This window comes from Streptomyces sp. LE64, assembly GCF_052606915.1.
The window spans coordinates 2,480,001-2,710,686 of sequence record NZ_CP199708.1; the positions used below are offsets into that span (position 1 = coordinate 2,480,001).

Consider the following 230,686-nt stretch of genomic DNA (forward strand, 5'->3'; position numbering starts at 1 on the left):
ACGTGGAACTCACGCGGGCCCTCGCGACGCGGTTCAACCAGCGGTACGGGCACGTGTTCACGGTGCCGGTGGCCACCCGGCCCGGGGTGGCGGCGCGGGTGATGGACCTCCAGGACCCGCGGTCGAAGATGGGGAAGTCCGGCGGGGCCGGGGCGGGCGTCGTGCACCTGCTGGACGAGCCGGAGGTGGTGCGGCGGAAGGTGATGCGGGCGGTCACCGACAGCGGCACGGAGGTCGTCCACGACCCGGAGGGGCGGCCCGGGGTGTCGAACCTGTTGGAGATCCTGGCGGCGTGCGGGACGGCGGAGCCGGCCGATCCGGTGGCGCTGGCCGGGGCGTACGGGTCGTACGGGGCGCTGAAGCGGGACACCGCGGACGCCGTGGTGGAGGCGTTGCGGCCGGTGCGGGAGCGGCACCGGGAGTGGGCGGCCGACCCGGGTGGGGTGGACGAGGTGCTGCGGCGGGGTGCGGAGCGGGCCCGGGCGGTGGCGCGGCCTACGGTCGATGCCGCGTACCGGGCCGTGGGTCTGCTGCCGGCGGTCTGAAGGAGGCCCGGTAGGCGCGGGGGCTGGTGGCGAGGCGGGTGTGGAAGTGCTGGCGCATGGTGACCTCGCTGCCGAACCCCGCGCGCCGGGCGACCTCCGGCATCGGCAGGTCGGTGCGTTCGAGGAGCTTCTGGGCCGCGGCGATGCGTTGGGCGAGGAGCCAGCGCAGCGGGGTGGTGCCGGTGGCGGCGGTGAAGTGGCGGGCGAAGCTGCGGGGGGACATGCCGGCGCGGTGGGCGAGGTCGTGGACGGTGAGGGGCTGGTGCAGGTGGCGCAGGGCGTGTTCGCGGACCTCGGCGAGGGCGTCGGCGTCGCGGTCGGCGGAGGGCGTGGGGTGTGCGATGAACTGGGCCTGGGTGCCGGTGCGGAAGGGCGCGGTGACCATGGAGCGGGCGATGGTGGCGGCGGTTTCGGCGCCGTGCCGCAGCCGGACCAGGTGGAGGCAGAGGTCGATGCCGGCGGCGGTGCCGGCGGAGGTCCAGATGCCGTCGTCCTCGGTGAAGAGGGCGTCCGGGGTGAGGGTGACGGCGGGGTGCCGGGTGCGGAAGCGGTCGGCGAGGCGCCAGTGGGTGACCGCACGGCGGCCGTCGAGGAGCCCGGCCTGGGCGAGGGTGAAGGCGCCGCCGCAGAGGGCGGCGAGGGTGGTGCCGCGGGCGTGCGCCTCGCGCAGTGCGGTGCGGACCGGGGCGGGTGCGGGGGCGAGGTCGTCCAGGCCGGGGACGACCACCAGGTCGGCGGTGGCGAGCCAGTCGAGGGTGCGGTCCGGGGTGAGGACGAGGCCGCCGCGGAGGGGGACGGGGGTGGGGTCGGGCGCGACGCGGCGCAGTTCGAAGGCGGGGACGCCGAGATCGGTGCGGTCGGTGCCCCAGACCTCGGTGGCGACGCTGACGTCGAAGGCCCGGATGCCGGGGAAGGCGAGGAGGGCGATGCGGTGGGGCGGCGGGGCCTCGTCCATCCTGGCAGTAAACCATCGATCGGTGTCTTCCTGCCTGCTGGGACGCGGAGGCCGGGCGGGCGAGCATCGGGCCATGGAGATCACGGGAAATGCGGCGTTGTTGGTGGTGGACGTGCAGAAGGGGTTCCTGGAGACGGAACGTTGGGGTGCGCGGAACGAGCCGGACGCGGATGCGCGGATCGCGGCGTTGATCGACGGGTGGCGGGCGAGCGGGCGGCCGGTGGTGTTCGTGCGGCACGACTCCGCGGAGCCCGGTTCGCCGCTGCGGCCGGGGTGCCCGGGCAACGACTTCCAGGACTACGTCGAGGAGCGGCGGGGGCAGGGGGGTGGCGGGTTGCTGGTGACGAAGACGGTGAACTCGGCGTTCTACGGGACGCCCGACCTGGACGGGTGGCTGCGGGCGGCCGGGATCGGGCAGCTGGCGGTGGTCGGGGTGCAGACGAACATGTGCGTGGAGACGACGGCCCGGATGGGCGGGAACCTGGGGTACGACGTGCTGTTCGTGCTGGACGCCACGTACACCTTCGACCTGGTGGGGCCGTTCGGGTGGCGGCTGGGAGCGGACGCCTTGGCGCGGGCGACGGCGGTGTCCCTGCACGGCGGCGGGTTCGCCCGGGTGGTGCGCACGGAGGAGGTGCTCGGGGCGCTGGGCGTCGGAGGTGGGGGCTGACGGTCGCGTGCCGGCCACGGCATCGGGCGATGCCGTGGCCGGTGCTCGCTGTCAGTGGGTGCCGGAGGCGAGTTCGCGGCTGCGGTCGCGGGCGGCCTCCAGGGCGGCGATCAGGGCGGCGCGCACCCCGTGGTTCTCCAGTTCGCGGATGGCGCTGATGGTGGTGCCGGCGGGCGAGGTGACGTTCTCGCGGAGTTTGACGGGGTGTTCGCCGCTGTCGCGGAGCATCACGGCGGCGCCGATGGCGGCCTGGACGATCAGGTCGTGCGCCTTGTCGCGGGGCAGCCCGAGGAGGATGCCGGCGTCGGTCATGGCCTCGACCAGGTAGTAGAAGTAGGCCGGGCCGGAGCCGGAGAGGGCGGTGGCCGCGTCCTGCTGGGTCTCCGGGACCCGGAGGGTCTTGCCGACCGCGCCGAAGATCTCCTCGGCGTGCCGCAGGTGGGTGGCGGTGGCGTGGGTGCCGGCGGAGATGACCGACATGGCCTCGTCGACCAGGGCGGGGGTGTTGGTCATGACCCGCACCACGGGGGTGCCCTCGGGGAGCCGTTCCTCGAAGTAGGTGGTGGGCACGCCGGCGGCGCCGCTGATGACCAGGCGGCCGGCGGGGAGGTGGGGGGCGAGTTCGTCGAGGAGGGCGCCCATGTCCTGGGGCTTGACCGCGAGGATCAGGGTGTCGGCGTGCTTGGCCGCCTCCTGGTTGCTGACCGCGGTGACGCCGTAGCGGGTGCGGAGTTCCTCGGCGCGCTCCGGGCGGCGGGCGGTGACCAGCAGGTCGGCCGGGGGCCAGCCGGACCGGATGACGCCGCTCAGCAGGGCCTCGCCGATCTTTCCGGTGCCGAGGACTGCGACTTTCTGGGGCATGACGGGGCCTTCCGACAGGTCGTTCGTTGCCGGTCATCCTCGCAGAGGGCCGGGGAGCGGGAGGCGGGCGTCCACGGGGCGTGCGCCGGGGGTGTTCAGGGGGTGCGGCCGCGGGGGACGGTGAAGGCGAGGTCGTGCAGGACGGTGCGGGAGCCCCGGACGACCCGGAGGTCGTGCGCCCTGATGGCGTCGGCGGGTGCCTCGCGACTCTTGTTCACCGTGCGACGAACAATGCTCCTGGTGCCGTCGGCGGTCAGGGTGCGCACGGGTATGTCGGCGGGCCCGGTCAACCCCGGCGTCGGGCCGGATCGCCGGTCCGGCGCGCGGTGCGGCGCGCGTGCTGTTCGCACGCCCGCTCGTGCTCCGCGCGCAGTCGGCCCTCACCGGGTGCCTCGACGAGGGAGCGCAGGAAGTAGGCGCCCAGGGCGCCGAGGAAGCCGATCGCCAGCGTGCCGGGCGCCGGCTTCCGCCCCGGCTCGCGCACCGGTCCGCCGCAGGGTTCGGGGCGGCGGGCGAAGCCCTGCCAGACGTGCCGGAACGCGAGCGCCGTGCAGAGCGCGAGCGCCGCTCCCACCAGGAGGTTCACCGGGGCGCCCACCCGGGCCGCGGCCAGCCCCTGGTAGCCGAGGCGCAGCAGCAGGCAACCGGTGGTCAGCGCGGCGAGCGAACCGACCGCCACCCCGATCCGACGGGCGGCGTAGCGCCGGTCGTGCCGTACCCAGCGGGTGCCGAAGAAACGGAGGGGGGCGGGGCGGGGGCCCGGGGGCCCCGGGGTCCTTGCGGGGCGCTCGCTCACCGGCCGATTATCGCTCCGCGATCCACGGGCGCCGGGTGCGCGCCGTGGGGCGGGGACGCGTGTCGCGCGCTGGAGTGACGCACCCCACCGCCCCTACTGGCCGGTACCCCGCGGGTCGGCCCGTTCCGGCCACCCGCGACCGCCCGTCACCACCCGGTGACCCGCTAGTTTGTTCACCGGTGGTGGGATCTCTCGGCATGGACGGATGAGGTGGACGCTCGTGCAACTCCGGGGCGGGGACCCTGAGCAGATCGGCGGCTACCCGGTGGAGGCCCGTCTCGGCTCCGGGGGCATGGGCACCGTGTTCCTGGCCCGCACCGGGTCGGGACGGCCCGTCGCGATCAAGCTGATCCACCAGCACTTCGCGGGCGACGAGGAGTTCCGCATCCGGTTCCGTCAGGAGGTGTCCGCGGCCCGGCGGGTGAGCGGCGTGTTCACGGCCGCCGTGGTGGACGCCGACCCGGAGGCGTCCCGGCCGTGGATGGCCACCGCCTACATCGCGGGTCCGACCCTCGCCCAGCGGGTCACCGACGGCGGGGCCGTGCACGGTGCCGAACTGCGCACCCTCGCCATCGGGTTGGCGGAGGCGCTGCGCGAGATCCACCGGGCGGGCGTCGTCCACCGGGACCTCAAGCCGTCGAACGTGGTGCTCTCCCCGGACGGGCCCCGGGTCATCGACTTCGGCATCTCCCGGGCCGCCGACAACCAGACCCTCACCATGACCGGCCGGGTCATCGGGACCCCTCCGTTCATGTCCCCGGAGCAGTTGCAGACCCCGCGCGCGGTCGGCCCGGGCTCCGACGTGTTCTCGCTGGCCACCCTGTTGGTGTACGCGGCGACCGGGCAGGGTCCCTTCGACGCTGACAGCCCCTACATGACCGCCTACCAGGTGGTGCACGAGGAACCCCGGTTGGTTGCGGTGCCCGCGTTGCTGCGCGAGGTGGTGGAGCCCTGCCTGGACAAGGAGCCGCGGGGCCGGCCGTCCGCCCACGACCTGCTGGTCGCCCTGCGCGGGCTGCCGGAGGACCTGGCCTCGGCCTCGCCGCCGACCGCCGAGCAGAAGACCCTCCCGGGGACCCGGCGTTCGGACCCCGCGGGGTCCGGTTCCGCGGACCCGGACCCCGCGGACACCGGCACCACGGGTGCGGACCCCACCGGCGCGGACCGCGCGCCGGGGGACACCCGCTCCCGTTCCGGCCGGCGGGTGCGCCGTGCGCGCCGGCGCCGGACCCTGCTGGTGGCCGCCGTCACCGGGGTGGCCGCCGCGCTGGTCGCCGTCGGCACGGCCCTGTTCGGGCCGGACGGGGAGGACCCCGCGCCGGGCGCCCGGGGGACACCGGCCCCGGCGGGCGCCGGAAAGGCACGGCTGCCGGCCGGGTTCGCGCCCTGGCACACCTCGGTGCGCGGCGGGCAGCAACTCGACGACGAACTGCGCTGCGTTGCCCTGGGCGAGGACCTGTTCTGCGGGGGCGGCGGGGTGGCGGCGGCCCGGCTGCGGGGCTCCGACGGCAAGGTGTTGTGGCGCCGCACCTACCCCGGAGTACCGATGCAGGGGCTGCACCTGGTCGGGGTGACCGGCGGGGCGGGGAAGGGGCTCGCGGGCCGCACCGTCCTCGGCTACCACCTGCCCGAGACCGGCCCGGACCGCACCGAGGTGGTGGCGTTCGACGCGGGGAGCGGCCGGGAGCTGTGGCGGGCCAGGATCGGCACCAAGGCGACGTACCTGTTGCGGGAGCCGCAGCAGGCGGTGCTGGTGGGGTCCACGGTGCTGACCGTGGACCCCGGCTCCACCCGGTTCCAGGCACGCTCGGCGCGGGACGGTCGCCCCCTGTGGTCCACCCCGCTGCCCACCGGCGCGTGGTGCGCGCCGTTCCCCGCCGCGGGGCGCCCGTACGCGATGTGCGCCCCCTCGACGCAGTTGGTCGCGGGGCGCTCCGACGACCTGACGTTCCACACCCTCGACCCGCGCGGCGGTGCCCTCGGGCGGGCGGTCCCGGCGGACGGCCGGCTGTGGCCGGTGGGCGCGCTGGACGGCTCGCTGTTGCTGGTCCACGAGTCGGCCGGGGCGTCGGGCACCGGGTTCTCGCAGGTGGTCCGGTTGGACATGGCCACCGGGCGCCGTGAGGTCGACCGGCTCGACGGCTACGAGGGGACGCTGCCCGGCTACCTCCGGGGCACCCTCTACTTCACCTCCTCCACCGGGGAGGTGAGTGCGGTGGACCCGCGCACGGGCCGGCGGAAGTGGCGGGTGCAGACCACGGCGGAGTGGGCGTCGACGCCGCTCGCGGTGAACGGGACGCTGTACGTCGGTTCGGCGACCGGGCGGGTGATCGCGCTCGATCCCGCAACCGGGGCCGAGAAGTGGGCGACGGCCCCGTACACCGGGAACCCCGGCGGGTTCACCGGGGCCGGGCCGCGGCTGACCGCGGTGGGCCGGGCCCTGGTGGTGGCGGCCGGCGACAACACGCTGTCGGCCTTCGACCTGGCCGCGCCGCCGCGCACCGGCTGACCCGGCGGTCCGGGCCCTCCCCGCCCGGCCGCACTCGGCGGCGGGGCGGGGAGGGCCCGGGTCAGGCGGTCGGGATCAGGCGCACTGGGGGCTCACGAAGCCGTCGCTGCCCGTCTGCACGTAGGCGTCGGAGACGTAGCGTCCGCTGCCGATCTTGTCCCAGATGTTGGTGGTGCCCAGCGGCCCGGTGATCGTGGTGCCCCGCTTCTGGCAGACGATCGAGACCCGGCTGCCGCCGGAGATCTGGAGCACCACCGGATAGGACAGTCCGGGGCCGCTGCGCACGTTCACCGTGGCCACGACCGGGTAGGTGGTGGCGCTCGCGGCCAGGGTGACGGTGTCGACCGACGGTGCGTCGGCGTCGTCGACGGCTGTCGTGATCTTTTCGCTCATGTGTTCCTCCCCCGAGGAGCGTACGAGTGGTTTCCGGCCATGGACAGGGTGCTGCCACGGATACCGGAAGACCTCCCCCTGATAGGTGTCCAGCGGTGCCGGACACCACGGAAGACGCCCCCCACGGGCAGGAAGTTGCACCGTGAGGGGCGTATCTCGGGCCTGATTTTCGGGGGACCGCCCACCGTTCGGCGCGCGCAGCGGGCGCACGCCGGACGGCGGGGGCGTCAAGCGGGCCGCTAGCCCAGCTTGTTCACGTCACGCACGGCGCCCTTGTCGGCGCTGGTGGCCATCGCGGCGTAGGCACGCAGCGCGGCCGAGACCTTTCGCTCGCGCTCCCGCGGCTGGTACACGCCGCCGAGTGCTTCGCGCCGTGCGGCGAGGGTCTCCTCGTCCACCAGCAGTTCGATGGAGCGGTTCGGGATGTCGATGCGGATGCGGTCGCCGTCCTCGACCAGGGCGATGGTGCCGCCGGAGGCCGCCTCGGGCGAGGCGTGGCCGATGGAGAGCCCCGAGGTGCCGCCGGAGAAGCGGCCGTCGGTGACCAGCGCGCAGGACTTGCCGAGGCCGCGGCCCTTGAGGAAGGAGGTCGGGTACAGCATCTCCTGCATGCCGGGGCCGCCCTTGGGGCCCTCGTAGCGGATGACGACGACGTCGCCGGGCTCGATCTGCTTGCGCAGGATCTTGTCGACCGCCTCGTCCTGCGACTCGCAGACCACGGCCGGGCCCTCGAAGGTCCAGATCGACTCGTCCACGCCGGCGGTCTTCACCACGCAGCCGTCGACGGCGAGGTTGCCCTTCAGCACGGCGAGGCCGCCGTCCCGGGAGTAGGCGTGCTCCACGTCGCGGATGCAGCCGCGGGCGGCGTCGACGTCCAGCGTCTCCCACCGCTCGGACTGCGAGAACGCCTCGGCCGAACGCACGCAGCCGGGGGCCGCGTGCCACAGCTCCAGCGCCTCCTCGGTGGCGCTGCCGCCGCGGATGTCCCAGGTGTCGAGCCACTGCTTGATCGACGGGGAGTGCACGCTGTGCACGTCCTCGTTGAGCAGCCCGCCCCGGTACAGCTCGCCGAGGATCGCCGGGATGCCGCCGGCGCGGTGCACGTCCTCCATGTAGTACGTGGTGGTGGGCGCGACGTTGGGGGCGACCTTGGCCAGGCAGGGCACCCGGCGGGAGACCGCGTCCATGTCGTCGAGGCCGTAGTCCAGCTCGGCCTCCTGGGCGGCGGCCAGCAGGTGCAGGATGGTGTTGGTGGAGCCGCCCATGGCGATGTCCAGCGCCATCGCGTTCTCGAAGGCGGCGCGGGTGGCGATGTTGCGGGGCAGGACGGAGGCGTCGTCCTGCTCGTAGTAGCGACGGGTCAGCTCGACCACGGTGGCGCCGGCCCGCTCGTAGAGGGCGCGCCGGGCGGTGTGGGTGGCGAGGACGGAGCCGTTGCCGGGCAGCGAGAGCCCGATGGCCTCGGTGAGGCAGTTCATCGAGTTGGCGGTGAACATGCCGGAACAGGAGCCGCAGGTGGGGCAGGCGTTCTCCTCGATGCGCAGGATGTCCTCGTCGGAGATGCTCTCGTCGACGGCGTCGGCGATGGCGTTCACCAGGTCCAGCTTACGGACCGTGCCGTCGACCAGGGTCGCCTGGCCGGCCTCCATCGGGCCGCCGGAGACGAAGATCGTCGGGATGTTGAGGCGCAGCGCGGCCATCAGCATGCCGGGGGTGATCTTGTCGCAGTTGGAGATGCAGATCAGGGCGTCGGCGCAGTGCGCCTCCACCATGTACTCGACGCTGTCGGCGATCAGGTCGCGGGAGGGCAGCGAGTAGAGCATGCCGCCGTGGCCCATGGCGATGCCGTCGTCCACGGCGATGGTGTTGAACTCGCGCGGCACGGCCCCGGCGGCCTTGATCGCCTCGCTGACGATCCGGCCCACCGGCTGGAGGTGGGTGTGGCCGGGGACGAACTCGGTGAAGGAGTTGGCGACCGCGATGATCGGCTTGCCGATGTCCTCGCCGGCTACCCCGGAGGCCCGCATCAGGGCGCGGGCGCCCGCCATGTTGCGGCCGTGGGTGACAGTGCGGGACCTCAGCTCGGGCATCGTCGCTCGCTCCTTCGGGATGGTCCCGCACGCGGCTGCGCGGGACCGGTTCAAGGCAGGTGTGGCGGTGCCGAGCCTACGCCCCGCCTCCAAGATCCGGACAGGTCGTTCCGGAATGTGGGACGGGCGTCTCGGCTCACGGGCGGCTTCGGGAGGTGCGCCGGGCAGCGCGCGCCGTGGTGTGCGCGCCGGGCGGCACGCGGCCGGACGTGGGTGGTCCGTACCGGAAGTGTGGCACGGTGCGGACGGATGCCGTCGTCCGTGCCACGGGTGGGGTGCCGGCCCTACGGGACGGGGTCGGGCGGCGGGCCGGGCTCGGCCAGGTGGCGCTGGAGGGGGCGACCACGGCCACGGCCTCCTCTCCTAGCCGCGCTCGGCGAACTCGACGCGCGCGGCGTGCAGGATGCGCGCGCGGGTGTCCGGGCCGCCCTCCGCGCCGCCGCGGGCGGGACGGCCCCGGCGCCGGGGGGTGGCGGAGGTCACGGGCGGAACGCCTCCCGGGCGCCGGACGGGCTCGGGGCGAGGTGGCGGCGGGTGAAGGCGAGTGCTTCGGCGAGGTCGGCCTCGCGTTCGGCGCCGGACATCGCCCGCCGGGTGTTGACCTCGATGACCACGTGGCCGTCGAAGCCGCCGGGCACCAGGCGCTCCAGGAAGGCGGCGCACGGCTGGTCGCCCCGGCCGGGCACCAGGTGCTCGTCCTTGGCGGAGCCCAGGCTGTCGGCGAAGTGCACGTGCCCGAGGCGGTCGCCCATCCGCCCGGCCATGGCCAGCGGGTCGGAGCGGGAGGTCGCGGCGTGGCTCAGGTCCAGCGTGAAGTGCGGGTAGTCCTCCTCGGTGACGTCCCAGCCCGGGGCGTAGGCGAGGGCCTCGCGGTCGCGGTAGCGCCAGGGGTACATGTTCTCCACGGCGAACCGGACCTCCGTCTCCTCGCTCATCCGCCCGATGCCGCGGACGAACTCGCGGGCGTACTGGCGCTGCCAGCGGAAGGGCGGGTGCACCACGACCGTGGTGGCGCCGAGCCGTTCGGCGGCCGAGCGGGCCCGCTGGAGCTTGGTCCACGGGTCGCTGGACCACACCCGCTGGGTGATCAGCAGGCACGGTGCGTGGACCGCGAGGACGGGCACCCGGTAGTGGTCGGAGAGCCGGCGCAGGGCTTCGACGTCCTGGCTGACCGGGTCGTTCCAGACCATCACCTCGACCCCGTCGTACCCCAGGCGCGCGGCGATCCGGAAGGCCGTCGCCGTCGACTCCGGGTAGACCGAGGCCGTCGACAGGGCGACCTTCGGTTCCGGGGCGCGCGCCTTCTGTTCTGCCACGAGCACAGCGTACGGGGTCGGGCCCACGGCGTCGGGGCTCCCGACGTCGCCTACGCCGGCGTGCGCGCCGGCGTAGATCGTGGCGGTTGCGGGGCCGTACGCGGGGCGCGCGGGGCCCGTGAACGCGGTGTGCGCGCCGGCGGCCGGGGCCCGGCGTGCACACCGGGCACGGACAGCGCGCATGCGGCGTTGCTCGGGCGCCCGCGCGGTCGGGCGGGGGCGAGGGCCTCAGGGCAGCTCGGCGGTGGGGTGGCTCGGCGGCTGGGAGCTGGGCAGGTGGTCGAGGTGGCGCAGGATGACCCCCTCGCGCAACGCCCAGGGGCAGATCTCGACCGTCTCCAGCCCGAACAGGTCGAGCGCGGCCTCGGCGACCAAGGCCCCGGCGAGCAGTTGGCCGGCCCGGTTCTCGGAGACCCCGGGCAGGGAGGCCCGCTCCCCGGCGGTCATCGCGGCCAGCTTCGGCACCCACGCCTCCAGCGCGCTCCGCCGCAGCTCCCGCTGCACGTACTCGCCGTCCGCCCCGCGCGCGGCGCCGGCGATGCGGGCGAGCTGCTTGAAGGTCTTCGAGGTGGCGACCGCGTGGTCGGCGCCCCCGAAGCGGGTGAACTCGCCGACCGTCCGCGCGATCTGTGCCCGCACGTGCCGGCGCAGCGTCCGCACGTCCGCCGGGTCCACGGGGTCGCCCGGCAGCCACCCGGCGGTGAGCCGGCCGGCGCCCAGCGGCAGGGAGGTCGCGGCGTCGGGCTCCTCGTCCAGGCCGAACGCGACTTCGAGGGAGCCGCCTCCGATGTCGATGACCAGCAGTTTCCCCGCCGACCAGCCGAACCAGCGGCGGGCGGCGAGGAAGGTCAGCCGGGCCTCCTCGTCGCCGGTGAGGACCTGGAGCTCCACCCCGGTCTCGTCCCGCACCCGGCGGATCACCTCGTCGGCGTTGCTCGCCTCCCGCACCGCCGAGGTGGCGAACGGCAGCAGTTCCTCGACGCCCTTGTCCTCGGCCGCCTGGAGGGCGTCGTGCACCGTGGAGACCAGTCGTCCGACCCCGTCCGCGTCGATCGCGCCGCGGGCGTCCAGGAGCTGGGCGAGTCGCAGCTCCGCCTTGTGGGAGTGCGCGGGCCGCGGGCGCGCACCGGGGTGCGCGTCCATCACCAGCAGATGAACCGTGTTCGAGCCCACATCCAGGACACCAAGTCTCATGAACGCCAACGCTACTGCGCCCCGGGCCCCGGGCCGGCCACCTGGGGCGGGACCGCCCGCATACCCTGGTGACGTGCCAAAGACGAAAAAGGCGAAGCGCGCGGAACCGGCCGGTCCGCCCGCCCCGGACCGCGCGGGCGCCGCCAAGGGCAAGAAGGCCGGGCGGGGCGCGGCTCCGGCTGCGTCGAACACGACGGCCGAGCCGGACGAGAAGGGCCTGGACTTCGCCCGGGCCTGGGTCGAGTTCCCCGACCCGGCCGACGAGGAACAGGTCTTCCGCTGTGACCTGACCTGGCTCACCTCCCGCTGGAGCTGCATCTTCGGCAGCGGCTGCCAGGGCATCGAGGCGGGCCGCGCGGCCGACGGCTGCTGCACCCTGGGCGCCCACTTCTCCGACGAGGACGACGAGGCCCGGGTCGCCGGGCACGTGGCCAGGCTCACACCCGACATCTGGCAGTTCCACGACGTGGGCACCCGCCCGGTCGCCGAGGGCGGCGGTTGGGTGCAGGAGTCCGAGGACGCCGAAGACGGGGACGAGGACGGCGAGGGGCCGGCCCGGCAGACCCGGCGGTGGAAGGGCTCGTGCATCTTCCAGAACCGTCCCGGGTTCGCCGGGGGCGCGGGCTGTTCGCTGCACATCCTCGCCCTCAAGGAGGGCCGGGAGCCCCTGGAGACCAAGCCGGACGTCTGCTGGCAGCTCCCGGTGCGCCGGACGTACGAGTGGATCGACCGCCCGGACGACACCCGCGTCCTCCAGGTGTCGATCGGCGAGTACGACCGGCGGGGCTGGGGCCCGGGCGGTCACGACCTGCACTGGTGGTGCACCTCGGCGACCTCCGCGCACGGCGCCGGGGAGCCCGTGTACGTCACGTACCGGCCGGAGCTGACCGAGCTGATGGGCAAGGGCGGGTACGACCGGCTCGCCGAGCTCTGCGAGGCGCGGCTCGCCGCGCGGTTGCCCCTGGTGGCCCCGCACCCGGCCGACCCGCCGCGGGCGTAGTCCCCGGCGTACGGGGACGTCCGGGGAGCGGGTGCGCCGGCCCCCGTGCGGCGCACCCGCTCCCGTCAGCGCTCCGGCGCACCGTCCGCGGTGCTCGGCGCGCCGGAACCGGCTGCGCGCCCCGGCGCGGGCGCGCCCCCGAAGCGCTCCGGGCCGTCCTCGTGGGGGGTGCCCGGGGCGGGGACACCGTCCCTCCCGGCCGGCTCCTCGCCCGGGCCGGCGGACGGAAGGGGGCCCCGGGCTCTCGGGCCCGTGGACGGGCCGGGGTCCGTGGCGGTGGGGCCGGCGGGGGCGTCCCCGCGTCCGCCCGGTACGTCGGGCGGCGGGGCGCCGCCGGCGTGCGACGGTGCGGCCGGCGCGCCGGAGCCCTCGGGGCGCGGGCCGGGCGGGCGCTCCCGTCCCCGCACCACCACCACGGCGCTCCGGTCGACTCCGGTGGCGCCGAGGACGCCCACCGAGATCCGGGCCCGCCAGGCACCCCGGGGTGCCGCCCCCGGGTCGAAGCGGGCGCGCAGGACGAACGTGCCGGCGGGGGTGAGGGTGCCGGTGGTGGAGGAGAGGCGCAGCCAGGGGGCGTGCGAGGTGGCGGACCAGCGCACCGGGGCGCCTTCGGCGACGGTGAGGGAGACCAGGCCGTCGTCGCCGCTCGGGCGGGCGTCGACGAGGAGCCGGCCCGCCGGGTCCGCGCCGGACCGCTCGGGGGCGGCGATCACCTCGACGGACGTCCCGGTGGTCCCGCCGAGCGTCCCGGCTCCGGCTCCGCGGGAGGCCCGGGACCGCCCGCCCTCGATGAGCCCGTCCACCGGACGGGCCCGGCTGGCGCTGACCGGGGTGCCGTCCGTGCTGCCCGGGTCCTCGCCGTAGGCGGTCCACAGGGCGAGCACGGGTGCGGCGACCACCGTCACCACGACGGTGGTGGTGACGGCCCGGGCGCGCAGCCGGTGTCGGCGGGCGGTGGGGTCGGTGGGTCCGCGGGGGAAGCCGCGGCGGTCGAAGCGCGGGGTGGCGCCCCGCGCGCGGGGGGCGTGTGCCAGGGCGGCACGGGGCGCGGTCACCACGGGCAACAGCGCCGGCGCCGCGGTGGTGCCCGGCCAGTCCCCCGCGCCGGCGCACTCCGCGACGGGACGGCAGCGCGGACAGTGGTCCACGTGTCGGACCAGGTCGCCGTGGCGCACCGGGGCGGAGGGCGGTGCCTCGCCCCCGGCGATCCGGACCGCTTCGGCGCAGCCGCCCAACCGGGCGACGGCGAGGGCGGCCCGGCTGCGTTCCACCGCGCAGGCGGCGGAGACCAGCAGGTCGCGGGCGCGGTCGGGGTCAAGTCCGAGGACGGCGGCCACCTCGGGGTCGGTCAACCGGTGGCGGAGGGAGAGTTCGAGCGCTTCGCGCTGCTCGGGGACGATGCCGGCGGCTTCGGGCCAGGCGAGCAGGGCCAGCTCGCGGCCGTGGGCACGGGCCGGCGCGGGGGTGCCCCGGGCTCCCGGCGCGGGCGGGGCCCCCGCCCTGGATTGACGTTTCTGCGCCGACTCGTGGTGGAGCCGCACCGGCACGCGCTCCGTCCGCGCCCCCGCCCGGGCCGCCCGACCGGCGCGCACCCCGCGCAGGACCCGGACCGCGAGCCCCGCCCCGGCGCCCCCGTCCCGGTCGAGTTCGGCGAGGCGCCGCAAGCAGGCCCAGCGGGCCAGGGCGTACAGCCAGGCCCGGTGCTCGGCCGCGGCGACGGGCGCGCGTTCCCTGCGGCGTTCGGCCCAGTGGAGGACGTCCCCGAGGACGGCGGTCGCCGCCTCGTGGTCGCACAGGAGGGACAGGCAGTAGGTGAACAGCCCGTCGAGGTGCGGCTCGTGGCACACCGGGGGGCGGGGGGCGGGCCGCCGGTGGGCGGATCCGGGTGCCCCGGGCGTTCCGGTGGTGCGGGCGGGGTGGCCCGTCCTGCTACTCGTCACCGTGCGACCGTAGGCGGCGGTCCACACCCCGACCGCCGACTCGGGGGCATTTAACCCGTACGGGTGAACAGATCCCCCGAAGGGGGACACCCGCCGTTCCGCGCCCGGGCCCGTGCGGTCCGGGGGTGTCGGTGCGCGCCGGTACGGTTCCCTGCATGGCTGCCCGTACCAGAACCGCGAAGGACCGGCCCTCCTACCGCTGCACCGAGTGCGGCTGGCAGACGACCAAGTGGCTCGGCCGCTGCCCGGAGTGCCAGGCGTGGGGGACGGTCGAGGAGCACGGTGCGCCCGCCGTCCGCACCACGGCCCCCGGCCGCGTCACCAACGCCGCGGTGCCCATCGGCCAGGTCGACGGCCGGCAGGCGACCGCCCGCAGCACCGGCGTGCCGGAGCTGGACCGGGTGCTCGGCGGCGGTCTGGTGCCGGGCGCCGTGGTGCTGCTGGCCGGGGAACCGGGCGTCGGCAAGTCCACGCTGCTGCTGGACGTGGCGGCCAAGTCCGCGAGCGAGGCGCACCGCACCCTGTACGTCACCGGCGAGGAGTCCGCGAGCCAGGTGCGGCTGCGGGCCGACCGGATCAAGGCGATCGACGACCACCTCTACCTGGCCGCGGAGACGGACCTCTCGGCGGTCCTCGGCCATCTGGACGCGGTGAAGCCGTCGCTGCTGATCATGGACTCGGTGCAGACCGTGGCGTCCCCGGAGATCGACGGCGCCCCGGGCGGAATGGCCCAGGTCAGGGAGGTGGCGGGGGCGCTGATCCGGGCCTCCAAGGAGCGCGGCATGGCCACCCTGCTGGTGGGGCACGTCACCAAGGACGGCGCCATCGCGGGTCCGCGGCTGCTGGAGCACCTGGTGGACGTGGTGCTGCACTTCGAGGGCGACCGGCACGCCCGGCTGCGTCTGGTGCGCGGAGTGAAGAACCGGTACGGGACGACCGACGAGGTGGGTTGCTTCGAGCTGCACGACGAGGGCATCACGGGTCTCGCCGACCCCTCGGGCCTGTTCCTGACCCGGCGCGACGAGCCGGTGCCGGGCACCTGTCTGACGGTCACCCTGGAGGGGCGGCGTCCGCTGGTGGCGGAGGTGCAGGCGCTCACCGTCGACTCGCAGATCCCCTCCCCCCGGCGCACCACCTCGGGGCTGGAGACCTCGCGGGTGTCCATGATGCTGGCCGTGCTGGAGCAGCGGGGCCGGATCAGCGCGCTGGGCAAGCGGGACATCTACTCGGCGACGGTCGGCGGGGTGCGGTTGTCGGAGCCCGCGGCGGACCTGGCGGTGGCGCTGGCACTGGCCAGCGCGGCCAGTGACACCCCGCTGCCGAAGAACCTGGTGGCGATCGGCGAGGTGGGCCTCGCCGGCGAGGTCCGGCGGGTGACGGGGGTGCAGCGCCGGTTGGCGGAGGCGCACCGGCTGGGCTTCACCCAGGCCCTCGTACCAACCGATCCGGGGAAGGTCCCGGCGGGCATGAAGGTCACCGAGGTCTCGGACATAGGGGACGCCCTGCGGGTGCTGCCCCGCGGCCGTCGACGAGAGGCCCCGCAGGAGGCGGAGCACCGCCGGTAGACTTTGCCCCGGTCTCGCCCGTCCGTACGAACACCGGGCACCCCCAGAACCGCGACGGAGGAGAGCAGTGGCAGCCAACGACCGGGCAGCGGCTCCCGGAAAGTCCGGCGGGAGCTCGGGTGGCGACGGACTGATGCGCGCCGCGCTCAGTGCGGTCGCGCCGGGAACGGCCCTGCGCGACGGACTGGAGCGCATCCTCCGCGGCAACACCGGCGGACTGATCGTCCTCGGCTCGGACAAGACCGTCGAGATGATGTGCACCGGCGGCTTCGTGCTGGACGTCGAGTTCACGGCGACCCGACTGCGGGAGCTGTGCAAGCTGGACGGCGGCATCGTCATCGACAAGGACATCACCAAGATCCTGCGGGCGGGCGTCCAGCTGGTGCCGGACCCGACGATCCCGACCGAGGAGACCGGCACCCGGCACCGCACCGCGGACCGGGTGAGCAAGCAGGTCGGCTTCCCCGTGGTGTCGGTCTCGCAGTCGATGCGGTTGATCGCGCTGTACGTGGACGGTCAACGCCGCACCCTGGAGGACTCGGCCGCGATCCTGTCCCGGGCGAACCAGGCGCTGGCCACCCTGGAGCGGTACAAGCTGCGGCTGGACGAGGTCGCCGGCACCCTCTCCGCGTTGGAGATCGAGGACCTGGTGACGGTCCGGGACGTCAGTGCGGTGGCGCAGCGCCTGGAGATGGTCCGCCGGATCGCCACCGAGATCGCCGAGTACGTGGTGGAGTTGGGCACCGACGGACGCCTCCTCGCCCTGCAACTGGACGAGTTGATCGCCGGCGTGGAGCCGGAGCGGGAGCTGGTGGTGCGGGACTACGTGCCCGAGCCGACCGCGAAGCGCTCCCGCACCGTCGACGAGGCGTTGTCGGAGCTGGACGCGCTGACCCATGCGGAGTTGCTGGAACTGTCCACGGTGGCACGTGCCTTGGGGTACACCGGTTCCCCGGAGGCGTTGGATTCGGCGGTGTCGCCGCGCGGGTTCCGGCTGCTGGCGAAGGTGCCGCGGCTGCCCGGCGCGATCATCGACCGGTTGGTCGAGCACTTCGGCGGGCTCCAGAAGCTGCTGGCCGCGAGCGTGGACGACCTCCAGACCGTCGACGGGGTCGGCGAGGCCCGGGCGCGCAGCGTGCGGGAGGGCCTGTCCCGGCTCGCCGAGTCGTCGATCCTGGAGCGCTACGTCTGACCGTCCGGTGGCGGGCCCCGCGGCCCGCCCGGAGCCGGTCCCCCGCCTCCGTGGACCGGGGCGGGTCCGTTGGCGGGATGCCGCCAGGTTCCGATGCGGTTCCGCACCCGCCGTCCGGCGGGTGCGCGCGCCTAACGGGCGCCTTCGCCGGCCCGCCGGTCGACGGGCCGGGCGGTTCAGTCGCGGCGCAGGACGAACGAGGTCGGGGTGACGGTGAAGCCGGACAGCTCGGCCTCGACCAGGTAGGTGTCCGCCGCCGCCGATCCGGCGCGGGGGGTGCCGCAGTCGGCGGCGCTCCGCTTGCGGTTCCACTCCAGGGTGTGGGTGGCGGAGCCGTTCGCGGGCACCTTCAGCAGGGCGCTGCCCGAGCCCTTGGGACAGTGGTCGGAGACCCAGACGTCCTCGTCGCCCTCGGACTGGGTGATCGTCACCACCGCGGCCTTCGGACCGAGGTCGATCTTGCAGGCGACGTCGGAGGTGTTCTTCGCGGTCAGCCGCAACTCGGGGTTCTTCCCCGGGCCGTAGGTGTTCTCGGCGCTGCTCAGCGAGAGCCGCACGGTGGACGCGGTGCAGTCGGGCAGGTCGGAGCCGGCCGGGACGCGCTGCCCGGAGTCCGCGCCGCCCGAACTGCCGGCGCCGCCGGACCCGTTCGCGCCCTCGCCGTCGGCCCCGTTCGCCCCGTCGGAGCCGCCGGAGCCGTCCGAGCCGTCCCCGGAACCGCCGCCCGTGGTGGAGGCGGCGTCGGTGCTGCCGGGGCCGCCCGATCCGCCCGGGGAGGTCTCGGAGCCGGGCTCGTCCCGCCCGCCCGGCTTCTCGCTGATCGCGGGACCGGAGCCGGAGGGCCCGGGGGTGATGGCCTCGACCGGGTTCTTGTCGCTGGAGCCGTTGGCGTTGTCCCCGGTGCCCCCGCCGCCGCCACCGCTCGAACTGACCAACCAGATGATCAGGAGCACCAGGACGACGGCGGCCAGGCTCAGCAGAACGGCCCTCCGTCGCCAGTAGATGCTGGAGGGAAGCGGCCCGACCGGATTGCGCAGAGATCCCACGGCGGCAACTGTACGAGAGATCGGCGGCTTCTCCTGCCCCACCCGCCGCCCTCGGGGCAACTTTTCCAGATCATCATTCCGGCAGACGGGGCGTCAAACGTCCCGGGACCCCCGTCTTTCGTCAGGTGCCCCACCTGACGGTCGCGGGGTGTGATCGTGGACCCCGACTCCGTACGTTCCGTGACCATGACCTCCTTCGACGACGCCTGGTACCGCGACATCACCTCCTTCGCCCGTGACTCCCCCTCCTGGCTCCAACACACCGCGGAAATAGGCACGGAGGCGGGGATCGTGGTCTTCGTGGTCCTGTTCGTCGCCGCGGCGTGGCGGGTGCGCCGGGCGTCCGACCGGGTGCTGGCCGCGGCCCTGCTGGCCCCGGTGGCCACCGGGGTGGCGTACCTGCTCAGCGAGTTGTTGAAGACCGTCTTCGACCAGGACCGGCCGTGCCGGACGGTGGCGGGTGCCGCGGCGTCCCTGGTGGCCTGCCCGGAACGCGGCGACTGGTCGTTCCCGAGCAACCACGCCACCATCGCCGGCGCCTCCGCGGTGACCCTGGCCCTGGTGCGGCGGGGACTGGTGTGGGTCACGGTGCCGCTGGCGCTGCTGCTGGCGTTCTCCCGGGTCTTCGTCGGCGTGCACTACCCGCACGACGTGGCGGCGGGGCTGCTGTTGGGCGCGGTCGTCGCCCCGCTCGTGCTCCACCTGGGCACCGGGCCCGCCACGGGCGTCCTGGGGTCCCTGCGGAGCCGGGGCGGACGCCACCGTTGAGCCCGCGCTCACCCCGGGTCCGTCAGCCCCGCCTCGTGGGCCACGATCGCCGCCTGCACCCGGTTGCGCACCGACAGCCGCTCCAGCACCGAGCTGACGTACGCCTTCACGGTGCCCTCCACCAGGTGCAGGCGGGCCGCGATCTGGGCGTTGGAGAGCCCGGCGCCCACCAGGGCGAGCACCTCGCGCTCCCGGGGCGTGAGCCGTTCGGTGCGGGCCCGGGCCTCGGTGGCGCGGGCCAGCCGGCCGCCGTCGAGGCCGTCGATGACGTGCCGGGCGACCCGCGGCGACAGGAACGCCGCCCCGGCCGCCACCGCCCGCACCCCGGCCAGCAGTTCGTAGGGGTCGCCGGACTTCAGCAGGAAACCGGTGGCGCCGCCGCCGAGCGCCCGGGCGACGTAGGCGTCCTCGGAGAAGGTGGTGAGCATGGCCACGGCGGTGCCCGGCAGGGTGCGGACGATCTCCTCGGCGGCGGCCAGTCCGTCCAGCACCGGCATGCGGACGTCCAACAGCGCCACGTCGGGGCGGTGCGCCTGCGCCAGCCGCACCGCTTCCCGGCCGTCCGCCGCCTCGGCGACGACCTCGATGCCCTCGTCGGCGGCCAGGATCGCCCGGACCCCGGCCCGGACCATGGTCTCGTCGTCGGCGAGGAGGACCCTGGGACGTGTGCTCATCGACCGCTCCCTCCGGTGGTGCGTCGGGTGTCCGTGGCCGCCGTCGTGGGGGCCACCGGCACCAGGTCCTTGGCGATCAGTGTGCCGCTCGGGTCGAAGCAGAGCCTGAAGTGGGCGACCATCGTGAAGAGTTCACCGTCCGCCCGGTAGTAGTGGCACGCCCCGGCGCCGGCCGGCCGCGGCGGCGCACGGTCCACCGGGGGGTCGGCGACGGTCCGTTCCGGCAGGACCGGACGGAGTGCGTCGAGGTCGGCGCCGGGCCGCAGGGCGGCGTAGGCGGCGGGCTCCAGCACCGCGCGGGACCCGGTGTACGCGTACCAGCCGAGTGCCGCGCCCACGGACAGCGTGCCGGCGGCCACGACCGCGAGCGCCGCGGGCACCCGGACGCGCCGGCGCCGTCCGCGGACGGCGACCGGAGCGGGAGCCGGCGGGAGGTGGGCGCGGACCCGGAACCCGTCGCCGTGGCGACCTGCGGTGAGCGTGCCGCCGAGCGCGGCGACCCGGGTGCGCAGTCCCGGCAGCCCGCACCCGCCGGCGGCGGACGCCCCGCGGGCGATCCGCCGGACGGCGACCGGATGCGGGGGCGCGGGGGGCGCTTCATTGGTGACGGTGACCGTGCTCCCCCACTCTTCGTGCGCCGTGCACACCGTCACCCGAGCGCCGGGGGCGTGCTTGGCCGCATTGGTGAGTGCTTCCCGCACCACGGCCCGGGTGGCTCGTTCCACCTCCCGCGCCGGAGCGACGCGCCCGGTGCGCTCCCCGCGCACCGGCATCCCGGAGGCCGCGGCCCGGCGCACCAACTCCTCCACCGAATCCACCGAGCCCGCCGAATCCGCCGAATCCGCCGCGTCCACCGCGGGCTCCGGGGCGGCCGCCGGGGCGTCGACGGCCACCGCCCCGGTCTCGTCCAGGAGGTCGGCGAGCCGCCGCGCCGGGGTCAGCGGCGCCGGGTCCTCCCCCGGCTCCTCGGGATCGCGCAGCAGTCCGACGACGGCCCGCAGCCGATCGGTGGCCCCGGCGGCGGCGGACCTCAGCTCCGCGGCGGCCGCCCGGTGGTGCTCCGGCAGGTCGCGGGCGAGTTGCAGGGCACCCGCGCGCAGCGCGATCAGGCTCAACTCGTGCCCCAGCGAATCGTGCACCTCCCGGGCGATCCGCGCCCGTTCCCGCAGCCGCGCCCGCTCGGCGACCATCCGCTGTTCGCGCTCCAGGTGCGCGGCCCGGGCCCAACCCGCCTCGGCGAGCGCCCGGCGCTGGCGCCAGTGCCGTCCGCACAGCCAGGGGAACACCACGGCCAACAGCAGCGCGGAGACCAGCACCAGCGCTTCGCTGACCCGGTCGGCCCCGTACCCCGCGCTCCTGCCCAGCCCGGCGGCGAGCACCACGGGGAAGGCGGCCAGGGCGGGCCCGACCCGTTCCGCCCGCACCCCGGCGAGCAGGGCGAACACGGGCAGCGCGGCGCAGGTCTCGACGGCGAGCAGCGCGGGGGCGACGGCCAGGCAGCCGCCCGCCACCAGCAGGAGTGCGGTCACCGGTCGGGTCCGCCGGGCCGCGGTCGCGGCGGCCAGCACCCCGATCAGGAGGACGGTCCGCCACCAGGGGCCCGCCTCGGTCAACCCCAGCGGGGCGGCGAGTAGCACCGGCACGGCCAGCCCCGTCCAGAGCACCGCCCCGGCCAGCGGCCCGGCCCAGGGGCCCGCCGCCCCGTTCCGTTCCCCCGGACCGGTCCGCCACCGCCCCGGCGCACGCCCGTCCGCCCCGTCCACCCGCACGTTCCCGTCCACCTCCCGCTGACGCGCGCCGGGCGGTTCCGGCCCGCCCGGCCGCACCCGCGTCCGCCTCCCCGCCGCCCCGGCCGGTGCGGCGCCTCCCCTCCGAGGACGCATCCGCGGCCCGGACGCCTGAGACCCCGGTGCGGCCGAGCGGTCCGGGCGAGCGGTCCGACCCGCCCCCGCTCGGCGGCACGTCCCCCACCGGGCCCGGGTGGGCATGGCAGGATCGACGTGCCATGACTGTGCCGACGAAGTCCACGTCCCGTACCGCCCCCGACCCCCGTACCTCTCCGGAGGGCCCGCTCCGCGCGCTGCCCGCCCTCCACGAACCGGTGATCGCCTGGTTCGACGACCACGCGCGCGATCTGCCGTGGCGCCGCCCCGAGGCGGGCCCCTGGGGCGTGATGGTCAGCGAGTTCATGCTCCAGCAGACGCCGGTCAGCCGGGTGCTGCCGGTGTACGAGCAGTGGCTCGCCCGCTGGCCCCGCCCCGCCGACCTCGCGAAGGAGCCGTCCGGGGAGGCGGTCCGCGCCTGGGGGCGGCTCGGCTATCCGCGCCGTGCGCTGCGGCTGCACGGCGCGGCCGTGGCCATAGCGGAACGGCACGGCGGTGACGTGCCGACCGAGCACTCCCAGTTGTTGGCCCTGCCCGGGATCGGCGAGTACACGGCGGCCGCGGTGGCCTCCTTCGCGTACGGGCAGCGGCACGCCGTCCTGGACACCAACGTGCGCCGGGTGCTGGCCCGGGCGGTGACCGGCTCGCAGTACCCGCCGAACGCCACCACCGCCGCCGAACGGAAGCTGGCCCGGGCGCTGCTCCCCGAGGAGGAGGGCACCGCCGCCCGTTGGGCGGCGGCGTCGATGGAGCTGGGTGCGCTGGTGTGCACGGCCCGCAACGAGCGCTGCGAGCGCTGTCCGATTGCCTCGTTGTGCGCCTGGCAGCTCGCGGGCAAGCCGGAGCACGAGGGCCCGCCGCGGCGCGGCCAGACGTACGCGGGCACCGACCGGCAGGTGCGCGGCAAGCTGCTGGCCGTGTTGCGGGAGGCCACCGTGCCGGTGCCGCAGGCGGTGCTGAACCGGGTGTGGGACGAGCCCGTGCAGCGGGCCCGCGCGCTCGACGGACTGGTGGCGGACGGTCTGGTGGAGCCGCTGCCGGGCGGCCTGTACCGGCTGCCGCACGTCTGAGCCGCCCGCCCGCGAACCCCGCCCGCCGCCCCCGCCCGTGCGCCTTCGGACGGGGGCGGCGGCGTCCCCGCCGGGGCCGGGGGCCGTCGAAGCCGTCGTGGGACGTCACGGAAGACCCCGTGTCGAGTCCCGGAACCGGCCCGCGGAAGCGCTCCGAACCCTCCCGAAAGGGACGGAATCCCCGCTCGCCGGCCGCTGCCCTTACCGCTTTCCTACATCTGTTACACAACCGACGGACAGCCGTGCGTCCGCCGCGTGCTGGCCCGCACAGTGCCGTGACAACTCCTCCGTAACTTGCTTCTCGTGCCGCTACGGCACGACAGGGGAGACAGGGCGGCCCGGGGGGCCGGATCGGAGGCGACGGGGATGGCGCACGGCGAGGTGCTCGAATTCGAGGAGTACGTCCGTACCCGGCAGGACGCCCTGCTGCGCAGCGCCCGCCGACTGGTCCCCGACCCGGTGGAGGCGCAGGACCTGCTCCAGACCGCGCTGGTGCGCACCTACGGCCGCTGGGACGGGATCGCGGACAAGCGGCTGGCCGACGCCTATCTGCGTCGCGTCATGATCAACACTCGGACGGAGTGGTGGCGGGCCCGCAAGCTGGAGGAGGTGCCCACCGAGCAGCTCCCCGAGTGCAGGGTGGAGGACAACACCGAACAGCACGCGGACCGGGCCCTGTTGATGGACGTGATGAAGGTGCTGGCACCCAAGCAGCGCAGCGTCGTGGTGCTGCGACACTGGGAGCAGATGTCCACGGAGGAGACGGCCGCCGCCCTCGGCATGTCGGCCGGTACGGTCAAGAGCACGCTGCACCGGGCCCTCGCCCGGCTGCGTCAGGAGTTGGAGGCCCGGGACCTGGGTGCCCGGGCGCTCGAACGTGAGGAGCGGGAGCGTTGCGCGGCCTGAGAAGCCGGTTCGGGGCGGGGCGCGGGGACGCCCGTTCCGGGGGGTTCCCCCCGGAGGAGGCCGCACTGTGCGGCGCTCCGCCCGACGGGCCCGACGGACCGGGCGGGCCGGGGCGCGCGGACGGGCCGGCGGGGGGCCGGGCGGCGAGTCGGTTGGTGGCGGGGGGTGCGGCGGTGGCCGCACTCGCCGCCCTCGGCGTTTCCGGTCTGCTCGGCGGGTTCGTCGCTTCCTGCACGTCCCAGGGCACCGGCGTCCGCGACGAGGGGCCCGCCCGCGGGAGCGCTTCCGGCGAGGAGACCCCGTCGGCGTCCCCCTCCCCCGCCCCGCCCCGGGTCGACGCCGTCCGGCTGCTGATGGACGACCCCGACATCGACCCGGAGGTGAAGGAGACGCTGCGGCTCTGCACCTCGGACAAGGACAGCTACCCGGTGGACGCCATCTACGGCAACCTCACCGACGGCGGGCGGGACGACGTCGTCGTCAACGTCCTGACGTGCGGGGACGCCGTGAGCATCGGTACGTACGTGTACCGTCCTGAGGGCGATGACTACACGAACGCCTTCCGGTCCGACGGCTTCCCGGTGTACGCGGAGATCGACCGCAGGGAACTCGTCGTCACCCAGCAGGTGTACTCCGACGAGGATCCGGTGGCGGCCCCCTCGGGGGAGGACGTGATCACGTACCGGTGGAAGTCCGGTGACTTCGTGGAGCAGGGACGCGTCCACAACGACTACAGCAAGGCGGTGGGCACCGAGTCCGCCTCCCCGCCCCGGAACTGAAAGCGACGGATACCGACCGGATGGCAGAGCAGACCCACGTCCTCTTCGTCGAGGACGACGACGTCATCCGCGAGGCCACCCAGCTCGCACTGGAACGCAACGGCTTCGTGGTGACCGCGATGCCCGACGGGCTGTCGGGGCTGGACTCGTTCCGGGCCCGCCGCCCCGACATCGCCCTGCTCGACGTGATGGTGCCGGGGCTGGACGGGGTGAGCCTGTGCCGGCGCATCCGGGACGAGTCCACCGTCCCGGTCATCATGCTGTCGGCGCGCGCCGACTCCATCGACGTCGTCCTCGGACTGGAGGCGGGCGCCGACGACTACGTCACCAAACCCTTCGACGGGGCGGTCCTGGTGGCCCGCATCCGGGCGGTGCTGCGCCGCTTCGGGCACGCCGGCGGCGCCGGGGCGCAAGAGGGCGCACAGCAGGCCGGCGGCGGGGTGCTGACCTTCGGCGACCTGGAGGTCGACACGGTCGGGATGGACGTGTTGCGCGGGGGGCGGCCGGTGGCGCTGACCCCGACCGAGATGCGGCTGCTGCTGGAGTTCTCGGCGGCCCCGGGCACCGTGCTGTCCAGGGACAAGCTGCTCGAACGCGTCTGGGACTACGGCTGGGGCGGTGACACCCGGGTCGTCGACGTCCATGTGCAGCGGTTGCGGGCCAAGATCGGCCAGGACCGGATCGAGACCGTGCGCGGCTTCGGTTACAAGTTGCGGGCCTGAGCACCGTGCGGAGAAAGCTGCGCGGCCTGAACCTCCGCACCGGGCTGCGCTGGAAACTGAGCGCGGCGATCACCCTGGTCGGGGTCTTCGTGGCGCTCGCGTTGAGCCTGGTGGTGCACAACGCGGCCCGGGTGTCCATGTTGGACAACGCCCGCGACCTCCAGGACGAGCGGGTGCAGTTCGCGCAGCGGATCTACGAGGCCACCGAGCGGCTCCAGTTCGGGGCCGAGGTCGACGACGAGGACATCCCGGCCGAACTGCGGGCCAAGGCGCTCGAAGGGCGTCGGGCCACCCACGTCACCGAGACCGACGGCGTCCCCGACATCTGGGCGGCCGTGCCGCTGGAGGACGGTCGGGTGCTGTCCCTGCACACCCCGCTCCAGGACCGCAGCACCGCGATCATGGGCGATCTGGACCGGGCGCTGCTCATCGGTTCGCTGGCGGTGGTGTCCGGCGGGTGCGCGCTCGGCGTGCTGATCGGGGGGCGGTTCTCCCGCCGGCTGCGCAAGGCCGCGGTGGCGGCGGGCCAGGTGGCCCAGGGCAACAGCGAGGTCCGGGTGGTCGAGGCGATCGGCGGGGTGGTCCGGGACGAGACGGACGACCTGGCGTGGTCGGTCGACGCGATGGCCGACGCCCTGCGCCAGCGGCTGGAGGCCGAGCGCCGGGTGACCGCGGACATCGCGCACGAACTGCGCACCCCCGTCACCGGACTGCTCACCGCCGCCGAGCTGCTGCCGCCGGGGCGCCCCAGCGAACTGGTCCGGGACCGGGCGCAGGCGATGCGCACCCTGGTGGAGGACGTGCTGGAGGTGGCGCGCCTGGACAGTGCCGCCGAGCGCGCCGAACTGCACGACATCGTGCTGGGCGAGTTCGTGTCCCGGCGCGTCGCGGCCCGCAACAGCGAGGTCCGGGTGCACGTCGTCCACGAGGCGGCGGTGACCACCGACCCGCGGCGGCTGGAGCGCATACTCGGCAACCTCCTGGCGAACGCGGCCAAGCACGGCCGCACCCCGGTGGAGGTCACCGTGGAGGGCCGGGTGCTGCGGGTGCGCGACCACGGGCCGGGCTTCCCCGAGGAGCTGCTGGCCGAGGGGCCGAGCCGGTTCCGCACCGGCAGCAGCGATCGCGCGGGGCACGGACATGGCCTCGGGCTGACCATCGCCGCGGGGCAGGCCCGGGTGCTGGGTGCCCGGCTGACCTTCCGCAACGTCCGCCCGCCGGGATCGCCGGACGGGCCCGTGGAGGGGGCGGTGGCGGTGCTGTGGCTGCCGGAGCACGCGCCCACCAGCTCGGGGAGCTTCCCGATGCTGCTGTTGCCCGGCGAGTGAGGCCGGGCGGGCACGGCCGAGCCCCCGGTGACCGCGGGTTGCGGTGACCGGGGGCTCGGTGGCGCGGGGCGCTCGGGTCAGAAGGAGACGCCGACGCCCTTGAGGAACACGGCCGGGTTGATCGCGGAACCGTAGTTCGGGGTGGTGCGGATCTCGAAGTGCAGGTGCGGGCCGCTGGAGTTGCCGGTGTTGCCGGACAGCGCGACCACCTGGCCGGCGTTGACCTTCTGGCCGACCGACACGTTGACCTTCGACAGGTGCGCGTACTGCGAGTACTTGCCGCCCGCGTGCTTGATCACCACGGCGTTGCCGTAGGCGGGGCCGTCGCCGCCGCCGTTGGGGCCGGCCTTGACGACGGTGCCGGCGCTGACCGACTTGACCGGGGTACCGGTCGGGACGGCGAAGTCCTGGCCGGAGTGCTTGCTGGCCCACATGCCGCCGGCCTGCGCGTAGCTCGCGGAGAGCGCGTAGGAGCTGAGCGGCTTGACCCAGCCGGTGGACTTCTGCGCGGCGACCGGCTTGGCGGTGACCGCCTTGGCCTTGGCGGCGGCCTTCGCCTTGGCGGCGGCCGCGGCCTTGGCCTCGGTGGCGGCCTTGGCCTGGGCGGCCTGCGCGGCGGCCTGCACCTTCACGGACTCGGCGACGGTGCTGGGCACGGCGGTGACGGCCTGGCCGGGGGTCGCAGCCGCCGCGACCCCGGCACCCAGAGCGGCCGAGACTCCGAGACCGGCGACGACGGCGACCGTCCGGGCACGCAGCAGGGACGAACCGGACTTGAGGGACATGGCGCGCTGAGACATACGGGAAACCTCCGGGTTGGGGGGAGCCGCGTCCGAGATGCCGCGCGGGCCGCTGTGACGCGCTCGGGAGCGAGGCGTACGGACCGTGGGGTGCGTCGGCTGGACGGGCGACGACTGACCCGGAGTACATCGGCGTAGCTGCCGGGTGCTCCACATTGGTAACCCACCACCCGGTACCGGCTCAAACCCCCCTACTACTAGGCAAACTCGTACACAAACGTCACATCCGGAGGGTCTTGACGCGCCCTCCCACCCCCGCCGCCGGAGCCGCCCCGGAGAGGAAAGAGCCCGCAACGGCGGGTTTGAAGTGACCGCCCACCGGTTTTCCGCCCCGCCGCACCCCGCCCCCGGCAGCTTTGGGTCACTGCACGGGCACGGAACGCGACCACCGGGCGCCGCCCCTGCGTACGCCGGCCGCGCGGGGGGCGAGCCGGCGGGCCGGCCGCGGACGCCGTCCACTATTTCCGCTAGTACCGGACAGAACGCCTGTGCCCCATGTCACCGGGGAGCAAGATCCACCACCCCCGGAATGTGACCCGGGCTACCCTCGTCGGGGCGTTCCGGACACCTTCGGGAACGCCGATCGGGGGTCCACCAGCGGCCGTTCGGGCCTCGGAAGGTGACCCACGGCACAGCGATCCGGGGACGGCCGGCCCGGCGCGGCACAGGGGGAGTTCGGGAGTGGACCCGTCGGTACTCGGCACACGGCTCGCGTCCAGCGCGATCGCGCCGCTGCTCAAGAAGCTGTTCGCGGCCCCGCCCCCGGGCGCCGGGCTGGTCGAACGCCCGGTGCGGCTCTCCGCCTGGGTCTCCTTCCGCGGTGAACGGCGCACCCTCTCCGACGCCCAGGTGGGCAAGCTCGCCACCCACCTGGTGCGGGAGGCCGTCGACTCCCCCGGCGAACGGCCCTTCCCGGCCGACGAGGAAGCCGCCGTGGCCGACGCCCTCGCCCGCACCCTGCTCGCCCTCGGCGACCTCGACATGGACGACGTCCAGGCGGTGCGGCTCGGCCACCGCGAACTGGCCCGCGCCCTCTACACCGGGGCCACCGAGGCAGGACACGGTCTGGCCCCGGACCACCACCTGTCCGCCGACGCCGCCCTCTTCCTCGCCTCCGCCCTGGAATGGGCCTGCCTGCACGTCCTCCAGTTCTTCACCCAGCGCTCCACCTTCGTGGCCCGCACCCTGGTCGCCCAGAGCCGGGACCAGGCCGAGATCCTCGCCAAACTGGACGCACTGATCACCCGGGCTCCCCGCCCCGACGCCCGCCACGCCTCCTTCGAGCGCCGCTACCGCGACCACGTCGCCGCCAAGCACGGCAAGCTCACCATCTACGGCATCGACCTGACCTCCACCCCCGGCACCTGGCCGCTGGACGTGGCCTACCTCAGCCTCACCTCCACCGAGCAGACCGACCCGCCGCCCCGGACCGGACCGGACCCCGACCCCACCCGGCACTTCCGCGGCCCGCTCCCCGCGGACCAGGTGCTCGCCACCCGCTCCCGGGTGCTGCTGCGGGGCGTCGCCGGCTCCGGCAAGACCACGCTGGTGCAGTGGCTCGCCGTCTCCGCCACCCGGGTCGCGCCGGACGGGCCGCTCGGCCACCTCCACGACCTGGTGCCGTTCGTGCTGCCGCTGCGCACCCTCACCCGGCACGGCGAACGGCTGCCCGAACCGCGACTCTTCCTCACCGCCGCCGGCTCCCCCCTCGCCGGCGCCCAGCCCGAAGGGTGGGCCGACCACGTACTCACCGCCGGCCGCGGGCTGATCCTGGTGGACGGCATCGACGAGGTGCCCGAGGCGGAACGCGCACGCACCCGCGCCTGGCTGGGCGACCTGCTCACCGCCTACCCGGACAACCGCTGGCTGGTGACCTCCCGCCCCTCCGCCGTCCGGGAGAACTGGCTCGCCGCCGACGACTTCGCCGAACTCACCCTCTCCCCCATGAACCCCGCCGACGTCGCCGCCTTCGTCCGGCGTTGGCACGCGGCGGCCCGCCACGGCGCCGACGAGGCCGCCCGCGCCCTCCTCGACGGCTACGAACGGCAGTTGCTCACCGCCGTCGCCGGCAAGCCCGACCTCGGCCGGCTCGCCACCAACCCCCTGATGTGCGCCCTGATCTGCGCCCTGCACCGGGACCGCCGCGGCTACCTCCCGCACGGCCGCAAGGAGTTGTACGAGGCCGCCCTCGCCATGCTGCTGTCCCGCCGGGACCGGGAGCGGGACGTCCTGACCACCGCGGGCCAGGAGCTACGACAGGAGCCCCAGACCCAACTGCTCCAGCGCCTCGCCTACTGGCTCATCCGCAACGGCCGCACCGAGCTGGTGCGGGAACGGGCCGAGGCCATCGTCGGCGAGGCCCTGCCCGCGGTGCCCGAGGCCGCGGCCCTCGGTGACGCCCGCACCGTCTTCGACCACCTGCTGCTCCGCAGCGGGCTGTTGCTGGAGCCCTCCCCCGGCGCGGTGACCTTCGTGCACCGCACCTTCCAGGACTACCTGGGCGCCCGGCGGGCCGTCGAGGAGTGGGACGTCGGCCTCCTGATCGGTCACGCCGCAGACGACCAGTGGGAGGACGTGATCCGGATGGCCGTCGCCCACGCCCGCCCCCGCGAGCGCGCCGAGATCCTGGACGGACTCCTCAGCGCGGGCGACGCGGCCCCGCCCGGACGCGAGCGCGCCCGCGTCCACCTGCTGGCCGCCGCCTGCCTGGAACAGGCCACCGAACTCGACCCCGCGGTCCGGGACCGGATCGCCGAGCGGGTCAACGCCCTGATCCCGCCGCCCGACCAGGAAGCGGCCCGGAAGCTCGCCGCGGTCGGCCCGCTCGTCCTCGACCTGCTGCCTGCGCCAGGAGCGGCGGACGAGGGGGACTCGCTGATGGCGATCATCACCGCCTCCCACGTGGACTCGGAAGCCGCCATCCCCTACCTCGCCGGCCATGCCGACACCGCCTCCCTCGATCTCCGCTCCCAACTCGTCTGGTCCTGGCACCGCTTCGACACCGTCCGGTACGCCGAGGAGGTCGTCGCCCGACTCGACCCAGAGGGACTGTTCTTCACCGCGCAGAGCGAGGCGGAACTCGTCGTACTGGGGGAGCTCGGTGGACGCCCCTGGATTCAGCTGCGGACCGCGGACATCGGACCGCGCGCCGTCGCCGCGTACGTGGAACGCCACCGGCCAACGTGCATAGCCCTGGACGTCACCCAGGCTGACGGAGCCATCCCCTGGGACGTCATCGACGCGTTGAGCGGTCGGGAGGAGCTGCACCTGTCGTCCTTCGGCATCGAGGCGTCCCCGGCGGACTGGGATCGACTCGCCGCGACACCGCAGCTGACGGCCCTCCTGGTCACGCTGTTGGAATTCGGCGCCCTGCCCGAGGACTGCGTCCTCCCGGAGCTCACCGAGCTGACCCTGTACGGCCAGGCGTACGGTCCCATCGACTTGTCGGCGCTCCCGGTGCACTTCCCCCGGCTCGCCCGGCTGGAGATCGACTTCCTCAACAGGGACGAGGTGGTCCTGCACGGCCGCGACGCACTACCGGACTCGGTGGAAGTGGTGGAGTACTGACAAAGGGGTCGCCCCCGAGCCGGACGGCTCGGGGGCGACCCCTTGACGGTGTGAGCGGGGCGCGCTCACGCCTCCTTGCTGAGGTTGGGGCCCGCGCCGCCGCCGGTGGCGGGCTCGATCGGCGGGGCGTCCGGCAGTGCGGTCTTCTCCTCGCCGCGGAAGGTGAAGGTGACGTCGTCGCCCTCGCCCTCCGTGTCGACGACCACGATGTGACCGGGGCGCAGCTCGCCGAAGAGGATCTTCTCGGAGAGCGTGTCCTCGATCTCGCGCTGGATCGTGCGACGCAGCGGACGCGCGCCCAGCACCGGGTCGTAACCCTTCTTGGAGAGCAGCTCCTTGGCGGACGCGGAGAGCTCGATGCCCATGTCCCGGTCCTTGAGGCGCTCGTCCACCTTGCCGATCATCAGGTCGACGATCTGGAGGATGTCGTCCTGGCTCAGCTGCGGGAAGACCACCACGTCGTCGACGCGGTTGAGGAACTCGGGGCGGAAGTGCTGCTTGAGCTCGTCCGAGACCTTGTTCTTCATGCGCTCGTAGTTGGTCTTGGTGTCGCCCTGGGCGGCGAAGCCCAGGTTGAAGCCCTTGGAGATGTCCCGGGTGCCGAGGTTGGTGGTCATGATGATGACCGTGTTCTTGAAGTCCACGACCCGACCCTGGGAGTCGGTCAGACGACCGTCCTCCAGGATCTGGAGCAGGCTGTTGAAGATGTCCGGGTGGGCCTTCTCGACCTCGTCGAAGAGGACGACGGAGAACGGCTTGCGGCGGACCTTCTCGGTCAGCTGGCCGCCCTCCTCGTAGCCCACGTATCCGGGGGGCGAACCGAAGAGGCGCGACACCGTGTGCTTCTCGCTGAACTCCGACATGTCGAGGGAGATCAGCGCGTCCTCGTCACCGAAGAGGAACTCGGCGAGGGCCTTGGACAGCTCGGTCTTGCCGACGCCGGAGGGGCCGGCGAAGATGAACGATCCACCAGGACGCTTGGGGTCCTTCAGACCGGCGCGGGTGCGGCGGATCGCCTTCGACAGGGCCTTGACGGCGTCCTTCTGGCCGATGACGCGCTTGTGGAGCTCGTCCTCCATCCGCAGCAGACGGCTGGACTCCTCCTCGGTCAGCTTGAAGACCGGGATGCCGGTGGCGGTCGCGAGGACCTCGGCGATCAGCTCGCCGTCGACCTCGGCGACGACGTCCATGTCGCCGGCCTTCCACTCCTTCTCCCGCTTGGCCTTGGCGGCGAGGAGCTGCTTCTCCTTGTCGCGCAGGGAGGCGGCCTTCTCGAAGTCCTGCGAGTCGATCGCGGACTCCTTGTCGCGGCGGACGCCGGCGATCTTCTCGTCGAACTCGCGGAGGTCCGGCGGCGCGGTCATCCGGCGGATGCGCATCCGGGAGCCGGCCTCGTCGATCAGGTCGATCGCCTTGTCCGGGAGGAAGCGGTCCGAGATGTACCGGTCGGCCAGCGTCGCGGCCTGGACGAGGGCCTCGTCCGTGATGGAGACGCGGTGGTGCGCCTCGTAGCGGTCGCGCAGGCCCTTGAGGATCTCGATGGTGTGCGGGAGCGAGGGCTCGGCGACCTGGATGGGCTGGAAGCGGCGCTCCAGCGCGGCGTCCTTCTCCAGGTGCTTGCGGTACTCGTCCAGCGTGGTGGCGCCGATGGTCTGGAGTTCGCCGCGGGCGAGCATCGGCTTGAGGATGCTGGCCGCGTCGATGGCGCCTTCGGCGGCGCCCGCACCGACGAGGGTGTGCAGCTCGTCGATGAAGAGGATGATGTCGCCGCGGGTGCGGATCTCCTTGAGGACCTTCTTCAGGCGCTCCTCGAAGTCACCGCGGTAGCGGGAGCCGGCGACCAGCGCACCCAGGTCGAGGGTGTAGAGGTGCTTGTCCTTGAGGGTCTCGGGCACCTCGCCCTTGACGATGGCCTGGGCGAGGCCCTCGACGACGGCGGTCTTGCCGACGCCGGGCTCGCCGATGAGGACCGGGTTGTTCTTGGTGCGGCGGGACAGCACCTGCATGACCCGCTCGATCTCCTTCTCGCGCCCGATGACCGGGTCGAGCTTGGACTCGCGGGCGGCCTGCGTCAGGTTGCGGCCGAACTGGTCCAGGACCAGGGAGGTCGACGGGGTGCCCTCGGCGGGGCCGCCGGCGGTGGCCGTCTCCTTGTTCTGGTAGCCGGACAGCAGCTGGATCACCTGCTGCCGCACCCGGTTCAGGTCGGCACCCAGCTTGACCAGGACCTGGGCGGCGACGCCCTCGCCCTCACGGATCAGTCCGAGCAGGATGTGCTCGGTGCCGATGTAGTTGTGGCCCAGCTGGAGGGCCTCGCGGAGCGACAGCTCCAGGACCTTCTTGGCACGGGGAGTGAACGGGATGTGACCGGACGGGGCCTGCTGGCCCTGGCCGATGATCTCCTCCACCTGCTGGCGGACCGCCTCAAGAGAAATCCCGAGGCTCTCCAGGGCCTTAGCGGCGACACCCTCACCCTCGTGGATCAGGCCCAGGAGGATGTGCTCAGTGCCGATGTAGTTGTGGTTGAGCATCCGGGCTTCTTCCTGAGCCAGGACGACAACCCGCCGCGCGCGGTCGGTGAACCTCTCGAACATCGTTAATCGCTCCTCAGAGCGGTCAGGCAGTGAAAGGGGTCGGTCCCCTCCCTGTCCTTCCGCAGCTTAGTCCCGCAAGCGGGGACCGCTCATTCCAACTGCCGACACCCGTGCGTGGCCTCCTGACCGCGAACGCCGACATCTGCTCCAACCCGATGGTGCGAGACGATGTTCCCGCAGGCCAGGCAGTTTCCCTTGCCATCACTACGCCGATGGCGAACGTGCGCCTCCCGGGCCCTTGCGTGTCGCCCCACCCCACTAGGGATGTCTTACCCGCGCGTTGGGACGATCCATGCGGGACACCCCCCTCGCCTCCGCTACGGGCGAACAAGCGCGCGCCGCCGCGGGGGGCGTGCGTCCCCCGCCCGGGCCCTGGGGCCCTCCGGGCGGTCGGCGGCGACCGTGCGTAACCGCTCTCCGGCTCGTGGTGTTCTTTCCGTCATGACCCCCGCCGTTCCGCGCCCCCGTCGTCCCCTCGGTCCGTCCGGTCGTCCGAGCACCGGACGCGGTAGGGACGGTGGGGTGCGCCATTGGTACGAGAACGTCCTCGGCTGGCCCGCGGTTCCCGCGGGCCGTCCCGGCGCCGGCGGCACGACGGGGGTGCTTCTGGTCGCCGGGGTGCGCTTCGACGTGCTGGAGGTGCCGGCCGCCGTCGGGCGGGCGGTGCTGGCGGGGCCGGAGCGCACCGGTCCGGTGACCCGGTGCGGCGACCGGGTCCGGTTCCTGGTGGCCGCCGGCGCCGCCGAGGAGGTGCCGGGACTGCTGGCCTGGCTGGAGTGGGGCGGGCTGGCCGGGGACCTGGGGCTGGCGGTCATCGGCCCGGGCGGCGCGATCGAGGCGCCGTGGCCGCCGGTGCCGGCCCCGTCACCGGTCGGCACGGACGGGGCGGGCCCGGGAGCGGACCCGGCCGGGGCCGCGGTCTGGGTGCGGCCCCCGGAGCCGGGGCGGGGGGCGGAGACGGGACTTCCCGCACCGCGCCCCCTCGCGGCGCGGTGCGCACGAGGGAGTGCGCCCAGGGACGGTGGGGGCGCCCCCGACCTCGTGCGACTGGTGGACCGGCTGGCCACGGAGTGCCTGCGGGTCCGGTTGGGTCGGGCGCGCGATCAGCGGTGGGCGTCTTCGTACGCCTGACGGACGTCGGCCGGGACGCGGCCCCGGTCGTTGACCTTGTGGCCGTTCTCCTTCGCCCAGGCGCGGATCTGGGCCGTGTCCTGGCTGCTGCCGGCAGCGGTGGCGCGGGCCTTGCCCCGACCACCGGTGGAACGGCCGCCGGTGCGGCGCCCGCCCTTCACGTAGGGCTCCAGCAGACCGCGCAGCTTGTCGGCGTTGTCGGTCGTGAGGTCGATCTCGTAGGTCTTGCCGTCCAGCGCGAACGTCACGGTCTCGTCGGCCTCGACACCGTCGAGGTCGTCGACAAGAAGGACCTGAACCTTCTGTGCCACCGCATTTTCCTTTCATCGATAACGTACGGGTCGGCCCCACGGCACCCGCCGCCGTTTCGCCGCCCCTTGTTATATGCAGTACAGCAGTACGTTGGAAAGCAAACCGTCTTTCCCCGCAAAACACAAACCCCTGGTTGCCGTCACCCCGCCCCGGACCGCCCGGAAACATGCGCGTTTCGGACATAGGGCACCAGGACACCGGGGGAACGGAATGCGCCGTCCAAGCCGATCACAGATGCAGAAGCATCCGGCTGTTGCCCAGGGTGTTCGGTTTCACTCGTTCGAGTCCGAGGAACTCGGCGACGCCCTCGTCATAGGAACGCAGCAGCTCGCCGTACACATCGGAGTCCACGGGAGTCTCCCCGATCTCGACGAAGCCGTGCTTCGCGAAGAAGTCGACTTCGAAGGTGAGGCAGAAAACACGTCGAACGCCGAGCCAACGCGCGGTCTGGAGCAGCTTCTCCAGGAGTTGATGGCCGACGCCGGCGCCCTTGAGGGCGGGGTTCACGGCGAGCGTACGGACTTCCGCCAGGTCTTCCCACATCACGTGCAGTGCTCCGCATGCGACGACCTGTGCGTTGTCGTCGCGTTCCGCGACCCAGAACTCCTGGATGTCCTCGTAAAGCGTGACCGTGGCTTTGTCCAGCAGGATGCCCTTGTTGACGTAGACGTCGAGGAGCGCGCGGACCTGGGGAACGTCACTGGTGCGGGCCCTGCGGACGGTGACCGCTTTCCTGGTGGGGCCGGCCGGCGCGGAGGACTCGGTTTCCGGAACATTCGCCGGTGCGACCGGCTCTTCGGGTACCCGGTGGGGTTGCTCTGCTGGCATGAACGGACGCTATCGTCCGTCCTCCGCCTTGTGCTCGGGGGGCTCGTTGCGCGGACTCGCCTCCGGAACCCGCGACATCCCGGTGTTCCTCGGGGCATTCCCCGCAGGTGGACCGTTCGGGGTGGCCGCCGGGCGGCCCGGATCTTCCCCGCCCCCGATACCGTTCGCGTCATCCGACGGTCGCGCGGCGTTCGGCGGGTTCCCCGTGTCGGGCGGGGGTTCGTTTCGCGGCGGCGCGTTCTCGGGGCCCTGCACCATGCGCACGGCGTCGTTGAGCGCTTCGCGTTGTTCGGGCGACATCATGCCGAAGAAGGCGACGAGGGCGGCGGCCGGGTTGTCGCTTTGCGACCACGCGTCGTTCATCAGGGCGGCGGCGTACGCAGCGCGGGTGGAGACGGCTTCGTAGCGATAGGCGCGGCCTTCCGCTTCGCGGCGCACCCAGCCCTTCTGATGGAGATTGTCCAGAACGGTCATCACCGTCGTATAGGCGATCGAGCGTTCCTGCTGGAGGTCTTCCAGGACTTCCCGAACGGTCACCGGACGGTTCCACTGCCAGACCCGCGTCATGACCGCGTCTTCGAGTTCTCCCAAGGGGCGAGGCACAAATCTCACCATATATGGAGAAATCGCCCCAAGGGTGGCGAACCGCTCTACGGAACGACGCTTTCCCGAGGGGCGGCGCGCATCCGTTCCCCGCGGCCCGGAGGGTCACGGGGAACGGGCGGCGGCGTCAGGCGCCGGCGTCGCGCGGGGACTGGTTCTGGGCCTGACGGGCCTGCTCGGCCTGCCGGAGGGCGTAGTCGACCGCGGCGTCCTCCTTGGCCTTCTTGTCGCCCCCCTGGGTCTTCACGATCGTCACGATGAGCGCGGTGAAGAACACGGCCATCACCGTGGGGGGCAGCAGCGCGGAGACGTAGTCCATGGGGCCAGGGTATCCAGCGCTATCCGGCGGCCCGCTGCTGGGGCGGGTCCGCCGGCGGGGCGGGGGCCGGCGCGTCCGGCTGCCGGGGCTCGGCGGGCGGAGCGGGCCGCTTGCGGGGCGGGAACACCTCGGCGGGGGTCGGCACGGGACGGTGCGGGGCGGCGGGGCGCTCCCGGGGCGCGGGTTCGGGGCGCTCGGGGGCCGGCTGCTCGTCCCCCGCACGCGGGGCGACCAGCCCGCCGGGCAGCGCCGTCAGACGGAGCCGGGGGGCCGTCGCCACGGCGCGGGCGCCGGACCCGGCGGGCACCGGGACGCGCTCGGCGGGGCGGGCCCGCACCACCCGGTCGACGGGGGGCCGGCAGCGGTCCAGGAGCGCCGCGGCGGTCGGATTGCCGCGCAGGGCGCGCAGCGCGGCGAGGTCGTCGGGGCCGGGCCGGTGCCCGGCCGCCAGCGCCTCCTCCAGGAGGGCCAGGTAGCCACGGGCGGTCCCGGGCAGGGCGCTGCGGTAGCGCTCCAGGTCGGCGACGAGGAAGGCGCGCCGCCGGGCGCCCTCGTGCAGCGCCTCGTCCACCGATTCGGCGAGCCGGAGGCAGTCCCGGACGTCCGCGGCGGTGAGGGGACGGGGGTGGACGACGAGGGCGAGAGCACGGCGGAGCACACGCAGCTCCTCGGCGCCGAACGCCATGCCGCCGCAAGTTCCGTTGGGCGTGGGCATGGGGAGACGATACGCGCTAATCGGACAAAACCCACCGAATGTCGTCCCCGTGGCGTGGCCTGCGGGGCCGGGCCGTTTACGGCCCGGCGCTCACATCCGGGCGACGTTGCGCTCGTAGACCAGGCGCAACCCGATCAGGGTCAGCCAGGGCTCGTGCTCGTCGATGACGGTCGCCTCGCCCAGCACCATCGGGGCCAGTCCACCGGTCGCGATCACCGTCACCTCGTCCGGGTCGGCGGCCAGCTCCCGCGCCATCCGGGTGACCACCCCGTCGACCTGCCCGGCGAAGCCGTAGAGGATGCCCGACTGCATGGCCTCCACGGTGTTCTTGCCGATCACGCTGCGCGGCCGGGCCAACTCGATCTTGCGCAACTGCGCCCCGCGCACGCCCAGCGCCTCCACGGAGATCTCGATGCCCGGGGCGATCACCCCGCCCGTGTACTCGCCGCGCGCGGAGACCGCGTCGAAGGTCGTCGCCGTGCCGAAGTCCACCACGATCGCGGGGCCCCCGTACAGGTCGACGGCGGCCACCGCGTTGATGATGCGGTCGGCGCCGACCTCCTTGGGGTTGTCCATCAGGATCGGCACCCCGGTCTTGATACCCGGCTCCACCAGCACCGCCGGCACGTCGCCGTAGTAGCGGCGGGTGACCTCGCGCAGCTCGTGCAGCACCGAGGGCACCGTGGAGCAGATGGCGATGCCGTCGATGCCCTCGCCCAACTCCATCCCCAGCAGCGGGTGCATGCCCATCAGGCCCTGGAGCAGCACGGCGAGTTCGTCGGCGGTGCGGCGGGCGTCGGTGGAGATGCGCCAGTGCTCGACGATCTCCTCCCCGTCGAACAGCCCGAGCACGGTGTGGGTGTTGCCCACGTCGATCGTCAGCAGCATGCGTCTACTCCGTTCCGGCGGCGTCCGCGCGGGGTCAGGGGGCGGCGTCGGGGCCGGGCGCGGCGTCCCGTAGGTCCAGGCCGATGTCGAGGATCGGCGCGGAGTGGGTGAGCGCGCCCACGGCGAGGTAGTCCACGCCGGTCTCCGCGTAGGCGCGGGCGTTCGCGAGGGTGAGCCGGCCGGAGGACTCCAGCCGCGCCCGGCCCGCGACCAGGGCGACGGCCTCGGCGGTCTCCACGGGCGTGAAGTTGTCCAGCAGGATCAGGTCGGCGCCCGCCTCGACCACCTCGCGCAGCTGGTGCAGGGTGTCCACCTCGACCTCCACCGGGACGTCCGGGAACGCCTCGCGGACCCGGGCGAACGCCTCGGCGACCCCGCCCGCGGCCAGTACGTGGTTGTCCTTGACCAGCGCCGCGTCGGAGAGGGACATCCGGTGGTTGAGGCCGCCGCCGCAGCGGACCGCGAACTTCTCCAACGACCGCAGCCCGGGGGTGGTCTTGCGGGTGTCGCGGACCTTCGCCCCGGTGCCCTCCAGGGCGTCCGCCCAGGCGCGGGTGGCGGTGGCGATGCCGGAGAGCCGGCACAGCAGGTTCAGGGCGCTGCGCTCGCCGGTCAGCAGGTCCCGGGTGCGGGCGGTGACGCTGAGCAGCGGCTGGCCGGCGGCCACCCGGTCGCCGTCCTCGACGTGCCGCTCGACCTCGAACGCCTCGGTGCACACCAGGGAGAGCACCGCTTCGGCGATCCGCAGCCCGGCCACGGTGCCCGCTTCGCGGGCGGTGAAGTCGGCGGTGGCGACGGCGTCCTCGGGGATGGTGGCCACGGTGGTGACGTCCACCCCGCCGGCCAGGTCCTCCGCAAGGGCCCACTGCGCGACGTCCTCGACCTCGACGGGGTCGAGGCCGGCGGCGGCCAGCAGCTCGGCGAGCGCCGGATCGAGACCGCACTCGACCGCGTGCGGATCTCCCCCGCCGCAGCCGCAGCCCTCGCCGCACCCCGCGGCGGGGTCGTCGGCGAGCAGGGGGACGGGGGGAGGCGGCGTGTCGGTCACGGCTCAGGGCTCCAGGGGATCGGCTGTCGAGGGTGCTGCGGGGTCGGCGGCGCCGGCGCGGGGCGCCCGCGGGGAGCCGTCTGCCGGTGCGGGCGCGGCGCCAGCGTACGCGTTCGGGGCGGGGCGCACCGCCCCGGGCCCGGGGCCGGCGGCGGGTGCGGGGGGCTCGGCGACGGTGGGCGGGAAGCCGGGGCCGTCGGTGGGGGTGACGGTCAGCGAACGGTCGGGGGCGAGCCGCACCACGAGGTGCCGGCGCCCGTGCGCGTCGTCGGCCTCGGGGTGGTCCTCGCGCCAGTGACAGCCGCGGGTCTCCTCGCGGCGCAGGGCGGCGGCGACCAGGGCCCGGGCCACGCACAGCAGGTTGGTGGTCTCCCAGCTGTCCACCCCGGGTTCGGCGGTCTTGCCGTGCTCGGCCAGGGCGTCCCGGGCGGCCGTGTGCAGGTCCTGGAGCTGCCGGGCGGCTCGCTCCAGGGAGTCGGCGGAGCGGAGCACCCCGGCGCCCTCGGTCATGATCCGCTGGATGCGGAAACGGTCCTCCGGGGCCAGCAGCGGGTGGGCGGGGGCGGCGGGCCGGGCCACCGGCTGCGGCGGGCGGCGGGTCCCGCTCCCGGCGCGCACCACGGCGGCGGCGATCCGCTCCGCGTAGACGAGCCCTTCCAGCAGCGAGTTGGAGGCCAGTCGGTTGGCGCCGTGCACGCCGGTGCAGGCGACCTCCCCGCAGGCGTACAGGCCGGGCACGGTGGTGCGGCCGTCCGCGTCGGTGCGCACCCCGCCCGAGGCGTAGTGCGCGGCGGGCGACACCGGCAGCGGCTCGGTCACCGGGTCCAGGCCGTGGGCGCGGCAGGCGGCGAGGATGGTGGGGAATCGGCGTTCCCACATCTCGGCGCCGAAGTGCCGGGCGTCCACGTACATGTGCAGGGCACCCCGCTCGCGCATGCGGCGGGTGATGCCCTTGGCGACGACGTCCCGGGGCGCGAGTTCGGCGAGTTCGTGCTGGCCGACCATGAACCGCACCCCCTCGGCGTCGACCAGGTGGGCGCCCTCGCCGCGGACCGCCTCGGAGACCAGCGGCTGCTGCCCCTCGGCGTCCGGGCCGAGGAAGAGCACGGTGGGGTGGAACTGGACGAACTCCAGGTCGCTGACCTCTGCGCCGGCGCGCAGCGCCAGGGCGACCCCGTCCCCGGTGGAGACCGCCGGGTTGGTGGTGGCGGCGTACACCTGGCCCATGCCGCCGGTGGCGAGCACCACGTGCGGGGCGTGCACGGCGCCCACGCCGTCGTGCTGGCCCTCCCCCATCACGTGCAGGGTGACGCCGGCGGCGCGCCCCTCGTCGTCGGTGAGCAGGTCGAGGACGAGCGCGTTCTCGACGGTGGGTATGCCCCGGGCGCGCACCGCGTCGACCAGGGCGCGGGATATCTCGGCGCCGGTGGCGTCGCCGCCGGCGTGCGCGATCCGGCTGCGGTGGTGGCCGCCCTCGCGGGTCAGGGCCAGCCCGCCGGTGGCGGACTCGTCGAAGCGGGCGCCGCTGTCGATGAGCCGGCGGACCGCGTCCGGGCCCTCGGTGACCAGCAGCCGCACCGCGTCCTCGGCGCAGAGCCCGGCGCCGGCGACGAGGGTGTCGTCGAGGTGTTGTCCGGGGGTGTCGCCCTCGCCGAGGGCGGCGGCGATGCCGCCCTGCGCCCAGCGGGTGGAGCCGTCGTCCAGGCGCGCCTTGGTGACCACCACGGTCTCCAGGCCGGCGGCGGCGCAGCGCAGGGCGGCGGTGAGCCCGGCCACGCCGGAGCCGACGACGACCACGTCCGCGCCGAGCGCCCAGCCGGGGGCGGGCGCGTGCAGGCGGATGCCGGTGTGCGGGGAGGGTGCTGCGCGGGTCACGAGACGGCTCCCGGGTGGTGGGGGTCACCGGGGGCCGCGGGGGTCCCGAAGGTGAGGGGCAGGTTGTCGATGAGGCGGGTGGTGCCGACCCGGGCGGCCACCGCGAGGACGGCCTCGCCGGTGTGGTCGTCGGGGACCTCGGTGAAGTCGGACGGGTCCACCAGGGCGAGGTAGTCGAGGTCGAGGGGCGGGGTGAGCCGGGCGGCGGCGTCGAGCACGGCGCGGGCGGCGGCCCGGACGGCGGCCGGGCCGCCGGGCGCCGCGTGGGCGACGGCGTGCGCGTCGGCCGCGGCCCGGGACTCGCCGAGCGCGTCCAGGGCCCTGGCCCGGGTGTCGTTGCCGGGGGCGAGGGCGGCGCGGGCGTGCAGCGCCTGTTGGGCGGCGTGCCGGTCGCGGCCGGCGAACAGGGCCCGGGACAGGGCGAGCGCGGTGCGGCGTTCGACGGCGGAGAGGTAGCGGTTGCGGCTGGAGAGGGCGAGGCCGTCCGGCTCGCGGACGGTGGGCACCGCCACGATCTCCACGCCGAAGTCGAGGTCCCGCGCCATGCGCCGCACCAGGGCGAGTTGCTGGGCGTCCTTCTGTCCGAAGAACGCCAGGTCGGGGCGGGTGAGGTGGAGGAGTTTGGCGACGACGGTGAGCATCCCGTCGAAGTGGCCGGGCCGGGTGGCGCCCTCCAGACGGCCGCCCATCGGGCCGGCGGCGACGCGCACCTGGGGTCCGCCGCCCGGGTACACCTCGTCGGCGCCGGGCGCGAACACCGTGTCGGCGCCGGCCGCGGCGGCGAGTTCGACGTCGGCGTCCAGGGTGCGCGGGTAGCGGTCGAGGTCCTCGCCGGCGCCGAACTGGAGCGGGTTCACGAAGACGGTGACGACCACCTCGCCACCGGCGCCGACCCGTTCGCGGGCGGCGCGGACCAGGGTGGCGTGGCCCTCGTGCAGGGCGCCCATGGTCATCACCACGGCGCGGCGGGGCGCGTCCGGGGCGGCGGGCCGCAGGGCGTCGGCGGTGTGCAGCAGTCGTACGCCCGCGGGGTCGGTGCCGTGCTGGGTCATGGGGTGGTGCCCTCCGTGTCGCCCGCGAGGACGTCGAGCAGGTCTTCGGCGAGTTCGGGGCGGAGCAGTCCGCGGTCCAGGGCCCGGTCGGCGGTGCGGCGGGCCATCGCGAGGTAGCCGGGGACGGCGCCGGGCGCGTGGACGCGCAGTTCGGCGAGGTGGGCGGCGACGGTGCCGGCGTCCCCCCGGGCGACGGGCCCGGTGAGGGCGGCGTCCCCGGAGCGCAGGGCGTTGTCCAGGGCGGCGCCGAGCAGCGGGCCGAGCATCCGGTCGGGGGCCGCGACGCCGGCGGCGCGCAACAGGTCCATGGCCTCGGCGACCAGGGTGACCAGGTGGTTGGCGCCGAGGGCGAGGGCCGCGTGGTAGAGCGGGCGGGCCGCCTCCTCGATCCACTCGGGTTCGCCGCCCATCTCGATGACGAGGGCCTCGGCGGCCAGCCGCAGTTCCTCGGGAGCGGTGACCCCGAAGGAGCAGCCGGCCAGCCGCTGGACGTCCACCGGGGTGCCGGTGAAGGTCATCGCGGGGTGCAGGGCGAGCGGGAGTGCGCCGGCGCGCAGCGCGGGGTCGAGGACCTTCGCCCCGTGCCGTCCCGAGGTGTGCGCGATCAGTTGCCCGGGGCGCACCGCGCCGGTGTCGGCGAGCCCTTCGACGAGGCCCGGCAGGACGTCGTCGGGGACGGTGAGCAGGACGAGTTCGGCGCGGGCGAGGACCTCTTCGGGGCTCACCACGGGGACCTCGGGGAGCATCCGCTCGGCGCGTCGCCGGGAGGCGTCGGAGACGCCGGAGACGGCGACCGGGCGGTGCCCGGCGAGGTGCAGCGAGGCGGCCAGCACGGGGCCCACCCGGCCGGCTCCGACGACGCCCACGGTGAGCCGCGCGGGGCGGTCCCGGGGGTCGGGGGGATGCGGTGCGTTCACGCGACGACGGCCTTCCGTTCCAGTCCGCTCGGGGTACCGGACGATTTCTCGTCATGCTAACGCGATCGGTCCGTCCGCCCCGGCGCCGTCCACCGGCTGTGGGCAGCCGCACATCCGTGCGTGACCGCGGGGGCGGTCGCTCGCCCCGCGGCACCGGCCCCTTCCGCCGCCGGCCCGGGCGTGCGTCAGGATCGGCCCATGGACGCGCCCCAGCACCGGCCCCTCAGCCCGCACGACCCGCTCCGCCCGGACGCCCCCGACCCGGCGGGGCCCCCGGACGACGGGGAGGAGGCCGGGCGGGCCCGGCGGACGGCGGCGTTCCGCGGGGCGCGCCGGGTGCTGGCGCGACCGGCCGCGGACGCCACGCTCGCCGAGGCGCTGGCCGGGCTGGGTGCGGCGGCGGGCGGGGCGTACGACCTGACGGAGCCGGTCGACGCGTACGGCGACGGGGTGGTGGCCGCGCTGGAGCGGCGGGTGGCGGGGTTGCTGGGCACCGAGGCGGCGGCGTTCTTCCCGACCGGGACCATGGCCCAGCAGGTGGCGCTGCGCTGCTGGGCGAGCCGCACCGGCAACCCGGTGGTGGCCCTGCACCCGCTGGCCCACCCCGAGGTGCACGAGCGGGGCGCGCTGGGGACGTTGGGCGGGCTGCGGACGGTCCACCCGACCGCCGAGCGCCGTCAGCCGACCGCGGCCGAGGTGTGGAACCTGGACGAGCCCTTCGGGACGCTGGTGCTCGAACTGCCGCTCCGGGACGCGGGCTTCCTGCTGCCGTCCTGGGAGGAGCTGACCGAGCTGGTGGAGGCGGCCCGGGCCCGGGACGCGGTGGTGCATCTGGACGGGGCGCGGCTGTGGGAGTGCACGGCGCACTTCGGGCGCCCGCTGGAGGAGGTCGCCGCGCTGGCGGACAGCGTCTACGTGTCGTTCTACAAGTCGCTGGGCGGCCTGGGGGGCGCGGCGCTGGCCGGGCCGGGGCCCTTGGTGGAGGAGGCCCGGGCGTGGCGGCACCGCTACGGGGGCCAGGTGTACCAGCAGTTCCCCACGGCGCTGTCGGCGCTGGTCGGGCTGGACCGGGAGCTGCCGCGGCTGCCCGGGTACGTGGCCCACGCCCGGACGGTCGCGCAGGCGCTGCGCGAGGGCTTCGCCCGGGCGGGCGTCCCCTGGTCCCGGGTGCACCCCGAGGTGCCGCACACGCACCAGTTCCAGGTGTGGCTGACCGGCGAGGCGGACGCCCTGACCGGGGCGGCGGTGCGGCAGGCGGAGGAGACGGGGACGGCACTGTTCCGGCGGTGGCACCCGGGCGGGCCGCCCGGGGTGTCGGTGACCGAGGTGACGGTGGCCTCACCCGGGCTGGAGTGGACGGCGGCGGACGTGGTGGCCGCGGTGGGCGACTTCGTCGCCCGGTGGCGGCCCGAACGGCGCTGACCCGGGGCGCGCCCGTCCGGCGCACGCGGGCTCGGACTCCGGCGTGCGGGACGGAGGCGCGCCCCGGCGGCGCCGGCTCGGCCGGGACGTCACGGGGTGCGCGGGGGTGCGAGGAGCCGGGCCAGGGCGGCGCGCCACCGACGACGGGCCGGGCGGCCGGTGAGGGCGGCGTGGAAGCGGCCGTACTCGCGCAGTTCGGCGACGGTCCGCCAGTCGTGCCGGCCGGGCGCCGGCGGCGGGGCCTCGCCGCGCCGGCGGGCCCGGTACAGGTCCAGGGCGTACTGCTGTGTAATGCTCATGACATTCATCCGTCCTCGTCCGCCCGGACCGCCGGGGCCCGGGCCGCGGCGCGCGGAAGAAGGCTCCTCCGCAGCGCCGCGCACCGGTGCCGGCGGTGGGCCACGGCCCCTCCGGCACCTTCGAGACTGCTCCGGCCCCCGGGCCCGGTCACGCCGATTGACGCGGGCCGTCAATCGGACGGGCGGTGTCGGCGGCCGGGTGCACCATGGGCGCATGAGCGTGCACATCGACATCGCGGGGCTGCCGCCGGAGCGGATCGTCTTCGAACCGTCCCCGCTGGCCGAGCTGGGCATGGCGCTGCACGCCCTCGCCGAGCCCGGTCACCACCCGGGGCTGCACGGCTGGGCCACCGCCACCGCCGCCGCCCTCAAACCGGACCTCGCCGACCGCTTGTGCGAGGCGGACTTCCTGTGGCGGACCACCTTCTCGGACGTGTTCATGCCGTTCGCGGGGGTGCGCACCGGCCGGCTGGGCCGCCCCGCGCCGACCCTCGCCGAGGAACTCGACCAGCTCGACCGGCTGGACGACGAGCGGTTCGTGGACGCCGCGCTGGAGTTCACCTGCAACCACTCCTACGACGCCGGCCGGCCGTCCCCGCTGACCGACCCGGCCCGCGCCGCCGAGTCACTGGACCTGGCCACCACCCGGGGCCCGCGCCAGGCCGACTTCACCCGGCGGCTGCTGGCCAACCCGGCGGCCGTCCGCTCCTGGATACGCCGACTGCTGGAGGACTGCGACGAGGCGTTCTTCGCCGACACCTGGCGCCGGGTGCACGGACAGCTCGCCGCCGACGCCCGGCAGAAGACGGACCTGCTGCGCCGCCGGGGCCTCCCGGAGGCACTCACCGCGGTCTCCCCCGCGCTGTCGGTGGACGAGGACGGCCGCCGGATCACCCTCGACAAGCTCGCGCACGGCACCACCACCGCAGTGGACCCGGGCATCGGCCCGGGGCTGGTGTTCGTCCCCTCGCACTTCGGCTGGCCGCACCTGCTGGCCCTGCACGCCCCGGGCTGGCGCCCGGTGGTCCAGTACCCGGTGGCGACCGGGGCGCTCCCCGCCCCCGCCCCCGTCGAGGTGCTGGAGCGCCGCTTGGACGCACTGGCCCACCCCGTCCGGCTCCGGCTCTGCCGCAACATCGCCCGCTCCCCGTACACCACCGGCGAGCTGGCGCACGCCCTGGGCCTCAGCGCCCCCGAGGTCTCGCGCCACCTCACCGTGCTGAAGAAGGCCGGCCTGGTCCACACCCGGCGGCGCGGGCGCTACGTCCTGCACCAACTGGACGTGACGGTGGTGGCGCGGCTGGGCTCCGACTTCCTGGAGGGCATCCTGCGCTGAGCGGCGCGGCGCCGGCGGGTCAGAGCGGGCCGCCGCCGGCCCGGACCAGACCCGTCTCGTAGGCGAGGACCACGACCTGGACCCGGTCGCGCAGGGCGAGCTTGGTGAGGATGCGGCCCACGTGGGTCTTCACGGTGGCCTCGGACAGCACCAGCCGGGCCGCGATCTCGCCGTTGGACAGCCCCTGCGCGACCAGCACCATGACCTCCCGCTCCCGCTCGGTGAGCCGCTCCAGCCGCTTGTTCTGCGGCTGCGCGCCCGTCTCGGGGAGCATCGGCGCGAACCGGTCCAGCAGCCGCCGCGTGGTGGACGGCGCGACCACCGCGTCCCCGCTGTGCACGGCGCGGATCGCGGCCAGCAGCTCGCCCGGGGGCACGTCCTTGAGCATGAACCCGGAGGCCCCGGCCTTCAGCCCGGAGAAGGCGTACTCGTCGAGGTCGAAGGTGGTGAGGATGAGGACCTTCGGCGGGTTGGGGGCGGAGCAGATGCGGCTGGTGGTCTCCACGCCGTCCAGCTTCGGCATGCGCACGTCCATCAGGACGACGTCGACGGAGGTGGCGCGCAGCACCTCCAGCGCCTCCACCCCGTCGCCCGCCTCCGCCACGACCTCCATGTCCGGCTGGGCGGCGAGCACCATCCGGAAACCGGTGCGGAGCAACGCCTGATCGTCGACGAGCATGACCCTGATCGCGGACATGGGGGAACGGCCTTCCTGTTGCGGACATCCTGCGGCGGGCGGTGCACCGGGCGCGGACGGTGCCGGCCGGGTGCACCCCTTCAGTGTGCGGGCTTGAGCGGGAGCAGCACGCTGATCCGGAAGCCCCCGCCCGGGCGGGGGCCGGCGTCCAGGGTGCCGCCGACCATGCCGACCCGCTCCCGCATGCCGATCAGACCGTGCCCCTGGCCGTCCGCGCCACCGTCCTGGTACATCTCCTGGGGCGCGCCCTTGCCGTCGTCCTCCACCAGCAGGCCGAGGCCGTCGTCGAAGTAGACGAGCCGCACGCTCGCCCCCGCGTTGGGCCCGCCGTGCTTGCGGGTGTTGGTCAGGGCCTCCTGCACGATGCGGTACGCGGTCAGCTCCACCCCGCTGGGCAGCGGGCGGGGCGTGCCCTCGACCTTGAAGTCGACCGGGAGCCCCGCGGTGCGGCACTGCTCCACCAGGTCGCCGAGTTGCTCCACGTCGGGCTGGGGCACGTACTCGCCGGCCTCCTCCGGCTCCCCGGTGCGCAGCACCCCGAGCAGCCGACGCATCTCGGCGAGCGCCTGACGGCCGGTGCCGGAGATGGTCTCCAGCGCCTTGCGCGCCTGGTCGGGCGCGGCGTCCAGCACGTAGGCGGCGCCGTCGGCCTGGACGACCATGACGGAGACGTTGTGCGCCACCACGTCGTGCAGCTCGCGCGCGATGCGGGCCCGCTCGGCGGCGACCGCCACCTTGGCCTGCGCCTCCCGTTCCCGCTCCAGCCGGGCGGCGCGCTCCTCCAGCTGGGCCAGATAGGCGCGGCGGGTGCGGATGGAGTCGCCCAGCACCCAGGCCAGGGCGAAGGGCACCGTCAGGAAGAGCATGAAGAACAGGTTGCGCAGCGCGCTCTGCCCGGTGTCCGGCCAACGCAGTTGCGAGAGCGGAGCCGCGGCGAGCCCGGCCGTCAACGCCAGCCGGGAGGCCCAGCCCACGCCGTCCGCCGCCACCGTGTAGACGATCACCAGCAGGGCGAAGTTCGACAGCATCGGCGGGATGTCGAGGGCCAGCTGGGCCAGACCGATCACCACGCCGAGCACGAGCATCCGCTCCGGGGCCCGTCTGCGCAGCGCGATCACCAGTGACAGCAGCAACGACAGCACCACGGACACCGGGCTGAGGACGGCACCGACCACTTCCTCGTCCGGCGGTGGCGGCGTCTGCGCCGTGCTGATCAGTCCCGCCAGGTTGAGCCCGAGCAGGACGACGGCCCAGAAGACGTCGACCCCGGTCGGGTGGCTGCGGAGGAAATCGTAGACACGCTGCACGTAACCCAGGGTAGGTAGCCGCGCCCCCCGCCGGGGTCAACCGGAGGTCCCATCCCCGTTGCACACGCGTACTCCGCTAGGTGGACGCCCCCGCCGTTCCGGCGGCCGGCCCCCGGCCCCGCCCCTCGTCGGCGCGGAGGAGCGGGGGTCGTCCCGACGCGGGAGCCCACCGCTGCGGACGGGGTGGGCCCCCGCTGGCCCTAGCCTGTCGGCCTGAGGACGACGTGAGACGACGTGAGACGACGTGACCGACGACGGGACGGACGAGGAACCGTGAGGACGAGGTGACGGACGGGACGCAGCGGGCGCACGACGCGGGAGCCCCCAAGAGCGCGGGCGCGCCCGCGGGGGTGCGCGGCTGGCGGGCGGCGACGGAGGAGGCGCTGTACGGGCCGCGGGGCTTTTACCGGCGCCCCGAGGGGCCCGCCGGGCACTTCCGCACCTCCGTGCACGCCTCGCCGCTCTTCGCCGGGGCGGTGGCCGGGCTGCTGTGCCGGGTCGACGAGGCGCTGGGGCACCCCCCGGAGCTGGCCTTCGTGGACCTGGGGGCGGGCCGCGGGGAACTGGTGGCCGGGGTGCTCGCGGCGCTGCCCGGCGAGGTCGCCGGGCGCACCCGGGCGGTGGCCGTGGAACGCGCGGACCGACCGGACGGGCTCGACCACCGGATCGAGTGGCGCACCGAGCCGCCCCCCGCCCGGCGGGGCCTGCTGTTCGCCAACGAGTGGCTGGACAACGTCCCGCTGGACGTGGCCGCGACCGATCGGGACGGGGTGGTCCGGCAGGTGCTGGTCGCCCCGGACGGCACCGAGTCCCTCGGCCGGCCGCTGGCGGCGGCGGCACCGGCCGACGCCGCCTGGGCCCACCGCTGGTGGCCGCTGCCCACCGGCCCGGACGGCCGGCCCGCCCCCGGGCTCCGCATCGAGATCGGACGCCCCCGGGACACCGCCTGGGCCGCGGCCGCGGCCACGCTCGCCGCCGGGCTCGCGGTCGCCGTCGACTACGCCCATCCGCGGACGGCCCGGCCCCCGTACGGCACGCTCACCGGCTTCCGGGCGGGCCGCGAGGTGCCGCCCGTCCCCGACGGGAGCTGCGACGTCACCGCGCACGTGGCCCTCGACGCCTGCGCCCTGCCGGGCGGGCGGCTGCTCGCGCAGCGGGCCGCCCTGCACGCCCTCGGGGTGAGCGGACGCCGGCCGCCGATCGCCCTCGCCACCGGCGATCCCGCCGGCTACCTGCGCGCCCTGGCGCGCGCCGGCGAGGCCGCCGAACTGACCGCGCCCGGCGGGCTCGGCGACTTCACCTGGCTGCTCCAGCCGGTGGGGATCGACGACCCGCTCTCCGACTGAGGCCCTCACCGGGCGGTGCGGGCCCTACTTGTCGATGTCGCCGACCACGAAGAACAGCGACCCCAGGATGGACACCATGTCGGCGACCAACGTCCCGGGCAGCAGCTCGGTCAGGACCTGGACGTTGTTGAACGAGGCCGAGCGCAGCTTCAGCCGGTACGGGGTCTTCTCGCCCTTGGACACCAGGTAGTAGCCGTTCACCCCGAGCGGGTTCTCGGTCCAGGCGTAGGTGTGGCCCTCCGGCGCCTTCAGCACCTTCGGCAGCCGCTGGTTGACCGGGCCGGGCGGCAGCTCCGCGAGCCGGTCCAGACAGGCGACGGCCAGGTCGAGGGAGTTGTGCGTCTGCTCCAGCAGGCACTCGAAGCGGGCCAGGCAGTCGCCGTCCGCGCGGGTGACCACGCGCAGCACCTCGCCCAGTTCCCCGTACGCCAGGTACGGCTCGTCGCGCCGCAGGTCGAAGTCGACGCCGGAGGCCCGGGCGATCGGACCGCTCACCCCGTACGCGTGCACCGTCTTCGGCGCGAGGACGCCCACCCCCCGGGTGCGGCCCCGGAAGATCTCGTTGCCGAGCACCAGCCGGTCGTACACGTCCATCCGGGACCGCACCGAGGCGACCGCCTCCCGGGCCCGTCCGGTCCACCCCGCCGGCAGGTCCTCCTTCAGGCCGCCGACCCGGTTGAACATGTAGTGCATCCGACCGCCGGAGACCTCCTCCATCACCGTCTGGAGCTCCTCGCGCTCCCGGAAGGCGTGGAACACCGGGGTGATGCCGCCCAGCTCCAGCGGGTAGGAGCCGAGGAACATCAGGTGGTTCAGCACCCGGTTCAGCTCGGCCAGCAGGGTGCGCAGCCACACCGCCCGCTCGGGCACCTCCATGCCGAGCATCCGCTCCACGGCGAGCACCACGCCCAGCTCGTTGGAGAACGCGGAGAGCCAGTCGTGGCGGTTGGCGAGCATGACGATCTGCCGGTAGTCACGCGCCTCGAACAGCTTCTCCGCACCGCGGTGCATGTAGCCGATGACCGGCTCCGCCTGCCGGATGCGCTCGCCGTCCAGCACCAGCCGCAACCGCAGCACCCCGTGGGTGGAGGGGTGCTGGGGGCCGATGTTGAGCACCATGTCGGTGTTCTCCGCGGCACCGCCGATGCCGACCACGGTCTCCGTCGCCGAACCGCTCGCCACGGGCCCGGGCGTCATGGGTGTCATGCACCCAGTCTCCCTTACGTACGCTGGCCGCATGGAAACGGGGAACGCGGGGCGGGCCGCGGACGCGGGGGCCGGACGCGACGGCGGTGCCGGCGGGGACGGCGGTCCGGGCACGGCGGCCGAACCGGTGTGGACCGGGTTGCCCCGGGGGCTGCTGCGGATGCGCCGACTGCTGCTGGTGGTGTGGTTGGTGCCGCTGACGGTGGCCACCGGCCTGCTCCTCGGGCTGTTCGTCGGCCCCGGCTGGGCCGCCTTCGCGGTGCTGCCGCTGGGCCTGCTGCTGTGGGGCTGGCCGCTGCTGGCCCGCAACTGGCGCTCCTGGCGGTACACCGAGCGCGCCGACGACCTGCTGATCAGCCGGGGCGTGCTGTGGCACCAGCAGACGGCGGTCCCCTACGGGCGGATGCAGCTCGTGGAGGTCACCTCCGGGCCGGTGGAACGGCGCTTCGGGCTGGCCAGCGTGCAACTGCACACGGCCGCCGCCGCGTCCGACGGCCGCATCCCCGGGCTGCTCCCCGAGGAGGCCGAGCGGCTGCGCGACCGGCTCACCGAGCTGGGCGAGGCCCGATCGGCGGGCCTGTGACCACCCCGGACCCCACCGCACCCGAACTCGCGAGGCCGCCGGCACCGCCCGCGGCCGCGGGCGCCGCCGCCGAGCCGGTGGAACGACGGCTGCACCCGGTCACCCCGCTGCGCCGGGCCTGGGCGCCGATCGCGGCCGTCGCCGGCTGGGCGGTGCACGACCCCGACGGGGCCCGGGACCGGATGACCTCCCTCGACCTGCGGTACCTCCTCGCCGGCATCGCCGCCCTCCTGCTGACCGGCGCCCTCTACGGGGTGCTGAGCTGGTGGTACACCCGTTTCGCCGTCACCGACACCGAACTGCGCATCCGCACCGGGCTCCTCTTCAAGCGCACGGCCCACATCCGCTTGGACCGCATCCAGGCCGTCGACGTGGCCCAACCGCTCCTGGCCCGCGTGCTGGGCGTCTCCAAACTGAAGCTGGACGTCGTCGGCGCCGACAAGGAGAAGGACGAACTGGCCTTCCTGAGCGCCGAGGAGGCCCGGGCGCTCCGGGCCGAACTGCTGGCCCGCGCCGCCGGGTTCGCCCCGGAGAGCGCCCCCGCGGTCGGCGAGGCCCCGGCCCGGGAACTGGTCCGGGTGGCGCCGCGCCAGCTCGTCGTGGCGGTACTGCTGAGTGGCGGCCCCTGGATCGCGCTGGTGTGCGCGGTGGTGCTGGCGGTGTTCCTGTGGAACGTCACCCACAGCCCCTGGGCGGTGCTCGGGGCGGGGCTGCCGGTGCTGGGCATCGCGCTCAACGGTTCGGCGGGCCGGTTCCTGAAGGAGTACGACTGGACGCTGTCCGAGTCGCCGGACGGACTGCGCATCGACTACGGGCTGCTCGACCGGATGCACGAGACGGTGCCGCCGGGCCGGGTGCAGACCGTCCGGATCGAGGAGCCGCTGCTGTGGCGGCGGCGCGACTGGGTGCGCGTCGAACTGGACGTGGCCGGCTCCTCCGACTCGGTGCTGCTGCCGGTGGCCCCGCGGGCGCTCGCCGTCGAGGTGATCGCCCGGATACTGCCCGGGGTGACCGTTCCCGCCTCGCTGTCCCGGCCGCCGCAGCGAGCCCGCTGGTGCGTCCCGCTGTGGTGGCGGGGGTACGGCTTCGCCGCCACCGGCACCGTGTTCGCCACCCGGCACGGACTGCTGCGACGCAGCCTGTCGCTGGTGCCGCACGCCAAGGTGCAGAGCGTGCGGTTCACCCAGGGCCCCTGGCAGCGTCGGCTGGGACTGGCGGACGTCCACGTGGAGACCGGCGCCAACAAGAGCCTGCCCACCCGGCTGCGGGACGTCGAGGAGGCGCGGGCGCTGTGGGCCGCGCAGGTCGAACGGTCCCGCACCGGTCGACGCACCGCGACCCCGGACCGGTGGATGACCTGATCCGCGCGTCGCCGGGGACCGGAGCGGGCACCATCCCGGCGTGCCCCGACCAGAGATCGCGGCGGCCACCGTCGCCGACTTCCACGAGGTCCTCGCCGCTCACCGCCGGTACTGGGGGGAGCGCGACCTCCGCTCCCTGCACCTGCTGGCACTCGTCCAGGAGTTCGAGGGGACCTGTCTGGCGCGCCCGGGCCGCGGACGGCGTCCACGGGTACCTCTTCGGCTTCGTCACTCCCACCCGTACGGGGTACGTGCACCTCGTCGCCGTCCGGGACGACGCCCGGGAGACGGGTCTGGGGCGCCGGCTCTACACGGCGTTCGCCGGGGCCGCCGGAGAGCGGGGGGCCCGGCGGTTGAAGGCGATCACCTCACCGGCCAACAGCGGCTCGATCGCCTTCCACCGCCGCCTCGGCTTCGCGGCGACCACCGTCGAGGACCACGGGGGCCCCGGCCGTCCCATGGTGGTGTTCCGGCGCCCGCTTCCGTTCGACGTCCCGGCGCGTCCCTGAGCCGGCTCCCCCTCGCACCGACGCACCGGAGACGGGGCCGGACGTGCACCGGCCCGGTCGGGCACCCCGTGGTCCACGGGGTGCCCGACCGGGCCGGCGGGACGTCGGTCAGGCGCGCAGCGCCGAGCGGAGGCCGTGCAGGTCGATGGGCTCCGTCTCGTCGTGCGCGGTCAGGTCCACGACCTGGCCGATGCCGCGCTCGGCCTCGCTGGACGCCTTGAACTCCGCTTCCGAGGCCGCCTTGTGCAGGGCGAGCGCCTCCTCGCCGACGACGTCGGCGAGATCGGTGACGTCCTCGTTCCGCACCGCCCCGGCGGCGGGGCGCGCCGGGGGCGCGGACTTGTTGCCGAAGTAGTCGAAGCCGCCCGTGACCGGGCGCGGGCGCGGGGGCAGCGGCGGGACGACGGCCGCCGCCCGGGACGCCGGAGCGGGAACCGCGGGCGCCCGCTCGTGGTCCGCGGGGACCGCCGGGGCGGGGGTCGCCCGCGCCGGCGCGGGCACCGCGGTGGGCGCCGGCGTGGCCGCCGGAGCGGTGGGCGCGGCACCGACGGGCCGGGGCGCCGGCGCCTTCGCCACCGGAGCCTCCGCCTGCATGGCCTTCGTCGGCGTGGCCTTCGTCGGCGGGCCGGCGGGAGCCGGTGCGGAGGGCTTCGTCGGGGCCGTGCCCACCGCCTTCGCGAGGCCGGGGGGAGCCGCCTCGGTGGGGGCGGGCGCCGCCTCGGCGGAGGCGGCCGTCGCCCGGGGCGGGACGGTCGCCCGGGACGGGGTCGCCGTCGACGGGCCGGCGGCGGCCCGGGGGGACGCGGGCGGCGCCGCCTCGGGCGGGGTTCCGGCGGACGGGGCCACCGCGGGGGCCGCCTTGCGGCGGGCCAGCACGCTCAGCGCCTCGTTGGCCTGCCGGTACAGCTCGACGGTCGCCACCGGCGCCGCCTTCGGCGGCACGGCGGTCGGGGCCGCGGTGCTCTCCCGGGCGAGCTTGCGGTGGCCCTCCAGGGCGCTGGCCCGTTCCGTCTCGGCATTGGCGTACCGGCGCAGCAGTGCCGCGTGCTCGCCGCGCAGGGCGGTGAGTTCGGCGCGCTTGGCGCGCAGTCGCATTTCCAGCTTGCCGCGCGCCGCGCGGGCCGCCTCCAGCTCGCCCTCGACTTCGGCGAGGCGTTCCTCGAAGCGCCACTCGTCACGGGTGCGGGCCCGTCGGAGTTCCGCGACCCGCCGGCCGGCCGACAGGTCCCAGTTCCGCATCACGACCGAGCCGGCGACGGCCGCCGCCGCGGCACCCGCAACGAGCCCCCGCAATAGCGCGGTTTCGGAGATGAACCAGGCGCCCGAGGCGCAGAGAACGGAAGCTCCGGCGATCACCGTGGGCGGGAGCAGCCGGTGCAGGGGCGGCGAATGGCGGTGGCGTCCACGTGGCATAGCGAGAAACTTACCGCGCACGGGTCAATGTTGCCGACCCGCCCGCACAAAATCGGCTCGGGGCCCGCGCTTTACTTCTCCACGAGTCCCTTGGACTCCAGATACTCCTTCGCCACATCCGCCTCCTTGCGCCGCTCGACGTCGACCCGGCGGTTGAGTTCCACGAGATCGTCCGTGGTGAGGACGGCGGTCAACTCGCCCAGGGCGTCGGCTATGCGCGGGTCCCCGGCGTCGTCGGCGTTCACCACCGGAAGGACGTTGTCGGCGTTCTGGAGCTTCTTGTCGTCGGCCAGCAGGACGAGCCCGAAGGCGTCGAGGGTGGCGTCGGTGGTCGTCGTCAGGACCAGTTGGTCCGTACCGTCCTTGACGGCCTGCTTCGACTGGACGGTCCCCACGCCCTTGGGGTCGACCCCGGCGACGTCGATCCCGTACGTCTTCCGGAGGCCGGGCGCGCAGAAGGTCCGCACCTCGCATTCCTCGCCGGCGGCGATGGTGACCTTCTCGCCGCTCCTGCCGAGATCCGAAAGGGACCTGAGACCGTGTTTCTCCGCGAATTCGGCGCTGACGGCGAACGCGTTCTGGTCGACTGCCTTCCCCGCGGGTAGTACCTTCAGACCGCGCGGTTCGGCGAGCTTCTTCAACTCGGCCACGGTGGCGCCGACATCACTGGACGCCACGGGCTCCGCGTCGGGGCCGTTTTCGTCGCGGTTGAGGAATTCGGCGAGCGTCGCGGCGTATTCGGGGACGACGTCGACGGTGCCCTTCTCCAGGGCCGGGGCGTAGATCTCGCGGTTCTCGACGGTCTTCACCGTGGTGGCGTATCCGGCCTCGGAGAGCACCTGTTGATAGAGCCGGGCGAGGATCTTCGCCTCGGTGAATCCGGCGGAGCCCACGACGAGGGACCCCTGCTTCCCGCCGCCCGCACCGCCGCCGTCCTCGCCCTCCTCCAGGCTGCTGCCCGCGCAGCCGGCGAGCCCCGCGGTCAGGGCCGCCACGGAGAGCGCGGCGAGCACGGTCCGTGCTGCTCCGCGCGGTGTTCGACGGTGCGTCCACCGGGTGACGGGGGGTGTCGCGGCCCCCGGGGGGCCGGGCTCCGCGGGGGTGTCCGCGGCCGGGCGGCCGTCTCGGGCGTTCTGCATCGAATGTCTCCCTCTCCCTGATGCGTGCGGGACCGACTTCTTTTCCGTTCGCAACGCGCGCCCCGTGTCCGCCGGGGGCGCACCACCAGCTCAGCGGGCTGTGCGCGGCCGTCCCCGCATCGGGTCCCCCAGCCGGCCGGCGAGCACCAGCACGCCCTCCACCAGCAGGGCCAGCACCGCGACCAGGAAGGCGCCGGCGACGACCTGGGCGGTGTCCTGGAGACTGAACCCGGCGGTTATGATCCGGCCGAGGCCGCCCTCCCCGGCCATGGCGGCGAGCGTGGCCGTGGCGACCACCTGCACCGCCGCCGAGCGGACGGCGCCCGCCACCACGGGGTAGGCGAGCGGCAGTTCGACCCGGGCGAAGAGTTGCCAGCCGCTCATGCCCATGCCCCGGGCCGCCTCCACCACCGACCGGTCCACCCCGCGCACGCCGGTGTAGGTCTGGGTGAGCAGCGGGGGCACCGCGAACAGCACCAGGGCGATCAGGGTCGGCAGGTCGCCGTAGGCGCCCAGCGGGGTGAGGGTGAGCAGCACCAGGACGGCCAGGGTGGGCACCGCGCGGCCGACGTTGGCGAGGTTGACCGCGAGCGTCCCGCCCCGGCCGAGGTGGCCGAGCCAGAGGGCGAGCGGCAGCGCGATCGCACCACTGACCAACAGGCTGACCCCGCTGAGGTGGAGGTGTTCGAGGAGTCTGCGCCAGATGCCCCGTTCGCCCTGCCAGTTGGCGCCCGTGGTGAGCCAGTCGTACGCCCCCGGGATGGCGTTCACGCCGTGCGCACCGCCCTTCCGCGGCCGGTGGCGCGGGCGGTCCGCCGCCACGGGGTGAGCAGCCGGCCGAGGTACAGCAGCAGGAGGTCCGCGGCGACCGCCAGCAGGACGCACAGCAGCGAGGCGGTGAGCACCTGCGCCCTGAAGCTGGTGTCGAGGCCGTCCAGGATCAGGGTGCCGAGGCCGCCGTGGCCGACGATCGCGCCGACCGTGGCGAGCGCCACCGTGGCGACGGTGGCGATCCGGACGGCGGCGAGCAGCGCGGGCAGCGCCAGCGGGAGTTCGACCTCCCACAGCCGGCGCAGCGGCCCGTACCCCATGCCCCGGGCCGCCTCCCGGACCTCCTCGGGCACCGACTCCAGGCCCAGCAGCGCGCCGCGGACCAGGATGGTGAGCGAGTACAGCGCCAGTCCGGTGACCACGAGGGCCGCCGAGAGTCCGAACAGGGGCAGCAGCAGCGAGAACATCGCCAGCGAGGGCACCGAGTACAGCAGCGTGGTGAGCCCGAGGACCGGGCCGGCCAACGCCCGCCAACGCCGGGCCACCAGGGCCAGCGGCAGGGCGACGGCGCAGCCGATCGTCACCGACGCGGCGGTGAGCGCCAGGTGTTGCAGCGTCGCCTCCCACAACTCCGGTGCGCGGGAGCGCAGGTACTCACCGCAGATCCAGTCGTTCGTCACCAGACAGCCGCGCATGCCCACCGGATCACCTCCCCGTCCCCGCTTCTCCCCCGGCGCGCGCCGGGCACACCCGGTCCCCTTCGCACGCCCGTCTGTCAACCTGGGACTACCCGGTCGTCCGGGCGGGCACGCACCCCGCCCGGCGGCGTCCGACGGCGTTCTCCGGTCGGCCGTCCCACCCGTACCGTCCGTCCCGCACCCGTAGGGGGAGCCTTGATCCGGTTCGAGAACGTCAGCAAGCGCTACGCCGACGGCACCAGCGCCGTCGACGGACTGTCGTTCGAGGTCGCGGCGGGTGAGCTGGTCACCCTGGTCGGCCCGTCCGGCTGCGGCAAGACCACCACCATGAAGATGGTGAACCGGCTGGTCGAACCGACCTCCGGACGGGTCCTGCTGGACGGCGCGGACGTCGCCGGCGCCGACCCGGTCGCCCTGCGGCGCGGCATCGGCTACGTGATCCAGCAGGTGGGCCTCTTCCCGCACCGCACCGTCCTCGACAACACGGCGACCGTGCCGCACCTGTTGGGCGTGCGGCGCGCCGCGGCCCGGGCCCGGGCAGCCGAGTTGCTGGAGCTGGTCGGCCTCGACCCGGCCGTGCACGGCGCCCGCTACCCCGACCAGCTCTCCGGCGGGCAGCGCCAACGGGTGGGGGTGGCCCGCGCGCTGGCCGCCGATCCGCCGGTGCTGCTGATGGACGAACCGTTCGGCGCGGTCGACCCGGTGGTCCGCGAACGCCTCCAGTCGGAGTTCCTCCGGCTCCAGCGGGAGGTGCGCAAGACGGTGCTGTTCGTCACCCACGACATCGAGGAGGCCGTCCGGCTCGGCGACCGGATCGCCGTCTACGGGCAGGGCCGCATCGAGCAGTTCGACACCCCGGCGACCGTGCTGGGCGCCCCGGCCGGTGCGTACGTCGCCGACTTCGTGGGCGCCGACCGGGGGCTGAAGCGGCTGGCCGTGACCGCGGTCGAGGAGCGCGACCTGGAGCGGCCGCCGGTGGTGCGGACGGACGACGCGCTCCCCCGCGAGGTGGACGCGCCCTGGGCGGTCGTCCTGGATGCGGACGGCGCCCCGCGGGGCTGGGTGTCCGCGGCGCACGCGCGGGCGCACACCGGCACGGCCGGCGAGCACGCCCGGCCCCTGGACGCCTGGGTGCCGCTGGGGGCCTCCCTCCGGCAGGCGCTCGCCGCCATGCTCCAGCACGACACGGGCTGGGTCGCGGTCCGCGCCCCGACCGGGTCCGCGGCCGACGGGGCGGGCGGGCGCTTCCTCGGGGTGCTCACCCCGGCCGGGCTCCACACGGCGCTGCGCCGGTCCGCCGGGACGGGCCCGGAGGGCGCCCCCGGCGGACCGACCGCCCCGGACGCGGTGCCCGGTGACTGAGCGGTTCCAGCCGGTGCACACCACCCGGTCGGGGGAACGGCACCACCCGTACGGGCCTACGCTGGAGGCATGAACCACCTCCAAGGCCGTGGCCGGGTCGCCGGACTGCCCGACTGGGACCGCTGCGCGGTCATGGGCGTCGTCAACGTGACCCCGGACTCCTTCTCCGACGGAGGCCGGTGGTTCGACACCACCGCCGCCGTCAAGCACGGCCTGGACCTGGTCGCCCGGGGCGCCGACCTGATCGACGTGGGCGGCGAGTCCACCCGCCCGGGCGCCCTGCGGGTCGACGAGGACGAGGAACTGCGCCGGGTCGTCCCCGTGGTGCGCGGGCTGGTCTCCGAGGGGGTGGTGGTCTCCGTCGACACCATGCGCGCCCCGGTCGCCGAGCGGGCGCTGGCCGCCGGCGCCACCCTGGTCAACGACGTCAGCGGCGGACTCGCCGACCCGGCGATGGTGCCGGTCGTCGCCGCTGCCGGCGCGCCCTTCGTGGTGATGCACTGGCGGGGCTTCCTGACGGGACCCGCCGTCCGCGGGGTCTACTCCGACGTCGTCGCCGAGGTCGTCGACGAACTGCGGGCCCGGGTGGACGCGGTGCTGGCCGGCGGCGTGGCCCCGGACCGGATCGTGGTCGATCCCGGTCTCGGCTTCTCCAAGGACGCCGACCACGACCTGACCCTTCTCGCCCGCCTGGACCGGCTGCGCTCCCTCGGCCACCCGCTGCTGGTCGCCGCCTCCCGCAAGCGCTTCCTCGGCCGGGTCCTCGCCGGTCCCGAGGGCGCCCCGCCGCCCGCCCGCGAACGGGACGCCGCGACCGCCGCCGTCTCGGCGCTCGCCGCGCACCACGGTGCCTGGGCGGTCCGTGTCCACGAAGTGCACGCCACCGCGGACGCCGTCCGGGTGGCCCGTGCCGTCGAAGGAGCCCGTTGACTTCCTCCCACTCCGCCCCCGACGGTCCCGAGCTCCCCGGGGACCCCGGCCCGACGACACCCGAACAGGAGGCCGTGGAACGCGCCAACACCGCCTACTACGAGGCGGTCGAGCGCGGCGACTTCGACGCCCTGTCCGACCTCTGGCTCGACGACCGCGACCTCCCGGACACGCCCCCCGGCACCGGGCCCCGGGTCTCCTGCGTGCACCCGGGCTGGCACCCGCTGGGCGGACGCGGCGAAGTGCTGCGCTCCTACGCGCTGATCATGGCGAACACCGAGTACATCCAGTTCTTCCTCACCGACGTGCAGGTCACCGTCTCCGCGGGAACGGCACTGGTGACCTGCACCGAGAACATCCTCAGCGGTGGGCCCGCACCGAAGGACGGCGGCGAGCTGGGGCCGCTGGTGGGACAGCTGGTGGTGGCCACCAACGTGTTCCGGCAGACCCCGCAGGGGTGGAAGCTCTGGTCCCACCACGCGTCCCCGGTCCTCGCCGAGACCGACCCCGACGCGACCGAGGAACCCCCGGACCCGCCACCCTGACCTGCGCCGACCGCCAGGGCGGTGCGCGGCGGCCCCCGCGCCCCGTCGAGGGCGACGGGCCCGGGTAGCCTCGATCGGGGCGTGAACCGCACGCAGGACGAACGACGAAGACAGCGACGACAGCGACGAGGCAGGAGTGAAGGCGTGGATCGTGTCGCACTGCGCGGCCTGAAGGCCCGCGGCCACCACGGGGTGTTCCCCCGGGAACGCGAGGAGGGCCAGACCTTCCTGGTGGACGTGGTCCTGGGCCTCGACACCCGGCCGGCCGCGGCCGGCGACGACCTGGAGAAGACCGTCCACTACGGCATCGTCGCCGAGGAGGTCGTCGCCATCGTGGAGGGCGAGCCGGTCAACCTCGTGGAGACCCTCGCCGAACGCATCGCCCTCTCCTGCCTCGCCCACGAGGCCGTGCAGGAGGTCGAGGTGTGCGTGCACAAGCCCGACGCCCCCATCACCGTCCCGTTCGACGACGTGACGGTCACCATCACCCGGAGCCGCGCATGACCCGCCCGGACGACAGCACCGGCGACCCCACCGTCCAGCCGGTGCCCGCCGAGGTCACCGCACGGGTGGACGCCGCCGACACCACCCTCAGCAACCCCCGGCGCGCCGTGCTCTCCCTCGGCAGCAACCTGGGCAACCGCTTGGAGAACCTCCAGGGCGCCGTGGACGCGCTGGAGGACACCCCCGGGCTACGGGTGACGGCCGTCTCCCCCGTCTACGAGACCGCGCCCTGGGGCGTCGAGCCCGGCTCCCAGCCCTCCTACTTCAACGCCGTGGTGCTCGTACGGACCACCCTGCCGCCCGGTTCGCTGCTGGAGCGCGCCCAGGCCGTGGAGGAGGCGTTCGCCCGGGTCCGCACCGAGCGCTGGGGGCCGCGCACCCTGGACGTCGACGTGATCGCCCACGCCGACACGGTCTCCGAGGACCCGCAGCTCACCCTGCCGCACCCGCGCGCCCACCAGCGGGCCTTCGTCCTGGTGCCCTGGCACGACGTCGATCCCGATGCCGAGGTCCCCGGCCGCGGTCCGGTGGCCGCCCTGCTCGCCGGGGTGTCCCGCGACGGCGTCACGCCGCGCCCCGACCTGGAACTCCGGTTGCCCGAGTAGTCGTTAAGGTCAGACGGAACGGCACGACCGCGCACGGCCCGAGGACACCGGACCGCGACCGACCGACGCGAAGGGGCGACGTGAACCAGCTGCGCATCAGGACCCTGCTCGGCCTCTTCCTGGGGGCCGGCCTGGTGTCCTGGGCGGGAGCCCGTCTGTGGGACTCCCTCGGCACGCTGCCCGGGGTGCCGCTGGCCGCGCCCATCGTGCTCGCGGTCATCGCGGTGGTCCTCGGCGCCACGGCGCTGTCGCTACGGGCACGGCTGCGCGCCCAGCGCGACCGGGAGCCGGGCGCCAAGGGCGTCGACCCGCTGATGGCCGCCCGGGCCCTGGTCTTCGGCCAGGCCAGTGCCCTGGTCGCGGCGTTGATCGCCGGCGTCTACGGCGGGGTGGGGGTCTTCCTGCTCGGCTCGCTGGACGTGCCGGCCCGCCGGGACCAGGCCGTCTACGCCGGCTTCTCGGTCCTCGCCGGGATCGCCGTGATACTGGCCGCGCTCTTCCTCGAACGGGTCTGCAGGCTCCCGGAGGACGACGACACCCCCCACCCGCCCGGCACCGAGGCCCGCGGGGCCTGACCCGTCCCCCGGGCCGGCCCCGCGCGCGGGGGTCGGGGCTCAGCGCGCCAGGATCAGGCTCATCGCCTCGGCGCGGGTGGTGGCGTCCCGCAACTGCCCGCGCACCGCGGAGGTCGTCGTCTTGGCGCCCGGCTTGCGGATGCCCCGCACCGACATGCACATGTGCTCGGCCTCGACCACCACGATCGCGCCCCGGGCGTCCAGGATGCGCACCAGCGAGTCGGCGATCTGCGTGGTCAGCCGCTCCTGCACCTGGGGCCGCCGGGCGAAGACCTCGACCAGCCGGGCCAGCTTCGACAGTCCGGTGATCTTGCCGGACTCGGCGGGGATGTACCCGATGTGGGCCACCCCGTGGAACGGCAGCAGGTGGTGCTCGCACAGGGACACGATCTCGATGTCCTTCACCAGGACCATCTCGTCGTGCCCGAGGTCGAAGGTGGTGGTGAGGACGTCCTCCGGCTCCTGCCACAACCCGGCCAGGATCTCCCGGTAGGCGCGGGCGACCCGGGCGGGGGTGTCCCGCAGCCCCTCGCGGTCGGGGTCCTCCCCCACGGCGATGAGCAGTTCCCGGACGGCGGCCTCCGCCCGCTTCGCGTCGAACTCGCCTATCGTGCCCTCGCCGTCCAGTGTGACGGGGTCGGTCATGGTCTGCCTCGTTCCTTAGCCGTACAGACGTGTCAGCCGTACAGACGTGTACGTGCGGGGCACACCGAGATGCCGCGCACCCCCAGCCTAACCAGGGGAAGGCGGCACGCCCGCAACGGTCGAGGACGAGGAGAAGGCCGTGACCGGGGCCGAAGCCCGGTCACGGCCTTCTCCGTGTCGGTGCGGGTCAGCCCTGCGCGGGGCCGTCCTCCGGGGTCGTCGGCGTCTCGGCCGGGGCGACCGGGGTCGCGTCGGCCTTGGTGGTCGACAGCGTCGGGGTGCCGCCGTTGGTCAACGACAGCTCCTTCGGGGAGAGGACCGGCGGACGCGTGGAGGGGGTGCGGCGCGAGGAGCCCGTCCACGCCGGGCGGGCCGGACGCTTGACGATGGGGGCGAAGATCTCGGCGATCTCCTCCTTGCCCAGCGTCTCCCGCTCCAGCAGCTGGAGGACCAGGTTGTCGAGGACGTCCCGGTTCTCGACGAGAATCTCCCACGCCTCGTTGTGCGCGTTCTCGATGAGCTTCTTGACCTCTTCGTCGACGAGCGCGGCGACCTCTTCCGAGTAGTCGCGCTGGTGCGCCATCTCCCGGCCGAGGAACGGCTCGGTGTTGTCGCCGCCGAACTTGATCGCGCCGAGCCGCTCGGTCATGCCGTACTGCGTGACCATCGCGCGCGCGGTGGTCGTGGCCTTCTCGATGTCGTTGGCGGCGCCGGTGGTCGGGTCGTGGAAGACCAGCTCCTCCGCCGCGCGCCCGCCCAGCATGTACGCCAGCTGGTCGAGCATCTCGTTGCGCGTGGTGGAGTACTTGTCCTCCTCGGGGAGGACCATCGTGTAGCCCAGGGCGCGGCCCCGCGAGAGGATCGTGATCTTGTGCACCGGGTCGGAGTTGGGGGAGGCCGCCGCGACCAGGGCGTGTCCGCCCTCGTGGTACGCGGTGATCTTCTTCTCCTTGTCCGACATGATCCGGGTCCGCTTCTGCGGGCCCGCCACGACGCGGTCGATGGCCTCGTCCAGCATGTGGTTGTCGATCAGCTTCTTGTCGCTGCGGGCGGTGAGCAGCGCGGCCTCGTTGAGGACGTTGCTCAGGTCCGCACCGGTGAAGCCGGGGGTGCGGCGGGCGACCGCGGCCAGGTCGACGTCCTGGGCGACGGGCTTGCCCTTCTGGTGGACCTTGAGGATCTCCAGGCGGCCCTGCATGTCGGGGCGGTCCACGGCGATCTGTCGGTCGAAGCGGCCCGGGCGCAGCAGCGCCGGGTCGAGGATGTCGGGCCGGTTGGTGGCGGCGATCAGGATGACGCCGCCCTTCACGTCGAAGCCGTCCATCTCCACGAGCAGCTGGTTGAGGGTCTGCTCGCGCTCGTCGTGACCGCCGCCGAGGCCGGCGCCGCGGTGGCGGCCGACCGCGTCGATCTCGTCGACGAAGACGATCGCCGGGGCGTTCGCCTTGGCCTGCTCGAAGAGGTCGCGGACCCGGGAGGCGCCGACGCCGACGAACATCTCGACGAAGTCGGAACCCGAGATCGAGTAGAACGGCACCCCGGCCTCGCCGGCCACGGCACGGGCGAGGAGGGTCTTGCCCGTGCCGGGCGGGCCGTAGAGCAGCACGCCCTTGGGGATCTTGGCGCCCACGGCCTGGAACTTCGCCGGCTCCTGGAGGAACTCCTTGATCTCGTGGAGTTCCTCGACGGCCTCGTCGGATCCGGCCACGTCGGCGAAGGTGGTCTTCGGGGTGTCCTTGCTGATCAGCTTGGCCTTGGACTTCCCGAAGTTCATCACCCGGGAGCCGCCGCCCTGCATCTGGTTCATCAGGAACAGGAAGACGACCACGATCAGGACGAACGGCAGCAGGGAGAGCAGGATGCCGACGAAGGGGTTGTCCTTCGAGGGCGAGACGGTGTAGCCGTCGGGGATCTGCTTGTCCTGGTACTTGGCCTGGAGGTCGGCGGCGAGGTCGGCGCCCTGGTCACCGATGTAGCTGGCCTGGACCTTGGTCTCGCCCTCGACCTTCTGGCCGTCCTTCAGCGTGATCTTGATGGTCTGGGAGTTGCCCGTGGTGAGCTGGGCAGACTTCACCTGGTTGTTGCTGATGGCCTGGATGACCTGGCCGGTGTCCACCGTCTTGTAGCCGCCGGACGAGCCGACGACCTGCATCAACACGACCACGGCGAGGACGGCCAGCACGATCCACATCACGGGCCCACGGAAGTATCGCTTCACGTCCATCCATACGGAGCGGTGTCGCCCCGTCCCTCCTGCCATAGTGAGTTTGATAAAGACTGTTCTTCGGACGGTACCCCAGCATTGTCACCCGGAGCCGCAGCGTGCCGGTGCCAATCCCGCGGCAATCCCGCCGCCGCTTGCTCCAACGGCGGGAACCGCACGAGGGTTCCCGCCGGGGGCCTGGCCGCGCGGTTCAGCCGCCGTAGACGTGGGGCGCGAGCGTACCCACGAACGGCAGGTTCCGGTACTTCTCCGCGTAGTCGAGGCCGTAGCCCACGACGAACTCGTTGGGGATGTCGAAGCCGACCCACTCGACGTCGATGGCGACCTTCGCCGCCTCCGGCTTGCGCAGCAGCGTGCACACCTTGAGGGAGGCGGGCTCGCGCGAACCGAGGTTGGAGATCAGCCAGGACAGGGTCAGTCCGGAGTCGATGATGTCCTCGACGACCAGGACGTGCTTGCCCTTGATGTCGGTGTCGAGGTCCTTGAGGATCCGGACCACCCCGGAGGACTGGGTGCCCGCGCCGTACGAGGACACCGCCATCCAGTCCATCGTGAGGGGGGTGGACAGCGCCCGCGCCAGGTCCGCCATCACCATCACGGCGCCCTTCAGGACGCCGACGATCAGCAGGTCCTTGCCCGCGTACTCCGCGTCGATCTTCGCGGCCAGCTCGGCCAGCTTCGCGTCGATCTCTTCCTTGGTGATGAGCACCGACTGGAGGTCGGTGCCCATGTCTTTCGCGTCCACCCGCATCACTTTCGATCGTCCGGGCCGGTGCCGGGCCCGCGGGGCCCGACTCAGCTCTGCCGGATCACCAGTCTGCCACCCTGGCGCTGGGCCACGACCCGGCCGGGGAGATTGATCGCCCCCTGGCCGCGCCAACCGGTGATCAACCGGTCGACCTCCTCGATGTGCCGGGCGAACAGCGAGCCGGCGGGGGCGCCCGCGTCGATGGCCGCGCGGCGCAGCACCCGGCGGCGCACCGCGGGCGGCAGCGCGGACAGCTTGGCGCACTCCAACAGCCCGGCCGGGTCGCGCACCGACCGCTCGGCCTGCGCGGCCCAGGCGTCCAGGGCGTCGGCGTCGTCCCGGGACAGCTGGGCGGTGCGGGCGAGGGCCTCGACGACGCCCTTGCCGAGGGCCTTCTCCAGTGCGGGCAGGCCCTCGTGGCGCAGCCGCGAGCGGGTGTAGGCCGGGTCGGCGTTGTGCGGGTCGTCCCAGACCGGGAGGTGTTGGGCGAGGCAGGCCGTGCGGGCGGTCTGCCGGTCGAGGTGGAGGAAGGGGCGGCGGTAGCGTCCGCCGGTGCCGGAGACGGGCGCCATCCCGGACAGCGAACGGATGCCGGAGCCGCGGGCGAGGCCCAGCAGCACGGTCTCGGCCTGGTCGTCGCGGGTGTGGCCGAGGAGGACCGCGGCGGCGCCGTGGCGTTCGGCGGCGGCGTCCAGGGCGGCGTAGCGGGCGTCCCGGGCGGCGGCTTCGGGCCCGCCGTCGCGCCCCACGGTCACGGTGACCGTGTCGACCGGGTCGAGTCCGAGGGCGGCGAGCCGGGCGGCCACCTCGGCGGCGCGGGTCCCGGAGCCGGGTTGGAGCCCGTGGTCGACGGTGACGCCGCCGGCGCGGACGCCGAGCTTGGGGGCCTCGAAGGCGAGGGCGGAGGCGAGGGCGACGGAGTCGGCGCCGCCGGAGCAGGCGACCAGCACCAGCGGGGACGCGTCGGAAACCCCGGCGCTCGGCGCCGAGGGGGGTGCGGGGGGAGTGCGGGGAGCGGGTGCGCCGACGGCGTGGGGGGCGGGCGCGGGTACCGCGGGGGGGCGGTCGTCTTCGGCGAGCAGGTGGTGTTCGGTGAGCAGGTCGTGGAGGACGCGGCGGACCGCCAGGCGTATCGCCGCGACCGCTGGATGGGGACCCATGTCCGGTTCCCTTCGTGGAGTTCGGGGTCGGGCGCGCGCCCCGGAGGTCCCCGGGGCACCGCCCGTGAGCGTGGTGCCGTTTCGGTTCCCAGGCGATCGGGCGGGTCGCTGCCGCGCCGCCCGATCACTCAGAGTGCGTCGATGGTGACAGAACCGAGCCGTTCCCCGAGCATTGCACGCCTGTCAGGGGCCCACGGTCCCTCGGACGGGTGATTGCGCGGGCGCCGTCCTGCCGTCGGCCGTTCGGCTCATTCCCCCGTCTTGCCGTGCACCCGTGCGATCCAGTCCGCGGGCCTGCCGATCTCCGCCTTGGTGGGGAGCGTGTTCGGGGAGGTCCAGGCGCGGTTGAAGCCGTCCATGCCGACCTGGTCGACCACCGCCCGCACGAAGCGCTCGCCGTCGCGGTACTGACGGAGCTTGGCGTCCAGGCCGAGGAGCTTGCGCAGCGTCTGGTCGAGTCGGGAGGCGCCCCGGGCCCTCCGCTGCTGGAACTTCTCCCGGATCTCCGCGACCGAGGGCACCACAGCGGGGCCGACCCCGTCCATCACGTAGTCGGCGTGCCCTTCGAGCAGGGACATCACCGCCGTCAGCCGCCCCAGGACCTCCCGCTGGGCGGGGGTCTGCACCAGTTCCACCAGGGAACGGCCGCCGTCGTCCTCCTCGCCCTCGGGGCGGCCTCCGGCGAGCGACTGCGCGGCCTCCCGGATGCGTTCCAGGAAGGTCATCGGGTCGACGTCGGTCTCCGCCAGGAAGGTCTGGATCTCGCCCTCCAGGTGGTCGCGCAGCCAGGGCACGGCGGTGAACTGGGTGCGGTGGGTCTCCTCGTGGAGGCAGACCCAGAGCCGGAAGTCCCGCGGGTCCACGTCCAGCTCCCGCTCCACGTGGACGATGTTGGGCGCGACCAGCAGGAGCCGCCCGCCTCCGCCGGGGGCGGCGGGCAGGTCCCGGGTGGCCGGGGCGAAGGTCTCGTACTGGCCGAGCACCCGGGAGGACAGGAACGACAGCAGCATGCCGAGTTCCACGCCGGTGACCTTGCCGCCGACCGCGCCCAGCACCGCGTTGCCGGGTCCGCCGCGGCGCTCCTGCATCTTCTCCAGCAGGGGCTTGAGGATCTCGCGGAAGCCCGCGACGTTCGCCTTGACCCAGCCCGGCCGGTCCACGACCAGGACCGGGGTGTCGTGCTCCGGCCCGGCGGGGGTCGCACCGTCCGGGTCGACCATCCGCGTGTAGGCGCGGACGTGTTCCTCCGACGCCTTGGCGTGCCGCCGCAGTTCCGCGACGATCGCCCGCGCCTCGTCCCGGCTGACCTCGGGACCCGGCCTCACCAGGCGGGTCGCGGTCGCCACCGCGAGGTTCCAGTCGACCATCTCCGCACCACCGATGCTCGTCATGCGTCAACCGTACGGGACCGGTGCCCCCGTGGGGACGCCCCCGGCGCCGGGTCAGGCACAGCCGCAGGCGGTCAGGGCGGCGGCCATCCGGTCCAGGCGGGACTGGGCGGCGGCGGGATCGGTGGCGGGCCCGTCGCTCAGGAACGTGAAGGCGAGCAGCCGGCCGTCCCGGTCGACGACCGTGCCGGCGAGCGCGTGCACCCCGGTCAGGGTGCCGGTCTTGGCCCGCACCAGGCCGGTGCCGGCGGCGTCGGACCCGGAGGAGTAACGGTTCCTCAGAGTGCCGGTGAAGCCGGCGACCGGCAGCCCGGTCAGCGCCGGGCGCAGGGCGGCGCCCTCGGGGCGGGAGGCGGCGGCGAGCAGTGCCGTGAGGGTGCCGGGCGCCAGCCGGTCGGCCCGGTCGAGCCCGCTGCCGTCGGCGAAGCGCACCCCGCCGAGCGGCACCCCCAGCCCGCCGAGCCGCCGCTTCATCGCGGCCTCGCCGCCCTTGAAGCTGGCCGGCTGGCCGGAGGCGAGGGCGACCTGACGGACCAGGGCCTCCGCGAGGTCGTTGTCGCTGTGCGTCAGCATCCGTTCGACCAGGGCCGACACCGGCGGGGAGGCGACCTCGGCCAGCTCCCGGGCCCCGGCGGCGGCCTTGGCCGGGGCGGCGGCGCCCTTCACCGCGAGGCCGCGGTCGGCGAGCAGGGCGGCGAAGCGGGCGGCGGCGTCCTTCGCGGGGTCCTCGCTGCGCGGTGCGGGTCCGCTGGAGGAGTCGTCCAGGCGTCCCTCGTCCACCATCAGGGGGGTCACGGACGCGATGTTGTCGTTGCGCCCGATGGGGTGAACCGGAGGCCCTGAGTACAGGGAGGTGTCGTACCCGAGCCGCACCTCCCGGGTGCCTCCGTCGGCGAGGGCGCGCGCCGTCGCCTGCGCCAGGTCGCGCAGGGAGGCGTTGCCGCGGGCGTCCTCGCGGGCGGTGAGGGTCGGATCGCCGCCGCCCACCAGGACCACCCGGGCCGGTTCCTTGCCGGCGGCGGGTTCCAGGACCGTGCGGGTGGTGATCCGGTGGTCGGGGCCGGGTGCGGTCAGCGCGGCCACCGCGGTGGCGACCTTGGTGGTGGAGGCGGGGGTCAGCGCCGTGCCGGGGTCCTTGCCCCAGAGCAGTTCGCCGGTGGCGGCGTCCACCACCGCTGCCCCGGTGCGGGTCCCGGGGGGCGCCCCGTCGAGCAGCGGCCCCAGGCGCTTGCCGAGGGCGGCGGCGCCGGGCAGCGGGGCCCGGGCCCCCGTGGTGCCCGCCCCGCCCAGTGCGTCGAGCACTGCGGGGGCGCGCGGCGGGGTCTTGGGCGCCCGGGCGCCCGCGCCGCCGCCCGGGGCCTCGTGATGTGCACCACCCTCGGTGCGCAGGGCGGCGGCCCGGTCCCGCTCCGCCGTACGCTGCCCCGACGCGTCCCAGGGGCCGGTGAGCGCCAGGGAGCCCGTCGCCAGGGCCAGGCCGGTCACCGCGGCGACCGTCGTGACCTGCCAGGTCCTGAGGTCCACGGGGCGGAGCGTGCGGAGTCCGGCGAGCAGCGCCCGGGAGCGTTCGACGAACGCCCGGGCGCGCGGCGACGGCGTCGGCTCCGGCAGCTCCGGCACGATCGACCAGCCCCTTTCGCGATCACACACTTGGGTGAGGGACACTTAACCACTGCGTCTTGCCGGGGGTACGACTTCCCGGTGGACCCCGACCGCCAACCGGACGGGGGCGGGGGTCCGTACGGCGGTAGCCGCCCCCGGGCGCCGGCCGCGCCGGACCGCCCTCGGGAGGTCGGCGCGGACGACACCGTGTTACCAGAATTATGTGCTGATCATGGAGGAGCCACCGGTGGAGTTCGACGTCACGATCGAGATTCCGAAGGGTTCGCGCAACAAGTACGAGGTGGACCACGAGACCGGTCGCATCCGCCTCGACCGTCGACTGTTCACGTCGACGAGCTACCCGGCGGACTACGGGTTCGTGGAGAACACCCTCGGCGAGGACGGTGACCCGCTGGACGCCCTCGTCATCCTGGACGAGCCGACCTTCCCGGGCTGCCTGATCCGCTGCCGCGCGATCGGCATGTTCCGCATGACGGACGAGGCGGGCGGCGACGACAAGCTGCTGTGCGTGCCGGCGTCCGACCCGCGCGTGGAGCACCTGCGGGACATCCAGCACGTCTCCGAGTTCGACCGCCTGGAGATCCAGCACTTCTTCGAGGTCTACAAGGACCTGGAGCCCGGCAAGTCGGTCGAGGGCGCCGACTGGGTGGGCCGTGCCGAGGCCGAGGCCGAGATCGACCGGTCCGTGGCCCGGTTCAAGGAGAGCGGCGGCCACTGACGGCCGTTCCCGCACGACGGCGGGCCGTGCGCCCCGGAGACCCCGGGGCGCACGGCCCGTTTCGGTGCGGGCGCGCATACTGAGCGTACGGACGGGTCCGGTGGGTCTGGTGGTGCTTATGGTGCACGAGTGCCGGGCCTTGACGGAGCCGGTCGGGGGTACGCGCTCCCCCGTACGGCGCGGCTCCCGGACGCCGTGGCGCGGCGGGAGCGGGCACGGAGGCAGGGTTCGGCAGAAGGGGCGCGGTGAGCGAGCGGAAGCATCCGGACGGGCCGAGCGCCCGTGAGCCCCGGAACGCGGTGCACGGCCCGGCCGACCCCGGCGCGGACGCCAAACCGGACTCCGACGAGGCGCACAGCGCCTTCACCCCGCCGTCCGGCATCGCACCGCTCTCCGGGCCGGTGGAGGACGATTCCCAGACCACGTCCGAGTTCGCGGTGCCCGCGGGGGTCCCCGAGCCGGTCGACGCCGAGCCGGCGGAGCCGGAGGGCTCCGCCTTCAGCACCCCGCGCACGTACCGCGCGCGCAGCGCCCCGCCGGCCTTCACCCCGCCGTCCGGGGTGCCGCTGGTCCGGCTCGACGAGGCGCCGTGGCAGGACCGGATGCGGACCATGCTGCGGATGCCGGTCACCGAGCGGCCGGCACCCGAGGCCGTGCAGCGGCACGAGGACGACAGCGGGCCCGCGGTGCCCCGGGTGCTGGACCTGACCCTGCGGATCGGCGAGCTGCTGCTCGCCGGGGGCGAGGGCGCCGAGGACGTGGAGGCGGCGATGTTCGCCGTGTGCCGCGCCTACGGGCTCGACCGCTGCGAACCCAACGTCACCTTCACCCTGCTGTCGATCTCGCACCAGCCCTCGCTGGTGGACGACCCCGTCACGGCCTCCCGCACGGTGCGCCGGCGCGGCACCGACTACACCCGACTGGCGGCCGTCTACCGGCTGGTGGACGACATCAGCGATCCGGAGCACGCGGTGTCGCTGGAGGAGGCGTACCGCCGGCTCGCGGAGATCCGGCGCAACCGGCACCCCTACCCCGGCTGGGTGCTCACCGCCGCCAGCGGGGTGCTCGCCGGCGCGGCCTCGGTGCTGGTCGGCGGTGACCTGGTGGTGTTCGTGGCGGCGGCGCTGGGCGCGGTGCTGGGCGACCGGCTGGCCTGGCTCTGCGCGGGCCGCGGGCTGCCGGAGTTCTACCAGTTCATCGTGGCCGCGACGCCGCCCGCCGCGATCGGGGTGGCGCTCACCCTGGCCCACGCGGAGGTGCGGGCCTCGGCGGTGATCACCGGCGGACTGTTCGCGCTGCTGCCGGGGCGGGCGCTGGTCGCGGGGGTGCAGGACGGGCTCACCGGCTTCTACATCACGGCGGCGGCCCGGCTGCTGGAGGTCATGTACTTCTTCGTCGGCATCGTGACCGGCGTGCTGCTGGTGCTGTACTTCGGGGTGCAGTTGGGCGCGGAGCTCAACCCGGACGCGGCGCTGCTGGTGATCGAGCGCCCGGGGTGGCAGATCGCCGCCTCCATGACGCTGACGCTGGCATTCGCGGTGCTGTTGCAGCAGGAACGTTCCACCGTGCTCCTGGTGACGCTGAACGGCGGGGTCGCCTGGGTGGTGTACGGGGCGCTGCACTACGCCGGCGGGATCTCCCCGGTGGCGTCCACGGCGGTCGCGGCGGGGCTGGTGGGCCTCTTCGGGCAGTTGCTCTCCCGGTACCGGTTCGCCTCGGCGCTGCCGTACGTCACGGCCGCGATCGGGCCGCTGCTGCCGGGCTCCGCGACCTACTTCGGGCTGCTCGGCATCGCCCAGAACGAGCTGGACGCGGGGCTGGTGTCGCTGACCAAGGCGGCGGCCCTCGCCATCGCCATCGCGATCGGCGTGAACCTGGGGGCGGAGGTGTCCCGGCTGTTCCTGCGGGTGCCGGGGGCCGCCTCGGCGGGGCGGCGCCGCGCGGCCAAGCGGACGCGCGGCTTCTGACCCCGTACGGGCCGGTCAGCGCTTGGCGTGCCGACCCCGTGGGGTGGGGTCGGTGGGGTCGTCCGGGCGGGTGCCCCCGGCGGCGGCCCGCTTGGACTGGCCGCGGGCGCGCAGGAACTCCACGACGATCGGGACGACCGACAGCGCGACGATGCCGATCAGCATCATCTCGACGTTGTCGCGCACCCAGCCGTGCCGGCCGAGCCAGGCGCCGAGCAGGGTCACCCCGGCGCCCCACAGGACGCCGCCGATGACGTTGAAGGTGATGAAGGAGCGGTACCGCATCCCGCTCACGCCGGCGATGATCGGCGTGAAGGTGCGGACGATGGGCACGAACCGGGCCAGCACCAGCGACTTCGGGCCGTGCTTCTCGAAGAACTCGTGCGCCTTGAGGACGTTCTCCTGCTTGAAGAACCGCGAGTCCGGCCGGTTGAAGAGCGCGGGGCCGACCTTCTTGCCGAACAGGTAGCCCACCTGGTCGCCGACGATCGCCGCGATGCAGATCAGCGTGCAGACCAACCACAGGTCCATGGTGAGCGCCCCGGTGGTCACCAACAGCCCCGTGGTGAACAGCAGGGAATCGCCCGGGAGGAAGAAGCCGAAGAAGAGGCCCGACTCGGCGAAGACGATGATCAGCAGACCGTAGATGCCGAACTCGTTGAGCAGGAAGTCGGGGTCGAGCCAACTCGGTCCGAGCGCGAGCGTCGTCACGGTAGCGGACTCCTGGGGTCGGAGGGGGGTGGTGGGACGGGCGGCGCACGGCCACGGGGCCGGGGCACGTCCCGGGGGCTCCAAGCTACCAACGCGGGGCGGGCGTCCGCGGTTTCCGGACACCGTCCCGGGGTGCGAGCGGCGCCCGCCCGGGCTAGTCTGTGCGCCCCGCCCCGCCGGGGCGGCGACACGGGCGATCCGGAAGGCGCGCGGATGGGCATCGACGAGTACGGCGGCGGACTGGACCCCGATGCGGAGGTCCTCGTCGTCACGACGAACGACGTGCCGGGCTACCGGGTGGACCGGGTGATCGGGGAGGTGTTCGGCCTCACCGTGCGCTCACGGCACCTGGGCAGCCAGATCGGCGCCGGGCTGAAGTCCATGATCGGCGGCGAGTTGAAGGGGTTGACCAAGACCCTGGTGGAGACCCGCAACCAGGCCATGGAGCGGCTCATCGAACAGACCCGCGCCCGGGGCGGCAACGCGGTGCTGATGTTCCGCTTCGACGTCACCGAGGCCGCGGACGTCGGCACCGAGGTCTGCGCGTACGGCACGGCGTGCGTGATCAGCCCGCTCTAACCCCGGTGCGCCGTGCACGCCGGTCGTGCGCGGAGACGGAACGCCCCTGACGGACGCCGGCGCACGGTCGCGGGGCACGCCCCCTGCGCGTGCCCCGCGACCAGGGCCCACGGGTGACGGCCGCCGGGGCCGTCACCCGTACGGCTCAGAGGTGGCGGGCGGCATTGGCCAGCATCGCGTCCCGCAGGTAAGGGGCGAGCCCGGGTTCGATCGCCTCGTAGGTGGCGGTGAACCGGGCGTCGGCCACGTACATCTCGCCGAGGGCCGCGTGCATCTCGTACCCGCACGCGTAGGAACTGTCGGAGATGAACCGGCGGTGCTCCTCGGCCACGTCCATGGCGGCCTCGGAGTCGGCGGGCACGCCTCGGACCAGCAGGTCCCCCATCCGGCGGTGGATCGCGTCGAAGCCCCGGCCGACCCGGACCCAGTCCTCCTTGGTGTAGCCGCCGGTGCGGCGGTGCGACTCGCGGTAGGCGTCGGTGTCGCCCCAGCGCTCCTCGGCCTCCCGTGCGTGGGTGTCCGGGTCGAAGTCCCCGAACACCTCGAACTTCTCCTGCGGGGTCAGTTCGATGCCCATGCTGCGCGCCTCCATGGCGGTCTCGACCGCGGCGGCCATCCGCCGCAGTCTCTCGATGCGGGCGGTGAGCAGGCCGTGTTGACGGCCGAGGTGCTCGCGCGGGTCCGCGGTCGGGTCGTCCAGCAGGACGGCGATCTCCTCCAGCGGGAAGCCCAGCTCCCGGTAGAAGAGGATCTGTTGCAGCCGGTCCAGGTCCGCCGCGTCGTACCGGCGGTGCCCGGCCGCGCTGCGTCCGCCGGGGGACAGCAAGCCGATCCCGTCGTAGTGGTGCAGGGTGCGCACCGTGACCCCGGCGTACGCGGCGATCTGTCCCACGGAGTGGTGCGTGGCCACGTCGGCCTCCTCCCGTTCTCTCGTCCGTCCCCCACGGTGCCTCCTCACGTCGCGTGAGGTGCAAGCCCGGCCTACGGTGGGCCGTGGGCCCCTCGGCGTGGCCCCCGCGGCCCCGCCCCGCGCCCGCGGTCCCCCACCACCGCAGGAGGCGCACGTGTCGCTGCACCGAGGTGCCGACGGGTCCGCCGGGCGCGGCCTGTCGGTGAACCCCTTCTACGGGGACGCCAACCCGCTGGTCGACATGGTCGACGCCCCGCCCGTGCACCGGCTGCCCGACGGGCCATTGCCGCCCGTGACCGCGTACCAGTTGGTGCACGACGAGTTGATGCTGGACGGCAACGCCCGGCTGAACCTGGCGACCTTCGTCACCACCTGGATGGAGCCGCAGGCCCGGGTGCTGATGGACGAGTGCAGCGACAAGAACATGATCGACAAGGACGAGTACCCGCGCACCGCCGAGTTGGAGCGGCGGTGCGTGGCGATGCTCGCCGACCTGTGGCACGCGCCCGACCCGCAGGCGGCCGTGGGCTGCTCGACCACCGGGTCCAGCGAGGCGTGCATGCTGGCCGGGATGGCCCTGAAGCGGCGCTGGGCGCTGCGCAACGCCGACCGCTACCCCTCCCGCGAGGCCCGCCCCAACCTGGTGATGGGCGTCAACGTGCAGGTGTGCTGGGAGAAGTTCTGCACCTTCTGGGAGGTGGAGGCGCGGCAGGTGCCCATGGAGGGCGACCGCTACCACCTGGACCCGCAGGCGGCGGCCGAACTGTGCGACGAGAACACCATCGGCGTGGTCACGGTCCTCGGCTCCACCTTCGACGGCTCCTACGAGCCGGTGGCCGAGGTGTGCGCGGCGCTGGACGCGCTGGAGGCGCGCACCGGCCTGGACGTGCCGGTGCACGTGGACGGGGCCTCGGGGGCGATGGTGGCGCCCTTCCTCGACCCGGACCTGGTCTGGGACTTCCGGCTGCCGCGGGTGGCGTCGATCAACACCTCGGGGCACAAGTACGGGCTGGTGTACCCGGGGGTGGGCTGGGCACTGTGGCGGTCGGCGGCCGAACTGCCCGAGGAACTGGTGTTCCGGGTGAACTACCTGGGCGGGGAGATGCCCACCTTCGCGCTGAACTTCTCCCGGCCGGGGGCGCAGGTGGTGGCGCAGTACTACAGCTTCCTGCGGCTGGGCCGGGACGGGTACCGGGCGGTGCAGCAGGCAACCCGGACGGTGGCCCGGGGGCTGGCCGAACGGATCGAGGCGATGGGCGACTTCCGGCTGCTGACCCGGGGCGACCAGTTGCCGGTGTTCGCGTTCACCACGGCGGAGGGGGTCACCGGCTACGACGTGTTCGACGTGTCGCGGCGGCTGCGGGAGCGGGGCTGGCTGGTGCCGGCGTACACCTTCCCGGCGCACCGGGAGGACCTGGCCGTGCTGCGGGTGGTCTGCCGCAACGGCTTCTCGGCCGATCTGGCCGCCCTGTTCGCCGCGGACCTGGAGCGCCTGCTGCCGGAGCTGCGGCAGCAGGGCGGCACCGCGGTCTCCGACCGGGCCGCCGCCACCGGCTTCCACCACTGACCGGGGCGGGCGGCCGTCAACGACGGTCGCCGGGGTGGTGCTCCCCGGTGGCGTACGGGTTGGTCTCGCCCTCGCCGAGCACCCCCACGAAGGGCGCGCCCTCCCCGGCGAAGGAGTACGCGCCGGACTCGATGCGGGCGATGAGCCCGCGGGTCCACTCGGCGCCGCCGTCCGCGGAGTGCAGCCAGAAGTTCATGATCTCGCCGATGTGCTGGAACTGCTCCGGGCCCCGGGCGGGGTCGTAGTACTCCAGCACGGAGGCGCGCCAGCGCTCGATGGCCGCGATCCGCCGGCCGAGCAGTTCGACGACCTCGGCGCGCGGCAGGTCGACCATCAGCCCGAGCGCGGCGGAGAGGACGTCGGGCTTCTGGTCGTACGAGGTCAGGGCCTCGCGCAGCAGGGCGAGGTACTCCTCCTCGCCGCGCTCGGTGACCTCGTACTCGACCCGGGGCGGGCCGCCGACCGTGGAGGGGGCCACCTCGTGCGCGAGCAGCAGGCCCTGCTTGGCCATCTGCTTCAGGGCGTGGTAGATCGAGCCGGGCTTGCCGTTGGACCACTCGTGGGCGCCCCAGTACTCCAGGTCGTTGCGCACCTGGTAGCCGTGGGCCCGTCCGTGTTGACGGACGGCCCCCAGCACGAGCAGTCGGATCGCCGACATGCGCCACCTCCACGGGCACGCTGGTCAATTTTGACCAGCGTATCCCCCTTCCAGCGCCGTCAGATCGAGCGCGGTCTTCCCGTCCAGGGACTCGCGGAGGATGTCGGCGTGCCCCGCGTGCCGGGCCACCTCCTCCACCAGGTGCACCAGGAGCCAGCGCATCGACACCCGGCCGTCCTTCGGGAACCAGGGCGCCTCGGGCAGCGGGAAGGTCCCGTTCAGGTCGGGCAGGGAGTGGACGAAGTCCTCGGTCTCCCGCGCCACCCCGCTCCAGAGGTCCAGCACCCCGGCCAGGGTCTCGCCCTCCTCCAGGTGGAAGCTCTTCCGGTACTCGGCCACGTCCCGGTGCCGTTCGTTGGGCCGCTGCTGGGCCAGCCGCAGCCAGCCCAGCTCGACCTCGGCGAGGTGCTTCACCAGTCCGGCCAGGGAGAGTTCGCTGGCGCACGGCCGGCTCCCGGCCCGGTCCTCGTCGAGTCCGAGGACCGCGCGTCGGACCGCACCGCGCTGGGCCTCGACGAAGGCGAGCAGTTCCGCCCGCTCGTCGCCGGGGATCGGGGACTGGACGTGGGTGACCATGGGGCCGCCTTCCGGGAACTCCGCACGCGCCGTCCGCGTGCTGACGTTCCGCACCCTAGGTCGGCAATAGGTCAGCTCCTGGCCTCATGGGGCCGGGTGCGTGCGTGCTCAGAACGGGAACGGGTGCCGCTGGCGCTGGACGGAGATCCACTTCCAGGTGGTGAACGCCTCGACCGTGGCCTCCCCGCCCAAGCGGCCGGGCCCGGAGTACTTCTGACCGCCGTAGGCGACCAGCGGATCGTCCTGGATCGTGCTGTCGTTGACGTGGAACATCCCCGTGTCAACCCGTCGGGCGAAGGCCACCCCGCGCTCGGCGTCGGCGGTGTGCACCGCTCCGCTGAGCCCGTAGGGGGTGTCGTTGACCAGCGCGACGGCCTCGTCCTCGCCCTCGAAGGGGATCAGCAGGGCGACCGGGCCGAATATCTCCTGGCGCAGCAGCGGGGAGGAGGCGGGCAGGTCGGTGAGGACCGTGGGTTCGACCAGGTTGCCCACCGTGCGGCCGCGCACCAGCGCGGTGGCCCCCTCGGCGAGCGCCTGCTCCACGAGGTTGGTGAGGGCCTCCGCCTGGAAGTCGTTGATCACCGGGCCGATGTGCACCCCGGGGTCCCGGGGGTCACCGGTGCGCAGCGCGCGCACCCGGTCCAGGAACCGCTCGGTGAAGGCGTCCCGCACCCGTCGGTCCACCAGGATGCGGTTGGCCGCCATGCAGACCTGGCCCTGGTACACGTACCGGCTGAACACCGCGGCGTCCACCGCGTACTCCAGTCCCTCCTCGTCGAGGTCGTCGAGGACCACCAGCGCGCTGTTGCCGCTGAGTTCGAGGACGGAGCGCTTGAGGTGGCTCGCGGCGACGGCGGCCACGTGGCGGCCGACCCGGTCGGAGCCGGCGAAGGACACCACGGCGGGCACCGGGTGCTCCAGCAGCGCGTCGCCCACCTCGGCGATGTCGGTCACCACCACGTTCAGCAGCCCGGCCGGCAGCCCGGCTTCGGCGAAGATCCGGGCGATCAACCCCCCGCCCACGACCGGGGAGTTCTGGTTGGGCTTGATCACCACGGCGTTCCCCAGGGCGAGCGCCGGGGCCACCGACTTCATGGTGATGAGGAAGGGGAAGTTGAACGGGCTGATGACGGCGACCACCCCGACCGGGACCCGGTAGACGCGGTTCTCCCGACCCTGGTCCGTCGAGGGCGCGATGTGGCCCTCGGTCCGCATGGCCAGGTGGATCGCCTCGCGCAGGAACTCCCCGGCGAGGTGCACCTCGTGCAGCGCCTTGCTCCGGGTGCAGCCGAGTTCCTCGACGGCGGCCTCGGCGATCTCCCCGGCGAGGCCCTCGGTGATCCGCAGGGCCCGTTCCAGCACCCGGCGCCGCTCGTAGGGGCCGGCGGCGGCCCAGGCGGGCTGCGCCCGCTCGGCGGCCCGGTAGGCCGCGTCGACCTCGGCGCGGGTGGCGACCGTCAGGGACGCCAGCTTCTCGCCGTTGTAGGGGTTGAAGTCGATGATGTCCCAGGAACCGCTGCCGGTCCGCCACTCGCCGTCGACGTACTGGCGGGCCAGGTCGGTGAAGAAGGACATGTGATCCCCAACCGCAGGAGGAAGGCTCGGGCGACGGCGCCTGATGGAACGTCATCGTACTGGTGTCTTACGACAATTGGAGCAGTCCCCGGAGAAGGTCGCGGGTGTCCGAGGGGTTGGGACTGTCCGTCCTGAGCTGTTCCATGACGTTCGCGTACTGGGCAACCTCTTCCGGCTTGTCGACGTAGAGGGCGCTGGTGAGCTGCTCCAGGTAGACCACGTCCGACAGGTCCGACTCCGGGAAGCTCAGCATGGTGAAGCTGCCGCTCTCGCCGGCGTGGCCGCCGAAGCTGAACGGCATCACCTGGAGCGTGACGTTGGGGCGCTCCGAGACCTCGATGAGGTGCTGGATCTGGCCCCGCATCACCTGGCGGTCGCCGTAGGGGCGGCGCAGCGCCGCCTCGTCCAGCACCACGTGGAACGCCGGCGCCCGCTCGGACACCAGCACCTTCTGCCGCTCCAGCCGCAACGCGACCCGGCGTTCGACGTCGGCGGGGCCGGCACCGCCGCGGGTGACCACGGCGTGTGCGTACGCCTCGGTCTGGAGCAGTCCGTGGACGAACTGCACCTCGTAGACGCGGATCAGCGAGGCGGCGCCCTCCAGGCCCACGTAGGTCTGGAACCAACCGGGCAGCACGTCGGAGTAACTGTGCCACCAGCCGGCGACGTTGGCCTCCTTGGCGAGCGCCAGGAGCGGTCCGCGCTCCGCGTCGGCGCTCACCCCGTAGAGGGTCAACAGGTCCTCGACGTCACGCGCCTTGAAGCTCACCCGTCCCAACTCCATGCGGCTGATCTTCGATTCGGAGGCCCGGATCGCGTACCCGGCCCGCTCCCTGGTGATCCCCCGGGACTCCCGCAACCTCCGGAGCTGTGACCCCAGCAGGATGCGGCGCACCACCGAGCCGCCCCCGGCGGCTCCGGCCGGCCCGGACCGGGAAGTCCCCCACGACTCGCCTGCGGTCACGCTCGTCAGCCTCCCCAACGTCTTCAGGCTGCGAAGTCTGCCACTAAAACCTTCCAGCCCGTACTCATTCGGTTACAGAAAGCAGAAAGAGGGCTTCCGGGGCCAGAAGAACAAGACAAGAAGTCCCGGGAAGAAATCCTCTTCAAGACACATGGTCCCTTCCACAACGGGCGCGTGCACGTGCATCTGCCCTTGCATCTGCTCAACGCATTCGGAACCATGGTGAGTGCACCACCGAGCAACCGGAGTAATGCCAGAGCCGCGCATCCACGGGAGTGCCTCGCATGGGGATGAATGGATCGACCATGCTGGAGCCGTTAAGGCAGGGGCTTCCCCCCATCGACCCGACGGCGGTGTCCAGCTCCGCGTCCTGCGCCCTGCCCCCTCACTACGAGGCGGTCCGCGAGGCACGCCGGTTCACCCGCGACACCCTCGCCGAGTGGACGGCGGACGAACGCTCGGAGGACGTCCACCTCGTCGTGTCCGAACTCGTCACCAACGCCCTGCGGCACGCCCTGCCGCAGGCCGGGATCGACGTGGACGCCTCCGGCGACCTCCTCCCGGTCCGGCTGCACCTGATGCTCTGGGGCCACCGCCTGGTCTGCGCGGTGCGCGATCCCAGCACCGGGTCCCCGGTCACCGGCTACTGCGGGACGCTGGGTTCCGCGGGCGCCGCGGGCGGGGCGGAAGCGGACGCGTTCACCGCCGCCGAGTCGGGGCGCGGGCTGTTCCTGGTGGAGTCCTTCAGCGACGGCTGGGGGTGGCACCCGCTGGCCGGCGCGCCGGGCGGCAAGGTCGTCTGGGCGCTGTTCCGGCTCTGACCCCCGCGCCGGCCGTGGGCCGGGCCCCGCGCTCCGGGACGCCCGGGCCCCGGCTCCGGGGGTCCGGGCGCGATTGCCGCGTCCGGGGGTCCGGGCGCGGTTCCCGCACGTCGGACCGCCGGGGGCGCATACCGGCCGGACGGTCCGGTTCCCGCCCGCACACGGTCGACCGCGCCCCGCGAACGGTCCGGCCCGACGGGGACGCACCCGCCCGCGGGCGGGGCGCCGGGTGCGCGCCGGCGGATTCAGGAGCCCGTCACCAGGTGGTCGAACTCGCCGTCCTTGACGCCGAGGAGCATCGCCTCGATCTCCGCGCGCGTGTAGAGCAGGGCGGGGCCGTCCGGGAAACGGGAGTTGCGCACCGCGACCTCGCCGTCCGGCAGCCGCGCGAACTCCACGCACGACCCCTGCGAGTTGCTGTGCCGGCTCTTCTGCCAGACCACCCCTCGAAGCCGTGTGGCGGCCATGCCGTTGTACATGTCATGCACGGGTCGCTCCCAGTGACGCAGGGGCCGATGTGGCGTTTGCTGCAACGGTCAACTGCCCCGGATCATAGCCGTGTTTCACGTGCACGTGCGCGAGCAGCTGCACGTGCACGCGGCGTGCCTCCCTCGTCACGGAGCATCAACACCACACCGACCAGCGGGCGTTGACCGAACGCCCCGGTTCGACCCCGGCACCCTCCCTTCCCCCACCGCCGCACACCCCCCGCGACCCGCACACACGAACTCCCACACTCCCCCACACCCGCGCCCCCGCCCGGCGCGTCCCCGCCCCGTTCCGGTCAGCGCCGCCCGTTCCCGCAGCCGCCACCCGCGGGACAGGACGCGCCCCGCGCTCCCGTCGTTGCCCGCCGCCGGCGGACCCGCTCCCTATCCTGTCCGCGTGAGCTGGCTCCGGGCGCTCGGGGCGTCCGCCCGGTCGGGACTGACCGTCGAACGGAAGCGGCTGGAGCCGCTGCTGGCGCTGCGCGCCGCCTTGGGGCTCGCCCTGGTGACGGCCTTCGGGCTCTGGGCGCTCGGGCCGATCGCCGCCGTCAGCTCCGCCTTCGGCGCCTTCCAGGCCGCCATCGCGACCTTCCAGCGCAGTTGGCGCCCGCGCCCCGAACTCGCCCTGGTCTCCGGCGCCAGCCTCGCCGTCTCCAGCTTCCTCGGCTACCTCGCCCACCCCTACCTCGGCCCCTTCCTCGCCCTGCTCGGCGCCTGGACCTTCCTGGCCGGCCTGACCTGGGCGATCGGCCCCACCATCGGGCTGCTGGCCACCACCAACGTGGCGATCGTGCTGATCACCGTCACCCTGCCCAGCTCGATCGGCCAGGCCGTGGTGCACGCCGCCATGATGGTGCTCGGCGGGCTGGTGCAGGCCGCCCTGGTGGTGCTGTTCCCGGTCCGCCGGTGGGGCGCCCAGCGCGACGCCCTCGCGGACGCGCTCGCCGCCGAGGCCGACTACGCCCGCCGGCTGCGGCACGACCCGGTGGCGCCCTTCGACCCGGCCCCGCTGATAGCGGCCCGGGAGGCCGCCGCGGTCACCCTCCGCCAGGCCCGGCGCCGCCCCGCCGACCTGCGCGGCCCGCGCCCCCTGGCCGAACGCATCCGCCCCGTCCTCGCCTCGCTCGCCGACCCCGCCCTCGGGGTCCCCGACACCGGCCCGGCGCGCGACCGGGTCCGTGAGCTCCTCGCCGCCGCCGGCGCCGTCCTGGACGCCACCGCGCACGCCGTCCGCCGCGCCGAGCCGGTGCGTGCGCCGGCGTGGGCGGTGGCCGCCTTCCGCACCCCGGACACCGGCAGCCTGCTCACCGGGCCGCCGCGCCGGGCCGCCCTGCGGCTGGGCGCACTGCTGGACCGGATGGCCGACCTCGCCGCCACCGCCGGTGCCGACCCGCCCGCCGACCGCACCGCGCCCACCGGCCTGGTGCGTCCCTCGCTGGTCGCCCTCGTCCCGGCCGCCGCGGCCGAGGTGCGACGGGAACTGCGCCGGCGCTCCCCCGTGCTGCGGCACGCCGTCCGGGTCACCGCGGTCACCACGGCCGGGTACCTGGCCGGCAGCCTGCTCCCGCTGGGCCACGGGTACTGGGCGCCGCTGACCTCGGTGATGGTGATGCGCCCCGACTTCTCGGAGACCTACGCGCGCGCCGTCGGCCGGTTCGGCGGCACCCTGCTGGGCGTCGCGCTGGCCACCGCGCTGGTGCAGTCCGCCGCACCGGGCAGCCTGGTCCTGGGGGCGCTCGCCGTGCTCTGCGCCGGGCTGATGTACCTGCTGCTGCGCACCGGCCAGTTCGCGGCGCAGACCTGCCTGGCCGCGTACGTGGTGCTGCTGCTCGGCATGGCCGGCGAACAGTGGACGCAGACCGTCCCCGAGCGCGTGGTGCTGACCCTGGTCGGCGGCCTCCTCGCCATGTTGTCCTACGCCCTCTACCCGGCCTGGGAGACGCCCCGACTGCGGTTCCGGCTCGCCGACTGGTTGACCGCGGTGGGCCGGTACGCCGCGACCGTCCTGGCCCGGTACGCGGTCCCGGCGGACGAGGGAGCGCCGAGGGGCGCGCGGCCGGACGGCGCGCCGGCGGGCGAGCCGCGCTTGGCGCACGGCGGAGGGCCGGACGGGGCGGCGGTGCGCGCGGCGCTGCTCAAGGCGCGGACGGCGCGCGCCGCCTGGCACGACTCGGTGGCCCGCGCCGCCGCCGAGCCGGTCCGCAGCCGCGGGCTCGCGCCCGGGCGGGCCCGGGCCGCCGAGCGGGCCCTCGGCCGGTTCGGCCGGGCGGCCATGCTGCTGGAGGCCCATCTGACGGAGCGGGGCGGCACGCCCGTCCCCGGTGCGGCGGCGCTGGCCGAGGCGCTGCGGCGGGCGGTGGACGAGGGGGCCCGGGCGGTCCGGGAGCGCCGGGTGCCCGACTGGCGTCCCGTGCGCGAGGCCCTCGCGGCCGCGGGCTCCCCGGGGCCGCCCGGGGAACCCGCCCCGACCCCGGGCGGCGCGGGGGACGGACACGTCGACGCCGTGGTCCGGCACGGGGCGCGGCTGCTCCTGGCCGCCCTGGAGGACTTCTCCCGGGCCCTGGACCCCGAGGCCCCGGAGGACGCCGGTTCCGGGGCCTGCACTCCCGCCACTTGAAAACGGTATTCATTTTCAGTACAGTGTCGGCATGGCTCGCAACGAACTCCGTCCGATCGTCAAGCTCAGGTCCACGGCGGGCACCGGCCACACGTACGTGACCCGCAAGAACCGCCGGAACACCCCGGACCGGCTCACGCTGCGCAAGTACGACCCGGTGGCCGGCCGTCACCTCGCGTTCCGCGAGGAGCGCTGACCGCCCCCGCCCCCACCCCGCCCGGCACGACGACGGGCACCCCACCCGGAGAGGACCCAGGTACACCATGAAGCCCGACATCCACCCCCCGTACGGACCGGTCGTCTTCCGGGACCGGGCGGCGGGCCACGCCTTCCTCACCCGTTCCACCGCGACCAGCGACAAGACGATCGTCTGGGAGGACGGGGTCACCTATCCGGTGGTCGACGTCGAGATCTCCAACGTCAGCCACCCCTTCTACACCGGCACCGCCCGGGTGCTCGACACCGCGGGGCGCGTGGAGCGCTTCGAGCGCCGCTACGGGCGGCGCGCGACGCGCTGACCCCGGGCGCGTACCGGCACCGGGCGTGCGGGGACCCGTGACGGGGTCCCCGCACGCCTCTTCGTCCACCCGGCACACCACCCGGGCGCCGGAGCGCACGATCACGCGGACGGGTACCACAGGTGCGGCAACCGTCCCACGTCCCGGCGCGTCAACCCGGGGCCGTTCCCCCGTCCTGTTTGGTTTCGGGGCACCGCGTCGCCCATGCCCGGGAAGCGCCGGAGCGCCCTGGAGAAACCTTGAACCGAAGACGTCCATCGGCCGCGGCCAGATCGGTGCGGGCCGCCCTGGCCTGCCTCGTGGCCTGGGGGATGTGGGGGGCCACCACGGCGCCCCCCGCCTCGGCGGCCCCCTCCTCGACGGCCGCCGTCGTCGAGGACAGCAGCCCCGCCCGCCCCGCCCGGGAGGCGGCCGGGGCGCCGGACGCGGCAACGGACCGCGCCCCCGCACCACGGGCCGCACGCCCGGCGGCCCCGTCCGGCCCCCGGATCGTGAACCCGGCGGACGACACGCTGATCGCCTGGGTGGGCCCCACCCAACCGCCGACGCTGCTGACCCTGCAACAGGCGTTCAACACCGCCGCGGCCGGGGACACCGTCCACGTCGTCCCCGACGCCTACGTGTTCACCAAGACGCTCACCGTGCCCCGTCAGACGACGCTCACCAGCGCCTCCGACACGGTGATCACCGCCCTGTTCTCGGTCACCGGCACCGGGCTGACCGTCAGCGGCGTCACCTTCGAACCCACCGCCGCGAGCAAGACCGTGATCACGGTCGCGGCGACCTCCGCCGACACCGTGCTGGACGGCGTCCGCATCACCAACACCGCCAACCTCGCCTCCGTCACCGGCATCGCCTTCGCGGGCACCCCGGCCACCGGCCGGACCGTCGAGGACTACGTCTTCGACAACGGCGACAACGCCGCCAACGGCACCTCCACCGGCATCAGCGCGGGCAACACCACGGCCGTGGTGGTCCGCGAGGCGAAGATCACCGGCGTCACCCGCGGCTACTTCATGTCCACGGCGGCCACCGGCGTCGGCCCCCGGTTCTCCCAAGTGGAGATCGCGGCGCCCCAGCAGGGCGTGCTCCTCGGCCGGACGACCGGCGCCGCCTTCACCGACGTGAGCGTCACCGGCACCTCGCTGGCCGGGTCCTACGGCATCAACCTGGGCGGCTCGACCGGCGTCGTCCTCACCGACAGCACGGTCACCGGGTACGCGTACGGCATCGCCACCGCCGCCGCCACCACCGGCGACGGCCCGCGGATGACCCGGGTGACGGTCGACGTCGTCGGCACCACCGGGATCAGTCTCGGGGCCACCACCGACGCCCGGCTGACCGACGTGACGGTCACCGGTGCCCCCGGCAGCACCGGCATCGGCATCGACCTGGCCCGCGCCACCTCGGTGACCCTGGACGACCCGCGGGTCAGCGGGGTGCGCACCGGCATCCGTCAGGTCTGGGTCCGCACCGCCGGCCACCCCTTGGACGGCCCCGTGGTGACCGGGGGCGCCCTCACCGACGTCGCCACCGGCATCATGGTCGCCAACAACACCGGCTTCCGGGTCGACGGCACCCGACTGGCCCTGGTCGCCGGGGCGTCCGGCGGAGGCGGCATCGGCATCGGCGGCTACGAGAACACCGACGTGCGGATCACCGGGGTCACCGTCGAGGGCTACGAGAACCCCGACGACGCCCGCCGCGGCTCGGCCGCGGTCCGCTTCTACTACTCGGACCACATCACCGTCGAGAACTCCTCCTTCACCGACGGTGCCAACGCCTTCTACTGGGACATGACCACCGACGTGACGGTCACCGACGTCACCGTCCGCGGCATCGCCTGGTGGGCCACGTACACCGAGTCCGTGATCCGGCTGACCGTCCAGGACAGCACCTTCACCGACAACGAGGGCGTGGCCAACCTGACCATCAACCCGTCCGCGAGCGCCGACGGGTTGGACCGGATCCAGAACAGCAGCGACATCACCTTCGTCGACAACGAACTGACCGACAACCCGACCGGCGTGCTCTTCCCGTACGGCGGCGACACCCTCGACTACCTGCGCAACACCGTGCGCGGCGGCCCCGCGGCCTACGTGGTCTACGCGGTTCCGGCGCACCACGTGACGGTCAACGACAACGAGATCGAGTTCACCCCGCTCGCCGAGAACGCGGCGGCCGTCCGCGCGGGCACCGCACTGGAGAACCTCGACCCGGCGACCTTCCCCCACACGCCCGAGGACCAGCAGTCGCGTTCCTCGTCCGGCATCGACGTCCTGGGCAACGTGTTCACCGGACCCGGTCCGATGATCCAGTTGGGCGAGAAGGACGGCACCTGGCGCGTGATGCGGGACACCGTCCTGGTACGCGGCAACGTCTTCCCCAAGGACTCCGTCGCGATCCGCACCTTCCCCAACGCCGAGACCGGGCAGGACGCCAACACCGACAACGACATGATCGACGGGGTGGTCGCCGTCGACGCCCGGGACGCCACCGCCCCGCCGGCCGCCGCCCGGCAGGAGGTCGGCCAGCGCGGCAACAACGACTGGGGCAGCCCCTGCGGCCCCCGCGTCACGGTCGGCGACACGCACACCCCGGCCGACGCCCTGGTCTACGACGGCGGCGGCGCCTGGATCCACGAGACCCGCAAGCCGCAGGTGCTGTACCCGAGGCGCTGCGCGGACGTCGGACTCGGCGTCACCAAGACCGCCGACGCCGACGCGTACGTCCCGGGCCAGCCGCTGACCTACACCGTCACCGTCACCAACACGGGCCCCCAGGACGCGCACGCCGTGCGGGTGGTCGACCCGCTGCCCGCGGCGTTGACCGACGTCAGCTGGACCTGCACGGCCGAGGGCGAGGCGAGCGCCTGCGGCGAGCCGTCCGGCACCGGGGACCTGGACACCACCGTGGACGTGGCGGCCGGCGGCTCGGTGACCTTCACCCTCACCGGCACCCCGGCCGCGAACACCACGGAGGAACTCGCCAACACCGTGACGGTCACCCCGGGCGCCGGCACCGAGGACCCGGGCTGCGACCCGAACTGCACCGCGGAGACGGTCACCCCGAGGGCCCCGACCACCGGTGACGTGGCGGTGGTCAAGGAGGACGCGGCCACCGGCGAGCCGCTCGCCGGAGCCGTCGTCCGGCTCTGGGAGGAGACCAACGGCGTCCCCGGCCTCCAGGACACCGGCCCCGACCCCGACACCGGGATCGGCGCCCCCTGCACCACCGGCGCGGACGGCACCTGCCGCCGCACCGCCCCCACCGGCACCTACTACTGGCAGGAGACCACGGCCCCCGAGGGCTACGAACTCCCCGCCGACCCGGTCTTCGGCCCCCTCGTCCTCACCGAGGAGAACGCCGCCACCGGCGTCACCGTCACCGCGCGGAACACCGCGACCGCGGTGAGGGGCGCCGTCCAGGTCGTCAAGACCGACGCCAAGAGCGGCGACCCGCTCGCCGGGGCGGTCTTCGACCTGTGGCGCGAGACCAACGGCGTCCCCGGCCTCCAGACCCGGGCCGTCGGCTCCACCCCCGCCGACACCCGGGTGAACGGCGCGGGCTGCGCCACCGACGAGGAGGGGGTCTGCCTCTTCGACGACCTCCCGACCGGCGAGTACTACGTCCGGGAAACAGCCGTCCCGGACGGATACGTCCTGCCCGCGAACCCGGTCAACGGCCCCTACGAGATCACCGACGCCAACGCGGACGAGCCCGTCCTCGTCCGGGTGGCCAACAAGAGGGGAGAACCGCCCAAGGCCGTCTGACCGTCCTCCACCGGGGCCGCCCGACGGAACCTCCGGCCCGTCCGGTGCGGCGCGCCTCGTCCACAGGCTGTGGACGGGGCGGCGGCGTCCACCGGGCGGGCCCCGTCGCGTGCGCCGCGCCCCGCAGCCCGGCCGGCCTGTCAGTGGCCGGTGCGAGACTCGGGGGATGGTCGAACGGTGGGCCTTGGCGCCGACCGAGGACGGCGGCGCGGAGCTGGCCCCCCTCGGTGCCGACGGGCTGCCCTCCGCACCGCCCACCACCGAACCCGACCTGGTGGCCGCGGTGCGCTCCCGCCCCTCGGCGACCCGGTGGATCTGGCGCTCCACCGCGGAGGTCCACCCCCGGCTCCTGGCCGCCGGGGTGCACGTGCCCCGCGCCTACGACGTGGAAGCCGCCGAGGCGCTCCTCCTCGGCCACGAGGGGCGCCTCGGCGAACCCCGTTCGGCCGCGGCGGCCTGGGCACGGCTGCACGACCGGCCCGTCCCGCCCGATCCGCCGCAGCGGCCCGCGGAACCCGGCGCCCAGGCCCCGCTGTTCGAACCCGGCCCGGTGCCCATGCCGCTCACGGCCCTGCTGGAGGTGTACGCGGAGCAGCAGCGCCGCCACGACGCCGGCGTCCACCCCGACCGGCTGCGGCTGCTCACGGCGGCGGAGTCCGCGGGCACCCTGGTCGCCTCCGAGATGAACGCGACCGGCCTGCCCTGGCGCGCGGACGTCCACCGCGAGGTGCTGCGCGAACTGCTCGGCGAGCGGTACGCGGGCGGGGAACCGCGCCGGTTGGCGGAGCTCGCCGACGAGGTCTCGGCGGCGTTCGGACACCGGGTGCGGCCCGACCTCCCGGCCGAGGTGGTGAAGGCGTTCGCCCGGGCCGGGGTGAAGGTCGGGTCCACCCGCCGCTGGGAGCTGGAGGGCGTCGACCACCCGGCGGTGCGCCCCCTGATCGCGTACAAGAAGCTGTACCGGATCTGGGTGGCGCACGGCTGGTCCTGGCTCGCCGACTGGGTGCGCGACGGCCGGTTCCGCCCCGAGTACCTGCCGGGCGGCACCGTCACCGGCCGGTGGGTGACCCACGGCGGCGGCGCCCTCCAGATCCCCAAGGTGATCCGGCGCGCGGTGGTCGCCGACCCCGGCTGGCGGCTGGTGGTCGCCGACGCCGACCAGATGGAACCGCGGGTGCTCGCCGCGATCTCCCGGGATCCGGGGTTGATGGAGGTCGCCGGCCGCGCCACGGACCTCTACCGCGAGGTGTCGGAACGCGCCTTCGCCGGCGACCGCGAGCAGGCCAAGCTCGCGGTGCTCGGCGCGGTCTACGGCCAGACCTCCGGCGACGGGCTCAAGAACCTCGCCGCGCTGCGCCGCCGCTTCCCGCGCGCGGTGGCGTACGTGGACGAGGCCGCCCGGGCGGGCGAGGAGGGCCGCCTGGTCCGCACCTGGCTGGGGCGCACCTGTCCCCCGGCGGCGGGCTCCGGGGAGAGCGGGCGCGAGGAGGCGGGCATCCCCCAGCAGCCCGACCCCCGGGACGCCGCACCGGCCGGGGACGCCGACGCCTTCGTGCCCGGCTACGCCTCCACCGACTCCCGCGCCCGGGGCCGCTTCACCCGCAACTTCGTGGTCCAGGGCAGCGCCGCCGACTGGACCCTGCTGCTGCTGGCCGCGCTCCGCGCGGACCTGGTCGACCTCAAGGCCGAACTGGTGTTCTTCCAGCACGACGAGGTCATCGTGCACTGCCCCGCCGACGAGGTCGACCGGGTGACCGCGGCGATCCGCTCCGCAGCCGCCACCGCCGCCCGCCTGACCTTCGGCCCGACCCCCGTCCGCTTCCCGTTCACCACGGCGGCGGTGGAGTGCTACGCGGACGCGAAGTGAGGGCGGAGCGGAACGCCGACCTCCATCGAGCCGCACGAACCGCCACACAAGCCCCCATCCCACCTGGCACTGCGTTCGAGTGGCGAAAGGTTGTATGAGAAAAGCCCGGTTCTTGCGTTGCGTTTCTCACGTATAACACTGCTGGGCGCCCCTCCCGCATCGCACGTCCCGCTCCGATACTTCCGAGCAGGGGCGAAAGGTCACGGAAGTGAAACGCCGACGTGCGCCCCGCAGGTGGACCCCGAGGTCGGGGGACCCGCGGTTTCCGGGTCCCGCACAACCGCGACGGCCGCCTCGGCATCTCCACGGGGGAGGAGAGCGCCGCACAGGACAGTGCAGAGGAGCCAGGCGGAATGAACGCGGACCACCGGGGCGAACAGGGCGGGTTCGACGCCGCGGACCTGTGGGTGCGCAACCCGCAGACCGGCACCTACGAACTGCGCCTGGACGACCCCGCCGAGGCATCCCCGACCGGCCCGGACCCTGCCGCGGGGGGCACCACGGTGCCCGACCCTCCGGTGCCCGGGCCCCGGCGCCGGGCCGGGGCGCCGGAACGGCGGCGGGCGGACGGCGAGCCGGCCCGGTCCCGCGGGTCGCGGCGGTCCGGGACGGCGGAGTCCGGGTCCCGCGGTGCGTCGACGTCCACGACCGCGGCGGGACGACGCGGCGGGCGGGGCTCACGGGGGACGGCGGAAGCCGCCGAGGCGGGCGGGAGACGCGGGCGCAGACCGAAGGCGTCCCGCAAGCGGAAGGTCCTGCTGTGGACCGGCGGGGTGCTGGGCGTGGTGCTGGTCGGCACCTCCGCCACCGGGTACTACCTGTACCGGCAGTTGGACGGGAACATCGCCACCGTCGACGTGGGCGACGCGGGCAGCGGCAGGAAGGACCTGGCCGGGCGCCCGTTGAACATCCTGCTCCTCGGCACCGACAAGCGCACCGGCAAGGGCAACCAGGGCTACGGGGACAAGGGCAGCGCGGGCCACGCCGACACCACGTTCCTGTTCCACGTGTCGGCCGACCGGTCGAACGCCACCGCGCTCAGCATCCCCCGCGATCTGATCACGGACATACCCGACTGCCGGACCAAGCAGGAGGACGGCGGCTTCGCGGTCATACCCGGCACCCCGCGCACCCGCTTCAACAACTCCTACGGACAGCAGGGGCGGGACCCGGGGTGCACCATGCGGACGGTCACCGAGCTGACCGGGGTGGAGTTGGACCACTTCATGATGGTGGACTTCAACGCGGTGAAGGCGCTGACGTCCGCCCTCGACGGGGTGGAGGTCTGCCTCGACCGGCCCGTCGCCGACGAGAAGGCGAAACTGGAGCTGTCGGCCGGGCCGCACACCATCGAGGGCGAGGACGCGTTGGCCTTCGTGCGCAGCCGCGCCGCCACCAAGAACGGCAGCGACCTCGACCGCATCGAGATGCAGCAGAAGTTCGTGGCCTCGATGATCCGCAAGGCGAAGAGCGACTTCCTCGACAGCCCGACGAAGATGTACGGCCTCGCCAGCGCGATGACCAAGAACCTGACCGTGGACAGCGGTATCGGATCGATCCCCAAACTCACCTCACTTGCCAAGGAGTTGGGCAAAGTCGATCTGAAGCACATCAGCTTCACCACGATCCCGGTCAATGACAATCCCGCGGAGCGGGTCAAGGCCACCGTCGTGCTCGACCCCGCCCGGGCCCCGGCCGTCTTCGAGGCCGTGCGGAACGACGTGTCGTTCACCGAGGTCAAGAAGAAGCGGAAGGCGGACGCGAAGAAGCGGGACGACGTGCTCAAGGGCCCTCGCGCCGAGCCCGGCGAGATCGGCGTCAACGTCTACAACGGGGGTGAGTTGGTGGGCGCCGCGAACAACACCGTCACCTGGCTGGTGGACACCCGGGGCGTGGCCGGCGCCGTCAACCAGAGCAACGCGCCCGCGAAGGCGGCCACCACGACCCTGGTGTACGCACCGGCCCAGGTCGAACAGGCCCGTGCACTCGCCGACATGATGGGTCTCTCCGCGAAGGCCCTGGAGGCACGGGCCGATCACGGAGTGGCGGAGCCGATGACGTTGACGCTCGGCGCCGACTTCAAGGGCCCCGGCGTTCCCGTCACGCCGTCGAGCGCGCCCCCCGAGGGAGTGAAGAAGGTGCGGGGTGACACGAAGATGTGCAGCTCCTAGCAGAAGGGGTTCGGGAACGACAGGGGTGACGCCCACCTCCATCGGGTCGTTGGAAGCGTGTGCGCGGTCGGTTTGCACCGATTGCCATGCCCCCCACACCACTTTGGAGAGCCGTTGCTCGGTCCCGCCCCCGCCCCCGCCCCCGTTCCCCCGTCCGCTCCGAACATCCGCAGCTACGCCGCCTCGTCCATCGGCTACGCCCTGTTCGCCACCCGCTGGCTCCAAGCACCCCTGTACTTCGGACTGGTGGCCGCCCAGGGCGTCTACGTCTACAAGTTCTTCAACGAGTTGTGCCATCTGATCGCCCATGTCATCAGCGGCCAGGCGGACGAGACCTATGTGATGCTCGCCGTGCTGAAGCTGGTCGACGTGGTGATGATCGCCAACCTGCTGATCATGGTGATCGTCGGCGGCTACGAGACCTTCGTCTCCCGGATCGGCCTCCAGGGCCACCGTGACCAGCCGGAGTGGCTCTCGCACGTCAACTCCAACGTGCTGAAGGTCAAGCTGGCGACCGCGATCGTCGGCATCTCCTCGGTGCACCTGCTCCAGATGTTCGTGGACGTCTCCCACACCTCGCAGCACTCCCTGCTGTGGGGCACCGTGATCCACATGGCGTTCATCCTGTCCGCCGTGCTCCTCGCGTACATGTCGGGCCCGATGGAGTCCCGGGGCCGTCACGGTCACGACGGGCACGGCGGCCACGACGACGGCCGTCCCGGCGGCGGATCCGACGTGCGCCAACGGGTCCGGCGCAAGCGGCTCGGCCGGAGCGCGGCGGCGCACGGCCGCACCGAACCGGCGCTGCCGCACGCCGGCGGCGCCGCGCACCCCGCCCCGGCGACCCCGGCCACCCTGGCGGCCGTCACCGTGGTCGAGGGCGCCGAGGGCGGCGCCCGGTCGGTGCGGCGGACGGCGACCGTCCCCGCACAGGTGTCGCCCCGCTCCCGCACCGTCCCGTCGGCTCCGGCCACCGCGGAGGACCGCATCCGGGCCGCCGGGTTCCCCGGGCGCAAGACGCTGGAGGACTTCGGCGGCGACCTCACGCGGTCCCCGGAGTGGAAGACGGTGACCCGGCTGGGCACCCTCGGCTTCGTCGACGACCGCGCCAACGCGGTGTTCCTCGGGCCGCCCGGAACCGGGAAGACCCACCTCGCGGTCGCCCTCGGCCTGCGGGCCTGCCGCGCCGGTCACGACGTGCTGTTCGCGACGGCCGCCGAGTGGGCGGCCCGGCTCGCGCACGCCCGCTCGGCCGGGCGGTTGACGGACGAGCTCGACCGGCTGGACCGGTACCCGGTGATCGTCGTCGACGAGATCGGCTACCTGCCGTTCACCCCGGACGAGACCCAGTTGCTGTACCGGTTGGTCTCGCACCGCTACGAGCGGGCGTCCGTCGTGGTCACCAGCGACAAGCCGTTCGCCCGCTGGACGGAGGTCTTCGGGGACACCCCCATGACCACCGCCCTGTTGGACCGGCTCGCCCACCACGCCGAGGTGGTCACCCTCCAGGGCGGCAGCTACCGGCTGCGGGGGCGGGAGCGGACCCCGGCCGCGTACCCGGCCGAGACCCGCTGACCGACCCCGCGCACCGCAGCGCGCCCGCGGTCGGAACGGCCTTCGCGAACGGGGCCGTTCAGTCCGCGGGCGCCGGCGGCTCGGGGCGGACGGTGCCCAGGAAGCGGGTCACGGTGATCTCGATGACGACCCGCTGCGGGTTGGCCCGCGGCGTCCGGTAGCGCGCGGCGTAGCGCGCCTCGGCGTCCGCGACGGACTCCGGATCGTCCCGGACCACGGCCGACCCCTCCAGGGTGGACCAGTACCGCCCGTCGACCTGACCGACCGAGGCCCGCGCCGCGGCTCCCGCCGCACGCACGTTGCGGACCTTGCGGCTCGTGGCGCTGGAGATCACCCGGGCGACGCCGGCCTCGGGGTCGTAGGTGACGCCCACGGGCACCAGGTGGTGGGAGCCGTCCGGGCGGGCGGTGGACAGGAACCCGAGGTGGCGCTCCCGCCAGAAGGCGAGGAAGTCCGGCGCCTCGCCGGGTCGTCGGACCGACGGCGCCGGTTCGGGTGCGGGGCGGGACGAGGAAGCGGTCACGGGGTGCTCCGGGGGGGGTGGGACGGGGCGGGGGTCAGGACTCGGCGGGGTGCACTTCGGTCACCTCGCCCTTCGGGTCGGCCTTCAGGTAGCCGCTGCCGTAGGCGTCGGAGAAGTAGACCGAGAGGCTCTGCGGGGTGTCGAAGACCTTGTCGACCGGATCGACGACGAGGTAGCGGGTGGTCGGCTCCGCCACGTTGAGGTCCTTCTCGGCCCGCGCCAGCAGCCGGGGCAGCGCGTCCCAGTCGAACGCGTCGAGGTCCATGGGGACTTCGTTGCTGAGGGTGCCGCTGGCCGGGAGCTTCATGACGCCGTTGTCGAGGCGGTAGAGGTACCGGTCGAACTTGGTGTCGCTGCCCTTGAGCATCACGGAGGCGGACACGTACTCGGGGTAGACGGTGAAGCTGCCGAACCGGTCGGAGCCCGTCTCCCGGCGCAGCACGTCGACCGCGTGCCGGACGCCGCCCGGGGTCAGCAGGTCCTCGGGCGCGTCGGGTTCCCCCTCGGCCGCCCCCTCCGGTTCGCGGGCCGCCCCGGTGCCCGGCGCGGCGCCTCCGGTGGCGGGCGCGGTCGGGGTGCGACTCCGGTCGGCGACGACGTCCTCGTCGCCCTTGCCGCCGCTTCCGCCGCTTCCGCCGGGCAGTCCCTGCCACAGCACGACGCCGAGGACCAGGGCGCTCACCGCGGCGGAGCCCACCACCAGCCCGCGGCGCCGGTGCCGCCCGCCGGGCGCAGCCCGGACCGTGTCGGCGGCCCCGGCGGGGGGCGGCGCGACGGGCGGGGGCGTGAGCCGGTAGGAGGTGGCCGGGTCGGCGGACGGGGCGGGGTGGGGGGCGGTGGCCCGCCCCTCGGCCGCCTCGGCCAGCATGCGGTCCAGCGCCTCCGGGCCGGGGCGCGCCGCCGGGTCCTTCACCAGCACCGCGGTGAGCAGCCCGGTCAGCGGGCCGGCCTGGACGGGCGGGGGCAGTTGCTCGTTGAGGACGGCGGCGAGGGTGGCCAGGGTCGTCGCCCGGCGCAGCGGGTGGTGGCCCTCGACCGCCACGTACAGCATCATCGCCAGCGACCACAGGTCGGAGTCGGGGCCGCCGCGTTCGCCGGTGATCCGCTCCGGGGCCATGTAGTCGGGCGTTCCGATGATCGACCCGGTGGCGGTGAGCACGGTGGACTCGCGGATCGCGGCGATCCCGAAGTCGGTGAGGACGGGCCGGCCGTCCGGGCGCAGCAGCACGTTCGCCGGTTTCACGTCGCGGTGCTGGATGCCGACGGCGTGCGCGGCGCGCAGCGCGGCCAGCAGTTCGCGCCCCAGGCGTGCGGCGTCGGCGGGCGCCATCGGTCCGCGCTCCAGGAGGTCCTGGAGGGAGCCGCCGGTGACCAACTCCATGACGAGCCAGGGGTAGGTGTCCTCGCCCCCGTCGACGATGTGGTGGATGGTGACGACGTTGGGGTGCTCGACGCGGGCCAGCGCCCGGGCCTCCCGTAGCACCCGGGCGCGCAGCAGCCGGGCCGCCTCGGGGTCGTACTCGGCGAGGTCCGGGTCCGGGGGGCGGACCTCCTTCAGGGCGACCGGCCGGTCCAGGGCCAGGTCCCGGGCCCGCCACACCGTGCCCATGCCACCGCCGCCGAGGCGCGCCTCCAGCGCGAAGCGCCCGTCGATGACCCGTCTGCCGCCGTCCCCACCGCTCATGGCCCGGAGCATACGAGACGGCGCCCCGGCGACCTCGTGGCGCCCGGTCCCCCGGTCAGGGGACCGGCCGCAGCCCGCCGGGGCGGGCCGGGGCGAGGCAGGGGTCGTGCGAGAGGACCGCCCGGTGCAACCGGCGCACTTGTGGTCCGGGTTCCACCCCGAGCCCCTGGACCAGGGTGCTGCGCAGCTCCCGGTAGGCGTCCAGCGCCTCGACCGCGCGGCCGGAGCGGTAGAGGGCGAGCATCAGGTACTCGTAGGGGCTCTCCCAGGTCGGGCGTTCGGCGACCAGGGAACGGAGTTCGCCGATGATGCCCTGGTGGTTGCCGAGTTCGAGTTCGACCTCGAAGTGGCGCATGCAGGCGAACGTGTACCGCTCGTCCAATCGTCTGCCGAGGGATTCGAAAACGGGCAGGGTGCGCAGATCCGCGAGTGCGTGGCCCCGCCACAGCGCCAACGCGGAATTCAGTGCCGCCGCCGCCTTCTCCGTGCGCTGGTGGGACCGGTGTTCCTCCGCCCGCCCCACCAGGAACTCGAACTCCCGCAGATCGAGTTGGTGGTCCGCGAGGTCGAGGCGATATCCGGGGGCGCACGTCGCGAGTGCCGCGGCCATCCCGGAACTCTGGGCGTGGAGGTATTGTCGAAGTTTGGAGACGTACACGTGCAGGGCGGTCGGCGCGGTGCGCGGCGGGGCGTCCGGCCACAGGGCCGCGGTGAGTCGGGCCGTGGACACGACCTGCCCGCTGTGGATGCACAAGTAGGCCAGCAGGGACCGGAGTTTGCGAGCCCCGGGCGCTGTCTGCGGACCGCCTCCGACCTGCGTTCCCAGTGGCCCGAGCACCAGAAATCTCACGTTCCCCGCCCCGTTCGGACTCACGCCTAGGCCCTCGCCCCGTCGAGCCGGACGTGCCGCCGGCGTACGAAACGCGTGCTGTCCGGTCCCCCACGGATCAGGTGATTTTTGCCCACGGAAACCGGATGCGTCAACCGGGAACGCAAGGGGCGTTCCGCCCTTTTCCCGGCGTCGGAAGAAATAAACTGTGATGACCGACGCGTTTGTTCGGACGTTTTCTGGAATCCTCCCGGTCGACTTCTCCGACGGCGCTCCCCGCAGCGCGGGCCCGATTCAGGAGCACTCCCGGGGAGCACTCCCGGGAACCCCTCCTTTCGTCTCGCTAAAATCCCGGTCCGCCGGCCGGGGAAAGGGTTCTGGCGGCCTTGCGCCATCCCCTCCGCCGGCACTTAGTCTGCTGCCCCGTCGAGCGGATCGGAGCGGGTGCACCGCACGCCGACCGACCGTGTCCGGCCCCCTGGAGGAACGAGAACGCCATGCTGCTCGACTGGTTATCAGCACCCCGCGCCACCCGCGGCATCCACGTGGCGTGCGACGACGGGACCTGGCGGTTCACCTCGTACGCCCGACTCGCGGTGGACGCCCGGCGGATCGCCCGCCGCCTGCGGGCGGAAGGGGCGGAGCGGGGCCGGGTGGTCTCCCTGGTCCTCGACGACCCCTACCGGTTCATCAGCGCGTTCATGGGCACCCTGCTCGCCGGCGCCGTCCCGGCCCCGCTCGCCCCGCCCACCGCGCTGCGCGGCACCGAGCGCTACCACGCCCATCTGGGACGGGTGTTCCGCGCCGTCCGACCCGAGCTGGTGCTGACCGAGGACGACCACGCGGCCGTGGTGCGCCGGGGGTTGGACGGCGCCGGCCGCACCGCCGCGCGGCTGCTGCTGCCCGGGGCGCTGGCCTCCCCCGGGACCCCCGACGGCCCGGGCGCCGACGCGGTGGAGGGCGAGGTCCTGGGCCGTCCGGACGGGGAGCTCGCCCTGATCCAGTTCACCTCCGGCTCCACCGGCGACCCCAAGGGCGTCCGGGTCACCTGGGGCAGCCTGGCCGCCAACGCCGAGGCGTGCCGGCGCTGGCTGCGCTGGACGGACGAGGACTCCTTCGCGAGCTGGTTGCCGCTCCACCACGACATGGGGTTGATCGGCGGCATGGTGATGCCGGTGGCGACCGGCACCGACGTGTGGCTGATGCGACCGCACCAGTTCCTGCGCTCCCCGCTGCGCTGGCTGGAGTGCCTCGGTCGGCGGGGCGCCACCCTCACCACCGCCCCCGGCTTCGGCTACGCCTACGCCGCCCGCCGGGTCCGCCCCGAACAGCTCACCGGCATGGACTTCTCGCGGTGGCGGGGCGCCGTCCTCGGCGCGGAGCGGATCGACTCGATCGGGGTGGCCGACTTCACCGCCCTGCTGGGCCCGCACGGCTTCGCGCCGCGCGCCCTGGTCGGCGCGTACGGCCTGGCCGAGACCACGGTGGCCGCCAGCGGGGTGCCGGCCGGCCGGGGGTCCCGGCTGGTGCGGATCGACGCGACGGCCCTGCGGGTCGGCGAACCGGTCGCGGTCCGGGAACGGGCGGTCCTGGGCGAGCACCGGGTCGGCGGCGAGGGGTGGCTCACCGGCTGCGGGGTGACGGTCCACGGCAGCGAGCTGGCGGTCGTCGACGCCTCGGGCGCCGAACTGCCGGCGGGGAGCTTCGGCGAGATCCGGCTGCGCGGCCGCTCGCTGGCCGACGGCTACCAGGGCGCCACCGGCGCACGGGTCCCGTTCGCCCCGGACGGACTGCGCACCGGCGACGCCGGGTTCGTCGACGACGGCGAACTGTACGTGGTGGGCCGGATCGGCGAGTCGGTGACGGTCCAGGGCACCAGCCTGTACGCGGAGGACGTCGAGGCCGACCTGAAGGACCTGCGGGAACCGGGTGCCCCGGTGGGCTGCGCGGTGGCCTTCGGCAGCACCCAGGGCGCCGACCACGTCGTGGTCTTCGTCGAGGGCCGGGTCACCCCCGACTGGCTGGCCGCCGCCCGGGCCCGGGTCTCCGCCCGCACCCCGGACACCCTGCGCATGACCTTCCTCCAGGGCTCCCGCGGCTCGATCAGCCGCACGTCCAGCGGCAAGCCGCGGCGGCGCACCATGTGGGAACTCCTGCTGCGCCCCGGCACCGGGCCCCGGTGGACGGTGGCCTGCGGCAGCCCGCCCGTCCCGGCACCCGTCTGAGCCCCCTCCGGCCCCGCCCGTGCGGCGGGGCCGGAGCTTCGGGGCGCACCCCGTGCCACCGGCGCCACGGCCCCACGCGGGCGTGCGCCACCACCGGGCGAGGCGAGTCCGTGCGCCGTGACCCCCGCCGCATGGGCGGGCCACCGACCGGGAAGCAGCCCCACAGACCGCCGCGGCCCGGACCCGTACCCCGTGCTCGGTGCTGGTGCTCGGTGCTGGTGCTGGTGCCGGACGCCGACGGGAGTGCGTCCGATCCCCGTCGCCCGGGCGGGGGTGCGTGCGGATCGACGACTCCCGTCCGGGAGGGGCCGCCGGCTGCCGACCGTCCACTCCCGCCAGCCGCTTCACCCGGAGGAGGGCCACCCCCGTGGAACCGTCCGTCCTCGCCGCCGCAGCCTCGGCGCCCCTCGGTTCCCTGTTGGGTGCGCTCGCCCTGATCCTCACCGCCGCCCACGTCTTCGCCCGGCTCGCCCAGCGGGTGCGGCAACCCGTCGTCATGGGCGAGATCCTCGCCGGCATCGCCCTCGGCCCGAGCCTGTTGGGCCTCCTCCCGGGGGACCTCGTCGACCTGGCGTTCCCGCCGGACGTCCGGCCCCACCTGCACCTCCTCTCACAGCTCGGGCTGATCCTCTTCATGTTCGGAGTGGGCTACCACTTCGACGCCGCGCAACTGAAGGGGCACGGCCGCACCGTCTCGGCGGTGTCCCTCGCTTCGGTCGCCCTCCCCTTCGCCCTCGGCGCCGGACTGGCCTGGGCGATCGAGCCGTGGTTCGACCGCTCCGAGATGACCGTGGACGGATTGCTGGTCCCCGCCCTGTTCCTGGGCGCCGCGATGTCCATCACCGCCTTCCCTGTGCTGGCCCGGATCATCAGCGAACGCGGCCTGCAACGGCACCGCATCGGCGCCCTGGCCGTGGCCTGCGCGGCGATCCAGGACTTCCTCGCCTGGACGGTCCTGGCCGTGGTCGTCGCGCTCGCGAACAGCACCGGCGCCTGGCCGCTGGTCCGCATGACGCTCGCCTCGCTGGCCCTGCTGTTGGCCCTGCGCCACCTGGTCCGCCCGGCCCTGGCCCGACTGTTCGCACCCGGCCGCTCCGGCCCGGCCCTGGCGCACACCGTCCTGGTGGTGGGCCTCCTGCTCAGCGCCTGGGCCACCGAAGCCCTCGGCCTGCACGCCGTCTTCGGCGCCTTCGCCTTCGGCGCGGCCGTCCCCCGCGCGCAGTTGGCCGCCGCCCACCCCGAAGTCCCCGAACGCCTGGAGCAGATGAGCCTGCTGCTCCTGCCCGTGTTCTTCATCGTGACGGGGTTGTCGGTGGACCTGGGCGGGCTGGGCGGCCAGGGCGTCCTGATCCTGCTGGCCGTGCTCCTGGTGGCCTGCTCCGGCAAGTTCGTCGGCGCCGCCAGCGCCGCCCGCCTCACCGGCGCGGACCGGCGCGAGGCCGCCGCCCTCGGCGTGCTCATGAACGCCCGCGGCCTCACCGAACTGGTCATCCTCAACGTCGGGCTCGCCCTCGGCGTCCTCGACGGCCGACTGTTCACCGCCATGGTCATGATGGCGGTGCTGACCACCCTCATGACCGGCCCCCTGCTGCAACGCTTCCACCCGATGACCGGGACGCCGTCCCCCCACGACGTCCCGGCACCGGGTGCGCGTACGCCGCTCGCTCCCACGCAGGGCGGGGAGTGACCGGAGGGCCGCCGCGGTTGCCCTACCCGACCGCCTTGACGTGGCCCGCGGACTCCCTCAGCCTGCCCCGCCGGCACAACTCGTCGATGTCGGAGTCCAGGAAGCCGCGGATGTCCCGGCCCATGCGACGCCAGCCGAAGAACTCGGCCGCGTGCCGGACCAGTTCGTCCCGGGACATGCCCGGACACTCCGCGGCGAGTTCGTACAGCGCCACCTGCCGTTCGGCCGGGGCGATGTGAGCGGCCCGGCGAGGGGCGTCCCCCGCTCCCGGTGCGCGGGCACCCGGCTCCTCCCGACCCGCGACGTCCCGGAAGGACCCGTCCGCGGTGACCTTCTTCGAACGGACGAGACCGTGCACCACTTCCCGCACGTTGTCACGTATCCTGCTGCCCGCCCGGGCAACGCCCCACGCCTCCCGTGCGCGCTGCACCAGCAGATCCTCGTGGACGGGCCCCTCGATCTCGATGACCCCCATCAGCAGGACCCGCAGCGCGGGCCGTGCCTGCGGGGTGTGCAGTTCGTACGGCGAGGAGGCGGTCGGCCGGCAGATCTCGTACGGGGAACTCCACGCCCGGTCGGGCTCGGTGTCCACGGGGACGCGCTCGTGTTCCAGGGGCGTCGCGGGCGTTCCGTCCCCCGTCGCGGGGGCGGCACCGGGGCGGGCCGTCGTGTCGGCGGGAGGGAGCGGCCCGGCGGGCGGGGCGTCCTGCGCCCGTTCCTCGACGGGCGCCGCGGAGTGGCTCGCGGTCGAGTCGGAGTCCGTCATCGGCCCCCGTTCCACTGCCGCCCGGACCGCCTCGCGCAGTCTCCGTTCGGCGCCCGCCCGACCGCGGTACCAGTCGGTTCCCCAGATCCGGTGCAGCCGCCACCCCAGCCCGGCGAGCACCTCCTCCCGCAGCCGGTCCCGGTCCCGGGCCGTCCTCGACGAGTGGTACATCGCGCCGTCGCACTCGATGCCGAGCGCGTAGGCGCCGGGGAACTGCGGATGGCGCACACCGATGTCGATGCGGTATCCGGCGACGCCGACCTGCGGCTGCACCTGGTAGCCCCAGTCACGCAGCACCTGAAGGACCGATTCCTCGAACGGACTGTCCGGCTCGGCGTCGGCCTGGACGACATCGTGCGAGAGGACCGAGGGGCCGTTCTCGGCGTACTCCAGGTACCGCTTCAGATGCTGGACGCTCTCGTTGGCGCTGTCGGTCAGGACACCGGCCCGGAACGAGGCGACGACCTCCATCCGCACGCGCGCCCGCGTCACGGCGACGTTCAGGCGTCGCCAGCCGCCGTCCTTGTTGATGGGCCCGAAGTTCGTGCTGAGCCTGCCGTGTTCGTCGGGGCCGTACCCGATCGACATGATCATGGCGTCGCGCTCGTCGCCCTGGACGGATTCGAGGTTCTTGACGAAGAACCCGTCGAGCCGGTCCTCCGTGAAGCAGTGGTCCAGGTCGGGGCGGCGCAGTCGGGCCTGCTGGACCGCCTGGTCGATCGCCGCCGCCTGGGCCTGGGAGAGGGCCACGACGCCCAGCGTGCGGTCGGGGCGGGTGTCGAAGTGGTGGATGACCCGCCGGGCGACGAACTCCGCCTCCACACGGTTGTCCCGCCTGCCGCCGCGGTCGTACACGCCCTGGGCCTGGAAGAACGCGACGCCGATGTCGTCACCGTGGTCCAACGCCCCCGGAAAGGTCACCATGGAGTTGCCGTAGAAGGACCGGTTGCTGAACGTGATCAGCGCCTCGTGACGACTGCGGTAGTGCCAGCGCAGCGCCAGTTCGCGCAGGGCGCCCGCCTTGCAGGCGTGCAGCAGCGATTCGAAGCTGTCCGGTACGTCCTCGTCGTACTGGTCGGAGTCGTCCTCGACCGCCGAGTCGAAGAAGGAGGTGGGCGGCAGCTGCTTCTCGTCGCCGGCCACTATCAGGGCGTCCGCCCGGTACACGCTGTTGATCGCGTCGGCCGGACGGACCTGGGACGCCTCGTCGAAGATCACCACGTCGAAGTGGTAGTCCGCGGGCAGGAACTGGCTGACCGTCAACGGGCTCATCATGAAGCACGGCTTGATCAGCCGGACGACGTCACGGGTGCGCCCCAGCAGCTCCCGCACCGGCATGTGGCGGCGCTTCAGCTCGGCCTGCCTCTTGATCACCTGAGCGGCCCCGCCGCTGAACCGCCGCGGACGTCGCTGGTTGCACGCCTCGATCACGGCACCACTCGCGGCGGCCACCAACCGCCGGTCGGCCGCCTGGAAGTCGGCCACCCGGACGTCCAGATCCGTGGAGCGGGTCGTGGTGAGCCGGACGTCCGTGGCGAGGAGGTCGTCGGCCCAGCACTTCAGCACCGCGTACTCCACGGCGCCGGGCAACGACCGCGGCGGGACTCCCCGCTCGACGGCGCGCGCAACCAGCTCGTCGACGCCGTAACGCGCCAGGACGTCCAATCCGGCGTGGTGCGCCTGCCATTCCTCCGGGCCGAGCGGATCGGCCCGGAGTGCGTCGACGGCCTGCCGGGCCCGGTCGAAGGAGCCGGACAGGTCGGGGGACAGCTGGACCTGGCGGGACTCCGTGAAGAGGTCCCGCAGGGCCGCCGAGGACGCCGCCCAGCGATCGGCACGACCCGTCGCCGCCGCGCACCAGGCGGCCAGCGCGCTCCGCACCCCACAGGCCAACGCGCCCGGCAGCGGGTCGGGCCCGGCGCCGTCGGCCAGACGGTCGGTGAGCAGGTCCTGGTGGGCGGTCCCGCGGGTGAGTTCCGCGATGCGGTCCGCCACGGCCAGCACTGCCTCCAGGGCGGCCAGCCCCGCCTCGTCGGCGGGAGCGTGGCCGCCCAGCGCCGCCCCGTGGTCCGCCGCCAGCCGCGCGGCATCAGCCGCGGCGCGCTGCCAGGCCAGGGCCGAATCGAGACGCTGGGGCAGGGTCTTGCGCCAGACGCCCTCGTGGGTGAGCGCGGCCACCGCCGCGCGGTCCTCCCGGTACGAGCCGGACAGCCGCGCGAACACGCCCCGGTGCTGGTCGGCGAACCTCTCGGTCAGGGCGGGCAGCTCCGCGGCCGTCAGGACCTGTTCCCCGAAGACGTCCTCGGCCGCCGCACGGGCGGCCTCGCGGGCGGCGAGCGCGTCCCTCAGTTCCCGAGCCGCTCGATGCGCCTCCCGCAACCCGTCCTCGTCGAACCAGCGGGCCGGCGGCCGTCCCTCCACGGAAGTCAGATCGGCGAGTTCCAGGAGGTCGAACGCGGCCCGGGGGGTTTCGGGCTCGGGCAGCCCGAACAGGTCGGCCAGTTGGGCGAGGCTCGTGGAGGGGTCGTCCGGCAGGGGACCGCCGACCGGGTCCGCCGTGGCGGGCGGGGGGCCGGACACGCCTTCCGCCAGGACCCGTACGACCCGGCGCATCTCGTGCACGGTGTCCGGCTCGGGAGTCGTCGAGGCGAACGGACGGCGCTCGGCCGCCGTCCGCAGGTCCGCGAGCGCGTCGGCGGCCTCCGCGAGGACCGGGGCGGCGACGGCGGTACCCGTCCGCTTCAACCCCCGCCAGACGAAGGCTTCGCCCTCCGCCGCCGGCCGCCAGGCCCGACCGACGGCCCCGGCCGCTGCCACCAGCGCCTGCCACTCCCCGGCAGCGAGCCCCCGGACCCGGTCCGTGCTGCGCACCCCGAGGGTGAGCTGCGGGGTGTCGGCCTGCTCCAGGAGGACCAGACGGCCCAGGGCGTCGTGGAGGGAGCGGCCCAGCGGTTCACGGGTCTGGTTCATCGCCGCCGCGTAGGCCGACAGTTCCTCGCGCAGCCGACGGGCCCGGTCCAGTTCGTGTTCGGCTGCACCGGTGGCCCGCACCTCGGTGGTCAGCACCCGTTCGAGCTCCGTCGCCACCGCCTTCTTGCTGGTGTCGCCGCTGTGCAGGGCCATCACGAAGTCCCCGAGGCCGGCGCCACCGAGCCGGTTGCGGACCACGTCGAGCGCTGCGGCCTTCTCACTGACGAAGAGGACGGAACGGCCCGCGTGCATCAGCGCGGCGATCATGTTGGTGATCGTCTGGCTCTTGCCCGTACCGGGCGGACCGCTCATGACGAAGGAGCGGCCGTCCAACGCGGCTGCGATGCACTGCCGCTGCGAGGAGTCCGCGTCCAGGACCAGGGGCGTCCGCTCGGGCAGCTGGACCTCGTCGATCCGGTCGAGGGCGGGCGGCTCGAATCCGATCAAGTCGTCGGGCAGCCCCGCGTCCGGCCCGAGGCCGACGGCACGGACCAGCGGATGGGCGAGGATGCGCTCCTCGTTCTGCTGGAGGTCCTGGTACATGGCCTCCTTGTGCGAGGTGAAGAGGCCGAGCACCACGCGCTCCTCGACCGACCAGCGGTCCTGCGCCCGTGCCAGCTCCCGGGCCGCGGCCAGGACCGCGGCCGGATCGGCCGGGTCGCAGCCGGCGACCGGACTCCAGTCGACGCCCATCCGCTCCAGCTTCACCGCGAGCGCCGGGTTGTGGATGCGGTCCTGGTCCTCCACCGGATGCAGGCGCGTCTGCCGGTGGCCGTCCCGTCGGAGCTCCACGGGGACCAGCAGCAACGGAGCGGAACTCGACTCCTCGGCGCCCTGCTCCCGCCACTCCAGCATGCCGACCCCGAGCCAGAGCACCCACAGGCCGTAGTCGTTGTACGTCTGCCCCGACTTCTGACGCAGCTGGTAGAGCGACGCGTCCAGTCCCGCCTGGGTGTTCTTCTGCGTCACGAGGCCGGGCACACCGTCGGGCCGGCCGGCGGCGGAGGCGTCGCGCGCCACCGGTACGCCCGCGGCCTCCGCCCCGCCCTCCTCACCGGTGCCCTCCGTGTCCTCGTCGCCCCCGACGGGAGCGAAGGACCACCCCCGGCCGAGACCGGCCAGCAGGGCGGCCGCGTCGGGCGCCGTGATCTCCAGGGTGGCGGTCCGCGTGTGCCGGAAGTTCAGCAGCCGGTTGCGCCCGCCGAGGTCGAGCAGGGAGCTTCGCCAGTCGCCCAGCACCGCCTTCAACCGGTCGAGTCCCGGGTCACCGCCGCTCGCGGTGTCCCCTGCGGCCCGCCACGGCACGTCGCTGGTCGTTCGTGAACTGGGCATGCAGACGTACCTCCGGCAGGGAACGCGCGGGAGGGAACGCACCTCGAAACCCCCCGAGTGCCCCAATTATCCAGGGCGGACCCGTCCGTACACCAGTCTCGGCCCCCACGACCGACGTCCTCCCCGGTTTCCACCTGCGCACCGCAGGCGATCAGCAGGGTCGACCGCGGTCCGTCGGGGGCCTGCCGCCGGTGGCGCGCACCCGGGCCCGCGAGGCACTGCGGGGGTCGTGGCACGACCCCCGAGCCCCCCTCCCGGCACCGGTCACGACCTCCCGCCCGTAACGCTGACGGCTCCCCACGCACGAGGTGGGGAGCCGTCCTGAGGCGCGCGACCGCGGGCCCGCGCGCCACCGCTACCCGGTCGGCCCCCGGGACGTCAGAAGACGCCGGAGTCCCCGCCCTCCGGCGTACGGTGCGCCGCCGCCAGGGCCACCGTGTGGGCGAACCATTCGAGCACCGCGCAGATGTCCTCACCACCGGCGGCGAAGACCTCCAGCGCGAAGGACGGACGCAGATCCAGTTTCGCCTCGGCCAGCTCGATGCCCTCGATCGCGTTGAGCCGGCTCATCAACTCGCGCCGCAGCGCCTCGTCGTCGAACGGGGGACGCCGCTTCAGATACTGGAACACCACCTCGACCGTGCCGGAGACCGGGTAGAGCGCCAGCGGCCAGAGCGCCCGGCCCCCGGGCGCGTTGCCGAAGGGCATCGTGGGGAAGCAACTGGTCTCGCTCGCCCGGCCGTACGCGAGATGTCCCCCCTGCTGCTCCCAGAAGCGCAGGGCTCCCAGGACGCCGTGAACGATCTCCCCGGTCTGGTTGTCCCGCAGTTGTGCGTCGAACCGCCCGGCCGCCGACCTCTGCTGTTCGTCCCGCGGGGACGGGTCGGCCTCCTCGGCGACGTCCTTGCCCAACAGCGCGGCCAGGTCGGCCGTGGTCAACCGGTGGGAGCGGCGGGCCCGGCCCGCGTCGTCGAAGGGGACCCCCTCGGCCTCCAGACGGGTCCGCACGTCCCCGAAGTCCTGGTTCCCCGGCCACCTGAAGCCCGACGAGACCCGTCCGTCCGCGGTCAGCACCCGGTAGGCGCCGTGCAGGCCGGCCCTGGCCGCCAGGTGCTGGCCGACCGGGACGGCATGGGTGCCGACGAGCGCCGCGACATCACCGTACGTCGTCCACGTCCCGGCCGGCATGGCCAGGAGCGCGGCCCTCAACTCCTGCCAGCCGGACCACTCGTCGTACACGGGGACCGTACCCTCGACGGGCCCGGGCCACAGTCGTACCGCCCGGTCGGCGAGGAGCGCGGCGCGCTCCAGGATCTCCGCCCTCCCCCACCGCTCCCGCCCGGCGATCTCCTGGTTCATGCGCAGGGAACTGAAGTCCAGGATCTCCTGCTTGCGGCGGAACGGGTGGTTCGACAGCTTCGCGTTGTCCGCCGAGAGAGTCAGGTTGCCCAGCGTGTGCACCAGGAGTGCGTGCAGTTCCTCCGTGCCCTGCCCGTCCTCGGTCTCCTCGGCGAGCAGGTCCAACCACTGGTGCGCGGGGCGTTGCGGCAGCACGTGCTCGACGGTCAGGTTCGCCTTGGCGTAGTCGACCGGTTCGCTGGCCCCGAAGCTCTCCTCCAAGCGGCGCAGCACCTGGAACCGCTGGTTGCTGCGGCCCGCCTTGTAGAACGGCCGGGTACGGATCGCCTCGCGCACGGCGTCGTCGCCGGGCCAGACCCGGGCACCCGTCCTGCTCTTCGAGAGGAAGCGGTGCACGGCCTCGGCCGGGTCGTCGTCCTTCTCCATCTCCCTGGCCATCTCCATGAACACCCGGTTGCTGCCCGTGGTGGAGTGACCGGTGAACAGGCGCCGCACCATGTAGCTCTCCGCGTACGTCAGCGCCCGGGCCGCCTGGTGGGGGGTGGCCTGCCCGTCGTCCACGCGGTCCAGCAGGTGGAGCGCCAGCGGGTAGTGGGTCTGACCGCCCCAGCGGGACAGCCTCTCCAACACCTCGCGCAGCTCCCCGTCGGGCTCCCGCCGGGGCTCCAGGACCCGCATCAGCCGCTCCGCCCGCCGGGCCAGGGACGCGATCTCGGCCTCCAGGGCCGTCTCGTCGCCGCTCAGGGGTTCCAGGCGCTTCTTCTGGTCACGGTAGATCTCGCTCTGCTTGGCCCGGCTGTTGCCCGCCACCACCAGGTCGAGCCAGACCAGGAGTTCGAGGTTGGCGGGGCCCAGCCGCTCCTGCATGGGCAACCAGAGGCTGTGGTAGACGGCCTCCCCACGCGTCGGAAGGCACATGAAGAGGTAGTTGCGCAGCAGGTCGCTCTGACTGAGTCCGACACCGGTGTTGTTGATCGACTCGAAGATGCGGTAGACGTTGTCGCCCTCCGACGCGGTGATCTCCACGATCGTCAGCAGACCGCTCAGTACGGTCTCCACCGTGTCCGTCCACGCCTCGCCGCCGCCTTCCTCCCCCTCGGCCAGGGCCCCCAGGAAGAACCGGTAGGCGGCGCCCACGTTGCCCGGGCCACCCGCCCGCGGCGAGTTCTCGACGCAGGCGGTGTAGGCATCGCGGTCCGCCTGCGTCGGCAGCAGGCGGTAGTGGTCGTCGCCGCTCCGGTACTTGTTGACGAGGACCAGGTCGTGGATGCGCTCGGCCTTCTGCTCCGCGCCGCGTTCCCGGTGGCGGTCCCGCAGCGCGGTGAAGGCGAGCATGAGGGTGGTGAGCCGCTGCTGTCCGTCGACGACGAGCCAGCGCTGCATGCCGCCGGCCGTGATCCGACCGGGGGCCAGCACTACGGAGCCGAGGAAGTGCCCGGTGGGGGGCCGGCCTTCCAACTGGTCCTCGACCAGTTCCAGGACGTCGTCCCAGAGTTGCCGTAGCTCGTCCCTCTGCCAACTGTAGGTGCGTTGGTAGAGCGGCACCTGGTACTGCTTCTCGCCCTGAACGAGTTCCTTGAACGTGGTCTCCTGAGCGTGCACGCGCGTCTTTCCCCACTATCGACTCCCGAACACCCCATTGTTCCCCCGCCCAAGCCGCCGTGTTGCTCCCCTCGGGGCCGGTCCGGTGGCTCCGACCGACCCCGCGCCAGCCGGACGGAGCTGGCTCCAACAGGTCGCCCGAGGCACCACGACCCCGAGACCGGCCTGGTCGCCGAAGGCTCGTCTCGACGGACGCGATCGAGTCCCTGAACGCCCGCTACCGCGCCCGGTCGGCTCCACCTCGCCGCCCTCGCCCTCGACCCGACCGGCAAGGGCCGCAGGCAGTGGACCAGCCGCTGGAAGGAGGCCGTGGACGCGTTCGACATCGCCTTCGGCGGCCGACTCTCGGCCGAACGAGCGTGAGCCAGACCAACGAGAAGACCTCTACGCCAACCGACGTAGTGCACACCACTTTCGTGACACTCCCCCGCAAAGAGGGCTCAGAACGCGAAAAACCCCAGGTCACGGCGAGTGAGTCCCGGGGTTCTTCAGAGCCGCCTTCGGGATTCGAACCCGAGACCTACGCATTACGAGGGCCCGCAAGATCATCCCGGCTGGTGTCGACCGATGCCACAGAATCCCGTTTCCCCAGGTCGGAGACGCCTGACCTTGATCACCATGACCCTGGGTCCACCCTGGTGCCACCCAGTCCGCTCACGCAGCGCTCACGCAGGAAGAGCGGTCCGGCGGCATAGACCGCAGGTCTCTGATGCTTCCAGAAGCATCCACCCGTACGAGTCATTGCACCAGGCCCGGCCCCGGGGTGAGCTGTTGCCATGCATCGCTGGTCTCCCCTGAATGAACGACAGCTCGGCCGGCTCGCGAACGGCAAGGAGTCCGAGAAGCCCCGGGACCCGGCGAGTTCCGCACCGCCTACGCGCTGGGCGACCGAGGACTGGTGACGATCAAGCGCAGTGGGAGCGAGGTGGATGCCAAGGTCACCGAGGCAGGCACCTTCTACATCCAGCACGGCCACCACCCGGACGACCCCGCACACGCTGGGGAAAAGAAGACCGCCAAGGGGAAGGCGGCAGGCAGCACCCGCTCCGCGTCCTACGCCGACAGGCCAGTGGCACTCGCCCGTCGGATCAAGGCGAAGGAGCTCATCGGGCGACTCGTTACGGGCAGGCGGGTCACCTTCACCGAGCCCGACGACGCCACGGTGTCGGAGTGGCGAGGCGTGATCGACTACGCGAAGCGCCACAGCCTCGTCCCTGAGCACCTCGACCTATGGGCCCAGTACTGCTTGGCGGGTCCACCTGCGATCGTTGTCCGGCCAGGTCTTCGCCATCACCGTGATTGCGTTGCAGCGGCCCTGCCCGATACCTATCCTCGTGGGCAACGCGTAGACGGAGACGAGTAGCCAAGGATCATGCGAGCAGAGAGAGCCGCCGGTAGCTGGGAAGGCGGACTTGCGCCCGAGGTGAAGACCCTCCTGAGCGCGGGGAGGAACGGCCCCCGGCCCAATGCCCCGCCGGTTCGCCCCCGTCACAGGGCTGAATGAGGCCGCTACCCTCGGGTGGCGGCAAAAGTGCGGTGGTACCGCGAGTTCCCTTCTCGCCCGCACTCCCAAGGGGTCATGACGACGCCCCTGGAGGGCTGCGATGATCCACACTACGAGCCGCGTTCTGACCTCTGACCTACGCGGCCACATCGACCAGACCGTCTCTGTCTCCGGCTGGGTGAACGCACTCCGGCTACAGCGCACGATGCAGTTCGTGATCCTGCGCGACCACTCCGGCATGGTCCAGGTAACCCACAAGCGTGACAGCGGCCCGCTGGAGGCCGTGCTCGAGTCCCTGACCCCGGAGTCCGCCGTGCGGATCACCGGCCGCGTCGTGGACGCCTCGCAGGCCAAGCTCGGCGGCCTGGAGCTCGTCCCCGAGGCAGTCGAGGTGCTGAACCTGGCCGAGACTCCGCTGCCGATCGACGGGCGCACCGGGCCCGAGCACCGGCTGGACTGGCGCTTCCTCGACGTCCGCAAGCGCGAGACCGCGCAGCTGGTTTTTACCGTGCAGACGACCCTGGAGCAGGGGCTGCGCGAGTACGCCATGGAGCACGGCTGCACCGAGATGCACACCCCGAAGCTGATGGGTACGGCCTCGGAGTCGGGGGCGGAGGTGTTCAAGCTCGGGTACTTCGACCGGTCCGCCTACCTCGCGCAGTCTCCGCAGTTCTACAAGCAGATGGCGGTGGCAGCCGGCATCGACCGGGTCTTCGAGATCGGACCGGTCTTCCGGGCGGAGCCGTCGTTCACCTCCCGGCACGCGACCGAGTTCACCGGCGTGGACGTGGAGCTGTCGTGGATCGACGGCGTCGAGGACGTGATGGCCTTCGAGGAGCGGATGCTCGCCCACGCCATCGCCAAGGTGGCAGAGGTCCACGGGGAGCGGATCCGGGAGGTCTTCGGGGTCGAGGTCACCGTGCCGGAGACTCCGTTCCCGCGGATCACGATGGCCGAGGTGCAGGAGGTGCTGCGGGCCGGTGGGTGGGACCCGGAGGGGCTGAAGGAGGACCTGGACCCGGACGGTGAGCGCAGGATTGCCACGCACATGAAGGAGCAGACGGGTCACGAGTTCGTGTTCATCACGCACTATCCGGCGAGTATCCGGCCCTTCTACCACATGCGCCCGGCGGACCGGCCGGACCTGACGCTCAGCTTCGACCTGCTCTGGAAGGGACTGGAGGTCACCACCGGGGCCCAGCGCGAGCACCGCTCCGACATCCTGCTGAAGCAGGCCGAGGACAAGGGCATGAGCACCGAGCCGATGCAGGACTACCTGAACATCTTCCGCTTCGGATGCCCGCCGCACGGCGGCCTCGGCGCCGGCCTGGGCCGGATCCTGATGGTGATGCTCGCACTGGACTCCATCCGCGAGGCGGCCTTCCTCTTCCGCGGACCGAACCGCCTCACCCCCTGATCGCGGCCGGACGTTCCGCTGCCCCCGCCGCCGCTCTGGCGGTGGGGGCAGCGGCAGGGGCGCTCAGTAGCGGGGGTGGCCCAGGTCGAGGCTCCACGCCTCGGCGGGGTTCTTGTCCCAGTGGGACCGGAGCGCCAGCTCACGCTCGGCGTAGCGGCCCCGGTGGCACAGGCCGCCATGGGAAAAGGTGACGCTGAGGGCGAGCGGGGACTCCGTGGTGACCCAGTGCGGGGTCAGGGCGTGGCTCCACAGCCGGTCACCGGGGTGCATGGTCACGGACTGCCGGTCCGTCTCGTCGTGGGTCGGCGGTTCCTCGGCTGTGGTCTCACCGATGACGGCGGCTTCGGCCGACAGGTGCTTGTCGGGGTTGTGGTAGCTGTGGAAGGTCTTGACGCCGTGGACCTGCCACACGAAGCCGTGCGAATTGTCGTTGTGGTACGTCGACGTGGCCCCCTGAGAGGACAGGAAGAGGATGGGCGCACACCTCTGCCAGGTGAATCCCTGGGATGCGAGGTACGTGCGCCAGGGGATCATGACCTCGTCCTGGAAGCCGTCCAGGAGTTCGCCGTAGAACCGGGAGAGGTTGAAGTGCACCAGGCGGAAGGGCCAGGTGGTGATCTCCTCGACCGGGGCCGTCCGGAAGGCTGCCGTGCGGTCCATGCGGACCTGCCAGCCCTGCTCCCCGAGGATCGTGAAGCGGACCTCCTCGTCCCGGCGGATGTGATCGAGGATGTCGATGGCAGGCATGAAGAGGTAGTCCAACGGGACCTGCAGGCGGAAGTTCGGCGGTTGCCTCCAGCAGGCAGTGAAGTTGCGCGGGTCGGTAACAGAGACCGGTGCGTGCACGGTGACTCCCTGGCTCAGGCCGCCGCGCAGGCACGCGACGCGGGACGGCAGATGGCGGCGCAGTCAGGTCCGACACGGTCCTTCGTCGGCGCTTCGAGGAAGCCCTTGATCTCGGCACGCGGGGCCTGGACGCTGACCCCGTCCGCGCCGTAGGGGCAACGCCGTATCTCGCCCTCGGCGGACATGTAGAGGGTCGCTGACCGGCAGGGATGGCGCTCGTCGTCGGACAGCTGCATCCGACGCAGTTCATCGAGGTAGGACCGGTACGCGTTGGACAGACGGAAGCGCCCGGCAAGGGTCGCCGTGTCAGCCTCTCTGAGCTTCACAGAGTCCTGGAGCGATCCGCCGGCCCTGATCAAGCACTGCTCGTCCAGGAGTACGGGGCTGAGCTGGACCTCAGTGCCTGTCCCGGCGACGAGGCCGGCGATCTGCGCTGCCTCTTCCTCCGCCACGTCCGAATAGGTCAAGTGGAGGACCTTCGCGGGAACGTCCACGGCCAGCAGCGTCGCAACGGCGGAGGCCACGGTCCGGGTCGTCCGGCCAAGGGCCATCGCACCCTCGGAATCGGCTGAGACGGTGACGTTGGTAAGAAGGTGCTCGACCTCCGCGAGGGCGGTCACCTCGGCCTCGGTGCGGGCCGAGGTCACCATGGACACCGCCATGCCGAACTGGTGGGCCAGCCGGACGAGCCGCCGGAGGCCCGGATGGTGCGTCGGCTCGCCTCCGGTCAGGCACACGCCCTCCACTCCGGCCTCCTTCAACCGCGACAGGGCGCGGCTGTACGTGCCGATGGCGAGAAAGCCGTGGGCGCGGTCGGCGCGGAAGCAGAAGCCGCAGGCGACCTTGCAGTGGCCGGCCGTCGAGACCAGCGCGGTGCGGGCGGGCGTGCTCATTGCACCCCCGTGTTGTCCCAGACCGCGATGGCCACGGTGCTGGTGTAGAAGGCGCACATCTGCGGGTCCGGGGTGTCGCCGCTGATGAGGGCCTGCTCGTTTCGGGACGGTCCGCCGCAGATGGCCAGGGCAGGGCAGTCGCCGCAGGCGGGGACCGGGGCGACCTTCTTGGCGGCGGCGGCCAGCAGGCCGGGGTTTTGTCGGAGCTCGTCGACGGTGTGGAGGAACGAGGGCTCGGTGAAGTTGATGTCGCAGACGCTGACCCGGTTGGCGGGCAGCAGGGCGGCGTTCAGGCTGCGGTCGCCCTGCATGTGGTCGAACAGCATCGGCCGGCGGGTGTCGAGGGCCTGGAACGCGCGGTCGAGGACGGAGAAGAGCATCCCGCCCTTGCCGAGCGCGGTCAGGCGGGCCTCGTACAGCTCGCGGGCCAGGTCCGCGCCGTTGACGCGCCACTCGCCCCCCGTGGGGATGGGGGTGTTGACGTAGATGAACTTCAGGCCGAGGTCTTCGATGATCCACCGCACGGTCTCGGCCAGACGCCCGATGTTCGATGCCGTGGGGGTGAGGTTGCATCCGACGTGCAGGCCCTTGGCTTCGACCAAGCGGCCGACGTTGCGGCGGATTCGGTCATCGGCAGGCTGGCCTCCGAGGAGCAGCCGGTTGGCAGAGTTGATTCCGGGCGGGCCGTCGACGGAGATCCCTACCCCGTAGTCGCGCTGCACGAAGTGGTCGATGGTCTCGTCCGTCAGGCGGGCACCGTTGGTGACAACCGTCCGGCGGACCCGGTCGACGTCGTAGCGGGCGGCGAGGGTGTCTGCGAGCTCGTCGCCGTACTTCATGAGGTCGAAGCGGATGGTCGGTTCGCCGCCGAACCACTGGACGGACACCTCCTCCTGGCCGGCGTTCCGCTCGAACAGGAACTCCAGGCCGGTGGCGAGCTCCTCCTCGGTCATGTCGGGCTTGCCGGTGTTGGTGTCGACGAAGCAGTACGTACAGGCCATGTTGCAGCGGTCGGTGAGGACCACCCGGAGCCCGCTGATCCGTTGCGGTGTCGGGTCGAACCCGAGGGCGTTGAGGCGGTTGTGGAGTGCTTCACGGCGGTCCGCGGCGGGGCCGTCCTGGGTGAAGCCGAGCCCGGCGAGGGCTTCATGGGTCGCGGTCGGGGAGACCCCGGCGAGGTCAGCGACCTCGCCGGGGTCGAGAAGCACACTTTCCAGGGTGACCGGGTCGAGGAGGACAGCCTCCCCGGCCCGGTCGTACTGGAAGTACTTCCCCCACAGCAGCAGGGAAGCGGCCACTGGGTCAGGCCGCCGTTTCCTCTTCGGCGATGCCCAGCTCGGCCATCACGGCGCGGACCTGCTCCTCGGCGCCGGTCTGGAGCTGGGCCGAGGCCGCGGGGCTGCCGCCGTCGGAGAGGACGATGACGCCGGGCAGCGTCGGGTTCGGCACGATGACCGTGAGGCCGGCGGGCTCGGTGCTGATGACCATGATCGCGTCGTTCAGCTCGACCCAGTCGGTGCGGTCCTTGAGCGCGTCGAGGATGCGACCCTGCTTCTCGCGGAAGGAGGCGCGCTCACCCATCCACACACCCGCCTTGGACTTGGAGTCCACGACGTCCGCGTAGATCAGGCGGTTCTGCTTCTCCTTCCTGGGTTTCGGCATGCTGATCTCCTTGGTGGAAGGGTGACTGCCCGGGTTGGGCAGCTCTGATCCGCTCTGCTGGCCGTCGGTCGGATTGCCGTATGGCACTCCGACCGGTTTGGTCCCCGGCGCCCGGGCGCCGATTCCCGTGCTTCGTCGACCGGTTGGCCGGCAACGGGCAGGAAGTCTGTTCAGCTCCGGGGTGCCGCTGGCCCGCGCCGACTGGGCAGTGGTCACCGGGTGTCCGCGGCCACGTTCGAGGCGAGCGGGCGCAGGGGCTGGAGTGAGCCGGGGTCCGCCGTCAATTCACGGCATGAGTCGTCTATCGGGCGCATGTGTGCCACCTTCTTGACCACCTTGCTGGTGATCTTCGCGGTGTGGATCAGGGCGGTGCCGACGGTTCCTCGCCGTCCGCTGGACGGCTGTACGACCTCCAGACCAAGGAGCTGGTGACCAGGGTCGTCCGCCACCCAGAGGTTCGTGTCGGCGGTCGTGGTCACTGGGCACTCTTGAGGCCAAGGAAGGCGCCGAACTGGGCGGAGCTCCAGGTGGCGGGATCACCGTGATCGGTCCGGAATGCCTCCGCCGCCCGCGGCAAGCAGCGCCTCTCCAACGACGGGGCCGCGTCCGACTCCGCATACGGGGCTACGACTGCCTCGTACTGCAGGTTGGTCGCGCCGGGGGTTCGGCGGGGAAGCCGGGGGCTGCTCACGGTCCGTTCCCTTCGCTGGGCTCTTCGGGATGGCGTAAGCGTCGCTCCGGTGCGGGTGTCACGGCCATGACACGGCGGACGTCATCTGGTGCCCACTTGGGCGTGTGGGGTGTCATGGAGGTGGCATCGACATGTCATGTGTGCTGATTCCGTTGCAGATCAAGCCTGTTGGCCGGTACTCAACGGAGAGGGACGGGGCGATGTAGCCCCCGCCTCCTGACTGTGGGGGAGCGATCGATGCACGATCGGCCACACTGTTGCGGGTATTAGTCCAGCAACGACGCTGGCGGTACCGCGACTTCGCTACCGCCTTCGCGCGAGCGGCTTCACAGGCCGGCTTACCGGGCCTGTCGGTATCGGAGGCACAGTTCCGGCGGTGGACATCGGGCCGGATCAAAACCCTGCCGGGACCGGACACGTGCCGGGTGCTTGAGCGCCTGTTCGAGGTGGAGATCGTGGCGCTCTTCGGTCCTCCGTCTGCTCCGTCCCCGACGACGTCGGGGACTCCTGCTGTGTACGACCTCGAAAGTGACATTGAGCCTTTTCCAACCTGGTTCTGGAGTAAGGCTGTTGGGCTGACAACGTGGTGAAGCCCCTGGTAGATGGGTTTTCGACCAAGAGAACCGGTTCCACCAGAGGCTTCACGTGCTTGTCTGCCCGTCGGGCGTCGACGTGTCCAGCTCCGCCCTCCGCTTCCTCGCGCAGCAGTTGCGGCGGCACCGCCGCGTGATCGGCTCCCGGTGGCGGCGCCTGAGCGCCGGCCGTCAGGCCCTGCTCGCCCTCGCCCATCTGCGGATGGGCCACACCTACGCCCAGCTCGCCGCCGGGTTCGACTTCGGTACCACGACGGCCTACCGCTACGTCACCGAGGCGGTCGAGCTCTTGGCCGCTCTCGCCCCCGGCCTGACCGACGTGGTGCGGACCGCGTCGGCCAAGGCGTACCTGATCCTGGACGGCACCCTCCTGCCCATCGACCGCATCGCCGCGGACCGGCCGTTCTACTCCGGCAAGCACAAGAGGCACGGGATGAACGTGCAGGTCATCGCCGATCCTTTCGGCCGACTACTGTGGGCCTCACCGGCCCTGCCCGGCGCTGTCCACGACATCCGCGCGGCCCGCGAACACGGCATCATCGACGCCCTCACCGAGGCAGACATCCCATGCTGGGCCGACAAGGGATACCGAGGCGCCAAGGGCACGGTCCGCACCCCGTGCTGGGGGCGATGGGAGACCCTCTCCGCAGGCCAGCAGGCAGTCAACCGGTCCCACGCCAAGATCCGAGCCTTGGTCGAGCAGGCCGTCGCCACCTTCAAGTCCTGGCGACTCCCCCGCAAACTACGCTGCTCGACCACCCGGATCACCAGCCCCGTCCAGGCCATCCTCACCCTTCATCTGACCAGCTCAGGATGAAGATGGAAAAGGCTCACTGTCGTCATAACCGTCGTTTCCGGCATGCTCCCGGTTGGCACCCAGCGCCAGCATCAACCACGCAGCGGCCACGTTCTTGGTGGTGAAGTTGGCTCGCACATCGACCAGTTCGTAGTCGCGACTGGCGCCTATATCGGCCTCCGGAATCATGCGCCAATCATGCCTGAGGGACCAGCGGCGTACAGCCCGGGCGTCTTCGCAGCAGGTCCCGCTGGAGGTCGTCGCCCGACCTCGCTTCTCCGTTCGGCAAAGCCGCGGTGGTGAACATCAGATCAAGGCACCGACGGACTCGATCCGGACAGATTCGATCAACTATACGTAACCGCTTGCGGCTTCGCCGAGATACGTTCGATGCTGCTGGGGCTCGAAGCAGCAGAAGATGTCCGGCTTTGGCGTCGTGCCTTGGCGGCTTCTGACTCGCGAGCCTGGAGACCCCGTGGACATCCATGTCACGCGGGCCAGTTCGGCATGTCTGCCTCAACTGGCACGCTCTTCTGAGCCACCTCGGCTCTCACCCCTTCCCTCATGTGCGGGGGCACGCCCCCTTCCAGCCCCGGCGGAGCTCGCCGGATCCGACGGGGAGGCGGCGTGACCAACTCGTTCGAGCCAAGCGTTGCCCAGCAGACTGCTCTCGTGGACCACCTGGTCAACGCGGTGGTCAGCGATGCGACCGGCGAGGCCCAGGGGGACGTCTGCCTGGGCGAGCCTCCAAGTGCTCGGTACTTCATGGAAAGCCTCGGCCCCCACACCATCGAACCTGGCGGAGCCGCCCCGCGGTACGGCCGCACGACACCGGACAGTCTCGGGTTCGAGTTCGAGGCCAGCAATGCCAGCTCCATCAGCGTCAAGGCGCGGGCATCGTTCTACTACGCGGCACTTCCGACCCGATCGCAGCAGCTGGAGTGGGCTGGTGAGCGCGAAGAGCCGTACAGACTGGCCCCTCTGTTCAAGCGACTGACTGTGACCGTCGGTCCCGTGGACGTCGTGCTGGGACAAGAGGCCGGCCTGCGCCAGACCTTGGAAGCTGAGTTCCAGCGCGCCTTCCAGGAAGCCGTGAGAGTGGCACTCCAAGACCCTCGGATCGACCGTCGTGTCGGGAACGACCGCCGAGAGCGGCTCGTTCCTCCTGCCGCGATGGCGGACGACCGGACCTTCGAACAGTGGCTCGCCCGGGAGGTGGGCGGGGACCCCGTAGTGCCATCCCCCGCCGCGCACGTCGTCATCACGTCGAGGCTGGTCGCGTCCGGGCGGCTCCGCGTGACCGTCACTCTGCAGAACCTCGCCACCGACCCCGTCGTGACCGTCCAGGGACGGGGCAGCAACGCCGGCCGTACCCGTCGCGACGAGGCGAGGGACAACGCCCTGTTCCGCGCAGAGCTGGAGATCCAGGGTGACCATCTCCTGCCCATCGTGATGGACCTCGGTGCCGACGCCTACCGCTACTCCGGGGAGCTCGGGGCGTACGCGAACAACTGCGGTGTCGAGCCCCGGTGGCACGAAGGCAGGCTCGTGGCCGTACGCAGCGTGCCCGTCCCTCAGCACGACACCCATCGGGCCGTGGCCAGAACCGATGAGCGCTGGAGTTACGCGACGCTTTCGACCGACCCTCTTCCCGTTCTCGACGAGCTCGCTGACGAGATGGAGGCGTACCTGGGGGCTCCTGTGTGGAGCACCGAGGATCTCCAGGACAGGCCCGAGCTGGCCCAGCGTAAAGAGGCAGACCGAAGGGCCGCGGCCTTGGAGGTCGCCCGCTTCCGTGACGGTGTCGCTTGGCTTCGGAGAGACAGGCGTCTCCTGACAGCGTTCCAGCTGGCCAACGAGTCCATGGTGGAGCTCAACAAGCGGCGGAAGCGACCCAGTCGGGGGTGGCGGCTCTTCCAGCTGGTCGCCATCGTCAGTCAGCTCAGTTCCCTGGCCTGGCGCGAGCATCCCGAGGACCTCTTCGCACCTGGCCTCTGGGGCGACGAACACAACGTGGATCCGACCGAGGCAGCAACCGTCGTCTGGTACCCCACCGGCGGCGGCAAGACCGAGGCGTATCTCGGCTTGGTGCTGGTGTGCATGTTCTACGACCGTGCGCGGGGAAAGGCGCTCGGAGTCTCGGCATGGTGCCGGTTCCCTCTGCGACTGCTGACCTTGCAGCAGACACAGCGCCAGCTCGATGTGATCGCCGCCGCCGAGACGGTCCGTGGCAAAAACGCCGGCCTGCTCAGGGAGGTTGGTGGCGATCCCGGCTGGCCCTTCTTCATCGGCTTCTACGCCGGTGGTGGTAACACCCCCAACTCGCTGATCACGGACCGCATGATCGACCGCCTTCGCTCAAGCGAGGAGGAACGGCATGCGTACCGCCTTGTCCATGACTGCCCTTACTGCGGTGAACGGTCAGTCCGCATCCCGGCGCCCGACCCACAGCGACTCAGGCTCCAGCACGTCTGCGGCGGCGAGGCGTGCGGGAAGGTTCTGCCGATCCTCGTCGTCGACACCGAGATCTACCGGTACCTACCGACCGTCGTGGTCGGGACCCTGGACAAGCTCGCCAACGTAGGGTTGTCGGACAAGTTCGGCGCCCTCCTCGGCGACGTGGACTGCTGGTGCCCTCCTCACGGCTTCGGTCGGGGCGGTAAGTGCCACGAACGGCATGCGCCGGGTCATCCGAAGACCCCGCTCCAACCCCTGGGCGAGCCTCTTTACGACCCCTCCCCGTCACTGGAGATCATCGACGAGCTTCACATGGTCAACGAAGAGCTCGGAGCTTTTTCCGGCCACTACGAGGGCCTGCTGGCCGAGGTGCAGCGCACTCTGTCGTCCCGACAGCGTGCCGACGGTCGAGGTGTCCGGATGAAGGTGGTCGCCACCACCGCCACCATCCGGGGCGAGGACCGCCAGAGTGAGCACCTCTTCGGTCTCAGGTCAGTGGTGGTGCCACTGCCGGGGCCCAACCTCGACGAGAGCTTCTACTGGCGCCTCGACCGGAGTCTCCCGCTCCGTCGCTTCGTCGGAGTCATGCCGACACGCGGCACGGCAGAGATGACGCTGGTCAGGATCCTGACGTCCGCCCACCGGGCACTGTGGAAACTCGACCGGCGAGAGGGTCTGCCCCCCGCCCTCGAGAGTTGGCCGGAGGATGAGCTCCGCGCAGTCGTCGACCTTTACCGGACGAGCCTCACGTACGCCACCACTCTGGTCGACTTCGGCCGTATCCGTCGCTCGCTGGATACCCAGGTCAACGAGGCCCTGCGCAGGGAGGGCTTTCCGGATCTCAGGGTGGCCGAACTCAAGGGCGAGACGCGCCTGGACCAGGTACGCGGCGTCCTCGACGACCTGGGAAGCACCAACGGCAACACGGGCATGGTCGTCGCCACCAGCATGGTCAGCCACGGAGTCGACGTGGACCGGTTGAACCTGATGCTGTTCAACGGCATGCCCCGCTCCATGGCGGAGTACATCCAGGCGTCGTCGAGGGTGGGCCGCGCCTACCACGGCCTCGTCTTCATGCTCTTCAACCCCGTGAGGGAGAGAGACCGGTCGCACTACCGCTATCACGGCAAGTTCCACGAGTACCTCGACCGTATGGTCGAGCCGGTGGCCATCAACCGCTGGAGCAGGTTCGCGGTTCGCAAGACCCTGCCGGGGATACTGATGGGGCAACTTCTCCAGATCGCGAACCGTGACTGGTGGCGGGCGGGTAACGCCCCTGGCCACCTGCACGACCTCTCGAAGATGCAGGCCGCCCTCCGTACCCCCTCGAGCGGGGGCCTGCAAGGGGTCCAGCTCACCGAGCTGCTGGAGGTGCTGCACTCCGTCTTCCAGTCGGACCGCCCGGAGGGGCAGGAACTCCGCACTGACCTCGAGGACATGGTGGAGCACGCCCTGGCGAGCCTCCGCTCCGCCGGCGCCTCCGCTGGCCTCACCGGCGGAAACAACCGGGGATACCGCGCGACTGGCGACTACCTGGGCCTCGAGTACCGGCCCATGACGAGCCTCCGCGACGTCTCCGAGGGAATCCCGTTCCACGTCGTATCCGACAGCAGGAGGTCGTGATGGCGTTCAACCCCAGGAACGACGACATGGCTCGGGACAGGGGCCAGGTTCTCTACCGATACCGCCCCGGCCAGACCTTCGACCACCGCGGCGGCTACACGGCCCAGGTGGTCCAGTTCGGGCGTGATGAGGAGTTTGACGGTCCCTCGCTCGACCGCGAGCACCTGGTACAGGAGGCGATGCGGTTCGTGCGCAGGTGGCGAGCCGCCGGGCGTGCGCTCTCCGCTGGAGCTGACCGGGCACCGGAGTTCCCCGGGGACGAGGACCGGCTTGCCGATCGCCACTACGAAGTCGTGGTCCCGGGTAAGGTCTTCTGCCGCATCTGGCCTCGGGTGGTGCGCTGCTCGAGCGGCGGGTGCGGGCATGTCTGGACGGCCAGTGACCCACGGCCCGGAACGGACGACTGGCCACCGGCCTGCCCGACCTGTGGCAACACAGTCGGGAATCGACAGCTTCAGTTCGTCTTCGCGCACAAGTGTGGCGAGATGTCGCCCATGTACCCGCCAAGCAAGTGCCCCAGGGGACACACCCGGTTCAGGTTGGACGACCGCGCGAGTCGGTTCCGTGACTTCCGGTGGGAGTGCATGACCTGCGGCTTTCCACTGTCCGTGCAGTGGAATTGCAGCAACTCCTCGTGCAGCTACCCGGACAAGTTCATGCACCCCCTGCTCCACACCGCGGGCACGGCGCATGTCGGGCAGGGGTTGACGCTCGTGAACGTGACCACGGCAGAAGAGGCCACTCGGCAGAGCAACCCCCTGTACACGGCTGCCGTGCTCGGCTGGTGGCTCGGTGAGATCACCGAGGACGAGTTCCGGCGGCTCACGGACGGGCACACGGTGGACGTCCCCGACGAGGTCGTCGAGAGCATCCGTGCGATGGAGGAGGCCGGCCTGAACGATCAGGCGCGCGCACTCCGGGCACGCTTCATGCCGGTCGAGGTGGACCACCTGCGGGACAGCGTGAGCAAAGCCCTCGGGCTGGACACCGAGAGCGACGACGCCCGCGGGCTTGCGGCCGAACTGCACACCTATCGTCGGGTCCTGAACCTGGAGCGCCTTGGTATCCCCCGCCTGCAGCGGGAAGCCCGCAACCCCGAGCGCCGCGCCCTGTACGAGCGATACCCCGGTGTACTGAGGGCTGCCGGACTCGGTCAGGAGACATGCCTGATCAGTGATCTCCCGATCACCTACCTCGCGATCGGATACAGCCGGACGGGGTTCAGCCCCGAGGAGGCCGACCTGGTGCCCTATCGGGGACGTGCCGCACGAGGCGCACCCGAGAAGACCCTCCTCTACGCCCACCCCACAGAAGCGGAGGCTCTCCTGTTCCCCGTGGACCGGGAGCGGGTGAGCAGGTGGCTGGTCCGCAACGAGCTCGTGAGCCGCAGCACGCTGGACGACTCAGGGGGCGTCACGAAGTGGTTGGTGCACCAGCTGGGTCCCAGTGATGGTCAGGCCCTCTCTCACGAGACCCGGCCGGAGCCCGGGCACCCTGATCTCCCTGTTCACGAGCTGTTCGGCCTGCTTCACTCCCTGTCCCACCAGCTACTCCGGGCTCTGGCGGTCGACAGCGGCTACAGCGAGACGAGCCTGTCCGAGTACCTCTTCCCGTACGACCTGGCATTCGCCATCTACCCCAACGGTGGGAGCGACTTCAGCCTCGGTGCCATGCGGACGGTACTCGAACAGAATCTGGACGCGGTCGTCAGCCGTGCAGTCGACAACGACGCGTGTCTGTACGACCCGAACTGCATGATCACCAACGAGGGCGCGGATCACGGCTGCCTCCAACTCCCCGAGACCGCCTGCCAGTCCTGGAACCGGAACCTCTCCCGTTGGCATCTGTTCGGATCTCCCGACGGTTCCAGGATCGGATACTGGGATCCGACCCTGTGAATCACCGGTGGTGGGGGGCGGGAACTGAACCAGAACCCTCCCCTCACCACTTTCCGAACGTGCGTGAATTCCAACCGACCGTCGGTCATGGATGATTCGGAGTGTCCGTGAAGCCCGAGCTGGATCTCTTGGACGTCGTCTCCGACGCGCGTGCCCGTGTAGGTGCGCACCCGGCTTGGCAGTCCGGGCCGGAAAGGATCTACGACCTGCTCCGCACGGCGACCAAGTTGCGAGCCATGGAGATCGCCTCAGGAGTCGAGTCCGATCTTCCATGGGAAAGCGTTCTCGCCCAACTCGTCGCATGGCACCACGACTTCCCGCTCGGCACGGGTCCATGCTCTGAGTCCGCTGCTGGCGAGATCACGGCGCTGGCTGCCGCAGCCCAGCACTGGGACCGCTTGGAGACCGGTGTCCGAACTGGCGCCTACCAGGTCCGCCTGACTGGAGGGGGCTTCCGTGTGCGTCACAGCTGGAACCCCGCCGTCGAGGTCGCCGACGCGTTCCTCGAAGCAGCCTCGGTTCCGACGCAGTTGCCGAAACTGTCCGAGACGGAACGCCGGTGGATCTCCACGAGGAGCGCCGGCTCTCGGAAGGGGCCACCAGGGGACGTGTTGGAGGCTGCGGTCAACCGCGCCACCGTGACCATCGAGGCTTACCGGAAGGCGGTGCCCGAGGGTCAAATTCCCGACACCTTCCCCCTCGGCGAGGGGATGACCGCCGGAGACATGACCCGCGTCTTGGCGGTGATCATGGGGATCGCCTCGCTGTGCGAGGAGACAGCGCACCGGCTCTCAAGACTGGAGTCGACGCTCGCTCACATGCCGATTCCACGGCTGATGGCCGTCCTCGCGGACCTGTGCCCAACCGTGTCCGAGGCTCATCAGGCCCTGGCAGTGGAGAGGCTCACCTACCGCTCCGGACGTTCGTGCAGGACATCCCCTCTCGTGCCGTACGGTGGCGCCGTGATCATCTGCCCGCCCCTGATCACTCCCCGGGCCGTGGACCCGATCATGCTTCGTTCCGCTGCCAACGACTCCCGGGGGTTCGGCAGTATCGGACGTGAACTAGGTAACCGTGCAACCGCATGGACCGAATGGCTACGCACGACCCCAGGTGCTCTCGTCGCCGAGCAAGTGCCCGTGACGAGAGCCGACGGCCGATCTGCTGGTGACCTGGACGTGGTAGCCGTGGACCCGGCCGGGCGTGTGGGCCAGTGCTTCGAGATCAAGTGGCCGATCGAGGCGCTGTCACTACCCGAGTCGTTGAAGGTGGAGAACTGGGCCACCTCCGCCGCTCGCCAGTTGGACCGGCTGAGAGGCCGTATCTCAACCGAACGTGATCGGTTGATTTCTGCTGGTCAGGCATGGTCTAGCTCGGGGTGAGGGAGGCATGTCGCGTCTTGTGTTCGCTTCATGGGCGAGGGGTGCGCGGTGGCGTCGGTGCTGGGAATGCTGGAGGAGCGGGAGGCGGCTGCCCGGGTGCGGGTGGAGGGGCTGCGGGAGGAAGTCGCGCGGTTGGCTGAGGTGTTGGAGGCCGCGGAGATCGAGCTGGACCGGCGGGTGATCGCGCGGGAGGAGCTGGTCGAGGCCCTGGCCGTGTCCGCCGCCGAGACGACTGCCGTGACCGAGGCGAAGCAGGAAGCGGTGTCCTCACCGGTGCCGGGGTCGGTGGTGCCGCCCTGGCGGGACGGGTTGTCGGTGGCCGTGCTCGCGCCCGACTACCGGCGGATTCTGGGCGTGCTGGAGGAGCGGCGGTCCGCGGGCAAGGGACCGGTGAAGGCCAAGGAGATCGCGGCGGAGCTGGGCCTTGGGGCGGCGCCGGGGAAGGTCGAGGGGGTGCGGTCGAAGGCCAGGCGCCTGGCGGAACGTGGGTGGCTCCTCTTGGAGGCGTCGGGGATGTTCAGTGCCGGCCGGCGGCCTGTGGCCGTGCCAGACGCCGGCTCATCCGCGTGATCATCGACCACCGGATCACGGCCTCACTGCTGGCCGGCAACGTCTCGTAGTCCCGGGCCAGTCGACGGGAGTTCATCAACCACGCGAACGTGCGTTCTGCCACCCAGCGTCTGGGCAGCACCACGAACCCCGTCATGTCGTCGGTGCGCTTGACGATCTCCAGGGTCAGGGCGAGTTTGTCCCGGCACCAGTCGACCAGGCCTCCGGTGTAGCCGCCGTCGGCCCAGACGAGGGTGATGTCGCGGTGCAGGCGGCGCAGGCGGGTCAGCAGTCCTGCCGCGGCGTCCCGGTCTCCGATGTTCGCGGCGGTGACCGCGACGACCAGGAGCATGCCGAGGGTGTCGGTCACGATGTGGCGCTTGCGGCCCGGCACCTTCTTTCCGCCGTCGTAGCCGCGTGAGGCGGCCGGTACTGTCGCGGCGGCCCGCACCGACTGGGCGTCGATGATCCCTGCCGTGGGCTCGGCCTCGCGGCCTTCGCGTTCACGGACCTTCCCGCGCAGCCGGTCGTGGAACTCGGTGATCAGCCCGTGCTCGCGCCAGCGGCGGAAGAAGGCGTAGACCCGGCCCCAGGCGGGGAAGTCCGCGGGCATCGCCCGCCAGGAGATCCCGCCCGCGACCAGGTAGCGGATTGCGTCCAGCAGCTGGCGGTGGCAGTAACCCTCGGGGCGTCCACCCCGCCCGTTCAGCCAGGCCGGGACCGGCAGCAACGGCCGCACGGCCGCCCACTCCGCGTCCGTCATGTCCGACGGATACCGCCGCACCCGGTCGGGATGGTCCGCCGCGTTGCCGTACACGTGCGCGAGGCAATCACACGATGGTGCGGCCGAGTTGAACTGGACGGGCTCGGACACGTAGAACAAGGACACCAGGGCCTCCCGGTACTGCTCGATCAGATTCGCATCCCCGAGCTACCGAGAGGCCCTGTCTTCATGCGCGTACAACGGGAAGATCACCCGGGTGGGAAGCCTGTTCGAACCGCGCGTTCCATGATCGGTTGAGATACGGCTTCTGAGAGAAGAACTCCGCGCGGGAACGGCGACGGCCCTGCTGCCGAGCGGCTGGCCACCTTTCGAGTCGATCGACTGGATCTGGTGCGTCGGCACTCCACAGCAGCTCTGCCTGCGTCCGCTCCCAGCGCAGGCCATGCATGTCACGTCCCTTCGCTACGTACAGGCGCTGGGAACGCCACCCGACCTGGCGACCTTGTCAGACGCGCTTGTGAGGCCCGACCTACCGACCGAGGGGGTACATTTCAAGGTCGCCAAGAGATCCTTCCCCGTGGGAAGTCGTCAGGTCCATCTCGATGCGCTGGGGCTGGTCCCTGGCCATTGGCGCCCCCGATTCCTGTGAAGAAGGTCGACGAGATGGACGGCCTGTTCGACGGGGTCACTGCGTGAGCAGGCCCGAAACCGTTGCCGGGACGGACAGGAAGTCTCGGCCCCATCCCATCTCGCGAAACCACGGGACGGGCAAACTCCGGCCGGCATGCGGTGCTGCTCCCGTAGCATCGATTGGTGGTGGGGTGTGTCGCCCTAAGCGAACGAACGCAGTGGTCCCTCTTGGTCGGGGGTCGCATCCGTCCGGTTTCACCGAGTCTCCGGGACGGTCACCCTCCGGAGAGCAACGTCACGGGGAAGCAGAGCCGGGCACATATGAAGTACGACATCGCCGCACCCGAGCCAGCGGGCATGGTGGCCTCGCTCAGCTCCCTCGGGTACTCACTCCCCGCGGCCGTCGCGGACTTGGTGGACAACAGCATCTCCGTCGAGGCGAAGAACATCGACGTGGAGTTCACCTGGGCGGGAGCCGACTCGTGGATCGCCGTCGTCGACGACGGCTGGGGCATGACCCCCGAGGAGCTCGTCACGGCCATGACCGTGGCTGCCCGCGGACCCGCGACCGCACGCACGTCCAGCGACCTGGGACGTTTCGGGGTCGGCCTCAAGTCGGCCTCGTTCTCCCAGGCCAGGCAGCTGACCGTGACCACGGCCCGGGATGGGGAATGGCACACTCGCACATGGGACCTCGATGTAGTCGAGGAATCCGGCCAGTGGCGCCTTCTTCACGGGGCCGACGACGACACCACGGCCGTGCTCGACAGGCTTCGAAGCTCGTCCGACCACGGCACCGTCGTGCTGTGGCGGCGACTCAACGGATACCGCACCGACAGCGTCAGCACGGATGACGAGCGCACTCAGAAGCAGTTCTACGCCGAGGCGACGCGCACGGAGTCGCATCTCGGTATGGTCTTCGCCCGCTTCCTCACCGGGGCCCGCCGTCGGAAACTGCAGGTTCGCGGCACCCTCGTGGAGCCCTGGGACCCGTTCATGAGCAGTCACCCCTCGGTGCAGCGTCTGCCGGAGGAGGAACTCCCCCTGAACGGCAGCCTCGTGAGGGTCGAGGCTTTCGTCCTGCCCAGCGCACAGAGGCTCACACCGGAGGAGCACGACCGGGCTGCCGGCCCCGGAGGCTGGCTCGACCAGCAGGGGTTCTACGTCTACCGCAGGAACCGGCTGATCCTCGCGGGAGACTGGCTGGGACAACGGGGCATGCGCAGGGAGGAGAAGTACAACCTGGCGCGCATAGCCGTCGACATCCCCGCCGAAACAGACGCAGAGTGGGGCGTGGACGTGAGGAAGTCGAGCGTCGTCCCGCCTGTCGGCCTCAGGCCACACCTCGACCGCATCGCACGCAAGGCGCGGTCCACAGCCGCCGACTCCCTGAGACACCGTGGCCGGGTGGCCGCACGGACGCACGGTGACCCCCTGTCGTACGCGTGGCTCGTGCGTCGCCCCGACGACAGGGTCGTCTGCAAGATCAACCGCAGCCATCCGCTGGTGGAGGCGGCCCTGCGCCCCGGAGGTGCCAGCGCCGCGGACGTGCGTGCCCTGATCCGGCTCCTAGAGGAGACGATCCCGGTCGCGGCCCTCCGAGTGATGCACGAGGCGGACAGCAGCGACGACCCCGAGCCTTTCGGCGGTCCCGGTGTCGCCGACGCCGAGGCGATCGAGGTTGCACAGCGCATCTACGAGTCACTGGTCCGCGGCGGGCGTTCGCCGGCCGCCGCGAGGGAGAGGCTCCGAACGATGTCGCCCTTCGACCTGCTCCAGGGTTTCTGGAGCAGGTGACCAGACTGTCAGGGGTCGCCCTTACTCTCCGTACGTACCGTCCGTGTCCTGCTGGAGGTCCCCGTGAGTGACGTGTCCGACGACTCGATGGCCAAGGCCAAGCGCCTAGTCCTCGGCTTCCTGCCACAGGACCGGCAGCCGGGGGCGGAGGAGGTACAGAACGCGGTCAATGCCATCTTCGGCCTGCTGGCCGCGCAGGGGGAGGAGGTCGACCGGGAGCTGCTGGTCAAGGAGATCCGGACCCTGGTCGCAGTCTTCCAGGAGCGTTCCCTCGCCCTCACGGACGCCAAGGGGCACGAGCCGTGGCTGCCCGAGGCGAAGATCGACCGAGACTGGGACTTCTGGGAGCGGTACCGCAGGTACCTTGAGGACGTAGTGAGTCTCCCGCCCTGGGTGGTGCGTCGCCTGGACCAGACCTCGGACGACGTGCTGAGCCAGCTGGAGGACCCACGACGTCCCGGTCCGTGGCGGCGCCGGGGGCTCGTGATCGGGCAGGTGCAGTCCGGCAAGACCGGCCAGTACATCGGTCTCGCCGCGAAGGCCGTGGACGCCGGATATCGCTTCGTCGTGGTTCTCGCGGGCATCCACAACGACCTCCGTAGCCAGACCCAGCTCCGGATCGACGAGGGCCTCCTGGGTTTTGACACCCAGCACCAGAGCCGCTCGGACCAGGACGGCCGGTCCCGTGCGATGGGTGTGGGCAAGATGCCGTCGCTGGTCAAGGAGTTCAAGATCGCGTCGCCGACCAACAGTGGCGAGAAGGGCGACTTCGGGCTTGCCACTGCCAAGGCGATCAACTTCCCCCTGGGCAGTTTCCCCGTCGTCCTGGTGGTCAAGAAGCACTACAAGATCCTTGAGTACGTCCGCAAGTGGGTGCTGGACGTCCACGGGACCGAGGACGAGAACGGCGAGAAGACCGTTAAGGACCTTCCGCTGTTCGTCATCGACGACGAGGCCGACAACGCCTCCATCAACACGGTGCGAGATCCCGACGCGGATCCGACCAAGACGAACGCGGAAATCCGCAAGCTCATGAGGAGCTTCGACAAGTCCGCCTACGTCGGTTACACGGCGACCCCCTTCGCCAACATCTACATCGACCCGGATGCGGAGCACTCCGAGGCGGGAGAGGACCTCTTTCCTGCCAGCTTCATCCGCAGTCTTCCCTCGCCGACCAACTACCTCGGTCCCGAGAGGGTCTTCGGGCTGCAGGTGGACGACGAGGACGAGGCCGACGTGGAGCCTCTCCCCCTCGTCCGGCACGTGAACGACGCGGACGCCTGGCTGCCAGCCAAGCACAAGGCCGGTGATGGTCCGGGGGAGACCCTTCCGGGGTCCTTGCGCGAGGCGATCCTCTCGTTTGTGCTCTCCTGCGCCGCCCGGCGGGCCCGAGGCCAGACGAAGGTGCACAACTCCATGCTGATGCACGTCACCCGCTTCACCTCGGTACAGACCCGAGTCCGAGACCAGGTCGACGACCACCTTCGACTCCTCGTGGACATGATCCGGGACCGGTACGGGAAGGCTCCCGAGCTGCGCGCCGAGCTCCGAGCCCTCTGGGAAAGGGACTTCAAACCCACCACCGACTGCTTCCCCGCGGACCAGGCCGAGCGTGTCACCTGGGAGCAGGTCTCCGAACAACTTCTGCCTGCCCTCCGGAAGATCCAGGTCAAGACCGTCAACGGAGCTTCAAAGGATGCCCTCGACTACTACGAGAACCGGAGGAACGGGCTCTCCGTGATTGCCGTCGGAGGGCAGAAGCTCTCCCGTGGTCTCACGCTCGAGGGGCTGACCGTCAGCTACTACCTGCGGACCTCGAAGACATACGACACACTGCTGCAGATGGGCCGGTGGTTCGGCTACCGTCCCCGTCACGAGGACCTGTGCCGCCTGTACACCACCCCCGTGCTCGAGGACGCCTACGTGGAGGTCACCTCCGCAACGGACGAGCTGCGCAGGGAGGTCGAGGAGATGGCCACCCGTGGCCTCACCCCAACGGAGTTCGGCCTGAAGGTCCGCTCCTCCTCCCTGGGGCTCACCGTGACCGCACCGAACAAGATGCGTCAGGGTACGAAGATCATGCTCAGCTACTCCGGTGAGGGACCGGAGACCGTGATCTTCAAACTCGCCGACAGGGCCGTCGACCACAACTTCGGGGCGCTGGAAGCCCTCGTCCGTCGCTTGGACGCGAGTGGTGACGCCGAGCAGCCCTCCACGAACGGCAACGTCAAGTGGGACGGTGTGCCAGCCGACGTCGTTGCCGAGTTCCTGACCTCGTACGAGGCCGACCGTATGGCGCAGCGCGTGCGTCCCCGGCTCATCGCCAAGTACATCGAGCAGTGCACGAAGGTCGGCGAGCTCGACAACTGGACCGTGGTCTTGGTCGGCAGCACGAAGTCGAAGGAGCCGAAGGATGTTGCGGGCCACACCGTCGGCCTCGTTACGCGCAGGGCCCTCAACCCTGAGGGTTTCCGGGCCGAGGGCAGGTACACGATCCGCCGCGTGCTCAGCCCGCCGGACGAGCTGATCGGCCTCGACGACGGTCAGAAGGAGGCAGCGGAGAAGGCTGCGGGGATCACGGCGAACGAGCAGGAGAAGAAGTCGAAGTCGAAGACCCCGGCCGGCCCGTACATCCGCCGGCAGCGCCGCACCGACCAAGGCCTGCTGCTGATCTACCCCATCGCGGTCCCGGACGCCGACAGCGCGGGCACGAAAGCGCCGCTCGTCGGTTTCCAGCTGAGCTTCCCGCACTCCGAGTACCAGTCCAAGACCGAGTACGTCGCCAACTCGGTCTGGTTCCAGGAGGACGTCTACACCCTCGCAGAGGAGGACGACGAGTGAACGTCACCGAAGACGACTGGCAGACGCTGGAGAGCCCGCAAGGCACTCCGGGGCGGTCCAGCATCAGTCTGTACACGGACTCACCCCTCGACATCCACCTTGCTGTCTCCCACCCTGGCCGTCAGCGCATGCTGGTCCTGCGCACTGACGCCCGCTCGGCCGACCCGATCGTGCGGTCGGTCAGCCGCCTGCCCAAGGCCGCCGGGATCGAGATGAACCTGAGCGCGGTGTCGCGGGTCGAGTACGAACTCCAGCTGGTCCTGACCGCCAACGATCTCAACGAGGTGTTCAACCCGCTCGTCGCCGACGTCGCCGACGTCGCAAGGGACGCCCCCGATGCCACCGGCGCCCTCTCCGCCGCGGTGCAGCGGTTCGGCAGGTGGCAGGAGCTCCTGAGCGTCGTGGGCAGGGACGGGCTGACCGTCGAGGCGCGTCGGGGGCTCTACGGGGAGCTGCTGGTGCTGGGGGACGTGCTGCTCACCCAGCTGTCCCCGGCCGAGGCCGTAGCAGCATGGACCGGCCCCACGGGGACGAACCAGGACTTCGAGATGCCCGACGTGGCCGTGGAGACGAAGGCAAGCACCGCCAAGCGCCCTCGGAGCATCCGGATCGCCAGCGAGCGTCAGCTTGACGGGACGGGCACGGCAGCGCTCCTGCTCGGTCTCGTCCAGCTCGACGAGCGTCGGGGAGGAACGGGGGAGAGCCTGAACAGACGCGTGGACCTCATACGCAGGCAGATCACCGACCCCGCCGCCCGGACCCGCTTCGACGGCCTGCTCATCCAGGCCGGGTACCTGCCCATGCAGCGGGATCTGTACGACGAGCCCCGCTACACGCTTCGTGACCTGAGGTTCTGGCATGTGCGGGGCGACTTCCCGAGGCTGGTCGAGTCCGACCTCCCTGAGGGGGTCGGCGACTGCTCCTACCGCTTGGACGTGTCGGCACTGGCCGCCTACAGGGCAGGGGCCGACGAGGTGAAAGAACTGATCGGGGGATCGGATGGCTGAGCTCGATCTCGCGGAGTTCTCCAGGAGCCTGCTGGCCGACGTCCAGGCGACGGCCGACGCCGAGGCCGCAACCACTCCCGAGACGTTCACCCGGCGTGTCTTCGAGGACTTGGAGGAGGCCGGCGTCGTTTCCAACGCCTTCACCGCCTACCACAAGGCACACGGCCTCCTCGTGCACGGTTATGGCATCGGGGAGTCTGGTGAGTGCCTGGACCTGTTCGTGACGGACTTCCACCTCGCTCCCCTGGACACCAGGCTCACCAAGGGACCGGTCGAGACGCACTTCAGGCGTCTTCTGACGTTTGCCGTGCGGTGCCGGGACGGGCTCCAGAAGGACTTCGAGCCGTTCTCCGACGTGTACGACATGTGCTCGGCCGTCGCCAAGGCACTCACCGAGGTCCAGCGGGTCAGGCTCTTCCTGCTGAGCAACAGGGTGGCCACCCACACCGAGGCCCCCGCCACGGAACTCGACGGCCTGCCGGTGACCCACGAGGTGTGGGACCTGGCACGGCTGCACCGTCACGCGACGTCGGGAGCCCTCAGCGAGCCGATCGTGGTGCCGTTCTACCCACCACTTCCTTGCGTGGCGGCTCCCAGCTCCGAGGAGGACCACTCGGTGGTCCTGGCAGTCGTTCCCGGGCAGATGCTCGCCGAGCTGTACGCGGAGTACGACACACGCCTCCTGGAGCTGAACGTCCGTTCCTTCCTCCAGACCCGGGGCGCGGTCAACAAGGGCATCAGAGAGACCTTGCTCCACGCGCCGGGCCGGTTCCTCGCCTACAACAACGGGATCACGGCGACCGCGTCGCAGGTCGACCTCGTGCGGGGGCCGGATGGCATACCCACCCACATCTCCGGGGTGCACGGCCTCCAGATCGTGAACGGGGGACAGACCACCGCCTCGCTCCACCATGCCCTCACACGGGACAAGGCCGACCTGTCCGAGGTACGGGTTCAGATGAAGCTGACCGAGGTCGCCCCGGACCGACTCGCGGAGATCGTGCCGAAGATCTCGGAGTACTCCAACACCCAGAACCGGGTGACCCAGGTCGACTTCAGCTCGAACCACGAATACCACGTGGAGATGCAACGGATCACCCGTTCCCTGTGGGCGCCCGCCACCGACGGCAGTGGTCAGGAGACCCACTGGTTCTACGAGAGGGCCCGTGGCCAGTACACGGATGCCCTGGCGAAGGCCCGGACCCCCGCTCGGCAGAAGCAGTTCAAGAGGCTCAATCCCTCGAAGCAGAAGTTCACGAAGGCAGATCTGGCCAAGTACGTCCACTCGTGGCACCGACTGCCGCACATGGTCAGCCGGGGTGCCCAGAAGAACTTCGTGGAGTTCATGCTGCATGTCGACGAGGCTCCGCCGCGTGTGGACCTCCGGTACAGCCAGCGGGTGATCGCTATGGCTGTCCTTTTCAAGGCCGTGGACCGCATCGCCGCGATCCACGGTGCCGGCAGCCACAAGAGCATGATCACCACATACACCGTGGCCCGGCTGTCCCTGGCGACCGACCGTCGGATCGACCTCGACCAGATCTGGCGGGAGCAGGCCCTCTCGCCGGTCCTGACGGCCGCGGTCCACGACCTCTGCCCCAGGGTCATGAGGGCAGTGACCACGCCGCTGGCGGGGAGCCACGTCGGTGAGTGGGCCAAGAAGGTCGCCTGCTGGGACGCCGTGTCGCAGGTGCCCTGGACCGTCCCTCCCGCACTCTCGCACGAGCTGCGTGACAAGCCGCTGGACGAGGACGCTCTCGCGGGCGGCACCGGCGACGAGACGGGTGCGAGCGACGAGGCCGCGCTGGTTCCTGCCGACGAGTGGTACGCGATCGAGGACTGGGCCAAGGAGACTAGGGTCCTCGAACCGTGGCAGCGGCAGCTGGCTCACTTCGTGGGCAAACGCCTCGAGCTCGGCGAGGACGTTCCCGAGGCACAGGCCGTTCAGGCGCTACACACGCGCAAGGAGGCCCTGGGGCTGGGGTTCACCCCAGCTCTGTAGGAAGGGGAGGGAACACCCGCGACCAGGCTCATGCGCCGGTCGCGGGTTCACCGCAGCAGAGGGTCAGGGATGCCCCTTCTCGATCAGGTCCTTGATCGAGTCCTCCGCTCGCCTCAGCACGATGCGGCCGTCACCGTTACTGAAGGCGACGAGCTCGGCGCCCGGTGGGATGCCGGCCTCCGCCAGCAACCCGAGCGGCAACTCGACACGGCCGTGGTCGTCGACGCTGATTTCGACTGATTCCCGGAGCATGGGCAAAGTGTGGCACCCTCCGAAGCGGGGCCTGTCGACGGGCTTACAAAGGTAATGATCATGGACGTGGGCGGCGGGGCGGGACGGCGGTGGGTCTCCACCGCCGCGAGCGAGCACCTACACGGGCGCCGGGCGCGGAACACAAGGCCGGAGATCCTTCTGCGGAAGGCCGTCCACCGGACGGGCCTCAGGTTCCGTCTCCAGCAACGGGTGGCCCCCAGGTGCACGGCCGACTTCGTGCTGCCCCGCCACCACGTCGCCGTGTTCGTCGACGGCTGCTTCTGGCACGACTGCCCGGAGCACGGTCCCAAGGGGTTCCGCGGCCCGAACGCCTCTCTTTGGCGGGACAAGATCAACGCCAACAAGGACCGGGACCGGCGGAACACGGAGCAGGCCACGGCCGCCGGCTGGACCGTGGTCAGGGTCTGGGAGTGCGAGATCCGTCGGGACGCGGAGGCCGCTGCGAGACGGGTGGCGGAGGCCACCGGCAGGGGCACAGTAGCTCCGCGTCAGACCTCGACTACTTCTGTGAGGCGGCCAGCGTCAGAAGGTCGTCCGGACGGGCCTTCCGGTCGGGGCAGTACGCGAGGAACGGGCAGTCGGAGCAGACGGGCCCGTCCTCCCGGCACAGATCGGAACCGATGAGCCGGATCGCCCCCATCCGCAGTGGGGCGTCCTTACCCGCACCCACGAGCTTCACCAGGTTGACGCGTCCCTCGCTGAGCCGGTTCGGATGGTTCGTGTCGAGGCCGTTCATCCTGGCCGCAACCCGCAGTGTCCCCTGCCCGACGAGCATGAGGTCCTCACCGATCAGCAGAAGGTAGAGGGCCTTCTCGCCTGGCTTCATGCCCAGCTTCCCTGGGATGTCGAGCCGCTTTTCCCAGCGCCAGGCATAGGGCTTGTCCACGAGTGGGGCCAGACGGTCGAGGCGGGACCGCGCCGGTGCCGTGGGTGCTATCTCCAACAGCCTGTCGAGCAGCTTCGCGGTCAGCCTCTTCGCCCGCCGGACGATGCCCATCAGTTCGGCCATCTCGGCTGGTCTGATCTTCGCCCCGGACAGTATGGCGACCACCGCGGCATGGAGCGAGACCTGCTCCACGTCTGGTTCGTCGGGGAGCTGATACCAGTCGGCGCCGTCCCGGCGCTGCTTCGCCCACTCCGTGAGCGCGCCCCGGACCTCACGCCAGTGGGGCTGAAGGCCCTCCCGATCGCCGGAAGCGTCGTCGGCCGGCTTGAGAGCCTCGGCGGCCGCCTCGCCCAACAAGGGGGGGACGGCGTTGCCGATCTGCCGGAACGCATCGCTGCGAGTGCCTGAGAACCGGAACCTGTCAGGGAACGTCTGGACGCGTGCTGCCTCACGCACGGTGAGCGTGCGCAGCTGCTCCGGGTGGATGTACCAGTAGCCGTCCTTGGCGATGTGAGCGGTGATCGTGCGGCTCAGCTGCTGCCAGTCCAGCTTCTTGTACTTGTCCGTGTACTTGTCGGTGGCGTAGCGCTGATACGTCTTCTCTTCATCGGTCTTCAGCAGCTCGCCCAGGTCCGAGTATTTGGTCCTGGACCCCATGAGCTCGAAGATCCGGTGGTCGTCCTTCCGGACCCTGCGGGTCATGTGGTCCCACACGCGCCCCCGGGGAGCGCCCGCGCGCATCATCTCCGCGAACGGCGACAGGTTGCGCGGCTTGCGATAGGACATCTCCCGCTCGCCGACCCGCGCGGTGGGCACGACCTCCAGTTCGGGAAGATCACCGATGGCGTCATGCAGGGTGGTGGGCTGGACGTCGGGGTCCCGCCAGTTGAACTCGGCCACGTCCCTCCGGGCCAGAAGGATCAGTCGCTTCCGGTGCTGCGGAACGCCGTAGTTCCACGCGTCGACGAGGCGTACCTGCGTCGCGTACCCGAGCTCCTCCAGCTTCTCCTCGATCGTCCGGATCACGAAAAAGTCGTCGTGCAGGCCCATGTCGGGCACGTTCTCCATGAGGACCACTCGGGGCCGGACCCGCGTGACGATGTCCAGGTAGGCGCTCCAGAGCTCCTTCCGCCGGTCCTCCGGATCACGCCCGTGGTTCTTGACCAAGTCGCGGATCTTGTTGCGCCCGGCCCGACTGAAGGGCTGGCACGGAGGGCCACCGGCAACGAGGTCGATGTTCGCCGAAGCGAGGATCTCCACGAGCCGGTCACGCTCGGCGGGGTCACCGAGATCCATGTGCAGACTGAGACCCGGGAAGTTCGCCCGGTGCGTCTCCAGCGCACGCTCGTCAAAGTCCACCGCTGCCGCAGTGGTCCAGCCCGCCCGCTCCACTCCGGCGCTGAGCCCCCCGGCACCGGAGAAGAGATCGACGGCGAGCCGCTTGCCCTTGCCGAAGCCTTCCAGCCACTCCTGGAACGTCTCTGGGGTGCAGCTGTCGGGGTGTGGGGCCAGCTTGAGGTAGTCACTGCGTTCAAGAGGTACGCCGTAGCCGCTCCCCTTCACAGCACAACCCTCCATACGCACGACATGAACGAGCACCAGGAGATCACAGACCTACTGGTGGAAGCAAGGATTCTGGCACTCCGGGCACCGGGATCAGCGGAGGTGCCGACAGCTCCCCAGCTCGACTTTCGCACCCCCCGCGACCTGCGGGCTCGAACCGGTGTTCCACGTGCCGAGATGATCGATCATAGTCGAGCCCAGCGTCTGATTCAGCGCAGTTGGCGGGAGTGATTGGTCACTCGTCCGACTAACGAAGCCAGGACACAGAAGGCACGTTCGAGTTACCGCGGGATCGCCAAACACTAGCGCCCAACAGGCTCCTTCAGCCACATGAGTCACGCGTGAACCAGCTGTCAAAATCCAGCCAGTTCACCATGAACCGGTGGCATGGCGGCCCTGGCAGCGCGACAAGCGGGGGCGCGGGTGGACTTCGAGAACGCCAGGTCTTATCACGAAATTCAGTCGCTCATCGGTTCACGCCACCGAATTGAGCGACCGACGCCAACGAGGTCAGTGGCTACCCCGCGCCGACATAGCTGGGCTCTCATCACCCCAATGTCCTGATTACTGCGTCGATCAGAACTCCTGCACGCAGGTCATCGCGCCCACTGACGATGTGGTTCATCACGTAGCCGAAGGCAATTCCGTGATCTGGGTCAGCGAAGGCCAAGGAGCCTCCCCGGCCGTTGTGACCGAAGGCGCTTGGCCAACTCATGGGGTTGTCCTGGGTAAACAGCTGGTACCCAGAGGCGAACCGGCTCGGCGCCACCAGCACCTGGTCCATCCCGGCCGCCTGCTCCTTGGCCGCCGCCGCGACGGTCTCCGGGCTGAGCAGGCGCACGCCGTCCACCTCGCCGATCAACGCCGCGTACATCCGAGCCAGGGCGCGCGCCGTACCGATGCCATTCGAGGCCGGCAATTCCGCGGCCTGCACCTCGGGTGAGTCGAAGTCGATCGCTGCCGGGTCCGTGACCGCGTACGCCCTGTTGCTGAAGGAATTCGGGTCGCGCCAGGCAGCCACCTGCTCGCGTAGTTCTTCGGGGACCGAGTCATCGGGCAAGGTGGTGAGGTCGACGTTCGGCTTTCTGTACGCCATGCGGCTCACGCGGTGGCGTTCGTTCGCCGGCAGGCCGATGAAGAAGTCCAGGCCGAGGGGAGCCGCGATCTCGTCGGCGAAGAAGCGGCCGGGAGTGCGGCCGGACACGCGGCGGATCACCTCGCCGACCAGCCAGCCCCAGGTTCGGCCGTGGTAGCCGTGCGCGGTGCCAGGGGTCCACACGGGGCGCTGCCTGGCCAGTGCGGCCGTCATCGGGTGCCAGGACAGCGCCTCGGCCAGTGGGACCGGGCGGTCCAACGTGACGAGGCCGGCCTGGTGGGACAGCAGCCAGCGCACCGGGATGTCTGCCTTGCCGTTCGCGGCGAACTCCGGCCAGTACTCGGCCACCGGCGCGTCCAGGTCCAGGAGGCCGCGCTGGGCCAGCATGTGCGCGGCGGTCGCGGTCGCCCCCTTGGTGGCCGAGTAGACGAGCTGGAGGGTGTCCCGCTCCCACGGGCGACCGGTGTCTCGGTCGGCGATACCGCCCCATAGGTCCACCACCGGTCGGCCGTCCTGGTACACGCAGACCGCCGCGCCAAAGTCTCCGTGCTGGGCGAAGTTTTCCGCGAACGCCTCGCGTACGGGCTCGAACCCGGCCGCGACGTCACCGCCGATCGTCGTCATGCCGCCCATCGTGGCACTCCACTCGCCCGTTTCCCGAAGCCGGGTTGCCTCCTGCGCCCGAGCGCGGGCATCCGGTTCAAGACGCGACGGGCAGGGCCTGGAGGCGGTCGCGGAACTCGCGGACTGCTGGGACGGCCTTGTGCGGTTCGAGTTGCTCGGCGAACTCCTTCAGGCGATCCAGTGCCCGTACAGAGCTGACCTTGTCTTCGAGGAGCGAGGCTCCGTAGTCCGCGGCGTCGAGGGCCCCGTCCAGGTCGTGGCCGACCAGTCGGGCTTCGGCGAGGCGGCTGGACCGGACGGCCCTGTCCCGGGGTGTCGCTTTGTGAACGGAGATCTCCAACAGGCTCGTTGCCTCCTCCACTTGGCCTGCACGGAGCAGCACTTTGCCCTCGGTGGACTTGAGTTGGGCCTCGCCGAACCAGTCGAGCCAGTCGGGATCTTCGCCCTCCGTGTGTCGGTCCCAGTAGGAGACGGCGCGATTCAGTGCCGTGCCGGCGCGCTGGTGGTCGCCGTCGCGGGAGAGCGCTTCGGCCTTGTGCAGGTGGAGGAAGGACTGGGTGTAGGGCGACAGGGTGCGAGGGGCGTTGTCGATGGCGGTGGAGATGAGGTCGACACGTTCAGCGGTCCGGCCGGCTTCGGAAACGTGGACGCCCATCTCCGCTAGCCTCGATCTTTCGTGACGGTCCGTCGGTTTCTTCGGCGGGCCGTTTCGGTTGTTCGGGCCGGTGGTGGGCACGCTGATGGCCTGGCTGTCGCGTCGGGTGGGCGCCGGGTTCCACTGCTCCGGTCGGGGTGGTGCTGTCGCAGGGACGGGAACGTGCTGGTCAACCGGGGTTCGGGAGGGCTTCGAGCCGTGCCAGGGCGTCGGTGATCACGTCGGTCCAGGGCCAGTGGCGGGCGAACCTCAGGTGCCGGCGACGGGCGGTGGTGACGAGTTGGGCGGCGGCGGAGAAGAGGCGGATCCGGAGACGACGGGGCTCCCACCTGCGGGTCTCGCCAGTCAGGGCGAGCATGGGCATCCATGCGAGGAGGTCGAGGGCGATCTGGACGATCTCCAGCCAGACCTGGTTCTGTGCGGTGTCGTGCAGGGGCAGGTTGCGTAGGCCGGTGGCTCGGGCGGCTCGGATGCGATCCTCGGCCCGTGCCCGCTGGCGGTGACGGAGCTCCAGTGCCGCGATCGGTATGACGGTGGTGTTGGTGGCGAAGCAGGTCAGCCGCAGTCCGTCGGCGTCGGTGATACGCAACTGGGCGCCGGGGTGCGGGCGTTCCTTGCGGACGATCAGCCGCATACCCTTCGGCCAGCCCTTGAGGCAGTCTCCGGTGATCTCAGCAACCCAGGCCCCGTCCCGGATCTCGCCGCCGGGATCGATCGCTGCCGTCCAGGCCGTGGCGGGGACCTTGAGGGCGGCCTGGTGAATCTGCTCGGTGATGGTCATGCCGACCGAGTACGACAACCATCGGCCGCGCCGGGCGAGCCAGGCGACGAACTCGTGGGTGCCGCCGCCGGAGTCGGCACGGATCAGCGTCTGCCGGCCTCGCCGGTAGCCCTTCGGTAGCTGGGCCAGGGCGAGTTGGGCCGCGGTGATGTGGTCGGTGGCGGTGTTGCTGCCTGCGTTTCCGGGCCGCAGCACAGCGGCCACCGGCTCGCCGGACCCGCCGGTGCCGTGGTCGACGAATCCCATCAGCGGGTGGTGTCCGAAGGTCTTCTTCCAGGTGGGGGCCGCGTCCTGCTTGTCGGAGTGGGAGATCACCAGGACGCCGTCCAGGTCAACGGTCACCTTCCCGCGGGCGTCCGGCGCCGCGTCGCCGGCCAGTTGCCAGACGTGTTCGCGGACGTGAGCTCGCGCCTGGCGGATCGCGGTCAGCGCACGGTTCCCACCGGCGGCGAGAGTGTCGATGAGCCGGGAGACCGTCGGATCTGAGGCCACCGGCCCGAACACGCCGGGCTCGGCCCGCAGCATGGCGACATCGGCGAGGCAGTCGCCGCCGAGCGCTACTGCAAGCGCGAGATCCAGCACCGTCTTGCCCGGATCGTGCACCGCGCGGGACTTCCGCCAGGGCGCCAGTGCCGTCGATATCGCCTGATCCAGACCGCACTTGCGGACCGTTTCCACCAGCAGCACGGCCCCGGTCTGCGAGACCACCCCGCGACCGCCGCCCCCAGCGCGGATACGCGGGTACGACCCGATACGCTTCTTCACCTGGAAAGTGCCTCCGACAGGGGCGGGAACAAGGGCCTAGACAATCCTCATTCTCGCTGGTCAGAGGCACTTTCTGCTGTCCTGATCACCTGCTGGACAGCCCACTTCGTGAAAGCGCGAGGCTAGGACGAAGGCGCCGAAGGCGTCGTCGCCGGCGGTGCGGGCGCTGCGCAAGGCGCCTACGTAGTACTGCTGTCCCGCGGACCGGAGCCCGGCGTCGTAGGCCATCCAGCCGGTCAGATGCGACACCTGTGCCGCCAGCCCGTAGAGGCGAAGGCAGATCTCGTCCGTGTACCGGCCCGCGCTCAGGAGGCCGGTGATCAGGGCGAAGTCACCGCGTGACTGTTCCAGGAGACGGGCACCGCCGAGCTGGTCGTCGAGCGTGCGGAGGGTGGTGATGCGCTGCTCGATCGTCGAGACCATCGTGTCGGTGACGCGATCGCCGTTGAGCGCCGAGGCGAAGGCGGACGGCGCCTCGGCCCGGCTCGCCGCCAGCCCTGTGAGGGCGGCACCGGTGATGGTGAGGAACCCCCGGCGGTCCAGGCGGCCACTACCCACCAGGTCGTCGAGCGCTTCGACGGTGCCGGCCTCGTTCCATGGAGCGGTGAGCCCGGTCACCTCCCATACGGGCAGCCAGCGCGGCCACTGCTCGGCCTGTAGCTGCTCGCTCGGGACCCGCAGCAGGTCTGCGAGGACGCGCTGCGCGTCTGCGTCGGGCTCTTGGCCCTGCTCCCATTTCCATACGGTGGTGCGGTTGGTCGCGAGCGGGATTCCGAGCGACTTTCCGTGGGCTTGCATGAGGCGGGCGAACTCCGCCTTGCCCCAGCCGCGGGACTGGCGGACGAAGGTCAGCGGGTGGACGGCTAACGGCTCACCGGGCACGTCATCACTCCCGTTCATCGCTCGCGGCGTTGCTCCGAGGCTACTGGTCCTGTACGCGCAGGGAAGGGCGTCCCCAAGAGGAACCCCCTGGAAACGTTCCGGGCTTGCAGTTCAGGACGTTGACTTGGTGTCAGCCGTCGGGGGCAGTGCGCAAGGCGCCGCTGCTCGGGCGGTTTCCCAGATCGGCGGCTCCATGTCTGCGCCCCCTATCGGGCATGGAGCCGCTCTCCAGTCCTTCGGAGGCGTTCACCATGCCCACCCTCGTCACTCGATTCGTTCTCTCGGGTATCAAGGAGGAGGTCTCTCCTGCCCGGCGCATGGTCGTGGACAAGGTTCGGGCGTGGGGCGTCCGCCTGGATGGCGAGACGACGGACGCGATCCGCCTTTTTTTGGTCTCCGAGCTGGTCACCAACGCCGTGCTCCATGGGGTGGGCCCCGTCACCGTGGAGTTGTGCCATCAGCCGGGCAGCCTGGTCATCGGCGTATTCGACAGCAGCGAGGCGATGCCGGAGGTCGATCATCCGGCCTTGGGTGCTGAAGGCGGGCGCGGACTCGGGTTGGTCGGCTTCTTAGCGGTCCGCTCAGGGTGAGAGCCCGTAGAGCACGGCAAGCGAGTCTGGGCGGAGGTGGCTCTCCCCAAGGCAGCTCCTGCCGTCCGCGCCGCTGTTCTGCGCCGGTTCTTCCTGGCCAGGCCGGGGCCTCGTGCCCGATCCGGGTCCGAGGCGCCCAGCTCGGCGACGGCCTGATGGGCCGCCACGCGGGAGGGCGGGTTCGTCTGCCGGATTCCGTGCATGCCCAACGCATCTGCCAGAGATTTAATGACCGACGGCCTGTCTAGCTCCAGCCGGATATGTTCGGCCTTGCTCAGCCAGCCGACCGTACGGCCGACGAGTCCAGCCAGGACTTCTTGCGACATACCGCGCCGCTGGCGATCTCAGGCGAATCGCCCGACGGGCACAGGTTGGTCACCGAGCTTGGCCTTGCTGCCGCACAAGATCCTCAAGTTGATCCAACCGCTCGGTGAGACGGCGCACGTCCCGATGCATCTCCGACAGATACTCAGTGATCTGCTCGAACTCGGCGCTTCGCTTCGGCGAGGCACCCTCACCGGGCAGTGCGACAAAGCTGCCTTTGCCCTGGTGAGAACTCGCGTAGCCGTCCTCACGGAGCCGAGAGATCGCCTGCCGGGCCACAGTACGCGACACGCTGTGCTCGGTCATCAGCTTCGCCTCTGAGGGCAACCTGTCGCCCGGTTCGAGTTCCCCGTTTCGGATCTTGCGCTTGAACTCGTCGGCGATCTGCAAGTACGCGGCCCGCCCGGCGGTGAAGTCGGCCATAGCCCCTCTCAGTGGTTGTCATACATAGTCCAGCACATCCCGCGCAAGGGAGTCGAGACCGACCACTTGACACAACAAGTAGTACGAGTTCATGCTCCCTCCAGAGATGGCGTACTAAGTACGTCAAGTAGTCGCATCTAGGAGCGCACTCATGCGTCAGATCCCTGTCGACACCTCCGCCGCCACCGTGACGGTCGCCCAGCCTCCCCAGAAGAAGATCCACGACCGCCGCTCCGGCGAGATCGCCATCGACGCAGAGACCGGCGCCGACCTGATGACCGTGGACGTAATGTTCGCGCTCAACGGTGCGGTCGAGATCCTAACCGTGACCGTCCCCGAGTCGGGCATTACTGGTGAACTGACGATGGGCACGCCCCTCGCGCTGACCGGTCTGACCGCCCGGCCGTGGGAGAACGAGTTCAACGGCCAGAAGCGGCACGGCATCGCCTTCCGCGCGGTCGCCGTTACCTCGCTGACCGTCGGCGCCTCGCGGCCAAAGGCGGCCTGATTACGATCTGGTTAACGGTCGCTCTGGTGCTGGTCGTCGCCACTGCGGGTCTCCTGCGCTGGCGGCTCCCCACCTGGCACTGGCTCACCTTCGGTGTCACCCTGACGAGTCTTCGGGTTCTATTCCGCTACGTATCTGTCATGGATGCCTGCGGGCTGACGGTCCCGCCCTCGTGCTGGCATCTCACACTGGCTCGGGCCACAAACCGACCGGTTCCTGGTCCCCGCGCCCGGCGCATCCTGCGTCTGCGACTGACCGGGCTGGTGCTGCGGCTCAAGCTCCGCTCTGGTCAAAACGCGTTCGACGTAGCGGCCTCGTGTGACCGGCTGCGGCACTCGTTCACCATGTACGGCGTAACCTGGCGAGAACTGCGCTCGGGCGTCGTGGAAGTGCAGGTGACCGGCTACGACGTGCTCAAGCGGGTGCAGGTGCCGACCAAGGGTGCGCTGCAGCCGGACTGTCGCCGTTCAAGCTCGCGTACTTGCCAGCCTGCACGGTGGCCATGACCAGGTGCCCCAGCGACTCGATGCGGACGCGCACGAGCCGGTCGTCCACCCGGACGGGCCTCACAGCGTGGGGTGGGGCGGCACACGGCGCCCGCTCGGCGGTCGCCTTCATGATGATGTCGACCACGGCCCCCAGCGGGAACAAGTGGACGGCTTCCCCCTCGTCCAACCCGACCCGCTTCGCCATGGCACCGACATTGATGCTGATACTCAGGTTCCGGTGGTCGTGACTCGGGCACTGACTGACGCCCTGCTGGGCTGTCCTCAAGTTGTTCTGTCCGGCTGCCGGAACCTGTTCTCATGGCTCCGGCCGGGCGGAACATGACCTGATAGGAGCTTGGTCAGAAGCCCCCTCAATGTCCTGTCTGTGCCATCCGGCCGGCGCCCACCTTCGGCTGGAAGGCAGCATCAGCATGACATCAGCGGTCGCGGACGACACCATGGACCAGGACGTGCTCGGCGGCGTCGACTCCCACGCCGACACCATCCACGTCGCGGTCATCAGCGACAACGGCGGCCACCTCGCGGACGCCGAGTTCGCCACCACCGCCGCCGGATACGCCGCGGCCCTGGCCTTCCTTGCCGCCCACGGCCACGCGAGGGCGATCGGCGTGGAAGGCACCGCCTCCTACGGCGCCGGCTTCACCCGCGCCGCCCGCGCGGCGGGCCTCGACGTCGTCGAGGTCAACCGACCCGACCGGGCCGAACGCCGCCGCATCGGCAAGTCCGACCCCATCGACGCCTACGCCGCCGCCCGCGCCGCCTTGTCCGGACGGGCCTCCAGCGCGCCGAAGGACGACACCGTCGCCGGCATACGCGCCCTGCACAACGCCGCCCGCTCAGCCGTCAAGGCCCGCACCGCCGCCCTCAACCAGATCACCCACATCCTCGTCACCGCACCCGAAAGCATCCGCGCCAGGTTCGGGCAGCTCAAGGGAGTCGATCGGACCGACGCCCTGGCCCGGCTGAGACCGGCCGGGGACGCAGTCCACACAGCGGTCCTCACCGCACTGAAGAGCCTCGCCCGGCGCGTCAAGGAACTCACGGCCGAGCATCAGGCCCTGACCCGGGCCCTCGACGGCGAGGTCACCACCAACAACCCCGGGCTGCAGGCCGCCCACGGCGTCGGCCCCGACACCGCCGCCCAGCTGCTGATCACCGCCGGAGGCAACCCCGAACGCCTGCGGACCGAGGCGGCCTTCGCCGCTCTCTGCGGAACCGCCCCCGTCCCCGCCTCCAGCGGCCGCACGAACCGGCACCGCCTCTCACGAGGCGGCGACCGGGCGGCCAACGCCGCCCTCTACCGCATCGCCCTGGTCCGTATGTCCAGCGACCCCCGCACCCGCGACTACGTGGCACGGAAGACTGCCAGCGGCCGAACCAAGAAGGAGATCATCCGGCTGCTGAAACGGGCCATCGCCCGGGAGATGTTCCGCTGCCCGACCACCACCGTCACCATCCCAGACATCGCCGACCTGCGACCCCTGCGGCAGTCGAAGAACATCACCCTCACCGCAGCGGCCCGCCACTTCGGAGTCTGGCCCGCCACCATCTCCACCCTCGAACGCGGAATCCGCCGAAACGACGACCTCGCCAACACCTACCGCGACTGGCTCACCGCCGCTTGACAGCCAATAGGAGCATCAAGGCCCGCGACGACCCCACGTACGGCAGCGGTCTCCACCTCGACTCCGCAGGTCAACAGACGCCACTCGCCTGCGCGACCAGCGCCTTGAATGGGACGGTCTCCTGGGGATCTGCCACGACCCCAGATTACGAGGGGATCTTGGAGTGGTCCCACAAAACGATCTGAATCCCGCCAGAGCCCTGTCCAGGCCGCTCGGCCACGATCCGGCGGACTTCCGCGCGCAACCCTCCGCACACCGGCTGCGCAAATGCGCTCCCCTTGGACCGGGCAGCCCGATCCGGGGCAGTCGCTCTCGCCGCGAAGAGGGCCCAGAACACGAGAAAAGCCAGGTCAGACGGGGTCTGACCTGGCTTTTGACTGAGCCGCCTTCGGGATTCGAACCCGAGACCTACGCATTACGAGTGCGTTGCTCTGGCCATCTGAGCTAAGGCGGCTGGTGTGTGCACCCAGCATGGGGTGCGCGACGGGGGCAAGTCTACACAGTTTCGGGAGGGGCTCCGACCACCGTCCGGGGCGGGCGGTAGGGGGCTAGGAGCAGCGCTTGCCGGCCTCGGGCGGGGTGCCGGTGAGCAGGTAGTGGTTGACCGCCCGGTCGATGCAGGCGGAGCCGCGGCCGTAGGCGGTGTGGCCGTCGCCGTCGTAGGTCAGGAGGGTGCCGGAGTCGAGTTGGTCGGCGAGGGAGCGGGCCCAGCGGTAGGGGGTGGCCGGGTCACGGGTGGTGCCGATGACGAGGATCGGGGCGGCGCCCCGGGCCTCGATGCGGTGGGGGGCGCCGGTCGCGGGGACGGGCCAGTGGGCGCAGTTCAGCGAGGACCAGGCCAGGCCGCGGCCGAAGACGGGGGAGGCGCGTTCGAAGGCGGGCAGGGCCTCGACGACCTCCTCCGGGGAGGTGAAGGCGGCGGGGAGGTCGAGGCAGTTGACCGCGGCGTTGGCGAACATGAGGTTGCCGTAGTCGCCGTCGGGGGCGCGCTCGTAGTAGGCGTCCGCGAGGGCGAGCAGTGCGCTGCCGTCGTGCTCGGTCATCGCGGCGGTCAGCGCGGTGCGCAGCCGGGGCCAGGCGCCCTCGTCGTACATGGCCGCGATCACCGCCGTCGTGGCCAGGGCCTCGCCGAGGTCGCGGTCCTGGTCGGAGGTGGTGAGGGGGGTGCGGTCGAGTTGCCGGAAGAAGTCCTGGAGCCGGGGGCCGACCTGTTGCGGCTCGTGGCCCAGGGGGCAGGCGGAGCGGGCGGTGCAGTCGCGGGCGAAGGCGGCGAAGGCGGTCTCGAAGCCGGCCGTCTGGTCCTCGTTGACGCGTTGCGAGGGGAGGGACGGGTCGAGCGCGCCGTCCAGCACCAGTCGGCCCGCGCGGCGGGGGAAGAGCCCGGCGTACGTGGCGCCGAGGAAGGTGCCGTACGAGGCGCCCACGTAGGTGAGCTTCCGGTCGCCGAGGGCGGCCCGCAGGAGGTCCATGTCGCGGGCTGCCTCCACCGTCGAGACGTGCGGGAGCACCCGGGCGGAGCGGTCCTGGCAGCCCTGGCCGAACTCGCGGAGCGCGGTGACGAGGGCCTGGCGTTCCCGCTGGTCGTCGGGGGTCACGTCGACCTGCACATGCGCGTCCATGCGGGCCCCGTCGAGGCAGCGGACGGGTTCGCTGCCGGCCACGCCGCGGGGGTCGACGGCCACCATGTCGTAGCGCGCCCGGACCTCGTCGGGGTAGCCCTCGCCCGCGTGGGCCTTGAGGTAGCCGACCGCCGAGCCGCCGGGGCCGCCCGGGTTGACCAGCAGGGAGCCCAGGCGCCCGCCGGGGCCGGTGGCCTCCTTGCGGGCCACCGCGAGCTTGATCTCACCGGCGCCGGGGCGGGCGTAGTCCAGGGGGGCGAGCAGGGTGGCGCACTGGAAGCCGGCGGGGGCGCAGTCGCGCCAGTCGAGTTCCTGGTCGTAGTACGCGGTCAGGGTGCCGGGGGCACCGGCCGGGCGGGCGTCCGTGAGGGACGCCTCGGTGCCGGAGCCGTGCACCGCGCAGCCGGGGAGCAGCAGGGCCAGCGCGGCGAGCACGGGCAGCAGGGTGCCCGCCGCGCGGCGGCCGCGGGGGCGCCGGCCGCGGACGGGCGGACGTCCGGGGGACGGGCGGCGGGGCGGGGAACCGCAGGCCCGCCCGACGGGGGACGGGGGTCGGTTCCCGACGGGGTGGCTCGGACCGCTGCGGAGGGTGGCGCGCATCCATCGACATTACTGTGCGCCACCGTGTGGTCACTCGAAGATCCCGGGGTGATCGGCTCGTACGAGTGAAAGTCGAGGTACGGGCCCGTGGTGCGGAACCTTGCCGGGCGGGCGTGGTGGGCGGGGCGACGTCAACCACACGGCGTCAACCACGGAACGTCAACCACGGGGCGTCAGCGGGCGGCGGCAAGGGGGCCGTGGGTGCTCAGCCGGCCCGCAGGGCCATCGTCATCGCCTCGACGGCGAGCAGGGGGGCGACGTTGCGGTCCAGGGCGTCCCGGCAGGCGGCGATGGCGTCGATCCGGCGGAGCGTGGACTCCGGGCCGCTCTCCCGGGCCAGCCGTTCCAGGGTGTCCTCCGCCCCGGCGTTGGCGAGGGCGAGTCGGGTGCCGAGTTGGAGGGCGAGCACATCGCGGTAGAAGCCGGTGAGTTCGGTGAGGGCGAGGTCGAGGCTGTCCCGCTGGGTGCGGGTCCGGCGGCGCTTCTGCCGGTCCTCCAGTTCCTTCATCACGCCCGCCGTGCCGCGGGGCATCCGGCCGCCCTGGGCCGCGCCGAGGGCCGCCTTCAGCTCCTCGGTCTCCTTGGCGTCGAGTTCCTCGGACATCTCCTTGGCGTCCTCGGCCGCCGCGTCGATCAACTCCTGGGCGGCGCGCAGGCAGCCGCCGACGTCCGCCACCCGCAGCGGCAGCTTCAGGACGGCGGCCCGCCGTTCGCGGGCGCGCGGGTCGGTGGCGAGGCGGCGGGCGCGGCCGATGTGGCCCTGGGTGGCCCGGGCTGCGGTCCGGGCGGCGTCCGGTTCGATGCCGTCGCGGCGCACCAGGACGTCGGCGACGGCGTCCACCGAGGGGGTGCGCAGGGTGAGGTGGCGGCAGCGGGAGCGGATGGTCGGGAGCACGTCCTCCAGGGAGGGTGCGCACAGCAGCCAGACCGTGCGGGGCGCGGGCTCCTCCACGGCCTTCAGCAGGACGTTCGCGGCGCCTTCGGTGAGCCGGTCGGCGTCCTCCAGGACGATCACCTGCCAGCGTCCGACCGCCGGGGAGAGCTGGGCGCGGCGGACCAGGTCGCGGGTCTCCTTCACGCCGATCGACAGCAGGTCGGTGCGGACCACCTCGACGTCGGCGTGGGTGCCGATCAGGCTGGTGTGGCAGCCGTCGCAGAAGCCGCAGCCGGGGGCGCCGCCGAGCGCGCGGTCCGGGCTGACGCACTGGAGGGCGGCGGCGAAGGCCCGGGCGGCGGTGGCCCGGCCGGAGCCGGGGGGGCCGGTGAACAGCCAGGCGTGGGTCATCCGGGAGCCCTCGGGGGCGGCCGGTTCGGTGCCCTCCCCCGTCCGGGCCGCGGTGACGAGCGCGTCGGCGTCCCGGGCGGCGGCGGCGAGTTGCTCGCTCACCCGTTCCTGGCCCACCAAGTCGTCCCATACGGTCATGGGCTGCCGCCTTACCTTCGTTCCGTCCGTGCGCCGCGGACCGCGGCGCACGCGCGGCCGGGCCGTCCCGCCGTCCATTCTGGACGACGCCACCGACAGTCCGGACCGGGGCGCGGGTCAGCGGCGACGCTTCGGCCCGCCCCAGCCGTCCCGGGGGTCGGAGTCGTCGTGGTGCGGACCGAGGAGTTCGTCCGCGAGGCTGGGCAGGTCGTCCAGCGGGGTCTCCTCCGCCCAGTCGGACGGGGGACGCCGGGGCACGCCCCGTTCGTCGAGCTGGGGCAGTTCCGCGGTGCGGTCGTTGGGCCCGAGCACTCCGCTGCGCGGGCGGCGGGAGCCGCCGGCGGCGGGCTCGTCGCGGAAGTAGCCGGGCGGCACCCGGTCGGTCGGGGCGTCGGCGGCGCGGTCCCCGGGCACCTGGGGCAGCACTGCGGTCTCGTCCTCCGGCCCGGTGGGGCGGAAGCGGGGCAGGGTGGCCGTGTCGTCCTCGGCTCCGGCGGGGGTGCGGCGGGGCGGGTCGGCGACGACCGGGGTCTGCACGGTCTCGTCGTCCGGGAGGCTGATCGACCGGGCGCCCTTGGTCGGTTGCGTGCGGTTCGGTGCCGCTTCCTTCTTCTTCAGGTCGGCCTTGGAGCGGTTCCGGGCCGCTTCGGCCAACGCCTCGGCCTCGGCTTCCGCCTTGGCCTTGGCCGCGGCGCGGGCCCGGGCGGCCTTCGCCTGCCGGTCCTCCTCCACCCGGCGCGCCTCTTCGGCCTCGCGGGCCTCTTCCGCCCGGCGGGCCTCCTCGGCCTGCCTGGCCTCTTCGGCCTTGCGGGCCTCCTCGGCGCGGCGCGCCGCCTCCGCGGCCTCCGCAGCCCGCCGGGCCTCCTCGGCCTTCAACAGGGCTTCCTCGGCCTTGCGCTGGCGTTCCCGGCGGCGTGCCTCGGCCTCGGCCTTGAGGCGGGCCTCCTCCTCGGCCTCGCGCTTCAGCCGCTCCTCCTCCGCCTTGCGGGCGGCCTCCTCCGCCAGGCGCTTGCGCTCGGCCTCCTCCGCGGCCCGGCGGGCCTCCTCCTCGCGGCGGCGGGCCTCCTCGGCCCGCCGGCGGGCCTCCTCGGCCTGGCGTTCGGCCTCGCGGCGCTGGGCCTCCTCCAGCTCGCGCCGCTTGCGCTCCTCCTCCTCGGCGCGCAGCTTGGCGAGTTGTTCCTGGCGCTCGCGTTCCAGCCGCTCCTCCTCGGCCTTGCGGGCGGCCTCCTCTTCGAGGCGCTTGCGCTCGGCCTCCTCGGCGGCCCGGCGGGCCTCCTCCTGCGCCTTGACCTCGGCTTCGGAGAGCGGCAGCAGGACGTCGAGGCGGTTGCGGACGACGGTGGTGACGGCCTCGGGCTCCTGGCCGGCGTCGACGACCAGGTAGCGGCCAGGCGCGGCGGCGGCGAGGGTGAGGAAGCCGGAGCGGACCCGCTCGTGGAACTCGATGGGTTCCGACTCCAGCCGGTCGGGGGCTTCGGTGAACCGTTCGCGGGCGGCCCGCGGGTCGACGTCGAGGAGGACCGTGAGGTGCGGGACCAGTCCGTCGGTGGCCCAGCGGGAGATCCGGGCGACCTCGGTCGGCGACAGGTCGCGGCCCGCGCCCTGGTAGGCGACGGAGGAGTCGATGTACCGGTCGGAGATCACCACGGCGCCGCGGGACAGGGCGGGGCGGACCACGGTGTCGACGTGTTCGGCGCGGTCGGCCGCGTACAGCAGGGCCTCGGCGCGGTGCGAGAGGCCGGCGTCGGAGACGTCCAGCAGGATCGAGCGCAGCCGCTTGCCGACCGGGGTGGCGCCCGGTTCGCGGGTGACGACGACCTCGTGGCCCTTGCCGCGGATCCACTCGGCGAGCGCCTCGGCCTGGGTGGACTTGCCGGCGCCGTCGCCGCCCTCCAGGGCGATGAAGAAGCCGGTGTCCGCCGGGGCCTGGGCCGGGTCGGAGCCGCGCAGCGCGTCCCGCAGGTCCTGGCGGAGCGGGACGCCGGAGCGGTCGTCGGCGCGGGCGAGGACGAGGGCGGCGACGGGCAGCAGCAGCGCGCCGACCAGCATCAGCGTGAAGGCGGCGCCGCCGTGGTCGAAGACGAACTTGCCGTTGGCTAGGCGGTGCGGCCCGATCAGCCCGGCGAGCACCGGGGCGAGCACCGCGCCCAGGGCGGTGAACACGCGCACCACGGCGTGCAGGTGCTCGGTGGTGCGGGCGCGGCGGTACTCCTCGGTCTCCAGGTCGAGGAGGGCGTGCCCGGTGTGCGCGGCGACGCCCGCGCCGGTGCCGGCGAGGGTCAGGATCAGCAGGACCGTGGTGACGTCCGGGACGAGTCCGGCCGCGAGCAGGGCGATGCCGGTGGTGGCGATGGCCAGGGCGAAGAGCCGGCGCCGGGAGAGCAGGGGCAGCACGGCGGGGCCGAGGCGGATGCCGAGGACGGTGCCGCCGGTCAGGGCGAGCACCTGGAGCCCGTAGAGGACGGGCCCCCCGCCGAGGTCGGCGGCGAGCAGGGCGGCGACCGCGACGGCGACGGAGATCGCGGCGGCGACCGCGGCGCAGGCGAGGACAAGCAGGGTGAGGGCGCCGGTGCGGCCCTTGTCGGGGCCGGTGCCGGTGCGCGGGGGCCGCAGGCCCTCCAGCGGGGAGCGGGCCCGGGGGGTCGGCGTCGCGGGCAGGGCGAGGAACCACAGGACGGACAGCGAGGCCGCGAAGAGCCCGGCGGCGGCGTAGCCGGCGAGGGCCGCCTGGTGGGCGCCGAACCAGTCGATGCCGGTGCCGAGCAGGTTGCCGAGCAGGGTGACTGCGACGAGCAGAGCGGCGGCCAGCGGGAGGGAGACGAAGCCGGTGCGCAGGAACAGCGCGCGCAGCGTTCCCAGGTGGTCGGGGAGCGGGCGGACCGCCGCCCCCTCGGCCGGGGGCGCGGGCAGCAGTGCGGGGGCGGCGCTCTCCCGGCAGACCGTCCAGAAGCGTTCGGCGACGCCGAGGACGAAAGCGGTGACCAGCAGCAGCGTCAGGGCGCTGCCGGGGGTCCAGTCCAGCCACAGCGGGGCCAGGATCAGCAGGACCGCGCGCAGGCCGTCGGCGGTGATCATGGTCCAGCGGCGGTCGAGGTAGCCGCCGGGCGAGGTGAGCGAGGTGAGCGGGCCGAGCAGGACCGCACCGGTCAGCAGGGTGGCGAGGGCGCGGGCGCCGAGGACGGCGGCGACGGCGAGTGCGGCGCCCCGGTACTCCCCGCCGAAGGCGGCTTCGGAGACGGCCGCCCGCAGCGTCAGCAGCACCAGGACCAGCAGGGCGAGGGCGTCCGCGACCCCGGAGACGAGTTGGGCCCCCCAGAGGCGTTTGAGCGGGCCGTTGCGCAGCAGGCCGCGGATCGCACGCTCTCGGGAATCGGCGACCAGGGCGGTGTCGGGGGCCGGTTTCCCGGCCGTTGGCTGCTCGGCTCGCGTCATCCTGACAGCCTATCCGCCCGTGCGGACACCGGACGGCGCACCGGCGCGGACCGGGGTCGGATCGCTCGTGCGTGCGGGCTGCGCAGGCCCGGGACGCCCGGGGCCCCGCCGCCCGCACGGGCGGCGGGGCTCTCCGGTCAGTCCTCGGCGGCGGTGGCCTTGGCCGTCGTCTTCTTGGCGGCCGTCGTCTTCGCGGCGGTCTTCTTCGCCGTGGTCTTCTTGGCGGCCGTCTTCTTGGCGGTGGTCGCCTTCTTCGCGGGCGCCTTCTTGGCCGGGGCCTTCTTGGCGGCCTTCTTCGCCGTCTTCTTGGCGGGGCCCTTGGCCCGCTTCTCGGCGAGCAGTTCGTAACCGCGTTCGGGGGTGATCTCCTCGACGCTGTCGGCGGCCCGCAGCGTCGCGTTGGTCTCCCCGTCGGTGACGTACGGCCCGAAGCGGCCGTCCTTCACCACCACCGGCTTCCCGCTGACCGGGTCCTCGCCCAGTTCCTTCAGGGGCGGCTTGGCCGCGGCCCGACCGCGCTGCTTGGGCTGGGCGTAGATGGCGAGCGCCTCGTCCAGGGTGATGGTGAAGAGCTGGTCCTCGGAGGTGAGCGAGCGGGAGTCGGTGCCCTTCTTGAGGTAGGGCCCGTAGCGGCCGTTCTGCGCGGTGATCTCCACGCCCTCGGCGTCGGCGCCCACCACCCGCGGCAGGGACATCAGCTTGAGGGCCTCGTCCAGGGTGACGGTGTCCGGGGACATCGTCTTGAAGAGCGAGGCGGTCCGCGGCTTGACGGCGTTCTTGCCGGTCTTCGGGGTGCCCTCGGGCAGCACCTCGGTGACGTACGGGCCGTAGCGGCCGTTCTTGGCGACGATCGGGTGGCCGCTGACCGGGTCGGTGCCGAGTTCGAAGTCGCCGCTGGGCTTGGCCAGCAGTTCCTCGGCGTGGGCGACGGTCAGCTCGTCGGGGGCGAGGTCCTCGGGGACGTCGGCGTGCTGGTACCCCTCGGCGCCGCGCTCGCCGCGCTCGACGTAGGGGCCGTAGCGGCCGACGCGCAGCACGATGCCGTCCCCGACGGGGAACGAGGACACCTCGCGGGCGTCGATGGCGCCGAGGTCGGTGACGAGTTCCTTGAGGCCGCCGAGGTGGTCGCCGTCGCCGTTGCCGGCTTCGGCGGCGCCGCCGGCGTCCCGGGCCTCGCCCTCGCCGAAGTAGAACCGCTTGAGCCACGGCACGGCCTGGGCCTCGCCGCTGGCGATGCGGTCGAGGTCGTCCTCCATCTTGGCGGTGAAGTCGTAGTCGACCAGCCGGCCGAAGTGCTTCTCCAGCAGGTTGACCACGGCGAAGGACAGGAAGGAGGGGACGAGCGCGGTGCCCTTCTTGAAGACGTAGCCGCGGTCCAGGATGGTGCCGATGATCGACGCGTAGGTGGACGGGCGGCCGATCTCGCGCTCTTCGAGCTCCTTGACCAGGCTGGCCTCGGTGTAGCGGGCGGGCGGCTTGGTGGCGTGGCCGTCGACGGACAGGGCGTCGGCGGAGAGCGGGTCGCCCTCGTTCACCTGCGGCAGCCGGCGCTCGCGGTCGTCCAGTTCGGCGTTGGGGTCGTCGGCGCCCTCGACGTACGCCTTGAGGAAGCCGTGGAAGGTGATCGTCTTGCCGGAGGCGGAGAACTCGGCGTCCCGACCGTCCGCGGCGGTGCCGGCGATCTTGACGGTGACGGAGTTGCCGACGGCGTCCTTCATCTGGGAGGCGACGGTGCGCTTCCAGATCAGCTCGTAGAGCCGGAACTGGTCGCCGGTGAGTCCGGTGGCGGCGGGGGTGCGGAAACGATCACCCGAGGGGCGGATCGCCTCGTGCGCCTCCTGGGCGTTCTTGACCTTGCCGGCGTAGGTGCGCGGCTTGTCGGGCAGGTAGTCGGCCCCGTACAGCTGGGTGACCTGGGCGCGGGCGGCGGCCACGGCCGTGTCGCTGAGGGTCGTGGAGTCCGTCCGCATGTAGGTGATGAAGCCGTTCTCGTACAGCTTCTGCGCGACCTGCATCGTGGCCTTCGCGCCGAAGCCGAGCTTGCGGCTCGCCTCCTGCTGGAGGGTGGTGGTGCGGAACGGCGCGTACGGGGAGCGGCGGTACGGCTTGGACTCCACCGAGCGGACCGCGAACCGGGCCTGCTCCAGGGCGGCGGCCAGCGCGCGGGCGGCCGCCTCGTCGAGGTGGAGGGTGTTGGCGCCCTTGAGGCGGCCGAGCGAGTCGAAGTCGCGACCCTGGGCGACCCGCTTGCCGTCGACGGAGGTGAGCCGGGCGACCAGCGAGGCCGGGTCGGAGGCGTCCCCGGTGCGGCCGGTGCCGAAGGTGCCGGTGAGGTCCCAGTACTCGGCGGAGCGGAAGGCGATGCGCTCGCGCTCCCGCTCGACGACGAGCCGGGTGGCGACGGACTGGACGCGGCCCGCCGACAGCCGCGGCATGACCTTCTTCCACAGGACGGGCGACACCTCGTAGCCGTACAGGCGGTCGAGGATGCGGCGGGTCTCCTGGGCGTCGACCAGCTTCTTGTTCAGTTGGCGCGGGTTGGCGACGGCCTCGCGGATCGCGTCCTTGGTGATCTCGTGGAACACCATCCGGTGGACGGGGATCTTGGGCTTCAGCACTTCCTGGAGGTGCCAGGCGATGGCCTCGCCCTCGCGGTCCTCGTCGGTGGCGAGGAAGAGTTCGTCGGATTCGCTGAGCAGGTCCTTGAGCTTCTTGACCTGGGCCCGCTTGTCGGCGTTGACGACGTAGATGGGTTGGAAGTCGTGCTCGACGTCCACCCCGAGGCGGCGCACCTCGCCCGTGTACTTCTCCGGGACCTCGGCGGCCCCGCTGGGGAGGTCGCGGATGTGCCCGACGCTCGCCTCGACGACGTAGCCGGGGCCGAGGTAGCCCTTGATCGTCTTCGCCTTGGCAGGCGACTCGACGATCACGAGTCGGCGGGTCTCGCTGGTCGGGGACAACTTCTGCTCTTCTCTCCGGTCGGCGCTCGTTGACGCTGCGATGCGTCTCGTCGGCGGGTGCGGAACGGCGCCCGCACGCTGTCGCTGCGGAGTGTGACGGTACATCCCGCCCCCGTGTCAAACGGGAAAAGCCCGCAACGGCCACTCGAACGGTAACCCGACTACCACCTTTCCTGCCGCCCGGAGTGCCGACGGGGCCGAAGCACGTGCTGCGCCGGCGGCGAACAGCGGACGCGCCCCGGCCGGCCGGGGCCGACCGGGTGGCGGGATCCCGCCGCGACCGGCGCCCGGCCGGGACGGACGACGCCGGGAGGGTCAGAGCTGGGCGAAGCACCAGAGGGCGAGCAGCAGTGCGAGCGCTCCCACGGTGGCCGCCACCGTCGCGGACCTGGTCCGGGCCACCCCCTCCGCGACCGGCAGCCCCTGCCACAGCCGGGCGCCCGTCCACACCAACAACGCGGCCCCGAACAGGGCGAACACCAATCCCGCGAAGATCGCCGGCGCACTCTCCATGGCCCTCAGCCTTCCGTTCCCCGGACCCCAGCGGTGGGAGGCTGGCAGGTGCGGACGTCGGCGTGGCGAACCGCGGGTGAACGCCGGCCCGCCGGCCGGGTGAAACCGTGCCGCGGACGGACCGGTGTCCCCGGCGACTGCCGGTCGGACCGCGCGGGGCGGCGGGCCGGGCCCGGATCAGCCGGTGACCGGCTCCAGGAAGCCCTGTTCGACCAATGACCGGATCTGTGCGGGGGTGTTCGACCTCAGCACCACCGGGTCCTCGCCCAGCAGTTGGGCGATGGCGTCCAGGATGCGGCCGGCGGTCATCGAGCCGTCGCACACCCCGGCGAACCCGGCGCCCACCGTGTCGACCCGGGCGGCCCGGCGCATGCCCCGGTTCTGACGCAGCACCACGTGCTCGGGGTCCTCCGCGCCCGGCAGCCCGACCTGTTCCTGCACCACCTCGGCCGCGAGCCGGAAGCGGTCGGCCAGCAGGGCGGCGTCGTCGTGGTCGCGCAGGTAGTCCTGGCGGGCGAAGTGGGCGCGGACGGCGTCCCCGAGGGGCTGCTCCACCGGGTGCGGCCACTCCTCCACGGTGATCGAGGTGCGGGGCGCGCCGGTGCGGCGCAGGGTGATCCAGCCGAAGCCCACGGCGCGGGTGTCGAGGGCGGCGAACTCGTCGAGCCAGGCGTCGTAGCGGGCGGCGTACGCGGCCGGGTCGGCACGGTGGTCGCCGGCGTCCCGCAGCCACAGTTCCGCGTACTGGGTGACGTCCTGGACCTCGCGCTGCACGATCCAGGCGTCGCAGCCGCGCGGCACCCAGGACCGCAGCCGCTCCGTCCAGTCCTCGCCGTCCACGTGCTGCCAGTTGGCGAGGAACTGCGCGTACCCGCCCGGGTTGAGCCGCTCCCCCGCCTGCTGGACGAGCGCCCGGCACAGGGCGTCGCCGCTCATGCCGCCGTCGCGGTAGGTGAGCCGGGCCCCGGGCGAGATCACGAACGGCGGGTTGGAGACGATCAGGTCGAAGGTGCGGTCGCCGACCGGTTCGAACAGCGACCCCTCCAGCACCTCGGCCGCGGGCGCCCCGGAGAGGGCGAGGGTGAGCCGGGTGACGTGCAGGGCGCGCGGATTGAGGTCGGTCGCGGTGACCCGGGTGGCGTGGCGGGAGGCGTGCAGGGCCTGGATGCCGGAGCCGGTGCCGAGGTCCAGCGCGGCGCCGACCGGGGTGCGCACGGTGATGCCGGCGAGGGTGGTGGAGGCGCCGCCCACGCCGAGGACGACGCCCTCCTCGGCGGGTGCGCCGTCCGCCCCGGCGGCCCCGCCGGCGCCCCCGACCGCGCACCCGAGGTCGGAGACGATGAACCAGTCCTCGCCGTCGGGCCCGCCGTAGGGCCGGACGTCGACGCTCGCCGCGAGTTCGTCCCCGCCCACCGCGGTCAGCCATCCGGCGGCCTCGCAGGCGGCGACCGGGAGCACCGCGGCGAGCCGGGCGCGGGGCACCGGCTGCTGGAGCAGGAACAGCCGGACGAGGGAGTCCAGGGGCCCTTCGCCGCGGCTGGCGCGCAGCGCGGGCACGGTCTCGCCGCGGGCGAGCGCCGCGTAGGCGGGGGCGCCGAGCAGTTCCAAGAGGCCGTCCGCGGTGAAGTCGGCGGCGAGCAGGGCCTCTCGCAGCAGGGCGGCGGTGCCGGGGCCGGGCGGCGCGTCGGCCCCGGCCGGTGGGCCGGGGGGCGTCGGTGCTCCGGGGGCCCCGTCCCCGGGGGCCGTGGAGGATGCGGGAGGACCGTCGAGCGCGGGCAGCCGGGAGAGAGTCACGCCGCCATTGTCACCCGCCGGGCGGCCGGAGGACGGCCGCGTGTCCGCCGGCCGGCCGGGGCCGCCGGCGGGCGCACGGCCGTCCGGGACGCTTCGCGGGGACCGCGCCCGCCCGAGCGTCAGCCGGTGGCCGCGGCCGGGGCGGTGCCGGCGACCTTGCAGCTCTCCTGCTTCTGCATGGCCTTGCCCACGTCGCCCTCCTCCAGCTTCTTGAGGGCGTCGGTCCCGCTCCGGCCGAGCTTGATCAGCTCGCCGGCGACGTCGTCGAGGCCGCTGGCGAACTGGCCCTGGTCCTCGGTGTCGAGGCCGTCGACCTGCTTCTTCAGCCCGGCGTACGCGGCGGAGATGGCGTTCAGCTCCTTGACCGCGTTCTGCTGCTTGGTCTCGCCCTCGTCGACGGGCGGGGCGCCGGCCTCGTGCACGGCCGTGCCGATCGCCTTGTAGGCATCGGACATGTCCTGGAACGCCTTGGAGTCCGTCGTCTTGACGTCCTCCGGCTTGCTGTTGTCGGCGGTCTGCGCCTGGATCGCCTTGTTGGCGCCCTCGATCTTCTTCGCCTGGGGCTGGACGGCGTCGCAGACCGTCTTGGCCCACTTGTCGAGCTTCTCGTTGCCGTCGTCGCCGCATCCCGACAGGGCCAGTACGAGTACCGCACCGCCGGACAGTGCGACAGCGAGCTTCTTGTTCACCGGATCGGTCCCTTCCGTGGCCTCTCGGCCCCGGAACATACACGGCGGCCGGTGGAGCACCGCCGCGGGGGCATCCGCTCCACCCCCTTTTGAAGCCATTTGCACCAAGAGCCGTGGCGCCCGGGGGAGAGAAGACTCACGACGGGGCCGGGCAGCCCCGGCAGACGCGGACGACGGGGTCCGGGTCACCCCAACGGATCGGGCCCACCGGCGTGTTGCGGCTCCCGGTGCGCTCCGTCGACCTCCGCCGCGCCGTGCGGTCCGTGGTCCCGGCGGGCGACGGCGGCGCGGACGGCGACGAGGACGAGCACCGTGCAGGCGGTGACCGCGACCAGGGCGCGGACCAGGGGGTCGGCACCGGGGCCGGGGCCGAGGGCCTGGACCACGGGCACGATCAGCAGGGCCGCCGTTCCCATCGCGGTCAGCAGCGGGTCGACCGCCGGTCCCACGGTGTCCCGGAACGGGCCGCCGGCCGCGCCGGGCCCCGTGCCGCACCGGTCCCCGGGGCCGTTCGGGACCCCTTCGCCGGCGTGGGCGAGGAACGCCGCCAACAGGACGCCGGTGGCGATCGCGCCGGCGAGGAACGCGCCGAGCGGGCCGGGGCCGAGGGCGAAGCCGACCGCCACGGGGGCGAGGACCGCGAGCAGCCCGGGGGCCGGCGACTCCCGCAGCGCGTCCCGGGTGCACAGGTCGACCACCCGTCCGTACCCGGGCCGCTCGGTGCGCTCGGTGATCCCGGGGCGCTCCCGGAGCTGCCGCCGCGCCTCCCGCACCACGGCGTCCGCCGACCGGGTCGCCGCACCGATCGCCGCCCCCGCGAACAGGCACACCACCGCCGCGCCCGCGAGCAGCCCGAGCAGATGGGCGGGGTCCGCCGCGAGGTGCGGCGGACCGGCGGCGCCTCGGGAGGCGCCGAGCAGGGCGGTGGCCGCGAGGGCGGACGCGGCGACGGCGACCATCCGGGCGACCGCCCCGGCGGCGTCCCCGAGCACGCCCGGTCCGGCGAGCACCCGGGAGCCCGCCCCGTGCGCCTCGGCGGAGATCCCGAGGACGCCCCGCGCGGTGTCGGTGACGGGGCCCAGCGCGTTCACCGCGACGAGCACGCCGACCGTGGTCAGCAGCCCCGAGCCGGCGAGCGCCACCGCGAACAGGGCCAGGGCGGTCGACGCGCCGCCGAGCAGGAACGCCCCGGCCGCGGTGAGCCCGACGAGCAGGGCGGTGCCCGCGGCGGCCCGCAGCGCGGCCCCGGTACCGACCACGGCGGCCGGCCCCCCGGGGCCGGGCCCGGGGCGGCGAGCAACCCCCGCGAACCGTCGGGTGAGGGCCGCCGCGGCAATGCCGAGGGCGACGGCGGTGCACACCAGGACCCGGGGGTCGCCGGCCGCGGCCCGTACGGCGGGGTCGGTCACCCCGGCCAGGGCGGCGAAGGAGGACGGCAGTCCGAGGAACGCCGCCACCCCGACCAGGGCCAGGGCGGTTGCCGCGGCGACGGGGAAGCCGCGGCCGATCGCCGCCGTCCCGCTCGGGTCGGTTCGCCGCGGGCCCGCCGCGAGGATCCCGATCGTCGTGGCGACCACGCCGATGGCGGACACCAGGAGCGGGACGGCCAGCCCGACGTCGCCGAGGGCGGCCCGGCCGAGGAGCAGCGTGACGACGAGGCTCACCGCGTGGGACGCGAAGAGGTCGGCGGCGGTGCCCGCGCCGTGTCCGACGCCGTTGCCCACCAGGTCGGCGAGGGCCGCGGCGTGGCGCGGGTCGTCCTTGGCCACGTCCCGGCCGCCGGCGGTGACCAGCCCGGCCCCCGGGTCGGCGGCGTGGGCGAAGAGGCCCCCGCCGAGCCGGAGGAACACGGCGACGAGGGCGGCGCCCAGCCCGAAGCCGGTCAGCACCTCGGGGGCGTCCGCCGCGTGCACCAGCACCGTGCCGCAGGCCCCCAGCAACGCGAGGCCGGCCGTGAGAACGCCGACCGCACCGCCGGTGCGGAACGCGAGCCGTGCGGTCCGGCGGAGGACCGCGGCCCCGGGCGCGGTCCCGGTGGTGAGGGGTCCGGGCCGGCGCGGCTCGCCGAGGACGGCGGCCCGGGAGGCCACCGCGACCCGTGCGCCGCCGAGGACCGCGAGGCGCGTGCCGAGGTGGCCGGAGAGCGCCGCGAGCCCGGCGCCGAGCAGGAAGGACACCGATCGGCCGGCGCGCTGGTTCCCGTCGGCGGCGGGAAGCAGGAGCAGCAGGGCGCAGCCGATCGCCACGAGGAGGGCGAGGGTGCGCAGGTGGCGGGTGAGGTGGGTGCGCGCGCCTTCCCGCACGGCGGCGGCGATCCACTTGGTGCGGTCGGTGCCTTCGTCGGCCGCGCGGATCCGGTGCGCCAGGACCGCGGCCACCAGGAGGGCGGCCACGGCGACGGTCGCGGCGGCCATGACGGTCAGGCGGAGGTCCGTCGTCAGGACCGCGGCGGCGTGGCTGGTGTCCGGCCGGGGGTGGGGTTGCGCCATTCGTCCTTCTCCGTGCCGGGGGCGCGGCCCGTGCCCCGTCCCCGCGGCCGGACGGGCCCGTGCCGTGAACGTGCTCGTGGCTCGTAGGGGGTGCGGGTGGTGCCGGGGCCGCCGCGGGAGGCCCGGTCCCGGCGCAAGGGCCCTGACGGGCCCCGCCGGGCGGGGGTGTGGGCCTGGCCCGGGGGTGGGGTGGTTCGGGGGCGCCGGGGTGGGCGGCCCGTCCGCAGGAGCACGGTAGTGGGCGGCGGTGCGGTCACCGGAAGGGCGCGGGTGCGTGTCGGGATTTCTCCGTGCGAGGACGCCCGAACGGGTGGCGCACCCGGCGGGCCCGGGCCCGCCGGGGCCCTGGGGCCGCCTCGGCCCGGCGGCGGGGCGCGGGGGTGGTGCGGGGCGCACCGGGGGCGGGCGGCGGGGGCGTGAACACCCGCGGGCCGCCGCTGGGGGTGCGGGGGGTTACGGGACCGGGGTGGGCCAGGTCATGCGGATGGCACCGCCGGACGGGTCGGAGGTGACCTCGACGTCGTCCACCAGGCCGCTGATCACCGCGAGGCCCATGTCGTCCTCGCTCTCGGCGTCCTCCTCGGAGCCGACCGCGTCCGGGGCTGAGCGGGGGGCCTCGTCGCCGACCACGATGGAGAACTGCTTCTCCTCCTCGATCAACTGCACCTGCACCGGCGCGTCGATGCCGGCGTCCTGGTGCAGGCCGACCGCACGGGTGCACGCCTCGCCGACCGCGAGGCGGACCTCGTCCAGGACGGCCTCGTCGACACCTGCTCGGCGGGCCACGGCGGCCGCGACCAGTCTGGCGGTCCGCACGTGTTCGGGGAGTGCGCTGAAACGGAGTTCCACGGTTGCCATGCGTCCCCCTCGGACGGGCCGACGTGCTGTTCGGGGGGCCGGGCCAGGGGCCCGGCCCCCCAGGGTCGTACGACCTCCCCGGGCCTGGCCCGGGGAGGGTCGGTCGTCAGTCGGTGGCGGCGACGGCGTCCTCGACCGAGGTGTGGATCGGGAACACCTTGGTCAGGCCGGTGATGCGGAAGATCTTCAGGATGCGCTCCTGGTTGCACACCAGACGCAGCGAACCCTCGTGGGCGCGCACCCTCTTCAGCCCGCCCACCAGTACGCCGAGCCCGGTGGAGTCGAGGAAATCGACGCCCTCCATGTCGACGACCAGGTGGAAGCTGCCGTCGTTCACCAGCTCGACCAGCTGCTCCCGCAGCTTGGGCGCGGTATACACATCGATTTCGCCACCGACCTCGACGACCGTACGATCGCCGACGGTACGGGTCGACAGGGACAGGTCCACAGATCCTCCAGCACCTTGCTATCGAGCGGTCGCCCCTCGGGACACCTCGGCTTGAACCCCCGGGACGGATCGCCAGCCGCGTGGGCATTCAATCATGGAGCACCCCCCATGGCGGCGGGGACGACCAAAGCCGCAGGAGCCTCTGCGGCGCCTGACAGTGATTGTCCACCAGACCAGTGACACACTCGGTGCCAATGGCCGATTTGACTCATCTTCCTCGCCTGCCCGGGCGTCCGGGTCGCCCCGGACCTCCGGGTGGTGCTGGCGTGTCCGGCCCCGGAACGGATGCCGACGACGCTCCCGACGCCGTCCTGCGCCGGTTGACGGCACGGCAAGGGAGGGCCACCCGCATCACTCATACGGAGCACTTGCCCCCGCGTGCGGGGCGCCATGCCGAGTGGCCGCCGGGGATTCGCCCCGAGGTGACCGCCGCGCTCCGGGAGGCCGGGATCGAGCGCCCCTGGGCCCACCAGGCGACGGCGGCGCGACACGCCTTGGACGGGGAGTCGGTCGTCGTCGCCACCGGCACCGCTTCCGGCAAGTCGCTGGCGTACCTGGTGCCCCTGTTGTCGGCGGTGCTGGAGGGCTCCGAGGCACCGAACGGCCGGGGGGCCACGGCCCTGTACCTGGCGCCGACGAAGGCGCTCGCCGCCGACCAGCACCGGTTGGTGCGGGAACTGGCGGCCCCGCTGGGCAGTGCGGTGCGCCCGGCGGTGTACGACGGCGACACCCCGTTCGAGGAACGCGAGTGGATCCGCCAGTACGGCACGTACGTCCTGACCAATCCGGACATGCTGCACCGCGGCATCCTCCCCTCGCACCCCCGCTGGTCCTCCTTCCTGCGGGCGCTGCGGTACGTGGTGATCGACGAGTGCCACACCTACCGCGGCGTCTTCGGCTCGCACGTCGCCCAGGTGGTGCGCCGGCTGCGCAGGCTGTGCGCCCGGTACGGCTCCGAGCCGGTGTTCCTGCTGGCGTCGGCGACCGCCGCGGACCCGGCCGTCGCCGCCGGGCGGCTCACGGGCGTGCCGGTCGTGGAGGTGGCCGACGACGCCTCGCCGCGTGGTGAACTGGTGTTCGCCCTGTGGGAGCCGCCGCTGACCGAGTTGCAGGGCGAGAAGGGCGCGCCGGTCCGCCGCACCGCCACCGCGGAGACCGCCGACCTCCTCACCGACCTGGTGCGCGACGAGGTGCGCACCGTCGCCTTCGTCCGGTCCCGCCGCGGCTCCGAGCTGATCTCCGTGATCGCACAGGACCGGCTCGCCGAGACGGACCGCGCCCTGGCCCACCGGGTCGCCGCCTACCGGGGCGGCTACCTCCCCGAGGAGCGCCGGGCGCTGGAGCGCGCCCTGCACTCCGGTGAACTGCTCGGGCTCGCCGCCACGACCGCGCTCGAACTCGGCGTGGACGTGTCCGGGCTGGACGCCGTCCTGATCTGCGGCTACCCGGGAACCCGGGCCTCCCTGTGGCAGCAGGCGGGCCGGGCCGGACGCGCCGGGCAGGGCGCGCTGGCCGTCCTGGTCGCCCGGGACGACCCCCTGGACACCTACCTCGTCCACCACCCCGAGGCACTGTTCGACCAACCGGTCGAGTCGACGGTGCTCGACCCGGACAACCCGTACGTGCTCGCCCCCCATCTGTGCGCCGCCGCGGCGGAGCTTCCGCTCACCGACGGGGACCTGGCGCTCTTCGGCCCGGCGGCGCCCGGGCTGCTGCCCCAGTTGGAGGCGGCGAAGCTGCTGCGCCGGCGCACCGCCGCCTGGCACTGGACGCGGCGGGAGCGCGCCGCCGACCTCACCGACATCCGGGGCGGCGGCGGGACGCCCGTGCAGATCGTGGAGGCGGACAGCGGGCGGCTGCTCGGCACGGTGGACGCCTCGGCCGCGCACTCCTCCGTCCACGAGGGCGCCGTCCACCTGCACCAGGGGCGCAGCTATCTGGTGCGGCGCCTGGACCTCGACGACTCCGTCGCGCTGGTGGAACCGGCCGCCCCCACCTACTCCACGGTCGCGCGGGACGTGACCTCGGTGTCGGTGTTGGAGACCGACCTCGTGGTCCCCTGGGGGGCCGGCCGGCTCTGCTACGGGTCGGTGGAGGTCACCCACCGGGTGGTGTCGTTCCTGCGCCGCCGGTTGGTGACGGGCGAGGTGCTCGGCGAGACCAAGTTGGACCTGCCGCCGCGCACCCTGCGCACCCGCGCGGTGTGGTGGACGGTCACCGAGGACCAGTTGGACGCCGCCCGGGTCGGCCCGGAGCAGTTGGCCGGCGCCCTGCACGCCGCCGAGCACGCCTCGATCGGCATGCTGCCGCTCTTCGCCACCTGCGACCGCTGGGACATCGGCGGGGTGTCGGTCCCGCTGCACGCGGACACGCTGCTGCCCACCGTGTTCGTGTACGACGGCCACCCCGGTGGGGCGGGATTCGCGGAACGCGCCTTCCACACCGCCCGTGACTGGCTGACCGCCACCCGGGAGGCCATCGCCGTCTGCGAGTGCACGGCCGGGTGCCCCTCCTGCGTGCAGTCCCCCAAGTGCGGCAACGGCAACGACCCCCTGCACAAGCGGGGTGCGGTGCGGCTGCTGACGGCACTCCTGTCCGGGGCCCCGGACCCCGGACGGGCCGCCGGGACGTCCTCCACCGGCTGAGCAGCCGGCCTCGCCCCGGCCCGGCGCGGTCCGGGCTCCGGGGAGGGGCACGGCCGGGAGGGGCGGCGCTCCGGGCGGGCCCGCGCGGGCCCGGTCCTCGGCGACCAGCGGGGCCCGGCCCGCCGCCACCCGCACCTCGGCGACCTCTCCGGCCAGCGCGCACCGCAGGACCCGGGCCCCGTTGGCGCCGGCGACGGTGCGCGCCCGGGCGCAGGCGGCCGCCGGGCCGTCCGCCCAGCGGTCCGCCGCCGCGAGCGCGGCGAGGTCGGCCGCCGCGGCGGCCCGGTGCCGCACGGTCGCCGCCTGGCCCAGGGCGAGCACCGCCGTGAACACCACCATCAGCACGGCGATCCCCGTCACGGCCCACACCGTCGCCGCACCGCGGTCGCCCGGGCGGGGGCGGTGGTGCGGGGCCCTCACGGCAGCACCTCCGCGTCCTCCTCGGCCGCGGCGACCGCCGTGTGCCGCAGCCGCAGGGGCACCGCGTCCGGCCCGGGCGGGGGCGCGACGACCTCCACCCGCACCAGTCCGTCCGCCCGGCGCACCGTGACCCGTGCGCCCTCGGGGGCCGCCCGACGGGCCCGGTCCACCACCACCGCGTCCGGGTCCTGCCGGGCGGCGGCCCGGGCTCCGGCCCGGGCCGCGTCCACGCACTGGATCTGGGCGGCGGCCGCCAGCAGCGCCCACACGAGGGCGAGGGCGAACACCGTCAGGACCGGGAGGACCACCGCCGACTCCGCCGTCACGAAGCCGCGATCGGGCGACCGGGGGGCCGGCGGCGAGCCCGTGCCCACCGGTGCCCCCGGCTCCCGCCCGGCCTCACGGCGCGGCATCGAGCGCCCGTTCCACCAGGCCGTACAGCGCCGCACTCACCCGGTCGCTGGTGACCACCTTGTACAGCACGCCGGCGAACCCCACCGCCGCGATCAGCCCGACCGCGTACTCGGAGGTCACGACCCCGCGATCGGTGTTCGCCCGGGACCGGGCCGCGCCGCTCCGGGGGCCGGTCGGGGGCCCGCTCCGGGTCCGGGCCCGCGCCCTCGCCGCCGTCCGCGCCGGGCTCCGTCCGGTGCTCGTCGTGCGTTCCTCGTCCATGTCCGTCTCCCCGTTCCCGCGCCCCGGTTCCGGAGCACGTCGTTCCGTTCGTTCGGCCCGTTCCTCGACGGGCGTCACGTCGACGCGTGTCGTGGTCCTCGCTCAGCCCGCGCCGGGCCCCCACATCCGTTCGGCCAGTCCGATCACCACCGGCAGCACCCCGATGACGAGGAACGCGGGCAGGAAGCACAGCCCCACGGGGGCCGTGATCAGAACGCCGGCCCGCCGGGCCCGGGCGGCCCGTTGCCGTCCGCGCGCGGCCCGGACCTCCGCGGCGTACCGGGCCACGGGAGCCGCGGCCGGAGCCCCCGATTCGGTCGCCTGCGCCAGCAACCGGGCCAACCCGCCCGCCTCCGGCAGTGCCGCCAACGCGCTCCAGGCTTCGCCCGGTGCGGCGCCGAGCCGCAACTCCGCCGCGCCCCGCACCAGGGCCGCCGCCACCGAGCCGTCCGTCGAACCGCCCGGCGGTCCCACCAGCGACTCCCCCACCGCACGGGCGGCCGTCACCGGATCCGCGCCGGCCGCCACGCAGGCGGCCAGCAGGTCGGCCGCCAGCGGGAGTTCGGCGTCCGGCTCGGGTGCGACCGGCCCCGGTGACCTGCTGCGGTCGAACCAGCCGGCGGCGACCGCGGCCACCGCCCCGACCAGGACCCCGGCGATCCCCTCGACCCAGAGGAACCCGACGCACCAGGCCCCCGCGGGCACCGTCCAGCTCCGGTACCGGCCGGGGTCGGGGCGGCCCCCCGACCGCCCCGACCCCGGAGAGCGGCTCGCCGGACGGTCCGGCCGGCCGCGCCGGCCCGCGGCTCCGCCGGCGTCCAGCACCCGGCCCGGGTCCACCGGTCGGCCCGCCCGGGCCAGTTGCTCCGCCATGCGGGCCCACCGCACGGCCCGCTCGCCCCGTCCCGTGCCCATCAGGTCCTCCTCGTCGATCGCTCCCGCCCGGCCCGTCCGCCGGAGGCGGGCCCTCACCGCTCGGCGCCCCGTACGATCCGCGACGCCCACCACAGCCCCGCCGTCTCCAAGGCCGCCCCCGCGCCCAGGCACAACAGCCCGGCGCCGGTGTGCAGCAGCACCCGGAGGGGCTGTGCGCCGAGCGCCCAGCCGAACAGCAGCCCCACCGCCGGCAGTCCGGCCAGCAGCACCGCGGTCGCCCGGGCCCCCGCGCACCCGGCGCGCAGTTCACCGCGCCGCTCCCGCTCCGCCCGCAGCGCGTTCTCCACCCGCTCCAGTCCGGCGGCGAGCCCCGCTCCCCGGTCGACCGCCACCCGCCAGCAGGCGGCGAGCCCGCGCAAGCCCTCGGCCCCCGGTTCGACGGCCGCGCCGGCCAGGGTGCGGGGCACGTCCCCGCCGAACCGGGCGGCGGCCAGGACCCGTTCGCGGTGGCCGCCGAGTCCGCTGCCGGACGCCCCGGTCAGTGCCACCAGGGCCTCGCCCGGCTGGCGTCCGGCCCGCACCTCGCCCACCAGCGCGGCGCACAGCGCGATCACCTCGTCCGCCCGCTGCTCCCGGGCGATCCGCCGGGCCCGTCCGCGGAGCGCCCGCCGGGCCGGCGGCACCGCCAGCACGGCCAGGACCAGCGGGGCGGGCGAGCCTCCCGCGAGGGCCAGCACCGCGCCGCCGGCCAGGAGCCACGCCTCGCCCCCGACCCGTCCCCGCGCCCGTCCGAGCAGACGCGCGACAGCGGTTCCGTACGGGTTCGGCGCCTCGGCCGCCGCCCCCTGCGGGGCGAGGAGCACCCGCCGGTGCCGGGCACGCCCCGCCCGACGGGCCCGGGCCGCCGTCGCCAGGGCGGCGGCGCAGAGCGCGAGCGCCCAGACCAGGGCCGTCCATCCGGGTGCGCCGGGGGTCGGGGCGGTCACAGAGCCTCCCCGAGCAGTTCCCGCAGCCGGGGCCAGCCCCGCTCGCGGGTGAACCCCCCGGGCGCCCACCGCAGCGCGGGGGCCGTCACCACCAGGCCCGAGGGGTCGCGTTCCAGTACCCGCACCTCGGCGACCCGGCGCCCGCCCCGGCGGTCCCGCACCAGGTGGAGCACCACCGACACCGCGGCGGCGAGTTGGCTGTGCAGGGCGGCCCGGCCCAGCCCGGCGGCCATGGCGAGCGCCTCCAGTCGGGCCGGCACCGCGGCGGCGGCGTTCGCGTGCAGGGTGCCCGAGCCGCCCTCGTGACCGGTGTTGAGCGCGGCGAGCAGGTCCAGGACCTCGCCGCCGCGCACCTCGCCGACCACGAGGCGGTCGGGGCGCATCCGCAGTGCCTGGCGCACCAGGTCCCGCAGGCTCACCAGGCCCGCGCCCTCCTGGTTGGCGGGCCGGGCCTCCAGCCTGACCACATGGGGGTGGTCGGGGCGCAGCTCCGCGGAGTCCTCGGCGAGGACGATGCGTTCGCCGGGGGCGACGAGCCCGAGCAGGGTGCTCAGCAGCGTCGTCTTGCCGGTGCCGGTGCCCCCGCTGACCAGGTAGGACAACCGGGCGTCCAGCAGGGCCCGCAGGAGGCGATCGCCGCCCGGGGGCACCGTGCGGGCGGCCACCAGTTCGTCGAGGGTGAAGGCGCGGGGTCGGGCCACCCGCAGGGACAGGCAGGTCGAGCCGACCGCGACGGGCGGCAGCACGGCGTGCAGCCGGGTGCCGTCGGGCAGTCGGGCGTCGACCCAGGGGCGGGCGTCGTCGAGTCGGCGACCGGCCGCGGCGGCGAGGCGCTGGGCGAGCCGGCGGACCGCTGCGGCGTCGGGGAACGCGATCCCGGTCAGGTGCAGTCCGCGCCCCCGGTCGGCCCACACCCGGTCGGGCGCGGAGACCAGGACGTCGGTGACCTCCGGGTCGGCGAGCAGGGGGTCCAGCGGTCCGGTGCCCACCAGTTCGGAGCGCAAGCGCTCCGTGGTGCCGAGGAGTTCGGCGTCACCGAGGACGACGGACTGGGCCCGGAGCGCTTCGGCGACATGGGCCGGGGTGGCGTCCAGCCCGCTGCGGGCGAGCCACTGGCGCACCCCGTCGAGGAGGTGCCCGCCCGCTGCCGCGCTCATGCGCCCGCTCCGTCCGGGCCGGCGGCGGGCGCGACCCGGTCCCAGAAGGCCGCGCAGAACCGGGCGAGCGGCCCCCGCGGGTCGTGGCCGGGAGGCCGGCCGGCCTCCCGGGCCGTCGAGAGCCCCGGTTCCCGGGGGAGTTCTCCCGCGTAGGGCAGGTCCAGCAGCCGGGCGGTGCCGGCGCCGTCCGGGCCGCCCGGGGGCCGCCGTCCGGCCGGCACGACCGCCCGCAGGTCCCGCAGCACGGGGCGGACCGCGGCGGCCATCCGCCCGGCCGCCGCGACCGGGCGCAGCCCGCGGGGCACCAGCAGGAGCCCGAGGTCGAGTTGGGCGAGCACCTGGGCCGCTCCGGTGTCGACCCGGCGCGGGAGGTCCACGACGACGGTGCCGTCGCGCCGGCGGGCGGCGGCCAGGACGGCGCGCACCGCGTCCGGGGGCACCGGGGCCTCGTCCCCGTCCCGGCCCCAGCTGAGGACCCGCAGGCCGTGCAGGGCGGGCAGGGCCTCCTCCAGCGCGCCGCCGCCGACCCGGCCCCGGGAGCCGGCGAAGGCGGGCCAGCGCAGTCCTTCGGCGGCTTCGCCGCCCAGCAGGACGTCGAGGCCGCCGCCGAGCGGGTCGGCGTCCACCAACAGGGTGCGGCGGCCCCTGCGGGCCGAGGCGAGGGCGAGGGCGCAGGCGAGGGTGGAGGCCCCGGCGCCGCCGGTGCCGCCGAGCACCCCGACCGTCAGGGCGGGGCGTCCGGCGCCCTCGGCGACATCGGCGATCCGGTCGACCAGCCACGGTTCGTCCTGCGGCAGCAGGAGGGCGTGGTGGGCGCCGACCTCGACCGCGCGCCGCCAGCGCCCGGGGTCGTCCGGGGCGCGGCTCACCAGCAGCACGTCCGGGCGGCGTGCGGCGCCCCGGACCCGGGGCACGGCGTCGTCCCCGACGATGACCAACGGGGCGCTCTCCCACCCTGCGGTGTCCGGTGGCCCGGGCCGAACCGCGGCTCGGGTGCCCGCCGCCGCGCAGAGCCGCAGCAGGTCGTCGAGGAGGTCCGGGTCCTCGGTGAGCACCAGCGGTGCTCCGGGTTCGGTCCGGTCGGCACCGGGGGCGCCCCGTGCCGGCGCCGTGCTCCGGCCCCGTCCGCCGCCCCGTCCCGTGGTCGTGTCCCTGCCCATCTCGTCCCCCGTTCCGTCCGGGCCCGCGCAGGGGCCCGTGGCCGTCGTCGGACGCGGTACCCGCCCGGGCGGGCACGGCACGCGTCCTCACTGCGGCGCGACCGCGGGGCCGGGACGTTCCGGGCCCGCCAATCCCCGCGCCCGCGGCGCGGAGTTCCGAGTTCCGTTCCGTTCGTCGCTCGCGAGCACCGGAATCCGACCGCGCGAACCACCACCCGGCACACCGTGGAACTCCACGGTCGACCGCGCCGGAATCACGATGCGCCGATCCCGGAAATCGTGTGGATCTTGGTCAAAAACCGTGGACGGAGGCCGACCTGTGAATAACTTCATCACTCGAACCGGTGACGACCGACCCCGCGGTTAACCCCTCGACACCGGCCGGAGCCATGACCCAGCGTGACCGCGGGCGGGCCCGACCGGACGTGCGAACGGGCGGGCACCGGAGTGCCCGCCCGTCGTCGAGCTGCAACGCTCGCACACACGTGTCGGAAAAATGGGACGAAATCGGTCGGGACATGCGACGACCCCCGCCGGGGGGGAGAGCGGGGGTCGTCCCCACGGCCGACTCGGGGGGGGAGGAGTCGGGCCGGGTTAGCACGGTCGCGAACGATCCGTGACTTCCATGGTGTACCCGAAGGCCCTCTCAGGCAAACCCACGCGCCGGGGCTTACGCCGAATGGTGGGCGCCTATGCTCAAGCCGTGGAAAACCACTCGTTGCCCCGCACAGCCGCCTTCTTCGACCTGGACAAGACGGTCATTGCGAAGTCGAGCACGCTCACCTTCGGCAAGTCCTTCTATCACGGCGGCCTGATCAACCGACGGGCCGTGCTGCGCACCGCCTACACCCAGTTCGTGTTCCTCGCCGGGGAGGCCGACCACGAACAGATGGAGCGCATGCGCGAGTACCTCTCCGCGCTCTGCCGGGGGTGGAACGTCCAACAGGTCAAGGAGATCGTCGCCGAGGCGCTGCACGACCTCATCGACCCGATCATCTACGACGAGGCCGCCTCCCTGATCGAGGAGCACCACACCGCCGGCCGCGACGTGGTGATCGTCTCGACCTCGGGCGCCGAGGTCGTGGAACCCATCGGGGAGTTGCTCGGTGCCGACCGGGTGGTGGCCACCCGGATGGTCGTGGGCGAGGACGGCTGCTTCACCGGGGAGATCGAGTACTACGCCTACGGCCCCACCAAGGCCGAGGCGATCCGGGAGTTGGCCCGGGCGGAGGGGTACGACCTCGCCCGCTGCTACGCGTACAGCGACTCGGTCACCGACCTGCCGATGCTGGAGGCGGTCGGCCACCCGCACGCGGTGAACCCCGACCGGGCGCTGCGCCGGGAGGCGCTGGCCCGCGAGTGGCCGATCCTCGACTTCCACCGACCCGTGCGGCTGAAGCAGCGCATCCCCGCCCTGCGGGTGCCGCGCCGCCCGGCCCTGATCGCCGCCGCGGCGGTGGGCGCCGCGGCGGCGGCCGGGCTGGTCTGGTACGCCAGCAGGCGGCGGCCGACGGCGGCCTGACCGGGCCGCGTGCACGGACCGTCCGTTTCCGCACCTTTTGCGGGCGAGGGTAAAGAAGTGGGGCAAAGGGTTCCGCTTCCTTCGCCGCAGGAGTACAAAGGAGTCAACGGCCCGCGAGACCAGGGGCATCCGAGAGGATCACCCCGGACAGCAACCGAGGCCCCACGGACCGAGCACGGAAATCGGGCACCCACGCGACGTCGACCCGTCGAATACGGGCCAGCCGCACCAGGTGACGGGCGAAGTCCCCGACCTGATGGGCAGTACATCGAGGACGCTTGGTAACCCGGTGGACGTGCCAGCGGCGACACGAGCACTCGTGTCGCCGCAACCCTTTCCGGGCCCTCCACGCCCGGGGAAGCCGCCTCAGGCGGCGCCCCGTTGCAGGGCCTCGCAGACCGCCGTCGACTCCCGCACGCCGAGCTCCACCGACCGGCCGCAGTGCGCGATCCACCCCGCCACGCCCTCCGCCGTGCCCGAGGCGTAGCCGGCCAGCGCCGCCGCGTAGGAGGCGCGCCCCTGCTCGGCGTGGCCCACCTCCGCCGGGCAGATCGCCTTGGGGTCCAAGCCGCTGCCGATCAGCACGATCCGTTCCGCCGCCCGTGCGACCAGCCCGTTGCGGGAGCCGAAGGGGCGCAGCGCCAGCAGCTCCCCGTGCACCACCGCGGCCGTCACCAGCGCGGGCGCCGAACCGCCCGCGACGACCAACTCCGCCAGCCCGTCCAGCCGCGCGGCGACCTCGTCCGGCTCGGGCGACGGGAGTTCGACGAGGGGCTCGTCCACCGGCTCGCCCGGCAGGCGGGGGCGCCCCGCCGCGGCGCCCCGGTCCGGGGCGGCCACCAGGTGCAGTCGCGCCAGCACCCGCAGGGGGGACTGGCGCCAGACGGAGAGGAGTTGGCCCGCCTCGGCGGAGACCCGCAGGGCGGCGCCGACCGTGCGCGCCTGCTCCTCCACCCCGAAGTCGCTGCGCCGGCGCACCTCCTCCAGCGCCCAGTCCGCCCCCGAGAGCGCGGCCGAACCGCGCGCGCCCCGCAGTGCCGCCTCCGAGGCGACCTCGTTGCTGCGCCGCCGCATGACGCGGTGGCCGTAGGCGCGGTCCACCGCGCGACGGACCGCCGCCACGGATTCGGTCACCCGGGGCAGTTCCCCGAGGGCGGCCAGCGGATCGGGGCGGGCACCTGTCGTACTCATGAGTACGACCCTACGCACCCACCGGCCGCGCCCCACGATGGAGTGGTCTTCTTCACGCGTGTTCACGGTCGGGCGCCGGTCGACCAGTAGGCTTACTGAACATGAAAACTGCTTTCGTTGGGAAGGGCGGCAGCGGCAAGACCACCCTGTCCTCGCTCTTCGTGCGGCACCTCGCCGCGACCGGGGCGCCGGTCATCGCGGTCGACGCCGACATCAACCAGCACCTGGGCGCCGCCCTCGGCCTCGACGACGACACCGCGGCCCGGCTGCCCGCGATGGGCGCCCGGCTCCCGCTGATCAAGGACTACCTGCGGGGCTCCAACCCGCGGATCGCCTCCGCCGACACGATGATCAAGACCACGCCGCCCGGTGAGGGTTCGCGCCTGCTGCGCGTCCGCGAGAACAACCCGGTGTACGACGCCTGCGCCCGTCCCGTCGAACTCGACGGCTCCGCCGTGCGCCTGATGGTCACCGGGCCGTTCACCGAAGCGGACCTGGGGGTGTCCTGCTACCACTCCAAGACGGGCGCGGTGGAACTGTGCCTGAACCACCTGGTCGACGGGCGCGACGAGTACGTGGTGGTCGACATGACGGCCGGGTCGGACTCCTTCGCCTCGGGCATGTTCACCCGCTTCGACATGACCTTCCTGGTGGCCGAACCGACCCGGAAGGGGGTCTCGGTCTACCGCCAGTACAAGGAGTACGCACGGGACTTCGGGGTGACCCTCCGGGTCGTCGGCAACAAGGTCCAGGGCCCGGACGACGTCGACTTCCTGCGCCAGGAGGTCGGCGACGACCTGCTGGTGACCGTGGGCCACTCGGAGTGGGTGCGCGCCATGGAGAAGGGGCGCCCGCGCCGCTTCGAGCTGCTGGAGCCCGCCGACCGCACCGCCCTGCGCACCCTCAAGGACGCCGTCGACGCGACGTACGCCGCCCGCGACTGGGACCGCTACACCAGCCAGATGGTGCAGTTCCACCTGCGCAACGCGCGGTCCTGGGGCAACGGGCGGACCGGGGTCGACCTCGCCTCCCAGGTCGACCCCGCGTTCGTGCTGCGCGAGCAGCAGCCGGTGGGCTGAGGCCCGGGCGGGGCGGCACGCGCCCCGCCCCGCCCGGCGCCGCGCCGGCTCAGCGCTCCCCGTCGGCGGGCGCGCCGGGCACGCCCTTCGGGGCGGGCGCCGGCGGGGCCGAGAGGTAGGACGCCCAGCCGCCCTGCGGCGCCTGGCCGACCTTCAGGGTGCGCAGCCTGTCGAGCGTCGCGGGGTCCTGGGCGTCGAGCCAGTCGGCGAGTTGACGGAAGGACACGCAACGCACCTCCTTCTTGTTGCACACCGTCTCGATGGTCTCCTCGATGGCGCGCATGTAGGTGCCGCCGTTCCAGGACTGGAAGTGGTTGCCGATGATCAGGGGCGCGCGGTTGCCCTCGTAGGCGCGGTCGAAGCCCTGGAGGAGCCCGTCGCGCATCTGGTCGCCCCAGTACTCGTGCATCGACGGATCGCCCTGCGAGGTCGTGCCGGACTGGTTGACCATGAAGTTGTAGTCCATCGTCAGGGTCTCGAAGGACCGCCCGGGGACCGGGACCAGTTGCATGGACAGGTCCCACAACCCGTCCTTCTTCTTCGGCCACACCTGGTCGTTGACCCCGCTGGTGTCGTAGCGGAAGCCCAACTCCCGCGCGGCGGCCATGAAGTTCTTCTGCCCCTCCAGACAGGGGGTGCGGGCGCCGATGAGCTCCTTCTCGTAGTCGAACGGCAGGGGCTCGACGTCCTTCAGGCCGGCATTGGTCTTCCAGGAGGTCACGAAGGACTTGGCCTGGGCGATCTCGCTCTTCCACTCCTCCACCGACCACTCGCCGACCCCGCCGCTGCTCCCGCAGAAGTGGCCGTTGAAGTGGGTGCCGACCTCGTTGCCCTCCAGCCAGGCGCCGCGCAACTGCTCGACGGTGTCCCTGATCCCCTCGACGTCGTTGAAGCCGATGTCGGAGCTGCCGGCGTTGTGTTGGGGCGGGTCGTAGAGCTTCCGCTTCTCCTCCGGGAGCATGTAGACCCCGCTCAGGAAGTAGGTCATGGTGGCGTTGTTGGCCTTCGCCACCTTGCGGAAGTGCGAGAACAGTCGCTGACCGTCCTCGCCCGCGCCGTCCCAGGAGAAGACGACGAACTGGGGCGGGCGTTGACCGGGTTCCAGCCGTTCGGGGCGTGGCAGTTTCGGTTGGGCGCCGGTGAAGGCGGTGGAGCCGTCGCCGATCAGCCGGACCGCGGTCTTGGGCGCGGCGGCCGGTTTCTTCTCCGGGGCTGCGACCCGCTCGGCACCGGTGTGCTCGGCGTCGCCGCAGCCGGACAGGGCCACGGCGCAGGCCGCGGTCACGGCGATGCCCGCGGCGAACCTCTGGGTGGCGGCCATCCGCCCACCTTCTTCCTGTACGACAAATCTGGGCGCGGCCAAAGTCGCACGGGAATACCGATCCTTTTGTATGACAAGCCGACTAAATTACTCATTCACCCCTCCAGGTGATCGGATACCCCTTTTGATGCAGGTGTTCGGTCCCGTTCTTTACTCTGGATGACGATCCGTTTACCCAACGTTGATCCATCCCGCCGCTGCAACGCCGTGACCCCACGGCCGCGAGCCGCCCGCACCGCGCCCCCCACGGGCCCGGTCGGGCCCCTGTCCGCGACCGCGCCGCCCGGAGGAGACGGGACATGCCGACCACCCCCACCCCTTGCACCGGACCCCACGGTCCGCCCCCCGCACCCCACCGCCGATCCGCCCCTCGAAGCCCACCCGCTCGCCAGCGGGATCGGCGCCTTCCAACGCCACACCGCCCCCCTGGTCCGCGGCGAACTGGCCCGGCTCGCCCGCGAGGGGCAGCGCCCCTCCCAGCTCTTCCTCGCCTGCGCCGACTCCCGCCTGCTCACCTCGATGATCACTTCCAGCCGGCCCGGCGAGCTGTTCGTGGTACGCAACGTCGGCAACCTGGTGCCCCCGCCCGGCGCCGCCGGCGCCGACGACTCGGTGGCCGCCGCCATCGAGTACGCCGTGGACGTCCTGGAGGTCCGCTCCGTCACCGTCTGCGGGCACTCCGGCTGCGGCGCCATGCAGGCGCTGCTCGCGACCGACACCCCCCGGGAGGGCGGCCGGACCCCGCTGCGCCGCTGGCTGCGCCACGGCCTGCCCAGCCTGCACCGGATGCGCTCCGCCGACCCCGCGCCCCGACTCCGCGGGCGCCGCACCGCCCCGAGCGACCCGCTCGAACGGCTCTGCCTCACCCATGTGGTGCAGCAACTCGCCCATCTGCGCGCACACGAGTCGGTGGCCCGTCGGCTCGCCGACCGCTCCCTCGCCCTGTACGGGATGTACTTCCACGTGGGCGAGGCCCAGTCCTATCTGCTCGACCCGTGCGGAACCACCTTCACCCGAGTGGACGCACCGGAGGAACCACCCGACGGAACCCCCGTCGGGCACGGCACCGACCCCCTCGCGGCCGTCCCCCGCGGCTGACCGGAAGTCCGCCCCCGCCCGGCCCCACCACGGGCGGGGACACCCCCCGGACCACCCCCGTCACCCCCGTCACCCAGCCGAGAGGAACGTCACATAGGTCTAAACCAATTTCCTGCCAGCCCTTGTCAGCGCACCCCTGGTTCTGGTGAGCTGTGGCGCGGGACACAGCGGATCGGACCTCCTGGGAAAGGGAGAAGTCGTGAGCAACGAAAGCCTGGCCAACCTGCTGCGAGAAGAGCGCAGGTTCTCGCCTCCCGCGGAGCTGGCCGCGCACGCCAACGTCACGGCGGAGGCGTACGCGCAGGCCAAGGCTGACCGGCTCGGCTTCTGGGCCGAGCAGGCCCGCCGCCTGACCTGGGCGACCGAGCCCACCGAGACCCTGGACTGGTCGAACCCTCCGTTCGCCAAGTGGTTCCAGGACGGCAAGCTGAACGTCGCCTACAACTGCGTCGACCGGCACGTCGAGGCCGGCAACGGCGACCGGGTCGCCATCCACTTCGAGGGCGAGCCGGGCGACGGCCGTGCCGTGACCTACGCCCAGCTGAAGGACGAGGTCTCACAGGCCGCCCACGCCCTCACCGAGCTGGGCGTGCGCGCGGGCGACCGGGTCGCGGTCTACCTGCCGATGATCCCGGAGGCGGTCGTCGCGATGCTCGCGTGCGCCCGCATCGGCGCGACCCACTCGGTGGTCTTCGGCGGCTTCTCCGCCGACGCCATCGCCACCCGCGTCCGGGACGCCGACGCCAAGGTGGTCATCACCGCGGACGGCGGCTACCGCCGCGGCAAGCCGTCCGCCCTCAAGCCCGCCGTGGACGACGCGCTCACCCGGGTGGAGGGCGTCGAGAAGGTCCTGGTCGTCCGCCGCACCGGCGAGGACGTCGCCTGGACCGAGGGCCGCGACGTGTGGTGGCACGAGATCACCGGCCGCCAGTCCACCGAGCACGTCCCCGAGGCGTTCGACGCCGAGCACCCGCTGTTCATCCTCTACACCTCGGGAACCACCGGGAAGCCCAAGGGCATCCTGCACACCTCCGGCGGCTACCTCACCCAGGCCGCCTACACCCACCACGCCGTCTTCGACCTCAAGCCGGAGACCGACGTCTACTGGTGCACCGCCGACATCGGCTGGGTCACCGGCCACTCGTACATCACCTACGGCCCGCTCGCCAACGGCGCCACCCAGGTCATGTACGAGGGCACCCCGGACACCCCGCACCAGGGCCGGTTCTGGGAGATCGTCCAGAAGTACGGCGTGACGATCCTCTACACGGCGCCCACCGCCATCCGCACCTTCATGAAGTGGGGCGACGACATCCCGGCCAAGTTCGACCTGAGCAGCCTGCGGGTGCTCGGTTCGGTCGGCGAGCCGATCAACCCGGAGGCGTGGGTCTGGTACCGCAAGCACATCGGCGGCGACCGCTGTCCGATCGTCGACACCTGGTGGCAGACCGAGACCGGCGCCATGATGATCTCGCCGCTGCCGGGGGTCACCGAGACCAAGCCCGGCTCGGCGCAGCGCCCGCTGCCCGGCATCTCCGCGACCGTGGTGGACGACGAGGCGAACGAGGTCCCCGACGGGGGCGGCGGCTACCTGGTGCTCACCGAGCCGTGGCCGTCCATGCTGCGCACCATCTGGGGCGACGACCAGCGCTTCCTCGACACCTACTGGTCCCGCTTCGAGGGCACCTACTTCGCCGGTGACGGCGCCAAGAAGGACGAGGACGGCGACATCTGGCTGCTGGGCCGGGTGGACGACGTGATGCTGGTCTCCGGGCACAACATCTCCACCACCGAGGTCGAGTCCGCGCTGGTCTCCCACCCCTCGGTCGCCGAGGCCGCGGTCGTCGGCGCGGCGGACGAGACCACCGGACAGGCCATCGTGGCCTTCGTGATCCTGCGCGGCAACGTCGACGCCGAGGACGAGGGCCTCGTCGCCGCCCTGCGCAACCACGTGGGCGCCACCCTCGGCCCGATCGCCAAGCCCAAGCGCATCCTGCCGGTGGCGGAACTGCCCAAGACCCGGTCCGGCAAGATCATGCGGCGACTGCTGCGCGACGTGGCGGAGAACCGGGAGCTGGGCGACGTCACCACGCTCACCGACTCCTCGGTCATGGACCTCATCCAGACCAAGCTGCCGGCCACCTCCAGCGAGGACTGAGCCTCCGGCACGGCACCTCGTAAGGGGCGTACCGGCCCGTGAGCGCACTCCGCTCGCGCGCGCCGGACGCCCCTTCCGCGCGTAAAGTGCAGATCATCCAGTACGCCCGTCGGACCACCGGGTAAGCTGTACCGCGCGTCAAGGTCGCGTAAAGATCGCGGGGGACGCCCCATCGGGGTGCCACCGGACCGTCCGACCTCCTCGACGCGGCAGTACGGGTGCGCCGGGAAGTCTGGTCGGCAGCGCAGTCGGCGACCGCTGACTGGGCCGTCGAACACGACCTGGAGGTCTGCACCCCGTGGCCGCGCCCCGCACCCCCCGCAAGGTCCTCGGACGACTCTCGCTGCCCGAGCGGAACTTCGTCGCGGAAGCCCTGCGCACCGAAACGGTCGGCGGGGTCCTCCTGCTGGTCGCCGCGGTCACCGCCCTGGTCTGGGTGAACAGCCCGCTGAGCGACAGCTACCAGTCGGTGCGGGACTTCCACCTCGGGCCCGCCGCGCTCGGCCTGGACCTCTCCGTGCAGCACTGGGCGGCCGACGGCCTCCTCGCCGTCTTCTTCTTCGTCGCCGGCATCGAGCTCAAGCGCGAACTCGTCGCCGGTGACCTGCGCGACCCCAGGGCCGCCGTCCTCCCGGTGGTCGCCGCGCTGTGCGGCATGGCCGTACCGGCGCTGGTGTACCTGGTCACCAACCTCGCCGGCAGCGGCGACACCGGCGGATGGGCGGTGCCCACCGCCACGGACATCGCCTTCGCACTGGCCGTGCTGGCCGTCATCGGCACCTCGCTGCCGTCCGCGCTGCGCGCCTTCCTGCTGACGCTCGCCGTCGTCGACGACCTGTTCGCCATCCTCATCATCGCGGTGTTCTTCACCAGCGACCTGGACTTCGCCGCCCTCGGCGGCGCCCTGTTGGGGCTCGTCGTGTTCTGGCTGCTGCTGCGCAAGGGCGTCCGCGGGTGGTACGTGTACGTGCCGTTGGCCCTGGTCGTCTGGGGGCTGATGTACAACAGCGGCGTGCACGCCACCATCGCCGGGGTCGCCATGGGCCTGATGCTGCGCTGCACCCGCCGCGAGGGCGAGACGGTCTCCCCCGGCGAGCACATCGAGCACCTGGTGCGGCCCGTCTCGGCGGGGCTGGCCGTGCCGCTGTTCGCGCTCTTCAGCGCCGGGGTCCCGGTGTCCGGCGGGGCGCTCGCCGAGGTGTTCACCCAGCCCGAGACGCTGGGGGTGGTCCTCGGCCTGGTGCTCGGCAAGGCCCTCGGCATCTTCGGCGGGACCTGGCTCACCGCCCGCTTCACCCGCGCCTCCCTGAGCGAGGACCTCAGCTGGCCCGACGTGTTCGCGGTGGCCACCCTCGCCGGCATCGGCTTCACCGTCTCGCTGCTGATCGGGGAGTTGGCCTTCGCCGACGATCCGGCGCTCACCGCCGAGGTGAAGGCCGCGGTGCTCACCGGCTCCCTGATCGCGGCGCTCCTCGCCGCCGTCCTGCTGAAGGTCCGCAACGCCAAGTACCGTGCCCTGTGGGACGACGAGAACCGGGACGACGACCTCGACGGCATCCCCGACGTGTACGAGCAGGACAAGCCGGAGTACCACCTGCGCATGGCGGAGATCCACGAGCGCAAGGCCGCGGAGCACCGCAGGCTCGCGCGGGTGGCGGCCGGGGCGGGCGACCGGGACGACAGTCCGGCATGATCGGACATCACAGCGTCATCGCCGCACGGTGCGACGAGGGCGCCCGGTCGGCGCGCCCCACCCCGGAGCTGCCGCCGCCCTGACCGCACGTACCGGAACACCGGACAGAGGGAGTACGCGATGAGCGCACCGGAGGCCCCCGTGGGCGCCGAACGCAGCCTCGGCACGCTGGTGGCCAACGCCACCAGCGAGATGTCGGCGCTGGTGCACGACGAGATCGCCCTGGCCAAGGCCCAACTGCGGCAGGACGTCAAGCGCGGCGTGGTCAGCGGCGGCGCCTTCATCGCCGCCGGCACCGTGCTGCTGTTCTCACTGCCGATGCTGAGCTTCGCGCTCGCCCACGGCATCCAGGCGTGGAGCGGCTGGCACCTGTCCGTCTGCTTCCTGCTGTCGTTCGCCGCCAACGTCCTGGTCGCGGTGGTGCTCGGCTTGGTCGGCCTGGCCTTCGCCAAGAAGGCCAAGAAGGGCAAGGGGCCGCAGAAGGTCGCTGCCTCCGCCAAGCAGACCGCGGCGGTGCTCCAGCACGCCAGGCCGCACCCCCGGCCGGCCGCGGAGGACGAGTTCTTCGACGCACCCGAGCTTGTGGCACGCTCGTCCTCATGACCGACCCGGCCACCCCCTCGTCGCAGCAGCCCCCGCTCGTACGGATCGAGGGCCCCTGGACGCACCGCGACGTCGCCGCCAACGGGGCGCGCTTCCACATCGCGGAACTCGGCGAGGGGCCCCTGGTCCTGCTGCTGCACGGCTTCCCCCAGTTCTGGTGGGCCTGGCGCCACCAGCTGGTGGACCTCGCCGACGCCGGGTTCCGGGCGGTGGCGATGGACCTGCGCGGGGTGGGCGGCAGCGACCGCACCCCCCGCGGCTACGACCCGGCGAACCTCGCCCTGGACATCACCGGGGTGGTCCGCTCCCTCGGCGAGCCCGACGCCGCGCTGGTGGGGCACGGGCTCGGCGGCTACCTGGCGTGGACGGCGGCCGTGATGCGGCCCAAGCTGGTGCGCCGGCTCGCCGTCTCCTCGATGCCGCACCCCCGGCGTTGGCGGTCGGCGATGCTGTCGGACGTCCGGCAGACCGCGGCCGGCCGTCACGTCTGGGGGTTCCAGCGGCCCTGGCTGCCGGAGCGTCAGCTCGTCGCCGACGAGGGCGCCCTGGTAGGCGAGCTGATCCGGGACTGGTCCGGGCCCCGGATCGACGCCTTCCCCGACCCGGTGCTGGAGGCGTACCGGCGGGCGATGTGCATCCCGTCCACCGCGCACTGCTCGATCGAGCCGTACCGGTGGCTGGTGCGCTCCCTGGCCCGGCCGGACGGCTTCCAGTTCAACCGCCGGATGAAGCGCCCGGTGCGGGTGCCGACCCTGCACCTGCACGGTTCCCTCGACCCGGTGATGCGCACCCGCAGCGCGGCCGGCTCCGGGCAGTACGTGGAAGCGCCCTACCGCTGGCGGCTCTTCGACGGGGTGGGGCACTTCCCGCACGAGGAGGACCCGACGGGCTTCTCCCAGGAGCTCATCGGCTGGTTGAAGGACCCCGAACCGGACCGCTGAACACCCGTCCGACGCCCGGTCACGCGCCCCGCGCACGGGCCCGATTCGGTGCCGGGAGGGCGATTACCGTGCTCGGGGGCAGGGCACACGTCGGGTATGGGCTGGACGCACGACCACAGTGACACGGCTGCACGCGACGACCGCCGGGCCCTGCGCCCGCGCGGCGCGGGACCGCGGACGAGCGGGAGTCCCGGCGAGGCCATGGGCATCCCGCGCATCCTGCGCCGGCGCGCGCGCTGGGTCTCCGCCCGGCTGCGCCATCCGCGCAACTGACGCCCCCTCGGGGCGCTACAGCGCGCAGCTCTGGCTGTCCACCTGCTGAGCGGCGCTGCGGCCCAGTCGGACGTCCTCGCGGACCTCGTCCGCGGTGAGCGCGTACCCCGTGTCCGGGTCGTCCAGCGACTTCGCGAAGATGACCCCGTACACCCGCCCGTCCGGGGTCAGCAGGGGGCCGCCGGAGTTGCCCTGGCGCACGGTCGCGTACAGCGAGTAGACGTCCCGTCGGACGGTGCCCCGGTGGTAGATGTCGGGGCCGTTGGCGGTGATCCGGCCGCGCACCCGGGCGGGGCGCACGTCGTACGCGCCGTTCTCGGGGAAGCCGGCGACGATGGCCCCGGAGCCGCTCTCCGCCTCGCGGTCGGTGACGAACTGGAGGGCGGGCGCCTTCAGGTCGGGCACGTCGAGGACGGCGATGTCCCGTTCCCAGTCGTAGAGCACGACCTTGGCGTCGTACAGCCGTCCCTCGCCCCCTATCTGCACGGTGGGCTCCTCGACCCCGCCGACCACGTGGGCGTTGGTCATGACCCGCCGCTCGGCGAAGACGAAACCGGTGCCTTCGAGGACCTTGTTGCAGCTCTGCGCGGTGCCCAGGACCTTCACGATGGAGCGCTTGGCGTGGGCGGCGACCGCGCTCCGGGCGAGCTCCGGATCGGGCGGCCTGACCTCCTGGATCGGCTCGTTGGCGAAGGGGCTGAACACCTGGGGGAAGCCGTTCTGCGCGAGCACCGAGGAGAAGTCGGCGAACCAGGTGTCGGCCTGGTCGGGGAGCGCCCGGGAGACCCCGAGGAGGACCTTGGAGCTGCGGACCTCCTTGCCCACCGTCGGCAGGGTCGTGCCGGCGAGCGCCGAGCCGATCAGCCAGGCCACCAGCAGCATCGCCACCACGTTGACCAGGGCGCCGCCGGTGGCGTCCAGGGCGCGCGCCGGTGACCAGGTGATGTGGCGTCGCAGCCGGTTGCCGAGGTGGGTGGTGAACGCCTGGCCGACGGAGGCGCAGACGATGACGACCACCACCGCGACGACGGCCGCGGTGGTGCCGACCTCGGCGTCGTCGGTGGCGGCGTCCCAGACGACGGGCAGCAGGTAGACGGCGACGAGCCCGCCGCCGAGGAAGCCGATCACCGACAGGATGCCGACGACGAAGCCCTGCCGATAGCCGACCACGGCGAACCACACGGCTGCCACCAACAGCAGGATGTCGAGCACATTCACCGTTTCACGCCTCGCCTTGCCTCGCGGATCGTCGCCCCCGCGCCCGTCCCGCCACGGGACGTGTGCACGCGGACGCCCACTGTGTCACGCGCTCCAGTCCAGGGGGACGTGCCGGGAGGGGTCCCAGGGGCGTTCCCAGCCGGCGTAGTGCAGCAACCGGTCGATGACCCCGGCGGTGAACCCCCAGACCAGGGCCCGCTCGACGAGGAACGCGGGCCCGGAGTGCCCCATCGGGTGCACGACGGTGGCGCGTTTGTCGGGGTCCGTGAGATCCGCCACGGGAACCGTGAAGACCCGGGCCGTCTCCGCCGGGTCGACCACCCCGACCGGGCTGGGCTCGCGCCACCAACCGAGGACCGGGGTGACCACGAACCCGCTGACGGGGATGTAGAGCTTGGGCAGCACGCCGAAGACCTGCACCCCGGCGGGGTCGAGTCCGGTCTCCTCCCACGCCTCCCGCAGCGCGGCCCGCACCGGGCCGTCGCCCTGCGGGTCGCCGTCGGCGGGGTCGAGGACGCCGCCGGGGAAGGCGGGCTGGCCGGCGTGGGAGCGCAGCGAGCCCGCGCGCTCCATCAGCAGGAGTTCGGGGCCGCGCTCGCCCTCGCCGAAGAGGACCAGGACGGCGGACTGGCGGCCCCCGCCGTCCGCGGGCGGCAGGAAGCGGCTGAGCTGCGGTGGTCGCACGGTCTCGGCGGCCCGGGCGACCGGGGCGAGCCAGCCGGGCAGCCCCGCGCTGTCGACCGCGACCGTCGCCGGCTCCCGTCCACCGCCGTCGTCGGTGTGGTCGTCGCCCGTGTACGTCATCGGCACCCCCGGCACCCCCGTCTCCGTAGCAACAACGTGCGTGCGCCCCCGTATCGTTCCGGGCCCTCCCCTCCCCGTGCGGACGCTCCCCGGGCGGGAGCGCTCACCCGGCCGCCCCGGGGGCGGCGCCCAGCGGCGGGGCGGGCCGGCCGCCGGCGTCGAGGTAGGACTGCGGCGGGCGCAGCCGCTGCCCGGGGTAGCCGCCCTTCTCGTACTTGAGGAGCTTGGCGGCCTTGTCGGGGTCGGTCTCGCCCTCCCCGTAGGCGGGGCAGAGCGGGGCGATGGGGCAGGCGCCGCAGGCGGGCTTGCGGGCATGGCAGATGCGGCGGCCGTGGAAGATGACCCGGTGGGACAGCATGGTCCAGTCGCTCTTGGGGAAGAGCGCGCCGACCGCGGCCTCGACCTTGTCGGGGTCGGTCTCCTCGGTCCACTTCCAGCGCCGCACCAGCCGGCCGAAGTGGGTGTCCACGGTGATCCCGGGCCGGCCGAAGGCGTTGCCGAGGACCACGAAGGCGGTCTTGCGGCCGACTCCCGGGAGCCTGACGAGTTCCTCCAGGGTGCCCGGCACCTCGCCGCCGAAGTCGTCGCGCAGGGCGACGGAGAGCCCGATGACCGACTTGGTCTTGGCGCGGAAGAAACCGGTCGGTCGGATCAGCTCCTCCACCTGGGCCGGGTCGGCCGCGGCGAGGTCCTCGGGGGTGGGGTAGGCGGCGAAGAGCGCGGGGGTGGTCTGGTTGACCCGCAGGTCGGTGGTCTGCGCGGAGAGCACCGTGGCGACCAGGAGTTGGAAGCTGTCCTCGAAGTCCAGCTCGGGGTGCGCGTACGGGTAGACCTCGGCCAGCTCGCGGTTGATCCGGCGGGCCCGGCGGACGAGCGCGGTGCGGGATTCGGGACGCTTCGCAGGGGTCGCGGCCGGGGGCGCGGCGCCCTTCGTCGGGGAGCGGCGGGGCGCGGTGGAGGCGGTGCGCCCCCGCGCCACGCCCGCCTGTTTTGTCTGTTTTGCGGCCCCGTTGGACGATTGTTCGCCCACAGCGGAATCATCCCCTGCCCTCACCTGGGCAGCCTCCTTACCCTGTGCTCTCACTGGTGATTTGGACACCCGGCCAGCCTAAAGCCCTGCACCACCACCCGCCCGGGACCTGGAGGATCGGCGCCCAATTGGCCCCCAGGAGCACTGCCCGGGACGTACGTACGGCAGACTTGTGACTGATCACACTGTTTGGACCGTCCGGCAAGATGGGGAGCACGGACCCCTGAGTCAGGTCGACAAGGAGAGAACTCGTGGACGACGTTCTGCGGCGCGCCCCGCTCTTCGCGGCGCTCGATGACGAGCAGGCCGCGGAGCTGCGCGCCTCCATGAGTGAGGTGACCCTCGCGCGCGGCGACGCCCTCTTCCACGAGGGCGACCCCGGGGACCGCCTGTACGTGGTCACCGAGGGCAAGGTGAAGCTCCACCGGACGTCCCCGGACGGCCGCGAGAACATGCTGGCCGTGCTCGGCCCCGGCGAGCTGATCGGCGAGCTGTCGCTGTTCGACCCGGGCCCCCGCACCGCCACCGCCACCGCGCTGACCGAGGTCAAGCTGCTCGGCCTCGGCCACGGCGACCTCCAGCCCTGGCTGAAGGCCCGCCCCGAGGTGGCCGCCGCCCTGCTGCGCGCGGTCGCCCGCCGACTGCGCAAGACCAACGACCAGATGTCCGACCTGGTCTTCTCCGATGTGCCCGGCCGGGTGGCCCGCGCCCTGCTGGACCTGTCGCGCCGCTTCGGCGTGCAGTCGGAGGAGGGCATCCACGTGGTGCACGACCTCACCCAGGAGGAACTGGCCCAGCTCGTCGGCGCCTCCCGCGAGACGGTCAACAAGGCGCTGGCCGACTTCGCCGGGCGGGGCTGGCTGCGCCTGGAGGCCCGCGCGGTGATCCTGCTGGACGTGGAGCGCCTCGCCAAGCGCTCGCGCTGACGCACCCGCACAACCCGCCGTGCCGGACGGTCCACCCGGGCCCTCCGGCACGCGTGCGTGCGGGACGGGCTACGGGATGAGCCCGTGCTCGCCCAGGTACGCCAGCTGGGCCCGTACCGACAGTTCCGCCGCCGGCCACAGCGAGCGGTCCACGTCCGCGTACACCCGGGCCACGACCTCGGCCGGGGTGCGGAAGCCGTCCTCGACCGCCGTCTCCACCTGGGCGAGCCGGTGGGCGCGGTGCGCCAGGTAGAACTCCATGGCGCCCTGGGCGTCCTCCAGCACCGGCCCGTGTCCCGGCAGGACCGTGCGCACCCCGTCGTCGACGGTCAGCGACCGCAGCCGCCGCAGCGAGTCCAGGTAGTCGCCGAGGCGGCCGTCCGGGTGGGCGACCACGGTGGTGCCCCGGCCGAGGACGGTGTCCCCGGTGAGCACCGCCCGGTCCGCCGGGAGGTGGAAGCAGAGCGAGTCCGCGGTGTGCCCCGGGGTGGGCACCACCCTCAGCTCCAGCCCGCCGGTGGTGATCACGTCCCCGGCGGCCAGCCCCTCGTCGCCCAGCCGCAGCGCGGGGTCGAGGGCGCGCACCGGGGTGCCGGTCAGTGCGGCGAACCGGCCGGCGCCCTCGGCGTGGTCGGGGTGGCCGTGGGTCAGCAGGGTCAGCGCGATCCGCTTGCCGGCCCGCTCGGCCGTCGCGCGCACCGCGCGCAGGTGCGCCTCGTCCAGCGGCCCGGGGTCGATCACCACCGCGAGCGGGGAGTCCGGTTCGGCAACGATCCAGGTGTTGGTGCCGTCCAGGGTCATCGCCGAGGGGTTCGGCGCCAGGACGTTCACCGCCCGGGCGGTGGCGGGGCCGGAGACCACCGCGCCGCGCGGCTGGCCGGGCAGCGCGTCGGCCGCGGTCATCGTGCCTCCTCGGTCCCGCCGGCGCCGTGGGCGGGCACCGTCTTGGCGAACTCCTCGTGCCCCGGCCAGGTCAGCAGCACCCGGTCGCCCTCCAGCCGGGCCCGGGCCAGGACCGGGGCCAGGTCCTGCGCGGGGGCGGCGGCCAGGGCCGCGCCGGCGGTGCGGAACCCGGCCAGGCGGCGCAGGGTGGCGATGGTCGGCGGCATCATCGTCAGTTCGCCCCGGTCGTACCCGGCGGCGGCCCGGGCGGGCGCGGTCCACACCGTGCGGTCGGCCTCCGTGGACACCGCGCGGGTGCGCTGGCCGGCGGGGAGCACGGCGACGAAGAACCAGGTGTCGTAGCGGCGCGGCTCGAACTCGGGCGTGATCCAACGCGCCCAGGCGCCCAGCAGGTCCGCGCGCAGCACCAGGCCGTGCCGGTCCAGGAACGCCGCGAACGAGGTCTCCCGGGCCACCAGGGCGGCCCGTTCGGCCTCCCAGGCCGCACCGGTGGTGTCGGCGACCACCGTGTCCGGGCCGGGTCCGGCGAGCAGCACCCCGGCCTCCTCGAAGGTCTCCCGGACGGCTGCGCACACGATCGCCTGCGCGGTGGCCTCGTCGACCCCCAGCCGGGACGCCCACCAGGCGCGCGGAGGGCCGGCCCAGCGCAGCGCGCGGTCGTGGTCGCGGTCGTCGACGCCGCCCCCGGGGTACGCGTACGCGCCCCCGGCGAAGGCCATCGAGGTGCGGCGGCGCAACAGGTGCACCTCGGGGCCGTCCGGGGCGTCCCGCAACAGCATCACGGTGGCGGCCCGCCGTGGCGGGGCGACCACGAGGGTGCCGTCGGCCAGGGCGCGGATGCGGTCCGGCCACTCGGGTGGGTACCACTGCCCGTTCGCCATGGCCGGAGGCTATCCGGCGCAGCGCGGATGTTCGAGGGGGCGGGGCCCGCGGGGCCGCCCTACCGGTCGGCCCAGCCCCGCAGCAGTGCCTCGCGCTCGCCCGCCCGGGGCGAGCCGCCCTCCCGGGCACGGCCCCAGCGGGACATCTCCGCGAGCGTCGTCGACATCGTCGCGGCGCCCTCGGTGAGACGGGCCAGGACGGCGCGGGACAGCTCGACCTCCGTCGCGGTGTAGCCCACGGCCGCGGCGGCGTAGGCGCCCAGCTCCCGTTCGTCCCCAAAGGCCGCCAGCCGCACCGTCATCAACAGCGGGGCGTCGTCCCCGCCGCCGCTGCCGACGCCGAAGGCCAGCACCGTGCCCAGGGCCATGTCGGCGACCGCGCCGACCTGCCGCTTCAGGGACTTCACCGGGACGTCCACCACCGTCAGGGCGCCGACGTCCTCCCACGGGTAGAGCCCGGCCTGCACGTGGCCGAGGGCCAGCACGCCCTCGGGGGTCAGCCGCACCCCGGGCGACTCCCCGGACGGCTTCGCGCCCACGTACACATCGCCCTCGACGATCCAGAACAGGCCCACCATGGCCATGGAACGCGCACCCCCAACTTCCCCGACCCGGCGGCCCCACCGCCGGGTGCTCCGCTCCGTACCCCCCGACGGGCACGGGCCGCTCACCGCCCGTACCCGGAACGCGCGGCGGTGCGGGGGAGTTCCCGCTGCGCCGTCGCCCGCCCGCGTCCCCCCGATCCCCGGCGCGGGCCGGGCGGCCGTGCGCGGAGGGTCGGAGGGACGTCCCGGGCGTCAGTCCTCGGTCAGCTCGACCAGGACCTCGACCTCGACCGGGGCGTCCAGGGGCAGCACCGCGACGCCGACCGCGCTGCGGGCGTGCACGCCCTTGTCGCCGAAGACCTCGCCCAGCAGTTCGCTCGCGCCGTTGAGCACCCCGGGCTGGCCGGTGAAGTCCGCGGCGGAGGCCACGAACCCGACCACCTTGACCACCCGGGCGACCCGGTCCAGGTCCCCGGCCACCGACTTCACCGCGGCCAGCGCGTTCAGGGCGCAGGTGCGGGCCAGGTCCTTGGCCTCCTCGGCGGTGACCTCGGCCCCCACCTTGCCGGTCAGCGGCAGGGTGCCGTCGACCAACGGCAACTGGCCGGCGGTGTAGACGTACGCACCGGTGCGCACCGCGGGCTGGTAGGCGGCCAGCGGTGCGGCGACCTGCGGCAGCGCCAGCCCCAGCGCGGCCAGCCGCGCCTCGACGGCCCCGCTCACTCGGACTTCTCGCGCTTCAGGTAGGCCACCAACTGCTCCGGGTTCGGGCCCGGCACGACCTGCACCAGCTCCCAGCCGTCCTGACCCCAGTTGTCGAGGATCTGCTTGGTCGCGTGGACGAGCAGCGGCACGGTCGCGTATTCCCACTTCTTGGTCATGCGGCGACTGTATCCGCTGTGGGGGGCGGCCTCCTGCGTAGCCCGGGGAGCCAGTGGTTAGGCTCGCCGTGTGAGCAGGTTCCAGGTCGTCAGCGGCAAGGGCGGTACCGGCAAGACCACGGTCGCCGCGGCGTGGGCGCTGGCCCTCGCCACCGAGGGCAAGCGCACCCTCCTGGTGGAGGTCGAGGGGCGGCAGGGCGTCGCCCAGCTCTTCGAGACGGAGCCGCTGCCCTACGAGGAACGGCGGATCGCGGTGGCCCCCGGCGGGGGCGAGGTGTACGCGCTGGCCATCGATCCGGAGCTGGCCCTGCTGGACTACCTCCAGATGTTCTACAAGCTCGGGGGCGCGGGACGCGCCCTGAAGAAGCTGGGCGCGGTCGACTTCGCCACCACCGTCGCCCCCGGCCTGCGCGACGTCCTGCTCACCGGCAAGGCGTGCGAGGCGGTCCGCCGCAAGGACGGGGCGGGCCGCTTCGTCTACGACCACGTGGTGATGGACGCGCCGCCCACCGGTCGGATCACCCGGTTCCTCAACGTCAACGACGAGGTCGCCGGGCTGGCGCGGATCGGCCCGGTGCACCACCAGGCGCAGGCCGTGATGCGGGTGCTGAAGTCCCCGCAGACCGCGGTGCACCTGGTGACGCTGCTGGAGGAGATGCCGGTGCAGGAGACCGTCGACGGCATCGCCGAGCTGCGGGCAGCCCGACTGCCCGTGGGTCGAATCATCATGAACATGACTCGCCCGCAGTTGTTGGACGAGGACTCCCTGGCCCGGGTGCGCGGGCAGGGGCCCGGCATCGGGCGCACCCGGGTCGCCGCAGCCCTGTCCGCGGCCGGACTGGGCGGTGCCCGCCGGGGCGGCCGGGCCGAGCGGCTGGTCGACCCGCTGCTGGCCCAGGCCGCCGAGTACGCCGAACGGCACGCCCTGGAGCACGCCCAGCGGGCCGTGCTGACCGACACCGGCCTGCCGCTGCGGGAACTCCCGCTGCTCACCGAGGGCGTGGACCTGGCGGGCCTGCACCGGCTCGCCGCGGAGCTGAGGGGACAGGACGCCGCATGACGCCGACCGCGGGGCAGCCGGACCGGGACCGCCCCTCCGCCGGACGCGAGGGGGGCGTCCTCGCCGTGGACCCCCTGCTCGACGATCCGCGCACCCGCATCGTGGTGTGCTGCGGAGCCGGCGGCGTGGGCAAGACGACGACGGCGGCCGCCATCGGGCTGCGGGCCGCCGAGCAGGGCCGCCGGGTCGTCGTCCTCACCATCGACCCGGCCCGCCGACTGGCGCAGTCCATGGGCATCGACGCGCTCGACAACGTCCCGCGCCGGGTGAAGGGCGTGGACGAGGCGGCGGGCGGCGAACTGCACGCCATGATGCTGGACATGAAGCGCACCTTCGACGAGATAGTCGAGGCGCACGCCGATCCCGAACGGGCCGCGGCCATCCTGGCGAACCCCTTCTACCAGTCCCTGTCGGCCGGTTTCGCGGGCACGCAGGAGTACATGGCGATGGAGAAGCTGGGGCAGCTCCGCGCGCGGGACGAGTGGGACCTGATCGTCGTGGACACCCCGCCCTCCCGGTCGGCGCTGGACTTCCTGGACGCACCGGGGCGGCTCGGCTCCTTCCTGGACGGCAAGCTCATCCGGGTGCTGATGGCCCCGGCGAAGGTCGGCGGCCGGGCCGGGATGAAGTTCCTGAACGTCGGGATGTCGATGATGACCGGCGCCCTCGGCAAGCTGCTCGGCGGTCAACTGCTGCGGGACGTGCAGACCTTCGTCACCGCCATGGACACCATGTTCGGCGGCTTCCGCACCCGGGCGGACGCCACCTACCGGCTGCTCCAGGCACCCGGTACGGCGTTCCTCGTGGTGGCGGCCCCGGAGCAGGACGCCCTGCGCGAGGCGGCGTACTTCGTCGAGCGGCTGGCCGCCGACCGCATGCCGCTCGCCGGCCTGGTCCTCAACCGGGTGCACGGCAGCGAGGCGGCCCACCTCTCCGCGGAACGGGCGCTGGCCGCGGCGGAGACCCTGTCCGGGGCCGGGGACGAGGCGCGGGACGAGGGGCAGCGGGCGGGCGAAGAAAATCTTGCCGGGCCCGGCATTGTCGATCAGGAGGGCGGGAAGACTGGACTGCGGAGCGACGATGCTCCCGAGGCGTCCCCCGAGCTCCCCGGCTCCCCCAGCCCGCGTGCCGCGCGCCTCCAGCCCCCCGCGCGGCCGGAGCCGACCGGCCCGCACGGATCCGACCGTCTCGCCGTCGGCCTGCTACGACTGCACGCCGAACGCATGCGGCTGCTCGCCCGCGAGCAGCGCACCCGCGACCGGTTCACCGCGCTCCACCCGGAGGTGCCGGTCGCCGAGGTGGCCGCGCTGCCGGGCGACGTGCACGACCTCTCGGGCCTGCGCGACATCGGCGCACGGCTGGCCGCCGCCGGCGCCCACGACGACGGCGGGGGAACGACACCCGCCGCCGGCACCCAGCCAGCACGGGACTGAGGCAACGGGGAACGACGGGGGCCCAGCCGTGCGTCCGGACGGATGAATGCGCCGGGCCGGAGCAACCCCGCACCCATGGACGGCGTCTTCCTGTGCAGGACGTCCCCGGTCGGACCTCACGCCCCGGCAGTTCCGGGGCAGGCACGGCCGGTTGACACCCGTGCGCAAGGCGTCACCGGACGCCATCGCGCACCGACGCCACCGCACCCGGAATGCCCTAGCACGAATCGCCGCTGCACGTCCAGGTGTTGACGGAGCGACACCCATGACGACGTCATTCGAACGAGTGACACCCGGACGGGCGATCCGTCCTCACGGACCCCTGCGTCCGGCCCGCGCGAGCACCCGACTCCCCGGGAGCGGTCTACCCGACGGCCGCGTAACTCTCGTACGGCACGGGCGCTTCGCCCATCTCGCGCACCGCCTCCACCTCATCGAGGTGCACGTCGTCGAGGTGCACGGGCAACAGCCCCACCCCGCGTTCGTACTCCGTGCGCGCGGTCTCCAGCAGTCTGCGCCAGGACGTGACCGTCGGCCGCCTGCGCAACAACGCACGGCGCTCCCGCTCGGTCATGCCACCCCAGACGCCGAACTCGACGCGGTTGTCCAGCGCGTCCGCCAGGCACTCCGTGCGCACCGGACACCCGGTGCAGACCGCCTTGGCCCTGTTCTGCGCTGCTCCTTGTACGAATAGTTCGTCCGGATCGGTAGTGCGACAGGCCGCCTGCGCACTCCAGTCGGTTACCCAGCCCATACTGGCGCCGTCCTCTCCCGAATTCGAGGCTCCCCCACGGCGGCAGCGGCATATGCACCGCCGCCAGTTGAGGACGTTACGGAAGGCTGGCACAGCGCAACACCCCCTTCGGGCCCAATCTTGAATGGCCCGAACGGACTATGCGTACGCGGCAGATCACCCAACGGAGTGACGCCGCGACATACGTGATGCAGGCCGCGAAGCAGGACGAATGACGTAGGCCAACTCGGACACCGCAGGACACGGGCGGCGGATTCGGTCGACGGACCCGGGCCGGCGCCGCTGGGCTGCCCGGCACTTCCCGCGACCGCCTCCGCACCGCGGAACAACTCCGCGACGACAGGAGGTTCCTGACCATCCGTGGGGTGGGGCGTCCGGCCGCGCTGCCGTGACAGTAGTAAGAAGCTTAGGCCAAGGCATGTGGGCCTGTCCGGCGAATCGCCAGGCGCCGTCCGGCGTCATCGCGCCACCGCCCCGTCACCCGCACGGAGCCGCCGCGGGCCCCGGCAACCGACTCCCGCCGGACTCGCGGCAGCGCCCCGCCGCACCGGCACGGGCCCGGGCGCGGCCCCCGCGAGCCGGGCCGGGCCGCTCCGCCCGGGACGTCACGGTCCGGTACGCGAACGCTCCGAGGACCCCCCGCTCCTACGGAATGCTCATCACTACGGATTAGGCTGCCCCCATGCCAAACAAGCGCTCGGGCGGTGGACTGTCTCCCACGCAACAGGCCGCCAAGTTCCTCGGTGTCAGCGTGCTCGCCGGAGTGGTGCTGGCCGGAATCGCGCTGCCCGCCGCGGGAGTGGTGGGCCTCGCGGCCAAGGGCTCGGTCGAGGGGTTCGACGAGATCCCCGCGAACCTGAAGCGGCCCCCGCTCAGCCAGCGCACCACGATCCTGGACGCCAGCGGCGGCCACCTGGCGACCGTCTACTCGCGCGACCGCACGGTGGTCCCGCTGAAGGACATCTCGCCGCACATGCAGAAGGCGATCATCGCGATCGAGGACTCCCGCTTCTACGAGCACGGGGCGATCGACGCCAAGGGCATCCTGCGCGCGCTGAACGAGAACGCCCAGAGCGGCGGCGTGGCCCAGGGCGCCTCCACCCTCACCCAGCAGTACGTGAAGAACGTCTTCGTCGAGGAGGCCGGCGACGACCCGACGAAGGTCGCCCAGGCCACCCAGCAGACCGTCGGCCGCAAGGTCCGCGAGCTGAAGTACGCGATCCAGGTCGAGGAGGAGCTGGGCAAGAAGCGCATCCTGGAGAACTACCTGAACATCACGTTCTTCGGGCAGCAGGCGTACGGCGTCGAGGCCGCCGCCCAGCGCTACTTCTCCGTCCCGGCCAAGGACCTTGACGTCGCCCAGGCCGCCCTGCTCGCCGGCATCGTCCAGTCCCCCAGCAGGTACGACCCGATCAACGACGAGGCGGAGGCCACCAAGCGCCGCAACGTCGTGCTCCAGCGGATGGCCGAGGTCGGGGAGATCAGCCAGGCGGAGGCCGACCGGGCCAAGGCCAAGGGGCTGGGCCTCAAGGTGAAGCGCCCGCAGAACGGCTGCATCACCGCCGTCAACGGCGGCGGCTTCTTCTGCGACTACGTGCGCAACGTCTTCCTCACCGACCCCACCTTCGGCAAGACCAAGGCCGACCGGGCGAAGATCTGGAACCGGGGCGGCCTCACCATCCGCACCACCATGGACCCCAAGGCGCAGGAGTCCGTGCAGGACTCGATCAAGAAGCACGTCTACCAGAGCGACAAGGTCGCCACGGCCATGACGATCGTGGAGCCCGGCACCGGCAAGATCCTCGCCATGGGCCAGTCCCGCCCGTACGGCCTGGGCAAGGGCGAGACCGTGCTGAACCTCTCGGTCGACAAGGACATGGGCGGCGGCGCCGGCTTCCAGCCCGGGTCGACGTTCAAGCCGATCGTCGCCGCGGCGGCCATAGAGAACGGCACGCCGCCCACCAAGGTCTACGACTCTCCCTACCAGATGGACTACCCCAGCCCGGTGGCCACCTGCGGCGGCAAGAACTGGGTGAACCTGTCCAAGGAGGACCTGGAGAACGAGAACGAGGCCGAGGTCGGCCCGTACGACATGAAGGAGGCGACCGCCAAGTCGGTCAACACCTACTACGTCGAGCTGATCAGCGACATCGGCATCTGCCCGGTGACCACCCTCGCCCGGCAGATGGGCGTCCAGCGGGCGGACGGCGGCAAGATGGCCCAGGCCCCGTCGATCGCCCTGGGCACCCAGGAGGTCTCCCCGCTGGCCATGGCGAGCGGCTACGCCACCTTCGCGGCCCGCGGCACCCACTGCACCCCGGTGGCCATCCAGTCGATCACCAACGCGGAGAAGAAGTCCCTCCCGGTGCCCAAGACCACGTGCTCCCGGGCGATGTCCGAGCGCACCGCCGACACCGTCAACACCCTGCTGAAGGGCGTGGTCGAGGACGGCACCGGCCAGGAGGCCGGCCTCGGCTCCCGCCCCAGCGCGGGCAAGACCGGTACCACGGACTTCCGCTACGCGGCCTGGTTCGTCGGGTACACGCCGAACGCGGCTGGCGCGGTCTGGGTCGGCGACCCGGCCCACGAGCAGCGGATGGTCAACATCACCATCGGCGGCCGGTACCACGACAAGGTCTTCGGCGGTCAGGTCCCCGGCCCCATCTGGCGCGACGCGATGGGCGGCGCCCTCGCCGACAAGCCGGCACCCGGCTTCAAGCTGGTGAACATCCCCGACGCCCCCAAGCCCAAGCCCGAGGGCGAGGAGGACGGCGACGGGGACGGGGACGGCGACCGCGAGGACGGCCGACCGGACACCGGACTGATCGGCGGACTCCTCGGCGGCACCGGTGACGGCCGACCGGGCGGCACCGGCAACCCGAGCGGCGGCAACACCGGCAACCCGGGCGGTCCCGGTGGCACCCCCGGTGGCCTCCCGGGCAACCCCGGCGGCAGGCCCGGCGCGCTCGGCGGCGGCGAGGGCGACTGACCCGCGCCACCACCGCGCTCCACGACATCGGGGCGCTTCCCCCACCTCTCCGGGTGGGGGAAGCGCCCCGATGTCCGTTCTCGGTGACCGAACCGCAGCTCAGCCGGCGAGCTGCTGCTTGACCAGGGCGGCCACCCGACCGCCCTCGGCGAGCCCGGCGACCTTGGGGTTGACGATCTTCATGACCTGGCCCATCGCCCGGGGCCCCTCGGCGCCCTCCGCACGGGCCTGCGCCACGGCCTCCTCCACGATCCCCCGCAGCTCCTCGTCGGTGAGCTGTTTGGGCAGGTACTCGGCGAGGACCTCGCCCTCCGCCCGCTCCCGCTCCGCCTGCTCGGCCCGCCCGCCCTGGGCGAAGGCATCGGCGGCCTCGCGCCGCTTCTTCGCCTCGCGGGCGATCACCTTCTGCACCTCGTCGTCGGAGAGCTCGCGGGCCCGGGTGCCGGCGACCTCCTCCTTGGTGATCGCGGTGAGGGTCAGCCGGAGCGTCGCGGAGCGCAGTTCGTCGCGTTCCCGGATCGCGGCGGTGAGGTCCGCCTGGAGCTTGGACTTGAGCGTGGTCATGGGGAGAGTGTCGCAGGCATGCACCGCGGAACGCCCGCCGTTTTGGCGGCGGTCCCGCCGGGGAACCCCCGCTCCGGACCGGCGGCCGAATGATCACACCGATTGCGAACGAGATGTTCGAGTCTGACACGATGGGGACATGCGTGCGCGTTATGGAGTGCCCCTCTCAATCGCGGCCGTCGGCGCCGCCGGTCTGCTCTACTCGGCGGGCTTCGAAGCCCGTTCGTACCGCCTCCGACGAGTGACCGTCCCCGTCCTGCCACGGGGCATGCGCCCCCTGCGGGTGCTCCAGGTGTCGGACATCCACATGGTGAGCGGCCAGCGCAAGAAGCAGCGGTGGCTGCGCTCGCTGGCCGGCCTGCGGCCCGACTTCGTGATCAACACCGGCGACAACCTGTCGGACCCGGAGGGCGTCCCCGAGGTCCTGGACGCCCTGGGCCCGCTGCTGGAGTTCCCCGGCGCCTACGTCTTCGGCTCCAACGACTACTACGGCCCGACCCTGCGCAACCCCGGCCGGTACCTGGTCGAGAAGGTCCGCGGCCAGCACGGCCTCAACGGCAACCCGCCCGCCGTGGGCGTCGTCCACAACCCGTGGGAACGGCTGCGGGACGGCTTCGACGAGGCCGGCTGGCTCGACCTCACCAACACCCGGGGCACCCTCAAGCTGCCGATCGGCCCGACCGGCGTGACCATCGGCCTCACCGGCCTGGACGACCCGCACATCAAGCGGGACCGCTACGCCGAGGTCGCCGGCGGCCCCGACCCCTCCGCCGACTTCTCGATGGGCCTGGTCCACGCCCCGTACCTGCGCGCCCTCGACGCGTTCACCGAGGACGGCTACCCCCTGGTCCTCGCCGGCCACACCCACGGCGGCCAGCTGTGCATCCCGTTCTACGGCGCCCTGGTCACCAACTGCGACCTCGACACCGACCGGGTCAAGGGCCTCTCCACCCACACCGCCGGCGGACGCACCGCCCACCTCCACGTCTCCGCCGGCTGCGGCACCAGCCGCTACACCCCCGTCCGCTTCGCCTGCCCCCCGGAGGTCTCCCTCCTGACCCTGGTCCCCGCCTCCTGACCCGCGCCGACGGGGCCCACCGGGGCCGAGGAAGCGGATTTCGCCTCCGGCCGCCGGTGGGCTAAAGTAAGCGACGTCGCCGCAGCGCGGGGACATCGGGGTGTGGCGCAGCTTGGCAGCGCGCTTCGTTCGGGACGAAGAGGTCGTGGGTTCAAATCCCGCCACCCCGACAGCCGTAGTACCAGGTCAGGGGCCTGATCCGCAGTGCGGGTCAGGCCCCTGATTGGTTCCTGGAGATTGCTTGGGAGAAATCTGGGAGAAGATCTTGATCGACCTCTCCCAGGAGCAGTCTCCAGTGCCGCAGGATGAGCTAGCGCTCAAGCGCCCTCGGACCTGCGCGTTCGCGAATCCAGGGCTCGTAGCTGACCAAGAACACCGCGGCGGGCCGCCCCAACGGTCGTTAGGAACAACGCACATGGCAGGTCATCGCTCAGCGCCTCCCCACGACCATGCCCGTACGCTCGCCCGGCGGGTCCGGGCGTTGCGGGAGGAGCGCGGGTGGACGCGTGAACGGCTGGCCAAGGAGACAGGCATCGCCGTCGGGACGCTGGGCCGTCTGGAGAGCGAGGGAGCGATCCAGTCGGGTTTCTTCACCGTCGGCGCGGTGGCCAAGGCTCTCTCGGTCTCCCTCGATGATCTCTTCCAGGCGGCCCAAGCCCAGCCCGTCCCGCCCGGTCTCTGGTCAGCCGGATACGAAGGGCGGGACATCGACTCGTTCGTCGCGTCGCTCGTCGACTGCCGCATCGGCGTCGTGGCGGACGTACGGCTCACCCCGATCAGCCGCAAGAAGGGCTTCAGCAAGACCCGCCTCGGAGGGGCTCTTGCCGAAGCCGGCATCGATTACACGCACCTGCGTGCCTTGGGCAATCCAAAGGACAATCGCGAGCCCTTCTGGGACGGCCGCGTCGAAGTGGGTCGGGCGCGCTTCCGTGGCCTCCTGCGGTCCGCGGAAGCTCAGGCCGACCTTGGGAGACTCGCAGAGCGTGCCCGAGCGTCACGGGTAGCGGTGCTGTGCTTCGAGAAGGACGAAAGCCGCTGTCACCGGCAGGTCGTCTTGGAGACGGTCCGCAGCCGGATCCAGGTGCCAGTGAATCCCTTGGCCTGACTTCGTCACCGGTTTTCGCACGCACCCTTGCAAGCAGCGCATGCCTCTCGTCCAATCAGATCGGGGAGATCGATGGAGGGGGCATCCCATGGCGTCGGCGACATTCGGGAAGCGGCAGCGCGCACGGATCATGATCACGGTCAAGACGTATCCGGAGCTGTCCAGTAAGTACCGCGAGACCAGCTGCGTGGCCGGCATACGCCTCGACCAAGGCAAGCCGCAGCACGTACGGCTCTTCCCTGTGCCTTTTCGGCTCCTGAGCGAGGAGGCCCAGTTCTCCAAGTACTCGATCATCGAAGTCGATGTCGAGCCACACCGCCTTGAGCGAGACTCCCGTCCAGAGAGTCTCCGGCCCTATCTCGACACGTTGGAGATAGTGGGTGAGGTACCGCCCGACGGCGGCTGGCAGAAGCGCTATCGGCACGTAGAGCCGCTGGTCGCCTCGTCCCTCTGCGCCATCAAGCGGGATCAGGAGAAACGAGGAACGTCCCTCGGCGTCTTCCGCCCCGCCGAGATCACCCGCTTCCGGCTGGAGGCCGCCGAGCCCTGGTCTGTCTCCAAAGCCGCGCTGGCCGACCAACTCGACTTGTTCGAGCAGGAGCTGAACCCGCTGGAGTGGGTGCCGCTCGACCTCCGCTACAGCTTTCGCTGCGCCGAAGCAGACTGCCCGACCCACGACATGGGGCTGAAGGATTGGGAGGCAGGACAGTCGTACCGCAAGTTCCTGCGCAAGTACGGTGAGCACGGGGTCCGTGATGCGCTCCGCGAGCGCTGGTACACGCGGATGTGCGCCCCAAGCCGGGCCGTCCACTTCTTCGTCGGCAACATCGCGGCCCATCCCAAGACGTTCATGCTGCTGGCCGTCTTCTACCCGGAGCGGAAGGTCGTCGAGTACATGCAGGACAGCCTGTTCGGCGAGTGAGTGAAACGCTCCTGCCAAAGACTCAGGCAGACTTGCTGTGCTGCTGCGCGTCACTCGCTTCGGACGCTCCGAACTGCTTTGGAAACGGGGTGACCGTCTTCATGCGGGGCTCCCTACCAAAGAACGACCGATACTTCTCAACGGTGCCGATCTCCCTGACGACCTTCTTCACCCAGGCGGGCGTATAGACGTACGCGCCGAACGCCTCGCTGTAGATGCAATACTTCGCGTTCGTGGCGTGCGGATCGGAAGCGCCAGTGGCAGGTCTGACCCCGAGCCGTCGCCACATCTTGGCGTGCTCGTTGTGGACGCTGAATTCGAAGGGCACCTGATCTTCTACGAGGCGAGCCACTCGTCCAGGGAGCAGTTTGTCCCTGTCTGCCACTTCGACGTGCTTGACCTTCTCGATCACCGTGCCGAGACGACCGGCCTCGACCATGGTCCTGCGCTCGCTCTCGCTCAGTTCGTCGAGCTTGACGAAATTGATCGCTAGGTCGGCGTCCGTCTTCGACCCGATAATGGGCACGAGCCGTACGCGGTAGTCGTATCGGAGGTCGTCGAGCAGTGCAGGATCGATGGCGGCCTCAAACTTCGCCACCAGGTCACGGGTGTGCTTCGGCAGCTTCTTGGCCGCTGCCTGGAGCTGCTCCCGCCCCTCAGCGGTGAGGGCCTGAAGCGAGATCGGGAATCGGAGCCGATCGGCAAGGCTGCACTCGGGGCCGAAGTGGGCGACCATTTCCTGCTCGTAGTTCACTACGAGCGCCTGGGCCCTGCCACCTGTGACGATCTTCAGGTTGTGCTCGTAGCGGTGCTCCACCTTGTTGCGAAGCGCCACAAAGAGTTCCCCATTCAAGCGCACGGGATCTTGGTTGTCGGGGAACCGCTCCCTCAAGCAGCGGTCCAGATCCCAAGCCTTGGGTTCACCGTCGATCAGCTGGTGATGACCAGTCTTGGGATCGCTGTAGTGGTAGTCGATCTTCGCCTTGTGGAACTCCGCATGGAGCAGGTAGTGCCACGCCTTGTGCATGTGCGTGAGGAAATCGCTGTAGTTACCAGTCGTGCAATTCCACTCATCCACCGCTTTGAGGGCGTGCCGCTGCGACTCCATGAGGATGTGGCGCCAGCGCGCGTATGCCATGTCGTACGTCCTTCTCGTCCACAAGAAGGGTCACACCAACGGCCGCATCAGCACAAGCACGATTCTCACAACCAGTCAGGAAGAGCAGTCGTTCACAACTTCACCGTACGGATACCGTCCCACCCAGCCTGATGCCCCACAATAGTGTTGTGGGGCATCAAATAGGGCTACCGAGGGGCTGCCATACGTGTGCGCAGGAGGTCGTCCAGCACGCGTACAGGGGAAGTTGGGCACATGACCAGGCGAGTGCAAAGAGCCGCCTCCCACTGCTCGGTCAGGCCGAGCATAAGGCGGGAGCGCATGCCACGGGTGACGTGCGCGTAGCGCGCCGAGACAGAACCGTCGATGTGGCCCATGCGTTCGTCCATGAGGACCTTCTCCGTACCGAGGTCCTCCATCATCGTGCGGTGGGTGTGGCGAAGGCCGTGGGGTATGAGGCCCTTGGCGATCGGGAGCCAGCAGGCGTCCGCCCGAGCAGCAGCGCCCCGGCCTCGGGCCGGGACGCCGGGCCACGGTTCACCCAGGATCGGCACGGGGCGAGCCTCCTGCGGAGCCTTCTTGGGGTACCAGCCTGATGCTGCCGGGGTGAACAGCCAGGTGGCGAAGCCGTTTCGGCGCCAGTGAGCTGCGTGCTCCGACGTGGCGCCACCTCGTACGAACCTAAGCTCAGCGATGGCGAGTTCGACGCGTACGCGGGTGTCCTCGCTTACGCGGTCGGGGTGGTTGAGGACGTTCGAGACCGTGCCCGTGGAGACTTCGGCACGGCGGGCGACATCGACGAGCTTCGCGCCCTGGTGGCCTCCTGTGCGCGCCGCGCCTTGGCCTCGGAAGACGTACGTCCTGCCGTGGCAAGGGCAGGGCGTCGGCTTCGTACGGGCGATGTGGTTGAAGACCAGGGCGGACAGCCAGTCCATCGAGTCGATGGTGCGGTAACTATCGTCCTTGGGCGGACAGCGCACCAGCTCTCCGGTGTCCAGCTCGTACAGCTGCCATTCGACGCGAAAAGCGGCAGGTCAGACGAACTCCGTTTCCAGGCCAACGATTTCGCCCCACCGCTTGCCGGTGTAGCCCTTGAGAACCGTGGCGACGAACTCGTCGTCACGCCCGGAGAGCAGGGACGCCCGCTCGGCGGTCAGCAGGATGCCGAGCGCGTCGGTGACGACCTTCTCCGGGCCTCGGTCGCGAGAGCGGCCGGCGCGCTTGCCTCGTCCGCGACGCCGGGCGGCCGGGTTGGACGTGAGCAGGCCCTCGTCGATCGCGTCCTCGAAGATCAGGTGGAGCGTGGAGCGCCAGGTCTTGACGCTCGATGCCGCGTAGGCCGCGCGCTCCTTCTTCTCCCACAGCTCGACGTCCGTGCGCAGGATGCTGGCGAGTGCCTTGTCCTCGAAGTCAGGGAGCAGGTGCTCCTCGATGTGGCGCTTGTAGTTCTGCATGGTCGAGGCGGCCAGGTCCTGGGAGGCGTACCAGCGGCTCGCGTACTCGCCGAAGGTTTCCTGGCCGAGGCCCGGATTGCGCCAATGGCCACGACGAACGGCCACCTCTTCGGCGTCTGCGGCCTGCTTGGCCTCGCGCTTGGTGGCGAACTTGACCACAGCGCCCGTGGAATCGGCGACGGTGCCGTACTTGCCGTCCTCGATCTTGTAACGGCCACGCCAGTAGCCACTGCGCTTCTCTGCGTACCCCACAGATCTCCCTCCCTTCTGTCGTATGGGGTGCGTTAAGCAGCTGCTTCGTACTGGGACTTGGTCATCCGGCGCGGTGGCCGGGCCTGGAGCCGGACAGTTGGTACAGCCACATCGGGCCGGTGCCGAGTGGGAGGCTTGCGCGTCGGCGCAGAAGCGCCGCCCGTGCGCTGCGCATTCACGGCCGGGCGCTCTTCGTGCATGCGGATGATCTCCGCGAGGTGCTCGTCCGAGAAGCGGTAAGCACGGCCAACGCGGGTGAACGGGATGAGTCGGCGGCGGGCACGGTCCTTGACCCACCAGGCGGAGCAGCCGAGGACGACTGCGACTTCCTCGGGGACGTAGAGACGCGGCAGGCCGGCCTCGGCGGGCGAAGTCGGTACGGAGGCAGGGGTTATCGCGGGTTGGCGCAAGGGGTGGGTCCTCTTCTGGCGGGCATGGGGCGCGGCAACGCCGACCCGCCGGTCGATCGCTAGGGATGTGGGTGAGCTGCCCGGCCTGGGGGTTTGCGGCTCCAGGCCAGGAGGGGGTGCCGGAGGCTACGCCTCGCCGGTGGAGTGACCGTCACGGCCACCGGGCGGAGGGCCATGCATCTTCAGCATGGTCTTGCTGGCCTCCTCCGCGATGGCGCTCTGGACCATGAGGTCGGCTTCCTCGCGGATATCGGGGTGCTCGGTCAGGTAAGCGTCGAGCGCGTCGCGCGCCTCGGTGAAGGCGATGTTGGCTCTTTGGGTGGCGCGGAACGCGTCCACGACCTCGTCGATAAGTTCCATGGCGCGGGCCTTGGCGGCCAGCTGCGGTGGCCCGACGAGGTTGCGCAGGTCGATGCCGAGGACTTCGGCGAAGCCGATGGCGTCGTCCAGGTTGATGCGGCGCTTGCCGTTTTCGATCCGCCAGACCGCGGACGGGTTCATATCAAAGCCGGCCTCGTTGAGCCGGTCCGACAGGGCGTTGGTGCTCCAGCCTCGCGCCTCGCGCTCCACCCTGATGCGAGTGGCAACGTTCGCCTCACCGCTGAGCAGAACGCCTTCGGACGGTTCCTCCTCCGCCACCGGCACCTCCTTCCGTTCGTAGCGATGCACTGCCGTTTGCAGCACAGCCTAAACAGTAGCATCGCTACTGCGAGATGCAAAACACTTCTGCGATCCGCAATTCGTGTGGCATAGTGGTGGCATCCCACCTCATTGCCCTCAGGAGTCCGCACGCCCGCACGTCACATGAAAGAAGCCCCCGGCAATGCCGGGGGCTCAAGCGCAAACCTCTCAACCGCCATCCCTAGCGATCAACCTGCGGAGACCGGGATTGCCGTCCCATATGGCCCGCAAGCAGAGGAGCTGATGTCCAGTATGACCGATGCCCAGCCGAATACGCTATCCCTTCCCGACGGCTCCGGTACGTCGTGGCCCCCAGTCGCCGTCCCCGGCCAGCCGTCCGGCGCTGCTGCGCCTCCAATGGAAGAGGACCCCGACGACATGGCCTCGCCTACGTCGCTATCCGAGGGGGTGCAGATCCTGGACGACCTGCGGGCGCAGCTAAAACGGTACGTGGCGATGCCGAGCGAGGAGGCCGTCACGGCGGTGGCCTTGTGGGTCGCGGCGACGCATCTGCAGCGTGCGTGGCAGCACGCGCCACGCCTGGCGATCGTCGCGCCGGAGAAGCGGTGCGGTAAGTCCCGCCTACTGGACGTGGTCACCGAGACCGTGCACAACCGGCTGATCACGGTTAAGAGGCCGTATCTCAACCGAACGTGATCGGTTGATTTCTGCTGGTCAGGCATGGTCTAGCTCGGGGTGAGGGAGGCATGTCGCGTCTTGTGTTCGCTTCATGGGCGAGGGGTGCGCGGTGGCGTCGGTGCTGGGAATGCTGGAGGAGCGGGAGGCGGCTGCCCGGGTGCGGGTGGAGGGGCTGCGGGAGGAAGTCGCGCGGTTGGCTGAGGTGTTGGAGGCCGCGGAGATCGAGCTGGACCGGCGGGTGATCGCGCGGGAGGAGCTGGTCGAGGCCCTGGCCGTGTCCGCCGCCGAGACGACTGCCGTGACCGAGGCGAAGCAGGAAGCGGTGTCCTCACCGGTGCCGGGGTCGGTGGTGCCGCCCTGGCGGGACGGGTTGTCGGTGGCCGTGCTCGCGCCCGACTACCGGCGGATTCTGGGCGTGCTGGAGGAGCGGCGGTCCGCGGGCAAGGGACCGGTGAAGGCCAAGGAGATCGCGGCGGAGCTGGGCCTTGGGGCGGCGCCGGGGAAGGTCGAGGGGGTGCGGTCGAAGGCCAGGCGCCTGGCGGAACGTGGGTGGCTCCTCTTGGAGGCGTCGGGGATGTTCAGTGCCGGCCGGCGGCCTGTGGCCGTGCCAGACGCCGGCTCATCCGCGTGATCATCGACCACCGGATCACGGCCTCACTGCTGGCCGGCAACGTCTCGTAGTCCCGGGCCAGTCGACGGGAGTTCATCAACCACGCGAACGTGCGTTCTGCCACCCAGCGTCTGGGCAGCACCACGAACCCCGTCATGTCGTCGGTGCGCTTGACGATCTCCAGGGTCAGGGCGAGTTTGTCCCGGCACCAGTCGACCAGGCCTCCGGTGTAGCCGCCGTCGGCCCAGACGAGGGTGATGTCGCGGTGCAGGCGGCGCAGGCGGGTCAGCAGTCCTGCCGCGGCGTCCCGGTCTCCGATGTTCGCGGCGGTGACCGCGACGACCAGGAGCATGCCGAGGGTGTCGGTCACGATGTGGCGCTTGCGGCCCGGCACCTTCTTTCCGCCGTCGTAGCCGCGTGAGGCGGCCGGTACTGTCGCGGCGGCCCGCACCGACTGGGCGTCGATGATCCCTGCCGTGGGCTCGGCCTCGCGGCCTTCGCGTTCACGGACCTTCCCGCGCAGCCGGTCGTGGAACTCGGTGATCAGCCCGTGCTCGCGCCAGCGGCGGAAGAAGGCGTAGACCCGGCCCCAGGCGGGGAAGTCCGCGGGCATCGCCCGCCAGGAGATCCCGCCCGCGACCAGGTAGCGGATTGCGTCCAGCAGCTGGCGGTGGCAGTAACCCTCGGGGCGTCCACCCCGCCCGTTCAGCCAGGCCGGGACCGGCAGCAACGGCCGCACGGCCGCCCACTCCGCGTCCGTCATGTCCGACGGATACCGCCGCACCCGGTCGGGATGGTCCGCCGCGTTGCCGTACACGTGCGCGAGGCAATCACACGATGGTGCGGCCGAGTTGAACTGGACGGGCTCGGACACGTAGAACAAGGACACCAGGGCCTCCCGGTACTGCTCGATCAGATTCGCATCCCCGAGCTACCGAGAGGCCCTGTCTTCATGCGCGTACAACGGGAAGATCACCCGGGTGGGAAGCCTGTTCGAACCGCGCGTTCCATGATCGGTTGAGATACGGCTTCTAACGCCAGCGCGGCGGCGATCTTCCGGTCGATCGACGGGGAGGACCCGCCGACACTGCTGGTCGACGAGGCCGACACCATGTTCAGCTCCACCAAGGCCGCGGAGAAGAACGAGGAGGTCCGCGGACTCATCAACGCCGGACACCAGCGTGGCCGGCCGACACTGCGAGTGTCCGGCCCCGAGCACCAAGTGCAGGAGTTCCCCACCTTCGCCATGACGGCACTGGCTGGGATCGGCGACCTGCCGGACACGATCATGGACCGTGCGGTGGTCATTCGAATGCGCCGCCGAGCAGCGGGCGAGAAGGTGGCGTCATTCCGCACTGGCCGGGACACTCCAGCCCTGAACGCGATCCGCGATCGCCTCCGCGTCTGGCTCCAGCCGCTCTATGAACTGGCCATGGAGATGGAGCCACCGATGCCGGTCGAGGACCGCGCGGCAGACACCTGGGAGCCGCTGATCATCGTCGCCGATCTCGCCGGTGGCGACTGGCCCGGGCTCGCTCGTACCGCCTGCCGCACCATGACCGACTACGAGGCCGGCCAGGACGAGGAGGGCGGCCTGCGCACCCGCCTCCTGACCGGCATCCGCCGCGCCTTCGCCGCCGTCGGCGACCCTGCCGTGCTGAGCACGAAGCACCTGCTGGAATCGCTGAACGCGGACAGGGAAGCACCTTGGGCGGAGTACGGCGCAAACGGCCTGACCCCGCGCGGCCTGCAACTGCTGCTCAAGCCGTACGGCATCGGCTCGGCCAACCGCCGCTTTCCCGACGGCACTCAGGCCAAGGGCTTCGCGCGCAACCAATTCCTCGACACCTGGGCGCGCTACTGCCCTGAGCCGAAGACTGCAGACGCACCCGCCTCTTCAGCCAACGGTCCGCAGCCCAGCACCGCAGCCTGACTCGACTCCACTCGCTTCACTCGTCCCCTCGCAGGTCAGCGCGGGGACGAGTGAAGTGCCCGCAACGAGTCGTCTCGACATCACCACGCCACTCGTACCTGTGCTGACCAGGCACGCGACGAGTGGTACGAGTCCCCGCACCTCACGGCGGCCGCGCCCTGCCCACCTCTGCGCCGAGACCGCCACCCCAAGCCCACCTGGAGCACCCCGCTTGCTTGCACGCATCACCGCCCGGCTCGGCCGAACTGATTCGCATCAGCATCGCCCCGTTGCCGATCCTGGAAATCACCGGCGGGCGGGCGCACACGCCACCCTCGTCCTCGGCCTGATTGCCGTCGTCCTCATGGCCTTCCGGGTCTCGTGGAACGCGCTGTCCGACGTGGCCCGCGCCATCGGCGCCGATCCCACCGCCGCCCTGCTCTACCCGATCGTGGTCGACGGGCTCATGGCCCTCGCGCTCATCGCCACACTCGTGCTGACCGGCCCCGACCGAACATTCGCGCTACGGGTACTGGCGACCTACACCATCGCCAGCCTCCTACTGAACTACGTCCACGGCCTCATACCGACCCTGCACACCGAGTCGACCCGGCTGGGTCGACTCACCAGCTGGGACCCTGCGAACTGGGCCCTCGTACTGCTGGCCACGTCACTCCCAGTCGGGTCGATCTACTTCGGCTCGGACCTTGTGGCAAAGGTGCTGCACCACAAGCACCAGTCGGCCGACTCGGCCCAGTCGGTCACCCGGCAACGAGAGGAATCCGCTGGCCAGCGCGCCAGTGAGCAGGCCCCACCGTCGGTGGCCGACCGAGCCGAACCGGTCCCCGAGGAGCCGCCCGAGTCGACCTCCGTGAAGGTCGACGAGACACACATGACCGGATCGACCGGAGCCGGCGAGTCGGCCCTCACTGCCCGACCGCCCCGGTCGACCACCATGGCGAAGTCGACCGAGGCCGCCCCGCACGAGACGGCCGGTAGGCGTCTCGCCAACGCTGAGTCGACCACCAACCGCCATCGCACCGACGCCGAAGTGCTCGCTGAAGGCCGCCGCCTGACCGCCGACTGGAGCGACGACCAGTTGACCGCCAAGCGCCTGCGCAGCGAACTGCGGATCGCCCAGACGCGCGCCGGCGCCGTGCGCGACCAGCTGCGGGCCGAGCGCGCCAGTCGCCCCGAGCCTGTTGCGGACGATGGCTTCGGGGGCCAGCGTCTCGGCACGTACGACGACGCCAAGTTCCAGCAGCAGAGGGAAGCCGCCGCAGTCCCCTCCGCCACCGCCTGATCCAGCGCACGCCCTGGCCGCCCCCCTCCATGCCGACAAGCACGAGGGGGGCACCCACATACAGCGAACACTCGACCCCAGCGCTCCACGGAGAACCAGCCCATGCACGACCCGCACCACGAACTCGCCATCCCGCAGCAGGAGATGACCACCGACCTGAACAGCGCAGCAAGGTATCCCGCTGGACCGTCCAAGGGCCGGCCTCACGGGGAAGCCTCCGCCCCGGGGGTGGCGGAGGCACTCGGGCACCAGGGGGTGCCCGAGCAGGAACAGCCCAGCGCCGTCGCCGACAGCACTGCTGCCGTCGAGATGCCGTTGTTGCCGCGTGCCGCAGAAGAAGCCGCCTTGCACCGCGTCGCCCAACGTCGCAAGCCCGACCCCAACGGCCGTCGCGAGGGACAAGTCGACGTCCGCTACAGCGAAGAGGAAGAGGCCGACATACGCGCCAAGGCAGCGTCACTGAACCTCAGCGGCGCCCACTACGTTGCCGCAGCCACTCTGGCCCACGTCCACGGCGACCTCACCCTGGCCGGCCAGCGCACCCAGCTCGACGACTACATCGACGAGATCAATGCCCTGCGCGAGCAGGTCACCGCCATCGGCCGCAACGTCAACCAGATCGCCAAGAAGCTCAACTCCGGCGGTCATCCACACCCTGGGGACAGCGCCCTCCTCGCCCAGACCGACCGGAGCCTGAACGCCGTGGGTGAGGCCGTGCGCCGCATCGCCACCGCCGCGAACCAGGCCGTCAGCCACAAGGCGGCCCGATGATCGCGAAGATCACCGGAGGCAAGGACACCGCCAACCTGATCCACTACCTCTACGACACGAAGAAGAAGGGCCACACCGACCCGCACCTGGTCGCCTCCTGGGACGGCTTCGCCCCCGACCCCGGCCGCACCCCCGATTTCGACGCCACGAAGCGGGCTCTCGTCGCCGACCTCGACCTGCACGTCAAACAGGCCGCGCGGCTCGGCCGGGCACCCGAGAAGCACGTGTGGCACTGCTCAATCCGCGCCACCAAGACCGACCGCCACCTCAGCGACGAGGAATGGGGCGACATCGGCCGCCGGATCGTCGCCGCAACCGGCATCGCACCCGACGGCGATCCGGACGGCTGCCGCTGGGTCGCCGTCCGCCACGCCCCCGACCACATCCACATCGCCGCCAGCACAGTTCGCGCCGACCTGCGCACCGCCCGGCACTGGAACGACTACCTCACCGCCGACCGCGAACTCGCAGCCGTTGAAAAGGAGTACGGCCTCTTCCAGGTCATACGCGGGGATCGCACAGCCGCGAAACGACCCACCCGTGCCGAGCAGGAGAAGGCCAAGCGCGCCGGCCAAGCCCGCACCGCCCGCGAACACCTGCGCACCACCGTGCGCACCGCCGTGGCCGCCGCCACCAGCACCGAGGAGTTCGTCCACCTGCTGGAGCACACCGACGACATCCTCGTGGACATCAAGCACTTCCCGTCCGGTGATGTACGCGGCTACACCGTCGCCCTCGACGGCGACGTCAACGCCCAGCAGGAGCTGATCTGGTACTCCGGCTCCGAACTCTCCCCCGACCTGTCCCTCCCCAAGATCCGCAAGCGTCTAGAAGCCACCGAACCCCAGCACAGCCCCCGTCGGGTGAACCCGTGGCACCAGGCAACCGCCGCCGCGGAACGCATCCCCCACCACCTCGACGGCAATGACGATGCAGCCGCTCAGGCCCACCTGGCCGCCTTCGGCGAAGCCCTCGACGCCCTGCCCATGCGCGCACCCCGGGAAATTCGTCCCCAGCTATGGCAGGCAGCCGAGGCGTTCGAGCGCGCCACCCGCTCCCGCGTCCAGGCCGAGCACCAGCACGCCCGCGCCCTGCGTAGCGCCGTACGAGCCATGGTCCGCGAGCCCGCCCCCAAGGACGGCGCGCTGCTGGCGATGTTCCTCGACGCCGCGATCCTCGCCGTCATCGCCGCCGCCCGCTGGCACCAGCTCCGCCACCACGACCAACAGGTGGCCGCAGCCCAACAGACCCTGATCCACCTGCAAGCCGCCTACGAGCAGACAGCCACCGCACCCCTGACCGCCCTCGCCCAGCAGATCGTGGAACGGCACATCCTCCTCATCCGACAGGCCATGCCTGCCCACGCCGAGCAGGTGGTCGAGGACCCGGCCTTCGACGCCCTCACCGCCGCCCTCGCAACCGCCGAGAAGGCCGGGCATGATCCGAAGCAGCTACTGCAGCAGGCCACCGACGAACGGGCTCTCAACGACGCCCGCAGCCCTGCACGGGTACTGACCTGGCGCATCGAGCGGCTCAGCACCAGGCCGGTTCCGAGCGACCGTGCACGAGTGGCACGGATGCGGAGCGCGGCACGGCGGCAAGGCACATCGGTCAGCCCGGCAGCGGTCGCGGCCTCGCAGCCACAGCCGCCACAGGCACGTCGACGCTGATCACACCCGCTTCCGTACCCGAAGCGGGTGTCAGGCCGCGCGCCCCAGCGCATCGTGGGCAAACGCGAGAGCCCGGAGACGAGCTCCCACAGCGTCGGGGCCGCGGAGGGCCAGCGCCCGCAGAGCACTGACCTGTCGTCCTGAGGCCCACAGCCCAGTGGCCGGGGAGAGAAACGGGACGACGGCTACGCCCAGCTCGGTGAAGGGCGCGTGGTCCAGGTAGGTCATGCCGCCGGTGCCTCACAGGTACGCGCGTGCATTGGTGGCGTCGGCCAGGTCGGCCAGCCGCTCGGACCGGCCCGTGCGTGCGGGCAAGGCGCTGCTGGTGAAGATCTGTCCCCGCCAGCCGAGCAGTTCGAGCAGGGCGCGAGTCGAGGCCCTGGCGACCGGCGCGACCCTTCCTGTGTCGAACGCATTCCAGACCGGCTGAAGGGCACGGTCAAGTGCGGGCCAGTGAGGACTGGTCCCGTACTGCTGGCGCAGGATCGATGAGGCTCTGCGTCGGGCTGCGGCAGGGTCGGCGATCAGGGTGTCTCTGATAAGGGTGGCGCGCCCGGAGGGGCGGTGAGTGGGGATGGTCAGCCACCGGTTCGGGCCGAGGCCGTCGAGTGTGGCGATGCGGGCGCGATGCTGGTAGTCGCGGCGGGCGAACTGCACGTCGTCCAGGACGATCCAGTGGTCCGACGCGAACAGCTTGGCCAGCGTGGTCAGCCGGGGCATGAAGTTGGGCTGGTGGATGGCGCACAGGCTGCCCGGGGAGGAGAGTTCAGGAAGCGATGAGGCGGCTGGTGAAGCCGGCGTGGATGAGGGATTCGTACGCAGCATGCACGTCCTCCGGGACCTCCTGCTCGATGGCGAACCCGAGCTTCGGATACTCGATCACGCGCTGGAGGTCGCCGACGAGCATGTCCACCACGAGCTTCTCGTCGCCGATGGACTTGAGGTAGTCGTCGAACTCCAGGGTTTCCGAGGCGCACACCATCTCGACCTCGGGCCACAGCTTGCGGGCGGTGGCGTACGACCGCCGTTCCATGTAGGGCTTGGAGACCAGCAGCACCTTCTCCGGGGTGATGCCGGCGTCGGCCAGGACCTCGCGGGCGAGGGTGATGTTCTGCCCGGTGTTTGCGGCGTGGGGCTCCAGCAGGATCGCTGAGGCGGGGACGTCGAGGTCGATGGCGTGCTCGCGGAAGTGGACCGCTTCGCCGCGTGGGAAGACCTTGGCGGTGGTCGGGCTGTTGCCGCCGGTGAAGACCAGCGTGGGGAAGAGACCCGCGTGGTACAGCTCGGCGGCGCGCGTGGCCACCCCCAGGTCGTGGCTGCCCAGGCCGATCGCCACGTCCGCGGGATGGGCCTGGTGGTGCATCTGGTGGTAGTCCCAGATCGCCTTGGCCTGGTGCCACTGGTCTTCAGTGATGACCTGCTGGCTGTCACTCATGCGTTCGTCTCCCTGATCACCGTCGGCGGGGCCCCGGGCGCCCTTCACTGCTGGCCTTGACGCTCTCGATACTGCGCAGTTGGTGCACGAGGCCGTACTGCGCGGCCGTCCGAGCGGCCTGGCCGAGAACGCGTAACCCATCATCGCGGGTCGCCGCGTCGGACAGCAGGATGTGGCCGTGAGCGGTGTCCAGTCGTACACGTTGCATCGGTGAGTCGCTGCTCCCGCTGCTTCGGGCGATGTCGATGAAGTGCAGGGCTTGGGTGAGGTCCCCGACGCCCCGGCGGGCCAGGGCGAGCTTCTGATGGGCCACCGACCAATCGTCGGGTTCGGTGAGGTCTTCGAAATCACGGGTCGCGGCCTGCATCACGCGGGTCGCGTAGTCGTGGTTGCCGTCCTTGCTGAGTGCGGTGCCCACCCACAGGCGGGCTCTGGCCCGGTCACGGCGAGAGAGCCGGTCGTCGACGGCGAGCGTTTCGTACGTACGGGCCGACGTCTCCAGGTCACCGGACATCTCCGCGACGACCGCGAGGGACAGATCGAGCTGGGCGACACGGCGGGGAATGTCGAGCTGGGTGAAGATCGAGCGCGCGCCCGCGTAGGAGTGGCGTGCGGACAGTGGTCCGAGCACCGCGCCCTGATCGCGCTTGAGGTCTCCGAGTAACGCGGTGGATCGGGCGTAGAGGTACAGGCCCTTGTCATCGAGTTCGGCGGCCGTGAAACGGTTGAGCCATCGGCCCAGCAGGCTGTCGGCGAAGGTGAAGTTCTGCCGGGACAAGGCGACGACGGCACGGTCCAGGTCATCGGTCCACGACTCGTACTCCCAGGCTCTGGGCCCGGCGGCCGTCACCCGGCGTCCGGTTGCCACCTGCCCGGGGCCGGCCATCTCCGACAGGAGCGTTTCGAAGCGCAGGTGCACGGAGGCATCGGCGCGACCGAGCGCGGTGTCAAGAATGGCCTGCGTGTCAGGGCGGGGCTCGGTCGCGGACCGGAGCTTTTCCCACTTCGAGATGGTCGCGACGGCGAGACCGAGGCGCTCGGCGAAAGCACGCACGCTCAGGCGGAGGGCGAGCCGTAGAGCTCTGGCCTCCAGGCCGGTCCAGTGGTGCACGGTCGCCACGCGTCGCTCCCTTCCACCAGCCATGGAAGCAGAAGCGTGCGGCCGGTGGGGCGGAAGTAGAGCGCAAGTGGAACAGCCGGTGATTCCCTGCGCATTGAGGTACGGCGACGCTCAAGGGGTCTCCTTTCGCCGAGTCCCTTGGACGGTCACCAGCATGGAACTCCTGACCGAGCACCGCCCAGTCAACGGGCCCGTCGTCTACGGCTTCCTGCGGCTGGCCGGAGTCTCCGCAGCCCGTCAAACGGCGTTACAGGCGTCGCTGACGGAGTACTGCCGGATCCATGAGCTGCAGCTCTCCGGCGTCTTCAAGGACAGGTCGCGGCAACCGAACCGAGCTCCACCGCGTTCATCGGCCTGCTGGACGCGCTGGCCCTTCCTGACGTCTACGGTGTCATCGCCCCCGCCCTGTCTCACCTGGGGCCGAAGCACCTCGCCGCCGAACGCACCCGCCTTATCGAGGCCGCCGGCGCCCGCCTGCTGCTGGCCCGCCGCCCCCGCATCGGGCCTGGCCACGTACCTCGTCAGCAGACCGCCCACCGCCGCTTCCCCGCGCCACTCCTCCTCCTGAGCACGGAGTCATGAGGCACACCATGCCCGAGTCGCTTCAGCAGTTCTTCGAGGCCCGCCGCCAGTCCGTAAGCAAAGCACGGCAGTTCGCCACCAGAGCGCTGGACGGCTGGGGTCTGACGAGCCGCACCGAGGACATCTGCCTGTGCGTCTCCGAACTCGCCACGAACGCCGTTCTCCACGGCACCGCCCGCAGGCACGGCTTCCTCGTCCGGCTCGACATCGACGACAACTGCGTACGCCTGGAAGTGCACGACAGCCGTCGCCAGCAGCCCGTCGTACGCGAGCCGACCGCCACAGACATCTCCGGGAGGGGCCTGACGTTGGTGGCCGCGCTTTCCGACGAGTGGGGAGTGAGGGACCGTACACCGCTCGGGAAGATCATCTGGTCCTGCTTCAAGACCGCGGACGACGCCGCACAGTCGATCAGCCCTCCCGTCCCAAACCACGACGACCGCCCTCTGGAGGTCCGATGACCGAAACCGGCACACCGGATCGGGCGGCGCCTGCCGCGTCAAGCACGCGTCTCGTGGCCAGCCCGTTCCTCGCCCAACACCTCCTTCTTCAGCCAGGCCGAGCGGTCGGTGTGCGCATTCCTGGGATTCGCTACGAGGAGCTGCGCGCCGCGAGCCACGTCGGAGGCCCTCTGCCGGCTTGGCTTGTTGATGCCGCGCGGCAGGCGTGGGGCACCGAGCTGCCTGACGGACCGGTCGGCGATTTCGTCCTCGTGCGCGAGCGATCGCCGTACGGGTACGCAAAGGCGTCATGGGAAATCAACCTCGGCTGCGACTACGACTGCGAGTTCTGCTACCTCGGCGAGAAGCGCTTCGAGGGGCTGGACTGGGCGGGCAAACAGCAGCTCCTGCGGATGATGCGCGACGCGGGCGTGCTCTGGCTGCAGATCACGGGCGGCGAGGCACTGATCGACCGCGAGTTCGGCGCGGCCTACGAGTACGCCCACCAGCTCGGGATGATGGTGCAGGTCTCCTCGAACGGTTCGTCCCTGCGCAAGCCGCCGATCCGCGGGCTGTTCGCACGCCATCGCCCTTACCGGCTCACGCTCAGCGTCTACGGCGCGACCGCGGACACGTACGACAAGGTCACTCGCAACCGCGGCGCATTCGGCCGGTTCATCCAGGGGCTGGACGCGGCCCACCAGGACCGGCTGCCGGTCCGGCTGAACGTGATCGTGTCGGACGACAACGCTCACGAACTCGACGCGATGGTGACTCTGTGCGCGCGCTACGGCTTCCCGCACCAGGTCTTCACGAACATGTCGCCGACGATCGACGGCGAGGCGAACCCGCTGGCGACGCAGGCCGAGGGCCACATCAAGGCCCGGAGCGTATTCACCGGCTGCAATGCCGGCCGGACGTTCTTCCACGTCAACCCACACGGCATCGCGTCCGTTTGCAAGGTCGGCCGCGACCCGAGCGTGAACCTCGTGACAGAGGGCGTCGCCGCCCTCACCCGGCTCGGCGCCATCGCCGAGTCCCTACAGCTCCGCACCGGTGGATGCTCCGGCTGCACGAAGGTCGGCACCTGCCGTACCTGCCGGCCGCTGGCCAAGCTCTACCAGGAGGCGGGGGACCGACGAGAGCTCTACTGCCAACACGGAGGCTACGGATCATGACTCCACCCACCACAACCCTCACCCCGCCGCGCGAACCGGTTCTGCTCACCATCGGACGGCGCCCCACCGATGGTGCAACCGGCGCCTTGGCCGTGCCACTGCCGGCCGCAGCCATCCGTGACGACGAGGTCCAGATCATCGCCGACCTGGACGAGGCCGCCGAAGGCGCCGAGTGCAGCTGCTCGGCCGGCGACGACCAGCCGTACTAGACACACCGCAGGCGGGCGCCGCACCGCTCGCGTACGCGCCCCATGAGTGCCGCCCCGGTCCTACCCTGGCTGGGGCGGCACTCCCTTGTCTCCGAGCCCCATGAGGAACCGCGCGTGTCCATGTCTCGCATTCCCTTCGATCAGCTCCCCGCCGACGTCCGCCAGGCTGTCACTGACAAGACCGGTCCTGTGCATCAGGCGGTGACCATGACCGGCGGCATGAACTCCGGCGTCGCCTCCGTCCTGGAGACGGAGAGCGGCAGCGTTTTCGTGAAGGGCATCGCGAGTGATCATCCGCAGGTCGCAGCACAGCGACGCGAGGCGGAGATCGCCCCCCACCTGCCCACGTCCTGTCCCCGCCTGTACTGGCACCTGGAAGTCGGTGGATGGAGCCTTCTCGGATACGAGGTCCTCAGCGGTCGCCACGCCGACTACAGCCCCGGCTCGGCCGACTTGGTGCTCGTAGAAGCCGCGCTCACCGAACTGCAACGGATCACCGCTCCGGCCGACATCGAGATCAAGGACGCGGTGGACCGCTGGGCGGATTACGCTCCGACCGGAACGCTCCAGCACTTCAGCGGCAACACACTGCTGCACACCGACTTCGCACCGCACAACGTCCTGATCACCGACGGCCGTGCCCGCCTCGTCGACTGGGCGTGGCCAACGCGCGGGGCGGCGTGGATCGATCCAGGCGCCCTGGCGCTGAGGCTCATGGACGCCGGCCACCCGGCGGAGGACGCGATCATGTTCGCAGGCCGCTTCCCATCGTGGCGGAACACCGATCCGGAGGCACTGACGGCATTCGGTTCCGCATCTGCGGCGCTGTGGCAGGAGATCGCCGAGGAGGATCCAACGCCGTGGAAGCAGCGGATGGCCAAGCGGGCCGCTGCGTTCAGGCTCGTACTCCTCAGAGGGTCCACGCCCGCCGTCGGATCTACCTCGTCTTAAGGCAGCCCCTTTGGCGCGAGCCTCGAAGATCATGGCCCCAACGTCGTGCTTTACCGGGCAGGTCAACAGACTGCCCGACGCGCCGGAAGCTTACGGGGCCATGATCACTCGCGCCAAAGCCGCTCCGCCGACCTTAAGGTGAGTCAGAACCCGCCCTACCAGATATAGGGACGCCGTAGCTCAGGCACGCGCAAAGGCACGGAACTTCTGTAAAGTCGGGCCGTCATTACGTCCAAAGTGGTGAAGTGCAAGGGCTCAAGGACAATGCCCTCTTTTTTCAGTACCTTACGGAAGGAAGTCGCCCAGTCACGCCAGATTTTTCGCTGCTTAGCGTCAAGCTTTTCCTGCTGCACCACTACCAACTGGACAGATTCAGGATTGAGGCGCGAACCAGTCACCAGCACCCGCAACTGCTCAACCTGCTCCCACCATTCAGGTTCGCCCTTATAAACAGTCTTGATGTGCTGGCTGATCGACTTCACCATAGTGTCGCTGATGAAGTCATGCAGTGAGGGGCGCCTGAGGCGAGCTGCTACATGCTCCGCAAAGTCGAGCGCATCCCGTTCGCTGGAAAATCCAGGATGGGGCGCATTAACCACAAGGAGCTGCTTACTCGCAGGCAGGCTAATCCTGAGATCAGCCACCCAAAAGCCGTAACTCGGGGGTTTAGTGAGCGCAACAAGGTGGGAGACTTCGTGACCCTCGATGGCACCACGTCGATTATCGGAGATATTCGATATGCAGACCACGGGGCTAACTTGCACGAGTGGATGCCTGGCTCCCGGACCTGCTGCAGCAATGTCACAGGTCTGACTGGTAACAATGGCCCACGCGCAACGCAAATCCTCGACGGCAACGTGTTGCCATTCTCCGGATTCGGCCTCCGTGTCGTCGCCGCCACTTGAGTCAATTCCTGTCACAGGATCTAGACCAGGTGGAGCGGCCCAAGAGAGTACGGAACCTGGAAGCAAGTCGCCTTGCTTCCAGGCATCCAAAGCGGCCACGCAGTCGTCGGGCCAGGTCTCAGGAACCAACGAGTCTAGCGATTCGAACTCGTCGGATGCCGCATCCTCGATTTTAGTAGGATTCACGGCCGACTCTGCCATTTTCTCTCCGTTTTAGCCGCATCAACGCGGGTGCGCTGCTCCGCGAACACGGACCCCCGGTTTAACCTTTCTGACCTTTCCAGTCAATCGCCGAGCCTGCGTTTCAGGGAAGTCAGGATACTCAGGACCGGCTGCCCCAATGTGGTCAAGAGCTTCTGAGGTGTGACCGTACTCCCTGTACTCTCCTCGCTGAGCCTTACGCTCCAAGACTTCAGCCATGAGTGAGTCGAAGTCGCCGGCAAGGAGGCTCTGGCGCCTATCGGGGTCGGCCGCAACCCAGCGCGGTAGCTCCTCCCCCATGATCTCCCTGAGATCAGCGCTGGCTTGGACGAGAGCCCACAGCCTTCCTTGGCTGGACAAGCGTGGGGACACCTTGCTGCCCCGCCACGAATAGAAAGTCCGATGAGCCACACCAGCCGCAGTGAGGACATCGCGGAGAGGGAGGCCAAGCATCTTCTTGACTTCATGAATCGCTTCAACAGCCGTTTCGCTACCCGAGGAGTCAGCCTCTTTAGATTCGTCCTCTGTCTCTCCTTCAAGCAGCACCTGACCGAGAATAGGGCTGATCCACGCGAGTGTTTGGCCGATCAGTCGGTCCATCTCCACGTGAAGCTCACATGAACGAGCAACCGCTGAAGCGTGAGGCACCAATAGAACCGGCAGGGCTGGTGTCAGCGTGGTGTCCCAGGACTTCAGAACATCACGCAGAACAGTATTAGCCACCCCGGGAAGCTGAAGCGAGGTGCTTTCGAAGAGTCGGCGATCATAGCCAGTCTCTTCCAACTTGGCGATCTCTACGATGTTCCCTGTATGGCGTTCACCAGACTGCCTTGCCATCATTGTCGCGTTCACGATTCCCCCTAATCGCTCTCGGACTTGCTGCCTACGTTCTCCTCTTGAGCTGCTAGCCAGGACTCGGGCCGCATTGCCTGCTTAAAAAGCGATAGCGCAGTGCGATTAAGCCGCTGGCAGGCTTCGATAGCGTCCGCACTGATGAATCGGCGAGTTGTCGCGTCGAAGACGTCAATATCCATCAAGTAGCTGATGGCATTCTGTGCTGCGGCGTCGACGAACGCTCCATGCCGCAGCAAAGCACCCTGACCATCTCCCAACGCAAGCTCGATCTGCTGCTGAGCGGCTGCCACTTTGTCGCCGATCACAGGGTCAAGGATCGGCCCCAAAAAGGAATCTGAGATCCGATTTCGCCATGCATTCGGCGCCTTAGCTTCGGTATCAACGAGGCGATTTACGTAACGAACACCGAGGCGGTGCAGCAATTTAGGTTCTAGGTGTTGCTCGAATCCAAGCAGCAAAGATTCTAGCACTGGCCGCAGGCTGACGCTCCACCGTTCATATTGCGAAGTCTGCACCACCAGAGAATCGGGCATTATAGTGGCTAGCAACTTTCCACCGTCGCGACCAAGCTGCCAACCTCGCGCCCGAACGTGCACTTGCGGACTAGCTCCAGAAGCGTTCACGTCTACGAGGAGTTCATTCCTCTGTGCTGGCTCCATAGACGTGAATTTGATACCGCGCTCTTCTGCCAGTTCCTTAATTGCGAGGGCCTGATCAGTCGATACGGAATTACCAACGCCAGCGAACCGAATCTCAGCAATCGCAAGTTCAACGGGTGCGTCACGCAGTAGGGCACGCCCCGCAGGTGGCAAGCCAGCCAGAGGCATGTCCGGGTCTGATCCGCGCAACGAAGTCACGTACGTACCTCGCCTCCCTGCTATCGATCCGACCTGCACACTAGCTGCATACTCTTAGCGTACCCTCTGCGGCCCCCTCTGACGCGGGAAGCAGGTGATCCGTGATGGCTGAGTGCGCTGGCTCGGCTGGCACCAATGCTGCTTGTCAGGAGCGGCCTGCAGAACCAACTCAACGGTGCTCGCGTCCGCCAGCGGTGCGTGTCTAACTGCGTGACAACGCTGACGCACAACGATGGACGGGCGCGGACATCTACGGACCATCGCCGCAGGCGAGAGGCGCAGTCGGCCGGGGTCAGGCCCCCTCCCTCCTGCGGCCGTCGCGTCGGCCGTCGTCCCGGCGGGGCCGGTAGATCACCCGGGAGCGGTGGCCGGGTTTTTAGCGGGTCAGCGCGGCGATGGCGACGCGTCGCCGGGAGCGGCCGCGGAACCGCACCACCGGGGTCCGGCCACGCTGGGACCAGGTCCTGGCCTGCGGAGGCGTCATGGAGAATCCGGCTTCGTCCTCGAAGACCAGCCAGGCCCCACGGGCCGCCGCGAGCCTTCCACGCACGGCCACACCTCCTTGACCCACCCGGCCACCGCCTCGTCGTCCCGCTCCATCGCGCGTCGGGCCGGGACCTGACAGGACCAGCCGTTGCGCATCAGGAGCTTGCGCACGCCCTGAACGGTGTAGGTCATGTGGAAGCGCCGGCCGTTCACCGTCTTGACCCTGGCCCGCGTCCACCGCTGGTCCTCCCACCCGCGCGCGGCCGACCCCTTGGCCAGCTCCGCCTCCAACTGCGCGAACTGCTTCTCATTCAGCCGTGGCAGCAACGCGGGCCCACGCGAGCGCAAGTCCCGCGGACCGCCGTCATCCAAGGCCCGCCGCCATCGCTGCACCGAACGGACGCTGACGCGCAGATCTTTAGCGATCGCTGAGCTCGGTTCGCCCCTTGCGAACCGCTCGGCCGCCTGGCCCCGTAACTCCACGCGGAACTGCTGCTGTTCAGCGGTCAGCCCGCCACCCTGTGGATACCTCACGACCCGGTGATGCCGCAGGATACCACAGCCCGTCAGCCCCTACGACATCACGAGTTCAAGCTCAGTAACCAACTGTGCTCTGGTCGACAACGCGCTCCGATCACCTTTCATGAGATGGCACTCCTGCAATGCCGACCTGTTGTTCACTGGGATCGAACAAAGTGCATTGCCGTAGAACCACATGGGGGGCCAATGAAGCCACGAAGCGCAGCCGCAACCGGCAGAGACTTCCCGTACGCCTCAAGTACGACGTGCTATATCGAGGTCCACCGGGATGGCACCGTGACGCACGGGGACCAGCGTGCCGCCTACGAGCGCGCGGTCGCCGGAGAGTCCCGGCTGTACGCCGTCTGGCCCGGCCAATGGTCGAGCGACCTCTTCGAGATCGACGACCTGGACGAGTTCGCCAAGGCACTCGGGATCAAGCATGACGAAGAGCGAACCGGCCTGAAGGACCACATCCACAAGGTCGAATGGATCAAGGATCCGTACGGCGACGACAACCCTCGCAGCCAGTACCTCGACATCGACGTCACCCTCACCTGCGGCTGCTCCATCAACGACCGCCGTACCTTCGCCGCGCAGATGAAGGACCAGAAGGGCTGGGTCATCGCGACGAGCGGCGGCTGGTCGAAAAGCGGCAGGCCGGGCGGGCCGACGACCTACTCCCTGCGCGCACGCCGCAAGAGCCTCACCTGATACGCAAACTTGCTGGGCAACCGCGCCACTCCGCGCCCAGTGTGTAGGCAGTCGGCCCTCGCTGGGAGAAATCTGGGAGATGATCTTCCAATGGATACCCGCTGAAGCCATGCGGGCCCGCCTCGCAGTAAGTCTCTGACCAGCGCCGATACCCATCGCCGCCGATCACGAGCCCACTCGAACCTCATTCGGGACGAAGAGGTCGTGGGTTCAAATCCCGCCACCCCGACAGCTACGTATGAGGTCAGGATCTACATCTACAGTCAAGATGTAGATCCTGACCTTTTTGCGTGACTTCCGCCTCGAGGGCGGCAACGTGCCGACGGCAGGTTGATGACGCTGTTCGCGGCCTCGAAGATCCTCGGGCCGGACGCCCACCCGGAGGACCCCCGGATCGAACCCGCCCGGCACAGGGCACGGCAGGTCATCGCGGAGCTTCAGACGGGCTGACTGCTCGAACGCTCCCGGAGGAGGGCGCGATACTCGTGGATCGTCCGCTCGTCGGCTTCGGCGGCGAGGGCGTCGAGCAGTTCGGCCAGATGAGCAAGCTCGTCCGTGCCGACGGCTAACGAGCTCGTGCATGGTTGGCGGGTGAGGTGCTGAGCTCTTGATGGTTGATCATGGGCGGATGGTGGAGAACGCGTCTCGTGCAGATCGCCAGCAACCGGCGGATCACTGGCCCACCCAGGAGTATTCGAGCGCATCCAGGTGCAGGGCCCGGACGGCGTCCGTGTCCCCCCTCCCCGAGCCAGCGGTAGAAGGCGTACTCGAACTCCTGGAAGAACCTGTACTGCGGCGTGTGGTCGGGCTCCAAGATGTTGAAGTCGCCCAGCACGATCCGCGCGGCCCCCTCCCCGGGCGGCAGGTTCTCCCGGCACGCCTCTGCGCGAAGCCCTGGGCGAGTCTGGCCGTGAGGAACAGCGGGCCCGCCAGCATGCCGCTGCTGAGGGTCCACCGCACGGCCGTGCGGGGCACGGCACTGGCAACGGGGCGGGACCGTGCTGAGTGGATGACCGGCGTCGAGGCGGAAGGTCATCGCGAAGCGTGACATGCAGCACGCCACGCCCCGCGCTGGTCGATGCACCGCACATCAGAGGGGACGCGGGCGATCCGCACGAACCCTGCCCCGTGCCGAAGGCGACCCTCGCGCGCCGGCGACCTCTCGACAAAGCCTGCATCGGAGCCGGTTGAACGTCAGGCGGATCCGGCGCCGGCGCAGGTCTCCGTGTTGCCGCCCCCGTTCGAACGACCGGAGCCCGGGCACGACACCTCGCCGCCGCCCGGGCGCGGTCCGACGGAGTGGGCGAACCCCGGCCCCGCCCCGGCCCGATCGGAGCATTTCCAGCCACTCGGCAGCACCGTCCGAACACTGCACGTAACCTCTCGGGCATGGACGAATCCGCAGCAGGTGCACCGCCGGCGCCCGGCAGGGACGAGGCGCAGCGCCGGCGGTTGGACGCGTACGCGTACCTCAGTGCGCCGGAGCGGCTGGAGTACCTGGCCGTCATGCGGGTCTTCTGCGGGACGCTGCTGGCGGACCTGGCGGTGCCGGACGTCCTGGCGAAGTTGCGCGGCGCCGGCGGGGCGGGGGCCGGGCTGGACGCCGATGCGCTCACCGGGCGGTTGGAGCAACTGGAGCGCTGGGGAAACCTGTTGCGCGGCAACCACACGGTGCGGGCGTCCAGCATCACCGAGTACCAGCGGTCCCGGGCGCGCTACCAGCTGTCGCGGCTGGGCGAGCGGATCCAGCGGGACGCCGACGGGGTGCTGACCGAGGCCGAGGCCGCCCGGGAGGTGAGCAACGAGCTGTTGGCGCTGGTGGAACGGGGGTTGCGGGAGTTGGCCGGGGCGGCGGCGGAGCCGGGTGGGGTGGCCCCGCAGGACGGGCTGGAGCGGATCAGCACGCTGTTCGTCCAGTTCGCCGGGTTCGCCGACTCGGTGCGGGACTTCTACGCCTACCTGGGGCAGGTGCTCGCCCGGTACGACCTGGACGGCGCCGAGTACCAGGGCTTCAAGGAACTGCTCCTGGACTACGTGGAGGCGATCACGGAGGACGTGGCCTTCCGGGCGCCCCGGATCTCGGCGGCCCTGGACGCGCTGTGGCCGCGGCTGCCGGAGCTGCTGGCGCAGGTGGACGCGCACGCCCAGGGGCTCGCCGGACTCTCCCCGCAGGTGGACGGCGGTCCGGAGGGCCGGGTGCAGCGCAGCCGCGGGCGGGAGTTGGCCGACTGGGAGGGGCTGCGCGGCTGGTTCACCGACCTGGACGGGCAGGGCAGCCAGGTCGATCAGTTGCGGGAGGCCACGCTACGGGCGCTCCAGTCCCTGTTGGCCAACGCCAAGCGGATGCTGCGCTCGGCCACCGGGGAGATGTCGCGGCGCAGGGACCTGTTGCGGTTGGCGCAGTGGTTCGACGGGGCCGCTCCCGAGGACGCGCACGACATCGCGGTGGCCGCCTTCGGCCTGTACGGCGCCCGTCACCTGGGCGTGCCGCCGGCCACCGACGAGGTGCTGCCCGCGCACACCGGGTGGTGGACGGGACCGGTGGTCGAGGTCCCGGTCGCGCTGCGCGAGCGGGGCAGCCGGGCGCAGCGGGGGCGGACGGCGGCGGTGGAGGACCACTCGGCGCAGAAGGAACGGCTGCGGCGGGCCGCACGGGCCCGGTCGGCGGCCAGGCGGGCGGCGGCGGACGAACTGTGCAGCGCCTCGGGCCGGTTCGAGGAGGTGCGGTTGACCTCGGCGGCGCTGGACCTGCTGTTGGAGCTGTTGGCCACCGCGCTCGGGAACGCACGGCTCGGGCGACGGGCCGAGGGGGCGGCCGGGTTCGGGCTGGAGGCGGCGCGGAGCGAGGACGCCGACCTGGGCGTCCGGCTCACCGTGCACCGGACGGCGGGCGCTCGGACGCTGTTGCGGGCGACGGACGGCGATCTGCTCCTGGACGACCTGGAGTTGGCCGTCGACCGGCCGGCCGGACCGGACGGGCCGACCGGCCCGGCCGAACCGGGTGCATCGGTGGGGGCGGGTGCGTCGTGACGATCCCCTCGGCCCACGACGTGGCGGTGGCGGCCGAACGCCGGGCCGCCGCCCGGTTGTTGCTGTCCCATCCGCTGGTCTCGTCGAGCGGTCCGCACGCCGACGTGTTCCCGTTGGTCCGCCGGCACGCCGAGTGGCTGCGCAAGCGGTTCCAGCAGGTGCTCGGCTACCGCCTGGTGGTCGACAGCTCCTACGCGCGGCTGTTCAAGGCCGGGCTGGGGCCGCGGGCGGGGCACCAGCTGCTGCGGTCCACCGGCACGCCCTTCACCCCGCGCACCTACGCCTGCCTCGCCCTGGCGCTGTCGGTCCTGGTGACCGCGCCCGAGCAGATGCTGTTGTCGCAGCTGGTCGCGGACGTGCGGGCCGCGGCGGCCGATGCGCAGGTCGAGCTGGAGGAGACGGGTCGGGCGGCCGGGAAGCGGACGCTGGTCGCGGCGCTGCGCCAGTTGGTGGAGTGGGGCGTGCTGGTGGAGACGCACGGCCGGGTGGCCGCCCTGGCGCAGGAGACCGAGGGCGAGGCGTTGATCACGGTGGACCGGGAGCTGGCCCGCGCCATCGTGGCCGGGCCGCTCGCCCAGTCCCGGGACGGCGCCGATCTGGTCCGCCGGGCGGCGGACCCGGGCTTCGGCGGTGCCCGCACCTATGTGCGCCGGATGCTGGTCGAGACGCCCGTCGTCCACCTCGACGAGCTGACCGACGCGGAGCGCGACTGGCTCCGCACCCGTCAGCGCCGGGAGGCCCAGGCGTTCTTCGAACTGCTGGGTCTGGAGACGGAGATCCGCGCCGAGGGAGTGGCCCTGGTCGACCCGGAGGACGAGCTGACGGACCTCCGGTTCCCCGGTACCGGAACCGTCGCCCAGGCCGCGCTGCTGTTGCTGGACCGGCTGGTGGAGCGGCTCCGGCCCACCGGTTCCGGGACGGCGTCCACCGGGACCCTGGTCGTCGGCGTGGCCGTGCCGGACGGGCTGGTGGACGAGGTGCTGGCCGGGCTGGTCGCCGAGTACGGCGGGCGCAGCGGCTGGCAGCGCGGCTACCTGGAGGACCCGGGCGCCCTGCGGGACGCCGTGCTGGGGCTGCTGGCGCGGATGCGGCTGCTGGCCCCCGCCGGGCCGGTGCGCGCCGAGGGCCACGGGGTGCCGGAGGGGTACGAGGAGTTGCCGCCGGGGCGGCAGGTGACGGACGTCCGCGGGGCCCGGCCGGGCGGCGGGGGCTGGGTGCTGCTGGCCGCCGCCGCCCGGTACGCCACCCGCGTCACCGTGCGCTCCGGTGGCGCGCACCGCGAGGACCACGACGTACAGCAGGAGTTGCCGATATGACCGCCGATGCCCGTGGCCCCGTCCCGTCGCCGCGACCGGGGAACCCGTCGACGCCGGCGGGCGGTCGCTTCCGCCTGCACCGCGCCGGCATCCAGAACGTCTGGCAGTACGACGGCCAGGAGTTCGCCTTCGGCGACGGTCGGCTGTTGTTGCGCGGCAAGAACGGGGCGGGCAAGTCCAAGGCCCTGGAGATGCTGCTGCCCTACCTGTTGGACGGCGACGCGCGGGCGCTGGACGCGACCGGCACCGGGCGGACGACGCTGGCCTGGCTGATGTTGGACGGGTTCGAGCAGACCAACCGCCTCGGCTACCTGTGGGTGGAGTTCCGCGGGACGACCGGGGAGGGCGACCCCCGGTACCTGACGGTGGGCGCCGCCGTGCGCGCCTCGCGGTCGACGCAGCGGGCGGTGCCGACCTTCTTCGTCACCCCGCTGCGGGTCGGCGCGGGGCTGGACCTGGTCGAGGCGGGCAAGCCGCTGCCCGTCGACCGGCTGAAGGAGGTGGTGGGCGCCGAGAACGCGACCGAGCGCCCGGTCGCCCACCGGGCCCGGGTGGCGCGGGACCTCTTCGGCATCGCCGACGCCACCCGCTACCGCAACCTGACCCAGTTGCTGCACCGGCTGCGGCGCCCCACGGTCGGGGACCGCATCGAGCACGGCGGCCTGGCCGTGCTGCTGAGCGAGACGCTGCCCGGCCTCGACGAGGAAGTGGTCGAGCGGGTGGCGCGCAACCTCCACGACCTGGACGCGGTGCGGGAGGAGCTGGGCCGCCTGGAGCGCACCGACGAGGCGCTGCGCACCTTCCTCACCGACTACCGCGGCTACCTGGCCGGGGTGCTGCGCGCCTCGGCCCGGAAGGTGAGCGGGGAGTTGGACGCCCTCTCGGTGCGCCGCCGGGCGGCCGGGGACGCCGCGCAGCGCACCGGCGAGCTGCACCAGCGGGAGGAGGAGGCACGGGCCGTGCTGGCGGGGCTCCGCGAGGAGGAACGGGCCGCCCGCACCGCCCTGGCCGCCCTGCACGCCAGCCACGCCTACCGCAGCCTGCGCGAACTCTCCGAGCGGCGCGGCACGGTGGAGGCCCTGCGCACCACGGCGGTGACCGCGTTCACCGCCCTGCGCAGCGCCCACGACGCGGAGGAGGACGCGGCGCGGCGGCTGGCCGAGGGCGTCGAGGACCTCGGCAGCCGACTGATCGAGCTGAGCACCGAGCACCGGGAGTTGCTGTCCCTGGCGGAGCGGGCGGGCCTGCCCGCCGGGCACCTGGGCGATGCGGTGGCGCTGCCGCGCACGGCCCGTTCCGCGGCGACCTCGGTGGAGCTCCTCGGGCCGGACGGGGCGGCGTCGACGGTGCGGCACGGGCCGGTGGTGCGGGTGGACGTGGCGTCCGCGGAGGCCGGACTGCGTTCCTGGCAGAAGCAGTTGGAGGACGCCGGGTCCGTGGTGCGGAACCGGACCCGGGCCCTGCGGGAGGTGACCGCCCTCGCCGCGCGGGCCGAGCGGGCCCGGGCCTCGGCGGCGGGCGCCGATGCGGACCGGGAGCGGCTGGAGGGCGAGGCGGAGGAGGCCGCCGGGCGTCTCGAAGCGAGCCGCGAGCGGGTCGCCGGGGCGAGCCGGGGGTACGCCGGGGAGGTCGCCGCGTGGGTGGCGCACACCCGGTCCGCGGCGGGGCCCGACTGTCCCCCGCTGGACGCCGTCCTCGCCGAGGTGGCCCGGGATGACGGCGACGCCCCCTCCGACGGGGTGTTGCCGGCCGATGCGGACGCCCGTGCCCAGCGCTCGGCGCGGGCGGTGCTGGAGCCGTACGCGGAGCACCTCACCCGGCACCGGGACGCGCGGGCGCTCGACGTCGGGCGGCTGGACGCGGAGGTCGGGCGGCTGTCGCGGGAGAAGCGGGAGCAGGAGGAGCGCACCGACCCGGAGCCGGTGCCCCCGCACCACCGCGCCGCCGAGCGCGACCCGGCCCGGGGGGAGCCCTTCTACCGGCTGGTGGACTTCGCGGAGCACCTGTCGCCCGCCGAACGCGCCGGGTTGGAGGCGGCGTTGGAGGCGAGCGGCATCCTCGACGCCTGGGTCGGTGCGGACGGGGTCCCCCTCGACCCCGGCACCCGGGACACCCTCCTCGGGGCGGGCCCCGTGCCGCCGGGGGTAGCGACCCTGGCCGCGGCCCTGCGGCCGGCCGCCCCGCGGTTCGCCTGCGGCATCACCGCCGAGCAGGTGGAGCGGCTGTTGGCCGGGGTGGCGCTCGTCCCGGCCGGGGAGGAGGGCGGGGCCGCCAGTGCGGTGCACGTCGACGGGGGTTGGCGGCTGGGCGCCCTGAGCGGCCGCCACCGCAAGGACGTCGCCGAGTACGTGGGGGCGAGCGTCCGCGCCGAGACCCGGCGGCGGGCCCTCGCCGAGACGGCCGCGCGCCTCGCCGAGGCGGAACGGCGGTCGGCCGCGGCCCGCACCGAACTCGCCGCGGCGGACTCCGTCCGGCGGGCGCTGGCGCTCGCCGAGCGGGCCTTCCCGCCGGCCCGGGGCCTCGCCGACGCCTGGAGCCGGGCCGCCTCCGACGAGGCGGCCCTGCGGGAGCTGACCGCCAAGGCGGCCCGGGCGGCCCGGGCGGCCGAGACGGCCCGCGCGGCCGCCGTCGCGGCGCGCTCCGAGGCGGACGCCACCGCCACCGCCCATGACCTGCCCACCGACGCCGCCGCCCTGGAACGGGTGGGCACCGCACTGGCGACCCTGCTCAGCGGCACCGGTCAGGTGTGCCGGGCGGTCGCCGGCACCGTCGGACGGCTCGACGGCAGCCGGGCGGACGACGGACGGTACGCACGGGCCCGCGAGGCGCGGCTGACGGCGGAGCGGGACTACCGGCTCCGCCTGGACGGGCTGCGCACCGCGCAACAGGACCTGCGCACCCGGGAGGGGGCCATCGGCGCCTCCGAGGAGGAGGTCCTGGCCCGCGAACGGGAGGTGGAGGACCGCATCGCGAGCAGCGCCGCCGCCGTGCCGGCCGCGGAGCGCGCCCACGACGACCTCCGCGAGCGGAGGGTGCGCGCCGAGGAGGCGGAGCGGGGCCTGCGGGAGGAGTTGGCGCAGCAGGAGGCCGCGGTCATCGACACCGGTCAGGCCCTGCGCGGCGCCGTCAACCGTCCGGAGGTCGTCAAGGGGGCGGGGCTGGAGCGGTCCGCGCTGCCCGAGCACCTGGCGGACGACCCGGGGGCGGTCGTCCGCGACCGGCTGCGTGCGCTGCGCGCGCTGGCCGAGGCGGTGGCGCGGGCGGTGGGCCGGGCGACGGAGCGGGTGTCGGACGACGCGCTGCTCAAGCGGCACACGGTGCTGCGCGACCGGTTGGCGGGCGGCTACGACGCGCAGTTGGAGGAGCGCGACGGCATCAAGGTCTGCCGGCTCCTCGACGACCACGGTTCCCATGACGTGGCGGTCGTCGGGGAGCGGATCGCCGCGGAGTCCGCGCAGGCGCGGGGGCGGCTCACCGAGCGGGAGAGCGAGGTGTTCCAGCGGTTCCTGACCGGCGAACTCGGCGACCACCTCGCCACGCAGGTCGTCACGGCGACCCGGCTGGTCACGGCCCTCAACGACACCCTGAAGACGGTGCGGACCTCGCACGGCCTCGGCGTGGAGCTGCTGTGGAAGCTCGACGAGGACGTGGACGCCGACGTGCGGGCGGCCGTGGAACTGCTGCGCGGCCACTCCGGCCTGCGCACCCGCGAGCAGACCGAACGGCTGCGGGAAGTGCTGCAACGCCGCATCGAGGACGCCCGTCGCGCCGACCCCTCGGCCGGCTACACGGCCCACCTGCGGACCGCGCTGGACTACCGGGCCTGGTTCCGGTTCCACACCTTCGTGGTCGAGGACGCGGCCCCGGGGCGTCGACGGAAGCTGACCGGCCGCACCGGGCTCAGCCAGGGGGAACAGCGGGTGCTCTCGTACCTGGTGCTCTTCGCCGCCGCGGCGGCGCACTTCACCAGCCTCGCCGAGTCGGCCCCGCACGCGCCGCGGCTGATCCTGTTGGACGACGCCTTCGCCAAGGTCGACGAGCCCACCCACGGCCGGCTGGGGCGCATCCTGGTCGACCTGGACCTCGACTTCGTCCTCACCAGCGAGCGGCTGATGGGCAACTGGGCCGGGGTCCCGTCGCTGCACGTCTACGAGTGCCTGCGCGATCCCCATGTGCGCGGGGTGGCCACGCTGCACTACACCTGGAACGGTCGGCAGCGGCGCCTGGAGTCGACGTGAGCGGTCTGCCGGCGGCCGCCCGCACCTGGTTGGCGGGCCCGGGGCTGGCCCGGCTCTGGGCGGCGGCCCGCGCCCGGTTGGAGGGCAACGGCGTGCGGCCCGCCGGTTCGCTCCGGTTGGCGGCGCCGAGCGCCCTGGAACGCAACGACCTGTCGCTGCTGCTGGGCCGGCCCCTCACGGGCGCCGCCGTGACGGTGCGGCTCGACGTGCTCGACGCCCGCCTGCGCGAGTCGGCCGCCGGGGTCGGGCTCCGGGGGGTGCTGGAGGAGTTGGGCCCTCCCCTGGTGGACCGCCGTGCGGCCCGCGAGGACGAGGCGGCGCGCCGCCGGCAGGTGTGGGCCGCGCTGGACGCCGCCCTCGACGCCTCCCCGCTCGCCGGGCAGGAGTGGACCGGACGGTGGTGCGAGGCGCTGCGCCGGGCCGGGGTGCCCAAGGGGGTGGCGCAGGGTGCGGCGGTGCGCACCCTCGGGCAGGCGGTGCGGGTGCTCGGGGAGCTGCTCGGTCCGGAGCGCACCGGCACCCGGGGCCGCGGCGAACTCGCCGCGGCCGCGACCGGTTCGGCGCACGGCCTGGACGACGGCACCTGGCTGGCCCGGCTGGTGCAGCGCGGTCTCGCCCTGGCCCACGGCGTCGAACTCCCCGAGGACGCGGCGGGCCGCCGCGCGCTGTGGCGGCTGGTCTCGGTCACCCCGGACGAGGTGTCCAGCACGGTGCTGACGTACGGGCTGCGGCCCACCGGCGACGGGTGGCGGGAGCGGGCCCTGCGGGAGCGGGCCGCGCACCACGCCGAGACCCATCTGACCCTGCGGGACCTGCTCGACCTGCGCCCGGACCTGCCCACCGGGACCCTCGTCCGGATCTGCGAGAACCCGCGGGTGGTGGCCGCCGCGGCGGACGCGTCCTGCGCCGGACCGCTGGTGTGCACCTCGGGCAGTGCCGCCACCGTGGTCCTCACCCTGCTCGACGCGCTCGCCTCGGCCGGCTGCCGCTTCGCCTACCACGGCGACTTCGACTGGCCGGGGATCGCGCTGGCCAACCGGATCATCCGCCGCTACGGGGCCCGGCCGTGGCGGATGGGCGCCGAGGAGTACGCGCGGCTGGTCGCGGAGGGCCGGGCCCGCAGCGTCCCCCGACTGCCGCTGGACGGCACCCCGGTGGGGGCGGACTGGGACCCGGAGCTGGCCCCGGCCATGGCCTCGCTCGGGGTCGCCGTCCACGAGGAGGCCACCCTCGACCTGCTGGTGGCGGACCTGGCCGAGCGGTCCGCCCCCTGACGTCGTCGACCGGGCCGGGCGGGGCAACGCCGCCCGCGGGGCCGCCCCTTCCGGGCCTCGGACCCGGTCCGCCGGAGCGGGTCGGCCGCTACGATCGGGGCCATGCCGCGCCAGGCTTCCGCCCGTGTCCCGCTCCCGGCCGCCCTACCCGGCGCGGACGGCCCTGCGGACGCGGGGCGACGGACCGTGCTGGTCGCGGTGCGGTCCGCGGGGGCCCTGCACCGGCTCCTCGACGTGCTGCCCGCCTTCGACGGGGACAGCCGGGTGGTCACCCGGTTCACCCTGGTGCCCGGCTCGGACTTCGACGTGGAGGCCCTCGCGGCGCTGGAGCGGGCCGGGGCCCGCGCCCTCGCCTGGGAGGACGCCGTCCGGCGCCGGCACGACCTGGTGCTGGCCGCGAGCCCCAAGGGCGGGTTGCGGCGGTTGTCCGGGCCGCGGGCGCTGTTGCCGCACGGGGCGGGCTTCAACAAGACGGTCGCCGACGAGGGCTCGGCCGACGTCCCCTCCGGGCTGGACCCGCACTACCTGCTGGCCCGGGGCGCGCCCTGGGCGGACCTGCACGCGCTGGCGCACGAGGAGCAGGTGTCCCGGCTGGCGCGGCACTGCCCGGCGACGGCGCGTCGGGCCGCGGTGGTCGGCGATCCGACCGTGGACCGGCTGCTGGCCTCGGCCCCTCGCCGGGGGCCGTACCGGGAGACGCTGGGCACCGGGGCGCGGACCCTGGTGGTCCTCACCTCCACCTGGGG

At 72.5% G+C, this 230,686-nt stretch carries 179 protein-coding genes, 2 tRNA genes and 18 pseudogenes (2 of these 199 only partly in view); 91 read left to right on the plus strand and 108 right to left on the minus strand.

Features of this window, described 5'->3' with window-relative positions; all coding sequences use genetic code 11:
- Nucleotides 1–545 carry the 3' portion of a tryptophan--tRNA ligase gene (gene trpS / locus ACSMX9_RS11130; RefSeq protein WP_445402019.1) on the plus strand. It extends 463 nt beyond the left edge of the window, so only the last 545 of its 1,008 coding nucleotides appear in the window; its start codon lies beyond the left edge, outside the window; it ends in the stop codon at nt 543–545.
- Here trpS and ACSMX9_RS11135 read toward each other — a convergent pair.
- On the minus strand, nt 496–1,500 hold the full coding sequence (locus ACSMX9_RS11135) for a GlxA family transcriptional regulator (protein ID WP_445402021.1): 1,005 nt from the start codon (nt 1,498–1,500) through the stop codon (nt 496–498). The two genes, trpS and ACSMX9_RS11135, sit on opposite strands and share 50 nt — an antisense overlap.
- Nucleotides 1,501–1,573: 73 nt before the next feature.
- Between ACSMX9_RS11135 and ACSMX9_RS11140 the strand changes: the two genes are divergently transcribed.
- Complete coding sequence (locus ACSMX9_RS11140) at nt 1,574–2,170, plus strand: cysteine hydrolase family protein (RefSeq protein WP_366115106.1); 597 nt, start codon at nt 1,574–1,576, stop codon at nt 2,168–2,170.
- A 51-nt stretch (nt 2,171–2,221) separates the two neighbouring features.
- Here ACSMX9_RS11140 and proC read toward each other — a convergent pair whose 3' ends face one another.
- The 3 genes from proC to ACSMX9_RS11155 form a co-directional block, all read right to left on the minus strand.
- Nucleotides 2,222–3,031 carry a pyrroline-5-carboxylate reductase gene (proC, locus tag ACSMX9_RS11145; RefSeq protein ID WP_445402023.1) on the minus strand — a complete coding sequence of 270 codons (810 nt, stop codon included), beginning with the start codon at nt 3,029–3,031 and terminating at the stop codon, nt 2,222–2,224.
- A gap of 95 nt (nt 3,032–3,126) precedes the next feature.
- Nucleotides 3,127–3,249, minus strand: a complete 123-nt coding sequence (locus ACSMX9_RS11150) for a hypothetical protein (protein WP_445402025.1) — start codon at nt 3,247–3,249, stop codon at nt 3,127–3,129.
- A 68-nt stretch (nt 3,250–3,317) separates the two neighbouring features.
- Nucleotides 3,318–3,827 (minus strand): EamA/RhaT family transporter, encoded by a 510-nt coding sequence (locus tag ACSMX9_RS11155; protein WP_366115110.1) that lies wholly within the window; start codon nt 3,825–3,827, stop codon nt 3,318–3,320.
- A gap of 220 nt (nt 3,828–4,047) precedes the next feature.
- Here ACSMX9_RS11155 and ACSMX9_RS11160 point away from each other — a divergent pair, with 220 nt between their 5' ends.
- Nucleotides 4,048–6,336: a serine/threonine-protein kinase gene (locus ACSMX9_RS11160; RefSeq protein WP_445402955.1), complete on the plus strand. Its 2,289-nt coding sequence runs from the start codon at nt 4,048–4,050 to the stop codon at nt 6,334–6,336.
- Between the two features lie 75 nt (nt 6,337–6,411).
- Here ACSMX9_RS11160 and ACSMX9_RS11165 read toward each other — a convergent pair whose 3' ends face one another.
- The 4 genes from ACSMX9_RS11165 to ACSMX9_RS11180 all read right to left on the minus strand — a co-directional run bounded on the left by ACSMX9_RS11165 (nt 6,412) and on the right by ACSMX9_RS11180 (nt 11,329).
- Nucleotides 6,412–6,729 (minus strand): SH3 domain-containing protein, encoded by a 318-nt coding sequence (locus ACSMX9_RS11165; RefSeq protein WP_445402027.1) that lies wholly within the window; start codon nt 6,727–6,729, stop codon nt 6,412–6,414.
- Between the two features lie 239 nt (nt 6,730–6,968).
- Nucleotides 6,969–8,819, minus strand: coding sequence for a dihydroxy-acid dehydratase (gene ilvD, locus ACSMX9_RS11170; RefSeq protein ID WP_445402029.1), 1,851 nt, complete (start codon nt 8,817–8,819; stop codon nt 6,969–6,971).
- 479 nt (nt 8,820–9,298) lie between these two features.
- Nucleotides 9,299–10,135, minus strand: coding sequence for a sugar phosphate isomerase/epimerase family protein (locus tag ACSMX9_RS11175; RefSeq protein ID WP_445402031.1), 837 nt, complete (start codon nt 10,133–10,135; stop codon nt 9,299–9,301).
- Nucleotides 10,136–10,363: 228 nt separating this feature from the next.
- Nucleotides 10,364–11,329 carry a Ppx/GppA phosphatase family protein gene (locus ACSMX9_RS11180; RefSeq protein ID WP_351238374.1) on the minus strand — a complete coding sequence of 322 codons (966 nt, stop codon included), beginning with the start codon at nt 11,327–11,329 and terminating at the stop codon, nt 10,364–10,366.
- A 73-nt stretch (nt 11,330–11,402) separates the two neighbouring features.
- On the opposite strand from ACSMX9_RS11180, the gene ACSMX9_RS11185 reads away from it, so the two are divergent.
- On the plus strand, nt 11,403–12,329 hold the full coding sequence (locus tag ACSMX9_RS11185; RefSeq protein WP_445402033.1) for a hypothetical protein: 927 nt from the start codon (nt 11,403–11,405) through the stop codon (nt 12,327–12,329).
- A gap of 65 nt (nt 12,330–12,394) precedes the next feature.
- On the opposite strand, the gene ACSMX9_RS11190 is transcribed toward ACSMX9_RS11185, so the two are convergent.
- Nucleotides 12,395–14,269, minus strand: a complete 1,875-nt coding sequence (locus tag ACSMX9_RS11190; RefSeq protein WP_445402035.1) for a BACON domain-containing protein — start codon at nt 14,267–14,269, stop codon at nt 12,395–12,397.
- A gap of 155 nt (nt 14,270–14,424) precedes the next feature.
- Here ACSMX9_RS11190 and radA point away from each other — a divergent pair, with 155 nt between their 5' ends.
- Both radA and disA read left to right on the plus strand, forming a co-directional pair.
- Nucleotides 14,425–15,834, plus strand: coding sequence for a DNA repair protein RadA (gene radA / locus ACSMX9_RS11195; protein ID WP_445402037.1), 1,410 nt, complete (start codon nt 14,425–14,427; stop codon nt 15,832–15,834).
- Between the two features lie 67 nt (nt 15,835–15,901).
- Nucleotides 15,902–17,026: a DNA integrity scanning diadenylate cyclase DisA gene (gene disA / locus ACSMX9_RS11200; protein WP_351238366.1), complete on the plus strand. Its 1,125-nt coding sequence runs from the start codon at nt 15,902–15,904 to the stop codon at nt 17,024–17,026.
- A gap of 176 nt (nt 17,027–17,202) precedes the next feature.
- Here the strand turns inward: disA and ACSMX9_RS11205 are convergent, their stop codons facing one another.
- Nucleotides 17,203–18,072 carry a hypothetical protein gene (locus ACSMX9_RS11205; RefSeq protein ID WP_445402039.1) on the minus strand — a complete coding sequence of 290 codons (870 nt, stop codon included), beginning with the start codon at nt 18,070–18,072 and terminating at the stop codon, nt 17,203–17,205.
- A gap of 186 nt (nt 18,073–18,258) precedes the next feature.
- Between ACSMX9_RS11205 and ACSMX9_RS11210 the strand changes: the two genes are divergently transcribed.
- Nucleotides 18,259–18,840, plus strand: a complete 582-nt coding sequence (locus tag ACSMX9_RS11210) for a phosphatase PAP2 family protein (protein WP_445402041.1) — start codon at nt 18,259–18,261, stop codon at nt 18,838–18,840.
- 8 nt (nt 18,841–18,848) lie between these two features.
- On the opposite strand, the gene ACSMX9_RS11215 is transcribed toward ACSMX9_RS11210, so the two are convergent.
- A complete protein-coding gene (locus tag ACSMX9_RS11215; protein WP_351238360.1) occupies nt 18,849–19,514 on the minus strand; it encodes a response regulator transcription factor in 666 nt (221 codons plus the stop codon).
- Nucleotides 19,511–21,295 (minus strand): sensor histidine kinase, encoded by a 1,785-nt coding sequence (locus ACSMX9_RS11220; RefSeq protein ID WP_445402043.1) that lies wholly within the window; start codon nt 21,293–21,295, stop codon nt 19,511–19,513. Before ACSMX9_RS11220 ends, ACSMX9_RS11215 begins: the two co-directional genes overlap by 4 nt.
- A 224-nt stretch (nt 21,296–21,519) precedes the next feature.
- On the opposite strand from ACSMX9_RS11220, the gene ACSMX9_RS11225 reads away from it, so the two are divergent.
- The 5 genes from ACSMX9_RS11225 to cseC all read left to right on the plus strand — a co-directional run bounded on the left by ACSMX9_RS11225 (nt 21,520) and on the right by cseC (nt 26,202).
- Complete coding sequence (locus tag ACSMX9_RS11225; RefSeq protein ID WP_445402045.1) at nt 21,520–22,467, plus strand: A/G-specific adenine glycosylase; 948 nt, start codon at nt 21,520–21,522, stop codon at nt 22,465–22,467.
- A 366-nt stretch (nt 22,468–22,833) separates the two neighbouring features.
- Nucleotides 22,834–23,373 carry a SigE family RNA polymerase sigma factor gene (locus ACSMX9_RS11230; RefSeq protein ID WP_445402047.1) on the plus strand — a complete coding sequence of 180 codons (540 nt, stop codon included), beginning with the start codon at nt 22,834–22,836 and terminating at the stop codon, nt 23,371–23,373.
- Between the two features lie 173 nt (nt 23,374–23,546).
- Nucleotides 23,547–24,152 (plus strand): hypothetical protein, encoded by a 606-nt coding sequence (locus ACSMX9_RS11235; protein ID WP_445402049.1) that lies wholly within the window; start codon nt 23,547–23,549, stop codon nt 24,150–24,152.
- A 20-nt stretch (nt 24,153–24,172) separates the two neighbouring features.
- Entirely contained in the window at nt 24,173–24,874 is a 702-nt protein-coding gene (gene cseB / locus ACSMX9_RS11240) for a two-component system response regulator CseB (protein ID WP_445402051.1), read from the plus strand.
- Nucleotides 24,871–26,202 carry a two-component system sensor histidine kinase CseC gene (gene cseC / locus ACSMX9_RS11245; protein ID WP_445402956.1) on the plus strand — a complete coding sequence of 444 codons (1,332 nt, stop codon included), beginning with the start codon at nt 24,871–24,873 and terminating at the stop codon, nt 26,200–26,202. Before cseB ends, cseC begins: the two co-directional genes overlap by 4 nt.
- A gap of 77 nt (nt 26,203–26,279) precedes the next feature.
- On the opposite strand, the gene ACSMX9_RS11250 is transcribed toward cseC, so the two are convergent.
- Nucleotides 26,280–27,002 carry a M23 family metallopeptidase gene (locus ACSMX9_RS11250; protein WP_445402053.1) on the minus strand — a complete coding sequence of 241 codons (723 nt, stop codon included), beginning with the start codon at nt 27,000–27,002 and terminating at the stop codon, nt 26,280–26,282.
- Nucleotides 27,003–27,683: 681 nt separating this feature from the next.
- Here ACSMX9_RS11250 and ACSMX9_RS11255 point away from each other — a divergent pair.
- Nucleotides 27,684–30,569, plus strand: a complete 2,886-nt coding sequence (locus tag ACSMX9_RS11255; RefSeq protein WP_445402055.1) for an NACHT domain-containing protein — start codon at nt 27,684–27,686, stop codon at nt 30,567–30,569.
- Between the two features lie 65 nt (nt 30,570–30,634).
- On the opposite strand, the gene ACSMX9_RS11260 is transcribed toward ACSMX9_RS11255, so the two are convergent.
- Complete coding sequence (locus ACSMX9_RS11260) at nt 30,635–33,163, minus strand: ATP-dependent Clp protease ATP-binding subunit (protein ID WP_366115127.1); 2,529 nt, start codon at nt 33,161–33,163, stop codon at nt 30,635–30,637.
- Nucleotides 33,164–33,604: 441 nt separating this feature from the next.
- Between ACSMX9_RS11260 and ACSMX9_RS11265 the strand changes: the two genes are divergently transcribed.
- The gene (locus ACSMX9_RS11265) at nt 33,605–34,294 is read left to right on the plus strand and encodes an SCO3374 family protein (RefSeq protein WP_445402057.1); all 690 of its coding nucleotides are present in this window, start codon (nt 33,605–33,607) and stop codon (nt 34,292–34,294) included.
- On the opposite strand, the gene ACSMX9_RS11270 is transcribed toward ACSMX9_RS11265, so the two are convergent.
- From ACSMX9_RS11270 to ACSMX9_RS11315, 10 genes and pseudogenes are all read right to left on the minus strand, one after another.
- A complete protein-coding gene (locus ACSMX9_RS11270; protein WP_445402059.1) occupies nt 34,267–34,605 on the minus strand; it encodes a histone-like nucleoid-structuring protein Lsr2 in 339 nt (112 codons plus the stop codon). The two genes, ACSMX9_RS11265 and ACSMX9_RS11270, sit on opposite strands and share 28 nt — an antisense overlap.
- Before the next feature lie 229 nt (nt 34,606–34,834).
- Nucleotides 34,835–35,434 (minus strand): amino-acid N-acetyltransferase, encoded by a 600-nt coding sequence (locus ACSMX9_RS11275; protein ID WP_351238340.1) that lies wholly within the window; start codon nt 35,432–35,434, stop codon nt 34,835–34,837.
- Between the two features lie 9 nt (nt 35,435–35,443).
- A complete protein-coding gene (locus ACSMX9_RS11280; RefSeq protein ID WP_445402957.1) occupies nt 35,444–36,001 on the minus strand; it encodes a BlaI/MecI/CopY family transcriptional regulator in 558 nt (185 codons plus the stop codon).
- A 163-nt stretch (nt 36,002–36,164) separates the two neighbouring features.
- Nucleotides 36,165–36,356 (minus strand): hypothetical protein, encoded by a 192-nt coding sequence (locus ACSMX9_RS11285; protein ID WP_366115131.1) that lies wholly within the window; start codon nt 36,354–36,356, stop codon nt 36,165–36,167.
- A gap of 19 nt (nt 36,357–36,375) precedes the next feature.
- Complete coding sequence (locus tag ACSMX9_RS11290; protein ID WP_445402061.1) at nt 36,376–37,071, minus strand: hypothetical protein; 696 nt, start codon at nt 37,069–37,071, stop codon at nt 36,376–36,378.
- A gap of 90 nt (nt 37,072–37,161) precedes the next feature.
- Entirely contained in the window at nt 37,162–37,959 is a 798-nt protein-coding gene (locus tag ACSMX9_RS11295; protein ID WP_445402063.1) for a type III pantothenate kinase, read from the minus strand.
- A 34-nt stretch (nt 37,960–37,993) separates the two neighbouring features.
- On the minus strand, nt 37,994–39,007 hold the full coding sequence (nadC, locus tag ACSMX9_RS11300) for a carboxylating nicotinate-nucleotide diphosphorylase (RefSeq protein ID WP_445402065.1): 1,014 nt from the start codon (nt 39,005–39,007) through the stop codon (nt 37,994–37,996).
- Between the two features lie 174 nt (nt 39,008–39,181).
- A pseudogene (locus ACSMX9_RS11305) lies at nt 39,182–40,882 on the minus strand (L-aspartate oxidase); the annotation flags it as partial.
- Nucleotides 40,879–41,934, minus strand: a complete 1,056-nt coding sequence (gene panC / locus ACSMX9_RS11310; protein WP_445402067.1) for a pantoate--beta-alanine ligase — start codon at nt 41,932–41,934, stop codon at nt 40,879–40,881. The pseudogene ACSMX9_RS11305 and the gene panC, both read right to left, overlap by 4 nt.
- The gene (locus ACSMX9_RS11315) at nt 41,931–42,851 is read right to left on the minus strand and encodes a Rossmann-like and DUF2520 domain-containing protein (RefSeq protein WP_445402069.1); all 921 of its coding nucleotides are present in this window, start codon (nt 42,849–42,851) and stop codon (nt 41,931–41,933) included. Before ACSMX9_RS11315 ends, panC begins: the two co-directional genes overlap by 4 nt.
- A 198-nt stretch (nt 42,852–43,049) precedes the next feature.
- Between ACSMX9_RS11315 and ACSMX9_RS11320 the strand changes: the two genes are divergently transcribed.
- The gene (locus ACSMX9_RS11320; RefSeq protein WP_445402071.1) at nt 43,050–44,273 is read left to right on the plus strand and encodes a threonine aldolase family protein; all 1,224 of its coding nucleotides are present in this window, start codon (nt 43,050–43,052) and stop codon (nt 44,271–44,273) included.
- An 89-nt stretch (nt 44,274–44,362) separates the two neighbouring features.
- On the opposite strand, the gene ACSMX9_RS11325 is transcribed toward ACSMX9_RS11320, so the two are convergent.
- Nucleotides 44,363–44,572, minus strand: coding sequence for a hypothetical protein (locus ACSMX9_RS11325; RefSeq protein ID WP_445402073.1), 210 nt, complete (start codon nt 44,570–44,572; stop codon nt 44,363–44,365).
- A 214-nt stretch (nt 44,573–44,786) separates the two neighbouring features.
- Between ACSMX9_RS11325 and ACSMX9_RS11330 the strand changes: the two genes are divergently transcribed.
- The gene (locus ACSMX9_RS11330) at nt 44,787–45,908 is read left to right on the plus strand and encodes a DUF5937 family protein (protein WP_445402075.1); all 1,122 of its coding nucleotides are present in this window, start codon (nt 44,787–44,789) and stop codon (nt 45,906–45,908) included.
- A 19-nt stretch (nt 45,909–45,927) separates the two neighbouring features.
- On the opposite strand, the gene ACSMX9_RS11335 is transcribed toward ACSMX9_RS11330, so the two are convergent.
- Both ACSMX9_RS11335 and ACSMX9_RS11340 read right to left on the minus strand, forming a co-directional pair.
- Nucleotides 45,928–46,605, minus strand: coding sequence for a response regulator (locus ACSMX9_RS11335; RefSeq protein WP_445402077.1), 678 nt, complete (start codon nt 46,603–46,605; stop codon nt 45,928–45,930).
- Between the two features lie 80 nt (nt 46,606–46,685).
- Nucleotides 46,686–47,912 (minus strand): sensor histidine kinase, encoded by a 1,227-nt coding sequence (locus tag ACSMX9_RS11340; RefSeq protein WP_445402079.1) that lies wholly within the window; start codon nt 47,910–47,912, stop codon nt 46,686–46,688.
- Nucleotides 47,913–48,196: 284 nt separating this feature from the next.
- On the opposite strand from ACSMX9_RS11340, the gene ACSMX9_RS11345 reads away from it, so the two are divergent.
- Complete coding sequence (locus ACSMX9_RS11345) at nt 48,197–49,258, plus strand: SAM-dependent methyltransferase (protein WP_445402081.1); 1,062 nt, start codon at nt 48,197–48,199, stop codon at nt 49,256–49,258.
- Nucleotides 49,259–49,282: 24 nt separating this feature from the next.
- Here the strand turns inward: ACSMX9_RS11345 and ACSMX9_RS11350 are convergent, their stop codons facing one another.
- On the minus strand, nt 49,283–50,464 hold the full coding sequence (locus ACSMX9_RS11350) for an NADH-quinone oxidoreductase subunit D (protein ID WP_445402083.1): 1,182 nt from the start codon (nt 50,462–50,464) through the stop codon (nt 49,283–49,285).
- 31 nt (nt 50,465–50,495) lie between these two features.
- Between ACSMX9_RS11350 and ACSMX9_RS11355 the strand changes: the two genes are divergently transcribed.
- From ACSMX9_RS11355 to ACSMX9_RS11365, 3 genes and pseudogenes are all read left to right on the plus strand, one after another.
- Nucleotides 50,496–51,047, plus strand: coding sequence for a PH domain-containing protein (locus tag ACSMX9_RS11355; protein WP_445402084.1), 552 nt, complete (start codon nt 50,496–50,498; stop codon nt 51,045–51,047).
- Nucleotides 51,044–52,408, plus strand: a complete 1,365-nt coding sequence (locus ACSMX9_RS11360; protein WP_445402086.1) for a PH domain-containing protein — start codon at nt 51,044–51,046, stop codon at nt 52,406–52,408. Before ACSMX9_RS11355 ends, ACSMX9_RS11360 begins: the two co-directional genes overlap by 4 nt.
- 40 nt (nt 52,409–52,448) lie before the next feature.
- Nucleotides 52,449–52,917 (plus strand): annotated as a pseudogene (locus ACSMX9_RS11365) (GNAT family N-acetyltransferase).
- A gap of 108 nt (nt 52,918–53,025) precedes the next feature.
- Here ACSMX9_RS11365 and ACSMX9_RS11370 read toward each other — a convergent pair.
- The 4 genes from ACSMX9_RS11370 to ACSMX9_RS11385 all read right to left on the minus strand — a co-directional run bounded on the left by ACSMX9_RS11370 (nt 53,026) and on the right by ACSMX9_RS11385 (nt 56,935).
- Nucleotides 53,026–54,330 (minus strand): hypothetical protein, encoded by a 1,305-nt coding sequence (locus ACSMX9_RS11370; RefSeq protein WP_445402088.1) that lies wholly within the window; start codon nt 54,328–54,330, stop codon nt 53,026–53,028.
- 71 nt (nt 54,331–54,401) lie between these two features.
- Nucleotides 54,402–55,469, minus strand: a complete 1,068-nt coding sequence (locus ACSMX9_RS11375) for an ABC transporter substrate-binding protein (protein WP_445402090.1) — start codon at nt 55,467–55,469, stop codon at nt 54,402–54,404.
- 90 nt (nt 55,470–55,559) lie between these two features.
- Nucleotides 55,560–56,240, minus strand: coding sequence for an ABC transporter permease (locus ACSMX9_RS11380; protein ID WP_445402093.1), 681 nt, complete (start codon nt 56,238–56,240; stop codon nt 55,560–55,562).
- A complete protein-coding gene (locus ACSMX9_RS11385; protein ID WP_445402095.1) occupies nt 56,237–56,935 on the minus strand; it encodes an ABC transporter permease in 699 nt (232 codons plus the stop codon). The genes ACSMX9_RS11380 and ACSMX9_RS11385 overlap by 4 nt, the downstream gene beginning before the upstream one ends.
- Nucleotides 56,936–57,133: 198 nt before the next feature.
- On the opposite strand from ACSMX9_RS11385, the gene ACSMX9_RS11390 reads away from it, so the two are divergent.
- The 6 genes from ACSMX9_RS11390 to ACSMX9_RS11415 all read left to right on the plus strand — a co-directional run bounded on the left by ACSMX9_RS11390 (nt 57,134) and on the right by ACSMX9_RS11415 (nt 61,459).
- Nucleotides 57,134–58,300 carry an ABC transporter ATP-binding protein gene (locus ACSMX9_RS11390; RefSeq protein ID WP_445402097.1) on the plus strand — a complete coding sequence of 389 codons (1,167 nt, stop codon included), beginning with the start codon at nt 57,134–57,136 and terminating at the stop codon, nt 58,298–58,300.
- A 69-nt stretch (nt 58,301–58,369) separates the two neighbouring features.
- Nucleotides 58,370–59,230, plus strand: a complete 861-nt coding sequence (gene folP, locus ACSMX9_RS11395) for a dihydropteroate synthase (protein ID WP_445402099.1) — start codon at nt 58,370–58,372, stop codon at nt 59,228–59,230.
- A gap of 74 nt (nt 59,231–59,304) precedes the next feature.
- Nucleotides 59,305–59,775 carry a nuclear transport factor 2 family protein gene (locus tag ACSMX9_RS11400; protein WP_445402958.1) on the plus strand — a complete coding sequence of 157 codons (471 nt, stop codon included), beginning with the start codon at nt 59,305–59,307 and terminating at the stop codon, nt 59,773–59,775.
- A gap of 144 nt (nt 59,776–59,919) precedes the next feature.
- Nucleotides 59,920–60,279: a dihydroneopterin aldolase gene (folB, locus tag ACSMX9_RS11405; protein ID WP_445402101.1), complete on the plus strand. Its 360-nt coding sequence runs from the start codon at nt 59,920–59,922 to the stop codon at nt 60,277–60,279.
- A complete protein-coding gene (gene folK, locus ACSMX9_RS11410; RefSeq protein WP_445402103.1) occupies nt 60,276–60,884 on the plus strand; it encodes a 2-amino-4-hydroxy-6-hydroxymethyldihydropteridine diphosphokinase in 609 nt (202 codons plus the stop codon). The genes folB and folK overlap by 4 nt, the downstream gene beginning before the upstream one ends.
- Nucleotides 60,885–60,964: 80 nt before the next feature.
- A complete protein-coding gene (locus ACSMX9_RS11415; protein WP_445402105.1) occupies nt 60,965–61,459 on the plus strand; it encodes a DUF3180 domain-containing protein in 495 nt (164 codons plus the stop codon).
- Nucleotides 61,460–61,498: 39 nt separating this feature from the next.
- Here the strand turns inward: ACSMX9_RS11415 and folE are convergent, their stop codons facing one another.
- The 6 genes from folE to dacB form a co-directional block, all read right to left on the minus strand.
- Nucleotides 61,499–62,104, minus strand: coding sequence for a GTP cyclohydrolase I FolE (gene folE, locus ACSMX9_RS11420; protein ID WP_445402107.1), 606 nt, complete (start codon nt 62,102–62,104; stop codon nt 61,499–61,501).
- A gap of 187 nt (nt 62,105–62,291) precedes the next feature.
- On the minus strand, nt 62,292–64,328 hold the full coding sequence (ftsH, locus tag ACSMX9_RS11425) for an ATP-dependent zinc metalloprotease FtsH (RefSeq protein ID WP_351238291.1): 2,037 nt from the start codon (nt 64,326–64,328) through the stop codon (nt 62,292–62,294).
- 190 nt (nt 64,329–64,518) lie between these two features.
- Entirely contained in the window at nt 64,519–65,079 is a 561-nt protein-coding gene (gene hpt / locus ACSMX9_RS11430) for a hypoxanthine phosphoribosyltransferase (RefSeq protein ID WP_351238289.1), read from the minus strand.
- A gap of 44 nt (nt 65,080–65,123) precedes the next feature.
- On the minus strand, nt 65,124–66,236 hold the full coding sequence (gene tilS / locus ACSMX9_RS11435) for a tRNA lysidine(34) synthetase TilS (protein ID WP_445402109.1): 1,113 nt from the start codon (nt 66,234–66,236) through the stop codon (nt 65,124–65,126).
- Between the two features lie 248 nt (nt 66,237–66,484).
- The gene (locus tag ACSMX9_RS11440; protein WP_445402111.1) at nt 66,485–67,627 is read right to left on the minus strand and encodes a zinc-dependent metalloprotease; all 1,143 of its coding nucleotides are present in this window, start codon (nt 67,625–67,627) and stop codon (nt 66,485–66,487) included.
- Between the two features lie 51 nt (nt 67,628–67,678).
- Nucleotides 67,679–69,244, minus strand: a complete 1,566-nt coding sequence (gene dacB, locus ACSMX9_RS11445; protein ID WP_445402113.1) for a D-alanyl-D-alanine carboxypeptidase/D-alanyl-D-alanine endopeptidase — start codon at nt 69,242–69,244, stop codon at nt 67,679–67,681.
- A 229-nt stretch (nt 69,245–69,473) separates the two neighbouring features.
- Between dacB and ACSMX9_RS11450 the strand changes: the two genes are divergently transcribed.
- Nucleotides 69,474–69,965 carry an inorganic diphosphatase gene (locus ACSMX9_RS11450; RefSeq protein WP_351238417.1) on the plus strand — a complete coding sequence of 164 codons (492 nt, stop codon included), beginning with the start codon at nt 69,474–69,476 and terminating at the stop codon, nt 69,963–69,965.
- Nucleotides 69,966–70,264: 299 nt separating this feature from the next.
- On the plus strand, nt 70,265–71,932 hold the full coding sequence (locus ACSMX9_RS11455; RefSeq protein ID WP_445402959.1) for a threonine/serine exporter family protein: 1,668 nt from the start codon (nt 70,265–70,267) through the stop codon (nt 71,930–71,932).
- Nucleotides 71,933–71,947: 15 nt separating this feature from the next.
- Here the strand turns inward: ACSMX9_RS11455 and ACSMX9_RS11460 are convergent, their stop codons facing one another.
- The gene (locus tag ACSMX9_RS11460; protein ID WP_351238284.1) at nt 71,948–72,643 is read right to left on the minus strand and encodes a DedA family protein; all 696 of its coding nucleotides are present in this window, start codon (nt 72,641–72,643) and stop codon (nt 71,948–71,950) included.
- A 213-nt stretch (nt 72,644–72,856) separates the two neighbouring features.
- Between ACSMX9_RS11460 and ACSMX9_RS11465 the strand changes: the two genes are divergently transcribed.
- Complete coding sequence (locus ACSMX9_RS11465) at nt 72,857–73,222, plus strand: YbjQ family protein (protein WP_351238282.1); 366 nt, start codon at nt 72,857–72,859, stop codon at nt 73,220–73,222.
- 145 nt (nt 73,223–73,367) lie between these two features.
- Here the strand turns inward: ACSMX9_RS11465 and ACSMX9_RS11470 are convergent, their stop codons facing one another.
- The gene (locus tag ACSMX9_RS11470) at nt 73,368–74,132 is read right to left on the minus strand and encodes a MerR family transcriptional regulator (RefSeq protein ID WP_445402115.1); all 765 of its coding nucleotides are present in this window, start codon (nt 74,130–74,132) and stop codon (nt 73,368–73,370) included.
- Nucleotides 74,133–74,286: 154 nt separating this feature from the next.
- On the opposite strand from ACSMX9_RS11470, the gene ACSMX9_RS11475 reads away from it, so the two are divergent.
- Nucleotides 74,287–75,699, plus strand: coding sequence for a glutamate decarboxylase (locus tag ACSMX9_RS11475; protein ID WP_445402117.1), 1,413 nt, complete (start codon nt 74,287–74,289; stop codon nt 75,697–75,699).
- Between the two features lie 16 nt (nt 75,700–75,715).
- On the opposite strand, the gene ACSMX9_RS11480 is transcribed toward ACSMX9_RS11475, so the two are convergent.
- The 4 genes from ACSMX9_RS11480 to ACSMX9_RS11495 all read right to left on the minus strand — a co-directional run bounded on the left by ACSMX9_RS11480 (nt 75,716) and on the right by ACSMX9_RS11495 (nt 79,472).
- The gene (locus ACSMX9_RS11480; protein WP_445402119.1) at nt 75,716–76,357 is read right to left on the minus strand and encodes a PadR family transcriptional regulator; all 642 of its coding nucleotides are present in this window, start codon (nt 76,355–76,357) and stop codon (nt 75,716–75,718) included.
- A 24-nt stretch (nt 76,358–76,381) separates the two neighbouring features.
- Complete coding sequence (locus ACSMX9_RS11485; RefSeq protein ID WP_445402121.1) at nt 76,382–76,933, minus strand: DinB family protein; 552 nt, start codon at nt 76,931–76,933, stop codon at nt 76,382–76,384.
- A gap of 108 nt (nt 76,934–77,041) precedes the next feature.
- Entirely contained in the window at nt 77,042–78,508 is a 1,467-nt protein-coding gene (locus ACSMX9_RS11490) for an aldehyde dehydrogenase family protein (RefSeq protein ID WP_445402123.1), read from the minus strand.
- A gap of 67 nt (nt 78,509–78,575) precedes the next feature.
- Nucleotides 78,576–79,472, minus strand: coding sequence for a helix-turn-helix domain-containing protein (locus tag ACSMX9_RS11495; RefSeq protein WP_351238270.1), 897 nt, complete (start codon nt 79,470–79,472; stop codon nt 78,576–78,578).
- 284 nt (nt 79,473–79,756) lie between these two features.
- On the opposite strand from ACSMX9_RS11495, the gene ACSMX9_RS11500 reads away from it, so the two are divergent.
- Nucleotides 79,757–80,293, plus strand: a complete 537-nt coding sequence (locus ACSMX9_RS11500; RefSeq protein WP_445402125.1) for an ATP-binding protein — start codon at nt 79,757–79,759, stop codon at nt 80,291–80,293.
- A 245-nt stretch (nt 80,294–80,538) separates the two neighbouring features.
- On the opposite strand, the gene ACSMX9_RS11505 is transcribed toward ACSMX9_RS11500, so the two are convergent.
- Complete coding sequence (locus ACSMX9_RS11505) at nt 80,539–80,772, minus strand: DUF397 domain-containing protein (protein WP_351238413.1); 234 nt, start codon at nt 80,770–80,772, stop codon at nt 80,539–80,541.
- A gap of 406 nt (nt 80,773–81,178) precedes the next feature.
- On the opposite strand from ACSMX9_RS11505, the gene ACSMX9_RS11510 reads away from it, so the two are divergent.
- The 7 genes from ACSMX9_RS11510 to istB all read left to right on the plus strand — a co-directional run bounded on the left by ACSMX9_RS11510 (nt 81,179) and on the right by istB (nt 93,302).
- Complete coding sequence (locus tag ACSMX9_RS11510) at nt 81,179–83,398, plus strand: FUSC family protein (RefSeq protein ID WP_445402127.1); 2,220 nt, start codon at nt 81,179–81,181, stop codon at nt 83,396–83,398.
- A 31-nt stretch (nt 83,399–83,429) separates the two neighbouring features.
- On the plus strand, nt 83,430–83,594 hold the full coding sequence (gene rpmG, locus ACSMX9_RS11515) for a 50S ribosomal protein L33 (protein ID WP_445402129.1): 165 nt from the start codon (nt 83,430–83,432) through the stop codon (nt 83,592–83,594).
- A 67-nt stretch (nt 83,595–83,661) separates the two neighbouring features.
- Nucleotides 83,662–83,916, plus strand: a complete 255-nt coding sequence (locus ACSMX9_RS11520; RefSeq protein WP_351238263.1) for a type B 50S ribosomal protein L31 — start codon at nt 83,662–83,664, stop codon at nt 83,914–83,916.
- Between the two features lie 239 nt (nt 83,917–84,155).
- On the plus strand, nt 84,156–87,689 hold the full coding sequence (locus ACSMX9_RS11525) for a SpaA isopeptide-forming pilin-related protein (RefSeq protein WP_445402131.1): 3,534 nt from the start codon (nt 84,156–84,158) through the stop codon (nt 87,687–87,689).
- 166 nt (nt 87,690–87,855) lie between these two features.
- Nucleotides 87,856–89,556 carry a bifunctional 3'-5' exonuclease/DNA polymerase gene (locus ACSMX9_RS11530; protein ID WP_366114671.1) on the plus strand — a complete coding sequence of 567 codons (1,701 nt, stop codon included), beginning with the start codon at nt 87,856–87,858 and terminating at the stop codon, nt 89,554–89,556.
- A 353-nt stretch (nt 89,557–89,909) separates the two neighbouring features.
- Entirely contained in the window at nt 89,910–91,727 is a 1,818-nt protein-coding gene (locus tag ACSMX9_RS11535; RefSeq protein WP_445402133.1) for an LCP family glycopolymer transferase, read from the plus strand.
- Nucleotides 91,728–91,841: 114 nt separating this feature from the next.
- Nucleotides 91,842–93,302, plus strand: a complete 1,461-nt coding sequence (istB, locus tag ACSMX9_RS11540; RefSeq protein ID WP_445402135.1) for an IS21-like element helper ATPase IstB — start codon at nt 91,842–91,844, stop codon at nt 93,300–93,302.
- 58 nt (nt 93,303–93,360) lie between these two features.
- Here istB and ACSMX9_RS11545 read toward each other — a convergent pair whose 3' ends face one another.
- The 4 genes and pseudogenes from ACSMX9_RS11545 to ACSMX9_RS11560 form a co-directional block, all read right to left on the minus strand.
- Nucleotides 93,361–93,825 carry a TIGR03618 family F420-dependent PPOX class oxidoreductase gene (locus ACSMX9_RS11545; protein WP_445402137.1) on the minus strand — a complete coding sequence of 155 codons (465 nt, stop codon included), beginning with the start codon at nt 93,823–93,825 and terminating at the stop codon, nt 93,361–93,363.
- A 34-nt stretch (nt 93,826–93,859) separates the two neighbouring features.
- The gene (locus ACSMX9_RS11550; protein WP_445402139.1) at nt 93,860–95,509 is read right to left on the minus strand and encodes a serine/threonine-protein kinase; all 1,650 of its coding nucleotides are present in this window, start codon (nt 95,507–95,509) and stop codon (nt 93,860–93,862) included.
- A gap of 55 nt (nt 95,510–95,564) precedes the next feature.
- Nucleotides 95,565–96,119 (minus strand): AfsR/SARP family transcriptional regulator, encoded by a 555-nt coding sequence (locus ACSMX9_RS11555; protein ID WP_445402960.1) that lies wholly within the window; start codon nt 96,117–96,119, stop codon nt 95,565–95,567.
- Nucleotides 96,120–96,122: 3 nt separating this feature from the next.
- Nucleotides 96,123–96,383: pseudogene (locus ACSMX9_RS11560) on the minus strand (AfsR/SARP family transcriptional regulator); the annotation flags it as partial.
- Nucleotides 96,384–96,835: 452 nt separating this feature from the next.
- Here ACSMX9_RS11560 and ACSMX9_RS11565 point away from each other — a divergent pair.
- Together ACSMX9_RS11565 and ACSMX9_RS11570 are read left to right on the plus strand one after the other, a co-directional pair.
- Nucleotides 96,836–98,563 carry an AMP-binding protein gene (locus ACSMX9_RS11565; RefSeq protein ID WP_445402141.1) on the plus strand — a complete coding sequence of 576 codons (1,728 nt, stop codon included), beginning with the start codon at nt 96,836–96,838 and terminating at the stop codon, nt 98,561–98,563.
- Between the two features lie 367 nt (nt 98,564–98,930).
- Nucleotides 98,931–100,250, plus strand: coding sequence for a cation:proton antiporter (locus tag ACSMX9_RS11570; protein ID WP_445402143.1), 1,320 nt, complete (start codon nt 98,931–98,933; stop codon nt 100,248–100,250).
- A gap of 22 nt (nt 100,251–100,272) precedes the next feature.
- Here the strand turns inward: ACSMX9_RS11570 and ACSMX9_RS11575 are convergent, their stop codons facing one another.
- Both ACSMX9_RS11575 and ACSMX9_RS11580 read right to left on the minus strand, forming a co-directional pair.
- Nucleotides 100,273–105,318: a DUF3320 domain-containing protein gene (locus ACSMX9_RS11575; RefSeq protein ID WP_445402145.1), complete on the minus strand. Its 5,046-nt coding sequence runs from the start codon at nt 105,316–105,318 to the stop codon at nt 100,273–100,275.
- Between the two features lie 378 nt (nt 105,319–105,696).
- A complete protein-coding gene (locus ACSMX9_RS11580) occupies nt 105,697–108,279 on the minus strand; it encodes a GmrSD restriction endonuclease domain-containing protein (protein ID WP_445402147.1) in 2,583 nt (860 codons plus the stop codon).
- 170 nt (nt 108,280–108,449) lie between these two features.
- On the opposite strand from ACSMX9_RS11580, the pseudogene ACSMX9_RS11585 reads away from it, so the two are divergent.
- The 3 genes and pseudogenes from ACSMX9_RS11585 to aspS all read left to right on the plus strand — a co-directional run.
- Nucleotides 108,450–108,642 (plus strand): annotated as a pseudogene (locus ACSMX9_RS11585) (IS256 family transposase); the annotation flags it as partial.
- Between the two features lie 535 nt (nt 108,643–109,177).
- On the plus strand, nt 109,178–109,642 hold the full coding sequence (locus ACSMX9_RS11590; protein WP_445402149.1) for a hypothetical protein: 465 nt from the start codon (nt 109,178–109,180) through the stop codon (nt 109,640–109,642).
- A gap of 241 nt (nt 109,643–109,883) precedes the next feature.
- The gene (aspS, locus tag ACSMX9_RS11595) at nt 109,884–111,200 is read left to right on the plus strand and encodes an aspartate--tRNA(Asn) ligase (RefSeq protein ID WP_445402151.1); all 1,317 of its coding nucleotides are present in this window, start codon (nt 109,884–109,886) and stop codon (nt 111,198–111,200) included.
- Nucleotides 111,201–111,263: 63 nt separating this feature from the next.
- On the opposite strand, the gene ACSMX9_RS11600 is transcribed toward aspS, so the two are convergent.
- The 5 genes from ACSMX9_RS11600 to ACSMX9_RS11620 form a co-directional block, all read right to left on the minus strand.
- Complete coding sequence (locus ACSMX9_RS11600) at nt 111,264–111,947, minus strand: hypothetical protein (protein ID WP_445402153.1); 684 nt, start codon at nt 111,945–111,947, stop codon at nt 111,264–111,266.
- Between the two features lie 113 nt (nt 111,948–112,060).
- Nucleotides 112,061–112,939 (minus strand): radical SAM protein, encoded by an 879-nt coding sequence (locus ACSMX9_RS11605; RefSeq protein WP_445402155.1) that lies wholly within the window; start codon nt 112,937–112,939, stop codon nt 112,061–112,063.
- Nucleotides 112,936–114,237 carry a radical SAM protein gene (locus ACSMX9_RS11610; protein WP_445402157.1) on the minus strand — a complete coding sequence of 434 codons (1,302 nt, stop codon included), beginning with the start codon at nt 114,235–114,237 and terminating at the stop codon, nt 112,936–112,938. The genes ACSMX9_RS11605 and ACSMX9_RS11610 overlap by 4 nt, the downstream gene beginning before the upstream one ends.
- 4 nt (nt 114,238–114,241) lie before the next feature.
- A complete protein-coding gene (locus tag ACSMX9_RS11615; RefSeq protein ID WP_445402159.1) occupies nt 114,242–114,601 on the minus strand; it encodes a hypothetical protein in 360 nt (119 codons plus the stop codon).
- A gap of 212 nt (nt 114,602–114,813) precedes the next feature.
- Nucleotides 114,814–115,080 (minus strand): hypothetical protein, encoded by a 267-nt coding sequence (locus ACSMX9_RS11620; RefSeq protein ID WP_445402161.1) that lies wholly within the window; start codon nt 115,078–115,080, stop codon nt 114,814–114,816.
- A gap of 857 nt (nt 115,081–115,937) precedes the next feature.
- Between ACSMX9_RS11620 and ACSMX9_RS11625 the strand changes: the two genes are divergently transcribed.
- A complete protein-coding gene (locus tag ACSMX9_RS11625) occupies nt 115,938–116,702 on the plus strand; it encodes a transposase family protein (RefSeq protein ID WP_445402163.1) in 765 nt (254 codons plus the stop codon).
- Here the strand turns inward: ACSMX9_RS11625 and ACSMX9_RS11630 are convergent.
- Complete coding sequence (locus ACSMX9_RS11630; RefSeq protein WP_445402165.1) at nt 116,694–116,870, minus strand: hypothetical protein; 177 nt, start codon at nt 116,868–116,870, stop codon at nt 116,694–116,696. The two genes, ACSMX9_RS11625 and ACSMX9_RS11630, sit on opposite strands and share 9 nt — an antisense overlap.
- A 438-nt stretch (nt 116,871–117,308) precedes the next feature.
- Between ACSMX9_RS11630 and ACSMX9_RS11635 the strand changes: the two genes are divergently transcribed.
- The 4 genes from ACSMX9_RS11635 (at nt 117,309) to ACSMX9_RS11650 (ending at nt 124,611) form a co-directional block, all read left to right on the plus strand.
- Nucleotides 117,309–120,761 carry a helicase-related protein gene (locus ACSMX9_RS11635; protein WP_445402167.1) on the plus strand — a complete coding sequence of 1,151 codons (3,453 nt, stop codon included), beginning with the start codon at nt 117,309–117,311 and terminating at the stop codon, nt 120,759–120,761.
- On the plus strand, nt 120,761–122,659 hold the full coding sequence (locus tag ACSMX9_RS11640; RefSeq protein ID WP_445402169.1) for a hypothetical protein: 1,899 nt from the start codon (nt 120,761–120,763) through the stop codon (nt 122,657–122,659). The genes ACSMX9_RS11635 and ACSMX9_RS11640 overlap by 1 nt, the downstream gene beginning before the upstream one ends.
- A gap of 107 nt (nt 122,660–122,766) precedes the next feature.
- Nucleotides 122,767–124,041 carry a hypothetical protein gene (locus tag ACSMX9_RS11645; protein WP_445402171.1) on the plus strand — a complete coding sequence of 425 codons (1,275 nt, stop codon included), beginning with the start codon at nt 122,767–122,769 and terminating at the stop codon, nt 124,039–124,041.
- A 30-nt stretch (nt 124,042–124,071) separates the two neighbouring features.
- A complete protein-coding gene (locus ACSMX9_RS11650) occupies nt 124,072–124,611 on the plus strand; it encodes a hypothetical protein (protein WP_445396964.1) in 540 nt (179 codons plus the stop codon).
- Here ACSMX9_RS11650 and ACSMX9_RS11655 read toward each other — a convergent pair.
- Entirely contained in the window at nt 124,559–125,353 is a 795-nt protein-coding gene (locus ACSMX9_RS11655; protein WP_445402961.1) for an IS5 family transposase, read from the minus strand. The genes ACSMX9_RS11650 and ACSMX9_RS11655 overlap by 53 nt on opposite strands.
- A 912-nt stretch (nt 125,354–126,265) precedes the next feature.
- On the opposite strand from ACSMX9_RS11655, the gene ACSMX9_RS11660 reads away from it, so the two are divergent.
- The 4 genes from ACSMX9_RS11660 (at nt 126,266) to ACSMX9_RS11675 (ending at nt 133,591) form a co-directional block, all read left to right on the plus strand.
- Nucleotides 126,266–127,741: an ATP-binding protein gene (locus ACSMX9_RS11660; protein WP_445402173.1), complete on the plus strand. Its 1,476-nt coding sequence runs from the start codon at nt 126,266–126,268 to the stop codon at nt 127,739–127,741.
- Nucleotides 127,742–127,804: 63 nt separating this feature from the next.
- A complete protein-coding gene (locus ACSMX9_RS11665; RefSeq protein WP_445402175.1) occupies nt 127,805–130,582 on the plus strand; it encodes a Z1 domain-containing protein in 2,778 nt (925 codons plus the stop codon).
- Nucleotides 130,579–131,589: a PD-(D/E)XK motif protein gene (locus ACSMX9_RS11670; RefSeq protein WP_445402177.1), complete on the plus strand. Its 1,011-nt coding sequence runs from the start codon at nt 130,579–130,581 to the stop codon at nt 131,587–131,589. Before ACSMX9_RS11665 ends, ACSMX9_RS11670 begins: the two co-directional genes overlap by 4 nt.
- The gene (locus ACSMX9_RS11675) at nt 131,582–133,591 is read left to right on the plus strand and encodes an AIPR family protein (RefSeq protein ID WP_445402179.1); all 2,010 of its coding nucleotides are present in this window, start codon (nt 131,582–131,584) and stop codon (nt 133,589–133,591) included. The genes ACSMX9_RS11670 and ACSMX9_RS11675 overlap by 8 nt, the downstream gene beginning before the upstream one ends.
- A gap of 63 nt (nt 133,592–133,654) precedes the next feature.
- Here the strand turns inward: ACSMX9_RS11675 and ACSMX9_RS11680 are convergent, their stop codons facing one another.
- Complete coding sequence (locus tag ACSMX9_RS11680) at nt 133,655–133,843, minus strand: hypothetical protein (RefSeq protein ID WP_445402180.1); 189 nt, start codon at nt 133,841–133,843, stop codon at nt 133,655–133,657.
- 60 nt (nt 133,844–133,903) lie between these two features.
- On the opposite strand from ACSMX9_RS11680, the pseudogene ACSMX9_RS11685 reads away from it, so the two are divergent.
- Nucleotides 133,904–134,269: pseudogene (locus ACSMX9_RS11685) on the plus strand (very short patch repair endonuclease); the annotation flags it as partial.
- 94 nt (nt 134,270–134,363) lie between these two features.
- On the opposite strand, the gene ACSMX9_RS11690 reads toward ACSMX9_RS11685, so the two are convergent.
- From ACSMX9_RS11690 to ACSMX9_RS11710, 5 genes and pseudogenes are all read right to left on the minus strand, one after another.
- Nucleotides 134,364–136,349: a DNA cytosine methyltransferase gene (locus ACSMX9_RS11690; RefSeq protein WP_445402182.1), complete on the minus strand. Its 1,986-nt coding sequence runs from the start codon at nt 136,347–136,349 to the stop codon at nt 134,364–134,366.
- 511 nt (nt 136,350–136,860) lie between these two features.
- Nucleotides 136,861–138,033, minus strand: a complete 1,173-nt coding sequence (locus ACSMX9_RS11695) for a serine hydrolase domain-containing protein (protein ID WP_445402184.1) — start codon at nt 138,031–138,033, stop codon at nt 136,861–136,863.
- A gap of 76 nt (nt 138,034–138,109) precedes the next feature.
- Nucleotides 138,110–138,697: pseudogene (locus tag ACSMX9_RS11700) on the minus strand (transcriptional regulator); the annotation flags it as partial.
- 160 nt (nt 138,698–138,857) lie between these two features.
- Nucleotides 138,858–140,234 carry an IS1380 family transposase gene (locus tag ACSMX9_RS11705; RefSeq protein ID WP_445402186.1) on the minus strand — a complete coding sequence of 459 codons (1,377 nt, stop codon included), beginning with the start codon at nt 140,232–140,234 and terminating at the stop codon, nt 138,858–138,860.
- A gap of 120 nt (nt 140,235–140,354) precedes the next feature.
- Nucleotides 140,355–141,134 (minus strand): annotated as a pseudogene (locus ACSMX9_RS11710) (transcriptional regulator); the annotation flags it as partial.
- A 233-nt stretch (nt 141,135–141,367) separates the two neighbouring features.
- Here ACSMX9_RS11710 and ACSMX9_RS11715 point away from each other — a divergent pair.
- The gene (locus tag ACSMX9_RS11715; RefSeq protein ID WP_445402188.1) at nt 141,368–141,706 is read left to right on the plus strand and encodes an ATP-binding protein; all 339 of its coding nucleotides are present in this window, start codon (nt 141,368–141,370) and stop codon (nt 141,704–141,706) included.
- Here ACSMX9_RS11715 and ACSMX9_RS11720 read toward each other — a convergent pair.
- Nucleotides 141,634–142,035: pseudogene (locus ACSMX9_RS11720) on the minus strand (helix-turn-helix domain-containing protein); the annotation flags it as partial. The gene ACSMX9_RS11715 and the pseudogene ACSMX9_RS11720 sit on opposite strands and share 73 nt — an antisense overlap.
- A gap of 46 nt (nt 142,036–142,081) precedes the next feature.
- A complete protein-coding gene (locus tag ACSMX9_RS11725) occupies nt 142,082–142,453 on the minus strand; it encodes a winged helix-turn-helix domain-containing protein (RefSeq protein ID WP_445402190.1) in 372 nt (123 codons plus the stop codon).
- A gap of 151 nt (nt 142,454–142,604) precedes the next feature.
- On the opposite strand from ACSMX9_RS11725, the gene ACSMX9_RS11730 reads away from it, so the two are divergent.
- From ACSMX9_RS11730 to ACSMX9_RS11740, 3 genes and pseudogenes are all read left to right on the plus strand, one after another.
- Nucleotides 142,605–142,961, plus strand: a complete 357-nt coding sequence (locus ACSMX9_RS11730; RefSeq protein ID WP_445402192.1) for an SCO3933 family regulatory protein — start codon at nt 142,605–142,607, stop codon at nt 142,959–142,961.
- A gap of 5 nt (nt 142,962–142,966) precedes the next feature.
- A pseudogene (locus ACSMX9_RS11735) lies at nt 142,967–143,416 on the plus strand (plasmid transfer protein); the annotation flags it as partial.
- 464 nt (nt 143,417–143,880) lie between these two features.
- Nucleotides 143,881–144,900: pseudogene (locus ACSMX9_RS11740) on the plus strand (IS110 family transposase); the annotation flags it as partial.
- A gap of 575 nt (nt 144,901–145,475) precedes the next feature.
- Here ACSMX9_RS11740 and ACSMX9_RS11745 read toward each other — a convergent pair.
- The 11 genes from ACSMX9_RS11745 to bldG form a co-directional block, all read right to left on the minus strand.
- Nucleotides 145,476–145,549 (minus strand) — tRNA-Thr (locus ACSMX9_RS11745).
- Between the two features lie 94 nt (nt 145,550–145,643).
- Nucleotides 145,644–147,314, minus strand: coding sequence for an alpha/beta hydrolase (locus ACSMX9_RS11750; protein ID WP_445402194.1), 1,671 nt, complete (start codon nt 147,312–147,314; stop codon nt 145,644–145,646).
- A gap of 205 nt (nt 147,315–147,519) precedes the next feature.
- The gene (locus ACSMX9_RS11755) at nt 147,520–148,737 is read right to left on the minus strand and encodes a DNA polymerase III subunit delta' (RefSeq protein WP_445402196.1); all 1,218 of its coding nucleotides are present in this window, start codon (nt 148,735–148,737) and stop codon (nt 147,520–147,522) included.
- Nucleotides 148,738–148,854: 117 nt separating this feature from the next.
- A complete protein-coding gene (gene tmk / locus ACSMX9_RS11760; protein ID WP_445402198.1) occupies nt 148,855–152,169 on the minus strand; it encodes a dTMP kinase in 3,315 nt (1,104 codons plus the stop codon).
- Between the two features lie 137 nt (nt 152,170–152,306).
- Entirely contained in the window at nt 152,307–155,129 is a 2,823-nt protein-coding gene (topA, locus tag ACSMX9_RS11765; RefSeq protein ID WP_445402200.1) for a type I DNA topoisomerase, read from the minus strand.
- A gap of 315 nt (nt 155,130–155,444) precedes the next feature.
- A complete protein-coding gene (locus ACSMX9_RS11770; RefSeq protein ID WP_351238211.1) occupies nt 155,445–155,642 on the minus strand; it encodes a hypothetical protein in 198 nt (65 codons plus the stop codon).
- Between the two features lie 177 nt (nt 155,643–155,819).
- On the minus strand, nt 155,820–157,298 hold the full coding sequence (locus ACSMX9_RS11775) for a DUF7059 domain-containing protein (RefSeq protein ID WP_445402962.1): 1,479 nt from the start codon (nt 157,296–157,298) through the stop codon (nt 155,820–155,822).
- A gap of 257 nt (nt 157,299–157,555) precedes the next feature.
- The gene (locus ACSMX9_RS11780) at nt 157,556–158,125 is read right to left on the minus strand and encodes a small secreted protein (RefSeq protein ID WP_445402202.1); all 570 of its coding nucleotides are present in this window, start codon (nt 158,123–158,125) and stop codon (nt 157,556–157,558) included.
- A gap of 185 nt (nt 158,126–158,310) precedes the next feature.
- Nucleotides 158,311–160,614, minus strand: a complete 2,304-nt coding sequence (locus ACSMX9_RS11785) for a sodium/proton-translocating pyrophosphatase (protein WP_445402204.1) — start codon at nt 160,612–160,614, stop codon at nt 158,311–158,313.
- Between the two features lie 453 nt (nt 160,615–161,067).
- On the minus strand, nt 161,068–161,472 hold the full coding sequence (locus tag ACSMX9_RS11790; protein WP_445402206.1) for an ATP-binding protein: 405 nt from the start codon (nt 161,470–161,472) through the stop codon (nt 161,068–161,070).
- Nucleotides 161,473–161,578: 106 nt separating this feature from the next.
- The gene (bldG, locus tag ACSMX9_RS11795) at nt 161,579–161,920 is read right to left on the minus strand and encodes an anti-sigma factor antagonist BldG (RefSeq protein ID WP_351238204.1); all 342 of its coding nucleotides are present in this window, start codon (nt 161,918–161,920) and stop codon (nt 161,579–161,581) included.
- 194 nt (nt 161,921–162,114) lie between these two features.
- Here bldG and ACSMX9_RS11800 point away from each other — a divergent pair, with 194 nt between their 5' ends.
- On the plus strand, nt 162,115–164,565 hold the full coding sequence (locus ACSMX9_RS11800; RefSeq protein WP_445402208.1) for a DEAD/DEAH box helicase: 2,451 nt from the start codon (nt 162,115–162,117) through the stop codon (nt 164,563–164,565).
- A 135-nt stretch (nt 164,566–164,700) separates the two neighbouring features.
- Here ACSMX9_RS11800 and ACSMX9_RS11805 read toward each other — a convergent pair.
- From ACSMX9_RS11805 to ssd, 7 genes and pseudogenes are all read right to left on the minus strand, one after another.
- Nucleotides 164,701–164,904, minus strand: a pseudogene (locus tag ACSMX9_RS11805) (Rv3654c family TadE-like protein); the annotation flags it as partial.
- A 77-nt stretch (nt 164,905–164,981) separates the two neighbouring features.
- Nucleotides 164,982–165,398: a TadE family type IV pilus minor pilin gene (locus tag ACSMX9_RS11810; protein WP_445402210.1), complete on the minus strand. Its 417-nt coding sequence runs from the start codon at nt 165,396–165,398 to the stop codon at nt 164,982–164,984.
- Entirely contained in the window at nt 165,385–165,660 is a 276-nt protein-coding gene (locus tag ACSMX9_RS11815; protein ID WP_445402212.1) for a DUF4244 domain-containing protein, read from the minus strand. Before ACSMX9_RS11815 ends, ACSMX9_RS11810 begins: the two co-directional genes overlap by 14 nt.
- A 102-nt stretch (nt 165,661–165,762) precedes the next feature.
- A complete protein-coding gene (locus ACSMX9_RS11820; protein ID WP_445402214.1) occupies nt 165,763–166,575 on the minus strand; it encodes a type II secretion system F family protein in 813 nt (270 codons plus the stop codon).
- Between the two features lie 53 nt (nt 166,576–166,628).
- Nucleotides 166,629–167,522, minus strand: a complete 894-nt coding sequence (locus ACSMX9_RS11825; protein ID WP_445402216.1) for a type II secretion system F family protein — start codon at nt 167,520–167,522, stop codon at nt 166,629–166,631.
- Nucleotides 167,519–168,679, minus strand: coding sequence for a TadA family conjugal transfer-associated ATPase (locus ACSMX9_RS11830; RefSeq protein ID WP_445402218.1), 1,161 nt, complete (start codon nt 168,677–168,679; stop codon nt 167,519–167,521). Before ACSMX9_RS11830 ends, ACSMX9_RS11825 begins: the two co-directional genes overlap by 4 nt.
- Nucleotides 168,676–169,839 carry a septum site-determining protein Ssd gene (gene ssd / locus ACSMX9_RS11835; protein ID WP_445402220.1) on the minus strand — a complete coding sequence of 388 codons (1,164 nt, stop codon included), beginning with the start codon at nt 169,837–169,839 and terminating at the stop codon, nt 168,676–168,678. Before ssd ends, ACSMX9_RS11830 begins: the two co-directional genes overlap by 4 nt.
- A 679-nt stretch (nt 169,840–170,518) precedes the next feature.
- On the opposite strand from ssd, the gene ACSMX9_RS11840 reads away from it, so the two are divergent.
- The gene (locus tag ACSMX9_RS11840) at nt 170,519–171,361 is read left to right on the plus strand and encodes an HAD family hydrolase (protein WP_351238188.1); all 843 of its coding nucleotides are present in this window, start codon (nt 170,519–170,521) and stop codon (nt 171,359–171,361) included.
- A gap of 366 nt (nt 171,362–171,727) precedes the next feature.
- On the opposite strand, the gene ACSMX9_RS11845 is transcribed toward ACSMX9_RS11840, so the two are convergent.
- Nucleotides 171,728–172,552, minus strand: coding sequence for an oxidoreductase (locus tag ACSMX9_RS11845; protein ID WP_445402222.1), 825 nt, complete (start codon nt 172,550–172,552; stop codon nt 171,728–171,730).
- 101 nt (nt 172,553–172,653) lie between these two features.
- Here ACSMX9_RS11845 and ACSMX9_RS11850 point away from each other — a divergent pair, with 101 nt between their 5' ends.
- Nucleotides 172,654–173,631 carry an ATP-binding protein gene (locus ACSMX9_RS11850; RefSeq protein WP_445402224.1) on the plus strand — a complete coding sequence of 326 codons (978 nt, stop codon included), beginning with the start codon at nt 172,654–172,656 and terminating at the stop codon, nt 173,629–173,631.
- Between the two features lie 49 nt (nt 173,632–173,680).
- Here the strand turns inward: ACSMX9_RS11850 and ACSMX9_RS11855 are convergent, their stop codons facing one another.
- A complete protein-coding gene (locus tag ACSMX9_RS11855) occupies nt 173,681–174,952 on the minus strand; it encodes a hypothetical protein (RefSeq protein ID WP_445402226.1) in 1,272 nt (423 codons plus the stop codon).
- 237 nt (nt 174,953–175,189) lie between these two features.
- Between ACSMX9_RS11855 and ACSMX9_RS11860 the strand changes: the two are divergent.
- The 6 genes and pseudogenes from ACSMX9_RS11860 to ACSMX9_RS11885 all read left to right on the plus strand — a co-directional run.
- A pseudogene (locus tag ACSMX9_RS11860) lies at nt 175,190–176,050 on the plus strand (carbonic anhydrase); the annotation flags it as partial.
- A gap of 199 nt (nt 176,051–176,249) precedes the next feature.
- A complete protein-coding gene (acs, locus tag ACSMX9_RS11865) occupies nt 176,250–178,208 on the plus strand; it encodes an acetate--CoA ligase (RefSeq protein WP_445402228.1) in 1,959 nt (652 codons plus the stop codon).
- A gap of 298 nt (nt 178,209–178,506) precedes the next feature.
- Entirely contained in the window at nt 178,507–179,901 is a 1,395-nt protein-coding gene (gene nhaA, locus ACSMX9_RS11870) for a Na+/H+ antiporter NhaA (protein ID WP_445402230.1), read from the plus strand.
- A 120-nt stretch (nt 179,902–180,021) separates the two neighbouring features.
- The gene (locus ACSMX9_RS11875; protein ID WP_351238176.1) at nt 180,022–180,504 is read left to right on the plus strand and encodes a phage holin family protein; all 483 of its coding nucleotides are present in this window, start codon (nt 180,022–180,024) and stop codon (nt 180,502–180,504) included.
- Nucleotides 180,501–181,445, plus strand: coding sequence for an alpha/beta fold hydrolase (locus ACSMX9_RS11880; protein ID WP_445402232.1), 945 nt, complete (start codon nt 180,501–180,503; stop codon nt 181,443–181,445). The genes ACSMX9_RS11875 and ACSMX9_RS11880 overlap by 4 nt, the downstream gene beginning before the upstream one ends.
- 96 nt (nt 181,446–181,541) lie before the next feature.
- On the plus strand, nt 181,542–181,718 hold the full coding sequence (locus ACSMX9_RS11885) for a hypothetical protein (protein WP_351238172.1): 177 nt from the start codon (nt 181,542–181,544) through the stop codon (nt 181,716–181,718).
- 15 nt (nt 181,719–181,733) lie between these two features.
- Here the strand turns inward: ACSMX9_RS11885 and ACSMX9_RS11890 are convergent, their stop codons facing one another.
- The 3 genes from ACSMX9_RS11890 to nth form a co-directional block, all read right to left on the minus strand.
- Nucleotides 181,734–182,936 (minus strand): MarP family serine protease, encoded by a 1,203-nt coding sequence (locus ACSMX9_RS11890; RefSeq protein ID WP_445402234.1) that lies wholly within the window; start codon nt 182,934–182,936, stop codon nt 181,734–181,736.
- An 84-nt stretch (nt 182,937–183,020) separates the two neighbouring features.
- Nucleotides 183,021–183,740 (minus strand): NUDIX hydrolase, encoded by a 720-nt coding sequence (locus tag ACSMX9_RS11895; protein WP_445402236.1) that lies wholly within the window; start codon nt 183,738–183,740, stop codon nt 183,021–183,023.
- 103 nt (nt 183,741–183,843) lie between these two features.
- Nucleotides 183,844–184,719 (minus strand): endonuclease III, encoded by an 876-nt coding sequence (gene nth, locus ACSMX9_RS11900; protein ID WP_445402238.1) that lies wholly within the window; start codon nt 184,717–184,719, stop codon nt 183,844–183,846.
- A gap of 302 nt (nt 184,720–185,021) precedes the next feature.
- Between nth and ACSMX9_RS11905 the strand changes: the two genes are divergently transcribed.
- The gene (locus ACSMX9_RS11905; protein ID WP_351238164.1) at nt 185,022–185,696 is read left to right on the plus strand and encodes a Crp/Fnr family transcriptional regulator; all 675 of its coding nucleotides are present in this window, start codon (nt 185,022–185,024) and stop codon (nt 185,694–185,696) included.
- 69 nt (nt 185,697–185,765) lie between these two features.
- On the opposite strand, the gene ACSMX9_RS11910 is transcribed toward ACSMX9_RS11905, so the two are convergent.
- From ACSMX9_RS11910 to ACSMX9_RS11930, 5 genes are all read right to left on the minus strand, one after another.
- The gene (locus tag ACSMX9_RS11910; RefSeq protein WP_445402240.1) at nt 185,766–186,599 is read right to left on the minus strand and encodes an MBL fold metallo-hydrolase; all 834 of its coding nucleotides are present in this window, start codon (nt 186,597–186,599) and stop codon (nt 185,766–185,768) included.
- Nucleotides 186,596–187,480 carry an NUDIX hydrolase gene (locus tag ACSMX9_RS11915; RefSeq protein WP_366115203.1) on the minus strand — a complete coding sequence of 295 codons (885 nt, stop codon included), beginning with the start codon at nt 187,478–187,480 and terminating at the stop codon, nt 186,596–186,598. Before ACSMX9_RS11915 ends, ACSMX9_RS11910 begins: the two co-directional genes overlap by 4 nt.
- 59 nt (nt 187,481–187,539) lie before the next feature.
- The gene (locus tag ACSMX9_RS11920) at nt 187,540–188,064 is read right to left on the minus strand and encodes a hypothetical protein (RefSeq protein WP_445402242.1); all 525 of its coding nucleotides are present in this window, start codon (nt 188,062–188,064) and stop codon (nt 187,540–187,542) included.
- Between the two features lie 213 nt (nt 188,065–188,277).
- Complete coding sequence (locus ACSMX9_RS11925; protein ID WP_445402244.1) at nt 188,278–188,748, minus strand: RidA family protein; 471 nt, start codon at nt 188,746–188,748, stop codon at nt 188,278–188,280.
- Nucleotides 188,745–188,906: a DUF4177 domain-containing protein gene (locus ACSMX9_RS11930; protein WP_351238155.1), complete on the minus strand. Its 162-nt coding sequence runs from the start codon at nt 188,904–188,906 to the stop codon at nt 188,745–188,747. Before ACSMX9_RS11930 ends, ACSMX9_RS11925 begins: the two co-directional genes overlap by 4 nt.
- A 70-nt stretch (nt 188,907–188,976) precedes the next feature.
- On the opposite strand from ACSMX9_RS11930, the gene ACSMX9_RS11935 reads away from it, so the two are divergent.
- Complete coding sequence (locus tag ACSMX9_RS11935; RefSeq protein WP_445402246.1) at nt 188,977–189,966, plus strand: ArsA family ATPase; 990 nt, start codon at nt 188,977–188,979, stop codon at nt 189,964–189,966.
- A complete protein-coding gene (locus tag ACSMX9_RS11940; RefSeq protein ID WP_445402248.1) occupies nt 189,963–191,399 on the plus strand; it encodes an ArsA family ATPase in 1,437 nt (478 codons plus the stop codon). Before ACSMX9_RS11935 ends, ACSMX9_RS11940 begins: the two co-directional genes overlap by 4 nt.
- A 364-nt stretch (nt 191,400–191,763) precedes the next feature.
- Here ACSMX9_RS11940 and ACSMX9_RS11945 read toward each other — a convergent pair whose 3' ends face one another.
- Nucleotides 191,764–192,153: a WhiB family transcriptional regulator gene (locus tag ACSMX9_RS11945; RefSeq protein WP_351238149.1), complete on the minus strand. Its 390-nt coding sequence runs from the start codon at nt 192,151–192,153 to the stop codon at nt 191,764–191,766.
- 682 nt (nt 192,154–192,835) lie between these two features.
- Here ACSMX9_RS11945 and ACSMX9_RS11950 point away from each other — a divergent pair.
- Nucleotides 192,836–195,142 carry a transglycosylase domain-containing protein gene (locus ACSMX9_RS11950; RefSeq protein ID WP_445402250.1) on the plus strand — a complete coding sequence of 769 codons (2,307 nt, stop codon included), beginning with the start codon at nt 192,836–192,838 and terminating at the stop codon, nt 195,140–195,142.
- Between the two features lie 99 nt (nt 195,143–195,241).
- Here the strand turns inward: ACSMX9_RS11950 and ACSMX9_RS11955 are convergent, their stop codons facing one another.
- A complete protein-coding gene (locus tag ACSMX9_RS11955; protein ID WP_445402252.1) occupies nt 195,242–195,706 on the minus strand; it encodes a GatB/YqeY domain-containing protein in 465 nt (154 codons plus the stop codon).
- A gap of 139 nt (nt 195,707–195,845) precedes the next feature.
- Here ACSMX9_RS11955 and ACSMX9_RS11960 point away from each other — a divergent pair, with 139 nt between their 5' ends.
- The 4 genes from ACSMX9_RS11960 to ACSMX9_RS11975 all read left to right on the plus strand — a co-directional run bounded on the left by ACSMX9_RS11960 (nt 195,846) and on the right by ACSMX9_RS11975 (nt 198,811).
- Nucleotides 195,846–196,784, plus strand: a complete 939-nt coding sequence (locus ACSMX9_RS11960; RefSeq protein ID WP_445402254.1) for a metallophosphoesterase — start codon at nt 195,846–195,848, stop codon at nt 196,782–196,784.
- 96 nt (nt 196,785–196,880) lie between these two features.
- Nucleotides 196,881–196,954, plus strand: a tRNA-Pro gene (locus tag ACSMX9_RS11965).
- A 245-nt stretch (nt 196,955–197,199) separates the two neighbouring features.
- Nucleotides 197,200–197,889 carry a DUF488 family protein, N3 subclade gene (locus ACSMX9_RS11970; RefSeq protein WP_445402256.1) on the plus strand — a complete coding sequence of 230 codons (690 nt, stop codon included), beginning with the start codon at nt 197,200–197,202 and terminating at the stop codon, nt 197,887–197,889.
- 88 nt (nt 197,890–197,977) lie between these two features.
- Complete coding sequence (locus tag ACSMX9_RS11975) at nt 197,978–198,811, plus strand: hypothetical protein (RefSeq protein WP_431035543.1); 834 nt, start codon at nt 197,978–197,980, stop codon at nt 198,809–198,811.
- A 22-nt stretch (nt 198,812–198,833) separates the two neighbouring features.
- Here the strand turns inward: ACSMX9_RS11975 and ACSMX9_RS11980 are convergent, their stop codons facing one another.
- The 4 genes and pseudogenes from ACSMX9_RS11980 to ACSMX9_RS11995 all read right to left on the minus strand — a co-directional run bounded on the left by ACSMX9_RS11980 (nt 198,834) and on the right by ACSMX9_RS11995 (nt 202,728).
- Nucleotides 198,834–199,949 carry a DUF3644 domain-containing protein gene (locus tag ACSMX9_RS11980; RefSeq protein WP_445402258.1) on the minus strand — a complete coding sequence of 372 codons (1,116 nt, stop codon included), beginning with the start codon at nt 199,947–199,949 and terminating at the stop codon, nt 198,834–198,836.
- Nucleotides 199,950–200,116: 167 nt separating this feature from the next.
- Nucleotides 200,117–201,634, minus strand: a pseudogene (locus tag ACSMX9_RS11985) (LacI family DNA-binding transcriptional regulator).
- Nucleotides 201,635–201,666: 32 nt separating this feature from the next.
- On the minus strand, nt 201,667–202,044 hold the full coding sequence (locus ACSMX9_RS11990) for a helix-turn-helix domain-containing protein (protein ID WP_445402260.1): 378 nt from the start codon (nt 202,042–202,044) through the stop codon (nt 201,667–201,669).
- Between the two features lie 126 nt (nt 202,045–202,170).
- The gene (locus ACSMX9_RS11995; protein ID WP_445402262.1) at nt 202,171–202,728 is read right to left on the minus strand and encodes a helix-turn-helix domain-containing protein; all 558 of its coding nucleotides are present in this window, start codon (nt 202,726–202,728) and stop codon (nt 202,171–202,173) included.
- A 249-nt stretch (nt 202,729–202,977) separates the two neighbouring features.
- On the opposite strand from ACSMX9_RS11995, the pseudogene ACSMX9_RS12000 reads away from it, so the two are divergent.
- Both ACSMX9_RS12000 and ACSMX9_RS12005 read left to right on the plus strand, forming a co-directional pair.
- Nucleotides 202,978–203,355 (plus strand): annotated as a pseudogene (locus ACSMX9_RS12000) (DUF3631 domain-containing protein); the annotation flags it as partial.
- A 100-nt stretch (nt 203,356–203,455) separates the two neighbouring features.
- Entirely contained in the window at nt 203,456–203,995 is a 540-nt protein-coding gene (locus ACSMX9_RS12005) for a hypothetical protein (protein WP_445396964.1), read from the plus strand.
- Here ACSMX9_RS12005 and ACSMX9_RS12010 read toward each other — a convergent pair.
- A complete protein-coding gene (locus ACSMX9_RS12010; protein ID WP_445402961.1) occupies nt 203,943–204,737 on the minus strand; it encodes an IS5 family transposase in 795 nt (264 codons plus the stop codon). The two genes, ACSMX9_RS12005 and ACSMX9_RS12010, sit on opposite strands and share 53 nt — an antisense overlap.
- Before the next feature lie 270 nt (nt 204,738–205,007).
- Here ACSMX9_RS12010 and ACSMX9_RS12015 point away from each other — a divergent pair.
- From ACSMX9_RS12015 to ACSMX9_RS12030, 4 genes and pseudogenes are all read left to right on the plus strand, one after another.
- Nucleotides 205,008–205,907: pseudogene (locus tag ACSMX9_RS12015) on the plus strand (DUF3631 domain-containing protein); the annotation flags it as partial.
- Nucleotides 205,908–206,235: 328 nt separating this feature from the next.
- Entirely contained in the window at nt 206,236–207,189 is a 954-nt protein-coding gene (locus ACSMX9_RS12020) for a DUF2637 domain-containing protein (RefSeq protein ID WP_445402963.1), read from the plus strand.
- Between the two features lie 102 nt (nt 207,190–207,291).
- On the plus strand, nt 207,292–207,960 hold the full coding sequence (gene mobC, locus ACSMX9_RS12025) for a plasmid mobilization relaxosome protein MobC (protein ID WP_445402264.1): 669 nt from the start codon (nt 207,292–207,294) through the stop codon (nt 207,958–207,960).
- The gene (locus ACSMX9_RS12030; RefSeq protein ID WP_445402266.1) at nt 207,957–209,630 is read left to right on the plus strand and encodes a relaxase/mobilization nuclease domain-containing protein; all 1,674 of its coding nucleotides are present in this window, start codon (nt 207,957–207,959) and stop codon (nt 209,628–209,630) included. The genes mobC and ACSMX9_RS12030 overlap by 4 nt, the downstream gene beginning before the upstream one ends.
- Nucleotides 209,631–209,660: 30 nt before the next feature.
- Here the strand turns inward: ACSMX9_RS12030 and ACSMX9_RS12035 are convergent.
- The 3 genes and pseudogenes from ACSMX9_RS12035 to ACSMX9_RS12045 all read right to left on the minus strand — a co-directional run bounded on the left by ACSMX9_RS12035 (nt 209,661) and on the right by ACSMX9_RS12045 (nt 212,185).
- Nucleotides 209,661–210,350, minus strand: a pseudogene (locus ACSMX9_RS12035) (WbqC family protein).
- A 46-nt stretch (nt 210,351–210,396) separates the two neighbouring features.
- Nucleotides 210,397–211,065: a YdcF family protein gene (locus ACSMX9_RS12040; RefSeq protein WP_065488002.1), complete on the minus strand. Its 669-nt coding sequence runs from the start codon at nt 211,063–211,065 to the stop codon at nt 210,397–210,399.
- 16 nt (nt 211,066–211,081) lie between these two features.
- Nucleotides 211,082–212,185: a helix-turn-helix domain-containing protein gene (locus ACSMX9_RS12045; protein ID WP_445402268.1), complete on the minus strand. Its 1,104-nt coding sequence runs from the start codon at nt 212,183–212,185 to the stop codon at nt 211,082–211,084.
- Nucleotides 212,186–212,339: 154 nt separating this feature from the next.
- Between ACSMX9_RS12045 and ACSMX9_RS12050 the strand changes: the two are divergent.
- The 5 genes and pseudogenes from ACSMX9_RS12050 (at nt 212,340) to ACSMX9_RS12070 (ending at nt 215,545) form a co-directional block, all read left to right on the plus strand.
- Nucleotides 212,340–212,767 (plus strand): annotated as a pseudogene (locus tag ACSMX9_RS12050) (hypothetical protein).
- A gap of 8 nt (nt 212,768–212,775) precedes the next feature.
- Nucleotides 212,776–213,228, plus strand: a complete 453-nt coding sequence (locus ACSMX9_RS12055; RefSeq protein ID WP_445402270.1) for an ATP-binding protein — start codon at nt 212,776–212,778, stop codon at nt 213,226–213,228.
- Nucleotides 213,225–214,385 (plus strand): radical SAM protein, encoded by a 1,161-nt coding sequence (locus ACSMX9_RS12060; RefSeq protein WP_445402272.1) that lies wholly within the window; start codon nt 213,225–213,227, stop codon nt 214,383–214,385. Before ACSMX9_RS12055 ends, ACSMX9_RS12060 begins: the two co-directional genes overlap by 4 nt.
- Nucleotides 214,382–214,594, plus strand: coding sequence for a hypothetical protein (locus tag ACSMX9_RS12065; protein ID WP_244451822.1), 213 nt, complete (start codon nt 214,382–214,384; stop codon nt 214,592–214,594). Before ACSMX9_RS12060 ends, ACSMX9_RS12065 begins: the two co-directional genes overlap by 4 nt.
- A 120-nt stretch (nt 214,595–214,714) precedes the next feature.
- Nucleotides 214,715–215,545, plus strand: coding sequence for an aminoglycoside phosphotransferase (locus ACSMX9_RS12070; protein ID WP_445402964.1), 831 nt, complete (start codon nt 214,715–214,717; stop codon nt 215,543–215,545).
- A 155-nt stretch (nt 215,546–215,700) separates the two neighbouring features.
- Here the strand turns inward: ACSMX9_RS12070 and ACSMX9_RS12075 are convergent, their stop codons facing one another.
- The 4 genes and pseudogenes from ACSMX9_RS12075 to ACSMX9_RS12090 form a co-directional block, all read right to left on the minus strand.
- The gene (locus tag ACSMX9_RS12075; protein WP_445402274.1) at nt 215,701–216,651 is read right to left on the minus strand and encodes a hypothetical protein; all 951 of its coding nucleotides are present in this window, start codon (nt 216,649–216,651) and stop codon (nt 215,701–215,703) included.
- Between the two features lie 21 nt (nt 216,652–216,672).
- The gene (locus ACSMX9_RS12080; RefSeq protein WP_445402276.1) at nt 216,673–217,503 is read right to left on the minus strand and encodes a hypothetical protein; all 831 of its coding nucleotides are present in this window, start codon (nt 217,501–217,503) and stop codon (nt 216,673–216,675) included.
- An 8-nt stretch (nt 217,504–217,511) separates the two neighbouring features.
- Nucleotides 217,512–218,333 carry a TIGR04255 family protein gene (locus ACSMX9_RS12085; RefSeq protein WP_445402965.1) on the minus strand — a complete coding sequence of 274 codons (822 nt, stop codon included), beginning with the start codon at nt 218,331–218,333 and terminating at the stop codon, nt 217,512–217,514.
- A 337-nt stretch (nt 218,334–218,670) separates the two neighbouring features.
- Nucleotides 218,671–219,383 (minus strand): annotated as a pseudogene (locus ACSMX9_RS12090) (winged helix-turn-helix domain-containing protein); the annotation flags it as partial.
- Between the two features lie 282 nt (nt 219,384–219,665).
- Between ACSMX9_RS12090 and ACSMX9_RS12095 the strand changes: the two are divergent.
- The 6 genes from ACSMX9_RS12095 to ACSMX9_RS12120 all read left to right on the plus strand — a co-directional run.
- Nucleotides 219,666–220,082, plus strand: coding sequence for a hypothetical protein (locus ACSMX9_RS12095; protein WP_445402278.1), 417 nt, complete (start codon nt 219,666–219,668; stop codon nt 220,080–220,082).
- A 1,389-nt stretch (nt 220,083–221,471) separates the two neighbouring features.
- Nucleotides 221,472–223,112, plus strand: coding sequence for a TIGR02677 family protein (locus ACSMX9_RS12100; protein WP_445402280.1), 1,641 nt, complete (start codon nt 221,472–221,474; stop codon nt 223,110–223,112).
- The gene (locus ACSMX9_RS12105; protein WP_445402282.1) at nt 223,109–224,428 is read left to right on the plus strand and encodes a TIGR02678 family protein; all 1,320 of its coding nucleotides are present in this window, start codon (nt 223,109–223,111) and stop codon (nt 224,426–224,428) included. The genes ACSMX9_RS12100 and ACSMX9_RS12105 overlap by 4 nt, the downstream gene beginning before the upstream one ends.
- A complete protein-coding gene (locus ACSMX9_RS12110; RefSeq protein WP_445402284.1) occupies nt 224,425–228,666 on the plus strand; it encodes a TIGR02680 family protein in 4,242 nt (1,413 codons plus the stop codon). Before ACSMX9_RS12105 ends, ACSMX9_RS12110 begins: the two co-directional genes overlap by 4 nt.
- Complete coding sequence (locus ACSMX9_RS12115) at nt 228,663–229,940, plus strand: TIGR02679 family protein (RefSeq protein ID WP_445402286.1); 1,278 nt, start codon at nt 228,663–228,665, stop codon at nt 229,938–229,940. Before ACSMX9_RS12110 ends, ACSMX9_RS12115 begins: the two co-directional genes overlap by 4 nt.
- Nucleotides 229,941–230,042: 102 nt before the next feature.
- A protein-coding gene (locus ACSMX9_RS12120) for a translation initiation factor 2 (protein WP_445402288.1) crosses the window boundary here: on the plus strand, nt 230,043–230,686 show its 5' end (the start). 1,066 nt of this gene lie beyond the right edge of the window; 644 of the gene's 1,710 nt are visible here — the first part of the coding sequence; its start codon is at nt 230,043–230,045; the stop codon falls past the right edge of the window.

What these genes read in the sequence shown, in the direction of transcription:
- ACSMX9_RS11135 (WP_445402021.1), bottom strand. Translation starts at nt 1,500, where the DNA reads ATGGACGAGGCCCCGCCGCCCCACCGCATCGCCCTCCTCGCCTTCCCC.
- ACSMX9_RS11140 (WP_366115106.1), top strand. Translation starts at nt 1,574, where the DNA reads ATGGAGATCACGGGAAATGCGGCGTTGTTGGTGGTGGACGTGCAGAAG.
- proC (WP_445402023.1), bottom strand. Translation starts at nt 3,031, where the DNA reads ATGCCCCAGAAAGTCGCAGTCCTCGGCACCGGAAAGATCGGCGAGGCC.
- ACSMX9_RS11165 (WP_445402027.1), bottom strand. Translation starts at nt 6,729, where the DNA reads ATGAGCGAAAAGATCACGACAGCCGTCGACGACGCCGACGCACCGTCG.
- ilvD (WP_445402029.1), bottom strand. Translation starts at nt 8,819, where the DNA reads ATGCCCGAGCTGAGGTCCCGCACTGTCACCCACGGCCGCAACATGGCG.
- ACSMX9_RS11180 (WP_351238374.1), bottom strand. Translation starts at nt 11,329, where the DNA reads ATGAGACTTGGTGTCCTGGATGTGGGCTCGAACACGGTTCATCTGCTG.
- radA (WP_445402037.1), top strand. Translation starts at nt 14,425, where the DNA reads ATGGCTGCCCGTACCAGAACCGCGAAGGACCGGCCCTCCTACCGCTGC.
- ACSMX9_RS11210 (WP_445402041.1), top strand. Translation starts at nt 18,259, where the DNA reads ATGACCTCCTTCGACGACGCCTGGTACCGCGACATCACCTCCTTCGCC.
- ACSMX9_RS11215 (WP_351238360.1), bottom strand. Translation starts at nt 19,514, where the DNA reads ATGAGCACACGTCCCAGGGTCCTCCTCGCCGACGACGAGACCATGGTC.
- ACSMX9_RS11225 (WP_445402045.1), top strand. Translation starts at nt 21,520, where the DNA reads ATGACTGTGCCGACGAAGTCCACGTCCCGTACCGCCCCCGACCCCCGT.
- ACSMX9_RS11230 (WP_445402047.1), top strand. Translation starts at nt 22,834, where the DNA reads ATGGCGCACGGCGAGGTGCTCGAATTCGAGGAGTACGTCCGTACCCGG.
- cseB (WP_445402051.1), top strand. Translation starts at nt 24,173, where the DNA reads ATGGCAGAGCAGACCCACGTCCTCTTCGTCGAGGACGACGACGTCATC.
- ACSMX9_RS11250 (WP_445402053.1), bottom strand. Translation starts at nt 27,002, where the DNA reads ATGTCTCAGCGCGCCATGTCCCTCAAGTCCGGTTCGTCCCTGCTGCGT.
- ACSMX9_RS11260 (WP_366115127.1), bottom strand. Translation starts at nt 33,163, where the DNA reads ATGTTCGAGAGGTTCACCGACCGCGCGCGGCGGGTTGTCGTCCTGGCT.
- ACSMX9_RS11265 (WP_445402057.1), top strand. Translation starts at nt 33,605, where the DNA reads ATGACCCCCGCCGTTCCGCGCCCCCGTCGTCCCCTCGGTCCGTCCGGT.
- ACSMX9_RS11275 (WP_351238340.1), bottom strand. Translation starts at nt 35,434, where the DNA reads ATGCCAGCAGAGCAACCCCACCGGGTACCCGAAGAGCCGGTCGCACCG.
- ACSMX9_RS11280 (WP_445402957.1), bottom strand. Translation starts at nt 36,001, where the DNA reads ATGACGCGGGTCTGGCAGTGGAACCGTCCGGTGACCGTTCGGGAAGTC.
- ACSMX9_RS11285 (WP_366115131.1), bottom strand. Translation starts at nt 36,356, where the DNA reads ATGGACTACGTCTCCGCGCTGCTGCCCCCCACGGTGATGGCCGTGTTC.
- ACSMX9_RS11290 (WP_445402061.1), bottom strand. Translation starts at nt 37,071, where the DNA reads ATGCCCACGCCCAACGGAACTTGCGGCGGCATGGCGTTCGGCGCCGAG.
- ACSMX9_RS11295 (WP_445402063.1), bottom strand. Translation starts at nt 37,959, where the DNA reads ATGCTGCTGACGATCGACGTGGGCAACACCCACACCGTGCTCGGGCTG.
- panC (WP_445402067.1), bottom strand. Translation starts at nt 41,934, where the DNA reads ATGACCCAGCACGGCACCGACCCCGCGGGCGTACGACTGCTGCACACC.
- ACSMX9_RS11320 (WP_445402071.1), top strand. Translation starts at nt 43,050, where the DNA reads ATGGACGCGCCCCAGCACCGGCCCCTCAGCCCGCACGACCCGCTCCGC.
- ACSMX9_RS11325 (WP_445402073.1), bottom strand. Translation starts at nt 44,572, where the DNA reads ATGAGCATTACACAGCAGTACGCCCTGGACCTGTACCGGGCCCGCCGG.
- ACSMX9_RS11330 (WP_445402075.1), top strand. Translation starts at nt 44,787, where the DNA reads ATGAGCGTGCACATCGACATCGCGGGGCTGCCGCCGGAGCGGATCGTC.
- ACSMX9_RS11335 (WP_445402077.1), bottom strand. Translation starts at nt 46,605, where the DNA reads ATGTCCGCGATCAGGGTCATGCTCGTCGACGATCAGGCGTTGCTCCGC.
- ACSMX9_RS11350 (WP_445402083.1), bottom strand. Translation starts at nt 50,464, where the DNA reads ATGACACCCATGACGCCCGGGCCCGTGGCGAGCGGTTCGGCGACGGAG.
- ACSMX9_RS11355 (WP_445402084.1), top strand. Translation starts at nt 50,496, where the DNA reads ATGGAAACGGGGAACGCGGGGCGGGCCGCGGACGCGGGGGCCGGACGC.
- ACSMX9_RS11370 (WP_445402088.1), bottom strand. Translation starts at nt 54,330, where the DNA reads ATGCCACGTGGACGCCACCGCCATTCGCCGCCCCTGCACCGGCTGCTC.
- ACSMX9_RS11375 (WP_445402090.1), bottom strand. Translation starts at nt 55,469, where the DNA reads ATGCAGAACGCCCGAGACGGCCGCCCGGCCGCGGACACCCCCGCGGAG.
- ACSMX9_RS11385 (WP_445402095.1), bottom strand. Translation starts at nt 56,935, where the DNA reads ATGCGCGGCTGTCTGGTGACGAACGACTGGATCTGCGGTGAGTACCTG.
- folP (WP_445402099.1), top strand. Translation starts at nt 58,370, where the DNA reads ATGAACCACCTCCAAGGCCGTGGCCGGGTCGCCGGACTGCCCGACTGG.
- folK (WP_445402103.1), top strand. Translation starts at nt 60,276, where the DNA reads ATGACCCGCCCGGACGACAGCACCGGCGACCCCACCGTCCAGCCGGTG.
- folE (WP_445402107.1), bottom strand. Translation starts at nt 62,104, where the DNA reads ATGACCGACCCCGTCACACTGGACGGCGAGGGCACGATAGGCGAGTTC.
- ftsH (WP_351238291.1), bottom strand. Translation starts at nt 64,328, where the DNA reads ATGGACGTGAAGCGATACTTCCGTGGGCCCGTGATGTGGATCGTGCTG.
- hpt (WP_351238289.1), bottom strand. Translation starts at nt 65,079, where the DNA reads ATGCGGGTGGACGCGAAAGACATGGGCACCGACCTCCAGTCGGTGCTC.
- tilS (WP_445402109.1), bottom strand. Translation starts at nt 66,236, where the DNA reads ATGGGTCCCCATCCAGCGGTCGCGGCGATACGCCTGGCGGTCCGCCGC.
- ACSMX9_RS11440 (WP_445402111.1), bottom strand. Translation starts at nt 67,627, where the DNA reads ATGACGAGCATCGGTGGTGCGGAGATGGTCGACTGGAACCTCGCGGTG.
- ACSMX9_RS11465 (WP_351238282.1), top strand. Translation starts at nt 72,857, where the DNA reads ATGGGCATCGACGAGTACGGCGGCGGACTGGACCCCGATGCGGAGGTC.
- ACSMX9_RS11480 (WP_445402119.1), bottom strand. Translation starts at nt 76,357, where the DNA reads ATGTCGGCGATCCGACTGCTCGTGCTGGGGGCCGTCCGTCAACACGGA.
- ACSMX9_RS11485 (WP_445402121.1), bottom strand. Translation starts at nt 76,933, where the DNA reads ATGGTCACCCACGTCCAGTCCCCGATCCCCGGCGACGAGCGGGCGGAA.
- ACSMX9_RS11490 (WP_445402123.1), bottom strand. Translation starts at nt 78,508, where the DNA reads ATGTCCTTCTTCACCGACCTGGCCCGCCAGTACGTCGACGGCGAGTGG.
- ACSMX9_RS11500 (WP_445402125.1), top strand. Translation starts at nt 79,757, where the DNA reads ATGGGGATGAATGGATCGACCATGCTGGAGCCGTTAAGGCAGGGGCTT.
- ACSMX9_RS11505 (WP_351238413.1), bottom strand. Translation starts at nt 80,772, where the DNA reads ATGTACAACGGCATGGCCGCCACACGGCTTCGAGGGGTGGTCTGGCAG.
- rpmG (WP_445402129.1), top strand. Translation starts at nt 83,430, where the DNA reads ATGGCTCGCAACGAACTCCGTCCGATCGTCAAGCTCAGGTCCACGGCG.
- ACSMX9_RS11520 (WP_351238263.1), top strand. Translation starts at nt 83,662, where the DNA reads ATGAAGCCCGACATCCACCCCCCGTACGGACCGGTCGTCTTCCGGGAC.
- ACSMX9_RS11530 (WP_366114671.1), top strand. Translation starts at nt 87,856, where the DNA reads ATGGTCGAACGGTGGGCCTTGGCGCCGACCGAGGACGGCGGCGCGGAG.
- ACSMX9_RS11535 (WP_445402133.1), top strand. Translation starts at nt 89,910, where the DNA reads ATGAACGCGGACCACCGGGGCGAACAGGGCGGGTTCGACGCCGCGGAC.
- ACSMX9_RS11550 (WP_445402139.1), bottom strand. Translation starts at nt 95,509, where the DNA reads ATGAGCGGTGGGGACGGCGGCAGACGGGTCATCGACGGGCGCTTCGCG.
- ACSMX9_RS11555 (WP_445402960.1), bottom strand. Translation starts at nt 96,119, where the DNA reads ATGGCCGCGGCACTCGCGACGTGCGCCCCCGGATATCGCCTCGACCTC.
- ACSMX9_RS11565 (WP_445402141.1), top strand. Translation starts at nt 96,836, where the DNA reads ATGCTGCTCGACTGGTTATCAGCACCCCGCGCCACCCGCGGCATCCAC.
- ACSMX9_RS11575 (WP_445402145.1), bottom strand. Translation starts at nt 105,318, where the DNA reads ATGCCCAGTTCACGAACGACCAGCGACGTGCCGTGGCGGGCCGCAGGG.
- aspS (WP_445402151.1), top strand. Translation starts at nt 109,884, where the DNA reads ATGATCCACACTACGAGCCGCGTTCTGACCTCTGACCTACGCGGCCAC.
- ACSMX9_RS11600 (WP_445402153.1), bottom strand. Translation starts at nt 111,947, where the DNA reads ATGCCTGCCATCGACATCCTCGATCACATCCGCCGGGACGAGGAGGTC.
- ACSMX9_RS11605 (WP_445402155.1), bottom strand. Translation starts at nt 112,939, where the DNA reads ATGAGCACGCCCGCCCGCACCGCGCTGGTCTCGACGGCCGGCCACTGC.
- ACSMX9_RS11615 (WP_445402159.1), bottom strand. Translation starts at nt 114,601, where the DNA reads ATGCCGAAACCCAGGAAGGAGAAGCAGAACCGCCTGATCTACGCGGAC.
- ACSMX9_RS11630 (WP_445402165.1), bottom strand. Translation starts at nt 116,870, where the DNA reads ATGATTCCGGAGGCCGATATAGGCGCCAGTCGCGACTACGAACTGGTC.
- ACSMX9_RS11640 (WP_445402169.1), top strand. Translation starts at nt 120,761, where the DNA reads ATGGCGTTCAACCCCAGGAACGACGACATGGCTCGGGACAGGGGCCAG.
- ACSMX9_RS11650 (WP_445396964.1), top strand. Translation starts at nt 124,072, where the DNA reads ATGGGCGAGGGGTGCGCGGTGGCGTCGGTGCTGGGAATGCTGGAGGAG.
- ACSMX9_RS11655 (WP_445402961.1), bottom strand. Translation starts at nt 125,353, where the DNA reads ATGACGGACGCGGAGTGGGCGGCCGTGCGGCCGTTGCTGCCGGTCCCG.
- ACSMX9_RS11660 (WP_445402173.1), top strand. Translation starts at nt 126,266, where the DNA reads ATGAAGTACGACATCGCCGCACCCGAGCCAGCGGGCATGGTGGCCTCG.
- ACSMX9_RS11675 (WP_445402179.1), top strand. Translation starts at nt 131,582, where the DNA reads ATGGCTGAGCTCGATCTCGCGGAGTTCTCCAGGAGCCTGCTGGCCGAC.
- ACSMX9_RS11680 (WP_445402180.1), bottom strand. Translation starts at nt 133,843, where the DNA reads ATGCTCCGGGAATCAGTCGAAATCAGCGTCGACGACCACGGCCGTGTC.
- ACSMX9_RS11695 (WP_445402184.1), bottom strand. Translation starts at nt 138,033, where the DNA reads ATGACGACGATCGGCGGTGACGTCGCGGCCGGGTTCGAGCCCGTACGC.
- ACSMX9_RS11715 (WP_445402188.1), top strand. Translation starts at nt 141,368, where the DNA reads ATGCCCACCCTCGTCACTCGATTCGTTCTCTCGGGTATCAAGGAGGAG.
- ACSMX9_RS11725 (WP_445402190.1), bottom strand. Translation starts at nt 142,453, where the DNA reads ATGGCCGACTTCACCGCCGGGCGGGCCGCGTACTTGCAGATCGCCGAC.
- ACSMX9_RS11730 (WP_445402192.1), top strand. Translation starts at nt 142,605, where the DNA reads ATGCGTCAGATCCCTGTCGACACCTCCGCCGCCACCGTGACGGTCGCC.
- ACSMX9_RS11750 (WP_445402194.1), bottom strand. Translation starts at nt 147,314, where the DNA reads ATGCGCGCCACCCTCCGCAGCGGTCCGAGCCACCCCGTCGGGAACCGA.
- ACSMX9_RS11755 (WP_445402196.1), bottom strand. Translation starts at nt 148,737, where the DNA reads ATGACCGTATGGGACGACTTGGTGGGCCAGGAACGGGTGAGCGAGCAA.
- tmk (WP_445402198.1), bottom strand. Translation starts at nt 152,169, where the DNA reads ATGACGCGAGCCGAGCAGCCAACGGCCGGGAAACCGGCCCCCGACACC.
- ACSMX9_RS11770 (WP_351238211.1), bottom strand. Translation starts at nt 155,642, where the DNA reads ATGGAGAGTGCGCCGGCGATCTTCGCGGGATTGGTGTTCGCCCTGTTC.
- ACSMX9_RS11785 (WP_445402204.1), bottom strand. Translation starts at nt 160,614, where the DNA reads ATGGCGCAACCCCACCCCCGGCCGGACACCAGCCACGCCGCCGCGGTC.
- ACSMX9_RS11790 (WP_445402206.1), bottom strand. Translation starts at nt 161,472, where the DNA reads ATGGCAACCGTGGAACTCCGTTTCAGCGCACTCCCCGAACACGTGCGG.
- ACSMX9_RS11800 (WP_445402208.1), top strand. Translation starts at nt 162,115, where the DNA reads ATGGCCGATTTGACTCATCTTCCTCGCCTGCCCGGGCGTCCGGGTCGC.
- ACSMX9_RS11810 (WP_445402210.1), bottom strand. Translation starts at nt 165,398, where the DNA reads ATGCCGCGCCGTGAGGCCGGGCGGGAGCCGGGGGCACCGGTGGGCACG.
- ACSMX9_RS11815 (WP_445402212.1), bottom strand. Translation starts at nt 165,660, where the DNA reads ATGGACGAGGAACGCACGACGAGCACCGGACGGAGCCCGGCGCGGACG.
- ACSMX9_RS11820 (WP_445402214.1), bottom strand. Translation starts at nt 166,575, where the DNA reads ATGGGCACGGGACGGGGCGAGCGGGCCGTGCGGTGGGCCCGCATGGCG.
- ACSMX9_RS11830 (WP_445402218.1), bottom strand. Translation starts at nt 168,679, where the DNA reads ATGAGCGCGGCAGCGGGCGGGCACCTCCTCGACGGGGTGCGCCAGTGG.
- ssd (WP_445402220.1), bottom strand. Translation starts at nt 169,839, where the DNA reads ATGGGCAGGGACACGACCACGGGACGGGGCGGCGGACGGGGCCGGAGC.
- ACSMX9_RS11840 (WP_351238188.1), top strand. Translation starts at nt 170,519, where the DNA reads ATGGTGGGCGCCTATGCTCAAGCCGTGGAAAACCACTCGTTGCCCCGC.
- ACSMX9_RS11845 (WP_445402222.1), bottom strand. Translation starts at nt 172,552, where the DNA reads ATGAGTACGACAGGTGCCCGCCCCGATCCGCTGGCCGCCCTCGGGGAA.
- ACSMX9_RS11850 (WP_445402224.1), top strand. Translation starts at nt 172,654, where the DNA reads ATGAAAACTGCTTTCGTTGGGAAGGGCGGCAGCGGCAAGACCACCCTG.
- ACSMX9_RS11855 (WP_445402226.1), bottom strand. Translation starts at nt 174,952, where the DNA reads ATGGCCGCCACCCAGAGGTTCGCCGCGGGCATCGCCGTGACCGCGGCC.
- ACSMX9_RS11875 (WP_351238176.1), top strand. Translation starts at nt 180,022, where the DNA reads ATGAGCGCACCGGAGGCCCCCGTGGGCGCCGAACGCAGCCTCGGCACG.
- ACSMX9_RS11880 (WP_445402232.1), top strand. Translation starts at nt 180,501, where the DNA reads ATGACCGACCCGGCCACCCCCTCGTCGCAGCAGCCCCCGCTCGTACGG.
- ACSMX9_RS11885 (WP_351238172.1), top strand. Translation starts at nt 181,542, where the DNA reads ATGGGCTGGACGCACGACCACAGTGACACGGCTGCACGCGACGACCGC.
- ACSMX9_RS11895 (WP_445402236.1), bottom strand. Translation starts at nt 183,740, where the DNA reads ATGACGTACACGGGCGACGACCACACCGACGACGGCGGTGGACGGGAG.
- ACSMX9_RS11910 (WP_445402240.1), bottom strand. Translation starts at nt 186,599, where the DNA reads ATGACCGCGGCCGACGCGCTGCCCGGCCAGCCGCGCGGCGCGGTGGTC.
- ACSMX9_RS11915 (WP_366115203.1), bottom strand. Translation starts at nt 187,480, where the DNA reads ATGGCGAACGGGCAGTGGTACCCACCCGAGTGGCCGGACCGCATCCGC.
- ACSMX9_RS11920 (WP_445402242.1), bottom strand. Translation starts at nt 188,064, where the DNA reads ATGGCCATGGTGGGCCTGTTCTGGATCGTCGAGGGCGATGTGTACGTG.
- ACSMX9_RS11930 (WP_351238155.1), bottom strand. Translation starts at nt 188,906, where the DNA reads ATGACCAAGAAGTGGGAATACGCGACCGTGCCGCTGCTCGTCCACGCG.
- ACSMX9_RS11940 (WP_445402248.1), top strand. Translation starts at nt 189,963, where the DNA reads ATGACGCCGACCGCGGGGCAGCCGGACCGGGACCGCCCCTCCGCCGGA.
- ACSMX9_RS11945 (WP_351238149.1), bottom strand. Translation starts at nt 192,153, where the DNA reads ATGGGCTGGGTAACCGACTGGAGTGCGCAGGCGGCCTGTCGCACTACC.
- ACSMX9_RS11950 (WP_445402250.1), top strand. Translation starts at nt 192,836, where the DNA reads ATGCCAAACAAGCGCTCGGGCGGTGGACTGTCTCCCACGCAACAGGCC.
- ACSMX9_RS11955 (WP_445402252.1), bottom strand. Translation starts at nt 195,706, where the DNA reads ATGACCACGCTCAAGTCCAAGCTCCAGGCGGACCTCACCGCCGCGATC.
- ACSMX9_RS11960 (WP_445402254.1), top strand. Translation starts at nt 195,846, where the DNA reads ATGCGTGCGCGTTATGGAGTGCCCCTCTCAATCGCGGCCGTCGGCGCC.
- ACSMX9_RS11970 (WP_445402256.1), top strand. Translation starts at nt 197,200, where the DNA reads ATGGCAGGTCATCGCTCAGCGCCTCCCCACGACCATGCCCGTACGCTC.
- ACSMX9_RS11975 (WP_431035543.1), top strand. Translation starts at nt 197,978, where the DNA reads ATGGCGTCGGCGACATTCGGGAAGCGGCAGCGCGCACGGATCATGATC.
- ACSMX9_RS11980 (WP_445402258.1), bottom strand. Translation starts at nt 199,949, where the DNA reads ATGGCATACGCGCGCTGGCGCCACATCCTCATGGAGTCGCAGCGGCAC.
- ACSMX9_RS12005 (WP_445396964.1), top strand. Translation starts at nt 203,456, where the DNA reads ATGGGCGAGGGGTGCGCGGTGGCGTCGGTGCTGGGAATGCTGGAGGAG.
- ACSMX9_RS12010 (WP_445402961.1), bottom strand. Translation starts at nt 204,737, where the DNA reads ATGACGGACGCGGAGTGGGCGGCCGTGCGGCCGTTGCTGCCGGTCCCG.
- mobC (WP_445402264.1), top strand. Translation starts at nt 207,292, where the DNA reads ATGCACGACCCGCACCACGAACTCGCCATCCCGCAGCAGGAGATGACC.
- ACSMX9_RS12030 (WP_445402266.1), top strand. Translation starts at nt 207,957, where the DNA reads ATGATCGCGAAGATCACCGGAGGCAAGGACACCGCCAACCTGATCCAC.
- ACSMX9_RS12040 (WP_065488002.1), bottom strand. Translation starts at nt 211,065, where the DNA reads ATGAGTGACAGCCAGCAGGTCATCACTGAAGACCAGTGGCACCAGGCC.
- ACSMX9_RS12055 (WP_445402270.1), top strand. Translation starts at nt 212,776, where the DNA reads ATGCCCGAGTCGCTTCAGCAGTTCTTCGAGGCCCGCCGCCAGTCCGTA.
- ACSMX9_RS12060 (WP_445402272.1), top strand. Translation starts at nt 213,225, where the DNA reads ATGACCGAAACCGGCACACCGGATCGGGCGGCGCCTGCCGCGTCAAGC.
- ACSMX9_RS12065 (WP_244451822.1), top strand. Translation starts at nt 214,382, where the DNA reads ATGACTCCACCCACCACAACCCTCACCCCGCCGCGCGAACCGGTTCTG.
- ACSMX9_RS12070 (WP_445402964.1), top strand. Translation starts at nt 214,715, where the DNA reads ATGTCTCGCATTCCCTTCGATCAGCTCCCCGCCGACGTCCGCCAGGCT.
- ACSMX9_RS12075 (WP_445402274.1), bottom strand. Translation starts at nt 216,651, where the DNA reads ATGGCAGAGTCGGCCGTGAATCCTACTAAAATCGAGGATGCGGCATCC.
- ACSMX9_RS12085 (WP_445402965.1), bottom strand. Translation starts at nt 218,333, where the DNA reads ATGCCTCTGGCTGGCTTGCCACCTGCGGGGCGTGCCCTACTGCGTGAC.
- ACSMX9_RS12100 (WP_445402280.1), top strand. Translation starts at nt 221,472, where the DNA reads ATGGACGAATCCGCAGCAGGTGCACCGCCGGCGCCCGGCAGGGACGAG.
- ACSMX9_RS12110 (WP_445402284.1), top strand. Translation starts at nt 224,425, where the DNA reads ATGACCGCCGATGCCCGTGGCCCCGTCCCGTCGCCGCGACCGGGGAAC.